Here is a 172,230-nt window from a genome sequence, read left to right on the forward strand (position 1 = left end):
CACCGAGTCGTAGACCACCTTCACGCCCTTGCCTCCGGTGATCTCCTTCACGCGCGCGGCGAAGTCTTCCCTGGCGTAGTTGATGGCATGGGCCGCGCCGTTGTCCAGCGCCAGCCGGCACTTGGCGTCCGAGCCCGCCGTGCCGATGAGCCGCAGACCCAGCGCACGCGCCCACTGGCATGCGATCAGACCCACGCCGCCCGCGGCCGCGTGGAACAGCACGTAGTCGCCCGGCTCCAGCCCCTCCACGGGACGTGCCTTCTTGAGCAGGTACTGCGCCGTCAGGCCCTTGAGCATCATGGCCGCGCCGGTCTCGAAGCCGATGGCATCGGGCAGCCTGCACACGCACTTGGCGGGCATCACGCGCACCTCGCAATAGCTGCCGGGCGGCTGGCTGGCGTAGGCCGCGCGGTCGCCGGCCTTCAGGTGCGTGACGCCCTCGCCCACAGCCTCGATCACGCCGGCGGCCTCCATGCCGATGCCGGCGGGCATGGTGAGCGGGTACAGGCCCGTGCGGTGGTACACGTCGATGAAGTTCAGGCCCACGGCGTGGTGGCGTATGCGCACCTCGCCCGGGCCGGGCTCGCCCACCTGCACGTCGACGATCTGGAGTTCTTCGGGGCCGCCATGCTGGCGGATCTGTACGGCGAGGGTCATGGGGGGTTGTCTCCTGGCTGGGTCTGCGAAGCAGCCGGGATCGTGCCATGTTTTGCCGGCCCCTGCTGCACGCGGGGCACCGTCACCGGTTACAGTTGCACGCCCTATGACCCAACGACTTCAACCGGGCACCGTCGCGATGCTCGTGGCCGCGCCGCTGCTGTGGGCGGGCAATGCCGTGGTGGGGCGCGCGCTGCATGCGCTGATCTCCCCCAGCACGCTGAACTTCATCCGCTGGCTGCTGGCCTTCGCGCTGCTGCTGCCGCTGGCGTGGCGGGCGCTGCGCCCGGACAGCACCCTGTGGCCGCACTGGCGCCGCTACGCGCTGCTGGGCCTCTTCGGCATAGGCAGCTACAACGCGCTGCAGTACCTGGCGCTGCAGACCTCGACGCCCCTGAACGTGACGCTGGTGGGCTCGGGCATGCCGGTGTGGATGCTCATCGTGGGGGCGCTGTTCTTCGGCGTGCCGGCCACGCGCCGGCAGGTCGCGGGCGTGCTGCTGTCGGTGGCGGGCGTGCTGCTGGTGCTCAGCCGCGGCAGCTGGCAGCAGCTGCTGGCGCTGCGCCTGGTGCCGGGCGACCTGTACATGGTGCTGGCGACCATCTCCTGGGCGTTCTACAGCTGGCTGCTGGTGCGCACCAGCGAGCCGCGGGACCTGCGCGGCGACTGGGCGGCCTTCCTGATGGCGCAGCTGGTCTTCGGCCTGGGCTGGTCGGGCGCATTCGCGGGCGTGGAGTGGTCGCTGGGACAGGCGCAGGCCCACTGGGGCTGGCCGCTGGCCGCGGGCCTGGCCTTCATCGCCATCGGCCCCGCCGTCCTGGCCTACCGCTTCTGGGGCGCGGGCGTGCAACGCGCGGGGCCGGTGATGGGGGGGTTCTTCATCAACCTCACGCCACTGTTCGCGGCCGTGCTGTCGGCAGCCTTCCTGGGCGAGCGGCCGCAGCCGTACCACGCGGCGGCCTTCGTCCTCATCGTGGGGGGCATCGTGGTGTCCTCGCGGCGCGCATAGGGCCTACGCGGCAGACGGCGCCCGCATCGCCTCCAGCTGCGCGACCGGCATGGGGCGCGCCAGCAGGTAGCCCTGGTACAGGTCGCAGCCGTGGCGCGCCAGGAAGGCGCGCTGCGCCTCGGTCTCCACGCCCTCGGCCACCACCTCCAGCTCCAGGTTGCGCGCCATGCCCAGGATGGTCTGCACCACAACGTCGTCGCTGTGGCGCTCGCCCAGGTGGTGCACGAAGGATTTGTCGATCTTCAGGCGGTGCAGCGGCAGCCGGGTCAGGTAGGACAGCGAAGAATAGCCCGTGCCGAAGTCGTCCACCGCGAAGCGCACCCCCTTGACGCGCAGCCGGTGCATCTTGGCGATGGAGTCCTCCACGTCTTCCAGCACCAGCGATTCGGTGAGTTCCAGCTCCAGCCGGTGCGCCGGGGCGCCCGTATCCTGCAGCATCTGGACCACGAGCTCCACGAAGTCGCCCTGGCGGAACTGGCACGCGCTCACGTTCACGCTCAGCGACAGGTCGCGCAGATGCGGCTCATGCTGCCAGCGCGCGAGCAGCTCGCAGGCCCCGCGCAGCACCCAGCGGCCGGTGGGCACGATGAGCTCGCTGTTCTCCGCCACGGAAATGAAGCGCTCGGGCGGCACCAGGCCGTGCACCGGATGCCGCCAGCGCAAGAGCGATTCGGCCCCGACCATGGTGCCTGCACGGTCGTACTGCGGCTGCAGGTGCAGCAGGAACTGCCCGGCGCCAATGGCCTGCTGCAGGTCGGCCTCGAGCTGCACGCGCTCGCTGATCGCGGTCTGCATGCCCTGCTCGAAAAAGCACAGCGCATTGCCGCGCTGCGCCTTGGCCTGGTACATGGCGATGTCGGCCTGCCTGAGCACCTCGCCCGCGGTCTGCGGCGGCTCCCCGAACAGCGTCGCGCCCACGCTGCAGCTGCCGTGGTAGGTCTGGCCGGCGATCTGGTAGGGCTGGCCCAGCAGCTGCACGATCTTGTCGGCCACGCCGCGCACCTGCCGCGCCGCCTCGGTGGCGTCCGCGGGCAGGCCCGCCAGCAGGACTACGAATTCGTCGCCTCCCAGCCTGGCCACCGTATCGCTGGCACGCACGCTCGCCTGCAGGCGCCTGGCGACCTGCTGCAGCAGCAGGTCGCCCATTTCATGGCCCAGGGTGTCGTTCAAGGTCTTGAAGTAATCCAGGTCGATGAACAGCACCGCGCCCCGCACCCCCGAGCGCTCCGCGGCCGCGCAGGCCTGGCCCAGCCGGTCGAGCAGCAGGCGGCGGTTGGACAGGCCGGTCAGCTGGTCGTAGAACGCCAGCTGCTCGATCTCGGCCGCGGCCAGGCGCAGGTCGGTCACGTCGTGGAAAAGGATCACCAGCCCGCCCTCGGGCGTGGCCCGCTCGGTGATCTGGATGAAGTGCCCATTGGGAAGGCACTGCTCATGCGTGCCCTTCGGGTCGCGCTGCTGCAGCAGGCGCTGTTCCACCCAGGCGCGCTTGTCCTGCGCGCTGGCGCCGGGCAGGTGGTAGTGCGCCGTGGTCTCCAGCACCCGGCGGTAGGGCAGGCCCACGGCAACCGTGCCCGCGAGCCAGGGGAACATTTCCTCGAACGGCCGGTTCCACTGCACGATGCGGTGTGCGGCATCGAGCAGCACGAAGCCACTGACCATGGCCCCCACCGCCTGGTCCAGCGTGGCCTTGGCGCCGGCCACGCTCTGGCGCGCGCGATGCATGCGCTGGAGGTACACGGTGGCAAGAATCCCGGCCACCACCAGGCAGGCCCCGAACAGCAGCGCGCCCCCGCCCACGGCAACCGCCTCCTGCTTCCATGCGGCCAGGGCCGTGGACTGCGGCAGGCTGGCCGTGATCCACAAGTCCTGGTACAGCAGCGGCCGCGCGGCCACCAGCGCCGGCTGGCCGGACAGGCGCGAGCGCTCCTGCCAGAACCCCGCGCGACGGCCCTGCGCGCCCATCTCCCACAGGGACGGCGCCGCCAGGTCCCGGCGCTCGAGCGCCTCCTGGGGAGCCTGCATGCCCATGAGCAGCTCGCCCTGCGTGCGCTCCAGCGTCACTTCCATCTCGGGCACGCTCGCCCCCTGGAGCAGGACCGACACCAGGACATCCATGGGCACCTGGGCCACCGCCAGCAGCGGCGTGCCATCCGCCAGGCGCAGCGGCCGCGCCACATGCAACAGGCGCTCGGGGCTGAGCGCGGTCACCTTCGGCTGGCCCACGGTCAGCGTGGCCACGGCCGGGGCCAGGGCGGCGGCCACCAGCCCCTGCGGCAGCTCGGCCGGCGGCGGCCCCTGCCCTTGCGCCGAGGAGGCCAGAGGCACCCCCTGCGCATCGAACAGCGCCACGTGGCGCAGCATCAGGTTCTGCAGGACCATGGCGCGCAGCAGCGCATTGGCCTCGCCCGCGTCGAGGCTGGCGCGCTCGCCCACGCGCAGCAGCTCCCCCGTGCTGGCCAGCAGCATGTCCAGCGACAGCAGGGAGCGGTTCATGCCCGCCTCGGCGCCGGCGACGAAGCGGACGACGCGCGCTTCGCTGGCAGCCAGCTCATCGGCGCGGACCTGCCACAGCAGGCCGGCCACGGCCGCGGCCAGACCCAGCAGGAGCGCGCCGACCAGGCCCCAGATCGTCAGGTACAGGCGCTTGTGCAGGGCCTCGGTCATGGCTTGGCCGGCATGGCAGGGCCGCGCGCCGGGCCCATGGTGCGGCGCCAGAGGTCGACGCAGCGGGCACCGCAGCGCTGCAGCCAGCGCGGCAGCACCACGGTGCGGAAGATGTCCTCGCGGCGCGCCTCGTCCTGCGGCCGCACGGGCGCCAGCACCATCCGGCCACGCCGCCCGGTGGTGCAGCTGGGATTGCCCACGTTGCATTCCACGCCCTGCTGGGTCTCTTGCTCGGCGCTGAGCCAGATGGCGGTCTCCAGCCTGGGCAGTTCGGAGCGCAGCAGCGTGCGCAACTCCTCGGGCAAGGCCTTCCAGGCCGCCCGGTTGGCGCCGAAGATGGCCATGCCCCAGCTGATGGGCATGGGGTACAGGTGCGTGGCGTGCATGTGCAGCCCCAGGGTATTGCCCGGCATCGCGCCCGTGATGGCGCATTCGCTCGCCCCCGCCTCCATGCTCTGTGCCAGCTGGGAGAACGGCACGCGCCGGGGGCGCGCCTCCAGGGCGCCGACGAAATCGCCCTGCGCCGCCGAGGACACGCGCACCCTGCGGCCGCGCAGGTCGGCCAGTCCATCGAGCGGCCGCTTGCAGAACACCACCTGCGCCGGATAGACGTACACGGCCAGCAGCTCGATGCCATGCTCGTCGCGCAGCGCCTGCTCCAGGTAGGGGCGGAAGGCGGCCAGCGAGCGGCGCAGCGCCGCGAAGTCGGGGTTGAGCCCGGGCAGGTCCGCGGCCATGTACTGCGGATACCTGTCCGACAGCGAACTCATGAACACCGTGCCGAAGGGCACCACGCCCAGCTCCAGCAGGCGCAGCATCTCCATGCCGGGCACGCCGGCGCGGTCGAAGGGCACGATGTCTGCACCGAAGCGCCCCTGGCTCAGGCGCGCCAGGTCACGCGTCCAGAACGGGGCCTCCAGCTGCGCATACTGCGTGATGCCGGCCAGGCCCCCGACCACGCGCAGTTGCAGCGCTCCCCCGGCCTGCGGCGGCGGCCCCTCGGCCGGCGCCTGCACGGCGGCGCTCAGCAACGCAGCGCCCAGCAGCAGCCTGAGCATCAGAAACTGCCTGGATAGGCGCCGCCATCGGCCAGTATGTTCTGCCCCGTGATATAGCCCGCATGCACGCTGCACAGGAAGGCGCAGATGGCGCCGAACTCCTGCGGCGTGCCGTAGCGCCCCGCCGGAATGGCCTCCTGCTGCGCGCGCCGCACGTCATCCACGCTCCTGCCGGCCTTGGCTGCAGCGGCGCTGATGGTGCCGGCCAGCCGGTCGGTGTCGAACTTGCCCGGCAGCAGGTTGTTCAAGGTGACGCCGCGCGCCGCAATGGCGCTGCGCGCCACGCCCGCCACGAAGCCCGTCAGGCCGCTGCGCGCGCCGTTGGACAGGCCCAGGATGTCGATGGGCGCCTTCACCGCGCTGGAGGTGATGTTGACGATGCGCCCGAAGCCGCGCCCTGCCATGCCGTCCACCGTGGCACGGATGAGCTCGATGGGGGTCAGCATGTTGGCGTCCACGGCGCTGATCCAGGCCTCGCGGTCCCAGCCGCGGAAGTCGCCGGGCGGCGGGCCGCCCGCGTTGGTCACGACGATGTCGAAGTTCCTGCCGGGCCCGCCCGCCACGCCGAACGCGGCCGCCCTGCCCTCGGGCGTGGTGATGTCGGCCGCCACGGCCAGCACCTGCGGTTTTGAGGTATTTTGGCCTCTGGCGCCCGCTGCATCTGCGCCTTCAGCTATTAAATGTGCAGCAGTGCGCTGCAGCTCATCGGCATTGCGGGCGTTGACCACGAGGTTCACGCCCTCGCGCACCAAGGCCTCGGCGCAGCCGCGCCCCAGCCCCTTGCTGGCCCCGCAGACCAATGCCCATTTACCGGCGATGCCCAGATCCATTGCATGCTCCATCCGCCTTGGCGGCATTCCCCCCATTTCCCATGCGCAGCGCCGAAGGCGCGCCTCATGGGAGACCGGGGCTTAAACAGTTTGAAACGATGATAGTGAAGCGCGCACGATCCTGCACCAACTAAAAAGCGCCCCATGCGGGGCGCCTTGAACAGTATGCCTGCAGCGCGCACGAAGCGCGCCGGCCGAGCGCGGGTCAGTCCTCGACGAAGGCCTCTTCGCGTTTCTTGCTCACCGCGGGCAGCAGCACGATGATCAGCAGCAGGGCCGCGGCGGCCAGCAGTCCGGCGGAGAGGGGGCGCGTGACGAACACGCTCCAGTCGCCACGCGACAGCAGCAGCGCGCGGCGCAGGTTCTCTTCCATCATCGGGCCCAGGATGAAGCCCAGCAGCAGCGGCGCAGGTTCCACGCCCAGCTTGTAGAACAGGTAGCCCACGAAGCCGAAGGCACCCACCAGCCACACGTCGAAGGTGTTGTTGTTGGTGGAGTACACGCCGATCGCGCAGAACAGCACGATGGACGGGAACAGCCAGCGGTAGGGCACGGTGAGCAGCTTGATCCAGATGCCGATCAGCGGCAGGTTCAGGATCACCAGCATGGCGTTGCCGATCCACATGGAGGCCACGAGGCCCCAGAACAGCTCGGGGTTGCTGGTCATCACCTGCGGGCCGGGCTGGATGTTGTGGATGGTCATCGCGCCCACCATCAGCGCCATCACGGCGTTGGGCGGGATGCCCAGCGTCAGCAGCGGGATGAAGGAGGTCTGCGAGCCCGCGTTGTTGGCCGACTCGGGCGCCGCCACGCCGCGGATGTTGCCCTGGCCGAACGGCACTTCGCCGGGATGCAGCTTGGTCTTCTTCTCGACCGTGTAGGCCGCGAAGGCCGACAGCAGCGCGCCGCCGCCGGGCAGGATGCCCAGGGCAGAGCCCAGGGCCGTGCCGCGCAGCATGGCGGGGAACATGCGCTTGAAGTCCTGCGCCGTGGGGAACAGGCCCTGCACCTTGGCCGTGAAGACCTCGCGGTCCTCGTCGGACTTGGACAGGTTGGCGATGATTTCACCGTAGCCGAACACGCCCATGGCGATCACCACGAAGTTGATGCCGTCGGTCAGTTCCGGAATGTCGAAGCTGTAGCGGGCGACGCCGGAGTTCACGTCCGTGCCCACCAGGCCCATCAGCAGGCCCAGCAGGATCATGGCCACGGCCTTGAGCAGCGAGCCCGAGGCCAGCACCACGGCGCCGATCAGGCCCAGCACCATCAGCGAGAAGTATTCGGCCGGGCCGAACTTGAAGGCCACCTCGGTCAGCGGCGGCGCGAAGGCCGCCAGGATCAGCGTGCCCACGCAGCCGGCGAAAAACGAGCCGATGCCGGCAGCCGCCAGCGCCGGGCCCGCGCGGCCCTTGCGCGCCATCTGGTAGCCGTCGATCACGGTGACGACCGAGGACGATTCGCCCGGCAGGTTCACCAGGATGGCGGTGGTGGAGCCGCCGTACTGCGCGCCGTAGTAGATGCCGGCCAGCATGATGAGCGCGGCCACGGGCGGCAGCGCGTAGGTGGCGGGCAGCAGCATGGCGATGGTGGCCACGGGGCCCACGCCGGGCAGCACGCCGATCAGCGTGCCCAGCAGACAGCCGATGAAACAGTAGATGAGGTTCTGGAACGTGAACGCGACGCCGAAACCCATCGAGAGATGGTCAAGCAATTCCATGATCTATGTCTTCCTCTCAACCCACGATGAAGCTAGGCCAGACGGGGAACTGCAGATTCAGCGCCCACACGAAAGCCACGTAGCTGCCGGCGGCCAGGATGGTCGCCAGGACGAATACTTCCTTGAAATGGAACTCGTGCCCCGCCAGGCTGGCCACGAAGGTCAGGCCGTAGATGGCGACGATCAGGCCCATGGCCGGCACGCCGAAGCTGGGCAGGCCCGCGAGCAGGACGCCGAACAGCAGGTTGGCGCCGATGATGAACACGATCTGCTTCCAGGCCCACGAGCCGACCTTGTCGCCGTCCACCGTCTCCACGACGACGGCCTTGAACATGATGGCTGCCCCGATGATGGCCTGCAGGACGCCCAGCAGCAGCGGGAAATAGCCCGGGCCCATGCGGGCGCCCGTTCCCACGGTGTAGGTGGTGGCGCCCCAGGCGAAGGCAACACCCACGACGAGGAACATCAGGCCGGCAAAGAAATCTTTCTGACTCTTGATTTTCACAAATGTCTCCCAAAAGGAATGCGACGGGCGATTGTCGGGTGGTGCTCGTCCTTTCGCGATGTGGGTTCCACCTACGGACGGATACAAGTTTTCCCCAATACCCCCTGCCCGTCCGGCTCCCGGACTGGCCGCCTACTCCAGCGGGGGAGTGGCGGCGATGACCTCTTCCAGCGTGGTCATGCCCTCGGCCGCGCGCAGGGCGCCGGCCAGGCGCAGCGGGCGCATGCCGTCCTGCACCGCCTGGCGGCGCAGCGCGTCGATGGACGGCGTCTGGTGGATCTGCTGCTTGAGCGCCTCGCTCACCGTGAGCAGCTCGTACAGGCCCATGCGGCCGCGAAAGCCCGTCATGCGGCAGTCCACGCAGCCCACGGGCTTGTAGGCGCGGTAGCCGCCATTGAGCCGCCAGGGGCGGATCATGTCGGCCAGCGCCCCGGGGTCGGCCGCCTCGTCGAGCTGGCGGCAGTGCCGGCACAGCGTGCGCACCAGGCGCTGCGCCAGCACGCCCAGCAGCGTGGCGTTGATGAGGTAGGGCGGCACACCCAGCTCCATGAGGCGCGTGACCGCGCTCGGCGCGTCGTTGGTGTGCAGCGTGGAGAACACCAGGTGGCCCGTGAGCGCGGCCTGCACCGCCATGTCGGCGGTGGCCAGGTCGCGGATCTCGCCCACCATGATCACGTCCGGGTCCTGGCGCATGAGGGCGCGCAGCCCCTCGGCGAAGTTGAAGTCGAGCTGCGGCTGCACCTGCGTCTGGTTGAAGCTGGGCTCGATCATCTCGATCGGGTCCTCCACCGTGCTCACGTTCACCTCCTCGGTGGCCACGCGCTTCAAGGTGGAGTACAGCGTGGTGGTCTTGCCCGAGCCCGTGGGCCCGGTCACGAGGATGATGCCGTGCGGGCGCTTGACGAGCGCCTCCCAGCGCTCGGCGTCGTGCTGCGTGAAGCCCAGCGCGTCCAGGTCCTTGACGGCGTTGTCGGGGTCGAAGATGCGCATCACCATCTTCTCGCCGAAGGCCGTGGGCAGCGTGGACAGGCGCATCTCCACCTCGTCGCCGCGCGGGTTGCGCGTCTTGATGCGGCCGTCCTGCGGGCGGCGGCGTTCGACCACGTCCATGCGCCCGAGCAGCTTGACGCGCGCCACCATGGCGCTGAGCACGCCCATGGGCATCTGGTAGACGGTGTGCAGCACGCCGTCGATGCGAAAGCGGATCACGCCCTGCTCGCGCCGCGGCTCCAGGTGGATGTCGCTCGCGCGCTGGTCGAAGGCGTACTGCCACAGCCAGTCCACCACGCGGATCACGCCCTGGTCGTTGGCGTCGAGCTGCTTGTTGGTCCGGCCCAGCTCGACGAGTTGCTCGAAGCTGCTGCCGCCCGCGCTGCCGCCGGCCTTCTGCGCCTCGCGCACCGACTTGGCCAGCGCATAGAACTCGGCCGTATAGCGCGTGATGTCCAGGGGGTTGGCCAGCACCCGGCGCACGCTGCGGCGCGCCTGGCGCTCCACCTCGGCCACCCAGTCCTGGACGAAGGGCTCGGCCGTGGCCACGACCACCTCCTTGGCCGTCACCTGCACCGGCAGCACCTTGTGGCGCTCGGCGTAGCTGGCGCTCATGGTATCGGCCACGCGGCCCACGTCCACCTTCAGCGGGTCGATGCGCAAAAACGCCAGTCCGCAGCGCTGCGCCACGTATTCGGTGAGCATGTCCACGTCCAGCGGCTTGCCGTCGCTGGCGCGCACCATGCTCACGTTGCCCAGGCGCACCAGCGGGTGCTGGCTGCTCTCGGCCTGCGAGCAGCGCGCGATGGTGCGCTGCGCCTGCTCGGCGCTGATGACGCCATCGGCGCGCAGCCATTCGACGATGCGGCGCCACTCCAGCGGGCCGGATTGGTGTTGATCGCTCATGCTTGTAGTCCATGACGCATCGCGTCGGAAGGCTGCGGAGCAAGCCATGCCAGCAGACGCCGCGCAAGGGCCGCCCCGCCGCGCTGGCGTCGTCCTCCTTCCCGCGCGCAGCGCGAGAGAAGGGGGAAGCCGCACAGCGGCTCAGGGGGGCGTCTCATTTCACGGGTTTGAAGACGCGCAGCCACTTCGTGGTGGGCAGGTCCCAGCGCGCCTGCAGGCCTTCGGCACGCGCCAGCAGCTCGGCGCGCTTCGGATGCGTGGGCGTGCGCTGCGCCAGCACCACGATGTTGCCCTCGCGCGTGGGCTTGAAGGCCCAGAGCGCGTCGGCGCCGAAGGCCTCGGCCAGCTTGGCCACGCTGCGCTCGTAGCTCGACGCGCGCCCGAACAGGTTGACGGTGAGGCAGCCATCCCCGGTCAGCAGCGTGCGGCAGTCGGCATAGAACTCGGCGCTGTCGAGCACGGGCGCGGCGGCCTCGTGGTCGTACAGGTCCACGGCAAGCGCATCCACGGTGCCGTGCCATTCTGGCTTCTTGATCTCCTGGGCCGCATCGGCCAGCACCACGCGCTGCATGGGGCCGTCGGGCGGCAGCTTGAACCAGGCGCGGCAGACGGCCTCCACGCGCGGGTTCAGTTCGACCACGGTGCAGCACATGCGCAGCTTCTTGCGGCAGAACTTGGTGATCGCGCCCGCGCCCAGGCCGAGCTGCATGGCGTGGCGCCGGGCGACGCTCGAAGGCTCCATGAACAGCAGCCAGGCCATCATGCGCTGCACGTATTCGAGCTCGATCCAGAACGGATCGGCGATGCGCATGGAGCCCTGGATCCAGGGCGTGCCCAGGTGCAGGTGGCGCACCTCGCCATCGTCGCTGACGCTGACCTCGGGCAATTCGGGGGAAAGGGTTTTCTTGCGGCTCACAGCAATCCAAAGGGCGCGAAGGCGTCGCGCCAGGTGTTCAGTTTCTTCTCGAAGCTCCACGACGCATTGGCCGGGCTGGTCGAGGGCAGGCGCAGCGAGGGGATGTCCACCCCCAGGCTGGCGCGCACGGCCCTTGCGTGGCGGAAGCTCTCGCCGCCATTGTGTGCGATGGCGGCAAGCGCCGGCAGGCGCGCGAGCAAGGCGCGGAAATCGTTGACCTGCGCGTTGCGGATGCTGGTGTCCAGGCTGCCCTCGCGCTCGCAGGCGGCGTACACGTCCCACAGCCCCAGGCCGCGCGCGAGCAGCCAGCCGCAGCGCGCGGCGTAGTCGCCGGGCAGCGGGTGCCCGGGCCACAGCGCCGCCAGGATGCGCCAGAAGTGGTTCTGCGGATGGCCGTAGTACTGCTGCGCGCGCAGCGAGGCCGCGCCGGGAAAGCTGCCCAGCAGCAGCACGCGCGTGCCCTCGCCCACCACGGGCGGCAGGCCCACGAGGCGCGAAGCGGCAGGTGTATTCATGGAGTGGATACTATCAATAAAATAGCTATTAGCGCTTTATGGACGGGCGCTAGAGGCCAAAAACACTGAAAACCCTCAGGCCAGCAGGGCCCGCAGCTTCGGAAGCGCGGCGCAGGCATTGTCGCGGCTCGCGCGGGCCAGCTCGCCCATTTCGATGCCGCGCAGGCCCGCCACCACGGCGGCGATGCGCGGCAGCTCGGCCGGGCTGTTGCGCGCGGGGGCCGCGCCCGCGGCGCGCTCGGCGGCCGTCACGTAGAGCCAGTGCGGGGGGATGTCGGGCGCGTCGGTCTCCAGCACCAGCGCATCGAGCGGCAGCTCGGCCGCCAGGCGCCGCAGCTGCAGCGCGCGCTCATAGGTGACGGCGCCGCCGAAGCCGAGCTTGAAACCCATGGCGATGAAGGCCCGCGCCTGCTGCAGGCTGCCGTTGAAGGCATGGGCGATGCCGCCGCGCACGGGCAGCTCGCGCAGGCCTTTCAGCAGCCGGTCAGCCGAGCGGCGCACGTGCAGGATCACCGGCAGGCCGAAGCGGCGCGCCAGCTGCAGCTGCGCGCGGTAGAAGCGTTCCTGCCGCGCCGCATCCAGGCCGGGAACGAAGAAGTCCAGCCCGATCTCGCCGACGGCCACCAGGCGCGGGTCGGGCAGGCATTGCTCCAGCATGCGCGCCAGCGCCTGCAGGTCGTCGTCGCGGGCCTGGGGCGTGTAGAGCGGATGGATGCCCAGCGCATAGCTGTCGCCATGGCGGTGCGCCATGGCGCGCACGGCCTGCAGGTTGGCCAGTTCCACGGCCGGCAGCACGCAGTGCGCCACGCCGGCGCGCGCGGCCCTGGCGCGCTCGGCATCGGCATGGGCCGCGCCGCCATGGACCGCGAACTCATCGAGGTGGCAATGGGTGTCGATCCAGGCGTCCATGCGCCGGATCATGCCACCGGGGCTATTCGCTCTTGCGCATCGGGCAGGTGTTCACGCCCAGCAGCGAGTACGCGGGGCAGCCCCCCACCAGCCCCGTGAGCAGCGGCACCACGCCGATCCAGCCCCACCAGCCCACCGTACCCGTGGCCGCCAGCGCGATCAGCACCAGCCCCACGACGATGCGCAACCCACGATCCAGACCTCCGACATTGCGTTTCATGACACTTCTCCTGGTTGAAAAAAAACGGGCTCAGGGGCAATAGATGGCCTTGAGCGCGGCCACGAGCTTCTCCGCCGCCGGGTCGGCGATGCGGTAGTACAGGGTCTGCGCATCGCGCCGGAAGGCCACCAGCCCCTCCTCGCGCATGCGCGCCAGATGCTGCGACAGGGCCGACTGACTCAGGTCCATCTGTTCGAGCAGCTGGCCGACCGAGGCCTCTCCCCGGTCGATAAGCAGGCACAGCACCAGCAGCCGCTGCTCATTGCCCACGGTGCGCAGCAGCGCCGCGGCCTGGGCCGTGCATTGCTGCATGAACTCCCGGTCGGCTGCAGTGGCCACGATGTATTCCTTTTGGCGGCGCTTTAAATTAACATCTACTAATTTAGTAAAAACTAAAGAATCTGTCAACGATGGCGTGCCGGCACGGTCGCCACTTCGTCCACCCCTTCCGTTTTTCCATTGCAGGAGTTCAGCATGTCTTCACCAACCGACTACAAGGCCTTCACCCGTGAAATCTCCGGCAACGTGGGCCAGTTGCGCGCCAGCCAGCCCGAGGTGATGCAGGGCTTCAACGCCATGAGCAAGGCGGCCCTGGCGCCCGGCGCGATCGACGCCAAGACCAAGGAGCTGATCGCCCTGGGCATCGGCGTGGCCGCGCGCTGCGACGGCTGCATCGGCTTTCACACCCAGGCCCTGGCGCGCCTGGGCGCCACGCGCGCCGAGGTGCACGAGACGCTGGCCATTGCCGTCTACATGGGCGGCGGGCCGGCGCTCATGTATGCCGCCAATGCGGTGGCCGCGTTCGACCAATGCGCCCCCGAGCAGATGCCCGCAGCCGCCAGCGCCTGAGCCGCCACGCGCGCCCATGGCGGGGGCGCGCGGCCCGGCGGGCGGGCCCATGCGCGCCGGCGTGTTCCGTGCTACTGTGGGCGCCTTGCCGCCCCTTGTTCCACGGAGGTGCTCGCATGCCCCGGCCCGTCCGCTACAGCCCTTCCCGCAGCGACCGGGCACGCCCGCCCGCGGATCCCGCCGCGCCCGAAAGCCCGCCCTCTCCCCCCGCCCCTGACGCCCCGCGGCGGCGCGTGCGCCTGCCGTCGGTGCAGCAGGCGCAATGGGCGGCCATGGCGCTGCTGGCCGCGCTGCTGGCCGGCGGGATGTGGTGGCTGCAGCCGGCACCCGCGCCGCGCATCACGCAGAAGGCCATCGACGCGGCCGTGCTGTACACGCTGGAAAACCACACCCTGCCCTCGGCCGCCGCGCGCGCGGCGGAGGCCGTGGCGCCGTCGGTGGTGCGCGTGATGGGCTTCACGGCCACCAAGCGGGGCAAGGAGGTGGAGCGCAGCGTGGGCACGGGCGTGGTGATCGTGGACACGGGCGTCATCCTCACCAACCTGCACGTGGTGCGCGGCGCCGACCGCGTGAGCGTGACCTTTGCCGACGGCACCGAGGCCAATGCCAGCATCACCGGCGCCCAGCCCGAGAACGACCTGGCCGTGCTGCAGGCGCACAAGGTGCCGGACGACCTGCAGTCGGCGCCGCTGCGCTCCACGCAGCACCTGCGCGCGGGCGATGGCGTGGTGGTCGTCGGCTTTCCGTTCGGCATCGGGCCCTCGGCGTCAGCAGGCGTGGTCTCGGGCCTGCAGCGCGAGTTCGAGTCGCCCGAGGGCGGGCAGGAGCTGCGCAACCTGATCCAGTTCGACGCCGCGGCCAACCCGGGCAACTCCGGCGGGCCGCTGGTCACGCTGGAAGGCGAGGTGGTGGGCATCGTCACCGCCATCCTCAACCCCACGCCCGCGCGCACCTTCATCGGCATAGGCTTCGCCGTGCCCATAGAGAACGCGGCCCAGGCCGCCGGCATGCCGCCGTTCTGACCGCCCAGCAGGAGAGCCACCATGCAGACCACCCCCGCCGCCACGGACTCCACCGCCACGCTGATGGAGCAAATCCTCTACGAGGTCAAGCGCGTCGTCGTCGGCCAGGACCGCTTCCTGGAGCGCGTGATGGTGGCCATGCTGGCCCAGGGCCACCTGCTGGTGGAGGGCGTGCCGGGCCTGGCCAAGACGCTCACCGTGAAGACGCTGGCCGCGTGCATACAGGGGCAGTTCAAGCGCATACAGTTCACGCCCGACCTGGTGCCCGCAGACTTGGTCGGCACGCGCATGTACAACCAGCGGACGGGCGAGTTCAGCACCACGCTGGGGCCCGTGTTCACCCACCTGCTGCTGGCCGACGAGATCAACCGCGCGCCCGCCAAGGTGCAAAGCGCGCTGCTGGAGGTGATGCAGGAGCGCCAGGTCACCATCGCCGGCCAGAGCCACCCCGTGCCCGAGCCCTTCGTGGTCATGGCCACGCAGAACCCCATAGAGACCGAGGGCACCTACCAGCTGCCCGAGGCCCAGGTGGACCGCTTCATGATGAAGGTGCTCATCGGCTACCCGAGCGAGGAGGAGGAATTCGTCATCGCCCAGCGCGCGCTCGCGCCCGCGGTGCAGGTGGCGGCCGTGGCCACGACCGGACAGCTGGCCCGGCTGCAGGCCGACTGCCGCAAGGTGTACGTGGACCCGTCGCTCATCCAGTACGCCGTGCGCCTGGTGGCCGCCACGCGCGCGCCGCAGCAGCATGGCCTGAAGGACCTGGCCGGCCACATCGCCTGCGGCGCCAGCCCGCGCGCCACCATCGCGCTGGCCGAGGGCGCCCAGGCCCTGGCCATGCTGCGCGGGCGCGGCTACGCGCTGCCCGAGGACCTGCTGGACCTGGCGCACGACGTGCTGCGCCACCGCATCAGCCTGAGCTACGAGGCGCTGGCCGAGGGCCTGGACGCCGACGCGCTGATCCAGCGCATCATGAACCAGCTGCCCGCGCCCGCGCGCCCCCTGCACCATTCGGCCGAGGAGGCCGCCGGCGCGGAGGCCCGCCGTGCCTGAAGCCGCCCGGCCCCCAGCCGCCGCGCCCGCCGCGGCCGAGCGCCTGCTGCAGCGCCTGGAATGGACGGTGATCCGGCGCCTGGACGGCCTGCTGCAAGGCTCCTCGCGCACCCTGCTGCGCGGCAGCGGCATCGACCTGGCCGACCTGCGCGAATACCAGCCGCACGACGACGTGCGCCACATCGACTGGAACGTCACGGCGCGCCTGGCCACGCCCCACGTGCGCGTGTTCACCGAGGACCGCGACATGACAGCCTGGTTCCTGCTCGACCTGAGCCCGTCGGTGGACTTCGGCGCGCCGGGCCAGGCCAAGCGCGACATGTTGGCCGGCTTCGTGGGCGTGCTCGCGCGCCTGCTCCAGCGCCACGGCAACCGCGTGGGCGCCGTGCTGCACGACGGCAGCGCCGCCATGGGCCGGGTGCTGCCCGCGCGCGGCGGGCGCCGCCAGGTGCTGCAGCTGCTGCATGCGCTGGCGACCGGCGCGCGTCCCTCCGGCCTGGCCCCGGCCCCCGGCATCACCGAGCTGCAGCGCCTGCTGGGCGGGGCCCAGGGCCTGCTGCGCCGGCGCTCGGCGGTATTCGTGGTGTCCGATTTCCTGAGCGCCCCGGGCTGGGACAAGCCCCTGGCGCGCCTGGCGCAGCGCCACGACGTGGTGGCCGTGCGCCTGCTCGACCCGCTGGAGCTCACGCTGCCCGACATGGGCCTGCTGCTGCTGCGCGACCCCGAAACCGGCGAGCAGCTGCAGGTGGACACGCACGAGCGGGGCTTTCGCCACCGCTTCGCGCGCCTGGCCGCGCAGCGCGAGGCCGATCTGCGCGCGAGCCTGGCGCGCGCCGGCGTGGACACGCTGGAGCTGTCCACCGACGAGGACCTGCTGGCCGCGCTGCTGCGCTTCATGCAGCTGCGCGGGCACCGCCCGCGCGTGGCCGCCTCCGGCCCGGCCCCGGCGGCGCGGATGGCCGCGACATAAGGAGCCGACCATGGTGTTTCTCTGGCCCACACTGCTATGGCTGCTGCTCGTCCTGCCCCTGCTCGTGCTGCTGTACCTGTGGCTGCTGCGCCGGCGCAAGGCGGCGGCCGTGCCCTACCCCGGCCTGGCCCTGGTGCGCCAGGCCCTGGGCCCGGGCCACGGCTGGCGCCGCCACGTGCCGCCCCTGCTGTTCCTGCTCGGCCTGGCCGCGCTGCTCGTGGCGGCGGCGCGCCCCCTGGCCGTGCTCCAGCTGCCATCGCAGCAGCAGACCATCATCCTGGCCATGGACGTCTCGGGCAGCATGCGCGCCACCGACGTGCAGCCCGACCGCCTCACGGCCGCGCAGAACGCCGCCAAGGCCTTCATCCAGGACCTGCCGCGCCACGTGCGCGTGGGCGTGGTGGCCTTCGCCGGCACCGCCCAGCTGGCGCAGCTGCCCACGCAGAGCCACGAGGATCTGCTCAAGGCCATAGACAGCTTCCAGCTGCAGCGCGGCACGGCCACGGGCAACGGCATCATGATGGCGCTGGCCACGCTGTTCCCCGATGCGGGCATAGACATCGCCGCCCTGGGCGGGCGCCAGGCCATGCGCGTGCGGCCCATCGACGAAGCGGACCGCGCCGACCCCGCGAAGAAGCCCTTCACGCCCATGGCGCCGGGCTCGTACCGCTCGGCCGCCATCATCATGCTCACCGACGGCCAGCGCACCACGGGCGTGGACCCGCTGGAGGCCGCGCAATGGGCCGCCGACCGCGGCGTGCGCGTGTACACGGTGGGCGTGGGCACGGTGCAGGGCGAGCTCATCGGCTTCGAGGGCTGGTCCATGCGCGTGCGCCTGGACGAGGACACGCTCAAGGCCGTGGCCCTGCGCACCAACGCCGAATACTTCCACGCTGCCACGGCGCAGGACCTGCGCAAGGTCTACGAGACGCTGAGCTCGCGGCTCACGGTGGAGAAGAAGGAGACCGAGGTGTCCGCGCTGCTGGCGCTGGCGGGGGCCGCGCTGATGCTGCTGGCGGCGGGGCTGTCGGTGTGGTGGTTCGGCAGGGTTTTATGAGTGTTTTTGGGCCCTTGCGCTTTACAGGTAAGCGCTTGCAGCTATTCTTTTTGAATTTTCCAGCCTAAAAAAAACCGCCCCATGCGAGGCGGTTTTCCGAGGGTCGGCCGGGAATCAGTTGTTCTGCGCCAGTTGATCGAGGATGGCCGGATTCTCCAGCGTGCTGGTGTCCTGGGTGATGGCCTCGCCCTTGGCCAGGCTGCGCAGCAGGCGGCGCATGATCTTGCCGCTGCGGGTCTTGGGCAGGTTGTCGCCGAAGCGGATGTCCTTGGGCTTGGCGATGGGGCCGATTTCCTTGGCCACCCAGTTGCGCAGCTCGGCGGCGATCTGCTTGGCCTCCTCGCCCGTGGGGCGGGAGCGCTTCAGGACGACGAAGGCGCAGATGGCCTCGCCCGTGAGGTCGTCGGGGCGGCCCACCACGGCGGCCTCGGCCACCAGGTCGGACTTGGCGACCAGGGCGGATTCGATCTCCATCGTGCCCATGCGGTGGCCCGAGACGTTGAGCACGTCGTCGATGCGGCCGGTGACGCGGAAGTAGGCCGTCTTGGCGTCGCGCACGGCGCCGTCGCCCGCCAGGTAGATCGTGCCGCCCATCTCCTCGGGGAAGTACGACTTCTTGAAGCGCTCGGGGTCGTTCCAGATGGTGCGGATCATCGAAGGCCAGGGGCGCTTGATGACCAGCATGCCGCCCGAGCCGTTGGGCACGTCCCTGCCGGTCTCGTCGACGATGGCGGCGGCGATGCCGGGCAGCGGCAGCGTGCACGAGCCCGGCACCAGGGGCGTCGCGCCCGGCAGCGGGGTGATCAGGTGGCCGCCGTTCTCCGTCTGCCACCATGTGTCCACGATGGGGCAGCGCTCGCCGCCCACGTTCTTGTAGTACCACATCCAGGCTTCGGGGTTGATGGGCTCGCCCACGCTGCCCAGGATCCTCAGGCTGGAAAGGTCCCAGTTCTTCGGGTGCACCTTCTCGTCGGAATCGGCCGCCTTGATGAGCGAGCGGATGGCCGTTGGCGCGGTATAGAAGATGCTGACCTTGTGGCGCTCGATCATCTGCCAGAAGCGCCCGGCGTTGGGGTAGGTGGGAATGCCCTCGAACATCACCTGGGTGCCGCCCGCGGCCAGCGGCCCGTAGGCGATGTAGGTGTGGCCCGTGACCCAGCCGATGTCGGCCGTGCACCAGAACACGTCGTCGGGGCGCAGGTCGAAGGTCCAGTCCATCGTCAGCTTGGCCCACAGCAGGTAGCCGCCCGTGGAATGCTGCACGCCCTTGGGCTTGCCCGTGGAGCCCGAGGTGTAGAGGATGAACAGCGGGTGCTCCGCCTCCACAGCCACCGGGGCGCATTCGGTGCTCTGGCCCGCGAGGGCCTCGGCGAAGCTCTTGTCGCGCCCGTCCACGCGGTTCCAGGCGGTGGCGGTGCGCTCGTAGACCAGCACCGACTTGATGGACTCGCAGCCGCCCATGGCGATGCCCTCGTCCACGATGGCCTTGAGCGGCAGCTCCTTGCCGCCGCGTAGCTGGTAGTTGGCGGTGATCACGGCCACGGCACCGGCGTCGATGATGCGCTCCTGCACCGCCTTGGCCGAGAAGCCGCCGAACACCACGCTGTGCGTGGCGCCGATGCGCGCGCAGGCCTGCATGGCCACCACGCCCTCGATGGTCATGGGCATGTAGATCAGGACGCGGTCGCCCTTCTTCACGCCCTGCGCCTTGAGCGCATTGGCGAACTGGGCCACGCGGGCGAGCAGTTCCTTGTAGGTGACCTTGGTGACGGCGCCGTCGTCGGCCTCGAAGATGATGGCGGTCTTGTTCTCGACCGGCGTGCCCATGTGCCGGTCCAGGCAGTTGGCGCTGGCGTTGATCTCGCCGTCGGCAAACCACTGGTAGAACGGCGCGTTGGACTCGTCCAGCGTCTTCGTGAAGGGCTTGCTCCACTGCAGGTTTTCGCGCGCAAGGCGGGCCCAGAAGCCCTCGAAGTCCTTGTCGGCCTCGGCGCACAGCGCCTCGTAGCCGGCCATGCCGGAGATGCGTGCCGCCTTCACCAGGCCCTCGGGCGGGGGAAACACACGGTTTTCGATCAGGACGGACTCGATCGCGGACGGGGAAGCACTCATGGATTTGTCTCCTTACTACGCTGGAACGGATAAACGGGCGGTACTTTCGGTGCTGCTACTTACAAGCCACTGACGTGGCGCACAGCTTACGCCCGCCACGCGGCTCCCTGCGCCGGCAGCACCCCGCGCACGCGCATATCGCGTGAATAGCACATTGCAGAAAACCTTTCTTTTGACTTAAAAACAATCAATAAATACAATAAATTCATGTTTGTAACCTGCTATGCAGGTAATTCACCCCTTTCCGGTATGTTCTGCCGCCGGGTGAATCGCAGCGCCGCAAGGCCGCCCCATGGTGGCGGCCGCCGGCGCAACGGCCGAGGCTTTCGGCCCTGATGCCCTGGGTGTCCCAGCGCCGCACGGCGCCATGGCACCCACGCGAGTGCGCAAGTCCTCCACCAGACCTCTTGCGCCGCGCACCCAGGCCCTTGCGCACTCCTTTCCACGCGTGCCATTCGGGCCGATCTGGTCACTTTCCGTGTCCGCCCTCCTTCCGGTCCTGCCGACCGCGCATGTCCATTGCGGACGGGCGCCCCCCGGCGGGGCCGCCGCATCGGGGTCGCGTGTATTGCGCAGTGCTTCGGCCTTCGTGCCCCTGCCGCCGTTGGCGCGGCCGGGGCGAGTTCAACCCGTTCCGACCGAGGAAGGACCCCGCAGTGGCCAAGCAAATCATCATCGACCATGTGTTCAAGGTCTTCGGCGACGCGCCGCAGGAGGCGCTGCGCCTGGTGCAGCAGGGCCTGGGCAAGCAGGAGATCCTGGAGCGCACGGGCCACTCGATCGGCGTGTTCGACGCCAGCTTCACCATCGAGGCCGGCGAGGTCTTCGTCGTCATGGGCCTGTCGGGCTCGGGCAAGTCCACGCTGGTGCGCATGCTCAACCGCCTGATAGCGCCCACCAGCGGCCGCATCCTGGTCGATGGCCAGGACATCGGCGGCCTGAGCCAGCGCCAGCTGCGCGCCCTGCGCCGCAAGGACATCTCCATGGTGTTCCAGTCGTTCGCCCTCATGCCCCACATGACCGTGCTGGACAACACGGCCTTCGGCCTGGAGCTGGCGGGCATGGACAAGGCCGGGCGCCAGCAGGCGGCCCGGGAGGCGCTGGAGCAGGTCGGCCTGGCCGGCTGGGGCGCCAGCTACCCCGACGAGCTCTCGGGCGGCATGCAGCAGCGCGTGGGCCTGGCGCGCGCGCTGGCGGCCGACCCGTCCATCCTGCTCATGGACGAGGCCTTCTCGGCGCTGGACCCCATCATCCGCACCGAGATGCAGTCCGAGCTGCTGCGCCTGCAGCAGGTCAAGCGGCGCACCATCGTCTTCATCTCGCACGACCTGGACGAGGCCATGCGCATCGGCGACCGCATCGCCATCATGAAGGACGGCCACGTGGTGCAGGTGGGCACGCCCGACGAGATCCTGCGCGAGCCGGCCAACGACTACGTGCGCGACTTCGTGCGCGGCGTGGACGCGGCCGCCGTCTTCAAGGCGCGGGACATCGCGCGCCAGGCCTTCACCATGGTGTCCGAGCGCAGCGACCGGGGCAGCCGCGCCGCGCTGCGCCTGCTGGAGGATTCGGACCACGAGTACGCCTACGTGCTCTCCAGCCGCAAGCGGTTCCTGGGCGTGGTGTCCTCGCAGTCGCTGCGCAGCGCCCTGCACGGCCACCATGGCCCGCTGGGGCTGCAGCACGCCTTCCTGGACGACGCGCCCACGCTGGCCGCGGACACGCCGGTGGCCGAACTCTTCGGCCCCATGGCCAGCGCCCCCTGCCCGCTTCCCGTGGTGGATGGCGACGGGCGCTTCCTGGGCGTGGTCAGCCGCACGACGCTGATGCGCTTCCTGGACCGCGACACGCCGCCCGTGCCGCCGCCGCAGGCCGAGCTCCCCCCCGTCCAGCTCGACCGCCAGTTCCCCCACGGCGACGCCGCCCCTGCGGCCCCCGCCGCCCGAATTGAAGGAGATGCCACCGCATGAACGAGAACAACGACACGCCCGCCGATCTGGACAACCCCTGGGCCGCCGCCAGCTCCACCGCGGACGGCCCCGCCACGGACAGCGCCGACCCCTGGGGCGCGGGCAATGCCGGCCCGGCGCAGACCGCCCCCGACTGGCTGTCCAGCCCGCCGGCCGGCCCCGCGCCCGCCGACGCCGATGCGGGCGGCCTGCAGGCCCTGTGGCACCAGGTCAGCACCGACGGCCTGCCCGTGCAGGGCTGGATCAACGACGGCCTGCACTGGGCGGTGGAGAACTTCCGCCCCTTCTTCCAGACCGTGCGCGCACCCATCGACGCGACGCTCGGCGGCGTCACCGACGCCCTGCTGGCCCTGCCCTGGCCGGCGATGCTGCTGCTCGTCTCCCTGCTGGCCTGGCAGTTCGCCGGGCGCATGCTGGCGCTGGCCACGGCCGTGTCGCTGGGCATCGTGGTGCTGCTGGGCATCTGGCCCGACGCCATGGTCACGCTGGCGCTGGTGCTCACCTCGCTGCTGTTCTGCGTGGTGCTCGGCCTGCCCCTGGGCATCGTTCTGGCCGCCAGCGACCGCGCCCAGCGCTTCATGCGGCCGCTGCTGGACGCGATGCAGACCACGCCGGCCTTCGTCTACCTGGTGCCGGTGGTGATGCTGTTCGGCATCGGCAACGTGCCCGGCGTCATCGTGACCATCGTGTTCGCGCTGCCGCCCCTGGTGCGCCTCACGAACCTGGGGCTGCGCCAGGTGCGCCCGGACTTGGTCGAGGCCAGCCGCGCCTACGGCGCCTCGCCCTGGCAGCTCTTGTGGAAGGTGCAGCTGCCGCTGGCCCTGCCCTCGATCATGGCCGGCATCAACCAGGCGCTGATGCTGAGCCTGTCGATGGTGGTCATCGCCTCGATGATCGCCGTGGGCGGCCTGGGCCAGATGGTGCTGCGCGGCATAGGCCGGCTGGACATGGGCCTGGCCAGCATCGGCGGCCTGGGCATCGTGCTGCTGGCCGTCGTGCTCGACCGCATCACCCAGGCCATGGGCGCGCCGCGCCGCGGCGGCCAGCGCTGGTGGCACACCGGCCCGCTGGGCCTGCTGTTCGGCAGGCTGCGCCAGAAATCCTGAAACCATAGCTGCTGGCGCTTTTCACACAAGGCTTAGCGGCCGATTCGACCAATTTTCTTACCACGGAGACCTCGCCATGACATTCGCATGCAAGACCCTGCGCCCGCTGCTGGCCGCCACCGGCCTGGCCCTGCTGGGCCTGACCGCCCAGGCCGCCGACCTGCCCGGCAAGGGCATCACGGTGCAGCCGCTCAAGAGCTCGATCGCCGAGGAGACCTTCCAGACCCTGCTGGTCATGAAGGCCCTGCAGAAGCTCGGCTACGAGGTGCAGCCCATCAAGGAGGTGGAGTACCCCACGGCCCACATCGCCATCGCCAACGGCGACGCCACCTTCCTGGCCGACCACTGGAACCCGCTGCACGCCGACTACTACAAGAACGCCGGCGGCGACGCCAAGCTCTACCGCAAGGGCATCTTCTCGGCCAACGCCGCCCAGGGCTACCTGATCGACAAGAAGACTGCCGACCAGTACAAGATCACCAACATCGCGCAGTTCAAGGACCCCAAGATCGCGGCGCTGTTCGACAGCAACGGCGACGGCAAGGCCGACCTGACCGGCTGCAACCCCGGCTGGGGCTGCGAGGCGGTCATCGAGCACCAGCTGGACGCCTACCAGCTGCGCGGCACCGTCACGCACAACCAGGGCTCGTACTCGGCGCTGATCGCCGACACCATCGCCCGCTACCGCGCGGGCAAGCCGGTCTTCTACTACACCTGGACGCCCTACTGGGTCAGCAACGACCTGAAGCCGGGCAAGGACGTGGTCTGGCTGGAGGTGCCGTTCTCCTCGCTGCCCGGCGAGCAGAAAGGCCTGGACACCCGGCTGCCCAATGGCAAGAACTACGGCTTCGTGGCGAACAACCAGCAGATCGTGGCCAACAAGGCCTGGGCCGGGAAGAACCCCGCCGCCGCCAGGCTGTTCGAGGTGATGCAGTTGCCCGTGGCCGACATCAACGCCCAGAACCACCTGATGAGCCAGGGCCAGAACAAGAACGCCGACATCGAGCGCCATGTGAACGGCTGGATCGCCGCGCACCGCAAGACCTTTGACGGCTGGATCGAGCAGGCCCTGGCCGCCGCGCGCTGATCCGGGCCAACGCGGCAGCATGCAAAATATGGCTGCAGCGCCCTACCGGCAAGCGCGGGAAGCTATAAATACAATAGTTGACAATGTCGGCGCAGCGGGCTGTGGATACTATGAATATCGCTTTTGCGCACCAGGCATGCGGCTCTAGAATGGGCCTGTCCGCAGCGTCCCCGTCCTGCCAAGCCCATGCATGCATCCCCGCGCCCCAGTGCCGACCCACCCCTGCAGCGCCCCCTGCTGAGCGCACAGGAGCGCGAGGCGATCGACCACAGCCCCTGGTTCGCGTCGCTCCCCCCGTCGCTGCGCCATGACATCTTCCGCCTGGGCCACGTCACGCGCCACGCGCATGGCGACATGATCGTGAAACAGGGCCACCCCATACGCAACTGGTTCGCCTGCGCCAGCGGCGCGCTGCGCTTTCGCCGCACCACGACCGCGGGCCGGCGGGTCACCCTGGCCTACGTGGAGCCCGGGATCTGGGTGGGCGAGGCGGAGGTGCTCTACGGCCGCCCCTGCACCTTCGATGCGCACGCCCACGGCAGCACCACGCTGCTGAGCGTGCCCGAGCCCGCCCTGCGCACGCTGCTGCAGCAGCACCCCTCGTTCGGCCAGGCCCTGCTCACCCTGCAGGCGCACAGCATGCGCTCGCTGTACCTGATGATGGAGGACGTGGCCACCATGCCGCTGCGCGCGCGCCTGACCAAGCAGCTGCTGCACCTGCAGGAACGCTTCGGGCCGCACCACGTGGCGCCGGGCGAAACCCGCCCCATTGGCCTGTCGCTGGCGCAGGACGAACTGGCCGGCCTGCTCGGCGGTTCGCGCCAGCGCGTGAACGTCGAGCTCAAATGGCTGGAACGCCAGGGCCTGATCAGCGTGCGCCCGCGCGGCATAGAGCTGCACGACGTGCAGGGCCTGCAGGCGCTGGTGGCCCAGACGGCCGACGGCGACGACGGCAAGCCCGGCGCCTGATTTCAGCGCCCGACCATGTTCCCGGGCACCACCCACTGGTCGAACTGCTCGGCCGTGACATGGCCCGAGGCGATGGCCGCCTCGCGCAGGCTGGTGCCTTCCTTGTGGCCCTTCTTGGCGATGTAGGCCGCCTTGTCGTAGCCGATGTGCGGGTTGAGCGCCGTCACCAGCATCAGCGACTGCTGGACCAGGTGGTCGATGCGCTCGCGGTTGGGCTCCAGCCCCACGGCGCAGTTGTTGTTGAAGCTCGCGATGCCGTCGGCCAGCAGGCGCACGCTCTGCAAAAAGTTGTGCGCCACCAGGGGACGGAACACGTTGAGCTCGAAGTTGCCCGACATGCCGCCGATGTTGATGGCCACGTCGTTGCCCATGACCTGCGCGGCCAGCATGGTGACGGCTTCGCTCTGCGTGGGGTTGACCTTGCCGGGCATGATGGATGAGCCGGGCTCGTTCTCGGGGATGGTGATCTCGCCGATGCCGCTGCGCGGCCCGCTGGCGAGCCAGCGCACGTCGTTGGCGATCTTGTTCATGCTGGCCGCCAGGGTCTTGAGCGCGCCGTGGGCGTGCACCAGCGCGTCCTGCGAGGCGAGCGATTCGAACTTGTTGGGCGAGGTGACGAAGGGCAGGCCGGTGATGGCGGCCAGCTCCTGGGCCACGCCCTCGGCGTAGCCCTTGGGCGCGTTCAGGCCCGTGCCCACGGCGGTACCGCCCAGCGCCAGTTCGTACAGGTGCGGCAGCGCGTCCTTCACGTGGCGGGCGCCGTGCTCCAGCTGGGCGACCCAGCCCGAGATTTCCTGGCCCAGCGTGAGCGGCGTGGCGTCCTGCAGGTGGGTGCGGCCGATCTTGACGATGCCGTCGAAGTCCTTCGCCTTCTGCGCCAGGGTCTTCTTCAGCACTTCGATGGCGGGCAGCAGCTTGTTCGTGAGCGCATCCACGGCCGCGACGTGCGAGGCGGTGGGGAACACGTCGTTGGACGACTGGCTCTTGTTCACGTCGTCGTTGGGGTGCACCAGGCGGGCCTCGCCGCGCTCGCCGCCCAGCAGTTCGCTGGCGCGGTTGGCGATGACTTCGTTGAGGTTCATGTTGGTCTGCGTGCCCGAGCCGGTCTGCCAGACCACGAGGGGGAATTCGTCGGGGTGCTTGCCGTCGATGACTTCCTGCGCGGCGGCGACGATGGCGTCCTTCTTCTTCGCGTCCAGCAGGCCCAGCGCGTGGTTGACGGTGGCCGATGCGCGCTTGACCTGCGCCAGCGCCTTGATGATCTCGCGCGGCTGGCGCTCGCCGGAGATGTCGAAGTTCTGCAGCGAGCGCTGCGTTTGCGCGCCCCACAGCCTGCCGGCGGGGACTTCGATGGGGCCGAAAGTGTCGCGTTCGATGCGTGTGGTCATGGTGGTGCAACAAGGAAAAGGAGTGGAGGAATGCGGGCAGCCGGCAAGCATACCGACAGATGAAAACCATTCTCATCGACGGGGCGGCAAGCACCGCCGGGCTTCAGCCTCGCGCAAGGCGGGCGGCGATAATCCCGGGGTTCGCTTTCTTACTACAACACACCCCACCATGACCACCACCATCCGGTACGACGATCTCGTGGAGTCCGTCGCTGCAGCGCTGCAGTACATCTCCTACTACCACCCCGCCGACTACATCGCCCACCTGGCCCGCGCCTACGAGCGCGAGCAGAGCCCCGCCGCCAAGGACGCGATGGCGCAGATCCTCACCAACAGCAAGATGAGCGCCACGGGCCACCGCCCGATCTGCCAGGACACGGGCATCGTCAACGTGTTCCTGAAGCTGGGCATGGACGTGCGCTTCGAGGGCTTCGCCGCCGACCAGGGCCTGGAGGACGCCGTCAACGAAGGCGTGCGCCGCGGCTACAACCACCCTGACAACACGCTGCGCGCCTCGGTCGTCGCCGACCCGCACTTCGCGCGCAAGAACACCAGGGACAACACGCCCGCCGTCATCAACGTGCAGATCGTGCCCGGCGACAAGCTCGACGTGACCGTGGCCGCCAAGGGCGGCGGCAGCGAGAACAAGTCCAAGATGATCATGATGAACCCCAGCGACAGCCTGGTGGACTGGGTGCTGAAGACCGTGCCCACCATGGGCGCCGGCTGGTGCCCGCCGGGCATGCTGGGCATCGGCATCGGCGGCACGGCGGAAAAGGCCGTGCTGCTGGCCAAGGAAAGCCTGATGGAAGACCTGGACATGTACGAACTGCAGGCCAAGGCCGCCAAGGGCGAGAAGCTCACCCAGGTCGAGGAACTGCGCCTGGAACTGTACGAGAAGGTCAACGCCCTGGGCATTGGCGCGCAGGGCCTGGGCGGCCTGTCCACCGTGCTCGACATCAAGATCAAGATGTACCCCACGCACGCCGCCAGCAAGCCCGTGGCCATGATCCCCAACTGCGCTGCCACGCGCCACGCCCACTTCGTCATGGACGGCAGCGGCCCCGTGTACCTGGAGGCGCCCAGCCTGGACCTGTGGCCCAAGATCGACTGGGAGCCCGACTACAACAAGTCCAAGCGCGTCGACCTGAACACCCTCACCAAAGAAGAAGTGGCGAGCTGGAAGCCCGGCGACACCCTGCTGCTGAACGGCAAGATGCTCACCGGCCGCGACGCCGCGCACAAGCGCATCCAGGACATGCTGGCCAAGGGCGAGCAGCTGCCCGTGGACTTCACCAACCGCGTCATCTACTACGTGGGCCCGGTGGACCCGGTGAAGGACGAGGCCGTGGGCCCCGCCGGCCCCACCACCGCCACGCGCATGGACAAGTTCACCGACATGATGCTGGAGCAGACCGGCCTCATCGCCATGATCGGCAAGGCCGAGCGCGGCCCCGTCGCCATCGAGAGCATCAAGCGCCACAAGAGCGCCTACCTGATGGCCGTGGGCGGCGCCGCCTACCTGGTCAGCAAGGCCATCAAGGCCGCCAAGGTGGTGGGCTTCGAGGACCTGGGCATGGAAGCCATCTACGAATTCGACGTGGTGGACATGCCCGTCACCGTGGCCGTCGATGCGGGCGGCACCAGCGCCCACATCACCGGCCCGGCAGAGTGGCAGAAGCGCATCGCCACGGGGGAATTCAAGGGCATCGAGGTGGCGGCGGTGTAAGCCTGCGGCCTTCCCCCGCCATCCAGACAACCGCCTTCGGGCGGTTTTCTTTTTCAGGGCGTCACAACGCATCCAGCGGGCTCAAGATGCCCCGCCCGCCTTTGTTGAGCACGTGCGTATAAATCATCGTCGTGCTCACGTCCGCGTGCCCCAGCAGTTCCTGCACCGTGCGAATGTCGTAGCCCGATTGCAGCAAATGCGTGGCAAACGAATGGCGCAACACATGCGGGCTGACGGGCTTATCGATCCGCGCCAGCCGGGCCGCCTCGCGCACCGCACGCTGCACCGACTCCGGGTACACATGGTGACGCCGCTCCGCCTGCAAGCCGGTGCGCGCATCCGGGCGCGGGTCGATGGAGCGCACCGGCGACGGAAAAACCCACTGCCACGCCCAGCTCCTGTCCGCGTCGGGGTACTTCACCGCCAGCGCATGCGGCAGATACACCCGCCCCAGGCCTGCGGCCAAGTCCCTTTCGTGCAGCACCCGCGCCCGCTCCAGCTGCGCCCGCAAAGGCGCTGTCAGGTTCTCCGGCAGTACCGTCACCCGGTCCTTGTTGCCCTTGCCCTCGCGCACGACGATCTCACGCCGCGCAAACTCCACATCCTTCACCCGCAACCGCAACGCCTCCATCAGCCGCATGCCTGTGCCATAGAGCAATTGCGCAATCAGCCCCGCCACGCCATTCGTATGCATCAGCACATCACGAACCTCGGTCGGCGTCAGCACCACCGGCAGGCGGCGGGGCCGCCTGGCCTGCACCACCTCATCGAGCCAAGGCAACTCCATACCCAGCACCTGCTTGTACAAATACAGAATCGCCGCCTTCGCCTGGTTCTGCGTGGAGGCCGACACCTGCCTGTCCACAGCCAAATGGCTCAAGAACGCCTCCACCTCCGCCGCGCCCATATCCTGCGGATGCCGCTTGCCGTGAAACAGAATGAAGCGCCGAGCCCAATCCACGTAAGCCTGCTCGGTGCGAATGCTGTAGTGCCGCGTGCGCAGATGGATGCGCAGGCGCTCCAGCAGCTTGGGCTGGTGCTGCGTATCGGCGGGAGCGCTGAATACGTTGTCCATCCGCAAAATTTTAGGTTTGCCTAAATGGATACATCTTGGTACTTTCCTGTACCTCGTGTAGCATGCACTCGTCTTATACGACGACTCCGAACCATCTCGACGTCGTCTAATTCTAGTTAGCCAAAGGAGATAGTGTGGTTAATAAACTATCAAAGGCACGTAGGAATGTGCTTATTCAATTGGAAAGCATTCTGGGCAATGAGTGCTACAACGCAAGTATTCAGAACTATGGACCAGGCGGTATCCGAGAAGCCGATGGTCGCGCTTTTCGTTACCCACTCATGGTTCGACTGAGTAACCAGGAAAAGCAGAAAATTCGAGATCACAGTGTGCCAGATGACGTCTCTGACGAGGCGCTCCGTAGTGGATATTACGCATTTGGTGCAAACCAACTCGACGTAATGACAGCCCTTGAAAGGATGCTGCGGTATCTTGAAAAGCATCATGGCTTGGTCATCAAATAGATGGCTAACAGTTCTTTCCAGCGGACTGCCTTCGGCAGCCGCTGAAATCCGGCGTTAGCCCACCATTGCAGCGGACCGGCTTTCACCCGGATGGCCATCAGCTCCCTATTGCTGATTCATAACGCTTGTCGCGCACCGCCTGCCGCGCCTTGTTTGCAAGCACTTGCCAGCATCCTATTGAGCGTGCCATGCTGCGCCCGCATGGGTTGGCCCACGCAACGATGCGCCAACCGCCGGAAAGCCCGGCCACGCATTTGGGCGCAGCAGCGCCCGGCAACCTTTCACCACTGTGCTGACAGGAGGCTCGAGATGACGGTTCAGATCACGGAGCATGACATTGCCACGCTGGCCCCCAGTGCCCGGTCGAGCTACCGCGAGGCGTTTGCCAATGCGCAGACGGTGCTGGATTTGTTCGGGATTTCCGATTCGCCGCTGCGCATGGCGCACTTCATGGCGCAGCTGCTGCACGAGTGCGGCGGGCTCACCATCCAGTTCGAGAACCTGAACTACAGCGCCGAGCGCCTGCCCAAGGTGTGGCCCAGCAGGTTCCGGCCCACGGGGCCGCTCGATCCTGCCGCCTATGCGCACAACCCGCAGAAACTGGCCAACGAGGTGTATGGCAGGCGCATGGGCAATACCGCGCCCAATGATGGATACACCTACCGCGGGCGCGGCCTGCTGCAGTTGACGGGCAAGGACAGCTACCGCGAGGCCACCCGGATACTGCGGAGCAGTTTTCCCGATGCGCCGGATTTCGTGCAGACGCCCGACGAGGTGATCAGCGCCGACTGGTGCGTGAAGGTCGCCGCGGCCGAGTGGCGGCAGAAGGGCTGCAACGAGAAGGCCGACGCCGACTCCATCACCCAGGTGACCAAGGCCATCAACGGCGGCCTGATCGGCCTGGCCGAGCGCAGGGAGTGGCTCAGGCGCACCAAGGCCGTGTGGCCTTGACGGGGCGGCGGGTCAGCTGCCCGCCACCTTCATGCGGTCGATGAGGATGGAGCCCACGGTCTTGGCGCCGTAGTTGTAGGCGTCGGCGCCCACGGCCACGATGCCGCGCAGCATGTCCTTGAGGTTGCCGGCGATGGTGATCTCGTGCACGGGGTAGGCGATCCGGCCATTCTCCACCCAGAAGCCGCTGGCGCCGCGCGAGTAGTCGCCCGTCACGTAGTTCACGCCCTGGCCCATGAGTTCGATGACGAACAGGCCCGTGCCCAGCTTGCGCAGCATGGCGTCCAGGTCGTCGCCCGGCCGGGTGAGGCGCGAGGACAGCAGCAGGTTGTGCGAGCCGCCCGCGTTGCCCGTGGTCTTCATGCCGAGCTTGCGCGCGGAATATGTGCTGAGGAAGTACCCCTGCACGCGCCCCGCTTCCACCACCTGGCGCGGCGCCACGCGCACGCCCTCCTCGTCGAACGGCGAGCTGCCCTTGCCGCCCGGGATGAAGGGGTCTTCGGCCAGGTCGATGTGATCGGCCAAGACCTGCTTGCCCAGCGAATCGACCAGGAAGCTGCTCTTGCGGTAGAGCGCGCCGCCGCTCACGGCCTGCACGAAGCCGCCCAGCAGGCCGGCGGCCAGGGGCGATTCGAACAGCACCGGGCATTCGGTGGTGGGAATCTTGCGGCTGCCCAGGCGGCTCAGGGCGCGCTCGGCGGCGTAGCGGCCCACGGCCTCGGGCGCGGCCAGATCGCGCGCGTCGCGCATCGAGGTGTACCAGGCGTCGCGCTGCATCTCGGCGTTGCGCCCGGGCAGCGAGGCTATCGGCGCCACCGAGATGCTGTGGCGCGAGCTGGCGTAGCCGCCGCGAAAGCCCCGCGTGTGGGCGCTGAAGAAGTGGCTTTGCTGCGCCGACACGCCCGCGCCCTCGCTGTTGGTGATGCGCCTGTGCGTCTTGAAGGCCGCGGCCTCGCACTGCAGCGCCAGCTGCGCGGCCTGTTCGCTGGTAATGGCCCAGGGGTGGAAGAGCTGCAGGTCGCGGTGGGTGTCCGGGGGGGCGATGTCGGCCTCGTCGGGCAGGCCGGCCACGGGGTCTTCGGCCGTGAAGCGGGCGATGTCGTAGGCGGCCTGCACGGTGCGCTCCACCGCGGCGGGCGAGAAGTCCGAGGTGCTGGCGTTGCCGCGCCGGTGGCCCAGGTACACCGTCACGCCCAGGGACTTGTCGCGGTTGCGCTCCACGGTCTCCAGCTCGCCCTTGCGCACGTTGACCGACAGGCCGCAGCCCTCGGATGCATCGGCCCCGGCGTCGCTGGCGCCCAGCTTCCTGGCGTGGGCCAGCGCGTGGTCTACCAGTCCTTCGAAGAATTCTCGGGTGTAGCTGAAGCCGCTTTCGGGCCGGGCTGCGTGCTGCGCCGGTGCGGCGCTCTTGGCGCGGGTGCTGGATGTGTTCATAGCGGCGGCTATGATACTTGCCGCCCGCGCCCCGGCGCGGTGTACGCCCTTGCAGCCACGCGGCTCCAGGGCCTGTTTCCGCCCCTGCCCCACCATGTCACGCAAACCCCAAAAAGGCTATTTTGTGAAGGGCCATTTCGTTGCCGAAGGCAGCGAGCTGGACCAGCAGCTCAAGGCCGAGCTCAAAGGCACGACCGGCGCCACCAAGACCGATCTCAAGCGCGAGATGGAGGCGCTGCAGGCGCTGGGCGCCGAGCTGCTCACGCTGCGCGCGGACCTGCTCGCACGCCTCGATCTGCCCGAAAAGCTGCAGGAGGCGCTGGCCGAGGCCCGGCGCATCACCAATTTCGAGGGCAAGCGCCGGCAGATGCAGTTCGTCGGCAAGCTCATGCGCAAGCTGGACGACGACACCGTGGCCGCCATCCACGCGGCGCTGGACGAGCAGCGCAGCGGCTCGGCGGCCGAGAAGCTGGCGCTGCACCAGGCCGAGCACTGGCGCGACCGCCTGATTGCCGGCGACGACGCCCTGCCCCTGTGGCTGCAGCAGTTTCCGGATACCGACACGCAGCAGATGCGCACGCTGATACGCCAGGCGCGCAAGGACGCGCCGCCCGAGGACAAGGCCGCCGTGTCGCAGGGCCTTGCGCCGCGCAAGGGCCGCGCGTACCGCGAGCTGTTCCAGCTGGTGCGCGAACACATGGCAAGCGCGCAGGCCCACAATGGAGCCTCTCCCGACACACACCACGAGGAGCCAAGGCCATGACGAACACCGTCCATGAGTATGCGCCGGTCAAGATCGGCATCGTCTCCATCAGCGACCGCGCCAGCAGCGGCGACTACGAGGACAAGGGCCTGCCCGCGCTGCACGACTGGCTCAAGCGCGCGCTGCACAACCCCATCAGCTTCGAGCCGCGGCTGATCCCCGACGACAAGGAGCGCATCGGCGCCACGCTCGTCGAGCTGGTGGATGCAGGCTGCTCGCTGGTGCTGACCACCGGCGGCACCGGCCCCGCCCCGCGCGACGTGACGCCCGAGGCCACGCTGGCCGTGGCCGACAAGGAGATGCCGGGCTTCGGCGAGCAGATGCGCCAGATCTCGCTCAGGTTCGTGCCCACGGCGATTTTGTCGCGCCAGGTGGCGGTGATCCGGGGCAACAGCCTGATCATCAACCTGCCGGGCCAGCCCAAGGCCATCGCCGAGACGCTGGAAGGCCTGAAGGACGCGGGCGGCACGCCGCTGGTGCCGGGCATCTTCGCCGCCGTGCCCTACTGCATCGACCTGATTGGCGGCCCCTACCTGGAGACGCGGCCCGAGGTCTGCAAGGCCTTCCGGCCCAAGACGGCCGTGCGCAGCCGCTGACATACCCGAGCTGGCGGCTGCGGCATGCGCCCGCGGCCGTACCCATGGCGTATGGTGGTGTTTTCCCGTGAAAGGAGCTCCCCATGACCGCCATGATGAAAGCCGCCGTTTTTGTGGACAAGGGCCGCATCGAGCTGGCCGACAAGCCCATTCCCGACGTGGGCCCCAACGATGCGCTGGTGCGCATCACCACCACCACCATCTGCGGCACGGACGTGCACATCCTCAAGGGCGAGTACCCCGTGGCCAAGGGCCTGACCGTGGGCCACGAGCCCGTGGGCGTGATCGAGAAACTCGGCAGCGCCGTGCAGGGCTACCAGGAGGGCCAGCGCGTGATCGCCGGCGCCATCTGCCCCAACTTCAACAGCTATGCCGCGCAGGACGGCGCGCCCTCGCAGGACGGCAGCTACCTGGCGGCGCGCGGCCTGTGCGGCTGCCATGGCTACAAGGCCACGGCGGGCTGGCGCTTCGGCAACCTGATCGACGGCACCCAGGCCGAATACGTGCTGGTGCCCGACGCGCAGGCCAACTTGGCGCCGATCCCCGACGGCCTCACCGACGAGCAGGTGCTGATGTGCCCGGACATCATGTCCACCGGCTTCAAGGGCGCGGAGAACGCCAACATCCGCATCGGCGACACCGTGGTGGTGTTCGCCCAGGGGCCCATCGGCCTGTGCGCCACGGCCGGCGCGCGCCTGCTGGGGGCCACGACCATCATCGCCGTGGACGGCAACGACCACCGCCTGGGCATTTCCAAGAAGCTGGGCGCCGACGTGACGCTGAACTTCCGCAACGTGGACGTGGTGGAAGAGGTGATGAAGCTCACGGGCGGCAAGGGCGCGGACAGCTCCATCGAGGCGCTGGGCACCCAGGCCACGTTCGCGCAGGCCATGAAGGTGCTGCGGCCCGGCGGCACGCTGTCCAGCCTGGGGGTGTATTCCGAGGACCTGTCCATTCCGCTGGCGCAGTTCGCCGCCGGCCTGGGCGACCACACCATCCGCACCGCGCTGTGCCCGGGCGGCAAGGAGCGCATGCGCCGCCTGATGAACGTGATCGCCGCCAACCGCCTGGACCTGGGCGTGCTGGTCACGCACCAGCGCAGGCTGGACGACATCGTGGAGGCCTACGACCTGTTCTCGCACCAGCGCGACGGGGTGCTCAAGATCGCCATCAAGCCGTGACGACCCGGGCGGGCCGCGCGGGCCCGCCGCACGTCACGCGGCGAAGCCGCGCAGCGCGCCCCACTCGGCCCAGGGCGCGCGCGTGGAGCGCAGCGCGTTGACGGGCGCTGCCTTGTCCTCGTAGCCCAGGGCCACGCCGCAGGCCACGTGGTAGGGCTCCGGCAGGGCCAGTTGGCGCTGCAGCGTGCCGGCGTAGCGGCGCCAGAAGCCCTGGGCGCAGGTGGCCAGGCCATGGTGCACGGCCAGCAGCATCAGGGACTGCAGGTAGATGCCCAGGTCCGCCCACTGCGGCAGGCCCATGCGCTCGTCCACGCACACGAAGATGCCCACGGGGGCGCCGAAGAATTCGGCGTTCCTGGCCAGCTGCTCCAGGCGCGCGGCCTTGTCCTCGCGCGGAATGCCGATGGCGCGGTACATGTCCTCGCCATTGGCGAAGCGGCGCGTGCGGTAGGGCTCCCACAGGCTGGGCGGGTAGGACTGGCTGGCGGTGCCGTCCTCCGGCTGCGCCCCGGAAACGGCGGCCAGCACCTGCCGCAAGGGCTCTCCGGTCAGCGCCAGCACGCGCCAGGGCTGCAGGTTGCCGCCCGACGCGGCCTGGGCCGCCTCGTGCAGCAGGGTCTGCACCAGCGCGGCGGGCGGCACGTCGGGCAAAAAGGCGCGCACCGAGCGGCGCTCGCGCAGGGCTTGGGTCACATCCATGGCGGTCTCCCTTCTTCAAGAAAATGGCAAGGCAGCCGGCACGCACCACGCGCACGGCAGCGCCTTGGCGGCGGCTATTTGCCGATGATGTCGTTGAGCCTGGCGGCCGGGAACTGCTCGCTCAAGGCGGCGTCGCCGGGCACGCAGTCCTTGCCCTGCGGCGTGGACTGCGAGAGTTTTTCTATGGCCTGCCACAGCAGCGTGATCTGGTGCTCCTGCGCGCCCGCGCTGTCGATCAGGCCGCGCATGGCCTGGGTCAGCGGGTCGTCCTGCTGCGCGGTCACGCCATAGGCGCTGAAGGTGGTTTCCTCGGGCTTGTGCGGTTCGGTCACGTCGGCGCTGTGCCCGTCCCTGGAGGGGATGATGCGCGCCGGTATGCCCACGGCCGTGGCGCCCGCGGGCACGGGCTTGATGACCACGGCGTTGCTGCCTATTTTTGCCCCGTCGCCCACCTCGAAGCCGCCCAGCACCTTGGCCCCCGCGGCCACCACCACGTCGCGGCCCAGCGTGGGGTGGCGCTTGGCGCCCTTGTACAGCGAGGTGCCGCCCAGCGTCACGCCGTGGTAGATGGTGCAGCCGTCGCCCACCACGGCAGTCTCGCCGATGACGACGCCCATGCCGTGGTCGATGAAGACGCGCTCGCCTATGACCGCGCCCGGGTGGATCTCTATGCCCGTGAACCAGCGCGCCACATGCGAGATGAAGCGCCCCAGCCACTTCAGGCCGTGCATCCAGCACCAGTGCGCGGGCAGGTGCAGCCAGATGGCATGCAGGCCCGGGTAGCAGGTGACCACCTCGAAGCGGCTGCGCGCGGCCGGGTCGCGGTCGAGGATGCACTGGACGTCGGATCGCAGGCGGGCAAGCATGGAAGGGCAATGGGTGTGGCGGAAAAAGGCTTCGCAGTCTAGCGGTTTGGCCTGGCCGCCTGGAGCATGGACTTGGCGACACCGCGCAGGATGTGGATTTCCTCCTGCGTCAGCTGCGCGCGGTTGAAGAGCTGGTTCAGGCGCGGCATGAGCTTCTTCGGCGCGGCCGGGTCCAGGAAGCCGATGGCGGCGAGCGCCTGCTCCCAGTGCGCCAGCATGCCCGCCACCTGCGCGGCGTCGGCGCGCTCGCCCTGGGGCGCGGATTCGGGCACCCCGAAGCCGCCCAGCGCCTGGCGCCATTCGTAGGCGATGACCTGCACGGCCGCGCCCAGGTTGAGCGAGCCGAACCCGGGGTTGGTGGGAATGGAGAGCGCCACGTGGCAGCGGTAGACGTCCTCGTTGGCCATGCCGAAGCGCTCGGAGCCGAACAGGAAGGCCACGCCTGTCTCGGGCGCATGGATCATGGCCGAATCGGCCTCCAGCGCCCGCCCATCAAGCGCTGGCAGCTCGTTTTTCAGTAGCAGATCGAAATGCGCACGCGGCGTGCGCGTGGGCGGGCCGAAGTCGCGCGGCGTCATGGCCGTGGCGCACAGGTGGCTGATTCCGTCCAGGGCTTCATCGAGCGTGGCGACGATGCGCGCGTTCTCCAGCACGTCCAGCGCGCCGCTCGCGCGCTGGATGGTTTCCTCCTTGCGCAGCACGTTGGGCCAGCGCGGCGCCACCAGCACCAGGTCGTCGAAATCCATGGTCTTCATGGCGCGCGCGGCGGCGCCCACGTTGCCGGCATGGCTGGTCTGGATGAGGATGAAGCGGGTTTTCATGAGGGCAAGGGCACCGTGGGCCGCGGCATGCGGGCAGCCCGCGATTGTCGCCGCAAGCGCGCCGGCCGGCTAAAATGCGCGTTTTGCGCCCGCATCGCCGGCTCGCGCGTTCCGGCCACGAGCCGCCCCCGCTCCTTAGTCACAACCTATGTCGTCCAATCTGCACCCCATGCTCAACGTGGCCATCAAGGCCGCCCGCGCCGCCGGCGCCATCATCAACCGCGCGGCCCTCGACGTGGAGGCGGTGCGCATCTCGCAAAAGCAGATCAACGACTTCGTGACCGAGGTGGACCATGCGGCGGAGCAGGCCATCATCGAGACCCTGCTCACCGCCTACCCCGGCCACGGCATCCTGGCCGAGGAATCGGGCTCGCAGCACGGCTCCAAGCATTCCGAGTACGTCTGGATCATCGATCCGCTGGACGGCACGACCAACTTCATCCACGGCTTTCCCGTCTATTGCGTGAGCATCGCGCTGGCCGTCAAGGGCAAGGTGGAGCACGCAGTGGTCTACGACCCCACGCGCAACGACCTGTTCACAACCACGCGCGGGCGCGGCGCCTTCCTGAACGAGCGGCGCATCCGCGTCTCCAAGCGCACGCGCCTGGGCGACTGCCTGATCTCCACGGGCTTTCCGTTCCGCCCGGGCGACAACTTCAAGCAATACATGGCCATGATGGCCGAACTGATGCCGCGCACCGCCGGCCTGCGCCGCCCCGGCGCCGCCGCGCTGGACCTGGCCTACGTGGCCGCGGGCTACAGCGACGGCTTCTTCGAGTCCGGCCTGTCGATCTGGGACGTGGCCGCCGGCAGCCTGCTGGTGACCGAGGCCGGCGGCCTGGTGGGCAACTTCACGGGCGAGGCCGACTTCCTGGAGCAGCGCGAATGCCTGGCCGGCGCCCCCCGCATCTACGGCCAGCTGGTGGGCCTGCTGGGCAAGTACAGCAAGTTCGCCAGCGCCGGCGACAAGGCCGCCGTGCGCCAGGCGCTGGCGAACGGCGCGGACGGCGCCGCCGACGGCCCGGCAGCAGAAGCCGAGACTGACGCCACCACGCACCCGGACAGCGCGGCCGAGGACACGCAGACCCGGCCGAGCGCCGCCCCCTGAACCGCACTACCAGAACCATAGCTGCCAGCGCTTGCCCGGAAAGCGCTGGTGGCCGTTTTTCCATATAGGCCGATACCCGGCCCCGGCGCGTGGCGCACGCCGCCCGGCAGCCCCTGGCATCACCAAATTTAATAGCATCGAAGCGGTACAAACCCGGGCATGCCGCCGCCCAAGCTTTCCTGCACCGTCCTCTGCAACTCCGTAGAATGCGGCCCTTGTAAGAACGTGTATACGCGCTCGGCTCCCGTCGAGGCGGCGCCCCCGTTCTGCGACCGGATCTGGCGCACGCCCACCCCGCATGCGGCCAGAGCCGCGTGCCCCGCCCTCATCCTGGAGACACCATGCAGGCCTTACTCGCCCTATCGCGGGCCATCGACAAACTCAACGCCTTCGTCGGCAAATACTGCATCTGGCTGATTTTTGCGGCCACGGCCATCAGCGCCATCAACGCCATCGTCCGCAAGGCCTTCAACTACAGTTCCAACGGCTTCCTGGAAGTGCAGTGGTACCTGTTCGCCTGGTCCTTCCTGATCGCCGCCGGCTACACCCTGCTGCACCGCGAGCATGTGCGCATCGACGTGCTCAACAGCCGGCTGCCCAAGAAGGCGCAGCTGTGGATAGAAATCCTGGGGTTCGTCTTCTTCCTGACCCCCATCTGCCTCCTGGTGCTGTGGCTGAGCATTCCCATGCTGGGCGAGAAGTTCGCGTCGGGCGAAATGTCGCCCAACCCCGGCGGGCTGGTCCGCTGGCCGGTGTGGGCCGCCCTGCCCGTGGGCTTCGTGCTGCTGCTGCTGCAGGGCTGGTCCGAGCTGATCAAGTGCATCGCCTTCCTCAAGGGCCAGGGGCCGGACCCGATGGTCAAGCACGGCGAGAAGACGGCCGAGGAGGAACTCGCCGAGGTCCTGCGCCAGCAGGCCGCCGCTGCCGCATCCGCCCCCCACGCCCACTGAACGAGAGCGATCTAGATCATGGAGTTCATCGCCGCCAATTTCGCCCCGCTCATGTTCGGGGGACTGCTGTGCTTTCTGATTCTGGGCTTTCCCGTGGCCTTCAGCCTGGGGGCCTGCGGACTGTTCTTCGGCCTGCTCGGCATCGAGCTGGGCGTCTTTCCCGCCTCCATCCTGGCCTGGCTGCCGCAGCGCCTGATCGGCATCATGGCCAACGAGACGCTGCTGGCCGTTCCCTTCTTCACGCTCATGGGCCTGATACTGGAGCGCAGCGGCATGGCCGAGGACCTGCTCGACTCCGTGGGCCAGGTGTTCGGCCCTCTGCGCGGCGGCCTCGCGCTGGCCGTGATCCTCGTCGGCGCCATGCTGGCGGCCACCACGGGCGTGGTCGCCGCGTCGGTGATCTCCATGGGCCTGATCTCGCTGCCCATCATGCTGCGCTACGGCTATGACCGCAGCCTGGCCAGCGGCGTGATCGCCGCGTCGGGCACGCTGGCGCAGATCATTCCGCCGTCGCTGGTGCTGATCGTGCTGGCCGACCAGCTCGGCAAAAGCGTGGGCGACATGTACAAGGGCGCCTTCGTGCCCGGCTTCGCGCTGGTGGGCCTGTACGTGCTGTGGGTGGTCGCGCTGGCCATCTTCAAGCCCAAGATGGCGCCGGCGCTGCCGCCCGAGGCGCGCACCCTGCGCGAGCCCAACGGCAGTGCGGGCTACACCTCGCTGGCCCTGCTGGTCCTGCTGTCCACCGTGGTGGCCGTGGTGCTGGCGCAGAACATGGAGGCCGTGCACACCTGGTGGCAGGGCGAGCTGGTGGAGTTCGTGCCCACGGACGAGAAGATCGTCGTCGCCATGTGCGGCGGCACCTTCGTGGCCTGGCTGATCGCCCTGGCCAACCGCGTCACCCGCCTGGGCCTGCTGTCCAGGCTGGCCGAGCGCGTGACCTTCGTGCTGATCCCGCCGCTGCTGCTGATCTTCCTGGTGCTGGGCACCATCTTCCTGGGCGTGGCCACCCCCACCGAGGGCGGCGCCATGGGCGCCATGGGCGCCATCGTCATGGCGGCGTCGCGCGGGCGCCTCAACATGTCGCTGTTCAAGCAGGCGCTGGCCACGACGACCAAGCTGTCGTCCTTCGTCATGTTCATCCTGATCGGCGCCACCTTCTTCAGCATGGTGTTCCAGGCCGCCGACGGCCCGGTGTGGGTGGAGCACCTGCTGGCGCAGCTGCCCGGCGGCCAGGTGGGCTTCCTGGTGTTCGTGAACGTCATGATCTTCGTGCTGGCGTTCTTCCTGGACTTCTTCGAGCTGTCCTTCATCGTGGTGCCGCTGCTCGCGCCCATCGCCGACAAGATGGGCATCGACCTGGTCTGGTTCGGCGTGCTGCTGGCGGTCAACATGCAGACCTCGTTCATGCACCCGCCCTTCGGCTTCGCGCTGTTCTTCCTGCGCTCGGTCGCGCCCGAAAAGCCCTACGTGGACCATGTCACGGGCAAGACCATCGCGCCGGTGACGACGATGCAGATCTACAAGGGCGCGATTCCCTTCCTGATCCTGCAGCTGACCATGGTGGCCATCCTGATCGCCTTCCCCGGCCTGGTGACGAGCCAGCTGGACAAGAAGGTGGACGTGGACATGAACGCCGTGGGCTCGCAGATGCTGGAGAACCTGAACCAGCAGGAGCTGAACTCCGGCGAACCCGACGCCGAGGGCAGCGAAGAGAACAAGGGCGATACCGACGCCACCCCCGTGCCGGGCCTGGAGCCGCCCGCGAGCGATGCCGCCGCAGAACCCTCCTCCGAGGCCGACGACCCGGTCAAGGCCCTGCAGGAAGCGGCAGGCAAGCGCTGACCGGCCGCGGCCGGAGCCGCCCAGCCAACGGCGACGCCCGGTGCACCGCATCGGGCGTTTGCATTTTCGGCAACGCCTGTTGTGGATGCGCGCCGGCTGCGCGACCATCAGGGCATGTTCAACGGTCGACAGGGAAATGGCGCACACCGGTAAAGGCAGCAGGCAGGGGGCGGCACGGGCGCTGGAGCCGTTCACGCCGGCCACGCGCGCCTGGTTCGCGTCGGCCTTCGGCGCGCCCACGCCCGTGCAGGAGGCCGCGTGGGACGTGATCCGCGGCGGCGAATGCGCGCTGGTCATCGCCCCGACGGGCTCCGGCAAGACGCTCGCGGCGTTCCTGCACGCCATAGACCGGCTGTTCGCGGAGAAGGACGGGGCCGCGGCCGATGCCGCGGGCGCGCCCGGGGCGGCCACCCGCGTGCTCTACATCTCGCCCATCAAGGCGCTGGGCGCCGACGTGCAGCGCAACCTGCGCCTGCCGCTCGACGGCGTGGGCGCGCAGCGCGCGCGCTGCGAGGACCCGGCCGTGGAGATCACGGTGGGCATGCGCACGGGCGACACCCCCAGCGCGCAGCGCGCGGCGCTCCTGCGCAGGCCGCCCGACATCCTGATCACCACGCCCGAATCGCTCTACCTCATGCTCACGTCGAAGGCGCGCGAGACGCTGCGCGGCGTGCGCACGGTCATCGTCGACGAGGTGCACGCGGTCGCGGGCACCAAGCGCGGGTCGCACATGGCGCTGAGCCTGGAGCGGCTCGACGCCCTGCTCGATCGCCCGGCCCAGCGCGTGGGCCTCTCCGCCACCGTGCGGCCCGTGGACCGCGTGGCGGCCTTTCTGGGCGGGGCGCGGCCGACCACCGTGGTGAACCCGCCGGCCGGCCGCAGGCTGGAACTCAGGATCGTGGTGCCGGTGCGGGACATGGCGGACATCCCGGCGCGCGACGAGTCCGGCACCGCGGGATCGATCTGGCCGCACGTGGAAGCCAGCATCCTGGAGCAGGTGCTCTCGCGCCGCTCGACCATCGTGTTCGCCAACTCCCGCGGCGCCGCGGAGAAGCTGACGGCGCGGCTGAACGCGCTGTACGCCGAGCGCATGCAGATCCCGCGGCAGGACGGCGCCCCCGCGGCGGAGCAGTACCCGTCCTCCAGCGGCGGCACGGGCAGCCGGACGGACGGCGCCCCGCCCCTGATCGCGCGCTCGCACCACGGCTCGGTCTCCAAGGAGCAGCGCAGCGACATCGAGGACGCGCTCAAGTCCGGGGCGCTGCGGTGCGTGGTGGCCACCTCCAGCCTGGAGCTGGGCATCGACATGGGCCTGGTGGACCTGGTGATCCAGGTGGCCGCGCCGCCCTCGGTCGCGAGCGCCCTGCAGCGCGTGGGGCGTGCGGGGCACCAGGTGGGCGGTACGTCCCGCGGCCTGGTCTACCCGCGCACGCGGCGCGAGCTGGTCGATGCCGCCGTGACCGTGCGCCGCATGCTGGCGGGAGAGCTCGAAGCCATCGAGCCGCCCCGCAACCCGCTCGACGTGCTGGCGCAGCAGACCGTGGCGGCCGTCGCGATGGACGCCATGCACGTGGACGACTGGTACGCCCTCGTGCGCAGGGCCGACCCGTTCCGCGCGCTGCCGCGCAGCGCGTTCGATGCCACGCTGGACATGCTGGCCGGGCGCTACCCGTCCGACGAGTTCGCCGAGTTCCGCCCGCGCCTCGTCTGGGACCGGATCGGCGGGCAGCTCGGCGCGCGCCCGGGCGCGAAGAGCCTGGCCGTCGTCAGCGGCGGCACCATTCCCGACCGCGGCATGTTCACCGTCATGCTGCCCGAGGGCGAGGAAAAGGCGGGCGCGCGCCGCGTGGGCGAGCTGGACGAGGAGATGGTCTACGAATCCCGCGTGAACGACATCATCACCCTGGGCGCGACCTCCTGGCGCATCCAGCAGATCACGCACGACCAGGTGATCGTCGTTCCCGCGCCCGGCCGGTCCGCGCGGCTTCCGTTCTGGCGCGGCGAGGGGCTGGGACGCCCCGTGGAGCTGGGCGAGGCCATCGGCGCATTCCTGCGCGAGGTGGATGCCGCGCCCCGCGACGCCCATGCCGCGCTGGAGGCCGCGGGCCTGGACGCCAACGCCATCGCCAACATCCTCCGGCTCGCCGCGCAGCAGCGCGAGGCCACCGGCGCGTTGCCTACCGACCGCACCCTGGTCATCGAGCGCTGCCGCGACGAGGGCGGGGACTGGCGCGTCATGCTGCATTCGCCCTACGGCCAGCGCGTGCACGCCCCCTGGGCGCTGGCCATCGCGCAGCGCATCCGCCAGCGCCTGAACGTGGACCCGTCCGTGGTGGCGGGCGACGACGGCATCATCGCGCGCATCCCGGACATGGAGGGGCGCACGCCCGGCGCGGAGCTTTTCCTCTTCGACGCCGAGGCCGTGCAGCGCATCGTGGCCGAGGCCGTGGGGACCTCGTCCCTGTTCGCCGCGCGCTTTCGCGAGTGCGCCGCGCGCGCGCTGCTGCTGCCCAGGCGCAGCCCGGGCAAGCGCTCGCCGCTGTGGCAGCAGCGCCTGCGCGCGGGGCAGCTGCTGGAGATCGCGCGCGGGTATCCCGACTTCCCCATCCTCATCGAAACGGCGCGGGAATGCCTGCAGGACGTCTACGACCTGCCGGCCCTGGGCGCGCTCATGCGGCGGCTCGCGGACGGCGGCATCCGCATGCTGGAAGTCACCACGGAAGTCCCCTCCCCCTTCGCCGCGGACCTGCTTTTCGGCTACGTGGCCGAGTTCATGTACGAGGGCGACGCGCCGCTGGCGGAGCGGCGCGCCTCGGTGCTCTCGCTCGACAGCGGCCTGCTCGCGGACCTGCTGGGCCAGGTGGACATGGGCGAGATCCTCGACCCCGTCGTGGTGGAGCAGATGGGCCTGGAACTGCAGCGCATCGCAGCGCAGCGCAGGGCATCCGGCATGGAAGGGGTGGCGGACCTGCTGCGCGAGCTCGGCCCGCTCGCGCCGGACGCCATCGTGCAAAGAACGGCGCAGCAGGACCCGGCCGCCGTGGCGGCATGGCTGGGCGGGCTCGAAGCGGCGCACCGCGCCATGCGCGCCACGGTGGCGGGCGAAGAGCGCTGGGCGGCCATCGAGGACGCGGCGCGGCTTCGCGACGCGCTGGGCGCCCGGCTGCCCGCGGGCGTCCCGAAGGCGTTCCGCGAGCCCGTGCCCGATCCGCTGCGGGACCTCGTCGCCCGGTATGCGCGCACCCACGGGCCCTTCACCACGGGCGAGGTGGCGCGGCATTTCGGGCTGGGCGCCGCCGTGGCCGACGAGGCGCTCGAACGGCTGCAGGCCCAGGGCAAGGTGCTCAAGGGCAGCTTCGGCGTGGAGCGCCACCTGCGCGCGCAGGATGCGCACAGGCTTGCGCAAGGCCCCGCCGCGCGGCACGAATGGGTGGCCGAGGACGTGCTGCGCCGCCTGCGCCAGCGCTCGCTGCAGGCGGCGCGGGAGGCCGCGAAGCCCGCCGCGCAGCACGCCTACGTCCAGCTCGTGCTGGAGCGGCAGGCATTGGTGCCGGAGCTGACGGCCCGCGCGGCGAACGACGCGCCGCCCTTCGCGCAAGGGACGCTGGAGGGCACCGCCGGCGTGGCGCGCGTGCTGGAGCAGCTGGCGGGGCTGCCGCTGCCGGCGTCGCAATGGGAGGGCCTGGTCCTGCCGGCGCGCGTGCGCGACTACCGGCCCTTCATGCTGGACGAGCTGCTGGCATCCGGCGAGGCGGTCTGGGCCGGCCATGGCGCGGCGGGCGATGGCGACGGCCTGGTGTCGCTGCACCTGAGCGAGATGGCGGCCGACACGCTGGCCCCGCAGCCGGAGGCGGGCGGCGATGCGCCCACCGGGCTGCGGCAGGCCATTCTCGACGTGCTGGGGCGCGGCGGCGCCTTCCTCGCGCGCCAGATCGCCCAGCATGTGGACGCCGATCCCGCGCAGCTGCATGCCGCGCTCTGGCAGCTGGCCTGGGGCGGCTACGTCACCAGCGACGGCTGGCAGCCCTTGCGCGCGTCGACGTCCCCGCACGGATCGCGCCGCGCCGAGACCGTGCGCCTGCAGCGCCGCTCGTGGCGCATGCGGGGCCGGCCGCAGCCGCCGGATGCGCCGGAACATGCGGGCCATTCGGGCATTGCGCTGGGAGACCCCACGCTCGCGGGCCGCTGGTCCCTCGTGCAGCGCCCTGCATCCAGCGATACCGGGCGCGCCTTCGCGCTGGCCGAGGGCCTGCTCGACCGCCACGGCATCGTCACGCGCTCCGCCGTCATGGCGGAGAACGTGCCGGGCGGGCTGCCGGCATTGCGGCCCGTGCTGCGCGCCATGGAGGACGCGGGCCGCGTGCTGCGGGGCAGGTTCGTGGACGGCCTGGGCGCGGCCCAGTTCGCCGACAAGGCGGCCATCGAGCGGCTGCGCGAGCTGACGCAGCTGCAGGCGGCTCAGCCGCTGGCCGTCGCGCTTTCGGTGCTGGACCCGGCCAACCCGTTCGGCGCGGCCCTCGCCTGGCCCGCGCACCGCCTGGGCATACGCCCCCAGCGGCGCAGCGGCGGCATCGTCGTGCTCTGCGGCGGCAGGCTGGCGCTCTACCTCACGCCGGGCAGGCGCCAGCTGCTGACCTGGCTGGACGCCGAGCGCGCGGACGAGCGCACGGCGCTCGCGCATGCGCTGCAGGCGCTGGTCCACGCGCTGGGGCGCGAGAAGCGCGGCCGCTTCACCATCGAGACCGTCGACGAACAGCCGGTCGGCAGGCACCCGCTGCTCGGGCTGCTGCGCGAGGCGGGTTTTTCCCGCGTGCCCAAGGGGCTCAGCTGGTACGGGTGACTTGCGCGGAAACGAAAAACCGCGGCCGGGGCCGCGGTTCTTCCATGGGCGGCGGGCACGGTGCCCGCCAGGGTGAAGGTCAGATCTTCACGGAAGCCATGGTCTGCAGGAACGGCAGCTCGGAGATGCGGTTCCACAGGATCTGGTCGCGCTGGAAGGCGCGCAGGTCTTCGTAGATCTTCTTGAAGGCGGGTTCCTTGGCGCTGTGCTCGGCATAGACCTCCTGCGCGGCCTTGAAGCCGGCCTCGACGACGGCCTTGGGGAACGGCTTGAGCTGGGTGCCCGAGCCAACCATGCGCTTGAGCGAGACCGGGTTGAGCATCAGGTACTTGGAAGTGCCGTCCTGGTTGGCCACGGCGGCGGCCGCCTTGACGATGGCCTGGTTCTCGGGCGACAGCTTGGCCAGCGCCTTGTTGTTGACGAAGAACTCCAGGTCGGCGCCGCCTTCCCACCAGGCGCCGTAGTAGTAGTACTTGGCGACCTTGTTGTAGCCCAGCTTCTCGTCGTCGTAGGGGCCGACGAACTCCACCGCGTCCAGCGTGCCCTTCTCCAGCGCCTGGTACACCTCGCCGGCGGGCATGTTCTGCGCCACCACGCCCAGCTTGGCCATGGACTCGCCGAACACGCCGCCGCCCAGGCGCATCTTCAGGCCCTTGAAGTCCGCGGGCGACTTGATCTCCTTGCGGTACCAGCCGCCCATCTGCGTGCCGGTGTTGAGCGCGCTGAGCGTCTGGAAGTTGTACTTGGCGAACAGCTCGTTGAGCAGCTTGCGGCCGTTGCCGTGCTCCTTCCAGGCCTGGTTCTGGCCGGCGGTCAGGCCGAACGGCACGGCGCAGCTGAAGGCGAAGGCCGGGTCCTTGCCGGTGTAGTAGTAGGCCGCCGTCAGGCCCATCTCGATGGTGTCCTCCGACAGCGCATCGACGATGCCGAACGCGGGCATCAGCTCGCCGGCCGCGTGCACCGACACCTCGAACTTGCCGCCCGAGAGCGCCTTGACGGTCTCGGCGAACTTCACGCCCGCGCCGTGCAGGGTTTCCAGCGACTTCGGGAACGAGGTGGCCATGCGCCAGCGCACTGCCGCCTGGGCATGCACGGCCGGAGCCACACCGGCAGCCAGCACACCAGCCAGGCCCGCATTTTTGATGAGAGAGCGACGATCCATGAGTGATATCTCCAATGTTTGATCCGCAGACGAAACTCCGGCAGGCGGCGCGGCGCCGCACTGCCCCTAGAGCCGCTCAAGTGTAATTAGTTATTGCAGCCTGAACACCGACCGAGGGTATCCAGGGATGCCCTCATGCCACGGCGCGCGACGGCACGGCCGCCGGCCTGGCGCAGAAGCGCTGCGCGATGGCGCGCTCGATGCCTTCGGCGTCCAGCCCCTGCAGGGCCAGCAGCCTGGCGGGGTCGCCGTGCTCTATGAACACATCGGGCAGGCCCAGCTGCAGCAGCGGGCGCAGCACGCCGGCGGCGTTCAGGGCCTCGCCCACGGCGCTGCCGGCGCCGCCCATGATGCAGCCCTCCTCCACGGTGACCAGGGCCTCGTGCCCGGCGGCCACCTGCAGCAGCAGTTCGGTGTCCAGCGGCTTGGCCCAGCGCATGTTAACCACGGTGGCGTCGAGCTTCTCGGCCGCCTGCAGCGCCGGGTACAGCAGCGTGCCGAAGGCGAGGATGGCGATGCGCCGGCCCTGCCGGCGCAGCTCGCCCTTGCCGAAGGGCAGGCCCTCCAGGCTGGCCAGCGGCGCCACGCCCACGCCGGCGCCGCGCGGGTAGCGCACGGCCACGGGGTGGTCCTGCTCGTAGGCGGTGGTGAGCAGCTGGCGGCACTCGCGCTCGTCGGCGGGGCAGGCCATGCTCATGTGGGGGATGCAGCGCACGAAGGCGATGTCGTAGGCGCCCGCGTGCGTGGCGCCGTCCGCGCCCACGAGGCCCGCGCGGTCGAGCGCGAAGACCACGGGCAGCTTCTGCAGCGCCACGTCGTGGATGAGCTGGTCGTAGGCGCGCTGCAGGAAGGTGGAGTAGATCGCCACGACGGGCTTCACGCCCTCGCAGGCCATGCCCGCGGCGAAGGTCACAGCGTGCTGCTCGGCGATGCCCACGTCGTAGTAGCGGCCGGGGAAGCGCTGGTGGAACTCCACCATGCCCGAGCCCTCGCGCATGGCCGGCGTGATGCCCACCAGGCGCTGGTCCTTGGCGGCCATGTCGCACAGCCACTGGCCGAAGACCTGGGTGAAGGTCGGCTTCGGCGGCGTGGCGGGCTTGACCAGGCCCACGCGCGGGTCGAACTTGCCCGGGCCGTGGTAGGCCACGGGGTCGGCCTCGGCGAGCTTGTAGCCCTGCCCTTTCTTCGTGACCACGTGCAGGAACTGCGGGCCCTTGAGGCTCTTGATGTTCTCCAGCGTGGGGATGAGCGAGTCCAGGTCGTGCCCGTCGATGGGGCCGATGTAGTTGAAGCCGAACTTCTCGAACAGCGTGGCCGGCACCACCATGCCCTTGGCCTGCTGCTCCAGGCGCTTGGCGAGTTCGAGCAGCGGTGGCGCGTTCTTGAGCACGCTGCGGCCCACGTCGCGCGCCTTGGCGTAGAACTGGCCGCTCATGAGCTGCGCCAGGTAGCGGTTGAGCGCGCCCACGGGCGGGCTGATGCTCATGTCGTTGTCGTTGAGGATGACGAGCAGGTTGGCGTCCGCCACGCCGGCGTTGTTCAGCGCCTCGAAGGCCATGCCGGCGGTCATGGCGCCGTCGCCGATGATGGCCACGCAGCGGCGGTCCTCGCCCTTCTGCTTGGCCGCCAGCGCCATGCCCAGCGCCGCCGAGATGCTGGTGGACGAGTGCGCCGTGCCGAAGGTGTCGTACTCGCTCTCGGCGCGCTGCGGGAAGCCCGACAGGCCGCCGAGCTGGCGCAGCGTGGCCATGCGCTCGCGCCGGCCGGTCAGGATCTTGTGCGGATAGGTCTGGTGGCCCACGTCCCACACCAGGCGGTCGCGCGGGGTGTCGAACACGGCGTGCAGGGCCACCGTGAGCTCCACCGTGCCCAGGTTGGACGACAGGTGGCCGCCGGTCTTGGACACGCTCTCCAGCACGAAGGCGCGCAACTCGTTGGCCAGGCTCTTGAGCTCGGCGCGCGGCAGGCGGCGCAGGTCGGCCGGGTCGTTCACGCGTTCGAGCAGCGGGTAGTTCGTCGTGGACATAAGCTCTTTTTTTCCTAGCTGCCAGCGCTTGATGGACAAGCGCAAGCGGCCAATTTGGCTTCAATGATCAGCCTTTTACCTTCAGTGCGAGCGGCGCACCACCATGTCGGCCAGCGCCGCCAACGCACGCGTGTCCGCCAGGCCGCTCGCGGCCAGCGCCGCATGCGCCTCGGCGCGCAGCGCCTCGGCATGGGCCCGGGCGGCATCCAGCCCCATCAGCGAGACGTAGGTGGGCTTGTCGCCTGCGGCATCCTTGCCCGCGGTCTTGCCCAGGGTGGCGGAGTCCTGCGTCACGTCCAGCACGTCATCGACCACCTGGAACGCGAGGCCTATGGCCGCACCATACTGCGCCAGCGCCTGCTCGGCCACCCCGGCGGGCTCGCCGCAGGCCGCGCCCATGACCACGCTGGCGCGCAGCAGCGCCCCGGTCTTGAGGCGGTGCATGCGGCGCAGCTCGTCCTCCGTCAGCCGCTGGCCCACGCTGGCCAGGTCTATGGCCTGGCCGCCGGCCATGCCGTCGGCGCCCGCGGCCTGGGCCAGCAGGCGGCACAGGCGGGCCTGCATGGCGGGGGGCACGCCGTCCTCGGGGGCCAGCAGCTCGAAGGCCAGGGCCTGCAGCGCGTCACCGGCCAGCAGCGCCTGCGCCTGGCCGAAGCGCACGTGCACCGTGGGCTTGCCGCGGCGCAGCACGTCGTTGTCCATGCAGGGCATGTCGTCGTGCACGAGCGAGTAGGCGTGGATCAGCTCCACCGCGCAGGCGGCGCGCAGCGCGGCCTGGCCCAGCCCGCCCACGGCCTCGCAGGCCGCCAGCACCAGCAGCGGGCGCAGGCGCTTGCCGCCGTCGAGCACCGCATAGCGCATGGCCGCGCCCAGGCCCGCGGGCGCGTCATGCCGCACCCAGAGCGACAGCCCCGCCTCGACCTGCGCGAGCTGCCCGCGCATCCAGCGGGCGAAGTCGTAGTCCGAGGTAGGCATCACTCCTGCGTCCATGGCTGCAGCGCCCCCTCGTCCAGCACCTTGATCTGGTCCTGCACGGCCTCCAGGCGCGCGCGGCAGAAGTTCAGCAGCACCGCGCCGCGCTGGTAGCCCGCCAGCATCTGCTCCAGCGGCAGCTGCCCCGACTCGATGCGGGCCACGAGCTGCTCGAGCTCCTCCAGCGCGGCTTCGTAGCTCGCGGGATCGGGCTGTGGTGCGGGGGCGGCGGGGGCCTTGGGCATGGATGGTGGGGCGCCTGGCGCCAAGTGGAAACGGGCAATTTTAGGCGCTGCTCCACAAACACGCGGACGGCGTGCGCCCGGACCGCGGGCCCGGGCGTGCACGGCAAGCTCGGGCAATACCAGTACGGACGCCGCGGAAATAACCCCACCATCTATAATCCCATTCCTTCGATACGAACCGGCTATGGAGTCTTTCCCTGGGCCGGTTTCGTTTTTTCTATTGTCCGTGCGCACTCGCACCCTCCCTGTGGGGAGTCTTTAGGTCAGGTCACCCATGTCTGATTTAAGTCTTCGACTGCAGCAGGCCGCAAGCCAACTACCCGTTTCCAGCTACTTCGACGAGGCGCTCCTGCGGCGCGAACTGGAGACCATCTTCCGGCAGGGCCCCCGCTATGTCGGGCACGCGCTGAGCGTGCCCGAGGCCGGGGACTACTACGCCCTGCCCCAGGAGAGCGAGGGCCGCGCGCTGGTGCGGGGCGCCGATGGCCGGGTGGGGCTGGTCTCCAACGTCTGCCGCCACCGCCAGGCGGTGATGCTCAAGGGCCGCGGCAACCTGCAGGCCCAGGGCAAGGGCCATGCGGGCGGCAACATCGTGTGCCCCATCCACCGCTGGACCTATTCCAGCAGCGGCGAGCTGCTGGGCGCGCCGCATTTCGCGCACGACCCCTGCCTGAACCTGAACAACTACCAGCTGCGCGAGTGGAACGGCCTGCTGTTCGAGGACAACGGCCGCGACATCGCCGCGGACCTGGCCGGCATGGGCCCGCAGCACGACTTGTCGTTCGAGGGCTACGTGCTCGACCACGTGGAGCTGCACGAGTGCAACTACAACTGGAAGACCTTCATCGAGGTCTACCTGGAGGACTACCACGTCGGCCCGTTCCACCCCGGCCTGGGCAACTTCGTCACCTGCGACGACCTGCGCTGGGAGTTCGCCAGGGAGTATTCCGTGCAGACCGTGGGCGTGGCGCCCACGTTCGGCAAGCCGGGCTCCGACGTCTACAAAAAGTGGCACGAGGTGCTGCTGAAATACCAGGGCGGCGAATTACCCAAGCGCGGCGCCATCTGGCTGACCTACTACCCGCACATCATGGTGGAGTGGTACCCGCACGTGCTCACCGTCTCCACGCTGCACCCCATCGGCGTGGACAGGACGCTGAACATGGTGGAGTTCTACTACCCCGAGGAGATCGTGGCCTTCGAGCGCGAGTTCGTCGAGGCCCAGCGCGCCGCCTACATGGAGACCTGCATCGAGGACGACGAGATCGCCGAGCGCATGGACGCGGGCCGCAAGGCCCTGATGGAGCGCGGCGACAACGAGGTCGGCCCCTACCAGAGCCCCATGGAGGACGGCATGCAGCACTTCCACGAGTGGTACCGCGAGCGCCTGGGCGACGCCGTGCCCGAGGCCTGACCACCCGCCGCCCACGTCATTTGCTACCATAAGAATAGCTGCTGGCGCTTTTGCATCAAGCGCCAGCAGCTATTTTCAGTATAAGAATCAAGGTACCCATGCAAGCGCTCTGGATGGTATTGGCGGCATTCCTGTTCGCCAGCATGGGGGTGTGCGTCAAATTCGCCTCGGCCTACTTCAATTCGGCCGAGCTGGTGTTCTACCGCGGCATCATCGGCATGGCCGTGCTCTGGTGGCTCGCGCGTTCGCAGAAGGTGGCGCTGGCGACGCGCTACCCCGGCATGCACGCCTGGCGCAGCCTGATCGGCGTCCTCTCCATCGGCGCATGGTTCTACGCGATCGCCCACCTGCCGCTGGGCACGTCGATGACGCTCAACTACATGAGCAGCGTGTGGGTCGCGGCCTTCATCGTCGGCGGCGCGCTGATCACGTGGCGCCCCTCCAGCCGCCAGCCGCGCCCGCCGCTGCAGGTGCCGCTGCTGCTGACGGTGCTGGCGGGCTTCGCGGGCGTGGTGCTGATGCTGCGGCCCAGCCTGGGCGACGACCAGGGCTTCGCCGCGCTGATCGGCCTGGGCTCGGGCCTGGGCGCGGCCCTGGCCTACATGCAGGTGGTGGCGCTCTCGCGCCTGGGCGAGCCCGAGACGCGCACGGTGTTCTTCTTCGCCACCGGATCGGCCGTGGCGGGCGCGGCGGCCATGGCCGTCACGGGCATGTCCTCCTGGCCCGGCTGGCCCGCGCTGTGGCTGCTGCCGCTGGGCATGCTGGCGGCGCTGGGGCAGCTGTGCATGACGCGCGCCTACTCGCGCGCCCTCACGCCGCGCGGCACGCTGGTGGTGGCCAACCTGCAGTACTCGGGCATCGTCTTCGCCGGCATCTACGGCGTGCTGCTGTTCGGCGACCAGTTGCCGCTGGCGGCCTGGTCCGGCATGGCGGTCATCATCGCCAGCGGCATCGCGGCGACCGTGCTGCGCACCCGCGCGGTGCCGGACACGCCGGCGGAGGAACACTAGGGACTGCAAGGGCCACAATGAAGGCTTCGACATTCCTCGACGGAGCGCTTCCATGCCCTTCACCACGCTGATCTCCGTTTCCGACCTGCAGGCCCTCATGCGCGGCGGCCAGCCGCTCATGGTGTTCGACTGCAGCTTCGACCTGGCCCAGCCCTCGCTGGGCGCCGCGCAGTACCGCGAGGCCCACATCCCCCGCGCGCTGTACGCCGACCTCGACAAGGACCTGAGCGCCCGGCACGGCGCGCCCGGGCGGGGCGGCACCCTCACCGCCTCGGCATCCGACGCGCCCGCCTCGGGCGGGCGCCACCCGCTGCCGGGCCGCGAGCGATTCGCCACGTGGCTGTCGGACATCGGCTTTTCCAACGGCATGCAGGCCGTGGTCTACGACCGCAACGGCGCCAACTACTGCGGGCGCCTGTGGTGGATGCTCAAATGGGCGGGGCACGACGCCGTGGCCATGCTCGACGGCGGCCTGCAGGCCTGGCAGGCGATGGGCGGCGAACTGGCCGGCGGCGAGGAGCCGGCGCGCTTCCAGTCCAGCTTCGCGCTGCGCGCGCCGCTGCGCCGCCTGGTGAGCGCGCAGGACGTGCTGGACCGCCTGGGCAACGGCGGCCAGACCCTGGTGGACGCACGCGCCACGCCGCGCTTTCGCGGCGAGGTCGAGCCGCTGGACCCGGTGGCGGGCCATATCCCGGGGGCGCTCAACCGCCCCTTCGGCCTGAACCTGGGGCCGGACGGGCGCTTCAAGAGCGCGCAGCAACTGCGCGCAGAGTTCGAGGCCCTGCTGGGCGAACGCCCCGCCGCCAGCGTGGTGCACCAGTGCGGCAGCGGCGTGAGCGCCATCCCCAACCTGCTGGCCATGGAAGTGGCCGGCCTGGGGCCGACGGCCCTGTTCGCGGGCAGCTGGAGCGAGTGGTGCAGCGACCCGGCCCGGCCCGTGGAGCGCGGCTGAGGCGCGAGCCCCCTTCCCGCAAGGGGAGAGGGAACCTCAGCGCTGGCGATCAGACGTTGGTGATGGAGATCGCGCGCGTATTCAGGCAGGCCTCCAGCGCCTCCGGCCCGCCCTCGGAGCCGTAGCCCGAATCCTTGATGCCGCCGAACGGCAGCTCGGCCGAGGGCGTGGCCGGCTGGTTGATCCACAGCATGCCCACTTCCACGCGCTGGCTCAGCAGGTGCGCGTTCTTCAGCGAGCGGGTGTACGCGTAGCCCGCCAGGCCATAGGGCAGGCGGTTGGATTCGGCGATGGCGTCCTCCAGCTGCGTGAAGCCGCGCACCGAGGCCACGGGGCCGAAGGGCTCCTCGTTGAAGATGCGCGCGGACTGCGGCACGTTGTCGAGCACCGTGGGCGCGAAGAAGTTGCCCACCTCGCCGATGCGCTCGCCGCCGGTGCGCACGATGGCGCCGCGCTGGACGGCATCGCCCAGCAGCTCGGCCATGGCGGCCACGCGGCGCGGGTTGGCCAGCGGGCCCATCTGCGTGCCCTCGGCCAGGCCGTCGCCCACCTTCAGGCCCTGGGCGTGGCGCGTGAGCGCGGCCACGAAGTCGGCGCGCACGCTCTCGTGCACCAGGAAGCGCGTGGGCGCGATGCACACCTGGCCGGCATTGCGGAACTTGGCGCCGCCCGAGGCCTTGACGGCCAGCTCGATGTCGGCGTCCTCGCAGACGATCACCGGGGCGTGGCCGCCCAGCTCCATGGTCACGCGCTTCATGTGCTGGCCGGCCAGGCCCGCCAGCATCTTGCCCACGGGCGTGGAGCCGGTGAAGGTGACCTTGCGCACGATGGGGTGCGGGATCAGGTGGTTGGAGATCTCCGCCGGGTTGCCGTAGACCAGGCCCACCACGCCCGCGGGCAGGCCCGCGTCGGCGAACGCGCGGATCAGCTCGGCAGGGCTGGCCGGCGTTTCCTCGGCCGCCTTGACCAGCACCGCGCAGCCCGCGGCCAGCGCCGCGCCCAGCTTGCGCACCACCTGGTTGATGGGGAAGTTCCAGGGCGTGAACGCGGCCACCACGCCCACCGGGTCCTTCACCACCAGCTGGCGCACGGCCAGGCTGCGCGAGGGCACGATGCGGCCGTACACGCGCATGCCCTCGTCGGCGAACCACTCGATGATGTCGGCCGCGGCCATGGTCTCCGCGCGCGCCTCGGCGCGGGGCTTGCCCTGCTCCTGCGTCATGATGGCGGCGATGGCGTCGGCGCGCTCGCGCACCAGGGCGGCGGCGCGGCGCATGGCCTTGGCGCGCTCGATCGCCGGCATGTCGCGCCAGGCCTCGAAGCCCTTTTGCGCGGCAGCCAGGGCGCGGTCCAGGTCGGGGATGCCGGCATGGGCCACGCGGCCGATCTCCTGGCCCGTGGCCGGGTTGTGCACGGCCAGGGTCTTGCCGCTGGCGGCGTCCTGCCATTGGCCGGCGATGAAAAGGCGGGTATCGGGGTAGCTCATGCGCTTGGCTCCTTGGTATTGCTGTACTGGGTGGGATGAACCCGCTGACTATAGGGCGTAGGCCGCGCCGGCAACGCTCCATGCGGCCAGCACCCGACTGAGGATGCGGGAATTGCGCCCTTGCTCCAGCCCAAGGCTCAGGGGACGACGTGGTGCCAGTAGCGGCGCGCGGCCTCGCGCTCGCAGTGCACGGCCTGCGGCTGGTCCGACGACCAGCGCGCCGCGCCGCAGCGCGGCGTCTGCACCAGGGCGATGCCGCGCTGCGCATAGCGCGCCGCCACCTCGGGCGCGGGGTGGCCGAAGCGGTTGCGGTAGCCGGCCTGCACCAGGGCCAGGCGCGGGCGCACGGCGTCCACGAAGGCGTCGCTGGACGAGGTCTTGCTGCCATGGTGCGGCACCAGCAGCACGTCCGCCGCCAGGGGCGCGGCGGCGGCCACCAGGGCCTGCTCCTGCGCGCGCTCGATGTCGCCCGCCAGCAGGGCGGATGCGCCGCCCGCGGCGGTGATGCGCAGCACGCAGCTCAGGGCGTTGGTCTTGGGCGCGCGGGCGCCGGGCGCGGCCGCCAGCATGTCCTGCGGCGGGTGCAGCACCTCGAAGCGCACGCCGTCCCAGCTCCAGCCCTGCCCCGCCACGCAGGGCCGGGCCGGGCGCAGCGCCTGCAGCAGGTGCCCGGCCTCTATCGAGCCCAGCAGCCGCGCCCGGGGCTGCGCGCCCAGCACGGCCGCGGCGCCGCCGGTATGGTCGCTGTCGCGGTGGCTCAGCACCAGCAGGTCCAGGCGCTCGCCCAGGGCGCGCAGCAGCGGCGCCAGCACGCGCTCGCCAGCGTCGCTGTCCTGGTGGTAGCGCGGGCCGGCGTCGTACAGCAGCGCATGGCCGGCGGTGCGCACCAGCACCGCCTGGCCCTGGCCCACGTCGGCGGCGAGCAGCTCGAACTGCCCCGCCGGCGGGCGCGGCGCCTGCCACCACAGGGCCGGCAGGAGCAGCGGCAGCCCCAGCAGGCGCAGGGCCCAGGGCAGGCGCAGCGCCAGCAGCGCGCCCCCGGCGACGGCCGCCACGCCAGCCCACAGCGGCGCCATGGGCAGGGCAAGCTGCGCCCAGGGCCAGGAGGCCAGCCATTGCAGCAGCCCCGTGAGCCCCTGCACGCACCAGGCCGCCGCCTGCCACAGCGGCGCCCACAGCACGCCCAGCAGCGCCAGCGGCGTGACCACCAGCGTGGTCCACGGAATCGCCAGCAGATTCGCCAGCAGGCCCACGAGCGACACCTGCCCGAACAGCAGCAGCGTCAGCGGGGTGAGCGCCAGCGTCACCACCCACTGCTCGCGCAGCAGTGCATGAAAACGGCCTCTAGCGCCCTCTGGACATGCGCCAGCAGCTCCCATATCGGTAGCAAACAGCACCGCCACGGCAACGAAGCTGAGCCAGAAGCCCGCCTGCAGCAGCGCCCACGGGTCGGCCAGCAGCACCGCGGCGCAGGCCAGCAGCCACACCTGCGGCCAGGGCCAGCGCCGCCCCGACAGGCGCAGCAGCGCCACCGTGGCCAGCATGCACACGGTGCGCTGCGCCGGCACGCCCCAGCCGCTGAACAGCGCATAGGCGCCGGCCAGCAGCACCCCGCCGGCCAGCGCCGCCGTGGGCGCGGGCAGCACCAGGCACAGCCGCGGCGAGCGGCGCCAGGCCCGGCCGATGGCCGCCGCCGCGATCCAGGCGAACAGGGTGATGTGCAGGCCCGAGATGCTCATCAGGTGCGCCACGCCCGTGGCGCGGAACAGGTCCCAGTCGGGACGCTCGATGGCGCGCTGGTCGCCCGTGACCAGCGCCGCGACCACGCCCGCGGCCCGCTGGCGCGCGGCATCAGCGCCGGGGTCGAGCGTGCGCAGGATGGCGTCGCGCACCTGCTGGCGCAGCCGCTCCACGGGGTAGCGCCAGGTGGCGGCGAGGCGCTCGGGCGCGCCGTGCAGCGCATCCAGCCGGCCGCTGCTGCGTACGTAGCCGGTGGCCTGCACGCCCTGCTCCCACAGCCACAGCTCGTAGTCGAAGCCATGCGGGTTGCGCCCGCCATGCGGGGCCTTGAGGCGCACCGTCAGGCGCCAGCGCTCGCCCGCGCGCACGGCGGGCGGGGGCCGGGCCTGCGCGCCCTGGTCCGGGCCGCCGGCGTACCAGGTCAGGTCGAGCAGCGGCGGCAGCGCCACAGGCGCGCCGTCGCGCCGCGCCGACTCCACCGCCAGCCGCAGGCGCAGGCCGGTCTCGCGCGGCTGCGGCATGGCTGCGATGACGCCGGTGACCTGCAGGTCGCGCCCTTCCAGTTCGGGCGCCAGGGCATCGGCCGCGAATGTAGCGGCGCGCAGCCCGCACAGGCCGTGGAGCAGCGCCGCGGCGGCGAGCAGCACGGCCGCGCCCCGCCAGGGCCGTGGCCCATATGCCCGCCCGGCCCGGACCAGGCACGCCGCGCACGCCAGGCCGGCCCCCAGCAGCGCGGCATACGCGGGCCAGGGCCACAAGTCCGCCTGCTGCAGCTGCAGCGCCACGCCCAGCACGCCGCCGGCCAGCGCCGGGGCTGGGCCCCAGGCGCCGGACATGGGCGGGGGAGCCTGCCCGTCCCGGGCAGACGATTCCTGCGGCAACACGGACGCCGGCGCGCTCATGGGCGCATGCTAAGGTACGCGCCCCGTTTTGCTGTTTATGTGTTTTCGAGGACTGCCATGAGCGTTTACGACAAGCTGAAGGAACTCCACATCACCCTGCCCCCGGTGGCCGTGCCCGCCGCCGCCTACGTGCCCTATGTGCAGACCGGCAACCTGCTGTTCCTGAGCGGCCACATCGCGCGCAAGGACGGCAAGCCCTGGGTGGCGCAGCTCGGCAAGGACATCACGACCGAGGAGGGCAAGGCCGCCGCGCGCGCCGTGGCCATCGACCTGCTGGGCACGCTGCACGCCGCCACCGGCGGCGACCTGAACCGCGTGCAGCGCATCGTGAAGCTGATGAGCCTGGTCAACTCCACGGGCAGCTTCACCGAGCAGCACCTGGTCACCAACGGCGCCAGCGAGCTGTTGGGCGAAGTGTTCGGCGACAAGGGCAAGCACGCGCGCAGCGCCTTCGGCGTGGCGCAGATCCCCCTGGGCGCCTGCGTGGAGATCGAGCTGATCGCGGAGATCGACTGACCGGCCAAGAGAGCCGGGGGCGGTGCGTCAGAACGTCATGACCTTGTCGGCCGCTACCACCCAGTCGCCCAGGTCGGCCAGCGTGCCGATGCCCACGCCGCCGATCAGCGGCAGGTCGGCCAGGCCGCGCGCCAGCGCGCAGGTGCGGCACAGCAGCACGGGCGCCTTGGCGGCCACCAGTTCCTGCACCAGGGTCTGAATGGCATTGGCCGCGCCGTCGTTCTGGTGCGGCAGCGCCGCGGCGGTGGCGTCGGACATCAGGAACACGCGCACCCCGGCGATGTCGGCCCGCGCGGCCAGGGCGTTGGCCACGCGCAGGCCGGACAGGCAGCGCTCGCTGCCATGGGGCGCGGCGTGGATGATGATGAGGATGTTTTGCTGCGTCATATGCGCTCTTTCAACGGCGGATCAGGTAGCGGATGGTGGGCCCGTCCTGCTGGATGGCCAGCACCTCGTAGCCGTGGTTCTTCGCGTCCAGCGGAATGTTGTTGATCGACTGCGGACAGTCGGAGATCACCTCCAGAATCTCGCCGGGCTGGAGCTGCGGCATGGCCTCCAGCGTGGCCACGGCCGGATACGGGCAGGGCTCGCCCATCATGTCCAGGCGATAGGTGGGGATGTAGGTTTCGGTGCTGTCGTGGGACATGGTTGCTCCTTTCAGGCGGCAGCGCCCTGGATGCTGGCCGGCAGCTTGCGCCGGCGGAAGAAATGCCGCTCCCAGGCCAGCACCAGGGCCAGGGCCAGCGCCAGCAGCCCATAGGTGACCAGCAGGCCGCCCTGCGGCCCAAAGAGCTTGAGCAGATTCACCTTGCCGTAGTCGAGCGCAATCACGGGCGCCAGGTCGTCCCAGACCAAGGCCAGCAGCGTGGAGCCCAGCACATTGCCCAGGCCCACCCACCAGTAATGCACCTGGCCCTCCACGGCGCGGTACATCCAGCCCGTCTCGCAGCCGCCGGCCAGCACGATGCCGAAGCCGAACAGCAGGCCGCCGATCACGGCATTCGGCCCGGCCCAGAAGATCTTCTGCTCCAGCCCCAGCTGCGCATAGCCATACACGCCGATGGCGCTGGCCGCCATGCCGATGATGATGGCCTTGGCCATCTGCGTGCGCCCGGTGAGCCACAGGTCGCGGAACGCCGAGGTGAAGCACACCTGTGCGCGCTCGATGATGAGGCCGAAGGCCAGGCCGAACAGCGCGGCGAAGCCCAGCTTGGGCGTATCCAGCACCATGGACAGCGCCCAGGCCAGGAACGCCGCCAGCAGCAGCATGCCCAGGCGAAAGCGCCTGGCGGCCTGCGCCGCATGCTGGGCCAGCGGCCGGGCCGCGCTCACCTTTTGCAGCCGCACGGGTATGCGGAACATGGGCCACATGCTGACCTTGGCGCCGGCCAGCGAGCCCACGGCCGTGGCGATGGCAAAGAACCAGGCATGCAGCGAGAACTGGGGAATGCCGGTGAAGAACGCCGCCAGGTTGCAGCCCATGGCCAGGCGCGCGCCGAAGCCGGCGATGATGCCGCCCACCACGGCCTGCGCGATGCGTATGCGGTGGTGCGGCAGGCGCAGCTTGACGTTGTTGGCCCACAGCGCCGCGGCCAGGCAGCCGGTGAACATGCCGATGATCATCACGCCATCGATGCGCGTGAGCGGCGTGCCCTGCATGCCGATGAGCTTGAAGTAGCCCCAGCTGGAGATGTCCACGCCAAGGAACATCAGCACGTGGCCGCCCCAGCGCGTGAACTCGCCCGTGACGGCCCAGAAGGTGCCGGTGATGCCGAAGTAGTACGCCGCCAGAACACCGGCCGCGATCACGGCGGGCACGGGCAACCAGAAACGCACCAGGTACTGGTGCTTGAAGTCTTGCCAGGTTTGCATGATGGGAAAAGGGATGGCTGCCGCAGCACGTGCAAGCGATGGCGCGAGCAGCGCCGGAGGCTGCCGCGGACGCATATTGTGACCTGAACGCCACCCGGGCCGTTGTTACTCCGCGCGCACCACGTCCGCTGGCTTGAAGCCCAGGTCCGCCGCCTTGCCCTTGCGCCCGCGCGCGGCGCGGGCGTTGTTCAGGCTGCGGATTTCCAGCGTCTCCTCGCGCGCCTTGCCGCCGCGGCCCACGCCGGCAAAGCGCACGCTGCGCGTGTAGGCGGCGGCGCCGGCGAGCGCGTCCTTGTCCTCCAGGTCGATCAGCATCAGGCCGCGGCCGCCCTTTTCCATGAGCTTGAGCTCGCCGATCTCGAAGGTCAGCACGCGCCCGCCCACGGACGCGCAGCACACGTGCGTGGCCGATGCCAGGGGCTGGCTGCCGCTGCCGCAGGCGGCGTGCGAGGGGCGGCACAGGCGCTCGCCCTCGGCCAGGCTGACGAAGGCCTTGCCGCCGCGGTTGCGCCCGCTCATGTGCTCCACGGTGGACAGGAAGCCGTAGCCGCCCGAGCCCGCCAGCAGCAGCGCCGCGGCGCCCGGCCCGGCGAAGTAGTGCACGGGCTGGGTGCCCGATTCGAGGTCGATCAGCGTGGTGATGGGCTGGCCGTCGCCGCGCCCGCCGGGAAGCAGCGACACGGCCACCGAGTACACGCGGCCGTTGCTGCCGAAGACGATCAGCGTGTCCACGGTGCGGCATTCAAAGGTGCCGTACAGGCCGTCGCCGGCCTTGAAGGCGAAGCTGCCGGCCTCGTGCCCATGGCCCTGGCGCGCGCGCACCCAGCCCTTTTCCGACACCACCACGGTGACGGGCTCGTCCAGCACCTTCACCTCGGCGACGGCCTTCTTCTCGGCCTGGATCAGCGTGCGGCGCGCGTCGGCAAACTGCTTCGCGTCCTGCTCGATCTCCTTGACCATCAGGCGGCGCAGCGAGGCGGGGTTGGCCAGGATGTCCTCCAGCCGGCCCTGCTCCGCGCGCAGCTCCTTGAGTTCCTGTTCGATCTTGATGGCCTCCAGCCTGGCGAGCTGGCGCAGGCGGATTTCCAGGATGTCCTCGGCCTGCCGGTCGGAGAGGTTGAAGCGCGCCATCAGCGCCGCCTTGGGCTCGTCCGACTGGCGGATGATGGCGATCACCTCGTCGATGTTCAGCAGCACCAGCTGCCGGCCTTCGAGGATGTGGATGCGGTCCAGCACCTTTTGCAGCCGGTGCTGGCTGCGCCGCGTGATGGTGGCTTGGCGGAACGCCACCCATTCCTCCAGCATCTGGCGCAGCGACTTCTGCACAGGCTTGCCGTCCAGCCCCACCATGGTCAGGTTGACGGGGGCGGACGTCTCCAGGCTGGTGTGCGCCAGCAGCGTGGTGATGAGCTCGCTCTGCGGCACCTTGCCGGTCTTCGGCTCGATGACGATGCGCACGGGCGCGTCCTTGCTGGACTCGTCGCGCACGCCGTCGAGCAGCGCCAGGACGCTGGCCTTGAGCTGGTTCTGCTCCTGCGTCAGGGCCTTCTTGCCGGTCTTGACCTTGGGGTTGGTGATGTCCTCGATCTCCTCCAGCACCTTCTGCGCCGACACGCCGGGCGGCAGCTCGGTCACCACCATCTGCCACTGGCCGCGCGCCAGGTCCTCGATCTTCCAGCGCGCGCGCACCTTCAGGCTGCCGCGCCCGCCGCGGTAGGCCTCCTGAATGTCGGCGGCACTGCTGATGATCTGGCCGCCGCCGGGGTAGTCCGGGCCGGGGATCAGCGCGAACAGCTCCTCGTCGGCCAGCCGCGGGTTCTTCACCAGGGCCACGCAGGCGTCGGCCACCTCGCGCAGGTTGTGGCTGGGAATCTCGGTGGCTAGGCCCACGGCGATGCCGCTGGCGCCGTTGAGCAGCGCGAACGGCAGGCGCGCCGGCAGCTGGCGCGGCTCCTGCGTGCTGCCGTCGTAGTTGGGCTGGAAGTCCACCGTGCCCATGTCGATCTCGTCCAGCAGCAGGCTGCTGATCCGGGCCAGGCGCGCCTCGGTGTAGCGCATGGCCGCCGCGCCGTCGCCGTCGCGGCTGCCGAAGTTGCCCTGGCCGTCGATGAGCGGGTAGCGCTGGTTGAAGTCCTGCGCCAGGCGCACCAGCGCGTCATAGGCCGACTGGTCGCCATGCGGGTGAAAGCGCCCCAGCACGTCGCCCACCACGCGCGCGCTCTTCACCGGCTTGGCGGGCACGCTGCCGTTCGGCCCACCGTAGGACAGGCCCATGCGCTCCATGGCGTAGAGGATGCGCCGCTGCACGGGCTTGAGCCCGTCGCACACGTCGGGCAGGGCGCGGCCCTTGACGACGGAGAGGGCGTATTCCAGGTAGGCGCGCTGGGCGTAGCCGCCCAGGCCGAGGGCGTCGTCCGCGCCGGCGCCGGAGAAATCGAGAACAGGTTGATCGCTCATGCTTTAAAAATAGGAGCTGCCAGCGCTTGCCAGATAAGCGCTGGAGGCCAAAAACATCAAATATCCACTTCCACCGCGTCGCCGTGCAGCTCCATGAGCTCGCGGCGCGAGGCTGCCTCGCCCTTGCCCATGAGCTTGGTGATGAGGCCCTCGGTGGCGGCGAAGTCCAGCGCGCCCAGCTGCACGGGCAACAGGCGCCGCGTGTCGGGGTTGAGCGTGGTCTCCCACAGCTGCTCGGCGTTCATCTCGCCCAGGCCCTTGAAGCGGCTGATCTGGCATTTCTCGCGCGGCACGCCGTCCTTGGCGGCCTTGTCGAGGATGGCTTCGAGCTCGCCCTCGTCCAGCGCGTAGAGCTTGGCGGCGGGCTTCCTGCCGCGCGCCGGGATGTCCACGCGGAACAGCGGCGGGCGCGCCACGTAGATGTGGCCGGCCGCTATCAGCCCGGGGAAGTGGCGGAAGAACAGCGTCAGCAGCAGCACCTGGATGTGCGAGCCGTCCACGTCGGCGTCGCTCAGAATGCAGATCTTGCCGTAGCGCAGGCCCGACAGGTCGGGCTGGTCGCCGGGGCCATGCGGGTCCACGCCTATGGCGACCGAGATGTCGTGCACCTCGGTGTTGGCGAACAGCCGGTCGCGCTCCACCTCCCAGGTGTTGAGCACCTTGCCGCGCAGCGGCAGCACGGCCTGGTTCTCCTTGTCGCGGCCCATCTTGGCGCTGCCGCCGGCGCTGTCGCCCTCCACCAGGAAGACCTCGTTGTAGGCGATGTCGCGGCTTTCGCAGTCCGTCAGCTTGCCGGGCAGCACGGCCACGCCGGAGCCCTTTTTCTTCTCCACCTTCTGCCCCGCGCGCTGGCGCGTCTGCGCGGCCTTGATGGCGAGTTCCGCCAGGCGCTTGCCGTAGTCCACATGCTGGTTCAGCCACAGCTCCAGCGCCGGGCGCACGAAGCTGGAGACCAGGCGCACGGCGTCGCGCGAGTTCAGGCGCTCCTTGATCTGGCCCTGGAACTGCGGGTCCAGCACCTTGGCCGCCAGCACGTAGCTGGCGCGCGCGAACACGTCCTCGGGCAGCAGCTTCACGCCCTTGGGCAGCAGCGAATGCAGCTCTATGAAGCCCTTCACGGCATTGAACAGGCCGTCGCGCAGGCCGCTTTCATGCGTGCCGCCGGCGCTGGTGGGAATCAGGTTGACGTAGCTCTCGCGCACCGGGGCGCCCTCTTCGGTGAAGGCCACGCACCAGGCCGCGCCCTCGCCCTCGGCGAAGCTCTCGCTGGCGCTGTCGGCATAGCCCTCGCCCTCGAACAGCGGGATCACCGGGTCGAAGGCCAGCGTCTGGCCCAGGTAGTCGCGCAGGCCGCCCTTGTACTGCCAGGTCTGGGTTTCGCGCGTCTTTTCGTTGACGAGCTGCACCGTCACGCCGGGCATGAGCACGGCCTTGCTGCGCAGCAGGTGGGTGAGCTCGCCCATGGGCAGCTGGGCGGACTCGAAGTACTTGGCGTCGGGCCAGGCGCGCACCGTCGTGCCCTGCCTGCGCTCGCCCGGCTGCAGGGGCCGCGCCACCAGCGGCTCGGCCACGTCGCCCGCGGCGAAGGCCAGGCGCGCGACCTGGCCCTCGCGGTGCGTGGACACCTCCAGCCGCGTGGACAGCGCATTCGTCACCGACACGCCCACGCCGTGCAGGCCGCCGGAGAAGCTGTAGGCCCCGCCCTGGCCCTTGTCGAACTTGCCGCCCGCGTGCAATCGCGTGAACACCAGCTCGACCACCGGCGCGCCCTCCTCGGGGTGCAGGCCGAAGGGGATGCCGCGGCCGTCGTCCTCCACGCTGACCGAGCCGTCCTGGTGCAGCGTGACCTTGATCTTCTTGCCAAAACCCGCCAGCGCCTCGTCGGCGGCGTTGTCCAGCACCTCCTGGATGACGTGCAGGGGGTTGTCGGTGCGCGTGTACATGCCCGGGCGCTGCTTGACGGGCTCCAGGCCCTTGAGGACTCGGATGGCGCTTTCGGAGTAGTCGGATGCGGGTTTGCTTGCCATAGGCGGCGCATTGTAGTGCTGGATATAAAGCCAGTCTTTCGCCGATTCAACGGGCGTGGCAGGCAGCCGCCGCGGGTTTTCGCTACATTCGCCCGATGCATACGCAAACCAAGAAACTCTCGATGGCCCAGGTGCTGGTCTGCGGCGCCACCATCGTCACCCTGTCCATGGGCATCCGCCACGGCTTCGGCATGTGGCTGGCGCCCATCACGCAGGACATGGGCTGGACGCGCCAGACCTTCGCCCTGGCCATGGCCATCCAGAACCTGTCGTGGGGCGTGTTCGGCATCTTCGGCGGCATGCTGTCCGACCGCTTCGGCGCCTTCCGCGTGCTGATCCTGGGCGCCCTGCTGTATGCGCTGGGCCTGGCCGGCATGGCGCTGTCGCCCACGCCGCTGCTGTTCTCGCTGACCACGGGCATCCTGATCGGCGCGGCCCAGGCGGGCACCACCTACGCCGTCATCTACGGCGTGCTGGGCCGGCAGATCGCGCCCGAGCGGCGTTCCTGGGCCATGGGCGTGGCGGCGGCCGCGGGCTCGTTCGGGCAGTTCCTCATGATGCCGCTGGAGGGCCAGCTCATCGCGCGCCTGGGCTGGCAGGACGCGCTGCTCGTGCTCTCGGCCATGGTGCTGCTCATCGTGCCGCTGGCCTTCGGCCTGCGCGAGCCGGGCTTTCACGGCAGCGCGCCCATCCAGCGCACGCAGTCCGCGCGCCACGCCTTCGCCGAGGCGCTGCGCTACAAGAGCTTCCTGCTGCTCACCGCGGGCTACTTCGTCTGCGGCTTCCAGGTGGTGTTCATCGGCGTGCACATGCCCAGCTACCTGCGCGACCACGGCCTCGGCCCCCAGGTGGCCAGCTACGCGCTGGCGCTGATCGGGCTGTTCAACGTCTTCGGCACCTACATCGCCGGCACGCTGGGCCAGCGCATGCAAAAGCGCCACATCCTGGCCTTCATCTACCTGGCGCGCGCGGCGGTCATCACCGTCTTCCTGCTGGTGCCGCTGTCGCCGGCGTCGGTGTACGTGTTCTCGGCCGTGATGGGCGCGCTGTGGCTGTCCACCGTGCCGCCCACGAACGCCACCGTGGCGCAGATCTTCGGCGTGCAGCACCTGTCCATGCTCAGCGGCTTCGTGTTCTTCAGCCACCAGATCGGCAGCTTCCTGGGCGTGTGGCTCGGCGGCTACCTGTACGACACCACCGGCAGCTACGACGTCGTCTGGTACCTGGCCATCGCCCTGGGCGTGGCCGCCGGCCTGATCAACCTGCCGGTGCGCGAAGGCGCCATCGTGCGCGCCACGCCGCAGGCGGCCTGATGCGCTCCGCACACAAGCGCTGGATCGCCGCCGCCCTCGCGCTGGCCGTGCTGCTGGGCGTGTTCGCGCTGTACCTGCAGCCGGAGTTCATGCGCACGCTGGCCGACCAGATCTGGGCCTGTTTCTGATGGAAGCCTCGGACTGGATCCAGCGCTGGTCGCACCTCGTGCCCGCGGGCGGCACGGTGCTCGACGTGGCCTGCGGCGCGGGCCGCCACATGCGCTGGTTTTCCGAAAGAAATCACTCCGTAACGGGCGTGGACAAAGCGCAGAATGCTATCGAATCAGCAGCAAACCTGGGCGAGGCGATCCGCGCCGACATCGAGGCCGGCCCCTGGCCCCTGCCGGGCCGGCGCTTCGACTGCGTGGTGGTGGCCAACTACCTGTGGCGCCCGCTGCTGCCCACCATCGTGGACAGCGTGGCGCCCGGCGGCGTGCTGCTGTACGAGACCTTCGCCCAGGGCAACGAGACCGTGGGCCGGCCCGCGCGGCCCGAATTCCTGCTGCGCCCCGGTGAACTTCTGCGCGCCTGCGAGGGTCTGCGCATAGTGGCCTACGAGGACGGCTTCCTCGACGCGCCCGCGCGCTTCGTGCAGCGCATCGCCGCCGTGCGCGAACCGCTACCGCCGCTAGTTAGAATGCCCCTTTACCGTTTTTCAACGCGGACATGACCTCTCCCAGCGCCCCCCTGACCGGCAGCATCGTCGCCCTCGTCACCCCCATGCACGACGACGGCAGCGTGGACTATCCCACGCTGCGCAAGCTCATCGACTGGCACATCCAGGAAGGCACCGACTGCATCGGCGTCGTGGGCACCACGGGCGAGTCGCCCACGGTGAGCGTGGACGAGCACTGCGAGATCATCCGCGTGTCGGTGGAGCAGTCCGCCGGGCGCGTGCCCGTCATGGCCGGCTGCGGCGCCAATTCCACGGCCGAGGCCATCGAGCTGGCCCGCTTCGCCAAGAAGGTCGGCGCCGACAGCCAGCTGCAGGTCGTGCCCTACTACAACAAGCCCACGCAGGAAGGCCAGTACCGCCACTTCAAGGCCATCGCCGAGGCCGTGGGCGACCTGCCCATGGTGCTGTACAACGTGCCCGGCCGCTCGGTGGCCGACATGCACCACGAGACCGTGCTGCGCCTCACGCAGGTGCCCGGCATCGTGGGCATCAAGGAGGCCACGGGCAACATCGAGCGCGCGCAGTGGCTCATCCGCGACGTGCCCAAGGGCTTCGCCGTGTACTCGGGCGACGACCCCACGGCCGTGGCCCTGATGCTGTGCGGCGGCCAGGGCAACATCAGCGTCACGGCCAACGTGGCACCGCGCCTGATGCACGAGCTGTGCGTGGCCGCCATCGCGGGCGACACGCGCCGCGCCATGGAAATCCAGTTCCGCCTGCTGCCCGTGCACAAGCAGCTGTTCGTCGAGGCCAACCCCATCCCCGTGAAATGGGCCATGCAGCGCATGGGCCTGTGCGGCGGCGCCATGCGCCTGCCCATGACGCCACTCTCCCAGGGCAACGAGGCCGTGGTCGAAGCGGCCCTGCGCGCCGCGGGCCTGCTCTGACCCCCTCTCCCCGGACATCCCAAAGGATTTTCGCGTGAACGCTACCACCCGCCTGGGCCTGCTGGGCCTTGCCTTGACCCTGTCCGCCTGCTCCGTGCTGGAGAGCGAGAAGATCGACTACAAAAGCGCCACCAAGGGCCCGACGCTGGAGGTCCCCCCGGACCTGAGCCAGCTCTCGCGCGAGACGCGCTACACCGTGCCCGGCGGCACCGTGTCGGCCGCGGCCTTCGAGGCCGGCCAGGCACAGCAGCCGCGCGGCGCCGCCAGCGCGGCGCCGCAGTCCATCGGAGACGTGCGCATAGAGCGCGACGGCAACCAGCGCTGGCTGGTGGTGAACCGTCCGACCGACCAGCTGTGGGAGCCGGTGCGCGACTTCTGGCTCGAAAACGGCTTCGTCTTCACCACGGAGCAGCCCAAGCTGGGCATCCTGGAAACCGACTGGGCCGAGAACCGCGCCAAACTGCCGCAGGACATCATCCGCTCGACCATCGGCAAGGTGTTCGACTCGCTGTACTCCACGGGCGAGCGCGACAAGTTCCGCACCCGCCTGGAGCGCACCGCCAATGGCGGTACGGAGATCTTCATCACGCACCGCGGCATGGCCGAGGTCTACACCAACACCCAGAAGGACAGCACGGTGTGGCAGCCGCGCCCGGCCGATCCGGAGCTGGAGACCGAATTCCTGCGCCGCCTGATGGTCGCGCTGGGCGTGAGCGAGGAGCAGTCCAAGGCCGCCGCGGCCGCCCCCGTGCCCGTCACGCCCGGCGCGCGCATGGCCACGGTGAACGACGTGCCCGTGGTGCAGCTCGACGAGGGCTTCGACCGCGCCTGGCGCCGCGTGGGCGTGTCGCTGGACCGCACGGGCTTCACCGTCGAGGACCGCGACCGCAGCAAGGGCGTGTACTTCGTGCGCTACGTGGCGCCCACGGACAAGAAGGAGCAGGGCTTCTTCAGCAAGCTGTTCTCGCGCTCGCCCGACGCCTCGGCCCCGCTCAAGTACCGCATCGTGGTGCGCAGCGAAGGCAGCCAGAGCACGGTATCGGTGCTGAACGCCGCCGGCGCGCCCGAGACCTCGGACAATGCCCAGCGCATCGTGCGCGTGCTGGCCGACGACCTCAAGTAAGCAGCCCTCCCGCAACGCCGCCGGCCCTGCCCCGGGCCGGCAACAAAAAACCCCGACCTTCCGGTACGGGGTTTTTTACTGCGGGCCTGGGGCCCGCTGCAGGCGTGCTTACTTGGCTTCGGAAGCGGCACCGGCGGCAGCGCCGGCAGCAGCGTCGGCGGCAGCCTTGGCAGCATCGGAAGCGGCGTCGGTGGCTGCGGCAGCGGGGGCCTCGGCGGAGGCGGGGGCTTCGGCGGGAGCGGCTGCAGGAGCGGGAGCTTCCACGGGAGCGGGTGCAGGTGCCGGTGCGGGTTCTTCCTTCTTGCCGCAGGCAGCGAGGGCAGCGGCAGCGATCAGGGCAGCCAGAACGACGGAGTTCTTCATTTCAATTTCCTATGGGACAGACGACAGTTTTGAAAAGCCGCGGCGCCCGCCTCTTGCAGCGATAGCCCCGGCGACGGTGCATTACTTGATATAAAGCAAAACACCAGCGGCGATACCAATTCGCGATTATAGAAAAATTTCGTCAATAGTGGATAACGCGAAGAAATCGAGCCCCTTATTACAACAAAGGGCTCGCGCCGTCACAGGCCCAGCGTCGACGCGGGAAAACCCGGGGCGCTTTTGCGCTCCACCCATTCGAGCAGCGATTCGCGCAGCAGGATGCGCCGCTCGGGCTCCGTCCCCGTCACGCCACGGCAACGCAGCGGATCGTGCCGATGCAACACCCAATGCGGCGACCAGATGGCGCTGGGCAGATCCTGCGGGTCTGCCGCGCCGGCCCGGCGGCACACGATGATGTGGTCCCAGCGCACGCGCCACTGCACGAAGCGCGCGTGCCGGCGCACGACCTCGTCGTAGCCGGCGGCGATCAGGGTCAGGCGCCGCCCCGTGCGCGCCCATTGCTGCAGCGACTCGACCGCCGCGCGCTCGCCCAGGGGCCAGTCGTGAAAGCTGGCGTCGCACAGCATCAGCTCGGGCCAGCCCTCGCGCGCGGCGCAGGCCAGGGCGTCGCGCACCAGCTGCTGGAAGGCCTCGCGGCCCTCGAAGCGGCCGCCGGGCAGCTGCGGCGCTGCGGGCATCGGTGCGTCGCTCATTTCAGTCTGCGGGGCCCGCATGGGCCCAGCCCGCTTCGCACCACGTCGACAGCAGCTTCAGCGCCGCATCGCTGGCGCGCGCCAGCTCGCGCGCGCCCAGCCGGCGCTCGTCGGCCAGCCGGCGCATCAGCGCGGCATCGCGCCCCGCGGCGCGGTAGCTCTCGCCGTTGATGAAGACATGCCTGTCGTCGTACATCATGCGGGTGCGCCTGTCGAGCGCCACGCTCTCGAGCATCACGCCCGCCTGCGCGGGCTCGAACCAGACGTTCGGCTTGGGCTCGGTCAACGCCTCGCCCAGGGCGCATTCGAGCGCCTGCGGCTGCTCCAGCGCCCGCCGCACGGCCGTGCGCGCGAAGTCCTGCAGCCCGGCGGGAATGGCCCCGGGGCCGGCCACGGCCGGCTGGTGCGGGTCGCGGTAGATGGCGCCCTCCTCGTCGGCCGCGGCCTCCGCCATGCGCTGCAGCACCTCGTGGGCCAGCTGCGCGCCGTTGGGCGAGCGAAAGCCTATGGAGTACGTCATGCACTCGCCCTCGGCGATGCCGTCGTGCGCCCAGCCCGGGGGCAGGTAGAGCATGTCCCCTGGCTCCAGCAGGTGTTCTTCCTCGGGCTCGAAGGCCGCCAGGATCTTCAGCGGCAGGCCGGTGCGCAGCGTCTTGTCCTTCTGCCGGCCGATGCGCCAGCGCCGCCGCCCATGGGCCTGCAGCAGGAACACATCGTAATTGTCGAAATGCGGCCCCACGCCGCCGCCGTCGGTGGCGTAGCTGATCATCAGGTCATCGAGCCGCGCCTCGGGCACGAAGCGGAACTGCTGCATGAGCGCGTGCACGGCATCGTCGTGCAGGTCCACGCCCTGCACCAGCACGGTCCAGCGCGGCGTGCCCAGCGGCGGCAGGGAGCGGCGCGCCAGCGGCCCATGGCGCAGCACCCACCGGCCGGCCTTGTCCTGGATGAAGCGCGACTCCACGCCGTCCCGCCCGGCCAGTTCCAGCAGTTCGGCGCGGGTCAGGAGCGGCTTGAAGCCGGGCATGGCCTGGCGCACCAGGAGGGGTTTCTTGTGCCAGTGGCGGCGCATGAACTGCGCCGGGCTCAGGCCCCCGAGCAGGGCCAGCGGTTGTTCTACATCCATGGAATCGACGGGGCCGCGCGAGCGGCAGGGCAACGAACTGCGACAATTGTCCTATGGAAATAACCGAACAATGTGTGGTCGCCCTGACCTGGGTCCTGAAAGACACCCTGGGCGACGAGCTGGACGTGCTCGACGACCCCGTGGAGTTCCTGGTCGGCGGCGACGACCTGCTCGCGCGCATCGAAGATGCGCTGCAGGGCCATGGCGCGGGCGCCGAGCTGGCGCTGCACCTGGAGCCCGAGGACGCCTTCGGCGACTACCAGGACAAGCTGCTGTTCCTGGAGCCGCGCCAGCTGTTCCCGGCCGACATCGAGGAGGGCATGACCTTCGACGGCACGGCCCTGCCCCAGGGCGTCAACCCCGAGGCGCCGCGCGACGCCCTCTACACCGTGGCGCAGATCTATCCCGAGCACGTGGTGCTCGACGGCAACCACCCGCTGGCCGGCATCGCCCTGCGCCTGCAGCTCAAGGTGCACGGCGTGCGCGAGGCCACCGAGGAGGAAATCGGCCGCGGCACGGCCGGGACGGGGTTCTTCCGCATACAGCCGCAGGCGCCCGGCAGCGACCTGCTGCACTGACCCGGCTCAGTGCTTCCCGGTGGAGCCGTAGCCGCCCTCGCCGCGCTCGCTCGCGGGAAAGTCCGTGACCACGTTGAACTGCGCCTGCACCACCGGCACGATGACCAGCTGGGCCAGCCGCTCCATGGGCTGGAGCGTGAAGGCCGTGTCGCTGCGGTTCCAGGCGCTGACCATGAGCTGGCCCTGGTAGTCGCTGTCGATCAGCCCCACCAGGTTGCCCAGCACGATGCCGTGCTTGTGCCCCAGGCCCGAGCGCGGCAGGATCAGGGCCGCGTAGCCCGGGTCCCTGAGGTAGATGGCGATGCCCGTGGGCACCAGCTGCCAGGCGTTGGGCGCCAGCAGCAGCGGCGCGTCCAGGCAGGCGCGCAGGTCCAGCCCGGCGCTGCCGGGCGTGGCGTAGGCGGGCAGCTGGTCCGCCATGCGCGGGTCGAGAATCTTGACGTCGATCTTCATGATGGGTGCGGGGCCTTCATGGGGCGCCGCAGTGTGCAAAGCCTGCGATCATCGCGCAAAAGAGGGAGTCAGCGGCGTTCGCCGCCGGACTTGCGCCGGGCCTTCCAGAGGCTGTGGCCCACGCCCGCCAGCACCAGGCCCCCGATGGCGAAGGGCAGCAGCGCAGGCGCGAACCACATCAGCAGCACGAACAAAGTCCACAGCAGCAGGGGCCACTTGGCCGGCAGGCGGGCAGCCGCCTTGCCCCGTGCCCGGCCTGCCGGCTGCCCGCCCGCGATGGCGGAAGGCGCGGATGCGGCCTGCGCGGGCGCGGCGAGGGCGTCGCCCGCCTTGGCCGCCGCCTGCGCCGCCCCGCGCTGCTGGTCCGCCCGTTGCATCAGGCGTTCGACGTAGCGCGCGTAGTCCCCATCCGGCGGCCCCTCGGGACCGCCCAGGCCGGGATGCTGCCCGTTCATGGCGTGGCCGCCGCGCCCAGGCGCCGCGCGATCTCCGCCACGAGCTGGCGGCCCAACTCGGCCTTGGGGGCGCGCGGCAGTTCCCGGTGGCCCTGCGCATCGACCAGCAGCAGCGCGTTGTCGTCCTGGCCGAAGGTGGCCGGGCCGATGTTGCCCACGAGCAGCGGCACGCCCTTGCGCGCGCGCTTGGCGCTGGCGTGACCGAGCAGGTTCTCGCTCTCGGCGGCGAAGCCCACGCAGTACAGGCTGCCCGAGCGTGCGCGCTCGGAGCGCGCCACGGTGGCCAGGATGTCGGGGTTCTCGACGAAGGCCAGCGCGGGCACCTGGCCCGATCCGTCCTTCTTGATCTTGTGCTCGGCACTGCTGGCCGGTCGCCAGTCGGCCACGGCCGCGGTAGCTATGAAGACAGTAGCACCCGGCACTTGCCCCTCGACCGCTTCGAGCATGTTTTGCGCAGAACGCACGTCGATGCGCCGCACGCCGCGCGGCGTGGGCAGGTGCACGGGGCCGGCGACCAGCGTGACCTCGGCCCCGGCCTCGCGCGCCGCGCGGGCGATGGCGAAGCCCATCTTGCCGGAGGACAGGTTGGTGATGCCGCGCACCGGGTCCATGGCCTCGAAGGTGGGGCCGGCCGTGATCAGCACGCGCTGGCCCGCGAGCAGCTTCGGCGCGAAGAAGGCCGCAAGGTCCTCCAGGATCTCGGCGGGTTCGAGCATGCGGCCGTCGCCGGTCTCGCCGCAGGCCTGGTCGCCGTTGCCCACGCCCAGCACGGTGGTGCCGTCCTGCGCCAGCTGGGCCAGGTTGCGCCGGGTGGCGGGGTGGGCCCACATCTCGCGGTTCATGGCCGGCGCGACCAGCAGCGGCACGCGGTCCACGGGCCGCGCCAGGCACAGCAGGCTCAGCAGCTCATCGGCGCGCCCCTGCACCAGGCGCGCGATGAAGTCGGCGCTGCATGGCGCGACGAGGATCGCGTCGGCCTCGCGGCTCAGGTTGATGTGGGGCATGTTGTTGGCCTCGCGCGCGTCCCACTGCGAGGCATAGACCGGCCGCCCGGACAGGGCCTGCATGGTGACGGGCGTGATGAACTGCCCTGCCGCCTCGGTCATCACCACCTGCACGGTGGCGCCCGCCTTGACGAGCAGCCGGGTCAGCTCGGCGCTTTTGTAACAGGCCACGCCTCCGCTCAGGCCCAGGACGATGTGTTTGCCAACGAGTGCATTCATGGAACGGCATTTTGGCAGAGCGGCCGGGCATGGATGGGACTTCTATAATCCCGATTTCCCACCACCAAAAAAGACATGACCAAATTCGTCTTCGTCACCGGCGGTGTGGTGTCTTCCCTGGGCAAGGGAATCGCCTCAGCCTCCCTTGCCGCGATCCTCGAATCGCGGGGTCTCAAAGTCACCCTCATCAAGCTCGATCCGTACATCAACGTGGACCCGGGCACCATGTCTCCCTTCCAGCACGGCGAGGTCTTCGTGACCGACGACGGCGCGGAGACCGACCTCGACCTGGGCCACTACGAGCGCTTCATCGAGACGCGCATGAAGCAGGCCAACAACTTCACCACGGGCCGCATCTACCAGAGCGTGCTGGAGAAGGAACGCCGCGGCGACTACCTCGGAAAGACGGTGCAGGTGATCCCGCACGTCACGAACGAGATCCAGGAGTTCATCAGGCGCGGCGCGGGCATCGGCACGCCCGACGCGGTGGACGTGGCCATCTGCGAGGTCGGCGGCACGGTGGGCGACATCGAGTCGCTGCCCTTCCTGGAGGCCGTGCGCCAGCTCTCGCTCAAGCTCGGCCCCAACAACTCGGCCTTCGTGCACCTGACCTACCTGCCCTGGATCGCCACGGCCGGCGAGCTGAAGACCAAGCCCACGCAGCACACGGTGCAGAAGCTGCGCGAGATCGGCATCCAGCCCGACGCGCTGCTGTGCCGCGCGCACCACGCCGTGCCCGAGGAGGAGCGCGAGAAGATCTCCCTGTTCACCAACGTGGCCGAGTGGGGCGTGATCAGCATGTGGGACGTGGACACCATCTACAAGGTGCCGCGCATGCTGCACGAGCAGGGCCTCGACGGCCTGATCTGCGACAAGCTGCGCCTGAACACCCCGCCCGCCAACCTGAAGCGCTGGGACGCGCTGGTGCACGAGACCGAGCACCCGCAGGGCGAGGTGCAGATCGCCATGGTGGGCAAGTACGTGGAGCTGTCGGACGCCTACAAGTCCGTCAACGAAGCGCTCAGGCACGCGGGCATGCAGAGCCACGTGTGCGTGAAGATCACCCACGTCGATTCGGAAACCATCACCGACGCCAACGCGCAGGAGCAGCTCGGCCAGTACGACGCCATCCTCGTGCCCGGCGGCTTCGGCTCGCGCGGCGTGGAGGGCAAGATCAGCACCGCCCGGTACGCCCGCGAGCACAAGGTGCCCTACCTGGGCATCTGCCTGGGCATGCAGGTCGCCACCATCGAATACGCGCGCCACATGGCGGGCCTGGAAGGCGCGAACTCCACCGAGTTCGACCCGCACTGCACGCACCCCGTGATCGCCCTCATCACCGAGTGGAAGGACGAGGACGGCACGATCAAGACGCGCAGCGCCAATTCCGACCTGGGCGGCACCATGCGCCTGGGCGCGCAGAGCTCCGACGTGCAGCCCGGCACGCTGGCCCACAGCATCTATGGCAGCGTGGTGACCGAGCGCCACCGCCACCGCTACGAGGCCAACACCCAGTACCTGGACAAGCTGCGCGAGGCGGGCCTGGTGATCTCCGCCCTCACCCAGCGCGAGCACCTGACCGAGATCGTGGAGCTGCCACGGGAAGTGCACCCCTGGTTCATCGGCGTGCAGTTCCACCCCGAGTTCAAATCCACGCCCTGGAACGGCCATCCGCTGTTCAACGCCTTCGTGAAGGCGGCCGTGGCGCACCAGAAGAAGGCTTGACCACCATGCAACTCTGCGGATTCGACATCGGCCTTGACCGCCCCTTCTTCCTCATCGCCGGCCCCTGCGTGGTCGAGTCCGAGCAGCTGCAAATGGACGTGGCGGGCCGGCTCCAGGAGATCACCGCCTCCCTGGGCATCCCCTTCATCTTCAAGAGCAGCTACGACAAGGCCAACCGGTCGAGCGGCGCGAGCTTTCGCGGCCCCGGCATGGAAAAGGGGCTGGAGATCCTCGCCAAGGTGAAGAAGCAGCTCGGCGTGCCCGTGCTGACCGACGTGCACACCGAGGCCGAGATCCCCGCCGTGGCGCAGGTCGTGGACGTGCTGCAGACGCCTGCGTTCCTGTGCCGCCAGACCGACTTCATCCGCGCCGTGGCGCAGTCGGGCAAGCCCGTGAACATCAAGAAGGGCCAGTTCCTCGCGCCGCACGACATGAAGAACGTCATCGACAAGGCCCGCGCCGCCGCGCGCGAGGCGGGCCTGTCCGAAGACCGCTTCATGGCCTGCGAGCGCGGCGCGAGCTTCGGCTACAACAACCTGGTGAGCGACATGCGCAGCCTGGCCATCATGCGCGAGACGGGCGCCCCGGTGGTGTTCGACGCCACGCACAGCGTGCAGCTGCCCGGCGGCCAGGGCACGAGCAGCGGCGGCATGCGCGAGATGGTGCCCGTGCTCTCGCGCGCAGCCGTGGCCGTGGGCGTGGCGGGCCTGTTCATGGAGACGCACCCCGACCCGGCAAGCGCGCTGTCGGACGGCCCCAACGCCGTGCCGCTCAAGCACATGCGCGCGCTGCTGGAGACGCTGGTGCAGCTCGACGCCGTCACCAAGAAGAACGGCTTTCTCGAAAACGACTTTGGAGCCTGAGCATGGCAAGCGGCTACATCATTGCGTCCGTCACCGTCACCGACCCCGCGCAGTACGAGGAGTACAAGAAGTGGAGCTCCGAGGCCATGCGCGTGCATGGCGCCGAGGTCTGCGTGCGCGGCGGCAAGGTCGAGGTGCTCGAAGGCGACTGGAACCCGGGCCGCACCGTGGTGCTGAAGTTCCCCAGCTTCGAGGCTGCCCGCGCCTTCCACGACTCGCCCGAATACCGCAAGGCGCGCGCCGCGCGCGAGGGCGCTGCCGTCATGCGCATGGTCGTGGTCGAGGGCCTGTGACCCGCACGGCGCATCCCGGGCAAAGCCGTTGCACCCGTGATGCGCGCAATCGCCGCCGCGCCATCGCCCATACTGTGCGGCGCGGCCGCAGCGGCCAATGCACTGCTTTTGATAGCTGCCAGCGCTTGCCTGGCAAGCCTTTGATGCCGATTTGACTTGAAACTTTTGCAAAGAGGAAAACCATGAGTGCCATCGTTGACATCGTAGGCCGCGAAGTGCTGGACAGCCGCGGCAACCCCACCGTCGAGTGCGACGTGCTGCTCGAATCGGGCGTGATGGGCCGCGCCGCCGTGCCCTCGGGCGCCTCCACCGGCAGCCGCGAGGCCATCGAACTGCGCGACGGCGACAAGAGCCGCTACCTGGGCAAGGGCGTGCTCAAGGCCGTGGAGCACATCAACACCGAGATCTCCGAGGCCGTGCTGGGCCTGGACGCCTCCGAGCAGGCCTTCCTCGACAAGACCCTGATCGACCTGGACGGCACCGACAACAAGAGCCGCCTGGGCGCCAACGCCATGCTGGCCGTCTCCATGGCCGTGGCCCGCGCGGCGGCCGAGGAAGCCGGCCTGCCGCTGTACCGCTACTTCGGCGGCATGAACGGCTGCCAGCTGCCCGTGCCGATGATGAACGTCATCAACGGCGGCGCGCACGCCAACAACACGCTGGACCTGCAGGAGTTCATGATCATCCCCGTGGGCGCGCCGAGCTTCCGCGAGGCCCTGCGCTGGGGCGCCGAGGTGTTCCACGCGCTCAAGAAGATCATCCACGACAAGGGCATGAGCACCGCCGTGGGCGACGAAGGCGGCTTCGCCCCCAGCGTGGAGAACCACGAGGCGGCCATCCAGCTCATCCTCGAAGCCATCGACAAGGCCGGCTACACGGCGGGCGAGCAGATCGTGCTGGGCCTCGATTGCGCCGCGAGCGAGTTCTACAAGGACGGCAAGTACGTGCTCGAAGGCGAAGGCGGCATCCAGCTCACGGCCCAGCAGTGGACCGACATGCTCGCCGCCTGGGCGGACAAGTACCCCATCATCAGCATCGAGGACGGCATGGCCGAGGGCGACTGGGACGGCTGGAAGCTGCTCACCGAGCGCCTGGGCCAGAAGGTGCAGCTCGTGGGCGACGACCTGTTCGTCACCAACACGAAGATCCTCAAGGAAGGCATCGAGAAGAGCATCGCCAACTCGATCCTCATCAAGATCAACCAGATCGGCACGCTGACCGAGACCTTCGCCGCCATCGAGATGGCCAAGCGCGCGGGCTACACCGCCGTGATCAGCCACCGCTCGGGCGAGACCGAGGACAGCACCATCGCCGACATCGCCGTGGGCCTGAACGCCGGCCAGATCAAGACCGGCTCGCTGTCGCGCTCGGACCGCATCGCCAAGTACAACCAGCTGCTGCGCATCGAGGAAGACCTGGGCGACGTGGCCGAATACCCCGGCCGCGCCGCGTTCTACAACCTGCGCTAAGCCCCGGCACGCCGCCGCCATGGCCACGCGCATCGTTCCCTTCGTGCTGCTGCTGCTGCTCGTGGCCATCCACGCGCAGCTGTGGACGGGGCGCGGCAGCGTCGGCAACGTGCAGGAGCTGCGCCAGCAGATCGCCGCGCAGCAGGCGGCCAACGCCCGGGCCCGCCTGGTCAACGAGCGCCTGGCCGCCGAGGTGAACGACCTCAAGGGCGGCCTGGAAATGGTGGAGGAAAAGGCGCGCGGCGAGCTGGGCATGGTCAAGCAGGGCGAGATCTACGTCCAGGTGGTGCGCCCCGCACAGCGCTGAACTTCCCAAGCCAAAAGAGCTGCCAGCGCTTGCCCATCAAGCGCTGGCAGCTCTTTTTTTCGCAGCAACCTATTTCAGGTTGCCCGACAGGAAGCGCGCCAGCCGTTCGCTGCGCGGGTTGGCCATGACCTCGCGCGGGTCGCCCTGCTCCTCCACCAGCCCCTGGTGCAGGAAGATCACGTGGTTGGACACCTCGCGCGCGAAGCCCATTTCGTGCGTGACGACGAGCATGGTGCGCCCTTCCTGCGCCAGCACCTGCATCACGCGCAGCACCTCGCCCACGAGCTCGGGGTCGAGCGCACTGGTGGGTTCGTCGAACAGCATCACCTCGGGCTCCACGGCGAGCGCGCGGGCGATCGCCACGCGCTGCTGCTGGCCGCCGCTCATGTGGTTGGGGTAGGCGTCCTCGCGCCCCTCCAGGCCCACCAGGCGCAGGTACTTGCGCGCGCGCTCCACGGCCTCGCCCCGCGACAGGCCCAGCACGTGCACCGGCACTTCGGTGATGTTGGCGAGCACCGTCATGTGCGCCCACAGGTTGAAGTGCTGGAACACCATGGCCAGGCGCGTACGCAGGCGCTGCAGCTGTTTCTGGTCGGCCGCCTCCAGCGCGCCGTCCTGCGCCGGGCGCAGCCGCAGCTCCTCGCCCGCCACCAGGATGCGGCCCTGCTGCGGGCGCTCCAGCAGGTTGATGCAGCGCAGCAGCGTGCTCTTGCCCGAGCCCGAACTGCCGATGATGCTGATCACGTCGCCCGCGTGCGCCGTGAGCGACACGCCCTTGAGCACCTCGTTGGCGCCGTAGCGCTTGTGGATGTCCAGGGCCTGGAGTTTGACGGGGGTGTTGCGGTTCATGAAGGAAGGGTCATGCTTTGCGCGGCGCCAGGTAGCCCAGGAAGCGCCGCTCCACGAGCCTGGTGGCGCCGATCAGGCACAGGGTGATGCACAGGTAGATGGCCGCCGCGAACAGGTAGGCCTCGAACGGCAGGTAGAAGTCGGCGTAGACGCGGCTGGCCGCGCCCGTGAGGTCGGTCAGCGCCGGCACGGTGCTGGCGAGGCTGGAGCTGTGCAGCATCATCACCACCTCGTTGCCGTAGGCCGGCAGCATGCGGCGGATGGCGCTGGGCAGCACGATGCGGCGCATCAGCATCCACGGGCCCATGCCCATGGCGCGCGCGGCCTCGACCTCGCCCTTGGATGTCTCGCGGATGCTGCCCGCCAGCGTCTCGGCCGTGTAGGCCGCCGTGTTCAGGCTGAACGACAGCAGCGCGCAGAAGAACGGCTCCTTGAAGTTCGTCCAGGGCCAGACGTCGTCCCAGCGCGCCTGCACCCATTCGAGCTGGGCCACGCCGTAGTAGATCAGATACACCTGGATCAGCAGCGGCGTGCCGCGCATGAAGTAGGTGAAGGCCTGGGCCGGCCAGCGCAGCCAGGCATTGCTGCCGACCAGCGCCAGCGCGCAGGCAAGGGCCAGCACGGCGCCCAGCCCCAGGCTGTAGAGCGTGAGCTGCAGGGTGACGAGCAGGCCCTCGCCATAGAGCGCCAGCGTGTCCGGCTCGAAGATCACCAGCCAGTTCATAGCAGCTGCACCCTGTCGGTGCCCAGGCTGTAGCGGCGGCTGACGGCGCGCAGCGCCCACAGCGACAGCGAGGTATAGGCCAGGTAGATGGCCGCGGTGAACAGGAAGAAGGCGAAGGGCTCGCGCGCGGCGGCGCTCGACTGCTTGGCCAGGTAGGTCATGTCGTGCAGCCCGATCAGGCTGACCAGGGCCGTGGCCTTGATGAGCACCAGCCAGTTGTTGGTGAAGCTCGGCAGCGCGTAGCGCACCATCTGCGGCAGGGTGATGCGCACGAAGGTGCGCAGGCGCCCCATGCCGAAGGCCCAGGCGGCCTCCATCTGGCCGCGGGGAATGGCCAGGATGGCGCCGCGGAAGGTCTCGGTCATGTAGGCGCCGTAGATGAAGCCTATGGTCAGCACGCCGGCGACGAAGGGATCGAGGTCCACGCCCTCCTGGTTGCCCCAGAGCTCCGCCAGGCTGTTGAGGCCGATGGCGCCGCCGTAGAAGACGAGCAGCATCATGAGCAGCTCGGGGATGCCGCGCACCACCGTGGTGTAGAGCTGCGCCAGCCACACCAGCGGGCGCCGGCCCGAGAGCTTGGCCGCCGCCCCCGCCAGGCCCAGCAGCGTGGCCACCGCCAGCGATGCCAGGGACACGCCCACGGTGAGCAGCGAGCCATTCAGGATGGCCAGGTAGTAGTCACGCATTCAGACACACGCGCCGGGAGGGCCCGCGGCTCACTTGCCGTAGGGGTCGAAGTCGAAGTACTTCCTGGCGATCCTGGCATAGGTGCCGTTGGCGCGGATGGTGTCGATCGCCTCGTTGAGCTGCTTCTTCAGGTCGCCCTGGCCCTTGCGCAGCGCGATGCCTATGCCTTCGCCGTAGTACTTCGCGTCGTACTGGTCGGGGCCCACGTAGCCGTAGTCCTTGCCCTCGGGCTTGCGCAGGAAGCCGCCGTTGACCTCGACCTTGTCGGCCACCGTGCCATCGAGGCGCCCGGCCTGGATGTCCAGGTAGACCTGGTTCTGCGACTGGTAGGGCACGACCGCGACGCCTGCGGGCTTGAGCTCGCCCAGCGCCCATTTCTCCTGCGTGCTGCTCTTGAGCACGCCGATCTTCATGCCCTTGAGCGAGGCCGGCCCCTCGTACTTGACGCTCTTCTTCACCACGATGGCGCTGGGCGTCTTGTAGTAGCGGTTGGTGAAGTCCACCACGCGCGCGCGCTCGGGCGTGATCGACATGGAGCTGATGACCACGTCGAACTTCTTGGCCTGCAGGCCGGGGATGATGCTGTCCCACTCGGACTCGACGAACACGCACTTGCGCTTGATCTGCTCGCACAGCGCGTTGGCGATGTCCACGTCGAAGCCGACGATCTCGCCCGAGGCGGTCTTGGACTCGAAGGGTTCGTAGGCAGGGTTCAGCCCCACCCGCAGGTCGGCCGCACAGGCCGCACCCGCCAGGCCCGCGAGGGCCAGGGCGGCGATTTTCTTTTGCATGGCGATATTCCTTGGAAATCAGGCGCGAAAGGCGCTATTGTCGCCGCGCCGGGCGACGCACCGCCTATTGCACGCTGGACGACACCGGCGGCTGCTGGCCCGGCGCCGTGAACAGCTGGGCCGCGTCCACCGCGTCGAAATGGTATTGCTGGCCGCAGTATTCGCAGCCCACGTCGATGGCGCCGCGCTCGTCCAGGATGCTCTGCACCTCGTCGATGCCCAGCCCGCGCAGCATGTTGCCCACGCGCTCGCGGCTGCACGAGCACGCGAAGCGCGGCCCGCTCTCGCCGCGCTGGGGCACGAAGCGCAACAGCCTTTCCTCCCAGAACAGGCGGCGCAGTATGGTCTCCACGTCCAGGCTCAGGAGCTCGTCGCGCGTGAGGCTGGCGGCCAGCGTGGCGATGCGGTTGTAGTCCTCGTTCAGGCCGATCTGCTCCTCGTCGCCCCGCCCCGCGGCACCCGCCAGGTTGCCCTCGCCCTTGGCGGGCATGCGCTGGATCAGCAGGCCCGCGGCCACCTCGTCGTTGGCGGCCAGCACCAGCGTGGTGTCCAGCTGCTCGGACTGCAGCATGTAGTGCTGCAGCACGTCGGACAGGCGCTGCAGCTTCTCCTTGCGGTCGCCGTGCAGCGGCACCACGCCCTGGTAGGGCTGCTGGCCCGGCAGGCGGTCCTGCGGGTCGAGCGTGATGGCGCAGCGCCCGCCGCCGCCGGCGTTCACCAGGTCGGCCAGGCCGGCATGGGCGGGCAGCTCGCCCGACACCGACGCCGTGGCGCGCAGGCTCAGGTCGGAGCGCACCTCGGCCACGGCCAGCTTGACCGGCCCGTCGCCGAAGATCTGCAGCACCAGCGCGCCGTTGAACTTGATGTTGGACTGCATCAGCACGGCGGCGGCGGCCATCTCGCCCAGCAGCTCGCTCACGGGCGCGGGGTAGGCGCCCGTCTCGGTGTTGCCGGCGCGGCGGGCGAGCAGCTCCGTCCAGGCGCCGGTCAGGCGCACGATCATCCCGCGCACGGGCAGGCCATCGAACAGGAATTTGTGCAGTTCAGACATCCGGTCGTACTAATCCAGCTTGCGCAGGCCCGCCTTGAAGCGGCGCGCGTTCTCCATATAGTGCTGCGCGCTCCGGCGCAGCCCCTCGATCTGCTCGGGCGAGAGCTGGCGCACGACCCTGGCGGGGCTGCCCAGAATCATGGAGCCGTCGGGAAACTCCTTGCCCTCGGTGACCAGCGATCCGGCGCCCACCAGGCAGTTCTTGCCGATCCTGGCGCCGTTGAGCACCACGGCCCCGATGCCGATCAGCGACTCGTCGCCTATGGTGCAGCCATGCAGCATGACCTGGTGGCCCACCGTGACGCGCTCGCCGACGACCAGCGGCTGGCCGACGTCGGCATGCAGCACGCTCGCGTCCTGCACGTTGGAGCCCGCGCCGATGTGGATGCTCTCGCAGTCGCCGCGCACCACCGTGCCGAACCACACGCTCGCATCCTCGGCGAGCACCACGTTGCCCATCACCTCGGCGCTGCCGGCCACCCAGGCCGAGGCCGCCACCTGCGGCGCAACGCCTTCGAGTTCATAGATCGCCATGGCCCAGTGTCTCCATTCTGTTCATCTAGGGAAACCTACAATTGTAAAGATGGAGCTTCGCCAACGCGCCCTGCAGGTCTTGTGCCTTGCGGATCCTGAAGAAAAATCGGCTGCAACGCTTGAAATGCAAGCGCGAGCAGCTTCTTTTTCGATAGCAACCCACGCACCCGTGCTGCCCCCGGACGCGCACGCCCTGCCCGGCCGGCCGGCGCGGCCCGAGCTGCGGCAGCACCAGGCGGTGGCGCGCCGCTCGCCCGCCACGCCGCAGGGGCGCGCGGCGCTGATCCACGCCATCGCGCACATCGAGTTCAACGCCATCAACCTGGCGCTGGACGCCATCTGGCGCTTTCCCGCCATGCCCGGCCGGTTCTACCTGGACTGGCTGCGCGTGGCCGCCGAGGAGGCCCGGCACTTCCGCCTGCTGCGGGACCACCTGCGCGAGCACCTGGGCCACGACTACGGCGACTTCCCCGCGCACCAGGGCCTGTGGACCATGTGCGAGAAGACGGCGCACGACGTCGTGGCGCGCATGGCCCTGGTGCCGCGCACGCTGGAGGCGCGCGGGCTGGACGCCACGCCCCTGATCCAGCACAAGCTGCGCAGCGTGGGCACGCCCGACGCGCTGGCCGCCGTGGGGATCCTGGACATCATCCTCGCCGAGGAGGTGGGCCACGTGGCCATAGGCAACCACTGGTACGCCTGGCTGTGCGCGCGCCAGGGGCTGGACCCGGTGGCGCACTACGCCCTGCTGGCCGAGCGCCACGAGGCGCCGCGCCCCAAGCCCCCGATCAACGCGGCCGCGCGCCGCGCCGCCGGCTTCAGCGAGGCCGAGCTGCTGTGGCTGCAGCACGGCTGAAGACGCCGCGGCCGCCCGGGGCTTCTTGCCTACAATGAACGGCGCTGCGGCGCCCCGCCCCCCTTGTATCGCCCCAACCCAGCCATGCCGCCCATGCCTTCCGCTCCCCATGCATCCCCGGCCGCCCCCGCGCCGGGCGGCAGCGCCATGATCGCGCGCCAGGCCATCGTGAACGGCGAGCAGGCGGTCGTCGGCTACGAGCTGTTCAACCGCTCTCGCGCGCAGGCCGAGCACACGGCCGCCAGCGACGTGCTGCTGGTCTTCACGGCGCTCTCGCATGCCGGCTCCGAGGAACTCGTGGGCCGCATGCTGATCTTCGTCAACTGCACCCACGAGAGCCTGGCCGGCGGCCATCTGGAGCTCATCAACCCCGACAAGGTGGTGCTGGAAATCCCCCCGCTGGGCCATGTGGCGGCGCAGGAGGTACAGGCCCGCCTGCCCATCCTGGCCGAACTGCGCGCACGGGGCTTTCACCTGGCCTTCGGCCACCAGGTGCTGGAGTCGGCCTATGCCCCGTGGCTGCCGCTGGCGGACTACATCAAGCTGGACATGGCGGTGCTCGCGCCCGACCAGCTGGCCGTGCTCGTCAACTACGCCGGACGCCACTCGCAGGCCCGGCTGATCGCCGAGAAGATCGAGACCGCGCAGCAGTACGACATGGTGCACTCGCTGGGCGTGCGGCTGTTCCAGGGCTACCTGTTCTCGCGCCCCACGCTGGTCGAGGCCAGGCTGCTCAGCCCCTCGCAGGCCAGCATCGTGCAGCTGCTCAACCTGGTGCGCAGCCAGGCCACCACCTCCGAGATCGAGGAAGTGCTCAAGAAGGACGCGGGCCTGGCCTTCAACCTGATGCGCCTGATCAATTCCGCCGGCCTGGGCCTGACGCGCGAGATCACCTCCTTTCGCCAGGCGGTGCTGCTGCTGGGCCTCAAGAAGCTGTTCCGCTGGGCCGCGCTGCTGCTCACGGTCGCGCGCAGCGGCGGCACGCCCCCCGCCGTGGGCCAGACCGCCGTGGTGCGCGGCCGCCTCATGGAGCTGCTGGCCCGGGAATTCATGTCGCCCGAACAGGCGGACCAGGCCTTCGTGACCGGCATCTTCTCCATGCTCGACCAGATGCTGGGCATGCCGCTCGAACCCGCCCTGGGCCTGCTTCACCTGCCCGACGAGCTGGCCGCGGCGTTGCTCAGGCGCGACAACGTGTACGGCCAGCTGCTCACCCTGGCCGAAGCCTGTGAATCCAGCGACGACAGCCGCTTCGACCAGGCGGCACAATCGCTGCACCTGTCCAGCCAGCAGATCAACTGGGCCCACCTGCAGGCCCTGGCCTGGGCCGACCAGATGGCACAGGTCTGAACCTTTTCTGCAGATACTCACGCACAACCCACCCATGTCCAGCACCGCAGATTTCGACACGTCGCCGCCCACCGAGCCGCAGGGCGATGCAGAGGACGCAGGCAACCTCGTAGTCATCGCGCGCCAGGCCATCCTGGACGAACAGCGCGCCGTCTACGGCTACGAGCTGTTCGACCGCAATACCGCCGCCAACTCCCACACCGCGGCCAGCGATGCGGCGCTGCTGTTCAACGCCCTGTCCTACGCCGGTTCCGAGGCGCTGATCGGCAGGACGATCGTCTTCGTCAACTGCACGCATGAGAGCCTGGCCGGAGGCCACCTGGAACTGATCCACCCCGAGAAGGTGGTGCTGGAAGTGCCCACGCTGGCCGCGGACGCCACGCCCGAGCAGATCGAGCAGATGCTGGCCATGCTGCAGTCGCTGCGCACGCGCGGCTTCCGGCTGGCCTTCAACCAGAGCGTGCTGCGGCGCGCCTATACCAGCTGGCTTCCGCTGGCCTCGTTCATCAAGCTGGACATGCAGGCCTTCAAGCCCGAGCTGGCCGAGCCGCTGGTGAAGTTCGCGCGCGCCAACACCCAGGCCACCCTGGTCGCCGAGAAGGTGGAGACGGCCGAGCAGCACGAGCGCATGGCCGCCCTGGGCGTGAAGCTGTTCCAGGGCTACTGGTTCGCCCGCCCGGCGCTGGTCAAGGCGCAGACCATACGCCCTTCGCAGGCCACCATCATCCAGCTCATCAACCTGGTGCGCCAGCAGGCCGGCACGGCCGAGATCGAGGACCTGCTCAAGAAGGACCCCACCCTGTCCTTCAACCTGCTGCGCTTCATCAACTCCTCGGGGTTCGGCCTGTCGTGCGAGGTCACGTCGTTCCGCCACGCGGTGATGATCCTGGGGCTGAAAAAGATGTTCCGCTGGGCGGCGCTGCTGCTGACCACCTCGCGCAAGGACGGCGCGCCGCCCGCCGTGGGCCAGACCGCCGTGGTGCGCGGGCGCCTCATGGAACTGCTCGCGGCCGAGCTGCTGCCGCCCGAGGAATGCGACAACGCCTTCGTGGTGGGCGTGTTCTCGCTGCTCGACACCATGCTGGGCATACCGATGGACCGCGCGCTCGAGAGCGTGGCCCTGCCCGAGCCGGTGCTCGACGCGCTGCTGCGCAACCAGGGCGTGTTCGCCCCCTTCCTGGAACTCACGCGCGCCTGCGAGAGCGGCGACGACGAGGCCTTCGCGCGCACGGCCGAGGCGCTGCACCTGTCCAACCGCCAGGTCAACTGGGCCCACCTGCAGGCCCTGGCCTGGGCCGACAGCATGACCGCGGAGGCGTAGCCGCCTTCTTTCTTCGTTAATTGAGCCGGATGCCGGCCGCGCGGATGATGCGCGCGTTGCCCTCGGACTCGGCGGCGATCTGCCGCCTGAACTGCGCCGCCGTCCCGCCCGTGGGCACGTTGTCCGAGGCCTCCAGGCGCGCCTTGACGTCCGGCTGCGCCAGGGCGCGGTTGATCTCGGCATTCAGCCGCTCCAGGATGGGGGCGGGCGTTCCGGCCGGCGCGAAGATGCCGAACACCGAGTTCAGGTTGGCCGCGGGCAGCTTGAACTCCTGCAGCGTGGGCACGTCGGGCAGCGACTCCAGGCGCCTGGGCGCCCCCACGGCCAGCGGATGCAGCTTGCCCGCCTGGATGTGCTGCATCACGGCCGGCCCGGCGTTGGTGGACAGCACCTCGAACTGCCCGCTCAGGGCGTCGCTCAGCTGCTGGCCGCCTCCCTTGTAGGGCACATGCGTGATCTGCACGCCCGCGCCCTGCATGATGTGTTCGAGCATGATGTGCCCCAGCGACGCCAGGCCCGAGGTGGCCCAGCGCACCTGCCCCGGGTGCGCCCTGGCGCCGGCCAGCAGGCCCTGGAAATCACGCGCCGGCAGGGCCTGCGTGCCCAGCAGCAGCACGGGCGAATACATCACGCTGGCCACGGGCGCGATGTCGCGCTCGGGATCGAACGGCGACTTGCCCAGGTGCGGGTTGAGCACCAGCGGGCTGATGGCGGAGAAGCCCAGCGTGTAGCCGTCGGGCGCGGCCTTGGCCACCGCGTCCATGCCGATGGTGCCGCCGGCGCCGGCCTTGTTCTCCACCACCACGGGCGTGCCCAGGCGCTGCGCCAGCTTCTCGCCCAGCGCACGCGCCACCACGTCGCTGACGCCGCCCGCGGGATAGGCGACGATGATGCGGATGGGCCGGGCGGGCCAGTCGGCCTGCGCAAGGGCCGGCCAGGGGGATGCGGCGCATGCGGCGGCGCAAAGGAGTGCGAGGCGTCTGGAAAATACGGGCATGGAAAGGGAGCGTCGTCGGGGAAAGCCGCGATGCTAACCGCGCGGGTGGTGCTGCGCATGCAGCTGCTTGAGCCGCTCGCGCGCCACGTGGGTATAGATGGTGGTGGTGGAGATGTCGGCATGCCCCAGCAGCAGCTGCACCACGCGCAGGTCCGCCCCGTGGTTGAGCAGGTGCGTGGCGAACGCATGGCGCAGCGTGTGCGGCGACAGCGGCGCGGTGATGCCCGCGAGCTGCGCGCATTTCTTGACGATGACCCAGAACATGACGCGCGACATGGCGCTGCCGCGCTGGGTGACGAACAGGTCGTCGGTCTGCCGGCCCGCCAGGATGGCGCCGCGCCCCTCGGCCAGGTAGCGCTCCAGCCAGCGCCGCGCCTCCTCGCCGAAGGGCACGAGCCGCTCCTTGCCGCCCTTGCCCATGATGCGCAGCACGCCCTCGGCCAGCCCCAGGTGGAAGGTCTTGAGCGTGACCAGCTCGGAGACGCGCAGGCCGCTCGCGTACATCAGCTCGAGCATGGTGCGGTCGCGCAGGCCCAGCGGGGTGGAGTCGTCGGGCGCGTGCAGCAGCGCCTCCACCTGCGCCTGCGTCAGCGTCTTGGGCACGCGCAGCGGCTGGCGCGCGGCCAGCAGGCGCACCGTGGGGTCCTGCGCGATGCGCCGCTCGCGCAGCGCCCAGTGGAAGTAGCGGCGCAGCACCGTCAGGCGCCGGTTGGCGGAGGTGGCCCGCGTCTGGGCATGGCGCGCGGCGAAGTAGCCCTGCAGGTGGTGCTCGGCCGTGGCGTCCAGGGCCAGCGGCGGCGCCTGCTCGTCCAGCCACCGCGCGTACAGCGTCAGGTCGCGCCGGTAGGCGGCCAGGGTGTTGCGCGACAGGCCGTCCTCGAGCCACAGGGCGTCGAGAAACAAGTCGATGGCGTTCCGGCTTTCGGGCAGCATGTGCAAGAAAAGCCGCCCGTGGGCGGCAGGGCGGCGCTTATTCCAGCGTGAGCTTCTGCTTCTGCACCACTTCCTTGTAAACCTTGAACTCGGCCTTGATCTGCTCGGCGAACTGCTCGGGCGTGTTGGCGACGATGATGGAGTCGGTGTCCTCGATGCGCTTGCGCACGGCGGGGTCTTCCAGGGCCTTCCTGGTGCCGGCGCTGATCTTGTCCACCACGTCCTTGGGCAGGCCCTTGGGGCCCAGGATGCCGTAGTAGGCCATGCGGTTGACGGGCTCCAGGCCCACTTCCTTGAAGGTGGGCACGTTGGGCAGGGCCGCCACGCGCTGCGGCGCGGACACCACGATGGGCACGAGCTTGCCGCTCTTGATGAACGGCAGCGCCGAGGGCAGGTTGTCGAAGATGATGGGCACCTGTCCTGCCACCGTGTCGTTGAGGGCCGGGCCCGCGCCGCGGTAGGGGATGTGCGTGACGAAGGTGTTGGTGAGGCTCTTGTAGAGCTCCATCAGCAGGTGGCCGATGCCGCCCGTGCCCGACGAGGCGTACGAGTACTTGCCCGGGTTCTTCTGGAGCTCCGCCAGGAAGGACTTGTAGTCCTTGGCCGGGAAGCTCGGGTGCACCGCGATGATGTTGGGCGTGGCCGCGATGTTGATGATGGGGGTGAAGTCCGTCAGCGGGTTGTACGGCACCTTGGTGTTGATGGCCGGGTTGGCGGCCGTGGTGGACACGGTGGCGATGCCCAGGTTGTAGCCATCGGGCACGGCGCGCGCGGTTTCCTGCGCGCCGATGATGCCGCCGCCGCCGCCGCGGTTCTCGACCACCACCGACTGCCCCAGCGCGCGCGACAGCGGATCGGCGATGACGCGCGCAATGATGTCCGTCGTGCCGCCGGCCGCGAACGGCACCAGCAGCTTGACGGGCTTGTTGGGGTAGGCCTGCGCGAAGGCCGTGCCGGCCGTTGCCGCCAGAACCAGGGCCAGGCAATTGCGTCGTTGCATGTGGGATCTCCTCATTCCAATCGTGTTGGGTAAAAATGCCAGAAAGGGGTAGGCGGCGATCCTAAGGCACCCGGGCGCCGAAATGAGCCCTCCCGGCCCCCTGATCTGCCAGTGATTTCCCGCGTTTTACCGTCCGGACGGCCCATGGCTGCGGGGCACAGCATCTCCTGGGCGGCACGCCCCGTCACGGTATGCTGCGCGCCGTGAATTACGCGCAGTTGCTCCTTCCCGACTTTTCCCTGATCCTGTGCGGCTACCTGGTGTGCCGCTACACGCCCCTGAACCGCACGGTCTGGCAGCCCGTGGAAAGCCTGGTGTACTACCTGCTGTTCCCGGTGCTGCTGTTCCAGTCCATCGTGAAAAGCCCGATCGACGTGGGCGAGGCCACGGGCCTGGTCGCCGCCGGCGTGGGCACCATCCTGTGCGGCGTGGCCCTGGCCTACAGCCTGCCGCACCTGCCCTGGCTGGGCCGGCGCATCGACCGGCGCGACCACGCGGCCGCGGCCCAGGTGTCGTTCCGCTTCAACTCCTACCTGGTGCTGGCGCTGGCCGACCGTCTGGCGGGCGCGCAGGGCCTGCTGATGGTGGCCGTGCTCATAGGCGTGTGCGTGCCGCTGGTGAACGTGGCCGCCGTGTGGCCCATGGCGCGCGGCGGCCGGCGCGGCTTCGTGGGCGAGCTGCTGCGCAACCCGCTGATCATCGCCACGGTCCTGGGGCTGGCGGCGAACCTGCTGGGTTTGCGCATACCCGCCTGGCTGGAGCCGGCCGTGAGCCGCATAGGCGCCGCATCGCTGGCGCTGGGGCTGATGGCGGCCGGCGCGGGCATGCAGTTCGGGCTGCTCGCGCGCGGCAAGCTGCTGTCGGCTTCGGTGCTGTCCATACGCCACCTCGCTCTGCCGCTGATCGCCTGGGCGCTGGTGCGGCTGCTGGGGCTGGACGCCACGCAGGCCACGGCGCTGATGGTGTTCTGCGCCGTCTCCACGGCCTCCAGCTGCTACGTGCTCACGGCGCGCATGGGCTACAACGGCGCCTACGTCGCGGGGCTGGTCACGCTGTCCACCGCCCTGGGCGCGCTGAGCCTGCCGTTTGCGCTCGGTCTGCTGCTTTGACGCTATTATTTAAATAGCTTCCAACACCCTATCCACGGGCGCTACGGCCGTTTTTCCTGCGCAATGGCCCAGGCCACATGCTCGCGCACCAGGGCGCTGGGGTCGTCGGCGCGGGTGAGCAGCGCGGCGCGCAGCTGCGCGTCGCCGGTGGCGCGCAGCGCATTGCCCAGCGCCACGGCGATGTTGCGCAGCCAGCGCTCGTGGCCTATGCGGCGGATCGGCCCGCCCTCGGTCATGCGCAGAAAGGTTTCCTCGTCCCAGGCAAAGAGCCGCGCCAGCTGCTGCCCGACCAGGGGCGCGCGCGCGTCGAAGTCCGGCAGGCTGCTGGCCTGGGCGAACTTGTTCCAGGGGCAGATCAGCTGGCAGTCGTCGCAGCCGTAGATACGGTTGCCCATCAGTGCCCGCAGCTCCAGCGGAATGGGCCCCGCATGCTCGATCGTCAGGTAGGAGATGCAGCGGCGCGCATCCACGCGGTGCGGGGCCACGATGGCCTGCGTGGGGCACACGTCCATGCATGCCTGGCAGCTGCCGCAGTGGGCGGTGACGGGGTCGGTGGGCGCCAGCGCCATGTCCAGGTAGATCTCGCCCAGGAAGAACATCGAGCCCGCCTCGCGCGACAGCACCAGCGTGTGCTTGCCGCGCCAGCCCTGGCCGCTGCGGCGCGCGAGCTCGGCCTCCAGCACCGGGGCCGAGTCGGTGAACACGCGGTGGCCGAACGGCCCCACGGCCTCGGCGATGCGGTCACTGAGCTTTTGCAGGCGCGCGCGCAGCACCTTGTGGTAATCGCGCCCACGGGCGTAGACGGAGACGATGGCCTCCTGCGGGCGCCGCAGGCGCGCGAACTCCACGGCCTGCCAGCCGTCCGGCGTATCGCGCGGCAGGTAGTCCATGCGCGCCGTGACCACGCTCACCGTGCCGGGCACCAGTTCGGCCGGGCGCGCGCGCCTGAGGCCATGCGCGGCCATGTAGTGCATCTCGCCATGGAAACCTTCGGCCAGCCATTGCATCAATCCAGGTTCGGCGGCGGACAAGTCCACGCCGGCGACGCCGATTTGGGAAAATCCCAGTTCGCGCGCCCAGCCCTGTATGCGAGGAACGAGTTGACTGCTGCTGACCATCACCGCCAAATTGTAGAAACCCCTCACGCGCCCGGGGCCGGGCCGCGCCTGCAACGGCATTGGCACGGCGAGGACGACACGGCCCGCTTTGCCGCGCAGCTGGCCGCGCAGCCCGGCATCGGCAACGCCTTCATCGCCCTGCATGGCGACCTGGGCGCGGGCAAGACCACCCTGGTGCGCCACCTGCTGCGCGCCCTGGGCGTGGCCGGGCGCATCAAGAGCCCGACCTATGCCGTGGTGGAGCCGCACCAGGCGCCGGGGCTGGCCATCTGGCATTTCGACTTCTACCGCTTCCATGACCCGCGCGAGTGGGAGGACGCCGGTTTCCGCGACATCTTCGCCAGCCCGGGCCTGAAGCTGGCCGAATGGCCGGACAATGCAGGCTCCCTTGCGCCGCCAGCGGATATTGCTATTTACATTGAAGCAGAGGATGATCTGACCCGGCATGTGACACTGCAGGCGCACACGCCCCTGGGCAGCGCCATACTGCAAGGACTCGACACCCCATGAGCGATGCGCTCCCTCCCCACCCGCACCACACCCGCCGCACGCTGCTGCAGGCGGGCAGCCTGGTACTGCTGCTGGGCCGGCAGCAGATAGCGCGCGGCGCCACCATCGTGGCCGTGCGCGTGTGGCCCGCGCCCGAGTATTCGCGCGTGACCATCGAGTCCGACCGCCAGCTCGTCGCCAAGCAGTTCTTCGTGCCCACGCCGCCGCGCCTGGCTGTGGACATCGAGGGACTGGACCTCGACCCCTCGCTGCGCGAACTGGTGGCCAAGGTACGGCCCGACGACCCCAACATCGCCGGCATCCGCGTAGGCCAGAACGCGCCCGGCGTGGTGCGCCTGGTGGTGGACCTCAAGCAGGCCGCGCGCCCCCAGGTGTTCACGCTGCAGCCCGTCGCCGCCTACCAGCACCGGCTGGTGTTCGACCTCTACCCTGCCGCCCCGCCCGACCCGCTGGAGGCCCTGATCGCCGAGCGCCTGCGCGACGCCGGCGCCCCCGCCGCACCGCCGCCGGCCGCGCCGGACATCGCCAAGGCACCCGTCCCGGATCCGCTGGATCCGCTGGGCGATCTGATTGCACAGCACAGCCTCAAGCCGGGCACGCCGGGGAATGCGCCCGCCCCGGCACCGGCCGCACAGCCCCGCACGCGCGGCGCGGCACCCGCCATGGCGCGCGCCACCGACCGCCTCATCATCATCGCCCTGGACCCCGGCCATGGCGGCGAGGACCCGGGTGCCACGGGCCCCGGCGGCACGCGCGAGAAGGACGTGGTGCTCAAGGTGGCGCACCAGCTGCGCGACCGCATCAACGCCACCCAGGTGGGCGGCAACCCCATGCGCGCCTTTCTCACGCGCGACGGCGACTACTTCGTGCCGCTGGGCACGCGCGTGGAGAAGGCGCGGCGCGTGCAGGCCGACCTGTTCGTATCCATCCATGCCGATGCCTTCACCACCCCGGCGGCACGCGGCGCCAGCGTGTTCGCGCTGAGCCAGGGCGGGGCATCGAGCTCCGCCGCGCGCTGGCTGGCCAACAAGGAGAACGAGGCCGACCTGATCGGCGGCGTGAACGTGGGCAGCCAGGACCGGCATGTGCAGCGCGCGCTGCTGGACATGAGCACCACGGCGCAGATCAACGACAGCCTGAAGCTGGGCAGCGTGCTGCTGGGCGAGATCGGCGGCATGGCCCGGCTGCACAAGCCGCGCGTGGAGCAGGCGGGCTTCGCGGTGCTCAAGGCGCCGGACATCCCCAGCGTGCTGGTGGAAACCGCCTTCATCAGCAACCCCGAGGAGGAGGCGAAGCTGCGCACCGCCGCCTACCAGGAGCAGCTGGCCGACGCGCTGATGCGCGGCATCGTCCGCTACTTCGCCAAGAACCCGCCGCTGGCGCGCAGCCGCACGGTTTAGAAACACGGGAGACCGCATCATGGCCCTACCCCATGCCGCGTCAGGACAGGTCGTGCGACTGCAGCCGCCGGGCGAACGGCTGACCGCAGCCGTCTCCACCGCCGTATTCAAGGCCACGCAGCTGGAGGTGGTGCGCCTGGTGCTGCCAAGCGGCCACACCATGCGCGAGCACCGGGTGCAGGGCGAGATCACCCTGCAATGCCTGGAGGGCGTGCTGGACCTCACCGTGCATGGCAACACCCAGCGCATGCAGGCCGGCGACCTGATGTACGTGGCAGCGGGCCAGACCCATGCGCTGCATGCCGTGCAAGACTGCTCCATGCTGCTCACCATCTGCCTGCTGCCGGCTGCGTAGGCACGGCATCCCTCCGCGGAAAACCCTTCTCGCGGAGACCACCGCGCGCATGCGAAACGCTCCACCCGGGTTAACCCAGGTCTTATAAGACCTATTGCATATCGAACATTGAGGGGCCGGAATGCTCGAGCCCCCCGCCTGCGTGCACCATAGCGGCAACGGCAGCGCTCCGGCACGAAGCGCCCGATTGCCTTGCCTGGACCGCAGCCATGACATATACCGCCCCACCCTCCGCCGGCACGCGCCCGATACGCTTTTATCACCGCGGCAGCATCGTCACCATAGAAGGCGAGCACACGACGCGCTCGGTGCTGGACTGGCTGCGCGAAGGCGCGCGCTGCACCGGCACCAAGGAAGGCTGCAACGAGGGCGACTGCGGCGCCTGCACCGTGGTGCTGGGCGAGCTGGACGCCGCAGGCGCGCTGCAACTCTGCAGCGTCAACGCCTGTATCCAGTTCCTGCCCACGCTGGACGGCAAGGCGCTGTTCACCGTCGAAGACCTGCAGGGCATGGCCCCGGCCGGCCCATCCTGCAGCGGCGGCGCGCAGCCCCTGCACCCGGTGCAGCAGGCGCTGGTGGAGTGCCACGGCTCGCAATGCGGGTTTTGCACGCCCGGCTTTGCCATGTCGCTATGGAACAGCTACGAACGGCACCAGCAGGCCGGCACCACGCCCACGCGCCAGCAGCTGGCCGATGACCTGTCGGGCAACCTGTGCCGCTGCACCGGCTACCGGCCCATACTGGACGCGGGCCAGCGCATGTTCGACCTGCCCGCGGCCGCGTTCGACCGCGCCGCCGTGGCCAGGGCGCTGCAAGCCCTGGCGCAGGAGCCCGCCCTGGCCTACGGCGCCGCCCACCACACGGCCAGCGAGCGCGCCGACCACTTCCACGCCCCGCGCACGCTGGAGGACCTGGCGCGCCTGCGCCTGGAGCAGCCCCAGGCGCGGCTGCTGGCGGGCTCCACCGACATCGGCCTGTGGGTGAACAAGCAGTTTCGCGACGTGGGCGACCTGATCTACCTGGGCGGCGTGCGGGAGCTGCGCGCCGTGGAGGAGCGCGACGGCGCGCTCTGGATAGGCGCGGGCGCCACGCTGGAGCAGGCCTGGGCCGCGCTCGCCGCGCGCGCCCCGGCGCTGACCGACGTCTGGCTGCGCTTCGCCTCCCCACCCATACGCCACGCCGGCACCATGGGCGGCAACGTGGCCAACGGCTCGCCGATTGGCGATTCGCCCCCCATCCTGATGGCGCTGGACGCCAGCGTGGAGCTGCGCCGCGGCGACGCCGTGCGCCGCCTGCCGCTGCCCGGCTTCTACCTGGACTACATGAAGAACGCGCTGCAGGAGGGCGAGTTCGTGCAGGCCATCGTCGTGCCGCTCACGGCCTTTGCACGCCAGGTGCGCGGCTACAAGGTCAGCAAGCGCTTCGACTGCGACATCTCGGCGCTGTGCGCGGGCATGGCCATAGCGCTGGACGGCGAGACCGTCGCCAGCGTGCGCCTGGCCTACGGCGGCATGGCGGCGACGGTGCGCCGCGCGGCCCGCGCCGAGGCCGCGCTGCTGGGCCGGCCCTGGACCGAGGACAGCGTGCGCGCCGCGCAGCAGGCGCTGGCGCAGGACTTCCAGCCTTTGAGCGACATGCGCGCCAGCAGCGCCTACCGCCTGCAGGTGGCGCAGAACCTGCTGCTGCGCCTGTGGCTGGAGACGCGCCCCGTGGCGCCGCTGGACGCCGGCAGCACCAGCGTGTTCAGCGTGATGCCGCACGGCGTGTAAGGAGTCATCATGAACAAACCCGTCCCCGGCCACGTGCTGAATCGCCCCGCCGCCTTCGCCCCCTACCAGGACAACCAGCGGCTGCGCCTGGACCCCGGCACCGAGGCCCGCGCGCACCAGGCGGGGGCACGCGTGGGCATCAGCCAGGCGCACGAATCGGCCGTGCTGCACGTCTCGGGCGGCGCCACCTACACCGACGACATCCCCGAGCTCGCGGGCACGCTGCACTGCGCCCTGGGCCTGGCGCCGGTCGCCGCGGGCCGGCTGCTGGGCATGGACCTGGACACCGTGCGCGCCATGCCCGGCGTGGTGCGTGTGTTCACGGCCGAGGACATCCCCGGCGCCAACGACTGGGGCTCCATCGTGCATGACGACCCCATCCTGTGCGACGGCGAGATCCGCTACCTGGGCCAGCCGGTGTTCGCCGTGGTGGCACAGACGCGCGAGCAGGCGCGCCGCGCCGCCGTCCTGGCCAAGAAGGTGCTGCGCGTGGAGGCGGCCCCGCCCGTGCTCACGCCCCGCGAAGCGCACGCGCGCGGCCAGTACGTGGTGCCGCCCATGCACCTGGTGCGCAGCAGCAGCGGCCTGGACGAGGCGGGCATACGCGCGCGCATCGCCGCCGCGCCGCACCGCCTGCAGGGCAGCCTGGACGTGGGCGGGCAGGAGCAGTTCTACCTGGAGGGCCAGATCAGCTACGCCATCCCGAAGGAGGGCAACGCCGTCCACGTCTACTGCTCCACCCAGCACCCCAGCGAGATGCAGCACCTGGTGGCGCACGCGCTGGGCGTGCACGCGCACGCCGTGCAGATCGAATGCCGGCGCATGGGCGGCGGCTTCGGCGGCAAGGAATCGCAGTCGGCCCTGTTCGCCTGCATGGCCAGCGTGGCGGCGCGGCACTTGGCGCGCCCCGTGAAGCTGCGCGTGGACCGCGACGACGACTTCCTCATCACCGGCCGGCGCCACTGCTTCTGGTACGAGTACGACGTGGGCCACGACGACGCGGGCCGCATCCTGGGCGCCGCCGTCACCATGGTGTCGCGCGCGGGCCATTCGGCCGACCTGTCGGCCCCGGTGATGACGCGCGCGCTGTGCCACTTCGACAACGCCTACTGGCTGCCCGAGGTGGCCATGCACGGCTTCTGCGGCAAGACCAACACGCAGAGCAACACGGCGTTCCGCGGCTTCGGCGGGCCGCAGGGGGCGATCGCCATCGAGTACATCCTCGACGGCATCGCGCGCGCGCTCGGGCACGACCCGCTGGCCGTGCGCCGTGCCAACTTCTACGGGCGCGGCGAGCGCAACGTCACGCCCTACCTGCAGACGGTGCGCGACAACGTGATCCACGAACTGGTCGACCAGCTGGAGGAGCGCAGCGGCTACCAGGCGCGCCGCGCCGCCGTGGCCGCGTTCAACGCCACGAGCCCCGTGCTCAAGCGCGGGCTGGCGCTCACGCCGGTGAAGTTCGGCATCAGCTTCAACGTCAAGCACTTCAACCAGGCCGGGGCGCTGGTGCACGTCTACACCGACGGCTCCATCCTCGTGAACCATGGCGGCACCGAGATGGGCCAGGGCCTGAACACCAAGGTGGCGCAGGTCGTGGCGCACGAACTGGGCGTGGCCTTCGAGCGCGTGCGCGTCACGGCCACGGACACCAGCAAGGTGGCCAATACCTCGGCCACCGCCGCGTCCACGGGCTCGGACCTGAACGGCAAGGCCGCGCAGGACGCCGCGCGCCAGATCCGCGAGCGCCTGGCCGCCTGCGCCGCCGCGCGCCACGGCGGGAGCAGCGAGGACGTGCGCTTCGCCAACGACCAGGTGTGGGTGGGCGGCCAGCAGCTTTCCTTCGACGCCCTGGTGGGCGAGGCCTACCTCGACCGCGTGCAGCTGTGGTCCGACGGCTTCTACGCCACCCCGGGACTGTCGTGGGACAAGGACCGCATGCAGGGCAACCCGTTCTACTACTTCGCCTACGGCGCCGCCTGCTCCGAGGTGGTGGTGGACACGCTGACGGGCGAGTGGAAGCTGCTGCGCGCCGACGTGCTGCACGACGCGGGCCGCTCGCTCAACCCGGCGGTGGACATCGGCCAGGTGGAGGGCGCGTTCATCCAGGGCATGGGCTGGCTGACCATGGAGGAGCTGGTCTGGCACCCCACGAGCGGCCTGCTGCTGACGCACGCCCCGAGCACCTACAAGATCCCCACCGCCAACGACTGCCCGCCGGAATTCAACGTGCAGCTGTTCGAGGGCGAAAACGCCGAGGACTCCATCCACCGCAGCAAGGCCGTGGGCGAGCCGCCGCTGCTGCTGCCGTTCTCGGTGTTCTTCGCGATCCGCGACGCCGTGGCCGCCGCGGGCGGGCACCGCGCGGCGCCGCCGCTGCAGGCCCCCGCCACCAGCGAGGCCATCTTGCGCGCCATCACGGCAGTGCAGGCGCCATGAAGCCGCACGCGTCGCCGCCCCACGCCCCTGCCGGCGCGAACGCGCCGGCAGGGGCGCCGTCCGAACGCAACCTGTTCGACCGCATCGATCTGCACCTGATCCGCGTGCTGCACCAGGTGCTGACCGAGCGCAGCGTCTCGCGCGCTGCGCTGCGCCTGGGGATGCACCAGCCGGCGGTGTCCACCGCGCTCAAGCGCCTGCGCGAGCTCGCGGGCGATCCGCTGCTGGTCAGGAACGGCGCGCACATGGTGCCCACCGAGGCCGGGCAGCGCATGCTCGAACCCGCGGCCAACGTGCTGCGCGCGGCCGAGATGCTGTTCACCGAGGCGCGCAGCTTCGACGCGCGCACCAGCTGCCAGACCTTCCGCATCGCGGCCAGCGACTACCTCGACCCGCTGTTCCTGCCGCGCCTGGTGGCCGACATCCAGCGCCAGGCGCCGCTGGCCAAGGTCGAGATCCATGCGCTCACCCGCGAGGGCGACTACCGCGCGCAGCTCGCCCTGGGCGAGATCGATCTCGTCATCGGCAACTGGCTGCAGCCGCCCGACGACCTGCACATGGCGCGCCTGTTCAGCGACGAGGTGGTGTCGCTCGTGAGCCGCCACCACCCCGCCGTGCGCCGGGGCTGGGACGAGGCCGGCTGGCTCGCGGCCGAGCACATCGCGCCCATGCCCACGCACCCGGGCGCGCGCGGCATCATCGACCAGATGCTCGACGGCCTGGGGCTGCAGCGCCACATCGCCGTGCGCAGCGCCTACTTCAGCCTGATCCCGGACATGGTCGCCGGCACCCGGCTGGTGCTGACCACCGGGCGCCGCTACTGCGAGCGCGTGGCCAGCCGCCTGCCCCTGGCGATCCTGCCCTGCCCCATCGCCATGCCGCCGCTGCTGTACTACCAGCTGTGGCATGCGCGCAGCCAGCACTCCAGCGCCGCGCGCTGGCTGCGCGAGCGCACGCGCGAGGCCATCGCGGGCCTGCAGCAGCAGGCCGCGCCCCCCTCACCGCACTGACCCCGCCACGACAAACCAGGAGACAAGCACATGAACGCAAAAGACCTTTCGGGCGTGCCCGCCACGCCGCCGCAGGCCGCATCCGCGGGCCTGGCGGAGCGCCTGTTCAAGCTGCGCGAGCACGGCACCACGATGCGCACGGAGTTGATCGCGGGCCTGACGACCTTTCTGACGATGGCCTACATCATCTTCGTCAACCCCTCCATCCTGGGCGACGCGGGCATGCCCAAGGACGCGGTGTTCGTCGCCACCTGCCTCATCGCGGCGCTGGGCTCGGCCATCATGGGCCTGTACGCCAACTACCCCATCGCCATGGCCCCGGGCATGGGGCTGAACGCCTACTTCGCCTACGCCGTGGTGCTGCACATGGGCTTCACCTGGCAGGCCGCGCTGGGCGCGGTGTTCATCTCGGGCTGCCTGTTCCTGGTCGTCACGCTGTTCGGCCTGCGCGGGCTCATCATCAAGGGCATTCCGCAGTCGCTGCGCAACGCGATCACCGTGGGCATAGGCCTGTTCCTGGCGCTGATCGCGCTCAAGAGCGCGGGCATCGTCGTGGGCGACAAGGCCACGCTGGTGACGCTGGGCGACCTGCACTCGGCCCCCGTCGTCCTCGCCGTGCTCGGCTTCATCGCCATCGTGGCGCTGGACAAGGCGCGCGTGCCGGGCGCCATCCTGATCGGCATCGTCGGCGTCACCGTCGCCTCGTTCTTCTTCGGCGGCAACCAGTTCCGCGGCCTGTTCTCGGCGCCGCCCTCGATCGCGCCGACCTTCCTTCAGCTAGACATCCACACCGCGCTCACCAAGGGCTTCCTCAACGTGGTGCTGGTGTTCTTCCTGGTCGAGCTGTTCGACGCCACCGGCACGCTGATGGGCGTGGCCAAGCGCGCCGGCCTGCTGGTGCCCGGGCGCATGGAGCGCCTGAACAAATCGCTGCTGGCCGACAGCAGCGCGATCTTCGCCGGCGCCCTGCTGGGCACGTCGAGCACCACCGCCTACGTCGAGAGCGCCGCCGGCGTGCAGGCCGGCGGGCGCACCGGCATGACGGCGCTCACCGTCTCGGTGCTGTTCCTGGCCTGCCTGTTCATCGCCCCGCTGGCCGGCGTGGTTCCCGCCTACGCCACGGCGCCCGCGCTGTTCTTCGTCGCCTGCCTGATGCTGCGCGAGCTCACCGAACTCGACTGGGACGACTCGACCGAGATCGTCCCCGCCGCGGTCACCGCGCTGATGATGCCCTTCACCTACTCCATCGCCAACGGCCTGGCCTTCGGCTTCATCACCTACGCCGCGGTGAAGCTGTTCACCGGCCGCGTGCGCGAGGTGCACCCCATGGTGTGGATCATCGCCGGCGTGTTCCTGTTCAAGTTCTTCTACATCGGGGGGCACTGAAGCCCATGATGACCACACAGATGCAAGCCTGGCGCGCACCGCTGCTGCGCTTTGACGCGGATGGCCGGCCCGCGTACGACAGCGACGGCCTGCTGGTGACCGGGCCGGGCGCCGACGGCGTGCGCCGCGTCGTGGACGCGGGCGCCCACGGCGCGGTGGCCGCGCGCCATCCGGGCGTGCCGGTGGAGCGCCTGCCCGGCCGGCTGATCGCCCCGGGCTTCATCGACATGCACGTGCACTACCCGCAGACGGACATCATCGGCTCGCCCGCCGAGGGCCTGCTGCCCTGGCTGGAGAACTACACCTTCCCGGCCGAGGCGCGCTTCGCCGATCCGGCGCATGCGGCCGGGGTGGCGCGCTTCTTCTTCGATGAGCTCGCGCGCAACGGCGTGACGACGGCGCTGGCCTTCGCCACCTCGCACCCGGCATCGGCCGATGCCTTCTTCACCGAGGCCGAGCGGCGCGGCCTGCGCATGATCGGCGGCAAGGTGCTGCAGGACCGCCATTCGCCCGACGGCGTGCGCGACCGGACCGAGCAGAGCCTGCTGGACACCGAGGCGCTGATCGAGCGCTGGCACGGCAAGGGCCGGCTGGGCTACGCCATCACGCCGCGCTTCGCCCCCTCGTGCTCCGACGCCCAGCTGCACGACGCGGGCGATCTCGCGCGCCGCCACCCCGGCACCTGGATCCAGTCGCACGTGGCCGAGAACAAGGACGAGGTGCGCTGGGTGCGAGAGCTCTACCCGCAGGCGCGCTCCTACCTGGACGTGTACCGGCGCTTCGGCCTGCTGCGCAGCCGCGCCGTGTACGCGCACTGCATCTACCTGGACGACACCGACCGCGCGCTGATGCGCGAGACGGGAACCGCCGCCGCCATCAGCCCCACGAGCAACCTGTTCCTGGGCAGTGGCTTCTTCGACTACCGTGCCGCCGCGCGCACCGGCATGCTGCACGGCCTGGCGAGCGACGTGGGCGGCGGCACCAGCTTCAGCCCGTTCCACACCATGCTCGCGGCCTACTACGTCGGCCGCGAGGGCCAGAGCAAGCCGGGCCTGAGCCTGGCACCCTCGCAGCTGTGGTGGCAGCACACCGGCGGCGCGGCGCGCGCGCTGGGCCTGGACGGCGTGATCGGCACGCTGCAGCCCGGCACCGAGGCGGACTTCGTCGTGCTCGACCCGCAGGCCACGCCGCTGCTGGCGCGCAAGACCGCGCAGGCCAACGGCCTGGAGGAGCTGCTGTTCGCCCTCGTCGTGCTGGGCGACGACCGCGTGGTGGAGCGGACCGTCACGGCATGAGGATCACGCGGCCTGCTGCTTGCGCCCCGCGCGCCAGGCGCCGAAGATGGCGATGAGCCCGGGCACCAGGATCAGGCCCCAGATGATCTTCTCCAGGTGCTGGCGCACCCAGGGCAGGTTGCCGAAGAAGTAGCCCGCGGTGGCGATGCCCAGCACCCAGATCAGGGCCCCCGCCACGTTGTAGGCCGTGAACTTGGCCCGCCCCATGGCCGCCACGCCGGCCACGAAGGGCGCGAAGGTGCGGATGAAGGGCATGAAGCGCGCCAGCACGATGGTGATGCCGCCGTAGCGCTCGTAGAACGCGTGGGCCTGGTCGAAGGCCCTCTTATTGAACCAGCGCGAGCCCTCCCACTGGAAGACCCTGGGCCCGAAGTAGCGCCCGATCTGGTAGTTGCACTGGTCGCCCAGCACGGCCGCCGCCAGCAGCAGCGCGCAGGCCAGCGGAAAGTTCAAGAGCCCCGCGCCGCAGAGCGCGCCGACGATGAACAACAGCGAGTCGCCGGGCAGGAACGGCATGACCACCACGCCCGTCTCCACGAACACGATGAGGAACAGCAGCGCGTACACCCAGGCGCCGTAGCTGGCGACGAAGGCCTCCAGGTGCTTGTCCACATGCAGGATGAAATCGATCAGAAACGCAATGATGTCCACGGGCCGGGCCTCTTCGTTGTCGGGTTGCGGCGCGTACTGTACCCGCGTACATGCCCGCGGCGGGCACTGGCAATTGCTCACACTTGCTCGCAATCGGCAACCCAAACGCCACGCACACTTCACACCCTGCCGGCACAGTGCAGGCATGCGCTCGTGCATCCTGCGCATACCACCGACCACTACCTACGAAGGAAACCGTCTCATGACCCCGCAACGCACCACAACCCTCCGTGCCCTGACCGTCGCCACCGCGCTGGCAGGCGCGCTGGCCCTGGGCGGCTGCGCACATCGCCCCACCAATGCCCAGGTCGGCACGGGCGTGGGCGCCGTGGCCGGCGGCCTGGTGGGCAACGCCGTGTTCGGCTCCACGCTGGGCACCGTGGGCGGCGCAGCCGCCGGCGCCCTGATCGGCAACGAAGTGGGCAAGAACAACGACCGCGGCTACCGCCGGCGCTGATCGAAAGATGGGCGGCACCTACAATCACCGCGTGACCGCCCTGCCCCCCGACTCCGCCCTGCCTCCAGACCCCGCCACGCCGTCCGACTCCACCCCGCGCCGCCCGATACGCGACCTGCCCGATGAGCTGATCAGCCAGATCGCCGCGGGCGAAGTGGTGGAGCGCCCCGCCTCCGCCGTGCGCGAGCTGGTGGACAACGCGCTGGACGCGGGCGCCACCCAGGTGACGGTGCGCCTGCTGGCCGGCGGCGTGCGCCTGATCGCCGTGGAGGACGACGGCATGGGCATCCCCCGGGACGAGCTGCCCATCGCGCTGCGCCGCCATGCCACCAGCAAGATCGGCAACCTGCACGACCTGGAATCGGTCGCCACCATGGGCTTTCGCGGCGAGGCGCTGGCGGCGATCGCCTCGGTGTCCGAGATGGCGCTGCTCTCGCGCACCGCGCAGCAGGCCAGCGCCTTCATGCTGGACGCGCGCAGCGGCGAGCTGCGCCCCGCGGCGCGCAGCCAGGGCACGACGGTGGAGGTCAAGGAGCTGTTCTTCTCCACCCCCGCGCGGCGCAAGTTCCTCAAGACCGACGCCACCGAGCTCGCCCACTGCGTGGAGGCCGTGCGCCGCCACGCGCTGGCCCGGCCCGACGTGGGCTTCGCCATCTGGCACGAGGGCAAGCTGGTCGAGCAGTGGCGCGCCACGCTCGCGCACGGCGAGCCGGCCGATGCACAGGCGCTGGAGCGGCGTCTCGCCGACGTGCTCGGCGAGGACTTCATCCGCGAATCCGTGGCCGTGCACCTGCGTTCGGGCGCCATCACCGTCACGGGCCGCGCCGGCCTGCCAGACGCCGCCCGCTCGCGCGCCGACCAGCAGTTCTGCTACGTCAACGGCCGCTTCGTGCGCGACAAGGTGCTCACGCACGCCGCGCGCAGCGCCTACGAGGACGTGCTGCACGGCCAGAAGCAGCCCGTGTACACGCTGCACGTGCAGATGGACCCGCAGCGCGTGGACGTGAACGTGCACCCGACGAAGATCGAGGTGCGCTTCCGCGACAGCCGCGAGGTGCACCAGGCCGTGCGCCACGCCGTGGAGAACGCGCTGGCCGCGCCGCGCACGCAGGCGCTTGCTTCGGTTCCTGTAGCTGCTGCCGCTTTACCTGCAAGCGATTCAGATAGAAAACAGCTTCAACCGCCCGTCTGGCAAGCGCAAGCAGCTATCAAGTTTGAAGAACGCGCAGGGCACAAGGTTTCTGACCTGCAGGCGCTGTGGGGCGCGCCCACGGCAGCGCCGCAGCAGCCCGCCATGCCGGTGGCCGTCCCGCCGCCCGCGGCGGCCGAAGCCCCGCCCTTCCCCGCCGCCGCCAGCGTGCCCGCAGCGCCCGCCGAAGGCGCCTGGCCGCTGGGCCGCGCCGTGGCGCAGATCCATGGCGTGTACATCCTGGCCGAGAGCGCCCAGGGCCTGGTGGTGGTGGACATGCACGCGGCGCACGAGCGCATCGTCTACGAGCGGCTCAAGGCCCAGGTGGACCAGGGCGCGCGCCTGGCCAGCCAGCCCCTGCTGATCCCCGCCACCTTCGCCGCCACGCCCGAAGAGGTGGCCACGGCCGAGTCCCATGCCGACACGCTGGCCCTGCTGGGGCTGGAGATCGTGCCGTTCTCGCCGCGCACCCTGGCCGTGCGCGCCGTGCCCACCACGCTGGCCCAGGGCAACCCCGTGGAGCTGGCGCGCAGCGTGCTGGCCGAGCTGGGCCAGCACGACGCCAGCACCGTGGTGCAGCGCGCTCGCAACGAAATCCTGGCCACCATGGCCTGCCACGGCGCGGTGCGCGCCAACCGCAAGCTCACCATCGACGAGATGAACGCCCTGCTGCGCCAGATGGAAGTCACGGAGCGCAGCGACCAGTGCAACCACGGCCGCCCGACCTGGCGCCAGCTCACGATGAAGGAACTGGACGTGCTCTTCCTGCGCGGCAGGTAGAGGCACGGCCGCCCCCGCCCGGCGCCTGCCCGCGCGCGCCGCTGCGGGACGCATTTCCCCGACTCACGGCACCTGCACCACGCCGCAGGCTGGCGCCGGAACGCACCACGAACGCCCTTTACCCGGCCCTTTCGGGGGCATGAATCACCCTCTCCTGGTGCATGCGGCACCAGAACGTGGCAAACACGCCGCATTTCTCACCAGAACGGTGCAACTGGTTATGCATGAGGGCATACGCTTTTGGCATAATCTCTTGCTGCACTGCCACATAACTTTTTCCATCGAAAGCTTTTTTATGAAGTACGCGTCCGTAGGCCAATTCCTCGAATACGTTGCACAGCGCAACCCCGGCCAGCCCGAATTCCTGCAAGCCGTGACCGAGGTCATGGAAAGCCTGTGGCCCTTCATCGAAAAGCACCCCAAGTACGCCGAGAACAGCCTGCTGGAGCGCCTGGTCGAGCCCGAGCGCATCATCCAGTTCCGCGTGAGCTGGCAGGACGACCACGGCACCGTGCACGTCAACCGGGGCTTCCGCATCCAGCACAGCATGGCCATCGGCCCGTACAAGGGCGGGCTGCGCTTCCACCCCTCCGTCAACCTCTCGGTGCTGAAGTTCCTGGCATTCGAGCAGACCTTCAAGAACGCGCTGACCACCCTGCCCATGGGCGGCGGCAAGGGCGGCTCTGACTTCGACCCCAAGGGCAAGAGCCCTTCCGAAGTCATGCGCTTCTGCCAGGCCTTCGTGACCGAACTGTTCCGCCACGTGGGCCCCGACACCGACGTACCCGCCGGCGACATCGGCGTGGGCGGCCGCGAAGTCGGCTTCATGGCCGGCATGTACAAGAAGCTGGCCAACAACTCGGGCAGCGTGTTCACGGGCAAGGGCCTGAGCTTCGGCGGCTCGCTGATCCGCCCCGAGGCCACGGGCTACGGCTGCGTCTACTTCGCCCAGGAAATGCTCAAGACCCGCGGCCGCTCGTTCGACGGGCTGCGCGTCTCGGTGTCCGGCTCGGGCAACGTCGCCCAGTACTCGGTGGAAAAGGCCATGGAGCTCGGCGCCAAGGTCATCACCGTCTCCGACTCCAGCGGCACCATCATCGACGAGGAAGGCTTCACCCCCGAGAAGCTCGCCATCCTGATGGACGTCAAGAACCACCACTACGGCCGCGTCAGCGACTATGCCGAGCGCACCGGCGTCAAGTTCGAGGCCGGCGTACGCCCCTGGCATGTGCCGGTGGACGTCGCCCTGCCCAGCGCCACCCAGAATGAGCTGGACGAGAACGATGCCCGCACGCTGATCAAGAACGGCGTGCTGTGCGTGGCCGAAGGCGCCAACATGCCCTCGACCATCGAGGCCGCCAAGGCGTTCGAAGAGGCCGGCGTGCTCTACGCCCCCGGCAAGGCCAGCAACGCCGGCGGCGTGGCCACCTCGGGCCTGGAGATGAGCCAGAACGCCATCCGCCTGTCGTGGTCGCGCGACGAGGTCGATGCCCGCCTGCTCATGATCATGCAGGGCATCCACGCCGCCTGCGTCGAGCACGGCAAGCGCGCCGACGGCAGCGTGAGCTACATCAACGGCGCCAACGTGGCCGGCTTCGTCAAGGTCGCCGACGCCATGCTGGCGCAAGGCGTGATCTGACGGCGAACGGGTGCCCATGCCGCCATCCGGGAACGGCATGGGCCTGCACTTCCTGAGTTTCGACTACAGCGAGGACGGCGAGGGCACGGCCACCTGGGATGCCGTCGCCAGCGTGCCCGCGGCCCGGCTGCCGGAACTGCAGCGCGAGATCGTCGCCCTGCTGGCCTGGGCCCATTCGGAGTTCGGTGCCGTGCGGGGGCCGGTCGAAGACGGCGGGCTGTGGGACTACGACCTGCAGTTCGAGCGCGACGGGCACCCCCTGCAGACCCTGGGCTATGACGCCGGTGCACGGCAATTGCAGCCGGCGCCGCATGCACTGCCCGGCGAGCGCGTGGCCCTGACCCTTTCGCTCAGCGGCGGCCCAGGCTTCGGCGAAGCCTTTGCCGCGCGTTTCGGCGACACATAGCCCGCAGCCTACTGCAGCGTCTCTTTGGCGGCTTCGGGGATCGGCAATGGGAGCACGGCGATGCCCTCGTCCAGCAGTTCGGCCGTCTCCTGCGGCGTGGCCTGTCCGCGGATCGCACGCTCCTCCACCTCGCCGTAATGCATGCGCCGCGCCTCGGCGGCGAAACGGCCACCGACGTCCTCCGTGCGCGCCATGATCCGCCTTGCCGCATGCAGCCAGGCTGTCTGCAGGGCCTGGAGCGCGTCTTCCCTGCTGGGGGGCGCAGGCTGCGCAGCGGCCTGAGCGGGCGGCGCCACGCCTGGAGACGCCCGCAGATTCAGGCGCGGCGCACTCAGGCCCTTGCGTATGTCGGCGCTGCCGCACATGGGGCATTGCACCAGTCCGCGGGCCTGTTGCTGCTGGAAATCTTCCTCGCTGGCGAACCAGCCCTCGAAGGCATGCTGATGGACGCAAAAGAGGTCGAGAACCTTCACGACGCCCCCTTCAGTGCCCCCGCCGCCCGCCGCGCCGCATGAGGTAGCGGTATACAAAACCCGGGAATGCCAGGGTGATGAACAGGGCCCCGGTGACGGCGTAGAACTCCCAGCCCTGCGGGGCGACCTGCCCCGCACGCTGCTCGATCAGCCGCGCCAGCGCCCCCACCACGAAATAGAGCAGCAGAAGTTCCAGGGCCCGTGCGAGAAACGGCTTGCCGCCGTGGGCCTGCTTTCCGACGACCAGCCAGCGGTCGTTCATGAAAGGCAGATTGGCCGCCACGAGGGCGGCCACGATCACGAGCCAAATGGCCGCTGTCTGGGTCATGAGGATGGCGGCCGGCCCATCAGGTGGCCAGCGCGCGCACGATGGCATCGGCGCACAAGGCCATCAGGCCGCCGGGCACCAGGCCCAGGATCAGCACCAGCGCCCCGTTGACGGTGAGCACGACACGGGCATCCAGCGGCGCGGACACGGTGGTCGCCGTCAGCGGCGTGTCGAAATACATCACCTTCACCACGCGCAGGTAGTAGAACGCGCCGATCAGCGACATGAGAACGGCAAACACCGCCAGCGCGACATGCAGGCCATGGCCCGAGGCCACCAGCGCCTGCAGCACGGACAGCTTGGCATAGAAGCCCACCAGCGGCGGAATGCCGGCCAGAGAGAACATGCACACGGCCATCACGCCTGCGTACAGCGGACTGCGCTGGTTCAGGCCGGCCAGGTCGGCGATTTCCTCGCTTTCGAAGCCCTCGCGTGCCAGCATCGCGATCAGGCCGAAGGCCGGCAGCACGGTCAGCACATAGGTGACGATGTAGAACATCGCGGAGCTGTAGGCGGCTTCCGCGGCGTTGGAGTCCACCGTGCCGTTGACCACGCCGGAGAGCAGGCCCAGGAACAGGAAGCCCATGTGCGAAATGGTCGAATAGGCCAGCATGCGCTTGAGGTTCGTCTGCAGCACACCGGCGACGTTGCCCACGAGCAGCGACGCGATGGCCAGCACCGCCAGCATCTGCTGCCAGTCGATCGCCAGGGGCAGCAGGCCATCGACCAGCAGGCGGATGGCCATGCCGAAGGCCGCGAACTTGGGCGCGCTGCCGATGATCAGCGTCACCACGGTGGGCGCGCCCTGGTACACGTCGGGAATCCACATGTGGAAAGGCACGGCGCCGAACTTGAACGCCAGGCCGGCAACGATGAAGACCACGCCGAACACCAGCACCTGGTGGCGGATCTGGCCGGTGTTGATGGCCTTGAAGACCTGGCCGATGTCGAGCGAGCCGGTGGCGCCATAGACCATCGACAAGCCGTACAGCAGGAAGCCGCTGGCCATCGCGCCGAGCACGAAATACTTCATCGCGGCTTCGGTGGCCGTCGTATGGTCGCGGCGCAGCGCGACCAGCGCATAGCTCGACAGCGTGAGCAGTTCCAGGCCCAGGTAGATCACCAGGAAGTTGTTGGCCGAGATCAGCACGCAGATGCCCAGCAGGGCCAGCATGGTCAGCGTGAACAATTCACCGCCGCGCAGCATGTCGCGGTCGGCGGCATAGGGCCGGCCATAGACCAGCGTGACCATCAGGGACACGGTGGCGAAGCACTTGAGCCAGTTGCCCATGGCGTCGCTGACGACCATGTTGTTCCAGCCGTAGAAGGTGTTGCCGCTGCTGGCGTACATGGCCTGCAGGACGGCCACCACGGCCAGGGTGAGCATGGTCAGGACATAGGTGCCGGTGCGCCGCGCACTGCTCACGCCCAGATCGACCAGCGCGATCACGCAGGCCATGACCAGCAGCACGATCTCGGGGTAGATGGCCAGCCAGCTGATGTTGTCAATCATCATGTATCTCTCGGTTCAGTCCGGTCAGTTCAGCTTGGATTGCGCCACATGCCTGAGCAGTTCGGCCACGGACGCATCCATCACATCGGTGAACGGCTTGGGATAGATGCCCATGTACAGCACGGCGACAGCCAGCACGCCCAGCACCAGGAACTCGCGTGCATTGATGTCGCTCATGCCGCGCACGTTGTCATTGGCCACGGGCCCCAGGTAAACACGCTTGTACATCCACAGCGAGTAGCTGGCACCCAGGATCAGGGCCAGGGCGGCACCCAGGCCGATCCAGAAATTGAAACGCACCGAGGCGATGATCACCATCCACTCGCCGATGAAGCCGGCCGTCGCGGGCAGGCCGCAGTTGGCGATGGAGAACAGCAGCGCGAACGCCGCGAACTTGGGCATGGTGTTGACCACCCCGCCGTAGTCCGCGATCTGGCGCGAGTGCACGCGGTCGTAGAGCACGCCGATGCACAGGAACATGGCGCCCGACACGAAGCCGTGCGCGATCATCTGCGCGAGGCCGCCCGAGACGCCCAGGTCGTTGAAGATGAAAAATCCCAGCGTCACGAAGCCCATGTGCGCCACCGACGAATAGGCCACGAGCTTCTTCATGTCCTTCTGCACGATGGCGACCAGGCCCACGTAGATCACGGCGATCAGCGAGAGGGTGATCATCAGCCAGGCCCACTCATGCGCGGCATCGGGGGCGATGGGCAGCGAGAAGCGCAGGAAGCCATAGGCGCCCAGCTTGAGCATGATGGCGGCCAGCACGGCGGAGCCGCCGGTCGGGGCCTCGACGTGCACGTCCGGCAGCCAGGTGTGCACCGGCCACATCGGCACCTTGACCGCGAAGGCGGCGAACAGCGCGAAGAACAGCAGCGTCTGCGCCGTGGCGCCCAGCGGCAGCTTGTGCCAGGCGGCGATGTCGAAGCTGCCGCCCGCCTGGTTGTAGAGGTAGATGAAGGCGACCAGCGTCAGCAGCGAGCCCAGCAGCGTGTACAGGAAGAACTTGAATGCCGCGTAGATCTTGTTCGGCCCGCCCCACATGCCGATGATCAGGTACATCGGGATCAGCGTGGCCTCGAAGAACACGTAGAACAGCATGCCGTCCAGCGCCGAGAACACACCGATCATCAGGCCCGACAGGATCAGGAACGCCGCCATGTACTGGTAGACGCGCTCGGTGATGGACTCCCAGGAGGCGATCACCACGATCACGGTGATGAAGGCCGTCAGCGGCACGAACCACATCGAGATGCCGTCCACGCCCAGGTGGTAGTGCATGTTGAAACGCGCAACCCAGGGCGCTTTCTCGACGAACTGCATGGCTGCCGTACCGGTGTCGAAGCCGCCGATCAGCGGAATCGTCACGGCCAGGCCCAGCAAGGCTCCGATCAGCGCCAGCCAGCGCACGACACCCGCATGCCTGTCGCTGCCGAACGCCAGAAGCAGGACGCCGAAAACGATGGGCGTCCAAATGGCAAGACTCAACAAACCCATTTGTTATTCGCTCCTATTTGTTGAGCCACACGAAATACGTCATGAGTGCGAACACACCCAGAATCATGAACAGCGCATAGTGGTACAGGAAGCCGGACTGCACGCGCCGCACCGCGGCGGAGATGCGCGCCACCAGCTTCCACGAGCCATTGACGATGGCGCCGTCGATCACGCCCTGGTCGCCGCCCTTCCACAGCGCAACGCCCAGGCAGCGCGTGCCGGCGGCGATGATGTTCTCGTTGATCCAGTCCATGTAGTACTTGTTTTCGAGCAGGGTGTAGATGGGCTGGAGGCCGCGCTTGATCGCCGCCGGCAGCGCCGGATTGACGATGTACATGTAGTACGACAGTGCGACACCCGCCAGCGCCAGCCAGAACGGCGCCGTCTGCAGCGCATGCACGGCCATGGCTACGGGGCCATGGAATTCGTGCGCCAGCTCCGCCATCGCGCCATGCCTGGCGGCGTCGACGAAGATCACGTCCTTGAAGAAGTCGCCAAACAGCATCGGCTGGATGTACATGAAGCCGATCACCACCGAGGGAATGGCCAGCAGCACCAGCGGCACCGTCACCACCCAGGGCGACTCGTGGGGCTTGGAATGATCGGCATGGTGGTGATGCGGATCGGGCTCTTCCTGCTCGTCGTGGTGCGCGTCCGGGTTCTGGTCGTAGCGCTCCTTGCCATGGAAGACGAGGAAGTACATGCGGAACGAATAGAACGCCGTGACGAAGACGCCCGCCAGCACGGCGAAATGGGCAAAGCCCGCGGCCGGCAGCTGGCTGAAGCGCGCGGCCTCGATGATGTTCTCCTTGGAATAGAAGCCCGAGAACAGCGGCGTGCCGATCAGCGCCAGGGAACCCAGCAGCGAGGTGATCCAGGTGATGGGCATGTACTTGCGCAGGCCGCCCATCCAGCGGATGTCCTGGTTGTGGTGCACGCCCATGATGACCGAGCCCGCGCCCAGGAACAGAAGCGCCTTGAAGAAGGCGTGCGTCATCAGGTGGAACACGGCGACCGAGTAGGCCGACACGCCCAGCGCCACCGTCATGTAGCCGAGCTGGGACAGCGTGGAGTACGCGATGACGCGCTTGATGTCGTTCTGGATGATGCCGAGGAAACCCATGAACAGCGCCGTGATGGCACCGATGACCAGCACGAAGTTCAGCGCCGTATCGGACATCTCGAACAGCGGCGACATGCGCGAGACCATGAAGATGCCCGCCGTCACCATGGTGGCGGCGTGGATCAGCGCGGAAATCGGCGTCGGGCCTTCCATGGAGTCGGGCAGCCAGACGTGCAGCGGCACCTGCGCGCTCTTGCCCATCGCGCCGATAAACAGGCAGATGCAGGCCACGGTGATCAGTTGCCAGTCGGTACCGGGCAGCAGCAGGCCGCCCAGGTCCTGCCGCTTGGCGAAGATCTCGCCGTAGTTGAAGCTGCCGGCATAGGCGGCGATCAGCCCGATGCCGAGAATGAAGCCGAAGTCGCCCACCCGGTTGACCAGGAAGGCCTTCATGTTGGCGAAGATGGCCGACTGCTTGTTGAACCAGAAGCCGATCAGCAGATAGGACACCAGGCCCACCGCCTCCCAGCCAAAGAACAGCTGCAGCATGTTGTTGCTCATGACCAGCATGAGCATGGAGAAGGTGAACAGCGAGATGTAGGAGAAGAAACGGTTGTAGCCGTCGTCCTCCTCCATGTAGCCGATGGTGTAGATGTGCACCATCAGCGACACGAAGGTCACCACGCACATCATCATCGCCGTGAGGCTGTCGACCAGGAAGCCGATCTCCATTCGGAGGCCGCCCACCACCATCCAGGTGTAGATGGTCTCGTTGAAGCGTGCGCCATCCAGCGCCACGCTGCTGAGCGTCAATGCCGACAGCACGAAGGACACCAGCACGCCCAGAATCGTCAGCGAATGCGAGGCACGCCGACCCAACCAGTTGCCACCGAATGCCGTGCCGAATATGCCGGCCAGCGCGGAACCCGCCAGTGGCGCTAGCGGCACCGCCAGCAGCATCGAAGCAGAAAGGGTTTGACTCATTCTTGAGAACCTTGCAAGTACCGATTAGCCCATCACCCCTTGAGGGTGTTGAGATCTTCCGCATTGATGCTGGTCTTGTTACGGAACAGCAGCACCAAGATGGCCAAGCCGATGGCTGCCTCGGCAGCCGCCACGGTAAGGATGAAGAACACGAACACCTGGCCGTGCATGTCGCCCAGGTAGTACGAGAACGCGACGAAGTTGATGTTCACGGCGAGCAGCATCAACTCGATCGCCATCAGCAGGACGATCAGGTTCTTGCGATTGAGGAAAATGCCCACCACCGCCAGAGCGAACAGCATCGCCCCCAGCGACAGGAAATGGCCCAGGGTCAACGTCATGCTTTTTTCTCCTGTGCGCCGGCATCGCTATCGGCCGGGGGTTGGGGTGCTTGCGTGACAGGCATCTTCACCACCACCAGGCGGTCGCTGGCCCGCGCGCGGAGCTGCACCGTGGCATCGTTGGCCTTGACGTCCTTGCGCTGGCGCAGCGTCAGGGCAATCGCCGAAATCATGGCCACCAGCAGGATCACCGCGGCAATTTCCACGGGGTACAGGTACTCGGTGTACATCAGCCTGCCCAACGCCTGGGTGTTGGAGTACGGCAGGACCTGGCCTGCGGCGTTGACCAGGGCCGGCACGGCCTTGGGCTCTTCGACGCCACGAAAGCCCGTCATCAGCACCGCTGCCATTTCGAACGCCACCAGGGCACCGATGAAGGCTGCCAGCGGGAAATGCTTCCAAAAGCCCCGGCGCACGGTGTCGAAGCGGATATCGAGCATCATTACCACGAACAGGAACAGCACCATCACCGCGCCCAGGTACACCAGCACCAGCGTGATGGCCAGGAACTCCGCCTTGAGCAGCAGCCACACGCCGGCGGCCTGGCTGAAGGCCAGAATCAGATGCAGCACGGCATGCACGGGGTTGCGCGCAGTGACCACCCGGAAGGCTGCGTAAAGCAGCACTACCGAGAACAGGTAGAAAAATCCGGTTTTGACGTCCATGAATCGGGTCTTTTCAAAAGTTCAGGTGATGCGGCACCCGATCAACGGTATTTGGCGTCCGCCGCCTTGGCGGCAGCGATCTCGGGCTCGTAACGGTCGCCCACGGCCAGCAGCATGTCCTTGGTGAAGTACAGGTCGCCGCGCTTTTCCCCGTGGTATTCGAGGATCTGCGTCTCCACGATCGAGTCCACCGGGCAGCTTTCCTCGCAGAAGCCGCAAAAGATGCACTTGGTCAGGTCGATGTCGTAGCGCGTGGTGCGGCGCGTACCGTCGGCACGCACGTCGGACTCGATGGTGATGGCCATCGCCGGGCACACGGCCTCGCACAGCTTGCAGGCGATGCAGCGCTCTTCGCCGTTGTCATAACGGCGCAGCGCATGCAGGCCGCGAAAACGCGGCGACAGGGGTGTCTTCTCTTCGGGGAACTGCACCGTGACCTTGCCACGGAAGGCATAGCGGCCCGTGAGCACCATGCCCTTGGCCAGTTCCCAGAGCATGAAGCTCTTGAAAAAATCCTTGATCGAGAAGGATGCAGGAGCAGCAACAGCAGCCATGAATGGATGTCCCCGCTTATTTCCAAATGTTCAGGGGCGACAGCAGCCATGCGCCCACAACCAGCAGCCACACCAGGGTCACCGGGATGAAGATCTTCCAGCCCAGACGCATGATCTGGTCGTAGCGGTAACGCGGGAAGGTGGCGCGGATCCAGATGAACATGGATACCACCACGAAGGTCTTGATGCCCAGCCAGATCCAGCCCGGGATGAAGCCCAGCGCCTCGACCGGCGGCAGCCAGCCCCCGAGGAACATCAGCACCGCCAGGATGGACACCAGCCACATGGCCGCGTATTCGGCCAGGAAGAAGATGGCGAAGCCCATGCCGGAGTACTCCACCATGTGCCCTGCCACGATTTCGGCTTCGCCTTCGACCACGTCGAACGGATGGCGGTTGGTTTCCGCCACGCCCGAAATCAGATACACCAGGAACACCGGCAGCAGGGGCAGCCAGTTCCAGGACAGGAAGTTGAGGCCCATGCCCGCCATGGCACCACGGGCCTGCCCCAGAACGATGTCGGTCAGGTTCATGCTGCCGGTCACCATGATCACGACCACGAAGCAGAAGCCCATGGCGATTTCATAGCTGACCATTTGCGCGGAAGCGCGCAAGGCCCCCAGAAGAGCGTATTTGGAGTTGGACGCCCAGCCGGCGATGATCACCCCATAGACTTCGATCGAGGCGATGGCCATGACCAGCAGCAGGCCCGCGTTGATGTTCGCCAGGGCCGTTTCGGGCGCGAATGGCACCACCACCCAGGCCGCCAGCGCCGGCATGATGGCCATGATGGGCCCCAGGATGAACAAGCCCTTGCTGGCAGCAGTGGGCTGGATCACTTCCTTGGTCAGGAGCTTGAGGCCGTCGGCCAGCGGCTGCAGCAGGCCCAGGGGGCCGACGCGGTTGGGGCCGAGGCGCACCTGCATGAAGCCCAGCAGCTTGCGCTCCCACAAGGTCAGATAGGCCACGGCGCCCATCAGCGGAGCGAGCACGCAAACGATCTTGATCAGGTTCCAGATCACCGGCCAGGCCAGGCCGGACCACCAGCTTGCCGCGACCAGATTCAGGCCGCCGTTGTAGATGGCGTCGATCATGCGGCGGCCCCTTCTTCACGTGCCTTGCGGGCATCGGTAGTCTGCTGCAGCGCGGGCGCGCGGCGCACCAGACCGTCGAGTTGGTAAATGCTGGCCACGACGGGAGCGGCAGCCGGCCCCCTGGCCACGGTGATCGCGGCCCCGGTGGCGTTGCTCAGCTGCTCCGCGCCGAGCTGGGTTGCACTGCCGGCGACGTGGGCCAGGACGTCCTGCGAGGAATTGAAGTCCACGCCCTCGATGCCCATGATGTTGGCCAGCACGCGCAGCACCTTCCAGGCGGGGCGCGTCTCGCCCAGCGGCCGCACGACGGCATGGAAGCTCTGCACCCGGCCTTCGGCGTTGACGAAGCTGCCCGATGTCTCGGTGAACGGGGCGACCGGCAGCAGCACGTCGCTGAATTCCATGTTGGTCTTGAAGGGGCTCAAGGTCACCACCATGTCCACGTCGGCCAGCCCCTGGGCGGCACTGGCGCCGGCGGCGGAGTCGAACGCAGGCTCGGTGTTCAGCAGGAACAATGCCTTGACCTGCCCCTCCAGCATCTGCGCGGCATTCAGCCCGCCCTGGTGCGGCTGGGCCCCCACGAATTGGGCGCCCACGGTGTTGGCGGCCTCGGTCAGATAGCCGAATGCGGCGCCGGTCTGCCCCGCGATCCACTGGGCCAGCGCCAGCAGGGTGGATGCCTGGGCATGGTGGGCGGCCGCATTGCCCAGAAGGATGGCCTTGCTGCTGCCCGAGAGCAGCGCACGGGCGATGGCGACGGCCTCTTCGCTGGCCCGGCCTTGCGCGGGTGCGGCAACGCCTTTTTCCTGTGCCACGGCGGCTGCCACATCGGCCAGGGCCTGTGCCCAGTCCGCGTGGGCAACCACGGAATGCGTCGCAGGCAGGGCCCAGTCGTAGGCCTGGGCGTTGATGGCATGCACCGTGCAGCCCTTGCGCGCCGCCTGGCGGATGCGCTGGGCGAACAGGGGGTGGTCCTTGCGCAGGTTCGAGCCCAGCACCAGCACCGATTGCAGCCCGGACAGCGCGGCGATGGGCATGCCCAGCCAGCGCACGCCCTCGGGCGCGGCAAACTCGGCATGGCGCAGGCGGTGGTCGATGTTGTCGCTGCCCAGGCCGCGCACCAGGGCGCCCGCCAGATGCAGTTCCTCCAGCGTGCTGTGCGGGCTGACCAGGGCGCCGATGGCCGAGGCGCCATGCTTGTCGCGCACGCACTTGAGGCCGTTGGCCACGTATTCGAGGGCCGTCTGCCAATCGACTTCCTGCCACTGGCCGCCCTGCTTGAGCATGGGGCGGGTCAGGCGGTCTTCGCCATTCAGGGCCTCGTAGGAGAAACGGTCGCGATCGGCGATCCAGCATTCGTTGACGGCCTCGTTCTCCAGCGGCACGACGCGCATCACCCTGTGGTTCTTGACCTGCACGATGAGGTTGGCGCCGGTGGAGTCGTGCGGGGAGACCGACTTGCGCCGCGACAGCTCCCAGGTGCGGGCGCTGTAGCGGAAGGGCCTGCTGGTCAGCGCGCCCACGGGGCAGATGTCGATCATGTTGCCCGAGAGCTCGGAATCGACGGTGTCGCCCTTGACCGTGGTGATCTCGGAGTGCTCGCCCCGGTTGACCATGCCCAGTTCCATGTCGCCGCCGATTTCCTGGCCGAAGCGCACGCAGCGCGTGCAGTGGATGCAGCGGGTCATCTCCTCGGTGGAGATCAGCGGGCCGATGTCCTTGCGCAGCACCACGCGCTTTTCCTCGCCGTAGCGCGAAGCCGACGCTCCGTAGCCGACGGCCAGATCCTGCAGCTGGCATTCGCCGCCCTGGTCGCAGATCGGGCAGTCGAGCGGGTGGTTGATGAGCAGGAACTCCATCACCGACTGCTGCGCCTTGAGAGCCTTGTCGCTCTTGGTGCGCACGATCATGCCCTGCGTCACCGGCGTGGCGCAGGCAGGCATAGGCTTGGGCGCCTTCTCCACGTCCACCAGGCACATGCGGCAGTTGGCCGCGATGGAAAGCTTCTTGTGGTAGCAGAAGTGAGGGATGTAGACGTTGGCCTTCTCGGCGGCATGCATGACCATGCTGCCCTCGGCGACCTCCACCTTCTGACCGTCCAGTTCAATTTCAACCATATGCTTTTCTCGCGATCAGGCAGCGGATGCCTTGGCTGCAGCCTCGATCTTGGCCACGAACTCGTGGCGGAAATGCTTGATCATGGCGCGCACGGGCATCGCGGCGGCGTCGCCCAGCGCGCAAATCGTGCGGCCCATGATGTTGAAGGCCACCGAATCCAGGACCTCGATATCCTCGGGACGACCCTGGCCATGCTGGATGCGGTGCACCACGCGCCAGAGCCAGCCCGTGCCCTCCCGGCAGGGGGTGCACTGGCCGCAGGACTCGTGCATGTAGAAGTAGGACAGGCGCATCAGCGATTCCACCATGTCGCGCGAGTCGTCCATCACGATGACGGCACCCGAGCCCAGCATGGAGCCGGCCTTGGCGATGGAGTCGTAGTCCATCGTGCATTCCATCATGATGGAAGCGGGCAGCACGGGCGCAGACGAGCCGCCCGGGATCACGGCCTTGAGCTGGCGGCCCTTGCGCACGCCGCCCGCGAGTTCGAGCAGCTTGGCGAACGGCGTCCCCAGCGGGATTTCGTAGTTGCCGGGCCGCTCCACGTCGCCCGAGACCGAGAAGATCTTGGTTCCGCCGTTGTTGGGCTTGCCGCATTCGAGGTAGGCCTGGCCGCCGTTGCGGATGATCCAGGGCACGGCTGCGAAGGTCTCGGTGTTGTTGATCGTCGTGGGCTTGCCGTACAGGCCGAAGCTGGCCGGGAACGGCGGCTTGAAGCGCGGCTGGCCTTTCTTGCCTTCCAGCGATTCGAGCAGCGCGGTCTCCTCGCCGCAGATGTAGGCACCAAAACCATGGTGGGCGTGCAGCTGGAAGCTGAAGTCGCTGCCCATGATGTTGCTGCCCAGGTAGCCCGCCGCGCGCGCCTCTTCCAGCGCCGCCTCGAAGCGTTCGTAGACCTGGAAGATCTCGCCGTGGATGTAGTTGTAGCCCAGCGAGATGCCCATCGCGTACGCGGCAATGATCATGCCTTCGATCACGATGTGCGGGTTGTACATCAGGATGTCGCGGTCCTTGCAGGTACCGGGCTCGCCCTCGTCGGAGTTGCACACCAGGTGCTTTTGCCCCGGGAACTGGCGCGGCATGAAGCTCCACTTCAGGCCCGTAGGGAAGCCTGCGCCGCCGCGGCCGCGCAGGCCCGATTCCTTGACGGTGGCGATCACCTGGTCCTGCGTCAGTCCCTCGCCGCCATCCTTGCCCAGGATCTTGCGCAGCGCCGCATAGCCGCCGCGCGCCTCGTAGTCCTTGATACCCCAGTTGCCGCCGTTCAGGCTTGCATAGATCTGCGGGTTGATATGGCGCTCATGGAAGCAGGTCTGTACGCCCGTGGCCTGGAACTGCGACAGGACTTGTGCGGCCGTGGTCATTGCTTGCCCTCCGCGGCGCGCAGGCCATCGACCAGCTGATCGAGCTTGTCGTTTTCCATGAAGCTGCACATGTGGCGGTCGTTGACCAGCATGGCCGGCGCATCGGCGCAGGCGCCAAGGCACTCGCACTGCTGCAGGGTGAACAGGCCATCCTGCGTGGTCTCGCCCATCGTGATGCCCAGCTTGGACTCCAGATGGTGCAGCGCCTGGTTGCCGCCGCGCAGCTGGCAAGGCAGGTTGGTGCAGACGGCCAGCTTGTATTTGCCCACCGGCTGCTGGTTGTACATGTTGTAGAAGGTCGTGACCTCGTGCACGGCGATCTGGGGCATGCCCAGGTACTCGGCAATCACCGCCTCGCTTTCCTGGCTGACCCAGCCCTGCTCCTGCTGCACGATGGACAGGCAGGCCATCACGGCGGACTGCCTCTGCTCGGGCGGGTACTTGGCCACTTCGCGCGCAAAGCGCTCCTTGGTCGCTTCGGTAATCATCGGTCAATCTCTCCGAACACGATATCCATGGTGCCGATGACGGCGACGGCGTCAGCGATCATGTGGCCGCGCGTCAATTCGTCGTATGCCGCCAGATGGGCAAAGCCCGGGGCACGGATCTTCAGGCGGTAAGGCTTGTTGGCGCCGTCGCTCACGAGGTAGATGCCGAACTCGCCCTTCGGATGCTCGACGGCGGCATAGGCCTCGCCCTCGGGCACGCGGAAGCCCTCGGAGAACAGCTTGAAGTGGTGGATCAGATCCTCCATCCCCGTTTTCATGCGCTCGCGTGGCGGCGGAGCCACCTTGTAGTTGTCGACGATGACGGGACCGGGGTTGGCGCGCAGCCAATCCACGCACTGCTTGATGATGCGGTTGGATTGGCGCATTTCCTCCACGCGCACGAGGTAGCGGTCGTAGCAGTCGCCGTTCTTGCCCAGGGGAACGTCGAATTCGACACGGTCGTAGGCGTCGTAGGGCTGCTTCTTGCGCAGATCCCAGGCCACGCCCGAGCCGCGCAGCATCACGCCCGACATGCTGAGGTTCAGGGCCCGCTCGGCCGAGACGACGCCGATGCCCACGGTGCGCTGCTTCCAGATGCGGTTGTCGGTCAGCAGGGTTTCGTACTCGTCCACATAGGCGGGAAACTTGGCGCAGAAGTCGTCGATGAAGTCCAGCAGGCTGCCCTGGCGGTTGCGGTTGAACTCCTCCAGGGCCTTGGCATTGCGCACCTTGCTCGGCTTGAGCTGTGCCATGGCGTCGGGCAGGTCGCGGTACACGCCGCCGGGGCGGAAGTAGGCCGCATGCATGCGCGCGCCGGAGACTGCCTCGTACATGTCGAACAGGGTCTCGCGTTCGCGGAAGGTGTACATCAGCACCGTGGAGGCGCCCAGGTCCATGCCATTGGAGCCCAGCCACATCAGGTGGTTGAGCAGGCGGGTGATCTCGCCGAACATGGTTCGGATGTACTTGGCGCGCAGCGGCACCTCGATGCCCAGCATCTTTTCGATCGCCAGGCAGTAGGCCTGCTCGTTGCACATCATGGACACGTAGTCCAGTCGGTCCATGTAGGGCAGCGACTGGATGTAGGTCTTGTGCTCCGCCAGCTTTTCCGTGGCGCGGTGCAGCAGGCCCACATGGGGGTCTGCGCGCTGCACCACCTCGCCATCGAGTTCCAGCACCAGGCGCAAGACGCCGTGCGCGGCAGGGTGCTGCGGTCCGAAGTTCAGGGAGTAGTTCTTGATTTCAGCCATGATCGAACACCTTGGCGGGCTGCCGCCTCAGTGCAGGCCTCCGTAATTGTCTTCTCGGATGATGCGTGGCGTGATCTCACGCGGCTCGATGGTCACGGGCTCGTAGACGACGCGGCGCTGCTCGGCGTCGTAGCGCATCTCCACATGGCCCGAAAGCGGGAAGTCCTTGCGGAAGGGGTGGCCGATGAAGCCGTAGTCCGTCAGGATGCGGCGCAGGTCGTTGTGGCCGTCGAACACGATGCCGTACAGGTCGAATGCCTCGCGCTCGAACCAGTTGGCGCCACTCCAGATTCCGGTGACGGAAGGAATGACCGGGAAGTCGTCGTCCGGGCAGAACACCTTGACGCGCAGCCGCTGGTTCAGCGACAACGACAGCAGGTGCGTCACCACGGCGTAGCGGAGCCCGTCCGTCCCCACCTCGCCGTAGGTCGAATAGTCCACGCCACACAGGTCGATCAGCTGCTCGAAGCGGCATTGCGGCGCATCGCGCAGAATTTCCATGGCCGCCAGGTAGTCCTCCGCGGCGACCACCGCGGTGACCTCGCCGAGCGCCAGCCGGATATCGCGCAGCTTGTCGCCCAGGGCACCGGCCACGGCGTCGCGCAGCTTCTCAGGGTGAATGGCAATGTCGGTCATCGAGTCCCCTCAAACGCGCGCAATGGTGTGGGTGCGGCGGATCTTCTGCTGCAGCTGGATGATCCCGTAGATCAGCGCCTCGGCCGTCGGCGGGCAGCCCGGCACGTACACGTCCACCGGCACCACGCGATCGCAGCCGCGCACCACCGAATAGCTGTAGTGGTAATAGCCGCCGCCATTGGCGCACGAGCCCATGGAGATCACCCAGCGCGGCTCGGCCATCTGGTCGTAGACCTTGCGCAGCGCGGGGGCCATCTTGTTGCACAGCGTTCCGGCCACGATCATCAGGTCGGACTGGCGCGGGCTGGCACGAAACACCTCTGCGCCGAAACGCGCCAGGTCGTAGCGCGCGGCGGCGGCGTGCATCATCTCCACCGCACAGCAGGCCAGACCGAAGGTCACAGGCCAAAGGGATCCGGTCTTGGCCCAGTTCACCACGGCGTCATAGCTCGTGGTGACGAAACCCTCCTTCATCACACCTTCAATCATCGCGTCATTCCTTGTGTAGCGCCGCTCATTCCCAATCCAGGGCGCCCTTTTTCCACTCATAGGCGAAGCCTATGACCAGGATGGAGAGGAAAATCACGACGGCCACGAAGCCCGTCGCCCCCACGTCCTGCAATGCCACGGCCCAGGGAAAGAGAAAGGCGATTTCCAGATCGAACAGAATGAACAGGATGGCCACGAGGTAGTAGCGCACATCGAATTTCATGCGCGCATCATCGAAGGCCTCGAAGCCACATTCGTAAGGGGAATTCTTTGCCGCATCCGGGCGGTTGGGCCCCAGCACATAGCCCAACAGGAGCGGAACGACACCAACACCGATGCCGACCAAGATGAACAGGAGAACTGGGAGGTATTGATCGAGGTTCATCTGGAGGATGTACTCACCGCTGAAAAAACCACCTCGCATGCCCCGCTGCGCGGGTCAGGGAGGCGGTTTCCTGTGATTGGTGCCGTCGGCGAGACTCGAACTCGCACAGCTTTCGCCACTACCCCCTCAAGATAGCGTGTCTACCAATTTCACCACGACGGCTGCTGTATGCATCTGGATGGCATGAGGACCGGAAAAACGGTTTTGGCTTTCCAGACAGACTAAGATTTTACCCCGGAAAAACCCTGTCACAAAGCGAAGAGGCGTTTTTTTACGACGCCCCTCGCCCAATCACTTCGTGGGGATTTGTGCGGCGCCCGATGCGGGTTCCGCGGCAGGCGCCGCCACCGCCGTGGACGCATCGGCGGCGGGTGCTGCGCTGGCAGGCACGGCAGCGGCCGGCGTTTCCAGCACGCTGCCGGTGCTCGCGGGGCGTTGATTGCCGAAATAGGCCAGGGCCAGCGTGGCCACGAAGAAGACCGTCGCCAGGACGGCCGTGGTGCGCGACAGGAAGTTGGCGCTGCCGCTGGCGCCAAACAGGCTGCCGGAGCTGCCGCTGCCGAAGGCGGCCCCCATGTCGGCGCCCTTGCCATGCTGGATCAGGATCAATCCGATCATGCCCAGCGCCGTCAGCATCTGGATCGCCAGAATCACGTTCACGACTGCATTCATGCTTTTTTAGCTCCTCATTCCATGGCTGCTTGCGCTTGAATAGCATGCGCCGCAGCAATAATTTGCAGAAAATCTGCGGCCTTGAGCGAGGCTCCACCCACCAGGCCGCCATCGATGTCGGGCTGTGCCAGCAGCTGCGCCGCGTTGGCGGCATTCATGCTGCCGCCATACAGCAGGGGCACGCGGCCGGCGCGCGCGGTCGCCGCCGCCAGCTGGGCACGCAGCACGGCGTGCACCTGCTGGGCCTGCTCGGGGGTCGCCGTGCGGCCCGTGCCGATGGCCCAGACGGGCTCGTAGGCGACCACGATTTCGCTGATGCACTGGCCATTGGCCTGCACCACCGCCGCCAGCTGGCGCTTGACCACGGCCTCGGTCTGCCCCGCCTCGCGCTCCGCCAGGGTCTCGCCCACGCACACGATGGGCGTGATGCCAGCCGCCAGCGCGCGCTGCGCCTTGGCCGCCACCACGGCATCGGTCTCGCCGTGGTATTGGCGGCGCTCGGAGTGCCCCACGAGCGCGTAGCGCGTGCCGAAGTCGCGCAGCATGGCCGCGGAGACCTCACCCGTGAACGCGCCGGATTCATGCTGCGACACGTCCTGGGCGGCCAGCGCAATCGCCGAGCCGGCGACCAGCCCCTGCGCCTGCGCCAGGTACGGCGCCGGAACGGCCACGGCCACGGCGCAGGAGGCCTCGCCGAGCCCGTCGCGCAGCGCCTGCAGCAGGGCCGCGTTGGCCTGCAGGCTGCCGTTCATCTTCCAGTTGCCGGCAATGAGTTTCTTTTTCTGAGTCATGTCGTCCATGTCAAAACAATCTTGCCCACATGTTGGTTGGACTCCATCAGCGCATGCGCCTGGGCCGCGTCGGCCGCGGCGAACGTGCTGTGGATGACCGGCTTCACCGCGCCCGACGCCAGCAGCGGCCAGACCTGCTCGCGCAGGGCCTGGGCGATCGCCGCCTTGAAGGCCACGGGGCGGGGTCGCAGCGTGGAGCCCGTGATGGTCAGGCGCTTGCGCAGCACCAGGGCGGCGTTGAATTCGGCCTTCACCCCGCCCTGCACGGCGATGATGACCACGCGCCCGTCCTCGGCCAGGCATTCGACCTCGCGCGCCACGTATGGGCCCGCCACCATGTCGAGCACCACGTCCACGCCGCGCCCTTCGGTGATGCGCTGCGCTTCGGCCACGAAGTCCTGCGACTTGTAGTTGATGGCGTGGTGCGCGCCCAGCGCCAGGCAGGCCGCGCATTTCTCGTCCGTGCCCGCGGTGACGATGACCGTGGCGCCGCGCGCGCGCGCCAGCTGGATGGCCGTGACGCCGATGCCGCTGCTGCCGCCCTGCACCAGCAGGGTCTCGCCCGCCTGCAGGCGCGCGCGGTCGAACACGTTGCTCCATACGGTGAAGAACGTCTCGGGCAGCGAGGCCGCCTCCACGTCGCTCAGGCCGTCGGGCACCGGCAGGCATTGCGCCACGGGCGCCACGCAGTACGCGGCGTAGCCGCCGCCGGCGACCAGCGCGCAGACGCGCTCGCCCACGCGGATGCCCGCCTGCGCCATGGCAGCGGCATCGCCGGACTCCACCACGCCGGCCACCTCCAGGCCCGGCAGGTCGGACACGCCCGGCGGCGGTGCGTAATGCCCCTTGCGCTGCAGCACGTCGGGACGGTTCACGCCACTGGCCGCGACGCGGATCAGCAGTTCGCCCGCACCGGGCTTCGGCAGCGGGCGTTCGGCAAGGCGCAGCCCTTGGGGCGGGCCGAACGCCGAGATTTCTACCGCTTGCATCACATTCTTCATTGCAATATTGGAATGTTTCAAGGCTCCAGCGCTTATGGGGCAAGCGCCAGGAGCTCTTATTTCAATAGCAACACCATGCGCCGGCCACGAAGCGTGGCGCGGCCCTATTGTTACTGCTGCTCCGGGGCGCCGTTGTCCCGGCGCTCGCGGCGCTCGCCACGGGGCTCACGCGGTTCGCGCGGCTCGCGTTCCGGCAGGCCCGCGGGGCGCTCGGCGAGCGCCTTCATGGACAGCTTGACGCGGCCCTTGTCGTCGGTCTCGAGCACCTTGACCTTGACGATCTGGCCTTCCTGCAGGTAATCGCCGACCCTCTCCACACGCTCGTGGGCGATCTGGCTGATGTGCAGCAGGCCGTCCTTGCCGGGCAGCAGATTGATCAGCGCACCGAAGTCCAGGACCTTGGTGACCGGGCCTTCGTAGACCTTGCCGATCTCGACCTCGGCCGTGATCTCCTCGATGCGGCGCTTGGCCTCGTCGGCCTTGGCGGCCTCGGTGGCGGCGATGGTGATGGTGCCGTCTTCCTCGATGTTGATCTGGCAGCCGGTCTCGTCGGTCAGCGCACGGATGGTGGCGCCGCCCTTGCCGATCACGTCGCGGATCTTCTCGGGGTTGATCTTCATCGTGAAGAGCTTGGGCGCGAAGCTGCTGATCTCGGCCTTGGCCTCGCCCATGGCCTCCTGCATCTTCCCGAGGATGTGCATGCGCGCTTCCTTGGCCTGGGCCAGCGCGACCTGCATGATTTCCTTGGTGATGCCCTGGATCTTGATGTCCATCTGCAGGGCGGTGATGCCGGCCGTGGTGCCGGCCACCTTGAAGTCCATGTCGCCCAGGTGGTCCTCGTCGCCCAGGATGTCGGTGAGCACGGCGAACTTGTTGTCTTCCTTGATCAGACCCATGGCGATGCCGGCCACGTGCGCCTTCATGGGCACGCCGGCGTCCATCATCGACAGGCAGCCGCCGCACACGGAGGCCATGGACGAGGAGCCGTTGGATTCGGTGATCTCGGACACCACGCGGATGGTGTAGGGAAACTCTTCCTTGCTCGGCAGGCAGGCCACCAGGGCACGCTTGGCCAGGCGGCCATGGCCGACCTCGCGGCGCTTGGTCGAGCCCATGCGGCCCACTTCGCCGGTGGCGAACGGGGGCATGTTGTAGTGGAACAGGAAGCGGTCCTCGAACTCGCCGGCCAGCGCGTCGATGCGCTGCGCGTCGCGCTCGGTGCCCAGGGTGGAGACGACCAGGGCCTGGGTCTCGCCGCGGGTGAACAGGGCCGAGCCGTGGGTGCGCGGCAGCACGGAGCTGCGGATCTCGATGGGGCGCACGGTGCGCGTGTCGCGGCCGTCGATGCGCGGCTCGCCGGCCAGGATCTGCGAGCGCACGATGCGCGCCTCGATGTCGAACAGCATGTTGTCGACCTTGACGGCGTCGAACGCCACGCCCTGCTCCGTCAGGCCGGCCTTCACGGCGGCATAGGCCTCGCGGCAGGCCTGCGTGCGCAGCTGCTTGTTGCGGTTCTGGTAGGCGGCGCGCAGCGGGCCTTCGCCCAGCGCGGTCACCTTGGCGATCAGGGCCTCGTCCTTGGCCTCGGGTTGCCAGTCCCACACGGGCTTGCCCGCGTCGCGCACCAGTTCGTGGATGGCGTCGATGGCGATCTTGCCCTGCTCGTGGCCGTAGACCACGGCGCCGAGCATGACGTCCTCGGGCAGCTGCAGGGCTTCGGATTCGACCATCAGCACGGCGGCCTCGGTGCCGGCGACGACCAGGTCCATCTGGCTGTTCTTGCGCGCCGTCTGGCCGGGGTTGAGCACGTACTCACCGTTGATGCAGCCCACGCGCGCGGCGCCGATGGGGCCGTTGAACGGGATGCCCGACACCGACAGGGCGGCGCTCGTGGCGAGCATCGCGGCGATGTCGGCGTCCACCTCGGGGTTCAGCGAAACGGTGTGGATGACCACGTGGACTTCGTTGTAGAAGCCTTCGGGGAACAGCGGGCGGATCGGGCGGTCGATGAGGCGGGAAGTCAGCGTCTCCAGCTCGCTGGGCTTGGCCTCGCGCTTGAAGAAGCTGCCGGGAATCTTGCCGGCGGCGTAGGTCTTCTCGATGTAGTCCACGGTCAGCGGGAAGAAGTCCTGGCCCGGCTTGGCGTTCTTGGACGCCACCACGGTGGCCAGCACCACGGTGTCGTCGATGTTGACCAGCACGGCGCCGGATGCCTGGCGGGCGATCTCGCCCGTTTCCATGGTGACCGTATGCTGGCCCCACTGGAAGGTCTTGGTGACTTTGTTGAACATCGTCATGCGTTTACTCCTGAAAAAATAGCTGCTGGCGCGCCAGTAGCATGGATTTGGAGGTAAAACAGATCGCGATGCCATTCCAGGCAGGCGCTGGCAGCTATCGAATCAAGAGTGACCCGACCGCCAACGCCGGCGTGGAATGACACAGCTTCGCTCTGCTTCGCTCCGAAAGAAAAAAGTAAAAAACGCCTGAGCTAGCGAGCTAACTCAGGCGTTCCGATCTTGCACCGTGCTTACTTGCGCAGGCCCAGCTTGGCGATCAGGGCCGTGTAGCGGTCGGCGTCCTTGGCCTTGAGGTAGTCCAGCAGCTTGCGGCGGCGGCTCACCATGCGCAGCAGGCCGCGGCGGCCGTGGTGGTCCTTGGCGTGTTGCTTGAAGTGGGGCGTCAGCTCGTTGATGCGGGCCGTCAGCAGGGCCACTTGCACTTCGGGGCTGCCGGTGTCGTTTTCGGCGCGCTGGTTGGCTTTGACGACTTCGGCCTTGATGGAGGCAGCGATCATGTGAATTTCCTTGTATGACGGGCGGCGCGCGGCCACCCTGGGTTACTTGCGCCGTGGGCTGGAAGGGCCTGCGGCGTGCGTCTTGCACCATGCAAAACCTGTCGATTATATCTCGCACCGGCTTTGGCGCCCACCCGGGCGGCCCCGGATGCCCAGGGGCGCGCCATCGATCCCATGATGCGAAGGCACGAACGACACCCAGGGAGGCACGCCATGAGAGCTTCACGCACACCCGGGCACACTGCCGCATGGGCCATCGCCCTGTGCGCCTTCGGCCTGTGCACGGCCACCGGCAGCCACGCAGCCACCGCCAGGCCGCACCAGGAAACAGGCGCCACCGCGCATGCACCCGCCAAGAAGTCCCGGTCAACGAAGGTCAAGCACCAGCAGAACCATTCCGGCGAAAGCGCCGCGGAACGCGACCGGCGGCTCTACCGCGAATGCCGGGGACTGCCCAACGCAGGAGCCTGCCTGGGCTACACGCGCCGCTGACGCCCGGCGCCCCTTTTCCTGAAATCGGGGCAAAAACTCGGCTACAATCCGCCCCTCGCCAGGAGGCTGAACAGCAGATGCCCGATCTGCTCTTTCAGAAAAGCGGCGATTTTTGAAGAAGCATGGAAATTTCATGCTAGAATTCAAAGCTTAGCGGCTGTAGCTCAGCTGGATAGAGTACTTGGCTACGAACCAAGGGGTCGTGGGTTCGATTCCTGCCAGCCGCACCAAACGGTAAGCCCTGGAACTGCAAGGTTCCAGGGCTTTTTCGTTTCTGCCGCATTGACGAGTCCGTGAACCGGACGCCGCATTCAGGCACCATAGGCGCATGAGCAAGGCCTTCACCAAGGAAACCGATGCCGGCGACGACGAGCCGGCCCTGCCGGCCGGCATTCCCGCCGGCGGCAAGAACTACATCACGCCCCAGGGCTATGCGCGGCTGCGCGCCGAATTGCTGTCGCTGATCGATGAGGAACGCCCCAGGGTGGTCGACATCGTCCACTGGGCCGCGAGCAACGGCGACCGCTCGGAGAACGGCGACTACCTGTACGGCAAGAAAAGGCTGCGCGAGATCGACCGGCGCATCCGCTTCCTCACCAAGCGGCTGGAGATCGCCGAGGTCGTGGACCCGTCCGTGCACGCCGGCAGCGACCAGATCTTTTTCGGCGCCACCGTCACCTATGTCGACGACGAGGGCGTGGAGCGCACGGTGACCATCCTCGGCGTGGACGAGGCGGACAACGGCCTGCAGCAGATCAGCTGGATTTCCCCCGTCGCGCGCGCCCTGCTCAAGGCCCGCGAGGGCGATGAGGTTTCGCTGCAGACGCCCGCGGGCACGCGCACGCTGGAAATCCTGTCCGTGCGCTATCCCGACCCGCAGCGCGGGGAAGGCTGACGCGCTTCAGAGTGGCGGCTGCGGCAGCACGCGGAACGCGCGCAGCACGGAGTGCGTGCGGCGCAGGTTGCGCAGCACCGCCTCGACGTGGGCGAGGTCGCGCACGGCAACGACGAAGCGCAGGTCGGTGGTGCCCATGGCATCGTCCATGTCCACGCGCACGATGTCCGCTTCGGAGTCCGCAAGCTCCGATGCGACGCGGGCCAGGACACCCTTGCCGTTGGTCACGGTGACGGTGATGCCCGTCTCGAACGTGCGCGTGGGCTCCTCCGCCCAATCGACGGCGATGAAACGCTCGCCGTCCTTGTGCTGCAGCTTTTTGGCCACCCCGCACTGCGCATGGTGCACGACCAGTCCCTCGCCGCGCCCCAGGTAGCCCACGATGGCGTCGCCGGGCACGGGACGGCAGCAGCTTGCGTACTGGACCGATGCGTTTTCGCTGCCATCGAGCGTGATGCTGCCCTGCGACACCTTCTCATGGGCGCTGTAGCGCTCGCGCGTGAGCAGGAGCGCGTCGGGCCGCTGCCCGCCCTCGGACAGCAGCAGCACCAGCCGCTTGGCCACGATGCTGGCGATGCGCTTGCCCAGGCCCACGTCGGTCATGAGCTCCACGCGGGTCCGGTTGCCCGTGAAGCGCAGCAGCTTTTCCCAGATCGCCGCGTGCGTCTGGGCGTCGGGCAGTTGCTCCATGCCCTCGGCGCGCAGCGCCTGGGTCAGCAGCTTTTCGCCCAGGCCCGCGGACTCGTTCTGCGCCAGGGTCTTGAGATAGTGGCGTATCTTGGAGCGCGCGCGGCCCGTGCGCACGAAGGCCAGCCAGGCCGGGTTCGGATGGGCGCCCGCCGTGGTGATGACCTCCACCACGTCGCCATTCTTGAGCTCCGTGCGCAGGGGCACCTGCTCGTCGTTGATCCTGACCGCGGTCGTCCGGTCGCCCACGTCGCTGTGGATCGCGTAGGCGAAGTCCACCGCCGTCGCCCCCCGGGGCAATGCCAGGATCTGGCTCCTGGGCGTGAACACGTAGACCGCGTCGGGGAACAGGTCCACCTTCACGTGGTCCCAGAACTCCGCGGCGTCGCGGGTCTCGTTCTGGATGTCCAGCAGGGACTGCAGCCACTTCGTGCCCAGGCGTTCGGCCGCGGCGCCGTCCGCCCCCTGTGCCTTGTAGAGCCAATGCGCCGCCACGCCGGCCTCGGCCACGATGTGCATCTCCTCGGTGCGGATCTGGAACTCGATGCTCAGGCCCGCCGGCCCCACGAGCGTCGTATGCAGCGACTGATAGCCGTTGAGCTTGGCGATCGCGATATGGTCCTTGAACTTGCCCGGCACCGGCTTGTACATCTGGTGCAGCACGCCCAGCGCCGTGTAGCAGTCGGTCACCGAATGCACGATGACGCGGAAGCCGTAGAGATCGGTCACCTGGGCAAAGCTCAGGTGCTTGAGGTTCATCTTCTGGTAAATGGCGAACAGCGTCTTCTCGCGCCCCGCCAGGCGCACCGCCATGCCCTGGCGGGCGAAGGCGGCGTCCACGTCGGTCTGCACCTTCTGCACGATGTCGCGGCGGCGGTTGCGCGAACGGGTGACCGCCTTGGACAGGGTGGCGTAGCGCCAGGGATGCAGGTGGCGAAAGGCCAGGTCCTGCAGTTCGCGGTAGGTCTGGTTCAGCCCCAGGCGGTGCGCGATGGGAGCGTAGATCTCCAGCGTTTCGGACGAAATGCGCCCCCACTTGCTGCGCGGCATATCGGAGAGCGTGCGCATGTTGTGCGTGCGGTCCGCCAGCTTGATGAGGATGACGCGCACGTCGCGCGCCATGGCCAGCAGCATCTTGCGAAACGATTCGGCCTGGTTCTCCTCACGCGTGTTGAACTGCAGCTTGTCGAGCTTGGTCAGGCCATCGACCAGATCGGCCACCTGGGGACCGAAACGGTCGATGAGGTCCGCCTTGGTGATGCCGCAGTCCTCCATGGCATCGTGCAGCAACGCTGCCATGAGCGCCTGGACATCCAGCTTCCAGCTGGCACACAGGGCCGCCACGGCGATCGGGTGCGTGATGTAGGGCTCGCCGCTGTTGCGCAACTGCCCCAGGTGGGCCGCGTCGGCGTAGCGATAGGCCTGGCGCACCTGCTCGATACCGGCGCTGTCGAGGTAATCGAGCTTCTCCATGAGCGCGGCAAAGCTCGCTGCCGCAGCATTGGCTGCCGCCGCGCAGGGGTTGGCCGGCGCCACAGGTTGCACCTGCGTGCTGGCGGCAGTGGCTTTGTTCAACCCAAGATTCATGGCTCAAATGTAACTTGCCCGGCCGATGATGTTGCGGGCGCAAAAAAAGCACCGACAAGCGGTGCTTCTTTGGCGTTGCGGGCCAGGTGACGCCAAGCGGTCAGCCGGGTACCTTCTTGAGCATCTCCAGCCCCACCTTGCCTGCCGCGATTTCGCGCAGGGCGGTCACCGCCGGCTTGTTGCGGCTCTCGATCTTGGGGGCGTGACCTTGGCTGAGCATGCGGGCACGGTAGGTGGCGGCGAGCACCAGCTGGAAACGGTTGGGAATTTGCTCGAGGCAATCTTCCACGGTAATGCGGGCCATGGGGTCTCTCCAGGGGAATCAGGGGATGTTGAGCGATTCAAAGGTGTCGGCCCGGGCGCGGCGCTGGGCGGCGTACTTGAGACGCTGGGCGTGAACAATGGTTTTCAGATCGAAAAGCGCTCGTTCAAACACTTCGTTGATTATAACGAAGTCGAATTTTCCGGCCTGCGCCATCTCCTCCTCGGCGTTCTTCAGCCGCAGATCGATCACGTCGGTTGCATCCTCGCCGCGCCGCTCCAGGCGCGAGCGCAGTTCCTCCCAGCTGGGCGGCAGGATGAAGATCAGCACCGCGTTGACGAAGGCCCGCTTGATCTGCAGCGCGCCCTGGTAGTCGATCTCCAGCACCACGTCCGCGCCCTGGGCCACGCGCTCCTCGATGGCCTTGCGCGAGGTGCCGTAGCGCCGCCCGTGCACGTTCGCCCACTCCACGAAGCCGTTGGCCGCCACCATGGCGTCGAACTCCTGTTCGGAGACGAAGAAATATTCGCGCCCGTGCTTTTCCTGGCCACGGGGGGCGCGCGTGGTGTGCGACACCGAGGGCTGCACATGCGAGTCCAGTTCCAGAAGCGCCTTCACCAGGCTCGACTTGCCCGCCCCGCTGGGAGCAGAGACTACAAACAAATTTCCGGGGTAATCCATATGGGACGTGCGTCAATCGCTATCAAAACCGGATTATCGACTGGATGCGGCGGCAGGCATGGGCCTCTGCCGGGAAGAAGTCTATCAGCCAGCCCGGCTGCCAAAGCCGCACATACGGCCCGGGCGGCTTGCGCAACCCGTTCCATGCCAGCGCAAGGCTATCCGGCGAATTCAATTGTTAAGCGCAGCCAATCGATGTTAGTAAATGCAAACTTCCGTTGATCGGGCCTTGAAACCCCTACAGAATCAACGCCATTGTTTCAAGCCGCTGCCGCGGCGCCAGCGGTTGCCTCGCATGGCAACAAAACGCAAGGCGCTCGGCACAGAACGAGCACCAGGGGGGATGAGCGAGCCACGCGGCTCTCGATCGTCGATTGACCGATTGGAGGTTGTATGCCCAGTACCCTGAGTTATCCGGGTGTCTACGTCGAGGAAATATCCAGCGGCGTGCGCACGATCACCGGTGTGGCGACTTCAGTGACCGCGTTCGTGGGCTATACGCGCATGGGCGTGCCCGACAAGGCCGTGCCCATCACCAGCTTCAGCGATTTCGAGCGCGCCTACGGCGGGCTGGACCGGGACAGCCCCGTCTCGTATGCGGTCCGGCAGTTCTTCGCCAACGGCGGCGGCCAGGCCATCGTCGTGCGCGTGGCCACGGGCTACGCATCGGCCGCCTGGACGCTGCAGGACAGCACCCCCGCGGCGGTACTGGACGTGGCGGCGGCCACGCCCGGCGCATGGGGCAACGGCCTGCGCATCACCGTGGACCGTGCCGGCGCGCGCAACCCCGACGCCCAGTTCAACCTCGTCGTCTCGCAGCTTCAGGCCGACGGCGTGACGCTCAGGCCCGTCGAGACGCACCGCAACCTGGACATGAACTCCGCGTCGCCGCGCTACGTGGAGTCGGTGGTGAACAACGCATCCGCGCTCGTCACCGCCAAACGCAAGGGCAGCCTCGTCTTCAACAGGGCGGGCTACGCGGTGAGCACCGCGGTGACGTTCCCGCTCACGGCCACGGACCTGGTCATCGCCGGCGTGGCCAACGGCGCCACGGCATTCAAGCTCACGCTGGCCGGGCCGGCGCCCGGCAACATGGCCGACCTGGTGAGCGCGGTGAACACGGCCATAGGCACGGCGGGATTGACCGCGGCGCTGCAGGCGTCGGAATCGGGCGCCGACGGCGGCGCCGGCACCGGCTGCCTCAAGCTCGCATCCCTGGCCAGCGGCGAATCGTCGAGCGTGGTGATTTCCGGCGGCGCCTTCGGCGGCCTGTCGGGCAGCATCCAGCTGGGCCTGGCCAACGGCGGGCGCGAGTTCACGGGCAGCGCCCAGCACCGCCCGGCCGACGCATCGGACCTGGTGCCTCCCACCAAAGGCGTCGACGGCGCGCGCGCCGGCGCAACGGAGATCGTCGGCACGCCGGGCAGCAAGACCGGCATGTATGCGCTGATGGACGCGGACCTGTTCAACATCCTCAGCATCCCCGAGACCTTCGACATGACGGACCTCCAGGCCGCGGCCGTCATCCCGGCGGCGGTGGACCTGTGCGAGAAGCGCCGCGCCTTCTACATCGTCGATGCCCCCTCGGGCAAGAACCTGTCCAACATCGCCGCCTGGGCCAACGGCGTCACGCAGTCGCGCAACGCGGCGGTGTACTTCCCCGCCGTGAGCCTGGTGGACCCCCTGGACGAGCTGCGCCCGCGCGCCATGGCCCCCTCGGGCTCGCTCGCCGGCGTCTATGCGCGCACCGACGCGAACCGCGGCGTATGGAAGGCGCCCGCGGGAACGGACGCCACGCTCAACGGCGTGCTCGACCTGGCCTCTCCCCTCAACGATCTCGAAAACGGGCAGATCAATCCCAAGGGCGTGAACGCCCTGCGCAACTTCCCGGCCTATGGCCGGGTGGTCTGGGGCGCGCGCACGCTCAAGGGCTCGGATGCACAGGCCGACGAGTACAAGTACATACCGGTGCGCCGCCTGGCACTGTTCCTGGAAGAAAGCCTGTACCGCGGCACGCAGTGGGTGGTGTTCGAGCCCAATGACGAGCCGCTGTGGGCGCAGGTGCGGCTGAACATCGGCGCGTTCCTCCAGGGCCTGTTCCGCCAGGGCGCCTTCCAGGGCCGCTCGCCGCGCGAGGCCTATTTCGTCAAGTGCGACAGCGAGACCACCACGCAGAACGACATCAACCTCGGCGTGCTGAACGTGATCGTGGGCTTTGCGCCGCTCAAGCCGGCCGAGTTCGTGGTCATACAGATCCAGCAGATGGCGGGCCAGATCCAGGCCTGACGAAGGAGATCCGAAATGGCACAGTTCAGCGTCAACGCCACCCGGTTCGACCCGTACAAGAACTTCAAATTCCGCGTCAAATGGGACGGCAAGTACGTGGCCGGCATCTCCAAGGTCGGCGCCCTGAAGCGCAGCACCGAGCCGGTGGAGCACCGCGAGGGCGGCGACCCATCGACATCGCGCAAGTCGCCCGGACGCACCAAGTACGAGGCGATCACGCTGGAGCGCGGCGTCACGCACGACACCGAGTTCGAGAAATGGGCCAACAAGGTCTGGAACTACGGATCGGGCCTCGGCGCCGAGGTCTCGCTCAAGGACTTCCGCAAGGATCTCATCATTGAGGTCTACAACGAGGCCGGCCAACTCGCGCTGGCCTACAAGGTGTTCCGCTGCTGGGTATCGGAGTACCAGGCGCTGCCGGACCTGGACGCCAACGCCAACGCGGTGGCCATCCAGCACATCAAGCTCGAAAACGAAGGCTGGGAGCGCGACTACGACGTAGGCGAGCCCTCCGAGCCCAGCTATACGGAACCGGCGTGACTGCGGAGACCCGGCCATGCGTGTGCTGGACGCCGCCGAACTGCTGTCGCTGTGGGAGCGCGGCACGCCGCGCCACGCGCTGGACCGCGCCGCGCTGCTGGCCGCCGCCGCGCGCCCGGACTGGCCTGCCGACGCAATCGCCGACCTGCCGCTGGGCGCCATAGGCGCGAGCCTGCTGCGCCTGCGCGCCGCCAACTTCGGCCCCCGCATAGACGCACACGCCGACTGCCGCCACTGCGGCCAGCGGCTGGCCTTCGCGCTGGACGTGGCCGAGCTGCTGCGCGATGCACCGCCCGAAGAAGCCGACGGACGCCCGCTGCCCATGGCCGAGGCCGCCGGCCTGCGCATACGCGCCCCCAGCCTGCGCGACCTGGCCGCAGTCGCCGGCCTGGCGCCCGAAGACGCAGCCGATGCGCTGCTCGCGCGCTGCACGCTCGCGGGCCAGCCGGGCGCCATCGACGCGGCCGCACGCGCGCAGGTCGATGATGCGCTGGAGGCGCTGGACCCGCAGGCCGATCTCGCGTTCGCCCTGACCTGCGTGGGCTGCGGCCAGGAGGACATGGCCCAGCTCGACACCGCCGCACTGCTGTGGGATGAAATCTCCGCGCGCGCAGGCTCCTTGCTGCAGGAAGTGCACCGGCTGGCGAGCAGCTACGGCTGGAGCGAGGAGCAGATCCTGGCACTGCCCGCTGCGCGGCGCGCGCACTACCTGGCCCTGGTGGAGGGCACATCATGAACGGCCTGCTGCAGCGCCTGGCCGCACGCGCCACCGGCAGCGCCTGGACGGTGCGCAGCGATGCGCGCCTGCCATTCGCCGGCGCGCCAGGCACCGTGCAGGCGCAGGCCGTCGAGCCATCCGAACCGGCAGCCGCTCCACGCCAGGCGAGTGAAGACCGTGCCGCCATGCCGCGGCAGGCCACGCCCCCCGCCGCCGAACCGGCGCACGAAGCAGGCCCCCCGGCTGCACTCGCACGGCAAATGGCCGCGGAGCAGGACAGCGCCACCACCGCGCCCCGGCCGGAGCAGAAGCCCGCCGCAGCGCCCCGTGCCAAGGCCGATCCCGCCGGACCGCCCGGCCTGGGGGACATGGCGCACACCACCGAAACCGTCGCCGCACCCACGGCCGCGAGGCACGTACCCCCGGCCCATGCCCAGAGCCCCGCAGCCCATGCCGATCCGGCACCGCTGCTGCCCGCGGGCAAGGCGCCCGAGACGGCCGCCGCACCTCACGCGCGCGCCGCGGCGGCGCATCCCGGCACGCCCCGCGCGCCCCATGCGCTCCCGCCGCCATGGCTGCCTTCACCCGCGCAGGCGGCCCCGGCGGAGCCAGCCGAAGTGCATGTGCACATTGGCCGCATCGAGGTCACCGCCATTGCGCAGCCGCAACCGCCCAAGCATGCAGCGCGCGAGCGCGCGCAACCGCTGTCGCTGGAGGCCTATCTCGCCCGGCGCAAGGAGCCATCATGAGCACGGCCCTGGCCATTGCCGGCGTGACCGCGGTGCTGCGCGATCTGCTCAACGACGGGCTGATCAACCACGACATCAGCAGCGTGCTGGGCTCCAGCGTCACGGTGAGCGTGCAGGCGCCGGACCGCGTGGTGGCGGCCAACGCGGCCGAGTCCTCGCAGCTCAACCTGTTCATGTACCTGGTCACGCCCAACCCGGGCTGGCGCAACGAGGGCCTGCCCGGGCGCGACGGCAGCGGCCGCACGCGCCTGTCGAACCCGCCGCTCGCGCTGGACCTTCACTATCTGCTGTCGGCCTACAGCGGCGCCGACCTGCATGCCGAAATCCTGCTCGGCTACGCCATGCAGCTGCTGCACGAGACGCCGGTGCTCACGCGCGCGGCCATCCGCGCTGCCCTGGTCCCCTCGCCCCCCGTGGGCAACACGCTGCCGCCAGCGCTGCGTGCGCTCGCCGATTCCGGCCTGGCCGAGCAACTGGAGCTGATCAAGATCACGCCCGTGGTGCAGACGAACGAGGAGCTCTCCAAGTTCTGGACCGCCACCCAGAGCCACCTGCGGCCCAGCGCCGCCTACACCGCCTCCGTGGTGCTGATCCAGGCGCAACAGCCCGCGCGCAGCGCGCTGCCCGTGCTCACGCGCGGCCCGCGCGACGCCCAGGGCCGCGAGACCGGCATCGCGGTGCAGCCCGGCCTGGAGGCGCGCCTGCCGCTGCTGACCCGCGCCGCGCCGCCGGCCGGCCAGACCGTGGCCGGCATCGGCGACCTCGTCGTGCTGCACGGCCAGGCGCTGGACGGCGCGGACCGCCGCGTGCGGCTGGAGAGCGACATGTGGCAGGTGGCGCTGGAGATCGCCGCCGAGCCCGCGCAGTCGCCGGACCGGCCCGCCGCGACAACGGCGGCGTTCTCGCTCGCCGGCCTGGCCGCAGCCCTGCCGGCGGGCATCTACCGGGTCACGCTCGACGCCACCCGGCCCGACATGCTGAACCAGCCCAGGCGCATGAGCAGCAACCGGCTGGCCCTGACGCTGGCGCCGCGCATCACCAACCTGCCGCAGACCGTGGCACGCGCCGGCGACGGCTCGGCCACCATCACCCTGCAATTCACGCCCGAGCTGCGCAGCGGCCAGCACGCCACTCTGGTGCTGGGCAGCAATGAGGTGGCGCCGCTGGCGACCGGCGCCACACCCACCTCGCTGCAGTTCCGCATCCCGGGCGCGGCACCCGGCAGCTACCTCGCGCGCCTGCGCGTGGATGGCATCGAGAGCCCCATCGTCGACATGGATCTCTCGCCCGGCGATGCGCCTCATTTCCTGAACCTCGCGGTGAGCATCACATGAACGCCCCCGACCGCGTGACCGACTGGAGCACAGCCAACCAGCAGCTGCTGGTGGCCGAGTTCGCCCGGCTGCGCGCACTGCTGGGCGAGGAGGCGCCGCAAGGCGCCGCCTCCGCCGATGCGCAGGCCGCCCTGGCACGCTCGATCATGCCCGCGCCTGCGGCCATCGACACCCTGGCCGCGCTGTTCCAGCTGAGCCCGTTCGAGCGCGACCTGCTGCTGCTCGCCGCCGGCGTGGAGATGGACGCGCGCCTGGCCGCGCTGTGCGCACAGGCCGGCGCCGCGCAGCGGCCCTGGGCCAGCTTCGGCATCGCCCTGGCGGTGCTGCCCGACGCCCACTGGAGCGCCCTCTCGCCCGACGCTCCACTGCGCCGCTGGCGGCTGCTGGAGCCCGACGAAGGCGCCGGCCTGGTCAATGCACGCCTGAAGATCGACGAACGCGTGCTGCACTACCTGGCAGGCCTGAACCGCCTGGACCAGCGGCTGCAGGCCCTGCTGTACCCGGTGCCAAACGATGCGCCGCCGCTGTCCGCCACCCAGAGTGCCGGCGTGCAGCAACTGCTTTCCCTGTGGCAGACCGTGCCGCAGACCATCGTGCTCGAGGGCGACGATGCCACCGGCCAGCGCGATCTGGCCTGCGCGCTGGCCGAAGGCCTGGGCGCGGGGCTGTACCAGCTCAACGGCATGGACATGCCCACCGACGCCGCCGAACAGGCCGCATTCGCCGCGCTCTGGGGGCGCGAGGCAGCGCTGCTCGGCGCCGGCCTGCTGGTGCAGTGCGACGGCGCCGGCCCCGAACGGCAGGCCGCGGCGCTGCGCCTGGCCCGGCACCTGCCCGGCCTGGTGCTGCTGGCCGCGAACGCATGGCCTGCAAGCGACCTGCCCTGCCAACGCCTGCGGCTTGACCCGCCCGAGGCGCCCGAACGCCGCGCGCTCTGGCTGGCCGCGCTAGAAGAACTGGGCACGCCCATCGCCGGGCCGGCGCTGGACACGCTGGCAAGCCAATACCGCCTGGGCGCGCGCCGCATCGCCGAGATCGCCCGGCAGGCGCACGCACGGAACCCGCGCGGCGATGCCGCCGCGCTGCACCACATCGCGCGCGAGGAGGCAGGCCGCCACGCCGCGCTGCCGGCCCTGACGCAGACCATCAAGCCGCATGCCGGCTGGGCCGACCTGGTGCTGCCTGCCGCCCAGCAGCAGCTGCTGCGCCAGATCGTGGCGCATGCGCGCCACCGGCTGACGGTGCACCACGCCTGGGGCTTTGCCGACCAGGGCGCGCGCGGCCTGGGTCTGGCCACGCTGTTCTGGGGCGACAGCGGAACGGGCAAAACCCTGGCGGCCGAGGTCATGGCCGGCGAGCTGGGCCTGGGCCTGGTGCGCGTGGACCTGTCGGCCGTGGTCAGCAAGTACATAGGCGAGACCGAAAAGAACCTGCGCCGCGTGTTCGACGCCGCCGAGCAGGCCGGCGCGCTGCTGCTGTTCGACGAGGCCGACGCACTGTTCGGCAAGCGCACCGAGGTCAAGGACAGCCACGACCGCTACGCCAACATCGAGGTCAGCTACCTGTTGCAGCGCATGGAGGCCTACTGCGGCCTGGCCATACTCACCAGCAACCACAAGGCCGCGCTGGATCCGGCGTTCCAGCGCCGGCTGCGCTTCGTGGTGCACTTCCCGTTCCCGGACCAGGAGCAGCGCGAAGGCATCTGGCGCGCCGTGTTCCCGCAGGCGGCCCCCCTGGCCGCCGACGTGGACTTCGCGCGCCTGGCGCGGCTGGACGCCACGGGCGGCAGCATCCGCAACATGGCCCTGGCGGCGGCCTTCCTCGCCGCGGAGGCCGGCACGGCCATAGGCATGGTGCAGCTGATGCAGGCAGCCCGTGCGGAGGGCGCCAAGCGCGAACGGCCGTTTTCCGAGGCGGAACTGAGGAGCTGGGCATGATCGCCGCCTACGCCGCCGCCAAGCCGGTACTGCAGCGCAAATGCGCCTGCGGCGGCAAGTCGCGCTGCCCGGCCTGCGAAGCCCGAAAGCGCCTCGGCACCGACCTGGGCCTGCAGCCGCGCAGCGCGCCCGCGCGGGACGGCGCCGCCACCGCCGAGGCCGCACAGAGCCTGGTGCAGGGCACGCTGCGCGGCCCCGGCCAGCCGCTGGACCGCGCCACCCGCCAGGCCATGGAGCCGCTGTTCGGCCACGACTTCGGCCGCGTGCGCGTGCATGCCGACGCGCAGGCCCAGGCCTCGGCCCAGGCCGTCGGCGCGCTGGCCTACACGGTGGGCCAGCACATCGTGTTCGGCCCCGGCCAGCGGCCCGCCGCCGGCCCGCTGCTGGCGCACGAGCTGGCCCACACCGTGCAGCAGCAGGGCACGGCGGGCGGCCTGCAGCGCCTGGCGATCGACGGCGCCGACAGCGCCATGGAGCACGAGGCCGAGGCCGCCGCGCAGCGCGTGGCGGCCGGCCGGCCGGCGCAGGTGCGGCTGCGCGCCGGCAGCAGCCGCCTGCACCGCGTTCCCGTCAGCAACGAAGCGGCGGGCGGCTGCGGCATCTGCTACGACACCGCCTACCCAGGCCAGGGGCCGGCCAACGCCGGCCGCGTGGCGCACACCGTAGTGCAGACCGCGTTCCTGGGCCTGGGCACGGGCATGGCCGCCGCGCGCCTGGACGAGATGCCGTTCAGCGCGCCCGGCGACGAGAACGGCCGGCTCGACCTGGTGCAGGCCACCCCGACGGGGCTGGCCATCGGCGAGATCAAGCCCTCCACGCCGGCCGGGCTGGCCCAGGGCGTCAAGGACCTCGCGTACTACATGGAGCAGGTGCAGGCCGTCTATCCGGGCCGCACCATCACGCCGCTGGTGGCGGCCATCCGCGTCGGCAACGGCCTGACCATGCCGGACCCGCTGGCCCAGGCCGCCGGCTGCGCGCAGCAGAAGCTCGGCGTGCACCTGATGGAGCCCGGCATCTTCGGCTACTTCTGCACGCCGCCGTACAGCCAGGTGCGCAGCCGCTGTCCCTGCCGCAAGCAGCCGCCCCCACCCGTGCCGGTGCCGGTCGAGAAGGACGTCAAGGTCAAGGACAGGAAGCCCGCGCGCAAGGACAGCCAGGAGCGCGCACCCGGCGGCAGCCTGGTGCCCGCCTTCGCCGCCGCGCTGGCGGCCACGGCCACGCTGGCCACCCTGGCCTCCAAGCTCAAGGGGCTGGCCAAGAGCCGCCTGCTGGCCGCGGCCTCGGCGGTGGCCATCGTGGCGCTGCTGGCCAAGGGCGCGGAGGCCAGCATCGGCCCGGGCGAGGACCCGATCGAGACGCTGATCAAGTCCGGCGACGCCACCGGCCAGCCCATCCCCGACGACATCAAGGAAGCCCTGCGCAAGGACGACCGCCTGCGCAAGCTGCTGACCGAGGCGGCCCGCACTGGCAACTACGACGAAGCCCGGCGTGAGGCGGCCGAGCAGCTGACGCGCGTGGTGGCGCAGAACCTGGACACCTTCAGCGACGAGGAACTGCAGGCGCTGCTGCAGGCCACCGACGGAGTGAAGGGCCAGATGCCGCAGGGTGAGGTGACGGTCGAGCAGATCCGCCAGCGCATCGCGGCGCGCCAGCGCGGCGGCAGCGCCCCCGCCGCGCCGGCCGGCGACACCGGTAGTGGTAGTGGCAGCGCCGCCACGCACGAGGAGCCGGCCGCGCAGCAAGCGCCCCCCGATGCGGAGCCATCAGCCCGGCCACAGCCTGCCCAGTCACCGGCAGAACGGCTGGTCGAGGGCATGGCGCGCCCGGCCGCCGGCGGTCCGCGCTTCACCGAATCGGCCCGCAACAAGCTGCTGGAGGCGGCCCGCGCCATGCAGCCGCCGCTGACCGATGCCGAGGTCGACGAACTGCTGCGCCGCATGGGTCCGGCCACCGGCAAGACCGAGGACCAGGTCGTCGAATCGCTGCGCCAGGGCATGGCCGCGCTGCGGGCCGGCAAGGCGGCGCAGGACGGTCCGGCCGCCGATCCGGCCCCGGCCAGCCCGGACGCCACGCCCCCGCCGGCGGCCGACCAGGACAGCCTGGGCGACCCGCAGGTGGTGCCGGCCGACCCCGCCAAGCCGCCCACGCGCACCGACAAGGACGTGATCCCGATCTACGACGAGGTGCTCGCCAAGCTCGAATGGATCCAGCCCGGCAACAGCTATCTGCTGATGAACAAGCCCCCCTACCTGAGCCGCCACAGCTACCCGATGACGCACTTCGGCCGTGACAGCCAGGGCCGGCTGTTCGTCGGCTCGGTCATGGTGCGCATCGACAAGCAGGTCGGCAACCAGTGGACCGTCACGCTGCAGGCCGGCGCGCCGCTGTACACCACCGGCCGCCGCTACGGCACCACGCGCACGCGCTCGGCCACCGTCACGGCGCCGGCCGCAGCCCTGGGCACGGGCGCCGCCAAGCCGGCCAAGGGGGCGAAGCCATGAACCGCATCGTGCTGCACATCGACCGGCTGGTGTTGCGCGGTATCGATCCCGCCGACACCCCGGCGCTGGCGGCGGCGCTGCACGACGCGCTGGCGCAGCGGCTGGCCGCGCCAGGCGCGGCCGCCGCTCTGCCGAGCCTGCCGGCGGCGGCGCGGCTGCGGGCCGGCCGCGTCACGCTGGCCGCCGATGGCGACGCCGGCGCCCACGGCCAGGCGCTCGGCCAGGCCGTGGCACGCCTGCTCACACCAGGAGTCGGCACATGAATCAACAGCGTCAGCGTGGAGCGGCAAGGAATCTCCGGCCGATGTGGACATGGGGCGCCGGAAATCATGAACACCACCCGCAGGCTTCGCCTTTCCCTCAAAGGTCACCACGAATGGTCCGCCGAATCCGGGGCCATGGTGCATGGCCGGGCACGGCTCCTTCCCGACGCGAGGCCCCGGCATGACCCATGAGCGCGATCACAAGCCAGCCGCCGACGCGGCCGTGCCGCGCAGGGACAGCCGGCCCGCGCGCGGCGAGGAGGCGGCCAACCGGCTGGTTGGCAAGCCGGGCGACGAACTGCCGGCTTCGGTGCGCCAGCCGATGCAGGCGCGTTTCGACGTCGATTTCGCCAACGTGCGCGTGCACAGCGACCGCGCCGCCGCCGAGGCTGCCAGCGCCCTGGGCACGCGGGCCTTCACGATCGGCCGGCACATCGCCTTCAACCATGGCGAATACAGGCCTGCCTCGCCGGCCGGCCAGCGCCTGCTAGCGCACGAGCTCGCACACGTGGCGCAGCAGCGCGGTGCGGGCACCGGCCGCGCCACGCTCAGGCGCGATGCGCACGACGAGCACGAGGCCAACACCGCCGCCGACCGCGCGGTGAACGGCCTCTCGGCAAGGGCCGGCACCGCGGCGCGCACCGGTTCCCCGCACATCCAGGCCGACGACGGCAAGGGCGCGGGGGCCCAGGACAAGGCCGACGACAAAGCGGCCGGCCAGGCGCCCGCAGGCACGCGCATCACCTTCGTCATGCGCGCCCCCGACGACGCCTACACGCAGGACGTGACCGACTACGTGCAGAACACGCTCGGCGAAAAAGTGGTCGTCGTGGACAACATCCAGGAGGCCGCCGAATACGCGGCCAAGTACGCCAAGGACAGCAAGACCAAGGTCGGCGAAATCCGCATCATCGGCCATGGCAGCACCACGGGCGGCATCAAGATGACACCCAGGGGCGAGGCCGACCGCCGCTTCGTCACCGCCCAGGAGCTGAGCGACATGGCGGCCGACCAGAAGGTCGCCTCCATCGCCAAGGACGCCATGGCTCCCGGCGCGACCGTGGAGTTCTACGGCTGCTATGTCGGCCGCTCCGAGGAAACCGGCAAGGCCGTGGGCACGATCTTCGGCGGGGCGCAATTCAAGGCCATCGACTCCACGCTGCGCACGAGCAACGAGCGCTTCGCACGGCGGGCAGACAAGGACGAGGACGGCGAAGAGGTGAACACCCGGCACGGCAAGGAAAGGGTCGTCGAGGTCAAGTCCAGCCAGGAGATCGACGACCGCGTCGCCAAGGGCGACAAGGCACTCGGGAAAACCTTCGACAAGTGGCTGCTCGACCGGGCCAGGCAGATGGAGGCCGACGGCGACCTGCCCCCGCAGAAGGACGACGCCGCGCGCATCGCCGCGATGCGCGAGGTGTTCGACCGCTCCGGGGGAAAGATCAAGCGGCTCGAAATCCACACCGACAAGGAAACGCTCCACAAGAGCGACAAGCGGAAGTGGGTCCGCAAGTGGAAGACGACAAAGGTGAACTAGCCGGGAAGGCCTCGTCATGACGATCAGCTCCTCACCCAAGCTCACCAAGGGCGGCATCGTGCTCATCGACCCCGAGACCGCCCAGGTGCAACGCGTGATCGCACTGCAGTACAACGCCGAATCGCTCAAGCGCGAGCTCAAGTCGCAGGAAAGCGGCGGCGAGGCCGGCGCCGACCGCGCCGAGCCCACGCGCTTCAAGGGGCCGGCCGTGGAGACCATCAGCTTCGAGGCCGACCTGGACGCGACCGACCAGCTCGAATTCCCCGACCAGAACGCCGCCGCCGTGGCCTGCGGCATCGCGCCGCAGATCGCGCTGCTGGAATCGCTCTCGCAGCCCAGCAGCGCACAGCTGGGCAAGGTCAACAGCCAGGCCAGCATGGGCACGCTGGAGATCGCGCCCATGCTGGCGCCGCTGCTGCTGCTCGTGTGGGGCGCGGGGCGCGTCATCCCGGTCAAGCTGACCAGCTTCTCGGTGACCGAAGAGGCCTTCGACCCGGCGCTGAACCCCATCCATGCCAAGGCCTCGCTCAGCCTGCGCGTGCTGACGGTGGACGACCTGGGCTTCGCGTCCAAGGGCGGCTCGCTGTTCATGACCTATCTGCAAAACCGCGAGCAGCTGGCCGCCAAGGCCCAACCGGCCTCGCTTTCCACGCTGGGCGTGACGGGAGTCTGACCATGGCCGACCCCATCGCCGCCTTCCTGCAGGCCAACGGCCTGGCCCAGCCGGCATTCGCGCCCGACAGCCGGTACCACGGCCTGCCCACGGCCCAGGCCCGGCTGCCCGACGGCCGCACCGTGGCCTATGTCACGCGCCGCTTCCTGCCGCCGCCCGAGAGCTTCGCCACCGTGCAGACCGTGACGCTGGCCGCCGGCCAGCGCGCCGACCAGCTGGCGGCGCAGTACCTGGGCGCGGCCGAGCAATGGTGGCGCCTGGCCGATGCCAACGGCGCCATGCTGCCCGAGGCCATGGTGGCCCGGCCCGGCAGCGCGCTGCGCATCACCCTGCCCGAGGGCGTGCCGCCCCCCGCCGAGAGCTGACCATGTTCGCCCAAGGCATTCAGCTCACCCTGCTGGTCGGCCCCATCGTGCCGCTGCCGGTGCCGCGCGCGGTGCTGGACGCGCTGCAGAGCGTGGAGGTGCGCACGGCGGCGGGCAATGCCTCGGGCTTTCAGCTCACGTTCACGATCACCGCGCGCTCGGAGCTCAACACCATCTTCCTGCTCGCGGCCGGCACCAACACCGGCATGGCCACGCCGCCGCTGCGCGTGCTGCTGGTGCTCACGATGAACGGCAGCGCCCAGCCGCTGTTCGACGGCGTGATGACGCACGTCGAGGTGCAGCCCGGCGGGCGCGGCCAGGCAGGCACGCTCACGGTGACCGGCGAGGACGTGACCAAGGCCATGGACATGCAGGACTGGAGCGGCCTGCCGTTTCCGGCCGTGCCCGTGGAGGGACGCGTGGCGCTGCTGTGCGCCAAGTACGCGCCCTTCGGCCTGATACCGATGGTGATACCGGTGCTGTTTCCCGACGTGCAGATCCCCATCGACAAGATTCCGGCCCAGCAGGGCACGGACCTGGCCTACATCCAGGAGCTGGCGCGCCAGGTCGGCTATGTGTTCTACGTGGAGCCGGGGCCGGCGGCGGGCACCAACATCGCCTACTTCGGACCCGAGATCAAGATCGGCGTGCCGCAGCCGGCGCTGAACCTGGACATGGACGCGCTGACCAACGTGGAGTCCCTGTCGTTCTCGTTCGATGCGACCAAGGGCGTGCTGCCCGTGGTCTTCATCCAGAACCAGCTCACGCGCGCGCCCATCCCGGTTCCCATCCCCAACCTGAATCCGCTGCAGCCGCCACTGGCTGCGCTGCCAACGCCGATCGCCAACCTCAAGCCGCTCAAGGACACGGCCAAGATGAGCCCGATGCGCGCCATCTCGGCCGGCCTGGCCGAGGCCGCCACTTCGCAGGACGCCGTGAGCGGCATCGGCAGCCTGGACGTGCTGCGCTACGGCCGCGTGCTCAAGGCGCGCGGCCTGGTCGGCGTGCGCGGCGCGGGCGTGGCCTACGACGGCCTGTACTACGTCAAGAGCGTGACCAGCAAGATCAAGCGCGGCGAGTTCAAGCAAAGCTTCGAGCTCACGCGCAACGGCCTGGTCTCGATCACGCCCACGGTGCCGGTCTGAAGGAGGAGAAGATGAACGACAAGTTCTACGGCAAGTACCGCGGCATGGTGCTCAACAACATCGACCCCATGCAGATCGGCCGGCTGCAGGTGCAGGTGCCCGACGTGACGGGCCTGGTGCCGGGCACCTGGGCCATGCCCTGCGTGCCGGTGGCCGGCATGCAGAACGGCATGTTCGCGCTGCCCATGATCGGCTCGGGCGTGTGGATCGAGTACGAGCAGGGCGACCCCGACCACCCCATCTGGGTCGGGTGCTTCTGGGGCAGCGCGGCCGAGGTGCCGGCCCTGGCGCGCGCCACGCCGCCAGGCGTCCAGGCGTTCACGCTGCAGACCACGCTGCAGAACGGCCTGACCATCAGCGACCTGCCCGGCCCCACGGGCGGCATCATGCTCAAGAGCGCCACCGGCGCCACGCTGATCGTCAACGACACCGGCATCTACATCCAGAACGGCAAGGGCGCCTCGCTGATCATGACGGGCCCCACCGTGAACATCAACGCCGGCGCGCTGACGGTGGTCTGAGGAGCATGCCATGCCCGGCCCCCTGCTCCACCTAGGCGCCACCGTGCTGTGCGCACATGGCGGCCAGGCCACGCCCGGCGCACCCGTGGCCCGCGTGCTGGTCTCGGGCCAGCCCGTGGCCACGCAGGCCGCGCCCTGGCTGGTGGCCGGCTGCGCGTTCTCGCCGCCGCAGGGCAACGGCCCCTGCATCACGGCGCAATGGGTGGTGGCGGCCACGCGCGTGTTCGCCGCCGGCCAGCCCGTGCTCTTGATGAGCGGCCAGGCGATCTGCACGCCCACCGGCACGCCGCTCGTTCCGGTCGCCGCGCAGACCCGTGTCTTGGGGGTGTGAACCATGAATACCTACGTCGCCTTCCCCTACCACGCCGATGGGCGCGGCCGCACCGGCGAGGCTACGCGCACTGCCTGGCTGCATGGCCTCATCGAGCAGCTCCTGTTCACCGTGCCCGGCGAGCGCGTGAACCGGCCCGACTTCGGCTGCGGCCTGATGCAGCTCGTGTTCGCGCCCAACAGCCCGGAGCTGGCCGTGACGGTGCAGGCGCTGGTCCAGGCCTCGCTGCAGCAGTGGCTGGGGCATCTGCTGCGCATCGACGCGGTCGCCGCCAGCAGCGAGGACGCCACCCTCACGGTGGCCGTGCGCTACACCGTGCTGGAGACGCAGCAAGCCGGCGAGGCCAGCTTCACCAGGAGCCTCTCGTCATGACCACGCAGCAATACCTCTGCAAGAACCCGCGCCGCATCGCCGCCCTGCGCGCCGCGGCGCTGGAGACACCCCCGCGCTGGTTCAACGGCATCGAGTACCTGGAGGTGATGCACGGCGAGCCGCACCTGGTGCTGCACTTCGTGCACGACCTGTCCCAGGCGCCCGCCGTTCCATTGGCGGCCGCCAACGTCGAGGTGCGCGGCGGCCAGCGCGTGCACGACCCGCGCGTGCTGAACGTGGCGGCCAGCGGCCGCACCCTGCAGGTGGAGCTGGACGGCACCGGTGATTTCTCGCGCTACACCCTGCGCCTGGTGGCCTCGGCCGGATCGGACGCGCCCCCCGACGGCATAGACCCGGCGCTCGCGCAGATCGCATTCGGCTTCAAGGTCGATTGCCCCAGCGACTTCGACTGCCGTGCAGCCGGCTCCTGCGCCCCGGAAATTCCGCACGTGCCCGACATCGACTACCTGGCGCGCGACTACCAGAGCTTTCGCCGCCTAGTGCTGGACCGGCTGTCGGTGCTGATGCCCGGCTGGCGCGAACGCAACCCGGCCGACCTGCTGGTCACGCTCGCGGAAGCGCTGGCCTACCGCGCCGACGAGATCGCCTACTTCCAGGACGCCGTGGCCACCGAGGCCTACCTGGGCACGGCGCGCCAGCGCGTCTCGGTCAAGCGCCATGCGCGGCTGCTCGACTACGCGGTGCACGAGGGCGGCAACGCGCGCGCCTGGGTCGCGTTCGAGGTCGATGCCACGGCCGACGGCCGGCAGCTCACGGCCTGCGATACCGCCACCGGCCTGGACGGCACCTTGCTGCTGACCCAGGCAGCCGGCGCAGGCAGGCGGCTGCCATCGCGCGCCCAGGCGCGCGACCTGGTGCGCTCCGGCGCCCAGCCCTTCGAGCTGCTCACGCCGCTTACGCTCTACAGCGCGCACAACGACCTGCGCTTCTACACCTGGAGCGACGAGGCCTGCTGCCTGCCGCGCGGCGCCACGCGCGCCTTCCTGCGCGACGACACGGCCCATCGCCTGCGCCTGCGCGCCGGCGACCTGCTGCTGCTGGAGGCACGCGCCGGCACCACCAACGGCCTGGCGCAGGACGCCGACCCTCTGCAGCGCCACGTGGTGCGGCTCACCCGCGTCGATCCCGAGGCCGGCGCCGACCGCACGCCCGCGCCCACGCCGCGGCGCGATCCCGTGACCGGGCAGCCGCTGGTGGAAGTGCAATGGGCGGCAGGCGATGCGCTGCCGTTCGACCTGTGCCTGTCCAAGGTCATAGGCGGCACGCTGGCACAGGACATGGCCGGCGCCTGCGCCAACATCGCGCTGGCCGACCACGGCATGAGCCCCGAGCACAGCCAGCCCTTGCTGCCCGTGCCCGGCGGCCGCGTGCCGCGCATGCGGCCGGCAGATGGCAGCCTGCTGCCGGCCACGCGCCAGGGCCTGGTGCGCGATGCGCTCGGGCAGTTGACGCTGGTCGACGCCGCCGCGCCGGCCACCGCGGCACTCGGGCGCGCACCGGCCGACACGCGCGAGGCCATGCAGGTCACCAGCGACGGCGACGGCCGCACCTGGTCCGCACGGCGCGACCTGCTGGGCAGCGATGCCCAGGCGGCCGACTTCGTGGTCGAGACCGGCGACGGCGGCGGCGTGCTGCTGCGCTTTGGCGACGGCGTCAACGGCAGGCGCCCCGGCGCGCTGGAGCGCCTGTCGCTGCGCATGCGCGAAGGCAACGGCAGCGCCGGCAACGTCGGCGCCGGCACGATCGCCCATGTGCTCTGCGGCTTCGACGGCATCACGCGCGTGCGCAACCCGCTTGCCGCCAGCGGCGGCGCAGCGCCGCTGGCACTGGCGCGCGCGCGCATGGACGCGCCTCAGGCCTTCCGCCGCCAGGAGCGCGCCGTCACGCCCGAGGACTACGCCGCCGTTGCCATGCGCGACCCGCGCGTGCAGCGCGCCGTGGCCACGCGGCGCTGGACGGGCAGCTGGCACACCATGTTCGTCACCGTGGACCGGCGCGGCAGCGAGGGCGTGGACCCGGCCTTCGAGGACAGCATCAACGCCTTCATCGACCGCTTCCGCCTGGCCGGCCACGACGTGGAGATCGACGCACCGGCCTACGTGGCGCTGGACATCGCGCTGCATGTCTGCGCCAGGCCGGGCTACTTCCCGGCAGACGTCGAGCAGCGACTGCTGCAGCGGTTCGGCACGGCACCCGGCGGATTCTTCGACCCCGACCGGTACAGCTTCGGCGAGCCGGTCTACCTGAGCGCCGTGGCCGCCGCCGCCATGGCCGTGCCGGGCGTCGCGTTCGTGAAGCCGCTGCGCTTTCGGCGCCTGGGCCACGCGGATGCGGGCGAGATCGGCGCCGGCCGGATCACCATGGCGCGGCTGGAGATTGCACGGCTCGACAACGACCCGAATGCACCGCAGAACGGAAAGATCGCGTTCCAGGTGCATGCAACGGGAGGCGCGCCATGAGCGACGACACCCTGGCCGGCTGCCACTGCTGCGAGGGCCAGCAGCCGCGCGAGCCCATATACAACGCCCCCGGCCTGCCGGCGCTCACCTGGCGCGTGGACACCCAGCCCGGCTTCCACCAGCGCATGCTGGCCGGACTGCCACTATGGCACCCGGGCGAACCCGCCCCCGGCGCGCCACGGCCGCTGGCGGCGCTGGGCACGCGCGAGGCAGACGACGCCACGGTGGCCCTGGTGGACGCCGCCGCCTGCATGGCCGACGTGCTGAGCTTCTACCAGGAGCGCATCGCCAATGAGGGCTTTCTGCGCACCGCGACCGAACGCCGCTCGGTGCTGGAGCTGGCGCGGGCCGTGGGCTACGAGCTCAGGCCCGGCGTGGCCGCCGGCGTGCACCTGGTCTTCACCGTGGAGGACGCGCCGGGCGCGCCGGGCGTGTGCACCATCGCCGCCGGCACCCCCATCCAGAGCGTGCCGCCACAGGACAAGCTGCCGCAGATATTCGAGACTTCCGGGGAGCTGCTGGCGCGCGCCGAATGGAACGCCCTGCGCCCGCGCCTGGCCAGGCCGGCCGACATGGCCTTGCTGGACGTCGCCGGCGACTCCAGGCGGCTGGTGCTGCTGCTTCCGCAAGGCAGCATGCCCCCCGGCACCGACGGCCTGCACCCCGGCCTCGCCAGCGGCGACCTGTACCGCCTGGACCCGGGCCTGCCGGTGGACGCGACGGTCGATGCGCTGGAGGTCGCCCGCGTCTACCTAGGCACGGACGCCAACACCATCCAGGCGGGCGATCTGCTGCTGTTCGTGGGCAAGAACGGCGCCGCCTTGCGCCAGCTGGTGCTGCGCGCAACCGAGGTCGAGGATGAGAAGGCGCTGCAGCGCGTGCGCATCGGGCTGGAACCCCTGCCCGACCCGGTCGCGCCGGCCGCGCCGCCGCGGCTGCAGTGGCATGTGCCGGTGGGCGTGCTCTCTTTCGGCAACTTCGCGCAGGCGCAGCTGGAAAGCGTCTCCTTCACCAGCGGCAACATCGCCAACACCATCAGCGGCCATGCCTGGCAGGAGAGCGAACTGCAGGCCATGGTCACCATCCAGGGCTGGAGCAGCCTGCAGCTGGTGCAGGCGGTCACCGCCAGCCTGCATCCGCCGGCCACGCCGGTCGCGCCCGAGGCCGGCGCCTTCAGCTTCGGCGCGCGGCTGGGCTTCTTCGGCAACAACGCACCGCAGTGGAATTCCCTGCCCGCCAGCAACACCAAGGGCAGCGCGGACTACTACCCGACCAACTGGGACAGCACCAACCCGAGCGTCTGGACCGATTCGCAGGGCGCCGCGCTCACGCCCCAGCATGCCTACCTGGAGCGGCCGGTGCCCGGGCTCGTCCCGGGCAGCTGGGTGGTGCTCGACTCGCCCTCCGTCAAGGCCGGCACCTATGCCCTGTACGACGCCCGCGAAGCGGCGCGCGCGGACTACGGCCTGTCCGGCCGTGCGATGGCGTTGCGCATGGCCGGCAGCGACGGCAAGCCCCTTCCCGCGCCTCCCGCGGAAGCCTTCAAGTTCCGCGACACCACGGCCCATGTGGCCAGCCGGCGCCAGCCGCTGGTGGACCTGCCGATCGAGGCGCCCGTGGCAGCCGGCACCGTGCGCGTGGAGCTCTCGGCCATGGTGCTGGGCCTTGCGCGCGGCAAGCCGCTCGCCTTCGTCGGCCCGCGCAGCGACATTCCCGGCGTGGACGCGGCGGAGATCGCGGTGCTCGACGACGTGGTGCACGCCAACGGCCGCAGCACGCTGATGCTCAAGGGCAAGAACGGCCTGCAGTTCAGCTATGTGCGCGAGGGCCTGCGCATCCACGCCAACGTGGTCGCCGCCACGCATGGCGAGAGCGTGCAGGAGGTGCTGGGCAACGGCAATGCGGCCCAGGCCTTCCAGCAGTTCACGCTGCGCCGCCCGCCCACCACCCATCTGTCGGCCGCCAGCGCCGCCGGCGCGCAGAGCACGCTGGCGCTGCGCGTCAACGGCCTGCTGTGGAGCGAGCGCCCTTCGCTGTACGGCGCCGGCCCCGACGAGCACGTGTTTGCCACGCGCATCGACAACGAGGCGCGCCTGAGCCTGCTGTTCGGCGACGGCCGCCAGGGCGCGCGCCTGCCCACCGGGCAGATGAACCTGCGCGCCAGCTACCGCACCGGCCTCGGGCGCGACGGCGAGGTGGCGGCCGGCACCCTGACCATGCCGCGCGCCATGCCCCTGGGCCTGCGCGGCGTGACCAACCCGCTGCCGGCCGGCGGTGCCCAGGACCCGGAAAAGCGCGAAGACGCGCGCCGCAATGCGCCCCTGACGCTGCTGGCCTTCGAGCGCGTGGTCTCCCTGCCCGACTACCAGGACTACGCGCGTGCCTTTCCCGGCATAGGCAAGGCGCGCGCCGACCTCGTGAGCGTGGGCGGCGCCCTGCGCGTGCTGGTTTCGGTGCTGGGCGCGACCGGCGGCGCCCCCGATGGCGAGGTGCTCGGGAACCTGCGCAAGGCGATCGCCGGCCAGTCCGACCCGTCGCAGCAGTTCGAGCTCGCCGCCGCGGCGCTGCGCTACTTCCGCTGCTCGGCAAGCCTGGTGATGGACCCGCAGTACGAGGCCGACGCCGTGCTCGCCGATGGCCGCGCGCGGCTGCTGCAGGCCTATGGCTTCGATGCGTGCGACCTGGCGCAGCCCGTCACCGCCGCTGCCGTGCAAGCGCTGCTGCACCAGGTGCCGGGCGTGGTGGCCGTGGAACTGCAGGTGCTGCAGCCCTATGGCGAAGGCACGGCCAGCGACGGCGCACTGCAGGTGCTGCCGGCCTTTGGCGCACGCTGGGATGCCGGCGCCATGCAGCCGGCCGAGCTGCTGCTGATCAACCCCGCCGCCGTTCAATTGTCGGAGGCCAAGCCATGAGCCTGCTCACCCCCGAACGACTGTACCAGCTGCTGCCGGCCATCCACCGCCTGCGCGACGCCGAGCAGGGCCTGCCGCTGCGCGCCCTGCTGGCCGTGATCGAGCAGGAGCTCACGGCGCTCGAGGCCGACACCGCGCGCCTGTACGACAACTGGTTCATAGAGACCTGCGACGAATGGACCGTGCCCTATATCGGCGACCTGGTCGGTGCGCGGCCCATCCGCCCCGTCCCCTCGGCGGGCGTCAGCGCGCGCGCCTGGGTGGCCAACACCCTGGCCTACCGGCGCCGCAAGGGCACGGCCCTGGTGCTGGAGCAGCTGGCCCGCGACGTGACCGGCTGGCCGGCCGCCGCCGTGGAGTTCTTCCAGCGCCTGGCGACCACGCAGCACATGAACCACGTGCGCCTCGCATCCGCGGCCACCGCCTCGGTACGCGACGCCGCGCGGGCCGACCTGGCCCGCGCCAGCGCCGGCGCATTCGACCCCTTCGCGCACCTGCTGGAGGTGCGCAATGCCGACACCGCCGGCGGGCGCTTCAACATTCCCAACGTAGGCATCTTCCTGTGGCGGCTGCGCGCCCAGCCGCTGGGCCGGGGCGCGCCCGGCGATGCGGATGCCGATTTCATCAGCGCGCGCCGCAACGCCGCGGGCTGGTGGCACATGCACCCGGCCGGCGTGGACGCGCCGCTGTTCAACCTGCCGCGCACCGAGACCGGCGGCGCCGTGACCCAGGCCGCGCGCGAGGAGAACGCGGGCGCGCCGCTGCGCCCGCTGGCCCTGCATGCGGAGCTCGAACGGCTGCGCGCCGGCGATGCCGGTACCTCCCCCGTTTTCATGACCGGGCACGACCCCGTATTGCGCGTGTTCGTCCGGCTCGCGGGCGAGACGCTGCCCGTGGAGATCGCGCGCGAGGGCCTGTGGATCTGCGACATCCCCGACGCGGTGACGCTGCCCGTCCCGCCACGCGTGGCCGCCATCGACGTGCAGCGCGGCCGCATGGCCTTTCCCGCGGCGCTCGACGTGCAGCAGGTCTGGCTGCATGCCGCGCATGGCAGCGCGGCCGACGTCGGCGGCGGCCCCTACGACCGCGGCGACGCCTTGCGCGCCGCCAGCGCCAGCCTGTCCGAGGGCACGGCGGCGCAGGACGATGCGGGCGGCTTCTTCGACCCCGCGGTCTGGCAGGTGGGCGTGACGCACCTGCTGCCGCTGGGCGCCACGGGCACGCTGTTCGCCACGCTGCGCGACGCGGTCCAGGCCTGGAACGCGCTGCCCGCCGGCCGCACCGGCGTGATCGTGCTGATGGACAGCCTGACGGAGAGCGATGCCGCGCCGCTGGCCGTCAACATCGCCGAGGGCTCGCGGCTCATGATCGTCTCGGGCCAATGGCCGCCCACGCCTGTCGCCGATGCGCTGCCGGGCACCATGGCACGCCAGCCGGGCCGCTTCGAGGCACGCCAGACGCGCGCCCACTGGCAGGGCCGCCTGCAGGTGCTCGGCACGGCTGCGGCCGATGCGCTCGACCCCGGCGCGCTGTTCCTCAACGGCCTGCTGCTGCAGGGGCCGCTGGACATCTCCGGCCCCCTGGGCCAGGTGGAGCTGGCGCACTGCACCGTGCTGCCCGGCGGCACCCACATCACGGTCGGCAGCGACAGCCCGCGCCTGGCGCTGCGCGTGCTGTCCAGCCAGGCCGCGCCGATAGCCGTCACCGGCCCGGTCGGCAGCGTGGCCGTGGCGGACAGCATCGTCGGCCTGCAGGACGCGGGCGCCGCCGGCGGCGCCGCGCTTTCGACGCCCCAGGCCCCGCTGGACCTGCAGCGCGCGAGCTTCCTCGGCGCTGTCCATGGGCTCACGATCTCGGCCAGCGACTGCATCTTCGACGCGCCGGCCGTGGCCGAGCGGCGCCAGACCGGCTGCGTGCGCTTTTGCTACGTGCCGCCCGCGTCGGCCGTGCCGCGCCGCTATCGCTGCCAGCCGCAGCTGGAGGCCGATGCGCGCATTGCCGCGCTGCGCGCGGCGGCGCTGGCCGCCGGCCTGCAGCCACCCACGGCGGCCGAGGAAGACGCCGTGCGCGCAGAGGTCGAGGCCACGGTGCGGCCGCTGTTCACCTCGCGCCGCTACGGCGACCCGGGGCTTGCGCAGCTCGACCTGCACTGCGCCGCGCAGATCCGCACCGGCGCCGAGAGCGGCGCCGAAATGGGCGCCTACGAGCGGCTGCGCCAACCCCAGCGCGAGGCCAACCTGCGCGACGCGCTCGCCGAATACCTGCGCCTGGGCCTGACGGCCGGGGTGTATTTCGCCAACTGACGAGGCAAAGAGGTACCACCATGCAAGGCGATCTCTCCCGCGAGACCTTCGACCCACGCAGCCATTACACGGCGGTGCGCCTGCAGCAGGGCCGCGTGCTCACCGACGCGGACTTCAACGAACAGGGCGACATCACGCGCCACCGCCACGAACACCTGGCCCAGGACGCGATAGGCGCCAGCGGCGGCCCGGCCGAGGGCGCGGGCTTCGCGCTCACGGGCAGCATGCGCGCACTGGCCGTGCACGCGCTGGATGCGAACAACGTCTGGATCGCGGGCGAGGACGGCGTGCTGCTGGTCACCAGCAACGGCGGCGGCACCTGGACCGTTGCCAACACGGGCAGCACGCGCCACCTGCGCGCCATCGCACGCGCCGCCGCCACCGGCTGGGCCGTGGGCGACGGCGGCACCATAGCGCGCACCACCGACGCCGGCGCCACCTGGGCTGCGCAGGGCAGCGGCACGCCACAGACGCTGCGCGGCGTGGCCGCGTTCGATGCCCAGCGCGCCTGGGCCGTGGGCGACGGCGGCCTGGCGCTGGCCACCACGGACGGCGGCGCCACCTGGACGCAGCACGCCACCGGCATGGCGCGGCTGTACGCCGTGGCCTTCACCAGCGCGCAGAACGGCCTGGCCGTGGGCCAGGGCGGCGCCATCGTGCGCAGCAGCGACGGCGGCCAGAGCTGGGCGCGCGTGGACGGCGGCACCACGGCCACGCTGCGCGCCGTGGTGCTCAACGGCGCCCAGGCCCTGGCGGCGGGCGACGGCGGCACGCTGCTGGTCAGCAACGATGGCGGCGCCACCTGGAGCGCCGCAACCAGCGGCAGCACCGCCCGGCTGCGCGCGCTGCGCATGCGCAATGCGACGACCGGCTGGGCGGCAGGCGACGGCGGCACGCTGCTGGCGACCAATAACGGCGGCACGACCTGGACCGCGCAGCCCGTGGCCGGCAGCCCCATGCTGACGGGCCTGTCGGTGGCGGGCAGCGCCGATGCCTGGCTGGCCGGCGCCGGCCAGGTCTGGCGCGTGGCGGCCGGCGGCGCCGGCGCACCCGCCGCGCTGCCCGCGGCCAGCCTGCTGATAGGCCCCGGCTGCTACTACGTGCAAGGCCAGCACTGCGTGTGGGAGCAAGGCGCGTCGCTGGCCAACCAGCCCGACGGCGGCGTGGCCCAGCGCCTGGCGCCGGGCACCTACCTCATCTACCTGCGCGCCTGGCAGCGCCACATCGGCGCGCTGGAAGACCCGGCCATGCGCGAGGTGGCCCTTGGCGGGCCGGACACGGCCACGCGCGCACGCCAGGTCGCCCAGGTGCGCGCCCTGGCGCTGCCGGCGCCGCCCAACAACACGCCCTGGACCTGCGGCGCAGCGATCGCGGGCTGGGACGCCCTCGCCGCGCCACCCGGCGCGCGCCTGGCCGCGCGCGCCACGCCGCAGCTCGCCGCCACTGGCGTGTGCGACATGGCGGCCAGCGCGGGCTACCGCCGTCTCGAAAACCAGCTGTACCGCGTGGAGATCCACAGCGTGGACGCGAACACGGGGGCCGCCACCTTCAAGTGGTCGCGCGAAAACGGCTCGGTGGCCTACGCCGTGCAGTCCATCGCCGTGGACACCGTGGCCCAGCGCACCACCGTGCGCGTGGCCGCGCGCGGGCGCGACGCCAACCTGGACCTGGCGCCGCACGACCGCGTGGAACTGGTGGACGACGCGGCGGCACTGCAGCAGCGCGCGGGCCAATTGTTCGAATACCTGAACGATGGCGACGATGCGCTGGAACTGGTGCTGGCCGGCGTGCCCACGGGCAGCCTGGGGCAGGACACCGGCCTGCACCCCCTGCTGCGGCGCTGGGACCAGCGGCCCACGGCGGCCGGCCAGAACGCGCTCGCCGTGGTGGAGGGCAGCTGGATCCCGCTCGAGGACGGTGTCGAGGTGCGCTTTGCGCCGGGCGGCAGCTACCGCGTGGGCGACTACTGGCAGATACCGGCGCGCACCGCCACGGCAGACGTCGAATGGCCGCTCGATGACGATGGCGCGCCGCAGGCGCGGCCGCCCGCCGGCGTGCAGGACGGCTGGGCACGGCTGGGCCTGGTGACGGTGAACGCCGCAGGCCTGATCGGCGCCGTGACCGACTGCCGCGAATGGTTTCCCCCGCTCACCCGGCTGACCCAGCTGCTCTACGTGGGCGGAGACGGCCAGGAGGCCGCCCCCGGCGCCGCCGTTGCCGAGCCGCTGCGCGTGCGCGTGGCGCGCGGCGCCCTGCCCGTGGAAGGCGCGCGCGTGCGCTTCACGGTCGAAGCCGGCGGTGGCACCGTGGGCAGCCCCGCCGCCGGCGTGGCCGATGCCACCACCGATGCCGCGGGCCAGGCCGCATGCCCCTGGACGCTCGGCGCGGCGGGCCCGCAGCGCGTGCGCGCCCATCTGCTGGGCAGCGACAGCAACCCCGTGGCCGGACAGACCCTGGTGTTCGCCGCCACGGCACAGACGAACGTGCAGGCCGGCGGCGGCTGTGCGGTCACCATAGGCAAGGGCGGCAACTTCGAGCAACTGAGCACCGAGCTGCTGCAAAAACTGCTCAAGGAACGCGGCGGCCAGCTGTGCATCTGCTTCCTGCCGGGCCAGCATGCGCTGGATGGCCTCTCCATCAAGCAGAGCGATGCCCCCATGCGGCTGTCGCTGCACGGCTGCGGGCCCACCGCCGTGGTGGACGTAGCCGGGCCAATCGCGCTGGGCGGCTTCGCCGCGCTGGAGCTGCGCGACCTGCAGCTGGCCATGTCTCCGAAAGCCATGCTGCAGCTCACGAACAACGCGCAGCTGGGCCTGCATGGGCTGCGCATCGACGGCAAGCAGGAAGCACCCCAGCCCTGGATCGTCGTGGACGGCACGGCGGAGCTGCGCATGCACCAATGCGAAGTGGCCGCCGCGGCGCCGGCCTCGGTGGTGGTGCAGAACGCCCCGGGCCTGTGCGAGATCATGCACAGCCAGATCGCCGGCGACCTCGCCTTCTACGGCATGCCCGGCCCCGACGCGGCGGGCACGGCCCCTCCCGCAGCGGCCCTGGTGAACGCCTTGAACAACGGCGACTTCCAGGTACCCGCCGGCCGCGGCCAGCTGGTGGTGGCGCACAACCAGCTGGCGCGCCTGAACCTGGGCCAGGACATGGTGAAGCAGCTCATCGCCAGGAAATTCGACGGCCTGTTCCACACCGTGGTGCTGCAGGGCAACAGCCTCGGCGCGGCGCCCAGCCTGTGCGCGGGCGTGTTCCTGAGCGTGACCGGCAACCACTTCACGGCCACCAAGCCTACGGGCAACCTCTACGGCGCGATGGTGGGCAGGCGCGCGGCCGCCAGCGGCAACGTGGGCGAACTGGTCGGCGACACGGCAACCCTGCACTTCCTGGTGACGAAAGGCCAGTTCCGCGGCGCGGCCAACATGGTGTTCACGCTGCCGCAATCGACGGCCTGACGGAGCAGCGGCGCGGCCGGTGCTGCCGCGCCGCGCCTATTCGATGTTCTGCACCTGAAGCGTGAGATGCGCTGCAAGCGGTTGATTTTTGTGGATCTTCATGCGGCAACACCTTCTGAACCCACCGATGAATCCATCACCAAACATGAGCTTGTACGGCACGGTATGAGCAGGTGGCCACAGCCCCAGGCAAGATCAAGCAAAGGCATTTTAGCGAACCACTTTGGACGGCCGACCGCGCGCCGTCGAAGAACTTGCACGCCTGATCGAGCAGCGAGAGACCTCTCTGGTGGCTCGATGTCGGCCGGAGCGGCCCGTAGGTCTTGCTGTGGACTGGTTCAAAGGCTGGTTGACGCTTCAGGATGCCGTAGGCTCGTGCCTAAGTCAGGTGCTCGACGAAGAGCTGCCAGAGCTGTTCGGCCGCGCCTTCATGTGTGAACTTCGAGGGGGACCCGGACCAGTTCCCCATCATCGGCTCCAGGTGCAGCGTGTGTCGATCCGCCTCCACACTCAGCATCTCGTTGTAGCTGTTGTCTTGGGCGCTGTCGTTACCCGAGTAGCCGATGCTCCGATCCCTTCCGAATCCGTTGGAAATGCGGATGTAGCAACCTGCCAGCTTGCTTCCATCGCGGTACAGCGTTGCGGTGAAGCCGACTTCCGAGATCCGCCGAAGCTTGCCCGCGATGCCCGGGTTGCGCTCGCCGACGTCTTGCAGCGAGTTCTCGAAGTAGGCTCGGATGTAGGCGAAGGCTTCATCGAGGAAGCTGTCGCGATCGATGTCCTTGAACTCGCATGCGAGCGCCAGCGTTCCGGAGCGGGGGCGACTCGGAGCGATGGCGGAGGCTTCGCTAGGCTCTTTGCTCGCCGGGGCAGGTGAGATGGCCATCTGGGTGGTGGATGCCGATCGGGTAGCCAGCAATGACCGCAAGGCTTGCACAACATCGAGGAATGCATCGTCCAGCGTGGGCCACTTCACGACGGGTTTGCCGTCGCGGGGCAGGGCCTTCAAGGCACCGAACGGCGCGCTGTGCCAGTCGACGGGTCGCAGAATGACGGGGACCACCACGGCGGAACCTGCTTGGTGCCGCTCCATGGCACGCTTCATCTCGATACCGTAACAGTAGTCCGAGGCCATGAAGTCCGGACTGATCAGCAAGATGATGATGTCAGCGGCCTCGAGTTCGGCGCTGATGTGCTTGTCGAACTCGCCCCCTGCCGGGATGCGATGGTCGCTCCATAGCTCAAGCAGTCCTTGCCGGCGAAGCAGCGACAGATGCTTGTTGAACTCGGCGCGAAGTGCGTCGTCGGCGTGGCTATACGAGATGAAGGCGCGTGTCATGGGTATCACTGTCCCGCAAGGACTACTTTAGGGTCGAGTTCGAAGCCCGCGTAGTTGAACGCGCCCGCCAGCTTGTCGCAGTCGGCAGGCGTCGTCCCCTGCTGTCGCAAGGTCGTGTGCCAACGCGCAGCCACCACTTGCTGAAGCTGGTTGACGATGGCCGCGGCGTGCTCGAGGGAGAGCTTGAACTGCCCATGTTGCGAGAGCACATTGGCGCGGTTCGCATAGCGGTTGTAGGCCCCGCAGGTCATCGCCAAGTCGCGCTTCTCGACGCTGGTCAGTGGGTTGGGCGTCAGGTCGTACGCCGGTGACAGCTCCCACTTGTCCGATGGCGCGATCAATGCATGGTTGCGGGGATGGTCGTCGGTGTTGGAGATGAGCGCGTTGAACACCATGCGCCGGAACAGCTCTTCAAGGTCCTGGGCCGGGCGCGCGCTTCGCCGCCGCAGCTCGTCGGCCAACAGCAGGTAGGACCACTTGGCCCGGTCTCCATGCGAGTCCTCGGCGCCCAGCGCGGTCAGGCCGCTGACCATGCGATGGCGCAGGTAGCCGTCAGCGGTCAGAGTGCGGTCGAAGCGCTGCACGAGCAGAACGTCCTTGCCAGCGACGTGTTCGATGCGGTGCCTGGCAACGCGCAAGCCACACTCCTGCGCCAGCGCGAGCATCGCACCTTCGACACGCGCGTTGTTCCACTTGTCGCCCTTGTCCGGAAATTTGGCGAGCCACAGGCCCTCGGGATCTTCGACCACATTCTTCGGCCGGGCACCACCCATCGAGGTGCCGGGTTGCAGGAGTTCGAGCATCTGCTCCGGCACGCCAGGTTTGCCTACGGCCTCGTCCTCCATGAACTGCTCGGCCCCTGCGAGCAGGGCCTCCAGTTGGATGACTTGGTTGAACTTGCGGATCGGGGCAGGGGGCACCTTGTCGCGCCCGAAGGACAGAGCGCCTGCGCGATCTTCGGGAGAGTGGAGCAGGTATTCGACCTCGGTGAGGTCGGTGCGTCCGGTGTGCTTTTCGATGATGCGGCGGCCCCATGCGTCGGGCGACGCATCGCGCAGAGGACCAAAGATGCCCTTGAGTTTCACTGTCTGCACGCGGCGTGGTGCCAAGGGCAGTTCGTATGGATCCAACGGGACGGCATCGACGCGCTGCAGGTAGGCCGGGTTGTAGACGAACGAGCCCGTGGGAACCCCCTGCGGGAAGTCCAGCTCGTAAAACCCCGCCGTCACGACCTCCAATGACTGCGGCAGTTGGAGGTAGACGTAGGCGCGTTGGTCAGAACTCGCCATCGAGTGGCTCCTTGCGATGGCGAACCCGCTGCGGCAGGCGCGTGAGCTCCAGTTGCTTGCCTTCCTCGTCGCGCTCAGGGTCGGCGAACGCCTGGATCTCGGACTCCAGGCCCATCGCCCACAGCATGGCCAAGTAGGCCCCCATGCCGGTTTGCAGGTTGCCGGCTTCCACGGCGCGTGCGGTGTCGTAGCTGATGCCCGCCTTGGACGCCAGCTCGCGCAGGGTCAACCGGCGACGCTTGCGGGCCACTGTCAGCCGCTCGCCGATGCGTCGGGCGCCATCCTTCACCGCGAAAGGCGCGGTTTGATTGAGTTGAAGGGGGCGAGGCATATTGAAACCGTCTCGAATAAAGATAAGATGGCTTTCAGTATGCCTTTCTAATGAAGAAGGGTCAAGAGGTAAATGGTTGAAGCAGTTCAAATATGATTTAAGAACGGTTTCGGTAGACTTTTTGTTGGTGTGAGGAATCGAATTGCTGCACTGCAAATCAAGCCTTGAGGGAGAGATAACAAGTCAAGATTGGGGACGGGCCAAGTCGTGGTTCTGCCGTACATGCCCTTGCCGGAAGTCTGTGCGCCGCAGGCAGGTAAGCCTGCTCTCCTCTCATCGCCAAGGGGGTCCTCACCGGCCATCGGCGAACAGATGCATGTCGGAATCGAAGTCGAAGCTCAGTTGGACAGGGGCGCGCGAGAGCCGGAAGCGCCTCCAGGCGCCCGGTACGAAATCCGGGTCCGAGGCCATGGCCGTGGCGGGCAGGGCTTCCTGGTGAATCGCGAGAAGTCGAGCGTGCTTGCAACGTCGATAGCAATACGACAGCGAGATCATGAGGTGATCGGCAACGGCCACCATCTGGTTGTTGAAGAACCTCAGCAAGTAGAGGTACGCAGCTGCCATCGATTGATGAGCACTGAGATCGCGCTCCAGCGCCGAATGCCCTTGATCCTCGGCATGCATCAGCGCCACGACAGGGTCATAGTGCTCGTCGGCTGCCAACAGGTGCGCCAGCGGATGAGCTTCACCCTCTTCTCCATTGGGGGCGTGATCCAACCGAACGGCGTTGCGTACGTTCAACTCGGTGTATCGGACCAGATGCTGGTACAGATGGGAAATCAGCAATGACTGGTGGTCCGGTACATCAAGGTCGATCGTGATGCCCTTGTCCCGCAGGGTCGCGAGCATCAGCCAAGCTTCGGCTTGCACGTCCTCTGAGGAGTGCTCTCCATGGGTATGGCGACTGATGCGTCGCCAGTCTTGCTGGTGAGACCTGAGGAATTGGGTGAAGGCGTCTTCGCTCATGACCCCCGATGTTCTACCCCTTCGCCCCCGTTCGAGTGACATCGAACCGCGTCATGGTGCACTTGGCGAGTTAGAAGAGTTTGTGAGAGATCATGAAAATCACCAATAGAAGTGGAGCGCGGAGCGGCACGCCGTGCTAGTCAATGAGGCGGTGCTATGGGTGCGTTCGTCCCGATGCCGCACGGACATCTCCTGCATCAGGACTGGATGGGACGCCTTGAGTCGGCTTGCAATGTGGGCGCCAAACTGAGAATGGATGAAGGGCATCGGTAGAGAGGAGAGAACGCTGATAGCAATGGGCGGAGATCGCACCTCGGGCTCTGCAAAAATGTCGAATGACTACTTCTCCTTCAGCGGCTTCGGCCTACAAATCCGCGACTTCGTCCACTCCAACCCTGCCGCAAACCGGCTTCGTTCGGCAGGCGCAGCTTCTCACTTTCATCCCGTTTTCCAAGTCGACGTTGTGGCGTCAGGTGACCGCAGGGACGTTTCCTGCTCCAGTGAAGCTGACACTTGGCATTTCTGCTTGGCGGGTCGAAGATGTTCGATGTTAGATTGAGCGAAGGGGTGAAGTTCTCGAGACAGCTTGAGTTGACTTGGCCGTCGGAGACGACAATACTGACAGCCGTCTTCGACGGCTCGGCAGGTGGGCGGCTTGCTGCACATGACGCCCGCATTCGGGAATGGCAGCGGCATATTCATATCCGGTGACACCTTGGAGCACCTGCTGCGTTGATACTCTGTGATGCGTGTAATGGACTGGGCCAGCCCTAGTGGCCGCTGCAACTTGACCAGTCTTGCGCGCAAGGGCGCTACAGCCAACCCCAGAACAGCGTTGCCCTGCGTGCTGAGCTGCTCTACAACGTCGCGATTGTGGCGGCAGGCGCTGCCGCATCTTCGTCCTGCATGTGTGTTTCCTCGACTGGCTTGGTATGGCCAGACCCTGCCCTTGTGCGGCGTTGAACACCATGTCGTAGTACGCGCCGATCATCGGCCGAGCCCATCGACATCGTTGAGATCGAAAGCCTCTTGGTCGATGAAACGCCCTCGGCTGCGTAGCAGCGGCAGCAACTCGTTGTCTGCATAGGCACAACCCGTGTGGCCGGGGTCCGTTTGCTGGGCTTTGGCAGCCAGTTCCGGTGGGTGGCCCGCACCGGCCGCCAGCAACCTCGCCAGTCGCTCGTAGCCGGGACGCCAGGCGCTGGCTTGGGGAAACACCTCGCGCAGGCTCGCAAGGATCTGCATGCCCGCGTGATCGAGGTCGCCGAAGAAGCACACTGGCACTACCGGCGAGCCATCGCGCTCGACTTCCAGCGGTTGGAACAGCCAGCTCTCGATCGCCGGCAATGACGTGGTGGACACCGGTGCGCGCAGGTAGAGACGGCACCCGCCGCGGGAACGCAACCTGCGGGCGCTTCCCCGGAAACCCGCTGCATAGACCAGCAGGCTGCCCGCCCAGGCGGAGGCACGTGTGTCGGCCATGTGCTCGAAGGTCACCAGGTTCTCGATGAACAGCACGTCCTTGAAAGCACTGCCACTGCCCTCGTTGCTGCCAGTTGGATTCCAATGCGGCGGTGCCAGCAACAACTGGATCGGCGCCTCGGTGAACTGGCCCGAAGTCGCGCCCAGCAGCTTCAGCAGTTCCTCGCGGTGGTCCAGCACTTTGGAGCGGCCCTGGAAGGCACGCGCAGATGCTTCGCGCAGAGCCATCGCTTGGCCTGACCGGCACAAGTTGGTCAAGGTGACGAGGCTGCGGGTGGCCTCTTCCACAGGCAGTCCTTCCACAGGGACCAATGGGCTGCGGGCCAGGTGGTCCAGCACGGCGGCCGGATCGGCAGGCGCCTCCAGCGGATTCGCCGCCCAGTGTGCGGCCAAGTGCGCTCGCCATTGCTGCCGCCAGCGTTGAGCCTGTGGGGTGTACCCGGCCCACGCCGCCAGAGCGTCGAAATCGCACAGCTCCAGCCGGGGTTTGCGGTCGCCGAAGCTGGCGAATGCGCGAGGCCCTTCCAGCAGCAAGGCGACCCAGCCCGTGGCACACAGGTCATCGAGTTGCATGCGCAGCAACTGGATCTGGTCGGCATCCACGGCATCGTGCAACTCTGGCGCAGCCTTGCGGTCCAGCGGCAGGCGCACCGGCCCCTGGGCCGTACTGCGCTCAGCCTTGGCGAGCAGCAACCGGGCCAAGCGCAACAGGAAGGGATGCGGCGAAGGCGGATCGGGCAGCGAGGACGATTCGGGCGTGTCCATGATCAGCAGGATCAGGGCGAGGTGGGCCTGCGTTCATCCAGGTTGGCGCGGGCATCTTCGGCTGTCGGAGCTGGGGTCTGCTCACGGGCCTGTTGCGCGATCCATTGGGCGCGTGCGGCCTCGCGGGCCTGCTCGGCATGCGCGCCCCACAGCCGGGCCAGGGCCGGGCGGTTGAGCGTTTTCTCCTGCGCTTCGCTGATGAACAGTTCCTGACCATCGCGCCGAGCCATCACCTTGGAGAAAGTGAACTCCTTGTCGAACTCGGGCTTGACCGCGCCCGACTTGGACGTGGGCATCGCCACGACGAGTTGCAGCCCCAACGTCTGCGACAGGAACTGCAGCACGTTGCGCGAGCGCGTTTCGTCCATCTTGGAGAACGCCTCGTCGCTGAGCATCAGCCGCAGGGCGGGTGCCTCGCGGCGGTCGCGGCCGAAGTGCCCGAGCGCATGGGCCAGCACGGCCGAACGCACCACGTAGAACGGCGTTTCCAGCTCGCCGCCCGAGCCTGTGCCCCAGGTGGACAGCCGCGTGCTACCCACCGGGCTGGTGCGCAGGATGTCGTAGCGCCGGTAGTTGCGGTAGTCGGCCAGTTCGCGCAGCGCGCGTTCGCTGGCACCCTGGTCGTTGGCCAGCAGAAGGCGGCGGATTTCTTCCGCAGTGGCGCGCTGCTCGTCGGTGAGCCGAGGCGATGTGAAGATGGAGCCGCGGTCATGCTCCAGCTCTTCGACCGCGCTTTCCACCGCCTCGAAGAAATCCTGCACTTTCTGCATGCGCGGCACCCAGTCCCATTCCAGCCTGAAGGTGTCGCTGCCGAAGCGGATGTCCTGCAGGTGGCGATTGAGCCGCTGTAGTGTCAGCGCACCCTGCTTGACATCGTCGCGCACCTTGAAGCAGAAACTGCTGGTGAAGACATGGTTGAACTGGCCCTCGGCCTCGCGCAGGGCGCGTGCATTGTCCGCCAGGCCGATGGCGCGCTGGCGCTGGGCCTGCTCAGCAATGGCGGTGCGGGTGCGTTCGACCAGAGGAAGCAGTTCTTCGAGGCGATCGACATTGCGGGGCGGGTCGATCCAGGCGAAGCGCTCGCTGTCATCGCGCGCGCCGGACAAGTAGGTTCCCACGGCCTGGGCCAGTTCGCGCAGTGTGCGGGGCAAACCTTCGCGCAGGCTCTGTACGCGGTGGCGCAGCGCGTCCAGACTGGTTTCTGGCTCGGCCGCCAGTGTCTGGGCTTCGTCCAGCAATTGAGACTCGGTAGCCAGGGTGGGAACGGCACCCGCGAAGCGCGAGGCCCAGACCGTGGCGTTGGTGCAGGCGATGTCGAGATCCGGCAGGCGTTCCGCCAGGTTTTTCTCGCGGCGGCGCAGTTCCACCAGTTCCTTGTCTGTGGCGCCGACCTGCTTCAGCTCTTCGTCGCGCTGCCCTGTGACGCTGCTGATGCGAGTCTTCAGACCTGTCTGCTCGGCCAGCAACTCGTCGATGGCCGACAGGTCCAGCGCCTTGAAAGCTTGTTCGGCGTGGGCATGCTGGGACTGGCTTTCCAACACGGCGAGCAGCAAGGGCGTCAGCGGCGTGAACACGGGGCCATTGAACATGCGGGTGATCGCGAGCAGCGACTGACGCAGCGCTTGCAGTGCACGCGTCTCTTTTGCCAGGCGTTTGAGTTCGTCCTCACACCATTGCCGGCGCCGCTGGCGCGCGCCTTCGCCAAAAGCCAGCTCGCCATCGGGTGCGCGGCAGGCAAACATGCCGTAGCCCCGGCTGCCCAGGCCTTCCTCCATCAGGCCCTGCGGGGTGCGCGCCAACTCTTCTTCGGTGTCCACCTTGCGCACGCGGCCGTACTGCGCCATCAGGAAGGCATGGCCCACAGGGTGCTGGCAGATCAGTTCGTGCAGCACAGCCCGGGCCTCCAACTGGCGGCCCTCGGTGTCCTCCATCGCCTTGCGGCCCTGCACGACCTTGGGCGAGCGCACGCGGTAGTGCTGCTTGACCAGCCGGGCGCAACGCGCCTCCATGCCCGCTTCGACGATGATGGCGAAGCGGTCGCCGCCCATGTAGCCTTCGATGGCGTTTTGCCAGCGGGTGCCGGGGCGCGGCTCCACCAGTTGCGCGAGCAGGTGGGGGCGGGCTGAAGGAAGCTCGCGCTCTATCAGTGCCACCGCATCATGTGCATCCTTCGGGCCTTGGGCTCGGCCAGACTGCAAGCGGCGCAGTTCCGCATCGCGCTGTTCGGTGTCATCCTTCAACTGGTTCAGCTGCACCCCCACGTCGGTCAAGGCCTGCAGCACCGCGCCTTGCACCGAGGCCTCGCCGTCGTGGAGGCCCTGGCGCAGGCTGACCAGTTGCGTGTCAAAGGCTTCCAGCTCGAAGGCGGGCAGCACCACGTCCAGCATCGCATCGCGCGCATAGGCCTGGGCCATGGCCGGCCAGGGTTTGAGGACTTGCTGCGCGGCGGGGCGCAAGGCTTGTACCGCCGCAGCCAGCTCCGGGACGGCAGACAGGTCCAGCGCCAGCAGTTGTTCGAGCTGCGCGGCCATGCCGCCGATGCCGCGCGCGGCCTCCTGCACGCGGCCCCAGTGCAGGCGGAACTGGTCGGCCTGCAGCCGGATCTGGTTTTCCAGCGCCTGCTTCTCGCGTGCCACGTCGCTGTCGTCCAGGCGCTTGTCCACCCCGCGCAATTGTTCGCGCAACTGGGTCTCCTGCGCTTCGAGTGAGGCCAGCTTCTCTTGCAGCTGTGCCCGCTTCTTGTCCTGCGTAGCGATCTGGCGCTGCACCGAGGTCAGTTCATCCTGTGTCTCGCTGCGCGTGCGCAGAGCATGGGCGATGGTGGTGGTGACGAATCGCCGTGCCTCATCAATGACCTGGTCCGCACTGGCTTGCGCGGTGTCGAGCCTCTCCAGATTCAACGCCAGGCGCTCAGCCTCCAGCTTGAGGCTGGCGATGGAGCGCATCAGCTCACGCATCTTGTCGAGGTCTTTGCTGAAATCGTGCGGTTCCAGGATCTCGTCGCGCACCAGGTCGTTGACGTTGCCCAGTTCCTTGTAGGCCATGGTTTTGACAAGCGACTTGGCCGCGCGCGTGGCATCGTGTTCGCCGACCGCCGTCTTGCCCATCAAGGCGCCATAAAGATGCTGCAGATAGCCGCCCTTGTCGGGGAAGCGCTGCACCACCGCAACGGCTTTGTCGGCATGGGCCTGCAGGCGGTGCTGGAGTTGCACGTACAGTTCCTTCAGCGGCAGTGGCGAGGCGGTGAGCACCTCGCCTGCCCGGCGTGCCAGATGGTCCAGCGACAGCACCCGGCGCACGATGAAAAACTGTGGTGTGCCCTGGAGGACGGCGCGCCGGCCGTCCTCGAAAGCCTCCACGCCCACCAATGCCGTGAAAGGCTCGGCCTGCTCGCCTGCCTGTTCGGAAGCTTCGAAAACGATGCCGGCGTAGCTGGTCGAGCGGGTGCGCAGGAACACACCGTCGGCCTGCTGCCCAAGGGCGTAGGCGGCCAATGTGCGCGGCTCCTTGCCGCCACGCCGACTCTGCGTGGATTCGTCCTGGCCAATGTTGAACTGCACCACATGCTGGTGCGCGGCCGTCAGCACGGTCTGGATGGCGTCAAGCAGCGTGGATTTGCCCGAACCTGATTCACCCGTCAGCAATACGGCGTCAGCGAAGGGCCATTCACGGTTTTCCAGCGAACCCCAATGCCAGGTCAGCAGCTTGGCGATCTTCATGCGCCGTCCTCGGTGGCTGATTTGACGGCGGGCGCAGGGGGTGTCTGGCGGCCCACCATCCGTAAAGCCTCTTCCAGGGCCTCGTCGCTGACGAAGCTCATCACCGGCCGCAGCACGGCCAAGCCCATCTGCATGTCGCCGGCGTCGTCGCTCTCGACGAAATGCAGCACACGGTGCTTGCGCAGTTCGCGCAACAGAACCATGCGCTCGCTGGCCGCATTGGGTAGTTTGTGCGCCAACAGCGACACCACCGCTTGTGAGAGTTCTTCCAGGCTGATCGCCAGGCGTTCGTCCACCAGTGAGCGGCGTCCGGTGAGCGCCTCGGTGTAGAGAAAACGCAGGGCAATCACGGCGGCCACGAAGTCACGCGACAGGCGGGCGCGCAGGCGACGCACACCATCTTCTTCGTCGTCACCACCGCCTTCGCCAGGCGGGTACAGCCGCAACAAGCGGGCATCGCTGTCATGCACCAGCACGAAGCCGATGCAGGCAAACCATTCGCGCAGCAACTGCTCGCATTGGATGGCGTCGTCGTACAGCGCGGCCTCGGGGCGGGAATGCTCGCGCCACACCACACCGCTGGCCAGCAGCCGCCCGGCCAATTCGGCGAAGCGTGCGGGTTTGACGTTGGCGGCGCCTTCGGTCGCCAGCCGCTGTTCGATGTACTGAGCCAGGGATTGCAGCATGATGTGTTCAGTGCCGCCTATCGCCACCGGCCCTGCTGGACGTCACGTCCATCCCATCCTGCGGTTCGACGCGCAACTCGTAGTCGTCGGCTTGGAAGTAGGTCGTGCTCACCTGTCCTGCCATCTTGCGAGCCTGTATCAGGCGACGCCCTTCGGCGGAACGCACCGCGCCCACGGCATGCAGCACGCGCACTGCGTCCTCGGCGGTGTCCACTGGCAATGCCGCCAGCGTGATGGGGCCACCCTGCAGATGGGGCAAGAGGCCTTGCAGCACCTGCTGATCGCTGAAGGCGAAAGCCTCTGCTTCAGCCCGGCGCAGCAGGGCATTCAGGCGGCTGGTTTCGTCCACGACCAGCGGTGCCTGCGCTACAGCTTCAGATTCACGATCGCGCACCGTCCAACGCAGCACGCCACCGGGCAGGCGGATCTCGGCGGTGGCCAGGCGCCGGGCCAAAACGTCGAGCAGTCCTTCACGGGCGGGCTCTGGCTGTTCCTTCAGCCAGGCCATGGTGCGGCCCAGCGGGGACTCGGCACCATAGTCCAGGGACAGCGCCTGTCGCAGCAGGCTGGTGAAGCGGCGCACGTAGTTGTTCATCTCCGAGCGCAGCATGGGCAGCTTCAGGCCGCAGGCAGCATCGACCATGCTCTCGATGCGATCAGCAAGCCACAGCATCGGGCTGCGGCCCTGCGCCGTCTGTTCCAGCCAGGGTGCGCGCTGCAGCAAGTGGGCATCTACCCCAGCGCGTTGCTCGCCTTCGAGCGCGCGTACATCCTCCAGTGCTTCGTTGATCTGGCCGCGATGGCGCTCGGCCGAGTCGGCCACCAAGCGCACAGCGTACTCGCGTGCGAAGCGCTTCTCGATGAAATCATTGAACTCGTTCCAGGCCACCTTCTGCGCCAGGGCCTCGCGCGTCAGGCTCTGGATCAAGTGGCGGAAGTATTCGATGTCGTCCTGCAGGTCCTGCACCACGCGGCTGGCGAACTCGTGGGCGTCCAGCAGTTCGTCGGCATCTCGGGTGGCGATGAAGGCCGCCAGGGCCTTGCGGGCCGAGCGCATGTTGCGCTGGCGGGTCTTGGCGCGCGAGTCGTCGAGGTTGGCGAAGGTTTCGCTGAAGGCCTTGCCCGCGCGACTGAGCTTGAGCGTGGGCCGCAGGTCGATGGGATCGCGGTAGTCTTCCAGCCAGCCATGCTCCTTGAGCTTGCGCACCAGCTCGCTGGCGTAGGTGCGCTCTTCCTCGGCGCGCACGGTTTGTCCAGCTTCGAAAGCCAGGCCCCGCAGCGCGGGGTCGGCCAGCGCATGCTGGATCACCTCCAGCACCAGCTCGCGGGTCAGCACCTCGGCATAGTCGGCGTTGGCTCCGTGCACGCGCTCGTGCAGGGCACGCAGTACAGCGGCGCACAACTCGCGGTTGTCATGCGTGAGGGGGCGGAAAAAGTGCTCGCGGGGAGGAGTGAAGAATTGCATGCCTTGTGCGCCGGTCGTTAGCCCAAAAACCGGTTCTCGTTGTGCCAGCGCAAGTAGGCCTCGCCGGGCCGATGGTCCGGATGCTTGGGCAGCCGGGGCAGCGGCTGTCCGTGCAGACGGTAGTAGGCCTTGCCGTTGAACCATTCTTCGCGGATGCGGGGGCTGACCTCAATGTGGTGGTCCGGCGTGACAGTCACCAGACCGATATCGAACAGCTTGTGAAAGTCGGACCGCAACAGCAATCCGTTGGCGGGGTCGTGCGGGCCGCTTTCCGCATAGGGCCGGATGTGCGCGGCCTCCAGCACGGGCAAGGTGGATTCACCCGTCAGCGCGCAGCGGCGCTGGTAGGCATCGGTGACCAGCACGCGGAAAGCGCCCTGCCCAAGTCTGGGGCGTATCGGTATCGGAGGACCATATCGCTCCGGCAATTCAGGCTCGTCGGCCCGCGGTGGCTTATTGAGTGGAGCCGTCAGTCTCGACTGCACGTCGGCCCAGAGCTGGGCACCTGATGGTTCGACCGTGTCGTAGTACCGACCACGGACGATGTTGGTGGCAAAGTCGATCGGGTCAGGGATCCAAGCCTCGCGTGGCCAGAAGAAGGGTTGTGCGAGTACCGTGCAGCCGATTTCGGGATCCCTTACCGTTGGATCGGCAAGTAGGCTACGGATCATTCTCTCGAAAACGCTGCGCTGCGCCGCGCCGTTCTTGGCCCCGAAGGCTTCCCAGGCGATGGACAGTGGCAACGACGTCGACTTTACGAAATAGCCGCCGCCCGCGATGTGGTGATAAGGGCGTTTGAGCTTGAGCAGGAATGGCGTGCCCGGCTCCAGCGCGGCATAGGTGGCGGCGCCCCGGGGTTGCCAGAAGTTAACCTCGTCCGGAGCCGACTGGCTCAGGAAGTTGAACCAGGTGTTGTCCGTCACCCCGGCCCAGAACCTCATCCTGCGCTCCTGGTTTCCATATTTGATTTCGTCATGGCAGGTCGCACCTCAGCAGGCGTTCGGTGGCCGGAGAGCCATGCAACTCCAATCTCAGCCAGGGGGCCTTCTGGAACGCTGTTGGCGGTTGTGTCGTCGTGGTCACGATGTACTGGAAAGGTGAATGCTCCTGCCCTTCCAAGGCCACCACCATGTTGAACAGTCGGTGATACAAGCTCAGGCCCAGATCGGCTTCACGAGGGCTGTCATGCAACAGGAAGGCCGGCAGTTGCGTTTCGCCTTCGATGCTCATGCACATGACCGCCAAGTCGAAGGCAATGATCTTCAGGGATTCGATAGCAGGGCTGGAACGCTCACCGCCGAACTGAACGCCGAGCTTCAGCCCATTGCCATCCAGGCTCACGCGGCCAGAGGCTGTCGGGCCCACGGTAAGAGCCTGTTTGCGATCTTCCGACCTCAGACAATAGGGGTGTGAAAAGAAAGCAATACCCGAGCGACATCAGCCGAGAGAAGTTTGCCGAGATAGAGCTGTTACTGCGCAGCGTCAGGCGCACGACGAAGCCTGTGAAGCTGGACCTGTACGAGGTGTTCTGCGCGGTGCTGTACCTGCTGCGCACGGGCTGCCAGTGGCGCTATCTGCCGCCAGAGTTTCCCAAGTGGCAAACTGTCTATGCCTACTGGCGCAAGTGGAGCGAGCCCGACCAGCACGGTATGAGCGTGCTGGAGCGGGCACTCAAAAAATCAGGTTGGTGCGGCCCGCGAGAAACAGGGGCGCAACGCCTCAAGCGCGTTCTTGATCGTGGACGCGCAGAGCGTGAAGAACACGGACACGGCAGGCCTGAAGGGCTATGACGCGGGCAAGAGGGTCTCGGGCATCAAGCGTCACATTGCGGTGGATACGCAGGGCTTGCCACACGCGGTGACGGTGACCACGGCCGAGGTGACGGATCGCAAAGGAGCGCTGCAG

152 protein-coding genes, 2 tRNA genes and 1 pseudogene (1 of these 155 cut by a window edge) are annotated in these 172,230 nt (G+C 69.1%); 73 read left to right on the top strand and 82 right to left on the bottom strand.

Annotated elements, in window-relative coordinates; translation table 11 throughout:
- Positions 1–657, bottom strand: partial view of a quinone oxidoreductase family protein gene (locus ACX12L_RS07185; protein ID WP_459261986.1) — the 5' portion only. 330 nt of this gene lie to the left of the window's left edge; only the first 657 of its 987 coding nucleotides appear in the window; the start codon lies at positions 655–657; its stop codon lies beyond the left edge, outside the window.
- A 106-nt stretch (positions 658–763) separates the two neighbouring features.
- On the opposite strand from ACX12L_RS07185, the gene ACX12L_RS07190 reads away from it, so the two are divergent.
- Positions 764–1,666 carry a DMT family transporter gene (locus tag ACX12L_RS07190; RefSeq protein ID WP_459261987.1) on the top strand — a complete coding sequence of 301 codons (903 nt, stop codon included), beginning with the start codon at positions 764–766 and terminating at the stop codon, positions 1,664–1,666.
- Positions 1,667–1,669: 3 nt separating this feature from the next.
- Here the strand turns inward: ACX12L_RS07190 and ACX12L_RS07195 are convergent, their stop codons facing one another.
- From ACX12L_RS07195 to ACX12L_RS07245, 11 genes are all read right to left on the bottom strand, one after another.
- On the bottom strand, positions 1,670–4,330 hold the full coding sequence (locus ACX12L_RS07195) for a bifunctional diguanylate cyclase/phosphodiesterase (RefSeq protein ID WP_459261988.1): 2,661 nt from the start codon (positions 4,328–4,330) through the stop codon (positions 1,670–1,672).
- Positions 4,327–5,388, bottom strand: a complete 1,062-nt coding sequence (locus ACX12L_RS07200; protein WP_459261989.1) for a TRAP transporter substrate-binding protein — start codon at positions 5,386–5,388, stop codon at positions 4,327–4,329. Before ACX12L_RS07200 ends, ACX12L_RS07195 begins: the two co-directional genes overlap by 4 nt.
- On the bottom strand, positions 5,388–6,218 hold the full coding sequence (locus ACX12L_RS07205; protein WP_459261990.1) for an SDR family oxidoreductase: 831 nt from the start codon (positions 6,216–6,218) through the stop codon (positions 5,388–5,390). Before ACX12L_RS07205 ends, ACX12L_RS07200 begins: the two co-directional genes overlap by 1 nt.
- Positions 6,219–6,423: 205 nt before the next feature.
- The gene (locus ACX12L_RS07210; protein ID WP_459261991.1) at positions 6,424–7,935 is read right to left on the bottom strand and encodes a tripartite tricarboxylate transporter permease; all 1,512 of its coding nucleotides are present in this window, start codon (positions 7,933–7,935) and stop codon (positions 6,424–6,426) included.
- A gap of 16 nt (positions 7,936–7,951) precedes the next feature.
- A complete protein-coding gene (locus ACX12L_RS07215) occupies positions 7,952–8,440 on the bottom strand; it encodes a tripartite tricarboxylate transporter TctB family protein (RefSeq protein WP_459261992.1) in 489 nt (162 codons plus the stop codon).
- Positions 8,441–8,572: 132 nt separating this feature from the next.
- The gene (locus ACX12L_RS07220) at positions 8,573–10,336 is read right to left on the bottom strand and encodes a GspE/PulE family protein (RefSeq protein ID WP_459261993.1); all 1,764 of its coding nucleotides are present in this window, start codon (positions 10,334–10,336) and stop codon (positions 8,573–8,575) included.
- Positions 10,337–10,490: 154 nt separating this feature from the next.
- Entirely contained in the window at positions 10,491–11,252 is a 762-nt protein-coding gene (locus ACX12L_RS07225) for a class I SAM-dependent methyltransferase (protein ID WP_459261994.1), read from the bottom strand.
- Positions 11,249–11,767 (bottom strand): DNA-deoxyinosine glycosylase, encoded by a 519-nt coding sequence (locus ACX12L_RS07230; RefSeq protein WP_459261995.1) that lies wholly within the window; start codon positions 11,765–11,767, stop codon positions 11,249–11,251. The genes ACX12L_RS07225 and ACX12L_RS07230 overlap by 4 nt, the downstream gene beginning before the upstream one ends.
- A gap of 75 nt (positions 11,768–11,842) precedes the next feature.
- Positions 11,843–12,676 (bottom strand): TatD family hydrolase, encoded by an 834-nt coding sequence (locus ACX12L_RS07235; protein WP_459261996.1) that lies wholly within the window; start codon positions 12,674–12,676, stop codon positions 11,843–11,845.
- A gap of 22 nt (positions 12,677–12,698) precedes the next feature.
- Complete coding sequence (locus ACX12L_RS07240) at positions 12,699–12,896, bottom strand: YgaP family membrane protein (RefSeq protein ID WP_013518035.1); 198 nt, start codon at positions 12,894–12,896, stop codon at positions 12,699–12,701.
- 30 nt (positions 12,897–12,926) lie between these two features.
- A complete protein-coding gene (locus ACX12L_RS07245) occupies positions 12,927–13,208 on the bottom strand; it encodes an ArsR/SmtB family transcription factor (protein WP_459262129.1) in 282 nt (93 codons plus the stop codon).
- A 162-nt stretch (positions 13,209–13,370) separates the two neighbouring features.
- Between ACX12L_RS07245 and ACX12L_RS07250 the strand changes: the two genes are divergently transcribed.
- The 5 genes from ACX12L_RS07250 to ACX12L_RS07270 all read left to right on the top strand — a co-directional run bounded on the left by ACX12L_RS07250 (position 13,371) and on the right by ACX12L_RS07270 (position 17,847).
- Complete coding sequence (locus ACX12L_RS07250; protein WP_459261997.1) at positions 13,371–13,745, top strand: carboxymuconolactone decarboxylase family protein; 375 nt, start codon at positions 13,371–13,373, stop codon at positions 13,743–13,745.
- Positions 13,746–13,861: 116 nt separating this feature from the next.
- Complete coding sequence (locus ACX12L_RS07255; RefSeq protein ID WP_459261998.1) at positions 13,862–14,767, top strand: S1C family serine protease; 906 nt, start codon at positions 13,862–13,864, stop codon at positions 14,765–14,767.
- Between the two features lie 21 nt (positions 14,768–14,788).
- The gene (locus ACX12L_RS07260; protein WP_459261999.1) at positions 14,789–15,820 is read left to right on the top strand and encodes an AAA family ATPase; all 1,032 of its coding nucleotides are present in this window, start codon (positions 14,789–14,791) and stop codon (positions 15,818–15,820) included.
- On the top strand, positions 15,813–16,790 hold the full coding sequence (locus tag ACX12L_RS07265) for a DUF58 domain-containing protein (protein WP_459262000.1): 978 nt from the start codon (positions 15,813–15,815) through the stop codon (positions 16,788–16,790). Before ACX12L_RS07260 ends, ACX12L_RS07265 begins: the two co-directional genes overlap by 8 nt.
- 10 nt (positions 16,791–16,800) lie before the next feature.
- A complete protein-coding gene (locus ACX12L_RS07270) occupies positions 16,801–17,847 on the top strand; it encodes a VWA domain-containing protein (protein WP_459262001.1) in 1,047 nt (348 codons plus the stop codon).
- Positions 17,848–17,961: 114 nt separating this feature from the next.
- Here ACX12L_RS07270 and acs read toward each other — a convergent pair whose 3' ends face one another.
- Positions 17,962–19,959 carry an acetate--CoA ligase gene (gene acs / locus ACX12L_RS07275; RefSeq protein ID WP_459262002.1) on the bottom strand — a complete coding sequence of 666 codons (1,998 nt, stop codon included), beginning with the start codon at positions 19,957–19,959 and terminating at the stop codon, positions 17,962–17,964.
- 656 nt (positions 19,960–20,615) lie between these two features.
- On the opposite strand from acs, the gene proV reads away from it, so the two are divergent.
- The 4 genes from proV to ACX12L_RS07295 all read left to right on the top strand — a co-directional run bounded on the left by proV (position 20,616) and on the right by ACX12L_RS07295 (position 25,091).
- Positions 20,616–21,929, top strand: a complete 1,314-nt coding sequence (gene proV / locus ACX12L_RS07280; protein ID WP_459262003.1) for a glycine betaine/L-proline ABC transporter ATP-binding protein ProV — start codon at positions 20,616–20,618, stop codon at positions 21,927–21,929.
- Positions 21,926–23,035 (top strand): glycine betaine/L-proline ABC transporter permease ProW, encoded by a 1,110-nt coding sequence (gene proW, locus ACX12L_RS07285; RefSeq protein WP_459262004.1) that lies wholly within the window; start codon positions 21,926–21,928, stop codon positions 23,033–23,035. Before proV ends, proW begins: the two co-directional genes overlap by 4 nt.
- A gap of 76 nt (positions 23,036–23,111) precedes the next feature.
- Positions 23,112–24,122, top strand: a complete 1,011-nt coding sequence (gene proX, locus ACX12L_RS07290; RefSeq protein ID WP_459262005.1) for a glycine betaine/L-proline ABC transporter substrate-binding protein ProX — start codon at positions 23,112–23,114, stop codon at positions 24,120–24,122.
- A gap of 186 nt (positions 24,123–24,308) precedes the next feature.
- Complete coding sequence (locus ACX12L_RS07295; protein ID WP_459262006.1) at positions 24,309–25,091, top strand: Crp/Fnr family transcriptional regulator; 783 nt, start codon at positions 24,309–24,311, stop codon at positions 25,089–25,091.
- Positions 25,092–25,093: 2 nt separating this feature from the next.
- On the opposite strand, the gene fumC is transcribed toward ACX12L_RS07295, so the two are convergent.
- On the bottom strand, positions 25,094–26,479 hold the full coding sequence (gene fumC / locus ACX12L_RS07300) for a class II fumarate hydratase (protein WP_459262007.1): 1,386 nt from the start codon (positions 26,477–26,479) through the stop codon (positions 25,094–25,096).
- Positions 26,480–26,648: 169 nt separating this feature from the next.
- Between fumC and ACX12L_RS07305 the strand changes: the two genes are divergently transcribed.
- Entirely contained in the window at positions 26,649–28,208 is a 1,560-nt protein-coding gene (locus tag ACX12L_RS07305) for a fumarate hydratase (protein WP_459262008.1), read from the top strand.
- A 61-nt stretch (positions 28,209–28,269) separates the two neighbouring features.
- On the opposite strand, the gene ACX12L_RS07310 is transcribed toward ACX12L_RS07305, so the two are convergent.
- Positions 28,270–29,283, bottom strand: a complete 1,014-nt coding sequence (locus tag ACX12L_RS07310) for an integron integrase (RefSeq protein WP_459262009.1) — start codon at positions 29,281–29,283, stop codon at positions 28,270–28,272.
- A gap of 773 nt (positions 29,284–30,056) precedes the next feature.
- On the opposite strand from ACX12L_RS07310, the gene ACX12L_RS07315 reads away from it, so the two are divergent.
- A complete protein-coding gene (locus tag ACX12L_RS07315) occupies positions 30,057–30,698 on the top strand; it encodes a glycoside hydrolase family 19 protein (RefSeq protein WP_459262010.1) in 642 nt (213 codons plus the stop codon).
- Between the two features lie 12 nt (positions 30,699–30,710).
- Here the strand turns inward: ACX12L_RS07315 and pmbA are convergent, their stop codons facing one another.
- A complete protein-coding gene (gene pmbA / locus ACX12L_RS07320) occupies positions 30,711–32,132 on the bottom strand; it encodes a metalloprotease PmbA (protein ID WP_459262011.1) in 1,422 nt (473 codons plus the stop codon).
- 94 nt (positions 32,133–32,226) lie between these two features.
- Here pmbA and yjgA point away from each other — a divergent pair, with 94 nt between their 5' ends.
- From yjgA to ACX12L_RS07335, 3 genes are all read left to right on the top strand, one after another.
- Positions 32,227–32,895 carry a ribosome biogenesis factor YjgA gene (gene yjgA / locus ACX12L_RS07325; RefSeq protein ID WP_459262012.1) on the top strand — a complete coding sequence of 223 codons (669 nt, stop codon included), beginning with the start codon at positions 32,227–32,229 and terminating at the stop codon, positions 32,893–32,895.
- Positions 32,892–33,491: a molybdopterin adenylyltransferase gene (gene mog / locus ACX12L_RS07330; protein WP_459262013.1), complete on the top strand. Its 600-nt coding sequence runs from the start codon at positions 32,892–32,894 to the stop codon at positions 33,489–33,491. The genes yjgA and mog overlap by 4 nt, the downstream gene beginning before the upstream one ends.
- An 83-nt stretch (positions 33,492–33,574) precedes the next feature.
- Positions 33,575–34,672: an NAD(P)-dependent alcohol dehydrogenase gene (locus tag ACX12L_RS07335; protein WP_459262014.1), complete on the top strand. Its 1,098-nt coding sequence runs from the start codon at positions 33,575–33,577 to the stop codon at positions 34,670–34,672.
- Positions 34,673–34,705: 33 nt separating this feature from the next.
- Here the strand turns inward: ACX12L_RS07335 and ACX12L_RS07340 are convergent, their stop codons facing one another.
- The 3 genes from ACX12L_RS07340 to ACX12L_RS07350 all read right to left on the bottom strand — a co-directional run bounded on the left by ACX12L_RS07340 (position 34,706) and on the right by ACX12L_RS07350 (position 37,058).
- Positions 34,706–35,371, bottom strand: coding sequence for a nitroreductase (locus ACX12L_RS07340; protein ID WP_459262015.1), 666 nt, complete (start codon positions 35,369–35,371; stop codon positions 34,706–34,708).
- Positions 35,372–35,445: 74 nt separating this feature from the next.
- The gene (cysE, locus tag ACX12L_RS07345) at positions 35,446–36,237 is read right to left on the bottom strand and encodes a serine O-acetyltransferase (RefSeq protein WP_459262016.1); all 792 of its coding nucleotides are present in this window, start codon (positions 36,235–36,237) and stop codon (positions 35,446–35,448) included.
- A 38-nt stretch (positions 36,238–36,275) separates the two neighbouring features.
- The gene (locus ACX12L_RS07350; RefSeq protein ID WP_459262017.1) at positions 36,276–37,058 is read right to left on the bottom strand and encodes an RNA methyltransferase; all 783 of its coding nucleotides are present in this window, start codon (positions 37,056–37,058) and stop codon (positions 36,276–36,278) included.
- Positions 37,059–37,206: 148 nt separating this feature from the next.
- Between ACX12L_RS07350 and ACX12L_RS07355 the strand changes: the two genes are divergently transcribed.
- The 4 genes from ACX12L_RS07355 to ACX12L_RS07370 all read left to right on the top strand — a co-directional run bounded on the left by ACX12L_RS07355 (position 37,207) and on the right by ACX12L_RS07370 (position 45,798).
- Entirely contained in the window at positions 37,207–38,166 is a 960-nt protein-coding gene (locus ACX12L_RS07355; RefSeq protein WP_459262018.1) for an inositol monophosphatase family protein, read from the top strand.
- Between the two features lie 341 nt (positions 38,167–38,507).
- Positions 38,508–39,116, top strand: coding sequence for a TRAP transporter small permease subunit (locus ACX12L_RS07360; RefSeq protein WP_459262019.1), 609 nt, complete (start codon positions 38,508–38,510; stop codon positions 39,114–39,116).
- Between the two features lie 18 nt (positions 39,117–39,134).
- Positions 39,135–40,958 (top strand): TRAP transporter large permease, encoded by a 1,824-nt coding sequence (locus ACX12L_RS07365; RefSeq protein ID WP_459262020.1) that lies wholly within the window; start codon positions 39,135–39,137, stop codon positions 40,956–40,958.
- A 136-nt stretch (positions 40,959–41,094) separates the two neighbouring features.
- Positions 41,095–45,798 carry an ATP-dependent helicase gene (locus ACX12L_RS07370; protein ID WP_459262021.1) on the top strand — a complete coding sequence of 1,568 codons (4,704 nt, stop codon included), beginning with the start codon at positions 41,095–41,097 and terminating at the stop codon, positions 45,796–45,798.
- A 79-nt stretch (positions 45,799–45,877) separates the two neighbouring features.
- On the opposite strand, the gene ACX12L_RS07375 is transcribed toward ACX12L_RS07370, so the two are convergent.
- The 4 genes from ACX12L_RS07375 to ACX12L_RS07390 all read right to left on the bottom strand — a co-directional run bounded on the left by ACX12L_RS07375 (position 45,878) and on the right by ACX12L_RS07390 (position 50,203).
- Positions 45,878–46,960 (bottom strand): TRAP transporter substrate-binding protein, encoded by a 1,083-nt coding sequence (locus tag ACX12L_RS07375; RefSeq protein ID WP_459262022.1) that lies wholly within the window; start codon positions 46,958–46,960, stop codon positions 45,878–45,880.
- A gap of 133 nt (positions 46,961–47,093) precedes the next feature.
- Positions 47,094–48,986, bottom strand: a complete 1,893-nt coding sequence (dxs, locus tag ACX12L_RS07380) for a 1-deoxy-D-xylulose-5-phosphate synthase (protein ID WP_459262023.1) — start codon at positions 48,984–48,986, stop codon at positions 47,094–47,096.
- An 81-nt stretch (positions 48,987–49,067) separates the two neighbouring features.
- Positions 49,068–49,961, bottom strand: coding sequence for a polyprenyl synthetase family protein (locus ACX12L_RS07385; RefSeq protein ID WP_459262024.1), 894 nt, complete (start codon positions 49,959–49,961; stop codon positions 49,068–49,070).
- Complete coding sequence (locus ACX12L_RS07390) at positions 49,961–50,203, bottom strand: exodeoxyribonuclease VII small subunit (protein WP_459262025.1); 243 nt, start codon at positions 50,201–50,203, stop codon at positions 49,961–49,963. The genes ACX12L_RS07385 and ACX12L_RS07390 overlap by 1 nt, the downstream gene beginning before the upstream one ends.
- A 274-nt stretch (positions 50,204–50,477) precedes the next feature.
- Between ACX12L_RS07390 and ACX12L_RS07395 the strand changes: the two genes are divergently transcribed.
- The 3 genes from ACX12L_RS07395 to ACX12L_RS07405 all read left to right on the top strand — a co-directional run bounded on the left by ACX12L_RS07395 (position 50,478) and on the right by ACX12L_RS07405 (position 53,579).
- Positions 50,478–51,617, top strand: coding sequence for an aromatic ring-hydroxylating oxygenase subunit alpha (locus ACX12L_RS07395; RefSeq protein WP_459262026.1), 1,140 nt, complete (start codon positions 50,478–50,480; stop codon positions 51,615–51,617).
- 98 nt (positions 51,618–51,715) lie between these two features.
- Positions 51,716–52,627 (top strand): DMT family transporter, encoded by a 912-nt coding sequence (locus tag ACX12L_RS07400; RefSeq protein ID WP_459262027.1) that lies wholly within the window; start codon positions 51,716–51,718, stop codon positions 52,625–52,627.
- 52 nt (positions 52,628–52,679) lie between these two features.
- The gene (locus tag ACX12L_RS07405) at positions 52,680–53,579 is read left to right on the top strand and encodes a sulfurtransferase (protein WP_459262028.1); all 900 of its coding nucleotides are present in this window, start codon (positions 52,680–52,682) and stop codon (positions 53,577–53,579) included.
- Positions 53,580–53,628: 49 nt separating this feature from the next.
- Here ACX12L_RS07405 and ACX12L_RS07410 read toward each other — a convergent pair whose 3' ends face one another.
- Together ACX12L_RS07410 and ACX12L_RS07415 are read right to left on the bottom strand one after the other, a co-directional pair.
- A complete protein-coding gene (locus ACX12L_RS07410) occupies positions 53,629–55,065 on the bottom strand; it encodes an NAD-dependent succinate-semialdehyde dehydrogenase (RefSeq protein WP_459262029.1) in 1,437 nt (478 codons plus the stop codon).
- Positions 55,066–55,202: 137 nt separating this feature from the next.
- On the bottom strand, positions 55,203–57,641 hold the full coding sequence (locus tag ACX12L_RS07415; protein ID WP_459262030.1) for a DNA internalization-related competence protein ComEC/Rec2: 2,439 nt from the start codon (positions 57,639–57,641) through the stop codon (positions 55,203–55,205).
- 123 nt (positions 57,642–57,764) lie between these two features.
- Here ACX12L_RS07415 and ACX12L_RS07420 point away from each other — a divergent pair, with 123 nt between their 5' ends.
- Positions 57,765–58,223: a RidA family protein gene (locus ACX12L_RS07420; RefSeq protein WP_459262031.1), complete on the top strand. Its 459-nt coding sequence runs from the start codon at positions 57,765–57,767 to the stop codon at positions 58,221–58,223.
- A 27-nt stretch (positions 58,224–58,250) separates the two neighbouring features.
- On the opposite strand, the gene ACX12L_RS07425 is transcribed toward ACX12L_RS07420, so the two are convergent.
- The 5 genes from ACX12L_RS07425 to ACX12L_RS07445 all read right to left on the bottom strand — a co-directional run bounded on the left by ACX12L_RS07425 (position 58,251) and on the right by ACX12L_RS07445 (position 64,579).
- Positions 58,251–58,610 carry a DsrE/DsrF/TusD sulfur relay family protein gene (locus ACX12L_RS07425; RefSeq protein WP_459262032.1) on the bottom strand — a complete coding sequence of 120 codons (360 nt, stop codon included), beginning with the start codon at positions 58,608–58,610 and terminating at the stop codon, positions 58,251–58,253.
- A 10-nt stretch (positions 58,611–58,620) separates the two neighbouring features.
- On the bottom strand, positions 58,621–58,869 hold the full coding sequence (yedF, locus tag ACX12L_RS07430; RefSeq protein ID WP_459262033.1) for a sulfurtransferase-like selenium metabolism protein YedF: 249 nt from the start codon (positions 58,867–58,869) through the stop codon (positions 58,621–58,623).
- Between the two features lie 11 nt (positions 58,870–58,880).
- Positions 58,881–60,095, bottom strand: coding sequence for a selenium metabolism membrane protein YedE/FdhT (gene yedE / locus ACX12L_RS07435; protein WP_459262034.1), 1,215 nt, complete (start codon positions 60,093–60,095; stop codon positions 58,881–58,883).
- A 105-nt stretch (positions 60,096–60,200) separates the two neighbouring features.
- Positions 60,201–62,552, bottom strand: coding sequence for a DNA topoisomerase IV subunit A (gene parC, locus ACX12L_RS07440; protein WP_459262035.1), 2,352 nt, complete (start codon positions 62,550–62,552; stop codon positions 60,201–60,203).
- A 56-nt stretch (positions 62,553–62,608) separates the two neighbouring features.
- Positions 62,609–64,579 (bottom strand): DNA topoisomerase IV subunit B, encoded by a 1,971-nt coding sequence (locus tag ACX12L_RS07445; RefSeq protein WP_459262036.1) that lies wholly within the window; start codon positions 64,577–64,579, stop codon positions 62,609–62,611.
- A 95-nt stretch (positions 64,580–64,674) separates the two neighbouring features.
- On the opposite strand from ACX12L_RS07445, the gene ACX12L_RS07450 reads away from it, so the two are divergent.
- From ACX12L_RS07450 to bamC, 5 genes are read left to right on the top strand one after another with little or no spacing between them, the layout of a single operon-like run.
- Positions 64,675–65,892, top strand: a complete 1,218-nt coding sequence (locus tag ACX12L_RS07450; RefSeq protein ID WP_459262037.1) for an MFS transporter — start codon at positions 64,675–64,677, stop codon at positions 65,890–65,892.
- On the top strand, positions 65,892–66,020 hold the full coding sequence (locus ACX12L_RS07455; RefSeq protein WP_459262038.1) for a hypothetical protein: 129 nt from the start codon (positions 65,892–65,894) through the stop codon (positions 66,018–66,020). The genes ACX12L_RS07450 and ACX12L_RS07455 overlap by 1 nt, the downstream gene beginning before the upstream one ends.
- On the top strand, positions 66,020–66,562 hold the full coding sequence (locus tag ACX12L_RS07460) for a class I SAM-dependent methyltransferase (protein WP_459262039.1): 543 nt from the start codon (positions 66,020–66,022) through the stop codon (positions 66,560–66,562). Before ACX12L_RS07455 ends, ACX12L_RS07460 begins: the two co-directional genes overlap by 1 nt.
- Positions 66,559–67,455: a 4-hydroxy-tetrahydrodipicolinate synthase gene (gene dapA / locus ACX12L_RS07465; RefSeq protein WP_459262040.1), complete on the top strand. Its 897-nt coding sequence runs from the start codon at positions 66,559–66,561 to the stop codon at positions 67,453–67,455. Before ACX12L_RS07460 ends, dapA begins: the two co-directional genes overlap by 4 nt.
- Positions 67,456–67,489: 34 nt before the next feature.
- Positions 67,490–68,578, top strand: coding sequence for an outer membrane protein assembly factor BamC (gene bamC / locus ACX12L_RS07470; RefSeq protein WP_459262041.1), 1,089 nt, complete (start codon positions 67,490–67,492; stop codon positions 68,576–68,578).
- Between the two features lie 108 nt (positions 68,579–68,686).
- Here the strand turns inward: bamC and ACX12L_RS07475 are convergent, their stop codons facing one another.
- The 3 genes from ACX12L_RS07475 to ACX12L_RS07485 all read right to left on the bottom strand — a co-directional run bounded on the left by ACX12L_RS07475 (position 68,687) and on the right by ACX12L_RS07485 (position 70,780).
- Entirely contained in the window at positions 68,687–68,941 is a 255-nt protein-coding gene (locus tag ACX12L_RS07475; RefSeq protein WP_041701087.1) for a hypothetical protein, read from the bottom strand.
- Positions 68,942–69,141: 200 nt separating this feature from the next.
- Positions 69,142–69,639 (bottom strand): hypothetical protein, encoded by a 498-nt coding sequence (locus tag ACX12L_RS07480; protein WP_459262130.1) that lies wholly within the window; start codon positions 69,637–69,639, stop codon positions 69,142–69,144.
- 16 nt (positions 69,640–69,655) lie between these two features.
- Positions 69,656–70,780 (bottom strand): JmjC domain-containing protein, encoded by a 1,125-nt coding sequence (locus ACX12L_RS07485; protein ID WP_459262042.1) that lies wholly within the window; start codon positions 70,778–70,780, stop codon positions 69,656–69,658.
- A gap of 53 nt (positions 70,781–70,833) precedes the next feature.
- Between ACX12L_RS07485 and ACX12L_RS07490 the strand changes: the two genes are divergently transcribed.
- Entirely contained in the window at positions 70,834–71,358 is a 525-nt protein-coding gene (locus tag ACX12L_RS07490; protein ID WP_459262043.1) for an FKBP-type peptidyl-prolyl cis-trans isomerase, read from the top strand.
- A 6-nt stretch (positions 71,359–71,364) separates the two neighbouring features.
- On the opposite strand, the gene dut is transcribed toward ACX12L_RS07490, so the two are convergent.
- The 3 genes from dut to coaBC form a co-directional block, all read right to left on the bottom strand.
- Complete coding sequence (gene dut / locus ACX12L_RS07495) at positions 71,365–71,811, bottom strand: dUTP diphosphatase (RefSeq protein ID WP_459262044.1); 447 nt, start codon at positions 71,809–71,811, stop codon at positions 71,365–71,367.
- Positions 71,812–71,879: 68 nt separating this feature from the next.
- Positions 71,880–72,266 carry a hypothetical protein gene (locus ACX12L_RS07500; RefSeq protein ID WP_459262045.1) on the bottom strand — a complete coding sequence of 129 codons (387 nt, stop codon included), beginning with the start codon at positions 72,264–72,266 and terminating at the stop codon, positions 71,880–71,882.
- A complete protein-coding gene (gene coaBC, locus ACX12L_RS07505) occupies positions 72,263–73,489 on the bottom strand; it encodes a bifunctional phosphopantothenoylcysteine decarboxylase/phosphopantothenate--cysteine ligase CoaBC (RefSeq protein ID WP_459262046.1) in 1,227 nt (408 codons plus the stop codon). Before coaBC ends, ACX12L_RS07500 begins: the two co-directional genes overlap by 4 nt.
- Positions 73,490–73,564: 75 nt before the next feature.
- Here coaBC and ACX12L_RS07510 point away from each other — a divergent pair, with 75 nt between their 5' ends.
- The 5 genes from ACX12L_RS07510 to ftsB all read left to right on the top strand — a co-directional run bounded on the left by ACX12L_RS07510 (position 73,565) and on the right by ftsB (position 78,146).
- Positions 73,565–75,214, top strand: coding sequence for a CTP synthase (locus ACX12L_RS07510; RefSeq protein WP_459262047.1), 1,650 nt, complete (start codon positions 73,565–73,567; stop codon positions 75,212–75,214).
- Between the two features lie 5 nt (positions 75,215–75,219).
- Positions 75,220–76,077 carry a 3-deoxy-8-phosphooctulonate synthase gene (gene kdsA, locus ACX12L_RS07515; RefSeq protein WP_013517978.1) on the top strand — a complete coding sequence of 286 codons (858 nt, stop codon included), beginning with the start codon at positions 75,220–75,222 and terminating at the stop codon, positions 76,075–76,077.
- Positions 76,078–76,079: 2 nt separating this feature from the next.
- Positions 76,080–76,370 (top strand): DUF1330 domain-containing protein, encoded by a 291-nt coding sequence (locus ACX12L_RS07520; RefSeq protein ID WP_459262048.1) that lies wholly within the window; start codon positions 76,080–76,082, stop codon positions 76,368–76,370.
- A 182-nt stretch (positions 76,371–76,552) separates the two neighbouring features.
- Positions 76,553–77,839: a phosphopyruvate hydratase gene (gene eno, locus ACX12L_RS07525; protein ID WP_459262049.1), complete on the top strand. Its 1,287-nt coding sequence runs from the start codon at positions 76,553–76,555 to the stop codon at positions 77,837–77,839.
- A 19-nt stretch (positions 77,840–77,858) separates the two neighbouring features.
- Positions 77,859–78,146 (top strand): cell division protein FtsB, encoded by a 288-nt coding sequence (ftsB, locus tag ACX12L_RS07530; RefSeq protein WP_459262050.1) that lies wholly within the window; start codon positions 77,859–77,861, stop codon positions 78,144–78,146.
- A gap of 69 nt (positions 78,147–78,215) precedes the next feature.
- Here the strand turns inward: ftsB and ACX12L_RS07535 are convergent, their stop codons facing one another.
- From ACX12L_RS07535 to ACX12L_RS07560, 6 genes are all read right to left on the bottom strand, one after another.
- Positions 78,216–78,995 carry an ABC transporter ATP-binding protein gene (locus ACX12L_RS07535; protein ID WP_459262051.1) on the bottom strand — a complete coding sequence of 260 codons (780 nt, stop codon included), beginning with the start codon at positions 78,993–78,995 and terminating at the stop codon, positions 78,216–78,218.
- Between the two features lie 10 nt (positions 78,996–79,005).
- Positions 79,006–79,719: an ABC transporter permease gene (locus tag ACX12L_RS07540; RefSeq protein WP_013517973.1), complete on the bottom strand. Its 714-nt coding sequence runs from the start codon at positions 79,717–79,719 to the stop codon at positions 79,006–79,008.
- Complete coding sequence (locus ACX12L_RS07545; RefSeq protein WP_013517972.1) at positions 79,716–80,405, bottom strand: ABC transporter permease; 690 nt, start codon at positions 80,403–80,405, stop codon at positions 79,716–79,718. The genes ACX12L_RS07540 and ACX12L_RS07545 overlap by 4 nt, the downstream gene beginning before the upstream one ends.
- 30 nt (positions 80,406–80,435) lie before the next feature.
- Entirely contained in the window at positions 80,436–81,197 is a 762-nt protein-coding gene (locus tag ACX12L_RS07550) for a transporter substrate-binding domain-containing protein (RefSeq protein ID WP_459262052.1), read from the bottom strand.
- Positions 81,198–81,261: 64 nt separating this feature from the next.
- The gene (gene hslO, locus ACX12L_RS07555) at positions 81,262–82,248 is read right to left on the bottom strand and encodes an Hsp33 family molecular chaperone HslO (protein ID WP_459262053.1); all 987 of its coding nucleotides are present in this window, start codon (positions 82,246–82,248) and stop codon (positions 81,262–81,264) included.
- Between the two features lie 9 nt (positions 82,249–82,257).
- A complete protein-coding gene (locus tag ACX12L_RS07560) occupies positions 82,258–82,782 on the bottom strand; it encodes a gamma carbonic anhydrase family protein (protein WP_459262054.1) in 525 nt (174 codons plus the stop codon).
- A 49-nt stretch (positions 82,783–82,831) separates the two neighbouring features.
- On the opposite strand from ACX12L_RS07560, the gene ACX12L_RS07565 reads away from it, so the two are divergent.
- From ACX12L_RS07565 to ACX12L_RS07575, 3 genes are all read left to right on the top strand, one after another.
- On the top strand, positions 82,832–83,638 hold the full coding sequence (locus tag ACX12L_RS07565) for a ferritin-like domain-containing protein (RefSeq protein WP_459262055.1): 807 nt from the start codon (positions 82,832–82,834) through the stop codon (positions 83,636–83,638).
- Between the two features lie 84 nt (positions 83,639–83,722).
- Positions 83,723–84,988, top strand: coding sequence for an EAL and HDOD domain-containing protein (locus ACX12L_RS07570; protein ID WP_459262056.1), 1,266 nt, complete (start codon positions 83,723–83,725; stop codon positions 84,986–84,988).
- Positions 84,989–85,022: 34 nt separating this feature from the next.
- Positions 85,023–86,309 carry an EAL and HDOD domain-containing protein gene (locus tag ACX12L_RS07575; RefSeq protein WP_459262057.1) on the top strand — a complete coding sequence of 429 codons (1,287 nt, stop codon included), beginning with the start codon at positions 85,023–85,025 and terminating at the stop codon, positions 86,307–86,309.
- A 16-nt stretch (positions 86,310–86,325) separates the two neighbouring features.
- On the opposite strand, the gene ACX12L_RS07580 is transcribed toward ACX12L_RS07575, so the two are convergent.
- The 3 genes from ACX12L_RS07580 to ACX12L_RS07590 are packed head-to-tail and all read right to left on the bottom strand — an operon-like array spanning position 86,326 to position 89,239.
- A complete protein-coding gene (locus tag ACX12L_RS07580; RefSeq protein ID WP_459262058.1) occupies positions 86,326–87,306 on the bottom strand; it encodes a Bug family tripartite tricarboxylate transporter substrate binding protein in 981 nt (326 codons plus the stop codon).
- Between the two features lie 33 nt (positions 87,307–87,339).
- Positions 87,340–88,239 carry a site-specific tyrosine recombinase XerD gene (gene xerD, locus ACX12L_RS07585; protein ID WP_459262059.1) on the bottom strand — a complete coding sequence of 300 codons (900 nt, stop codon included), beginning with the start codon at positions 88,237–88,239 and terminating at the stop codon, positions 87,340–87,342.
- A gap of 37 nt (positions 88,240–88,276) precedes the next feature.
- Positions 88,277–89,239 (bottom strand): tripartite tricarboxylate transporter substrate binding protein BugE, encoded by a 963-nt coding sequence (locus ACX12L_RS07590; RefSeq protein ID WP_459262060.1) that lies wholly within the window; start codon positions 89,237–89,239, stop codon positions 88,277–88,279.
- A gap of 191 nt (positions 89,240–89,430) precedes the next feature.
- Between ACX12L_RS07590 and ACX12L_RS07595 the strand changes: the two genes are divergently transcribed.
- On the top strand, positions 89,431–90,348 hold the full coding sequence (locus ACX12L_RS07595; protein ID WP_459262061.1) for an AEC family transporter: 918 nt from the start codon (positions 89,431–89,433) through the stop codon (positions 90,346–90,348).
- A gap of 41 nt (positions 90,349–90,389) precedes the next feature.
- Here the strand turns inward: ACX12L_RS07595 and queG are convergent, their stop codons facing one another.
- Positions 90,390–91,436 carry a tRNA epoxyqueuosine(34) reductase QueG gene (queG, locus tag ACX12L_RS07600; protein ID WP_459262131.1) on the bottom strand — a complete coding sequence of 349 codons (1,047 nt, stop codon included), beginning with the start codon at positions 91,434–91,436 and terminating at the stop codon, positions 90,390–90,392.
- A 12-nt stretch (positions 91,437–91,448) separates the two neighbouring features.
- Here queG and tsaE point away from each other — a divergent pair, with 12 nt between their 5' ends.
- The 8 genes from tsaE to guaD all read left to right on the top strand — a co-directional run bounded on the left by tsaE (position 91,449) and on the right by guaD (position 101,630).
- Complete coding sequence (tsaE, locus tag ACX12L_RS07605) at positions 91,449–91,976, top strand: tRNA (adenosine(37)-N6)-threonylcarbamoyltransferase complex ATPase subunit type 1 TsaE (RefSeq protein ID WP_459262062.1); 528 nt, start codon at positions 91,449–91,451, stop codon at positions 91,974–91,976.
- The gene (locus ACX12L_RS07610; RefSeq protein WP_459262063.1) at positions 91,973–93,376 is read left to right on the top strand and encodes an N-acetylmuramoyl-L-alanine amidase; all 1,404 of its coding nucleotides are present in this window, start codon (positions 91,973–91,975) and stop codon (positions 93,374–93,376) included. Before tsaE ends, ACX12L_RS07610 begins: the two co-directional genes overlap by 4 nt.
- Positions 93,377–93,395: 19 nt before the next feature.
- Entirely contained in the window at positions 93,396–93,731 is a 336-nt protein-coding gene (locus ACX12L_RS07615) for a cupin domain-containing protein (RefSeq protein WP_459262064.1), read from the top strand.
- Between the two features lie 209 nt (positions 93,732–93,940).
- On the top strand, positions 93,941–95,500 hold the full coding sequence (gene xdhA / locus ACX12L_RS07620; RefSeq protein ID WP_459262065.1) for a xanthine dehydrogenase small subunit: 1,560 nt from the start codon (positions 93,941–93,943) through the stop codon (positions 95,498–95,500).
- A 9-nt stretch (positions 95,501–95,509) separates the two neighbouring features.
- Entirely contained in the window at positions 95,510–97,939 is a 2,430-nt protein-coding gene (gene xdhB / locus ACX12L_RS07625) for a xanthine dehydrogenase molybdopterin binding subunit (protein ID WP_459262066.1), read from the top strand.
- Positions 97,936–98,949 (top strand): LysR family transcriptional regulator, encoded by a 1,014-nt coding sequence (locus ACX12L_RS07630; protein WP_459262067.1) that lies wholly within the window; start codon positions 97,936–97,938, stop codon positions 98,947–98,949. Before xdhB ends, ACX12L_RS07630 begins: the two co-directional genes overlap by 4 nt.
- Before the next feature lie 30 nt (positions 98,950–98,979).
- Positions 98,980–100,335, top strand: coding sequence for an NCS2 family permease (locus ACX12L_RS07635; protein WP_459262068.1), 1,356 nt, complete (start codon positions 98,980–98,982; stop codon positions 100,333–100,335).
- 20 nt (positions 100,336–100,355) lie between these two features.
- The gene (gene guaD / locus ACX12L_RS07640; RefSeq protein ID WP_459262132.1) at positions 100,356–101,630 is read left to right on the top strand and encodes a guanine deaminase; all 1,275 of its coding nucleotides are present in this window, start codon (positions 100,356–100,358) and stop codon (positions 101,628–101,630) included.
- A gap of 3 nt (positions 101,631–101,633) precedes the next feature.
- On the opposite strand, the gene ACX12L_RS07645 is transcribed toward guaD, so the two are convergent.
- Entirely contained in the window at positions 101,634–102,281 is a 648-nt protein-coding gene (locus tag ACX12L_RS07645; protein WP_459262069.1) for a DedA family protein, read from the bottom strand.
- Positions 102,282–102,483: 202 nt separating this feature from the next.
- On the opposite strand from ACX12L_RS07645, the gene ACX12L_RS07650 reads away from it, so the two are divergent.
- The 4 genes from ACX12L_RS07650 (at position 102,484) to ACX12L_RS07665 (ending at position 106,752) form a co-directional block, all read left to right on the top strand.
- A complete protein-coding gene (locus tag ACX12L_RS07650; protein WP_459262070.1) occupies positions 102,484–102,738 on the top strand; it encodes a glycine zipper 2TM domain-containing protein in 255 nt (84 codons plus the stop codon).
- A 7-nt stretch (positions 102,739–102,745) separates the two neighbouring features.
- On the top strand, positions 102,746–104,707 hold the full coding sequence (gene mutL, locus ACX12L_RS07655) for a DNA mismatch repair endonuclease MutL (RefSeq protein ID WP_459262071.1): 1,962 nt from the start codon (positions 102,746–102,748) through the stop codon (positions 104,705–104,707).
- A gap of 295 nt (positions 104,708–105,002) precedes the next feature.
- On the top strand, positions 105,003–106,346 hold the full coding sequence (gdhA, locus tag ACX12L_RS07660; protein WP_459262072.1) for an NADP-specific glutamate dehydrogenase: 1,344 nt from the start codon (positions 105,003–105,005) through the stop codon (positions 106,344–106,346).
- A gap of 16 nt (positions 106,347–106,362) precedes the next feature.
- Positions 106,363–106,752, top strand: coding sequence for a hypothetical protein (locus tag ACX12L_RS07665; protein WP_459262073.1), 390 nt, complete (start codon positions 106,363–106,365; stop codon positions 106,750–106,752).
- An 8-nt stretch (positions 106,753–106,760) separates the two neighbouring features.
- On the opposite strand, the gene ACX12L_RS07670 is transcribed toward ACX12L_RS07665, so the two are convergent.
- From ACX12L_RS07670 to rpsO, 22 genes are all read right to left on the bottom strand, one after another.
- A complete protein-coding gene (locus ACX12L_RS07670; protein WP_459262074.1) occupies positions 106,761–107,225 on the bottom strand; it encodes a DUF1178 family protein in 465 nt (154 codons plus the stop codon).
- Between the two features lie 10 nt (positions 107,226–107,235).
- Positions 107,236–107,553 (bottom strand): DUF2818 family protein, encoded by a 318-nt coding sequence (locus ACX12L_RS07675; protein ID WP_459262075.1) that lies wholly within the window; start codon positions 107,551–107,553, stop codon positions 107,236–107,238.
- 19 nt (positions 107,554–107,572) lie between these two features.
- Positions 107,573–109,066: an NADH-quinone oxidoreductase subunit NuoN gene (gene nuoN, locus ACX12L_RS07680; protein ID WP_459262133.1), complete on the bottom strand. Its 1,494-nt coding sequence runs from the start codon at positions 109,064–109,066 to the stop codon at positions 107,573–107,575.
- Positions 109,067–109,090: 24 nt separating this feature from the next.
- Positions 109,091–110,566 (bottom strand): NADH-quinone oxidoreductase subunit M, encoded by a 1,476-nt coding sequence (locus tag ACX12L_RS07685; protein WP_459262076.1) that lies wholly within the window; start codon positions 110,564–110,566, stop codon positions 109,091–109,093.
- Between the two features lie 13 nt (positions 110,567–110,579).
- Complete coding sequence (gene nuoL / locus ACX12L_RS07690; RefSeq protein ID WP_459262077.1) at positions 110,580–112,613, bottom strand: NADH-quinone oxidoreductase subunit L; 2,034 nt, start codon at positions 112,611–112,613, stop codon at positions 110,580–110,582.
- Between the two features lie 32 nt (positions 112,614–112,645).
- The gene (nuoK, locus tag ACX12L_RS07695; protein WP_013517942.1) at positions 112,646–112,954 is read right to left on the bottom strand and encodes an NADH-quinone oxidoreductase subunit NuoK; all 309 of its coding nucleotides are present in this window, start codon (positions 112,952–112,954) and stop codon (positions 112,646–112,648) included.
- The gene (locus ACX12L_RS07700; protein WP_459262078.1) at positions 112,951–113,619 is read right to left on the bottom strand and encodes an NADH-quinone oxidoreductase subunit J; all 669 of its coding nucleotides are present in this window, start codon (positions 113,617–113,619) and stop codon (positions 112,951–112,953) included. Before ACX12L_RS07700 ends, nuoK begins: the two co-directional genes overlap by 4 nt.
- Before the next feature lie 41 nt (positions 113,620–113,660).
- A complete protein-coding gene (nuoI, locus tag ACX12L_RS07705) occupies positions 113,661–114,173 on the bottom strand; it encodes an NADH-quinone oxidoreductase subunit NuoI (RefSeq protein ID WP_459262079.1) in 513 nt (170 codons plus the stop codon).
- Between the two features lie 16 nt (positions 114,174–114,189).
- The gene (nuoH, locus tag ACX12L_RS07710) at positions 114,190–115,266 is read right to left on the bottom strand and encodes an NADH-quinone oxidoreductase subunit NuoH (protein WP_459262080.1); all 1,077 of its coding nucleotides are present in this window, start codon (positions 115,264–115,266) and stop codon (positions 114,190–114,192) included.
- Complete coding sequence (nuoG, locus tag ACX12L_RS07715; protein ID WP_459262081.1) at positions 115,263–117,383, bottom strand: NADH-quinone oxidoreductase subunit NuoG; 2,121 nt, start codon at positions 117,381–117,383, stop codon at positions 115,263–115,265. Before nuoG ends, nuoH begins: the two co-directional genes overlap by 4 nt.
- A 15-nt stretch (positions 117,384–117,398) precedes the next feature.
- Complete coding sequence (gene nuoF / locus ACX12L_RS07720; protein WP_459262082.1) at positions 117,399–118,748, bottom strand: NADH-quinone oxidoreductase subunit NuoF; 1,350 nt, start codon at positions 118,746–118,748, stop codon at positions 117,399–117,401.
- Positions 118,745–119,236: an NADH-quinone oxidoreductase subunit NuoE gene (gene nuoE, locus ACX12L_RS07725; RefSeq protein ID WP_459262083.1), complete on the bottom strand. Its 492-nt coding sequence runs from the start codon at positions 119,234–119,236 to the stop codon at positions 118,745–118,747. Before nuoE ends, nuoF begins: the two co-directional genes overlap by 4 nt.
- Positions 119,233–120,486, bottom strand: a complete 1,254-nt coding sequence (locus tag ACX12L_RS07730) for an NADH-quinone oxidoreductase subunit D (protein WP_459262084.1) — start codon at positions 120,484–120,486, stop codon at positions 119,233–119,235. The genes nuoE and ACX12L_RS07730 overlap by 4 nt, the downstream gene beginning before the upstream one ends.
- A gap of 27 nt (positions 120,487–120,513) precedes the next feature.
- Complete coding sequence (locus ACX12L_RS07735) at positions 120,514–121,122, bottom strand: NADH-quinone oxidoreductase subunit C (protein ID WP_459262085.1); 609 nt, start codon at positions 121,120–121,122, stop codon at positions 120,514–120,516.
- A gap of 9 nt (positions 121,123–121,131) precedes the next feature.
- Positions 121,132–121,611 carry a NuoB/complex I 20 kDa subunit family protein gene (locus tag ACX12L_RS07740; protein WP_013517933.1) on the bottom strand — a complete coding sequence of 160 codons (480 nt, stop codon included), beginning with the start codon at positions 121,609–121,611 and terminating at the stop codon, positions 121,132–121,134.
- A 25-nt stretch (positions 121,612–121,636) separates the two neighbouring features.
- Entirely contained in the window at positions 121,637–121,996 is a 360-nt protein-coding gene (locus tag ACX12L_RS07745; RefSeq protein WP_459262086.1) for an NADH-quinone oxidoreductase subunit A, read from the bottom strand.
- Positions 121,997–122,073: 77 nt separating this feature from the next.
- Positions 122,074–122,158 (bottom strand) — tRNA-Leu (locus tag ACX12L_RS07750).
- Positions 122,159–122,287: 129 nt separating this feature from the next.
- Positions 122,288–122,668, bottom strand: coding sequence for a preprotein translocase subunit SecG (gene secG, locus ACX12L_RS07755; protein ID WP_459262087.1), 381 nt, complete (start codon positions 122,666–122,668; stop codon positions 122,288–122,290).
- Positions 122,669–122,682: 14 nt separating this feature from the next.
- Positions 122,683–123,468, bottom strand: a complete 786-nt coding sequence (gene tpiA, locus ACX12L_RS07760) for a triose-phosphate isomerase (RefSeq protein WP_459262088.1) — start codon at positions 123,466–123,468, stop codon at positions 122,683–122,685.
- Positions 123,456–124,448 (bottom strand): NAD(P)H-quinone oxidoreductase, encoded by a 993-nt coding sequence (locus ACX12L_RS07765; protein WP_459262089.1) that lies wholly within the window; start codon positions 124,446–124,448, stop codon positions 123,456–123,458. The genes tpiA and ACX12L_RS07765 overlap by 13 nt, the downstream gene beginning before the upstream one ends.
- A 122-nt stretch (positions 124,449–124,570) precedes the next feature.
- Positions 124,571–126,757: a polyribonucleotide nucleotidyltransferase gene (gene pnp, locus ACX12L_RS07770; RefSeq protein WP_459262090.1), complete on the bottom strand. Its 2,187-nt coding sequence runs from the start codon at positions 126,755–126,757 to the stop codon at positions 124,571–124,573.
- Positions 126,758–126,987: 230 nt separating this feature from the next.
- Positions 126,988–127,254, bottom strand: coding sequence for a 30S ribosomal protein S15 (rpsO, locus tag ACX12L_RS07775; protein ID WP_041701110.1), 267 nt, complete (start codon positions 127,252–127,254; stop codon positions 126,988–126,990).
- 213 nt (positions 127,255–127,467) lie between these two features.
- Here rpsO and ACX12L_RS07780 point away from each other — a divergent pair, with 213 nt between their 5' ends.
- The 3 genes from ACX12L_RS07780 to greB all read left to right on the top strand — a co-directional run bounded on the left by ACX12L_RS07780 (position 127,468) and on the right by greB (position 128,641).
- Positions 127,468–127,746, top strand: a complete 279-nt coding sequence (locus ACX12L_RS07780; protein ID WP_459262091.1) for a hypothetical protein — start codon at positions 127,468–127,470, stop codon at positions 127,744–127,746.
- Between the two features lie 153 nt (positions 127,747–127,899).
- A tRNA-Arg gene (locus tag ACX12L_RS07785) sits at positions 127,900–127,976 on the top strand.
- A gap of 98 nt (positions 127,977–128,074) precedes the next feature.
- Entirely contained in the window at positions 128,075–128,641 is a 567-nt protein-coding gene (gene greB / locus ACX12L_RS07790; RefSeq protein WP_459262092.1) for a transcription elongation factor GreB, read from the top strand.
- Between the two features lie 6 nt (positions 128,642–128,647).
- Here greB and ACX12L_RS07795 read toward each other — a convergent pair whose 3' ends face one another.
- The 3 genes from ACX12L_RS07795 to gmk all read right to left on the bottom strand — a co-directional run bounded on the left by ACX12L_RS07795 (position 128,648) and on the right by gmk (position 131,858).
- Entirely contained in the window at positions 128,648–130,915 is a 2,268-nt protein-coding gene (locus tag ACX12L_RS07795) for a RelA/SpoT family protein (RefSeq protein ID WP_459262094.1), read from the bottom strand.
- A gap of 100 nt (positions 130,916–131,015) precedes the next feature.
- Entirely contained in the window at positions 131,016–131,219 is a 204-nt protein-coding gene (rpoZ, locus tag ACX12L_RS07800) for a DNA-directed RNA polymerase subunit omega (protein WP_011804389.1), read from the bottom strand.
- A gap of 18 nt (positions 131,220–131,237) precedes the next feature.
- Positions 131,238–131,858, bottom strand: a complete 621-nt coding sequence (gene gmk / locus ACX12L_RS07805) for a guanylate kinase (RefSeq protein ID WP_459262095.1) — start codon at positions 131,856–131,858, stop codon at positions 131,238–131,240.
- Between the two features lie 393 nt (positions 131,859–132,251).
- On the opposite strand from gmk, the gene ACX12L_RS07810 reads away from it, so the two are divergent.
- The 19 genes from ACX12L_RS07810 to ACX12L_RS07900 all read left to right on the top strand — a co-directional run bounded on the left by ACX12L_RS07810 (position 132,252) and on the right by ACX12L_RS07900 (position 158,283).
- On the top strand, positions 132,252–134,144 hold the full coding sequence (locus ACX12L_RS07810) for a phage tail sheath subtilisin-like domain-containing protein (RefSeq protein ID WP_459262096.1): 1,893 nt from the start codon (positions 132,252–132,254) through the stop codon (positions 134,142–134,144).
- 15 nt (positions 134,145–134,159) lie between these two features.
- A complete protein-coding gene (locus ACX12L_RS07815; RefSeq protein ID WP_013517921.1) occupies positions 134,160–134,684 on the top strand; it encodes a phage tail protein in 525 nt (174 codons plus the stop codon).
- A 16-nt stretch (positions 134,685–134,700) separates the two neighbouring features.
- Complete coding sequence (locus ACX12L_RS07820) at positions 134,701–135,420, top strand: hypothetical protein (RefSeq protein WP_459262097.1); 720 nt, start codon at positions 134,701–134,703, stop codon at positions 135,418–135,420.
- The gene (locus ACX12L_RS07825; RefSeq protein WP_459262098.1) at positions 135,417–136,151 is read left to right on the top strand and encodes a hypothetical protein; all 735 of its coding nucleotides are present in this window, start codon (positions 135,417–135,419) and stop codon (positions 136,149–136,151) included. The genes ACX12L_RS07820 and ACX12L_RS07825 overlap by 4 nt, the downstream gene beginning before the upstream one ends.
- On the top strand, positions 136,148–137,485 hold the full coding sequence (locus ACX12L_RS07830; RefSeq protein ID WP_459262099.1) for a DUF4255 domain-containing protein: 1,338 nt from the start codon (positions 136,148–136,150) through the stop codon (positions 137,483–137,485). Before ACX12L_RS07825 ends, ACX12L_RS07830 begins: the two co-directional genes overlap by 4 nt.
- Entirely contained in the window at positions 137,482–139,422 is a 1,941-nt protein-coding gene (locus ACX12L_RS07835) for an ATP-binding protein (RefSeq protein WP_459262100.1), read from the top strand. The genes ACX12L_RS07830 and ACX12L_RS07835 overlap by 4 nt, the downstream gene beginning before the upstream one ends.
- Positions 139,419–141,923 carry an eCIS core domain-containing protein gene (locus ACX12L_RS07840; protein WP_459262101.1) on the top strand — a complete coding sequence of 835 codons (2,505 nt, stop codon included), beginning with the start codon at positions 139,419–139,421 and terminating at the stop codon, positions 141,921–141,923. The genes ACX12L_RS07835 and ACX12L_RS07840 overlap by 4 nt, the downstream gene beginning before the upstream one ends.
- On the top strand, positions 141,920–142,186 hold the full coding sequence (locus ACX12L_RS07845; protein WP_459262102.1) for a hypothetical protein: 267 nt from the start codon (positions 141,920–141,922) through the stop codon (positions 142,184–142,186). The genes ACX12L_RS07840 and ACX12L_RS07845 overlap by 4 nt, the downstream gene beginning before the upstream one ends.
- Before the next feature lie 181 nt (positions 142,187–142,367).
- Positions 142,368–143,723 carry an eCIS core domain-containing protein gene (locus ACX12L_RS07850; RefSeq protein WP_459262103.1) on the top strand — a complete coding sequence of 452 codons (1,356 nt, stop codon included), beginning with the start codon at positions 142,368–142,370 and terminating at the stop codon, positions 143,721–143,723.
- 16 nt (positions 143,724–143,739) lie between these two features.
- Positions 143,740–144,396 carry a hypothetical protein gene (locus ACX12L_RS07855; RefSeq protein ID WP_459262104.1) on the top strand — a complete coding sequence of 219 codons (657 nt, stop codon included), beginning with the start codon at positions 143,740–143,742 and terminating at the stop codon, positions 144,394–144,396.
- A gap of 2 nt (positions 144,397–144,398) precedes the next feature.
- Positions 144,399–144,761, top strand: a complete 363-nt coding sequence (locus ACX12L_RS07860) for a LysM domain-containing protein (protein ID WP_459262105.1) — start codon at positions 144,399–144,401, stop codon at positions 144,759–144,761.
- A gap of 2 nt (positions 144,762–144,763) precedes the next feature.
- The gene (locus ACX12L_RS07865; protein ID WP_459262106.1) at positions 144,764–145,906 is read left to right on the top strand and encodes a hypothetical protein; all 1,143 of its coding nucleotides are present in this window, start codon (positions 144,764–144,766) and stop codon (positions 145,904–145,906) included.
- A gap of 11 nt (positions 145,907–145,917) precedes the next feature.
- Entirely contained in the window at positions 145,918–146,427 is a 510-nt protein-coding gene (locus ACX12L_RS07870; RefSeq protein ID WP_459262107.1) for a phage baseplate assembly protein V, read from the top strand.
- Positions 146,428–146,437: 10 nt separating this feature from the next.
- Complete coding sequence (locus ACX12L_RS07875) at positions 146,438–146,758, top strand: hypothetical protein (protein WP_459262108.1); 321 nt, start codon at positions 146,438–146,440, stop codon at positions 146,756–146,758.
- Positions 146,759–146,761: 3 nt separating this feature from the next.
- Positions 146,762–147,130, top strand: a complete 369-nt coding sequence (locus tag ACX12L_RS07880) for a GPW/gp25 family protein (RefSeq protein ID WP_459262109.1) — start codon at positions 146,762–146,764, stop codon at positions 147,128–147,130.
- The gene (locus tag ACX12L_RS07885) at positions 147,127–149,610 is read left to right on the top strand and encodes a putative baseplate assembly protein (RefSeq protein WP_459262110.1); all 2,484 of its coding nucleotides are present in this window, start codon (positions 147,127–147,129) and stop codon (positions 149,608–149,610) included. The genes ACX12L_RS07880 and ACX12L_RS07885 overlap by 4 nt, the downstream gene beginning before the upstream one ends.
- Positions 149,607–152,522: a baseplate J/gp47 family protein gene (locus ACX12L_RS07890; protein ID WP_459262111.1), complete on the top strand. Its 2,916-nt coding sequence runs from the start codon at positions 149,607–149,609 to the stop codon at positions 152,520–152,522. Before ACX12L_RS07885 ends, ACX12L_RS07890 begins: the two co-directional genes overlap by 4 nt.
- On the top strand, positions 152,519–154,825 hold the full coding sequence (locus ACX12L_RS07895) for a hypothetical protein (protein WP_459262112.1): 2,307 nt from the start codon (positions 152,519–152,521) through the stop codon (positions 154,823–154,825). The genes ACX12L_RS07890 and ACX12L_RS07895 overlap by 4 nt, the downstream gene beginning before the upstream one ends.
- A gap of 20 nt (positions 154,826–154,845) precedes the next feature.
- Positions 154,846–158,283, top strand: coding sequence for a DUF6519 domain-containing protein (locus ACX12L_RS07900; RefSeq protein ID WP_459262113.1), 3,438 nt, complete (start codon positions 154,846–154,848; stop codon positions 158,281–158,283).
- A gap of 379 nt (positions 158,284–158,662) precedes the next feature.
- Here the strand turns inward: ACX12L_RS07900 and ACX12L_RS07905 are convergent, their stop codons facing one another.
- From ACX12L_RS07905 to ACX12L_RS07950, 10 genes are all read right to left on the bottom strand, one after another.
- Entirely contained in the window at positions 158,663–159,622 is a 960-nt protein-coding gene (locus ACX12L_RS07905; protein ID WP_459262114.1) for a toll/interleukin-1 receptor domain-containing protein, read from the bottom strand.
- Positions 159,623–159,627: 5 nt separating this feature from the next.
- Positions 159,628–160,911, bottom strand: coding sequence for a type II toxin-antitoxin system HipA family toxin (locus ACX12L_RS07910; RefSeq protein WP_459262115.1), 1,284 nt, complete (start codon positions 160,909–160,911; stop codon positions 159,628–159,630).
- Complete coding sequence (locus ACX12L_RS07915; RefSeq protein WP_459262116.1) at positions 160,898–161,242, bottom strand: helix-turn-helix domain-containing protein; 345 nt, start codon at positions 161,240–161,242, stop codon at positions 160,898–160,900. Before ACX12L_RS07915 ends, ACX12L_RS07910 begins: the two co-directional genes overlap by 14 nt.
- Positions 161,243–161,533: 291 nt before the next feature.
- Complete coding sequence (locus ACX12L_RS07920; RefSeq protein ID WP_459262117.1) at positions 161,534–162,208, bottom strand: hypothetical protein; 675 nt, start codon at positions 162,206–162,208, stop codon at positions 161,534–161,536.
- A gap of 987 nt (positions 162,209–163,195) precedes the next feature.
- Complete coding sequence (locus ACX12L_RS07925) at positions 163,196–164,455, bottom strand: hypothetical protein (protein ID WP_459262118.1); 1,260 nt, start codon at positions 164,453–164,455, stop codon at positions 163,196–163,198.
- Positions 164,456–164,466: 11 nt separating this feature from the next.
- Positions 164,467–168,174 carry an SbcC/MukB-like Walker B domain-containing protein gene (locus tag ACX12L_RS07930; protein WP_459262119.1) on the bottom strand — a complete coding sequence of 1,236 codons (3,708 nt, stop codon included), beginning with the start codon at positions 168,172–168,174 and terminating at the stop codon, positions 164,467–164,469.
- A complete protein-coding gene (locus ACX12L_RS07935; RefSeq protein WP_459262121.1) occupies positions 168,171–168,860 on the bottom strand; it encodes a DUF4194 domain-containing protein in 690 nt (229 codons plus the stop codon). The genes ACX12L_RS07930 and ACX12L_RS07935 overlap by 4 nt, the downstream gene beginning before the upstream one ends.
- A 7-nt stretch (positions 168,861–168,867) precedes the next feature.
- Positions 168,868–170,325, bottom strand: a complete 1,458-nt coding sequence (locus tag ACX12L_RS07940; protein ID WP_459262122.1) for a Wadjet anti-phage system protein JetA family protein — start codon at positions 170,323–170,325, stop codon at positions 168,868–168,870.
- Positions 170,326–170,342: 17 nt separating this feature from the next.
- Positions 170,343–171,266: an HNH endonuclease gene (locus ACX12L_RS07945; RefSeq protein ID WP_459262123.1), complete on the bottom strand. Its 924-nt coding sequence runs from the start codon at positions 171,264–171,266 to the stop codon at positions 170,343–170,345.
- 31 nt (positions 171,267–171,297) lie between these two features.
- Entirely contained in the window at positions 171,298–171,666 is a 369-nt protein-coding gene (locus tag ACX12L_RS07950; protein WP_459262124.1) for a hypothetical protein, read from the bottom strand.
- A gap of 68 nt (positions 171,667–171,734) precedes the next feature.
- Here ACX12L_RS07950 and ACX12L_RS07955 point away from each other — a divergent pair.
- Positions 171,735–172,230 (top strand): annotated as a pseudogene (locus ACX12L_RS07955) (IS5 family transposase); the annotation flags it as partial.

The organism is Alicycliphilus sp. T452 (assembly GCF_054512775.1).

Coding starts and splice junctions, on each gene's coding strand:
- ACX12L_RS07190 (WP_459261987.1), top strand. CDS start 764: ATGACCCAACGACTTCAACCGGGCACCGTCGCGATGCTCGTGGCCGCG.
- ACX12L_RS07195 (WP_459261988.1), bottom strand. CDS start 4,330: ATGACCGAGGCCCTGCACAAGCGCCTGTACCTGACGATCTGGGGCCTG.
- ACX12L_RS07200 (WP_459261989.1), bottom strand. CDS start 5,388: ATGCTCAGGCTGCTGCTGGGCGCTGCGTTGCTGAGCGCCGCCGTGCAG.
- ACX12L_RS07205 (WP_459261990.1), bottom strand. CDS start 6,218: ATGGATCTGGGCATCGCCGGTAAATGGGCATTGGTCTGCGGGGCCAGC.
- ACX12L_RS07210 (WP_459261991.1), bottom strand. CDS start 7,935: ATGGAATTGCTTGACCATCTCTCGATGGGTTTCGGCGTCGCGTTCACG.
- ACX12L_RS07220 (WP_459261993.1), bottom strand. CDS start 10,336: ATGAGCGATCAACACCAATCCGGCCCGCTGGAGTGGCGCCGCATCGTC.
- ACX12L_RS07230 (WP_459261995.1), bottom strand. CDS start 11,767: ATGAATACACCTGCCGCTTCGCGCCTCGTGGGCCTGCCGCCCGTGGTG.
- ACX12L_RS07235 (WP_459261996.1), bottom strand. CDS start 12,676: ATGGACGCCTGGATCGACACCCATTGCCACCTCGATGAGTTCGCGGTC.
- ACX12L_RS07240 (WP_013518035.1), bottom strand. CDS start 12,896: ATGAAACGCAATGTCGGAGGTCTGGATCGTGGGTTGCGCATCGTCGTG.
- ACX12L_RS07245 (WP_459262129.1), bottom strand. CDS start 13,208: ATGCAGCAATGCACGGCCCAGGCCGCGGCGCTGCTGCGCACCGTGGGC.
- ACX12L_RS07250 (WP_459261997.1), top strand. CDS start 13,371: ATGTCTTCACCAACCGACTACAAGGCCTTCACCCGTGAAATCTCCGGC.
- ACX12L_RS07255 (WP_459261998.1), top strand. CDS start 13,862: ATGCCCCGGCCCGTCCGCTACAGCCCTTCCCGCAGCGACCGGGCACGC.
- ACX12L_RS07260 (WP_459261999.1), top strand. CDS start 14,789: ATGCAGACCACCCCCGCCGCCACGGACTCCACCGCCACGCTGATGGAG.
- ACX12L_RS07270 (WP_459262001.1), top strand. CDS start 16,801: ATGGTGTTTCTCTGGCCCACACTGCTATGGCTGCTGCTCGTCCTGCCC.
- acs (WP_459262002.1), bottom strand. CDS start 19,959: ATGAGTGCTTCCCCGTCCGCGATCGAGTCCGTCCTGATCGAAAACCGT.
- proW (WP_459262004.1), top strand. CDS start 21,926: ATGAACGAGAACAACGACACGCCCGCCGATCTGGACAACCCCTGGGCC.
- proX (WP_459262005.1), top strand. CDS start 23,112: ATGACATTCGCATGCAAGACCCTGCGCCCGCTGCTGGCCGCCACCGGC.
- ACX12L_RS07295 (WP_459262006.1), top strand. CDS start 24,309: ATGCATGCATCCCCGCGCCCCAGTGCCGACCCACCCCTGCAGCGCCCC.
- fumC (WP_459262007.1), bottom strand. CDS start 26,479: ATGACCACACGCATCGAACGCGACACTTTCGGCCCCATCGAAGTCCCC.
- ACX12L_RS07305 (WP_459262008.1), top strand. CDS start 26,649: ATGACCACCACCATCCGGTACGACGATCTCGTGGAGTCCGTCGCTGCA.
- ACX12L_RS07310 (WP_459262009.1), bottom strand. CDS start 29,283: ATGGACAACGTATTCAGCGCTCCCGCCGATACGCAGCACCAGCCCAAG.
- ACX12L_RS07315 (WP_459262010.1), top strand. CDS start 30,057: ATGACGGTTCAGATCACGGAGCATGACATTGCCACGCTGGCCCCCAGT.
- pmbA (WP_459262011.1), bottom strand. CDS start 32,132: ATGAACACATCCAGCACCCGCGCCAAGAGCGCCGCACCGGCGCAGCAC.
- yjgA (WP_459262012.1), top strand. CDS start 32,227: ATGTCACGCAAACCCCAAAAAGGCTATTTTGTGAAGGGCCATTTCGTT.
- mog (WP_459262013.1), top strand. CDS start 32,892: ATGACGAACACCGTCCATGAGTATGCGCCGGTCAAGATCGGCATCGTC.
- ACX12L_RS07335 (WP_459262014.1), top strand. CDS start 33,575: ATGACCGCCATGATGAAAGCCGCCGTTTTTGTGGACAAGGGCCGCATC.
- ACX12L_RS07340 (WP_459262015.1), bottom strand. CDS start 35,371: ATGGATGTGACCCAAGCCCTGCGCGAGCGCCGCTCGGTGCGCGCCTTT.
- cysE (WP_459262016.1), bottom strand. CDS start 36,237: ATGCTTGCCCGCCTGCGATCCGACGTCCAGTGCATCCTCGACCGCGAC.
- ACX12L_RS07350 (WP_459262017.1), bottom strand. CDS start 37,058: ATGAAAACCCGCTTCATCCTCATCCAGACCAGCCATGCCGGCAACGTG.
- ACX12L_RS07355 (WP_459262018.1), top strand. CDS start 37,207: ATGTCGTCCAATCTGCACCCCATGCTCAACGTGGCCATCAAGGCCGCC.
- ACX12L_RS07360 (WP_459262019.1), top strand. CDS start 38,508: ATGCAGGCCTTACTCGCCCTATCGCGGGCCATCGACAAACTCAACGCC.
- ACX12L_RS07365 (WP_459262020.1), top strand. CDS start 39,135: ATGGAGTTCATCGCCGCCAATTTCGCCCCGCTCATGTTCGGGGGACTG.
- ACX12L_RS07370 (WP_459262021.1), top strand. CDS start 41,095: ATGGCGCACACCGGTAAAGGCAGCAGGCAGGGGGCGGCACGGGCGCTG.
- ACX12L_RS07375 (WP_459262022.1), bottom strand. CDS start 46,960: ATGGATCGTCGCTCTCTCATCAAAAATGCGGGCCTGGCTGGTGTGCTG.
- dxs (WP_459262023.1), bottom strand. CDS start 48,986: ATGTCCACGACGAACTACCCGCTGCTCGAACGCGTGAACGACCCGGCC.
- ACX12L_RS07385 (WP_459262024.1), bottom strand. CDS start 49,961: ATGCCTACCTCGGACTACGACTTCGCCCGCTGGATGCGCGGGCAGCTC.
- ACX12L_RS07390 (WP_459262025.1), bottom strand. CDS start 50,203: ATGCCCAAGGCCCCCGCCGCCCCCGCACCACAGCCCGATCCCGCGAGC.
- ACX12L_RS07395 (WP_459262026.1), top strand. CDS start 50,478: ATGTCTGATTTAAGTCTTCGACTGCAGCAGGCCGCAAGCCAACTACCC.
- ACX12L_RS07400 (WP_459262027.1), top strand. CDS start 51,716: ATGCAAGCGCTCTGGATGGTATTGGCGGCATTCCTGTTCGCCAGCATG.
- ACX12L_RS07405 (WP_459262028.1), top strand. CDS start 52,680: ATGCCCTTCACCACGCTGATCTCCGTTTCCGACCTGCAGGCCCTCATG.
- ACX12L_RS07410 (WP_459262029.1), bottom strand. CDS start 55,065: ATGAGCTACCCCGATACCCGCCTTTTCATCGCCGGCCAATGGCAGGAC.
- ACX12L_RS07415 (WP_459262030.1), bottom strand. CDS start 57,641: ATGTCCGGCGCCTGGGGCCCAGCCCCGGCGCTGGCCGGCGGCGTGCTG.
- ACX12L_RS07420 (WP_459262031.1), top strand. CDS start 57,765: ATGAGCGTTTACGACAAGCTGAAGGAACTCCACATCACCCTGCCCCCG.
- ACX12L_RS07425 (WP_459262032.1), bottom strand. CDS start 58,610: ATGACGCAGCAAAACATCCTCATCATCATCCACGCCGCGCCCCATGGC.
- yedF (WP_459262033.1), bottom strand. CDS start 58,869: ATGTCCCACGACAGCACCGAAACCTACATCCCCACCTATCGCCTGGAC.
- yedE (WP_459262034.1), bottom strand. CDS start 60,095: ATGCAAACCTGGCAAGACTTCAAGCACCAGTACCTGGTGCGTTTCTGG.
- parC (WP_459262035.1), bottom strand. CDS start 62,552: ATGAGCGATCAACCTGTTCTCGATTTCTCCGGCGCCGGCGCGGACGAC.
- ACX12L_RS07445 (WP_459262036.1), bottom strand. CDS start 64,579: ATGGCAAGCAAACCCGCATCCGACTACTCCGAAAGCGCCATCCGAGTC.
- ACX12L_RS07450 (WP_459262037.1), top strand. CDS start 64,675: ATGCATACGCAAACCAAGAAACTCTCGATGGCCCAGGTGCTGGTCTGC.
- ACX12L_RS07455 (WP_459262038.1), top strand. CDS start 65,892: ATGCGCTCCGCACACAAGCGCTGGATCGCCGCCGCCCTCGCGCTGGCC.
- ACX12L_RS07460 (WP_459262039.1), top strand. CDS start 66,020: ATGGAAGCCTCGGACTGGATCCAGCGCTGGTCGCACCTCGTGCCCGCG.
- dapA (WP_459262040.1), top strand. CDS start 66,559: ATGACCTCTCCCAGCGCCCCCCTGACCGGCAGCATCGTCGCCCTCGTC.
- ACX12L_RS07475 (WP_041701087.1), bottom strand. CDS start 68,941: ATGAAGAACTCCGTCGTTCTGGCTGCCCTGATCGCTGCCGCTGCCCTC.
- ACX12L_RS07480 (WP_459262130.1), bottom strand. CDS start 69,639: ATGCCCGCAGCGCCGCAGCTGCCCGGCGGCCGCTTCGAGGGCCGCGAG.
- ACX12L_RS07485 (WP_459262042.1), bottom strand. CDS start 70,780: ATGGATGTAGAACAACCGCTGGCCCTGCTCGGGGGCCTGAGCCCGGCG.
- ACX12L_RS07490 (WP_459262043.1), top strand. CDS start 70,834: ATGGAAATAACCGAACAATGTGTGGTCGCCCTGACCTGGGTCCTGAAA.
- dut (WP_459262044.1), bottom strand. CDS start 71,811: ATGAAGATCGACGTCAAGATTCTCGACCCGCGCATGGCGGACCAGCTG.
- ACX12L_RS07500 (WP_459262045.1), bottom strand. CDS start 72,266: ATGAACGGGCAGCATCCCGGCCTGGGCGGTCCCGAGGGGCCGCCGGAT.
- coaBC (WP_459262046.1), bottom strand. CDS start 73,489: ATGAATGCACTCGTTGGCAAACACATCGTCCTGGGCCTGAGCGGAGGC.
- ACX12L_RS07510 (WP_459262047.1), top strand. CDS start 73,565: ATGACCAAATTCGTCTTCGTCACCGGCGGTGTGGTGTCTTCCCTGGGC.
- kdsA (WP_013517978.1), top strand. CDS start 75,220: ATGCAACTCTGCGGATTCGACATCGGCCTTGACCGCCCCTTCTTCCTC.
- ACX12L_RS07520 (WP_459262048.1), top strand. CDS start 76,080: ATGGCAAGCGGCTACATCATTGCGTCCGTCACCGTCACCGACCCCGCG.
- eno (WP_459262049.1), top strand. CDS start 76,553: ATGAGTGCCATCGTTGACATCGTAGGCCGCGAAGTGCTGGACAGCCGC.
- ftsB (WP_459262050.1), top strand. CDS start 77,859: ATGGCCACGCGCATCGTTCCCTTCGTGCTGCTGCTGCTGCTCGTGGCC.
- ACX12L_RS07535 (WP_459262051.1), bottom strand. CDS start 78,995: ATGAACCGCAACACCCCCGTCAAACTCCAGGCCCTGGACATCCACAAG.
- ACX12L_RS07540 (WP_013517973.1), bottom strand. CDS start 79,719: ATGAACTGGCTGGTGATCTTCGAGCCGGACACGCTGGCGCTCTATGGC.
- ACX12L_RS07545 (WP_013517972.1), bottom strand. CDS start 80,405: ATGCGTGACTACTACCTGGCCATCCTGAATGGCTCGCTGCTCACCGTG.
- ACX12L_RS07550 (WP_459262052.1), bottom strand. CDS start 81,197: ATGCAAAAGAAAATCGCCGCCCTGGCCCTCGCGGGCCTGGCGGGTGCG.
- hslO (WP_459262053.1), bottom strand. CDS start 82,248: ATGTCTGAACTGCACAAATTCCTGTTCGATGGCCTGCCCGTGCGCGGG.
- ACX12L_RS07560 (WP_459262054.1), bottom strand. CDS start 82,782: ATGGCGATCTATGAACTCGAAGGCGTTGCGCCGCAGGTGGCGGCCTCG.
- ACX12L_RS07565 (WP_459262055.1), top strand. CDS start 82,832: ATGGAGCTTCGCCAACGCGCCCTGCAGGTCTTGTGCCTTGCGGATCCT.
- ACX12L_RS07570 (WP_459262056.1), top strand. CDS start 83,723: ATGCCGCCCATGCCTTCCGCTCCCCATGCATCCCCGGCCGCCCCCGCG.
- ACX12L_RS07575 (WP_459262057.1), top strand. CDS start 85,023: ATGTCCAGCACCGCAGATTTCGACACGTCGCCGCCCACCGAGCCGCAG.
- ACX12L_RS07580 (WP_459262058.1), bottom strand. CDS start 87,306: ATGCCCGTATTTTCCAGACGCCTCGCACTCCTTTGCGCCGCCGCATGC.
- xerD (WP_459262059.1), bottom strand. CDS start 88,239: ATGCTGCCCGAAAGCCGGAACGCCATCGACTTGTTTCTCGACGCCCTG.
- ACX12L_RS07590 (WP_459262060.1), bottom strand. CDS start 89,239: ATGCAACGACGCAATTGCCTGGCCCTGGTTCTGGCGGCAACGGCCGGC.
- ACX12L_RS07595 (WP_459262061.1), top strand. CDS start 89,431: ATGCTGCGCGCCGTGAATTACGCGCAGTTGCTCCTTCCCGACTTTTCC.
- ACX12L_RS07610 (WP_459262063.1), top strand. CDS start 91,973: ATGAGCGATGCGCTCCCTCCCCACCCGCACCACACCCGCCGCACGCTG.
- ACX12L_RS07615 (WP_459262064.1), top strand. CDS start 93,396: ATGGCCCTACCCCATGCCGCGTCAGGACAGGTCGTGCGACTGCAGCCG.
- xdhA (WP_459262065.1), top strand. CDS start 93,941: ATGACATATACCGCCCCACCCTCCGCCGGCACGCGCCCGATACGCTTT.
- xdhB (WP_459262066.1), top strand. CDS start 95,510: ATGAACAAACCCGTCCCCGGCCACGTGCTGAATCGCCCCGCCGCCTTC.
- ACX12L_RS07630 (WP_459262067.1), top strand. CDS start 97,936: ATGAAGCCGCACGCGTCGCCGCCCCACGCCCCTGCCGGCGCGAACGCG.
- ACX12L_RS07635 (WP_459262068.1), top strand. CDS start 98,980: ATGAACGCAAAAGACCTTTCGGGCGTGCCCGCCACGCCGCCGCAGGCC.
- guaD (WP_459262132.1), top strand. CDS start 100,356: ATGCAAGCCTGGCGCGCACCGCTGCTGCGCTTTGACGCGGATGGCCGG.
- ACX12L_RS07650 (WP_459262070.1), top strand. CDS start 102,484: ATGACCCCGCAACGCACCACAACCCTCCGTGCCCTGACCGTCGCCACC.
- mutL (WP_459262071.1), top strand. CDS start 102,746: ATGGGCGGCACCTACAATCACCGCGTGACCGCCCTGCCCCCCGACTCC.
- gdhA (WP_459262072.1), top strand. CDS start 105,003: ATGAAGTACGCGTCCGTAGGCCAATTCCTCGAATACGTTGCACAGCGC.
- ACX12L_RS07665 (WP_459262073.1), top strand. CDS start 106,363: ATGCCGCCATCCGGGAACGGCATGGGCCTGCACTTCCTGAGTTTCGAC.
- ACX12L_RS07675 (WP_459262075.1), bottom strand. CDS start 107,553: ATGACCCAGACAGCGGCCATTTGGCTCGTGATCGTGGCCGCCCTCGTG.
- nuoN (WP_459262133.1), bottom strand. CDS start 109,066: ATGATTGACAACATCAGCTGGCTGGCCATCTACCCCGAGATCGTGCTG.
- ACX12L_RS07685 (WP_459262076.1), bottom strand. CDS start 110,566: ATGGGTTTGTTGAGTCTTGCCATTTGGACGCCCATCGTTTTCGGCGTC.
- nuoL (WP_459262077.1), bottom strand. CDS start 112,613: ATGAGTCAAACCCTTTCTGCTTCGATGCTGCTGGCGGTGCCGCTAGCG.
- nuoK (WP_013517942.1), bottom strand. CDS start 112,954: ATGACGTTGACCCTGGGCCATTTCCTGTCGCTGGGGGCGATGCTGTTC.
- ACX12L_RS07700 (WP_459262078.1), bottom strand. CDS start 113,619: ATGGACGTCAAAACCGGATTTTTCTACCTGTTCTCGGTAGTGCTGCTT.
- nuoI (WP_459262079.1), bottom strand. CDS start 114,173: ATGGCTGCTGTTGCTGCTCCTGCATCCTTCTCGATCAAGGATTTTTTC.
- nuoH (WP_459262080.1), bottom strand. CDS start 115,266: ATGATCGACGCCATCTACAACGGCGGCCTGAATCTGGTCGCGGCAAGC.
- nuoG (WP_459262081.1), bottom strand. CDS start 117,383: ATGGTTGAAATTGAACTGGACGGTCAGAAGGTGGAGGTCGCCGAGGGC.
- nuoF (WP_459262082.1), bottom strand. CDS start 118,748: ATGACCACGGCCGCACAAGTCCTGTCGCAGTTCCAGGCCACGGGCGTA.
- nuoE (WP_459262083.1), bottom strand. CDS start 119,236: ATGATTACCGAAGCGACCAAGGAGCGCTTTGCGCGCGAAGTGGCCAAG.
- ACX12L_RS07730 (WP_459262084.1), bottom strand. CDS start 120,486: ATGGCTGAAATCAAGAACTACTCCCTGAACTTCGGACCGCAGCACCCT.
- ACX12L_RS07735 (WP_459262085.1), bottom strand. CDS start 121,122: ATGACCGACATTGCCATTCACCCTGAGAAGCTGCGCGACGCCGTGGCC.
- ACX12L_RS07740 (WP_013517933.1), bottom strand. CDS start 121,611: ATGATTGAAGGTGTGATGAAGGAGGGTTTCGTCACCACGAGCTATGAC.
- ACX12L_RS07745 (WP_459262086.1), bottom strand. CDS start 121,996: ATGAACCTCGATCAATACCTCCCAGTTCTCCTGTTCATCTTGGTCGGC.
- secG (WP_459262087.1), bottom strand. CDS start 122,668: ATGAATGCAGTCGTGAACGTGATTCTGGCGATCCAGATGCTGACGGCG.
- tpiA (WP_459262088.1), bottom strand. CDS start 123,468: ATGGACGACATGACTCAGAAAAAGAAACTCATTGCCGGCAACTGGAAG.
- ACX12L_RS07765 (WP_459262089.1), bottom strand. CDS start 124,448: ATGCAAGCGGTAGAAATCTCGGCGTTCGGCCCGCCCCAAGGGCTGCGC.
- pnp (WP_459262090.1), bottom strand. CDS start 126,757: ATGACGATGTTCAACAAAGTCACCAAGACCTTCCAGTGGGGCCAGCAT.
- rpsO (WP_041701110.1), bottom strand. CDS start 127,254: ATGATCGCTGCCTCCATCAAGGCCGAAGTCGTCAAAGCCAACCAGCGC.
- ACX12L_RS07780 (WP_459262091.1), top strand. CDS start 127,468: ATGAGAGCTTCACGCACACCCGGGCACACTGCCGCATGGGCCATCGCC.
- greB (WP_459262092.1), top strand. CDS start 128,075: ATGAGCAAGGCCTTCACCAAGGAAACCGATGCCGGCGACGACGAGCCG.
- ACX12L_RS07795 (WP_459262094.1), bottom strand. CDS start 130,915: ATGAATCTTGGGTTGAACAAAGCCACTGCCGCCAGCACGCAGGTGCAA.
- rpoZ (WP_011804389.1), bottom strand. CDS start 131,219: ATGGCCCGCATTACCGTGGAAGATTGCCTCGAGCAAATTCCCAACCGT.
- gmk (WP_459262095.1), bottom strand. CDS start 131,858: ATGGATTACCCCGGAAATTTGTTTGTAGTCTCTGCTCCCAGCGGGGCG.
- ACX12L_RS07810 (WP_459262096.1), top strand. CDS start 132,252: ATGCCCAGTACCCTGAGTTATCCGGGTGTCTACGTCGAGGAAATATCC.
- ACX12L_RS07815 (WP_013517921.1), top strand. CDS start 134,160: ATGGCACAGTTCAGCGTCAACGCCACCCGGTTCGACCCGTACAAGAAC.
- ACX12L_RS07820 (WP_459262097.1), top strand. CDS start 134,701: ATGCGTGTGCTGGACGCCGCCGAACTGCTGTCGCTGTGGGAGCGCGGC.
- ACX12L_RS07825 (WP_459262098.1), top strand. CDS start 135,417: ATGAACGGCCTGCTGCAGCGCCTGGCCGCACGCGCCACCGGCAGCGCC.
- ACX12L_RS07830 (WP_459262099.1), top strand. CDS start 136,148: ATGAGCACGGCCCTGGCCATTGCCGGCGTGACCGCGGTGCTGCGCGAT.
- ACX12L_RS07835 (WP_459262100.1), top strand. CDS start 137,482: ATGAACGCCCCCGACCGCGTGACCGACTGGAGCACAGCCAACCAGCAG.
- ACX12L_RS07840 (WP_459262101.1), top strand. CDS start 139,419: ATGATCGCCGCCTACGCCGCCGCCAAGCCGGTACTGCAGCGCAAATGC.
- ACX12L_RS07845 (WP_459262102.1), top strand. CDS start 141,920: ATGAACCGCATCGTGCTGCACATCGACCGGCTGGTGTTGCGCGGTATC.
- ACX12L_RS07850 (WP_459262103.1), top strand. CDS start 142,368: ATGACCCATGAGCGCGATCACAAGCCAGCCGCCGACGCGGCCGTGCCG.
- ACX12L_RS07855 (WP_459262104.1), top strand. CDS start 143,740: ATGACGATCAGCTCCTCACCCAAGCTCACCAAGGGCGGCATCGTGCTC.
- ACX12L_RS07860 (WP_459262105.1), top strand. CDS start 144,399: ATGGCCGACCCCATCGCCGCCTTCCTGCAGGCCAACGGCCTGGCCCAG.
- ACX12L_RS07865 (WP_459262106.1), top strand. CDS start 144,764: ATGTTCGCCCAAGGCATTCAGCTCACCCTGCTGGTCGGCCCCATCGTG.
- ACX12L_RS07870 (WP_459262107.1), top strand. CDS start 145,918: ATGAACGACAAGTTCTACGGCAAGTACCGCGGCATGGTGCTCAACAAC.
- ACX12L_RS07875 (WP_459262108.1), top strand. CDS start 146,438: ATGCCCGGCCCCCTGCTCCACCTAGGCGCCACCGTGCTGTGCGCACAT.
- ACX12L_RS07880 (WP_459262109.1), top strand. CDS start 146,762: ATGAATACCTACGTCGCCTTCCCCTACCACGCCGATGGGCGCGGCCGC.
- ACX12L_RS07885 (WP_459262110.1), top strand. CDS start 147,127: ATGACCACGCAGCAATACCTCTGCAAGAACCCGCGCCGCATCGCCGCC.
- ACX12L_RS07890 (WP_459262111.1), top strand. CDS start 149,607: ATGAGCGACGACACCCTGGCCGGCTGCCACTGCTGCGAGGGCCAGCAG.
- ACX12L_RS07895 (WP_459262112.1), top strand. CDS start 152,519: ATGAGCCTGCTCACCCCCGAACGACTGTACCAGCTGCTGCCGGCCATC.
- ACX12L_RS07900 (WP_459262113.1), top strand. CDS start 154,846: ATGCAAGGCGATCTCTCCCGCGAGACCTTCGACCCACGCAGCCATTAC.
- ACX12L_RS07905 (WP_459262114.1), bottom strand. CDS start 159,622: ATGACACGCGCCTTCATCTCGTATAGCCACGCCGACGACGCACTTCGC.
- ACX12L_RS07910 (WP_459262115.1), bottom strand. CDS start 160,911: ATGGCGAGTTCTGACCAACGCGCCTACGTCTACCTCCAACTGCCGCAG.
- ACX12L_RS07915 (WP_459262116.1), bottom strand. CDS start 161,242: ATGCCTCGCCCCCTTCAACTCAATCAAACCGCGCCTTTCGCGGTGAAG.
- ACX12L_RS07920 (WP_459262117.1), bottom strand. CDS start 162,208: ATGAGCGAAGACGCCTTCACCCAATTCCTCAGGTCTCACCAGCAAGAC.
- ACX12L_RS07925 (WP_459262118.1), bottom strand. CDS start 164,455: ATGGACACGCCCGAATCGTCCTCGCTGCCCGATCCGCCTTCGCCGCAT.
- ACX12L_RS07930 (WP_459262119.1), bottom strand. CDS start 168,174: ATGAAGATCGCCAAGCTGCTGACCTGGCATTGGGGTTCGCTGGAAAAC.
- ACX12L_RS07935 (WP_459262121.1), bottom strand. CDS start 168,860: ATGCTGCAATCCCTGGCTCAGTACATCGAACAGCGGCTGGCGACCGAA.
- ACX12L_RS07940 (WP_459262122.1), bottom strand. CDS start 170,325: ATGCAATTCTTCACTCCTCCCCGCGAGCACTTTTTCCGCCCCCTCACG.
- ACX12L_RS07945 (WP_459262123.1), bottom strand. CDS start 171,266: ATGAGGTTCTGGGCCGGGGTGACGGACAACACCTGGTTCAACTTCCTG.